The 230686-nt window shown below is 31.0% G+C and carries 197 protein-coding genes, 3 tRNA genes and 15 pseudogenes (2 of these 215 running past the window's edge); 101 read left to right on the top strand and 114 right to left on the bottom strand.

The window, feature by feature from the left end; translation table 11 throughout:
- The 8 genes and pseudogenes from AC0L4B_RS04215 to AC0L4B_RS04180 form a co-directional block, all read right to left on the bottom strand.
- On the bottom strand, window positions 1-590 hold the 5' portion of the coding sequence (locus tag AC0L4B_RS04215) for a UDP-glucuronic acid decarboxylase family protein (RefSeq protein ID WP_473438688.1). The gene continues 400 nt to the left of window position 1, outside the view; only the first 590 of its 990 coding nucleotides appear in the window; it begins with the start codon at window positions 588-590; the stop codon falls past the left edge of the window.
- On the bottom strand, window positions 591-1889 hold the full coding sequence (locus AC0L4B_RS04210; protein ID WP_473438687.1) for a UDP-glucose dehydrogenase family protein: 1299 nt from the start codon (window positions 1887-1889) through the stop codon (window positions 591-593).
- A gap of 5 nt (window positions 1890-1894) precedes the next feature.
- Complete coding sequence (locus AC0L4B_RS04205) at window positions 1895-3565, bottom strand: polysaccharide biosynthesis protein (RefSeq protein WP_473438686.1); 1671 nt, start codon at window positions 3563-3565, stop codon at window positions 1895-1897.
- A gap of 388 nt (window positions 3566-3953) precedes the next feature.
- Window positions 3954-5081: a DegT/DnrJ/EryC1/StrS family aminotransferase gene (locus AC0L4B_RS04200; RefSeq protein WP_473438685.1), complete on the bottom strand. Its 1128-nt coding sequence runs from the start codon at window positions 5079-5081 to the stop codon at window positions 3954-3956.
- Window position 5082: 1 nt separating this feature from the next.
- Window positions 5083-5694: an acetyltransferase gene (locus tag AC0L4B_RS04195; protein WP_473438684.1), complete on the bottom strand. Its 612-nt coding sequence runs from the start codon at window positions 5692-5694 to the stop codon at window positions 5083-5085.
- Entirely contained in the window at window positions 5694-6299 is a 606-nt protein-coding gene (locus tag AC0L4B_RS04190; RefSeq protein ID WP_473438683.1) for a sugar transferase, read from the bottom strand. Before AC0L4B_RS04190 ends, AC0L4B_RS04195 begins: the two co-directional genes overlap by 1 nt.
- Window positions 6292-7444 (bottom strand): annotated as a pseudogene (locus AC0L4B_RS04185) (glycosyltransferase family 4 protein). Before AC0L4B_RS04185 ends, AC0L4B_RS04190 begins: the two are co-directional and overlap by 8 nt.
- Window positions 7425-7820, bottom strand: a complete 396-nt coding sequence (locus AC0L4B_RS04180) for a hypothetical protein (protein ID WP_473438682.1) — start codon at window positions 7818-7820, stop codon at window positions 7425-7427. Before AC0L4B_RS04180 ends, AC0L4B_RS04185 begins: the two are co-directional and overlap by 20 nt.
- Window positions 7821-8078: 258 nt before the next feature.
- On the opposite strand from AC0L4B_RS04180, the gene AC0L4B_RS04175 reads away from it, so the two are divergent.
- On the top strand, window positions 8079-8279 hold the full coding sequence (locus AC0L4B_RS04175; RefSeq protein WP_473438681.1) for a hypothetical protein: 201 nt from the start codon (window positions 8079-8081) through the stop codon (window positions 8277-8279).
- A 283-nt stretch (window positions 8280-8562) separates the two neighbouring features.
- On the opposite strand, the gene AC0L4B_RS04170 is transcribed toward AC0L4B_RS04175, so the two are convergent.
- The 18 genes and pseudogenes from AC0L4B_RS04170 to AC0L4B_RS04085 form a co-directional block, all read right to left on the bottom strand.
- Window positions 8563-9123 (bottom strand): glycosyltransferase, encoded by a 561-nt coding sequence (locus AC0L4B_RS04170; protein ID WP_473439392.1) that lies wholly within the window; start codon window positions 9121-9123, stop codon window positions 8563-8565.
- Window positions 9124-9613: 490 nt separating this feature from the next.
- On the bottom strand, window positions 9614-10234 hold the full coding sequence (locus AC0L4B_RS04165) for a glycosyltransferase family 2 protein (RefSeq protein ID WP_473438680.1): 621 nt from the start codon (window positions 10232-10234) through the stop codon (window positions 9614-9616).
- Window positions 10235-10263: 29 nt separating this feature from the next.
- A complete protein-coding gene (locus AC0L4B_RS04160) occupies window positions 10264-10515 on the bottom strand; it encodes a glycosyltransferase family 2 protein (protein WP_473438679.1) in 252 nt (83 codons plus the stop codon).
- 1 nt (window position 10516) lies between these two features.
- Entirely contained in the window at window positions 10517-11356 is an 840-nt protein-coding gene (locus AC0L4B_RS04155) for an O-antigen ligase family protein (protein ID WP_473438678.1), read from the bottom strand.
- Between the two features lie 359 nt (window positions 11357-11715).
- Window positions 11716-12957 (bottom strand): lipopolysaccharide biosynthesis protein, encoded by a 1242-nt coding sequence (locus AC0L4B_RS04150; protein ID WP_473438677.1) that lies wholly within the window; start codon window positions 12955-12957, stop codon window positions 11716-11718.
- Window positions 12958-12959: 2 nt separating this feature from the next.
- Window positions 12960-13619, bottom strand: coding sequence for an O-antigen ligase family protein (locus tag AC0L4B_RS04145; protein WP_473439391.1), 660 nt, complete (start codon window positions 13617-13619; stop codon window positions 12960-12962).
- A 689-nt stretch (window positions 13620-14308) separates the two neighbouring features.
- Window positions 14309-14530, bottom strand: a complete 222-nt coding sequence (locus tag AC0L4B_RS04140; protein ID WP_473438676.1) for a hypothetical protein — start codon at window positions 14528-14530, stop codon at window positions 14309-14311.
- 240 nt (window positions 14531-14770) lie between these two features.
- Entirely contained in the window at window positions 14771-15856 is a 1086-nt protein-coding gene (locus AC0L4B_RS04135; protein ID WP_473438675.1) for an SDR family oxidoreductase, read from the bottom strand.
- 2 nt (window positions 15857-15858) lie between these two features.
- The gene (locus AC0L4B_RS04130; protein WP_473438674.1) at window positions 15859-17130 is read right to left on the bottom strand and encodes a nucleotide sugar dehydrogenase; all 1272 of its coding nucleotides are present in this window, start codon (window positions 17128-17130) and stop codon (window positions 15859-15861) included.
- Window positions 17131-17316: 186 nt separating this feature from the next.
- Window positions 17317-18378 (bottom strand): annotated as a pseudogene (gene wecB, locus AC0L4B_RS04125) (non-hydrolyzing UDP-N-acetylglucosamine 2-epimerase).
- 121 nt (window positions 18379-18499) lie between these two features.
- A complete protein-coding gene (gene rfbD, locus AC0L4B_RS04120) occupies window positions 18500-19348 on the bottom strand; it encodes a dTDP-4-dehydrorhamnose reductase (protein WP_473438673.1) in 849 nt (282 codons plus the stop codon).
- A 72-nt stretch (window positions 19349-19420) separates the two neighbouring features.
- The gene (gene rfbC / locus AC0L4B_RS04115; protein ID WP_473438672.1) at window positions 19421-19969 is read right to left on the bottom strand and encodes a dTDP-4-dehydrorhamnose 3,5-epimerase; all 549 of its coding nucleotides are present in this window, start codon (window positions 19967-19969) and stop codon (window positions 19421-19423) included.
- A gap of 13 nt (window positions 19970-19982) precedes the next feature.
- Entirely contained in the window at window positions 19983-20846 is an 864-nt protein-coding gene (rfbA, locus tag AC0L4B_RS04110; RefSeq protein WP_473438671.1) for a glucose-1-phosphate thymidylyltransferase RfbA, read from the bottom strand.
- A gap of 3 nt (window positions 20847-20849) precedes the next feature.
- Window positions 20850-21866 carry a dTDP-glucose 4,6-dehydratase gene (gene rfbB / locus AC0L4B_RS04105; protein WP_473438670.1) on the bottom strand — a complete coding sequence of 339 codons (1017 nt, stop codon included), beginning with the start codon at window positions 21864-21866 and terminating at the stop codon, window positions 20850-20852.
- Window positions 21856-22956, bottom strand: coding sequence for a hypothetical protein (locus AC0L4B_RS04100; RefSeq protein ID WP_473438669.1), 1101 nt, complete (start codon window positions 22954-22956; stop codon window positions 21856-21858). The genes rfbB and AC0L4B_RS04100 overlap by 11 nt, the downstream gene beginning before the upstream one ends.
- 14 nt (window positions 22957-22970) lie before the next feature.
- A complete protein-coding gene (locus AC0L4B_RS04095; RefSeq protein ID WP_473438668.1) occupies window positions 22971-24662 on the bottom strand; it encodes a DUF6909 family protein in 1692 nt (563 codons plus the stop codon).
- A 28-nt stretch (window positions 24663-24690) separates the two neighbouring features.
- Window positions 24691-26193, bottom strand: a complete 1503-nt coding sequence (locus tag AC0L4B_RS04090) for a GH3 auxin-responsive promoter family protein (protein WP_473438667.1) — start codon at window positions 26191-26193, stop codon at window positions 24691-24693.
- Entirely contained in the window at window positions 26193-27062 is an 870-nt protein-coding gene (locus AC0L4B_RS04085; protein WP_473438666.1) for a M23 family metallopeptidase, read from the bottom strand. The genes AC0L4B_RS04090 and AC0L4B_RS04085 overlap by 1 nt, the downstream gene beginning before the upstream one ends.
- Before the next feature lie 115 nt (window positions 27063-27177).
- Here AC0L4B_RS04085 and AC0L4B_RS04080 point away from each other — a divergent pair, with 115 nt between their 5' ends.
- Window positions 27178-27360 carry a twin-arginine translocase TatA/TatE family subunit gene (locus AC0L4B_RS04080; protein ID WP_473438665.1) on the top strand — a complete coding sequence of 61 codons (183 nt, stop codon included), beginning with the start codon at window positions 27178-27180 and terminating at the stop codon, window positions 27358-27360.
- A gap of 76 nt (window positions 27361-27436) precedes the next feature.
- Here AC0L4B_RS04080 and AC0L4B_RS04075 read toward each other — a convergent pair.
- The 4 genes and pseudogenes from AC0L4B_RS04075 to AC0L4B_RS04060 all read right to left on the bottom strand — a co-directional run bounded on the left by AC0L4B_RS04075 (window position 27437) and on the right by AC0L4B_RS04060 (window position 32857).
- Window positions 27437-28416 (bottom strand): annotated as a pseudogene (locus AC0L4B_RS04075) (DUF4837 family protein).
- A 25-nt stretch (window positions 28417-28441) separates the two neighbouring features.
- Window positions 28442-30034: a lytic transglycosylase domain-containing protein gene (locus AC0L4B_RS04070; protein WP_473438664.1), complete on the bottom strand. Its 1593-nt coding sequence runs from the start codon at window positions 30032-30034 to the stop codon at window positions 28442-28444.
- Between the two features lie 42 nt (window positions 30035-30076).
- The gene (locus AC0L4B_RS04065) at window positions 30077-31264 is read right to left on the bottom strand and encodes a phosphoglycerate kinase (protein ID WP_473438663.1); all 1188 of its coding nucleotides are present in this window, start codon (window positions 31262-31264) and stop codon (window positions 30077-30079) included.
- 18 nt (window positions 31265-31282) lie between these two features.
- Window positions 31283-32857: an SPOR domain-containing protein gene (locus AC0L4B_RS04060; RefSeq protein WP_473438662.1), complete on the bottom strand. Its 1575-nt coding sequence runs from the start codon at window positions 32855-32857 to the stop codon at window positions 31283-31285.
- 124 nt (window positions 32858-32981) lie between these two features.
- On the opposite strand from AC0L4B_RS04060, the gene AC0L4B_RS04055 reads away from it, so the two are divergent.
- The 4 genes from AC0L4B_RS04055 to AC0L4B_RS04040 are packed head-to-tail and all read left to right on the top strand — an operon-like array spanning window position 32982 to window position 35460.
- A complete protein-coding gene (locus AC0L4B_RS04055; protein WP_473438661.1) occupies window positions 32982-34136 on the top strand; it encodes a DNA polymerase III subunit in 1155 nt (384 codons plus the stop codon).
- Complete coding sequence (locus AC0L4B_RS04050) at window positions 34120-34437, top strand: acylglycerol kinase family protein (protein WP_473438660.1); 318 nt, start codon at window positions 34120-34122, stop codon at window positions 34435-34437. The genes AC0L4B_RS04055 and AC0L4B_RS04050 overlap by 17 nt, the downstream gene beginning before the upstream one ends.
- Window positions 34367-35053 (top strand): diacylglycerol/lipid kinase family protein, encoded by a 687-nt coding sequence (locus AC0L4B_RS04045; RefSeq protein ID WP_473438659.1) that lies wholly within the window; start codon window positions 34367-34369, stop codon window positions 35051-35053. The genes AC0L4B_RS04050 and AC0L4B_RS04045 overlap by 71 nt, the downstream gene beginning before the upstream one ends.
- Before the next feature lie 11 nt (window positions 35054-35064).
- A complete protein-coding gene (locus AC0L4B_RS04040; RefSeq protein ID WP_473438658.1) occupies window positions 35065-35460 on the top strand; it encodes a DoxX family protein in 396 nt (131 codons plus the stop codon).
- A 591-nt stretch (window positions 35461-36051) separates the two neighbouring features.
- Here AC0L4B_RS04040 and AC0L4B_RS04035 read toward each other — a convergent pair.
- The 6 genes from AC0L4B_RS04035 to AC0L4B_RS04010 form a co-directional block, all read right to left on the bottom strand.
- Entirely contained in the window at window positions 36052-36357 is a 306-nt protein-coding gene (locus tag AC0L4B_RS04035; protein WP_473438657.1) for a hypothetical protein, read from the bottom strand.
- Window positions 36358-37194: 837 nt separating this feature from the next.
- Window positions 37195-37707, bottom strand: a complete 513-nt coding sequence (locus AC0L4B_RS04030) for an OmpH/Skp family outer membrane protein (protein WP_473438656.1) — start codon at window positions 37705-37707, stop codon at window positions 37195-37197.
- Between the two features lie 224 nt (window positions 37708-37931).
- Window positions 37932-38795, bottom strand: coding sequence for a class I SAM-dependent methyltransferase (locus AC0L4B_RS04025; protein ID WP_473438655.1), 864 nt, complete (start codon window positions 38793-38795; stop codon window positions 37932-37934).
- Window positions 38796-39591: 796 nt separating this feature from the next.
- Window positions 39592-41463, bottom strand: coding sequence for a tRNA uridine-5-carboxymethylaminomethyl(34) synthesis enzyme MnmG (gene mnmG / locus AC0L4B_RS04020; RefSeq protein ID WP_473438654.1), 1872 nt, complete (start codon window positions 41461-41463; stop codon window positions 39592-39594).
- A gap of 138 nt (window positions 41464-41601) precedes the next feature.
- Window positions 41602-42018 (bottom strand): rRNA maturation RNase YbeY, encoded by a 417-nt coding sequence (gene ybeY / locus AC0L4B_RS04015; RefSeq protein WP_473438653.1) that lies wholly within the window; start codon window positions 42016-42018, stop codon window positions 41602-41604.
- On the bottom strand, window positions 42011-45469 hold the full coding sequence (locus tag AC0L4B_RS04010; protein ID WP_473438652.1) for a hypothetical protein: 3459 nt from the start codon (window positions 45467-45469) through the stop codon (window positions 42011-42013). The genes ybeY and AC0L4B_RS04010 overlap by 8 nt, the downstream gene beginning before the upstream one ends.
- A 250-nt stretch (window positions 45470-45719) precedes the next feature.
- Here AC0L4B_RS04010 and gltX point away from each other — a divergent pair, with 250 nt between their 5' ends.
- Window positions 45720-47228, top strand: a complete 1509-nt coding sequence (gltX, locus tag AC0L4B_RS04005) for a glutamate--tRNA ligase (RefSeq protein WP_473438651.1) — start codon at window positions 45720-45722, stop codon at window positions 47226-47228.
- Window positions 47229-47286: 58 nt separating this feature from the next.
- On the opposite strand, the gene AC0L4B_RS04000 is transcribed toward gltX, so the two are convergent.
- Complete coding sequence (locus tag AC0L4B_RS04000; RefSeq protein WP_473438650.1) at window positions 47287-47970, bottom strand: hypothetical protein; 684 nt, start codon at window positions 47968-47970, stop codon at window positions 47287-47289.
- A 73-nt stretch (window positions 47971-48043) separates the two neighbouring features.
- Here AC0L4B_RS04000 and AC0L4B_RS03995 point away from each other — a divergent pair, with 73 nt between their 5' ends.
- Both AC0L4B_RS03995 and AC0L4B_RS03990 read left to right on the top strand, forming a co-directional pair.
- Complete coding sequence (locus AC0L4B_RS03995; protein ID WP_473438649.1) at window positions 48044-48991, top strand: SPFH domain-containing protein; 948 nt, start codon at window positions 48044-48046, stop codon at window positions 48989-48991.
- Entirely contained in the window at window positions 48984-49493 is a 510-nt protein-coding gene (locus tag AC0L4B_RS03990; RefSeq protein ID WP_473438648.1) for a hypothetical protein, read from the top strand. The genes AC0L4B_RS03995 and AC0L4B_RS03990 overlap by 8 nt, the downstream gene beginning before the upstream one ends.
- A 52-nt stretch (window positions 49494-49545) precedes the next feature.
- Here AC0L4B_RS03990 and AC0L4B_RS03985 read toward each other — a convergent pair whose 3' ends face one another.
- The 4 genes from AC0L4B_RS03985 to AC0L4B_RS03970 form a co-directional block, all read right to left on the bottom strand.
- Window positions 49546-49752: a hypothetical protein gene (locus AC0L4B_RS03985; protein ID WP_028288861.1), complete on the bottom strand. Its 207-nt coding sequence runs from the start codon at window positions 49750-49752 to the stop codon at window positions 49546-49548.
- Window positions 49753-49838: 86 nt separating this feature from the next.
- Window positions 49839-50996: a GNAT family N-acetyltransferase gene (locus AC0L4B_RS03980; RefSeq protein WP_473438647.1), complete on the bottom strand. Its 1158-nt coding sequence runs from the start codon at window positions 50994-50996 to the stop codon at window positions 49839-49841.
- Between the two features lie 66 nt (window positions 50997-51062).
- Complete coding sequence (locus tag AC0L4B_RS03975; RefSeq protein ID WP_473438646.1) at window positions 51063-52283, bottom strand: TPM domain-containing protein; 1221 nt, start codon at window positions 52281-52283, stop codon at window positions 51063-51065.
- Between the two features lie 132 nt (window positions 52284-52415).
- Window positions 52416-54428, bottom strand: a complete 2013-nt coding sequence (locus AC0L4B_RS03970) for a glutamine--tRNA ligase/YqeY domain fusion protein (protein ID WP_473438645.1) — start codon at window positions 54426-54428, stop codon at window positions 52416-52418.
- A 155-nt stretch (window positions 54429-54583) separates the two neighbouring features.
- Here AC0L4B_RS03970 and folB point away from each other — a divergent pair, with 155 nt between their 5' ends.
- Entirely contained in the window at window positions 54584-54967 is a 384-nt protein-coding gene (gene folB / locus AC0L4B_RS03965) for a dihydroneopterin aldolase (RefSeq protein ID WP_473438644.1), read from the top strand.
- A gap of 28 nt (window positions 54968-54995) precedes the next feature.
- Window positions 54996-55066, top strand: a tRNA-Cys gene (locus AC0L4B_RS03960).
- A 106-nt stretch (window positions 55067-55172) separates the two neighbouring features.
- Here the strand turns inward: AC0L4B_RS03960 and AC0L4B_RS03955 are convergent.
- The 6 genes and pseudogenes from AC0L4B_RS03955 to AC0L4B_RS03930 all read right to left on the bottom strand — a co-directional run bounded on the left by AC0L4B_RS03955 (window position 55173) and on the right by AC0L4B_RS03930 (window position 60261).
- Entirely contained in the window at window positions 55173-55523 is a 351-nt protein-coding gene (locus AC0L4B_RS03955) for a ribose-5-phosphate isomerase (protein ID WP_473438643.1), read from the bottom strand.
- Between the two features lie 7 nt (window positions 55524-55530).
- On the bottom strand, window positions 55531-56055 hold the full coding sequence (locus AC0L4B_RS03950; protein WP_473438642.1) for a GldL-related protein: 525 nt from the start codon (window positions 56053-56055) through the stop codon (window positions 55531-55533).
- An 11-nt stretch (window positions 56056-56066) separates the two neighbouring features.
- Entirely contained in the window at window positions 56067-56744 is a 678-nt protein-coding gene (locus tag AC0L4B_RS03945) for a LysE family translocator (RefSeq protein WP_473438641.1), read from the bottom strand.
- Between the two features lie 124 nt (window positions 56745-56868).
- Window positions 56869-57549 carry a head GIN domain-containing protein gene (locus AC0L4B_RS03940; RefSeq protein ID WP_473438640.1) on the bottom strand — a complete coding sequence of 227 codons (681 nt, stop codon included), beginning with the start codon at window positions 57547-57549 and terminating at the stop codon, window positions 56869-56871.
- A 61-nt stretch (window positions 57550-57610) separates the two neighbouring features.
- The gene (locus tag AC0L4B_RS03935; RefSeq protein ID WP_473438639.1) at window positions 57611-57913 is read right to left on the bottom strand and encodes a YbjQ family protein; all 303 of its coding nucleotides are present in this window, start codon (window positions 57911-57913) and stop codon (window positions 57611-57613) included.
- Window positions 57914-58057: 144 nt separating this feature from the next.
- Window positions 58058-60261: pseudogene (locus AC0L4B_RS03930) on the bottom strand (ribonuclease R family protein).
- A gap of 739 nt (window positions 60262-61000) precedes the next feature.
- Between AC0L4B_RS03930 and rpiB the strand changes: the two are divergent.
- From rpiB to AC0L4B_RS03915, 3 genes are read left to right on the top strand one after another with little or no spacing between them, the layout of a single operon-like run.
- Window positions 61001-61435, top strand: coding sequence for a ribose 5-phosphate isomerase B (gene rpiB / locus AC0L4B_RS03925; protein ID WP_028288870.1), 435 nt, complete (start codon window positions 61001-61003; stop codon window positions 61433-61435).
- Between the two features lie 3 nt (window positions 61436-61438).
- Window positions 61439-62356: a cation diffusion facilitator family transporter gene (locus AC0L4B_RS03920; RefSeq protein WP_473438638.1), complete on the top strand. Its 918-nt coding sequence runs from the start codon at window positions 61439-61441 to the stop codon at window positions 62354-62356.
- Between the two features lie 21 nt (window positions 62357-62377).
- Window positions 62378-62827, top strand: a complete 450-nt coding sequence (locus AC0L4B_RS03915; RefSeq protein WP_473438637.1) for a GNAT family N-acetyltransferase — start codon at window positions 62378-62380, stop codon at window positions 62825-62827.
- A 485-nt stretch (window positions 62828-63312) separates the two neighbouring features.
- On the opposite strand, the gene AC0L4B_RS03910 is transcribed toward AC0L4B_RS03915, so the two are convergent.
- From AC0L4B_RS03910 to AC0L4B_RS03890, 5 genes are read right to left on the bottom strand one after another with little or no spacing between them, the layout of a single operon-like run.
- Window positions 63313-64032, bottom strand: a complete 720-nt coding sequence (locus AC0L4B_RS03910; RefSeq protein ID WP_473438636.1) for an OmpA family protein — start codon at window positions 64030-64032, stop codon at window positions 63313-63315.
- A 46-nt stretch (window positions 64033-64078) separates the two neighbouring features.
- Entirely contained in the window at window positions 64079-65713 is a 1635-nt protein-coding gene (locus tag AC0L4B_RS03905; protein ID WP_473438635.1) for a S41 family peptidase, read from the bottom strand.
- Window positions 65714-65731: 18 nt separating this feature from the next.
- Window positions 65732-66094, bottom strand: coding sequence for a ribonuclease P protein component (gene rnpA, locus AC0L4B_RS03900; RefSeq protein ID WP_473438634.1), 363 nt, complete (start codon window positions 66092-66094; stop codon window positions 65732-65734).
- Window positions 66095-66105: 11 nt separating this feature from the next.
- A complete protein-coding gene (locus tag AC0L4B_RS03895; RefSeq protein WP_473438633.1) occupies window positions 66106-66687 on the bottom strand; it encodes a S24 family peptidase in 582 nt (193 codons plus the stop codon).
- Between the two features lie 59 nt (window positions 66688-66746).
- Window positions 66747-66917, bottom strand: coding sequence for a helix-turn-helix domain-containing protein (locus AC0L4B_RS03890; protein ID WP_473438632.1), 171 nt, complete (start codon window positions 66915-66917; stop codon window positions 66747-66749).
- A 340-nt stretch (window positions 66918-67257) separates the two neighbouring features.
- Here AC0L4B_RS03890 and AC0L4B_RS03885 point away from each other — a divergent pair, with 340 nt between their 5' ends.
- From AC0L4B_RS03885 to AC0L4B_RS03775, 23 genes are all read left to right on the top strand, one after another.
- On the top strand, window positions 67258-71055 hold the full coding sequence (locus AC0L4B_RS03885; protein ID WP_473438631.1) for a hypothetical protein: 3798 nt from the start codon (window positions 67258-67260) through the stop codon (window positions 71053-71055).
- Between the two features lie 148 nt (window positions 71056-71203).
- Complete coding sequence (locus AC0L4B_RS03880; RefSeq protein ID WP_473438630.1) at window positions 71204-72055, top strand: hypothetical protein; 852 nt, start codon at window positions 71204-71206, stop codon at window positions 72053-72055.
- On the top strand, window positions 72010-73197 hold the full coding sequence (locus AC0L4B_RS03875; RefSeq protein WP_473438629.1) for a hypothetical protein: 1188 nt from the start codon (window positions 72010-72012) through the stop codon (window positions 73195-73197). The genes AC0L4B_RS03880 and AC0L4B_RS03875 overlap by 46 nt, the downstream gene beginning before the upstream one ends.
- Before the next feature lie 2 nt (window positions 73198-73199).
- Window positions 73200-73472 carry a hypothetical protein gene (locus AC0L4B_RS03870; protein ID WP_473438628.1) on the top strand — a complete coding sequence of 91 codons (273 nt, stop codon included), beginning with the start codon at window positions 73200-73202 and terminating at the stop codon, window positions 73470-73472.
- Window positions 73473-73489: 17 nt separating this feature from the next.
- A complete protein-coding gene (locus AC0L4B_RS03865; RefSeq protein WP_473439390.1) occupies window positions 73490-73807 on the top strand; it encodes a deaminase domain-containing protein in 318 nt (105 codons plus the stop codon).
- 7 nt (window positions 73808-73814) lie between these two features.
- Window positions 73815-74300: an SMI1/KNR4 family protein gene (locus tag AC0L4B_RS03860; RefSeq protein WP_473438627.1), complete on the top strand. Its 486-nt coding sequence runs from the start codon at window positions 73815-73817 to the stop codon at window positions 74298-74300.
- Window positions 74301-74633: 333 nt separating this feature from the next.
- Entirely contained in the window at window positions 74634-74975 is a 342-nt protein-coding gene (locus AC0L4B_RS03855) for a hypothetical protein (RefSeq protein ID WP_116823761.1), read from the top strand.
- A 133-nt stretch (window positions 74976-75108) separates the two neighbouring features.
- The gene (locus tag AC0L4B_RS03850; RefSeq protein ID WP_473438626.1) at window positions 75109-75915 is read left to right on the top strand and encodes an HNH endonuclease; all 807 of its coding nucleotides are present in this window, start codon (window positions 75109-75111) and stop codon (window positions 75913-75915) included.
- Window positions 75916-75917: 2 nt separating this feature from the next.
- Entirely contained in the window at window positions 75918-76340 is a 423-nt protein-coding gene (locus AC0L4B_RS03845) for an SMI1/KNR4 family protein (RefSeq protein ID WP_473438625.1), read from the top strand.
- A 160-nt stretch (window positions 76341-76500) separates the two neighbouring features.
- Window positions 76501-77139 (top strand): hypothetical protein, encoded by a 639-nt coding sequence (locus AC0L4B_RS03840; RefSeq protein WP_473438624.1) that lies wholly within the window; start codon window positions 76501-76503, stop codon window positions 77137-77139.
- A 2-nt stretch (window positions 77140-77141) separates the two neighbouring features.
- Window positions 77142-77684, top strand: coding sequence for a hypothetical protein (locus AC0L4B_RS03835; RefSeq protein ID WP_473438623.1), 543 nt, complete (start codon window positions 77142-77144; stop codon window positions 77682-77684).
- A gap of 90 nt (window positions 77685-77774) precedes the next feature.
- Window positions 77775-78017: a CdiA C-terminal domain-containing protein gene (locus tag AC0L4B_RS03830; protein WP_473438622.1), complete on the top strand. Its 243-nt coding sequence runs from the start codon at window positions 77775-77777 to the stop codon at window positions 78015-78017.
- A gap of 32 nt (window positions 78018-78049) precedes the next feature.
- Window positions 78050-78448, top strand: coding sequence for a hypothetical protein (locus tag AC0L4B_RS03825; RefSeq protein WP_473438621.1), 399 nt, complete (start codon window positions 78050-78052; stop codon window positions 78446-78448).
- 552 nt (window positions 78449-79000) lie between these two features.
- The gene (locus AC0L4B_RS03820) at window positions 79001-79432 is read left to right on the top strand and encodes a TIGR02594 family protein (protein ID WP_473438620.1); all 432 of its coding nucleotides are present in this window, start codon (window positions 79001-79003) and stop codon (window positions 79430-79432) included.
- A 12-nt stretch (window positions 79433-79444) separates the two neighbouring features.
- The gene (locus AC0L4B_RS03815) at window positions 79445-79873 is read left to right on the top strand and encodes a phage holin family protein (protein WP_473438619.1); all 429 of its coding nucleotides are present in this window, start codon (window positions 79445-79447) and stop codon (window positions 79871-79873) included.
- 162 nt (window positions 79874-80035) lie between these two features.
- Complete coding sequence (locus AC0L4B_RS03810) at window positions 80036-80710, top strand: hypothetical protein (RefSeq protein WP_473438618.1); 675 nt, start codon at window positions 80036-80038, stop codon at window positions 80708-80710.
- A gap of 21 nt (window positions 80711-80731) precedes the next feature.
- A complete protein-coding gene (locus AC0L4B_RS03805) occupies window positions 80732-81442 on the top strand; it encodes a hypothetical protein (protein ID WP_473438617.1) in 711 nt (236 codons plus the stop codon).
- Window positions 81418-83070 (top strand): phage tail family protein, encoded by a 1653-nt coding sequence (locus tag AC0L4B_RS03800; protein ID WP_473438616.1) that lies wholly within the window; start codon window positions 81418-81420, stop codon window positions 83068-83070. Before AC0L4B_RS03805 ends, AC0L4B_RS03800 begins: the two co-directional genes overlap by 25 nt.
- A 7-nt stretch (window positions 83071-83077) precedes the next feature.
- Entirely contained in the window at window positions 83078-83377 is a 300-nt protein-coding gene (locus AC0L4B_RS03795; RefSeq protein WP_028288890.1) for a hypothetical protein, read from the top strand.
- Between the two features lie 101 nt (window positions 83378-83478).
- The gene (locus tag AC0L4B_RS03790; RefSeq protein WP_473438615.1) at window positions 83479-83955 is read left to right on the top strand and encodes a nucleotidyltransferase domain-containing protein; all 477 of its coding nucleotides are present in this window, start codon (window positions 83479-83481) and stop codon (window positions 83953-83955) included.
- Window positions 83948-84145: a hypothetical protein gene (locus tag AC0L4B_RS03785; protein WP_473438614.1), complete on the top strand. Its 198-nt coding sequence runs from the start codon at window positions 83948-83950 to the stop codon at window positions 84143-84145. Before AC0L4B_RS03790 ends, AC0L4B_RS03785 begins: the two co-directional genes overlap by 8 nt.
- Before the next feature lie 645 nt (window positions 84146-84790).
- Window positions 84791-85288, top strand: a complete 498-nt coding sequence (locus tag AC0L4B_RS03780) for a hypothetical protein (protein ID WP_473438613.1) — start codon at window positions 84791-84793, stop codon at window positions 85286-85288.
- A 61-nt stretch (window positions 85289-85349) separates the two neighbouring features.
- Window positions 85350-85643: a hypothetical protein gene (locus tag AC0L4B_RS03775; RefSeq protein WP_473438612.1), complete on the top strand. Its 294-nt coding sequence runs from the start codon at window positions 85350-85352 to the stop codon at window positions 85641-85643.
- Between the two features lie 72 nt (window positions 85644-85715).
- On the opposite strand, the gene AC0L4B_RS03770 is transcribed toward AC0L4B_RS03775, so the two are convergent.
- From AC0L4B_RS03770 to AC0L4B_RS03755, 4 genes are all read right to left on the bottom strand, one after another.
- A complete protein-coding gene (locus tag AC0L4B_RS03770) occupies window positions 85716-86219 on the bottom strand; it encodes a hypothetical protein (protein ID WP_473438611.1) in 504 nt (167 codons plus the stop codon).
- 102 nt (window positions 86220-86321) lie between these two features.
- On the bottom strand, window positions 86322-88145 hold the full coding sequence (locus AC0L4B_RS03765; protein ID WP_473438610.1) for a M1 family metallopeptidase: 1824 nt from the start codon (window positions 88143-88145) through the stop codon (window positions 86322-86324).
- Between the two features lie 64 nt (window positions 88146-88209).
- Complete coding sequence (locus AC0L4B_RS03760; RefSeq protein WP_473438609.1) at window positions 88210-89826, bottom strand: S8 family peptidase; 1617 nt, start codon at window positions 89824-89826, stop codon at window positions 88210-88212.
- A 21-nt stretch (window positions 89827-89847) separates the two neighbouring features.
- Window positions 89848-90708 (bottom strand): MBL fold metallo-hydrolase, encoded by an 861-nt coding sequence (locus AC0L4B_RS03755; RefSeq protein ID WP_473438608.1) that lies wholly within the window; start codon window positions 90706-90708, stop codon window positions 89848-89850.
- A 173-nt stretch (window positions 90709-90881) separates the two neighbouring features.
- Here AC0L4B_RS03755 and AC0L4B_RS03750 point away from each other — a divergent pair, with 173 nt between their 5' ends.
- The 5 genes from AC0L4B_RS03750 to AC0L4B_RS03730 all read left to right on the top strand — a co-directional run bounded on the left by AC0L4B_RS03750 (window position 90882) and on the right by AC0L4B_RS03730 (window position 95011).
- A complete protein-coding gene (locus AC0L4B_RS03750; RefSeq protein WP_473438607.1) occupies window positions 90882-91262 on the top strand; it encodes a hypothetical protein in 381 nt (126 codons plus the stop codon).
- Between the two features lie 122 nt (window positions 91263-91384).
- Complete coding sequence (locus AC0L4B_RS03745; RefSeq protein ID WP_473438606.1) at window positions 91385-93241, top strand: TonB-dependent receptor; 1857 nt, start codon at window positions 91385-91387, stop codon at window positions 93239-93241.
- 194 nt (window positions 93242-93435) lie between these two features.
- Window positions 93436-93699 carry a hypothetical protein gene (locus AC0L4B_RS03740; protein WP_473438605.1) on the top strand — a complete coding sequence of 88 codons (264 nt, stop codon included), beginning with the start codon at window positions 93436-93438 and terminating at the stop codon, window positions 93697-93699.
- Between the two features lie 44 nt (window positions 93700-93743).
- Window positions 93744-94316: a PepSY-associated TM helix domain-containing protein gene (locus tag AC0L4B_RS03735; protein ID WP_473438604.1), complete on the top strand. Its 573-nt coding sequence runs from the start codon at window positions 93744-93746 to the stop codon at window positions 94314-94316.
- On the top strand, window positions 94262-95011 hold the full coding sequence (locus AC0L4B_RS03730; RefSeq protein ID WP_473439389.1) for a PepSY-associated TM helix domain-containing protein: 750 nt from the start codon (window positions 94262-94264) through the stop codon (window positions 95009-95011). The genes AC0L4B_RS03735 and AC0L4B_RS03730 overlap by 55 nt, the downstream gene beginning before the upstream one ends.
- A gap of 10 nt (window positions 95012-95021) precedes the next feature.
- Here the strand turns inward: AC0L4B_RS03730 and AC0L4B_RS03725 are convergent, their stop codons facing one another.
- The 4 genes and pseudogenes from AC0L4B_RS03725 to AC0L4B_RS03710 all read right to left on the bottom strand — a co-directional run.
- Window positions 95022-96362: a SulP family inorganic anion transporter gene (locus tag AC0L4B_RS03725; protein ID WP_473439388.1), complete on the bottom strand. Its 1341-nt coding sequence runs from the start codon at window positions 96360-96362 to the stop codon at window positions 95022-95024.
- A complete protein-coding gene (locus AC0L4B_RS03720; RefSeq protein ID WP_473438603.1) occupies window positions 96332-97213 on the bottom strand; it encodes a SulP family inorganic anion transporter in 882 nt (293 codons plus the stop codon). The genes AC0L4B_RS03725 and AC0L4B_RS03720 overlap by 31 nt, the downstream gene beginning before the upstream one ends.
- Window positions 97210-97662 (bottom strand): hypothetical protein, encoded by a 453-nt coding sequence (locus AC0L4B_RS03715; protein ID WP_473438602.1) that lies wholly within the window; start codon window positions 97660-97662, stop codon window positions 97210-97212. The genes AC0L4B_RS03720 and AC0L4B_RS03715 overlap by 4 nt, the downstream gene beginning before the upstream one ends.
- A gap of 84 nt (window positions 97663-97746) precedes the next feature.
- Window positions 97747-97821: pseudogene (locus tag AC0L4B_RS03710) on the bottom strand (hypothetical protein); the annotation flags it as partial.
- 406 nt (window positions 97822-98227) lie between these two features.
- On the opposite strand from AC0L4B_RS03710, the gene AC0L4B_RS03705 reads away from it, so the two are divergent.
- A complete protein-coding gene (locus tag AC0L4B_RS03705) occupies window positions 98228-100072 on the top strand; it encodes a cation:proton antiporter (protein ID WP_473438601.1) in 1845 nt (614 codons plus the stop codon).
- Between the two features lie 56 nt (window positions 100073-100128).
- Here AC0L4B_RS03705 and lepA read toward each other — a convergent pair whose 3' ends face one another.
- Entirely contained in the window at window positions 100129-101925 is a 1797-nt protein-coding gene (lepA, locus tag AC0L4B_RS03700; protein ID WP_028288903.1) for a translation elongation factor 4, read from the bottom strand.
- 158 nt (window positions 101926-102083) lie between these two features.
- Here lepA and AC0L4B_RS03695 point away from each other — a divergent pair, with 158 nt between their 5' ends.
- On the top strand, window positions 102084-104483 hold the full coding sequence (locus AC0L4B_RS03695; protein ID WP_473438600.1) for a TonB-dependent receptor domain-containing protein: 2400 nt from the start codon (window positions 102084-102086) through the stop codon (window positions 104481-104483).
- A 334-nt stretch (window positions 104484-104817) separates the two neighbouring features.
- Here the strand turns inward: AC0L4B_RS03695 and AC0L4B_RS03690 are convergent, their stop codons facing one another.
- On the bottom strand, window positions 104818-106209 hold the full coding sequence (locus tag AC0L4B_RS03690) for a radical SAM protein (protein ID WP_473438599.1): 1392 nt from the start codon (window positions 106207-106209) through the stop codon (window positions 104818-104820).
- Between the two features lie 141 nt (window positions 106210-106350).
- Complete coding sequence (locus tag AC0L4B_RS03685; RefSeq protein WP_473438598.1) at window positions 106351-107100, bottom strand: prolipoprotein diacylglyceryl transferase; 750 nt, start codon at window positions 107098-107100, stop codon at window positions 106351-106353.
- A 69-nt stretch (window positions 107101-107169) separates the two neighbouring features.
- Between AC0L4B_RS03685 and dusB the strand changes: the two are divergent.
- A pseudogene (gene dusB, locus AC0L4B_RS03680) lies at window positions 107170-108164 on the top strand (tRNA dihydrouridine synthase DusB).
- 17 nt (window positions 108165-108181) lie between these two features.
- Window positions 108182-108784, top strand: coding sequence for a CHAP domain-containing protein (locus tag AC0L4B_RS03675; RefSeq protein ID WP_473438597.1), 603 nt, complete (start codon window positions 108182-108184; stop codon window positions 108782-108784).
- On the opposite strand, the gene AC0L4B_RS03670 is transcribed toward AC0L4B_RS03675, so the two are convergent.
- Together AC0L4B_RS03670 and rbfA are read right to left on the bottom strand one after the other, a co-directional pair.
- Entirely contained in the window at window positions 108777-109982 is a 1206-nt protein-coding gene (locus tag AC0L4B_RS03670) for an ABC transporter permease (RefSeq protein ID WP_473438596.1), read from the bottom strand. The two genes, AC0L4B_RS03675 and AC0L4B_RS03670, sit on opposite strands and share 8 nt — an antisense overlap.
- Complete coding sequence (rbfA, locus tag AC0L4B_RS03665) at window positions 109983-110387, bottom strand: 30S ribosome-binding factor RbfA (protein WP_473439387.1); 405 nt, start codon at window positions 110385-110387, stop codon at window positions 109983-109985.
- A 72-nt stretch (window positions 110388-110459) separates the two neighbouring features.
- Between rbfA and mce the strand changes: the two genes are divergently transcribed.
- From mce to argH, 17 genes and pseudogenes are all read left to right on the top strand, one after another.
- A complete protein-coding gene (gene mce, locus AC0L4B_RS03660) occupies window positions 110460-110861 on the top strand; it encodes a methylmalonyl-CoA epimerase (protein WP_473438595.1) in 402 nt (133 codons plus the stop codon).
- 56 nt (window positions 110862-110917) lie between these two features.
- Window positions 110918-110994 (top strand) — tRNA-Ile (locus AC0L4B_RS03655).
- A gap of 167 nt (window positions 110995-111161) precedes the next feature.
- Window positions 111162-112229 (top strand): retropepsin-like aspartic protease, encoded by a 1068-nt coding sequence (locus AC0L4B_RS03650; RefSeq protein ID WP_473438594.1) that lies wholly within the window; start codon window positions 111162-111164, stop codon window positions 112227-112229.
- A gap of 602 nt (window positions 112230-112831) precedes the next feature.
- Window positions 112832-114511 (top strand): dihydroxy-acid dehydratase, encoded by a 1680-nt coding sequence (gene ilvD / locus AC0L4B_RS03645; RefSeq protein ID WP_473438593.1) that lies wholly within the window; start codon window positions 112832-112834, stop codon window positions 114509-114511.
- 30 nt (window positions 114512-114541) lie between these two features.
- On the top strand, window positions 114542-116275 hold the full coding sequence (ilvB, locus tag AC0L4B_RS03640) for a biosynthetic-type acetolactate synthase large subunit (RefSeq protein WP_473438592.1): 1734 nt from the start codon (window positions 114542-114544) through the stop codon (window positions 116273-116275).
- A 1-nt stretch (window position 116276) separates the two neighbouring features.
- Entirely contained in the window at window positions 116277-116804 is a 528-nt protein-coding gene (gene ilvN, locus AC0L4B_RS03635) for an acetolactate synthase small subunit (RefSeq protein ID WP_473438591.1), read from the top strand.
- A gap of 23 nt (window positions 116805-116827) precedes the next feature.
- Window positions 116828-118329: pseudogene (gene ilvC / locus AC0L4B_RS03630) on the top strand (ketol-acid reductoisomerase).
- A 40-nt stretch (window positions 118330-118369) separates the two neighbouring features.
- Entirely contained in the window at window positions 118370-119635 is a 1266-nt protein-coding gene (ilvA, locus tag AC0L4B_RS03625) for a threonine ammonia-lyase IlvA (protein ID WP_473438590.1), read from the top strand.
- 471 nt (window positions 119636-120106) lie between these two features.
- On the top strand, window positions 120107-120754 hold the full coding sequence (locus AC0L4B_RS03620; protein ID WP_473438589.1) for a GNAT family N-acetyltransferase: 648 nt from the start codon (window positions 120107-120109) through the stop codon (window positions 120752-120754).
- Window positions 120726-121904 (top strand): argininosuccinate synthase, encoded by a 1179-nt coding sequence (locus AC0L4B_RS03615; RefSeq protein ID WP_473438588.1) that lies wholly within the window; start codon window positions 120726-120728, stop codon window positions 121902-121904. The genes AC0L4B_RS03620 and AC0L4B_RS03615 overlap by 29 nt, the downstream gene beginning before the upstream one ends.
- Window positions 121905-121906: 2 nt before the next feature.
- Window positions 121907-122884, top strand: coding sequence for an N-acetyl-gamma-glutamyl-phosphate reductase (gene argC, locus AC0L4B_RS03610; RefSeq protein ID WP_473438587.1), 978 nt, complete (start codon window positions 121907-121909; stop codon window positions 122882-122884).
- 139 nt (window positions 122885-123023) lie between these two features.
- Window positions 123024-123824 (top strand): pyrroline-5-carboxylate reductase, encoded by an 801-nt coding sequence (gene proC / locus AC0L4B_RS03605; RefSeq protein WP_473438586.1) that lies wholly within the window; start codon window positions 123024-123026, stop codon window positions 123822-123824.
- The gene (locus AC0L4B_RS03600) at window positions 123821-124948 is read left to right on the top strand and encodes an aspartate aminotransferase family protein (RefSeq protein WP_473438585.1); all 1128 of its coding nucleotides are present in this window, start codon (window positions 123821-123823) and stop codon (window positions 124946-124948) included. Before proC ends, AC0L4B_RS03600 begins: the two co-directional genes overlap by 4 nt.
- A gap of 241 nt (window positions 124949-125189) precedes the next feature.
- Window positions 125190-126125 (top strand): N-acetylornithine carbamoyltransferase, encoded by a 936-nt coding sequence (locus AC0L4B_RS03595; RefSeq protein WP_473438584.1) that lies wholly within the window; start codon window positions 125190-125192, stop codon window positions 126123-126125.
- 1 nt (window position 126126) lies between these two features.
- Entirely contained in the window at window positions 126127-126903 is a 777-nt protein-coding gene (gene argB / locus AC0L4B_RS03590; protein WP_473438583.1) for an acetylglutamate kinase, read from the top strand.
- Window positions 126900-127961, top strand: coding sequence for a M20 family metallo-hydrolase (locus AC0L4B_RS03585; protein WP_473438582.1), 1062 nt, complete (start codon window positions 126900-126902; stop codon window positions 127959-127961). Before argB ends, AC0L4B_RS03585 begins: the two co-directional genes overlap by 4 nt.
- Before the next feature lie 119 nt (window positions 127962-128080).
- Window positions 128081-129355 (top strand): argininosuccinate lyase, encoded by a 1275-nt coding sequence (gene argH / locus AC0L4B_RS03580; RefSeq protein WP_473438581.1) that lies wholly within the window; start codon window positions 128081-128083, stop codon window positions 129353-129355.
- 80 nt (window positions 129356-129435) lie between these two features.
- On the opposite strand, the gene AC0L4B_RS03575 is transcribed toward argH, so the two are convergent.
- Complete coding sequence (locus AC0L4B_RS03575) at window positions 129436-130902, bottom strand: glutamate synthase subunit beta (protein WP_473438580.1); 1467 nt, start codon at window positions 130900-130902, stop codon at window positions 129436-129438.
- Window positions 130903-130905: 3 nt separating this feature from the next.
- Window positions 130906-135402 (bottom strand): glutamate synthase large subunit, encoded by a 4497-nt coding sequence (gltB, locus tag AC0L4B_RS03570; protein ID WP_473438579.1) that lies wholly within the window; start codon window positions 135400-135402, stop codon window positions 130906-130908.
- Between the two features lie 438 nt (window positions 135403-135840).
- Here gltB and AC0L4B_RS03565 point away from each other — a divergent pair, with 438 nt between their 5' ends.
- The 3 genes from AC0L4B_RS03565 (at window position 135841) to AC0L4B_RS03555 (ending at window position 138612) form a co-directional block, all read left to right on the top strand.
- Window positions 135841-136827, top strand: a complete 987-nt coding sequence (locus AC0L4B_RS03565; protein WP_473438578.1) for an outer membrane beta-barrel protein — start codon at window positions 135841-135843, stop codon at window positions 136825-136827.
- A gap of 38 nt (window positions 136828-136865) precedes the next feature.
- Complete coding sequence (locus tag AC0L4B_RS03560) at window positions 136866-138191, top strand: ammonium transporter (RefSeq protein ID WP_473438577.1); 1326 nt, start codon at window positions 136866-136868, stop codon at window positions 138189-138191.
- 79 nt (window positions 138192-138270) lie between these two features.
- Entirely contained in the window at window positions 138271-138612 is a 342-nt protein-coding gene (locus AC0L4B_RS03555; RefSeq protein WP_473438576.1) for a P-II family nitrogen regulator, read from the top strand.
- Between the two features lie 210 nt (window positions 138613-138822).
- Here the strand turns inward: AC0L4B_RS03555 and leuB are convergent, their stop codons facing one another.
- The 4 genes and pseudogenes from leuB to AC0L4B_RS03535 form a co-directional block, all read right to left on the bottom strand.
- Window positions 138823-139941: a 3-isopropylmalate dehydrogenase gene (gene leuB / locus AC0L4B_RS03550; protein ID WP_473438575.1), complete on the bottom strand. Its 1119-nt coding sequence runs from the start codon at window positions 139939-139941 to the stop codon at window positions 138823-138825.
- Between the two features lie 11 nt (window positions 139942-139952).
- Complete coding sequence (leuD, locus tag AC0L4B_RS03545; RefSeq protein ID WP_473438574.1) at window positions 139953-140543, bottom strand: 3-isopropylmalate dehydratase small subunit; 591 nt, start codon at window positions 140541-140543, stop codon at window positions 139953-139955.
- Between the two features lie 2 nt (window positions 140544-140545).
- Complete coding sequence (gene leuC, locus AC0L4B_RS03540; protein WP_473439386.1) at window positions 140546-141928, bottom strand: 3-isopropylmalate dehydratase large subunit; 1383 nt, start codon at window positions 141926-141928, stop codon at window positions 140546-140548.
- A gap of 1 nt (window position 141929) precedes the next feature.
- Window positions 141930-143103, bottom strand: a pseudogene (locus AC0L4B_RS03535) (2-isopropylmalate synthase).
- A gap of 147 nt (window positions 143104-143250) precedes the next feature.
- Between AC0L4B_RS03535 and AC0L4B_RS03530 the strand changes: the two are divergent.
- Window positions 143251-144795: a hypothetical protein gene (locus AC0L4B_RS03530; RefSeq protein WP_473438573.1), complete on the top strand. Its 1545-nt coding sequence runs from the start codon at window positions 143251-143253 to the stop codon at window positions 144793-144795.
- A gap of 200 nt (window positions 144796-144995) precedes the next feature.
- Window positions 144996-145223 carry a PID-CTERM protein-sorting domain-containing protein gene (locus tag AC0L4B_RS03525; protein WP_028288936.1) on the top strand — a complete coding sequence of 76 codons (228 nt, stop codon included), beginning with the start codon at window positions 144996-144998 and terminating at the stop codon, window positions 145221-145223.
- Here the strand turns inward: AC0L4B_RS03525 and AC0L4B_RS03520 are convergent.
- Window positions 145212-145802 carry a riboflavin synthase gene (locus AC0L4B_RS03520; RefSeq protein WP_473438572.1) on the bottom strand — a complete coding sequence of 197 codons (591 nt, stop codon included), beginning with the start codon at window positions 145800-145802 and terminating at the stop codon, window positions 145212-145214. The genes AC0L4B_RS03525 and AC0L4B_RS03520 overlap by 12 nt on opposite strands.
- 66 nt (window positions 145803-145868) lie before the next feature.
- On the opposite strand from AC0L4B_RS03520, the gene pdxA reads away from it, so the two are divergent.
- The 6 genes and pseudogenes from pdxA to accC all read left to right on the top strand — a co-directional run bounded on the left by pdxA (window position 145869) and on the right by accC (window position 150858).
- Window positions 145869-146915, top strand: coding sequence for a 4-hydroxythreonine-4-phosphate dehydrogenase PdxA (pdxA, locus tag AC0L4B_RS03515; RefSeq protein WP_473438571.1), 1047 nt, complete (start codon window positions 145869-145871; stop codon window positions 146913-146915).
- 72 nt (window positions 146916-146987) lie between these two features.
- Window positions 146988-147525: pseudogene (locus AC0L4B_RS03510) on the top strand (YceD family protein).
- A 9-nt stretch (window positions 147526-147534) separates the two neighbouring features.
- Window positions 147535-147735, top strand: coding sequence for a 50S ribosomal protein L32 (gene rpmF, locus AC0L4B_RS03505; RefSeq protein ID WP_027879374.1), 201 nt, complete (start codon window positions 147535-147537; stop codon window positions 147733-147735).
- Between the two features lie 175 nt (window positions 147736-147910).
- Complete coding sequence (locus AC0L4B_RS03500) at window positions 147911-148906, top strand: beta-ketoacyl-ACP synthase III (RefSeq protein WP_473438570.1); 996 nt, start codon at window positions 147911-147913, stop codon at window positions 148904-148906.
- A 34-nt stretch (window positions 148907-148940) separates the two neighbouring features.
- The gene (gene accB / locus AC0L4B_RS03495) at window positions 148941-149423 is read left to right on the top strand and encodes an acetyl-CoA carboxylase biotin carboxyl carrier protein (protein ID WP_473438569.1); all 483 of its coding nucleotides are present in this window, start codon (window positions 148941-148943) and stop codon (window positions 149421-149423) included.
- A gap of 82 nt (window positions 149424-149505) precedes the next feature.
- Window positions 149506-150858 carry an acetyl-CoA carboxylase biotin carboxylase subunit gene (gene accC, locus AC0L4B_RS03490; RefSeq protein WP_473438568.1) on the top strand — a complete coding sequence of 451 codons (1353 nt, stop codon included), beginning with the start codon at window positions 149506-149508 and terminating at the stop codon, window positions 150856-150858.
- A gap of 37 nt (window positions 150859-150895) precedes the next feature.
- Here the strand turns inward: accC and AC0L4B_RS03485 are convergent, their stop codons facing one another.
- The gene (locus AC0L4B_RS03485) at window positions 150896-151345 is read right to left on the bottom strand and encodes a hypothetical protein (protein WP_473438567.1); all 450 of its coding nucleotides are present in this window, start codon (window positions 151343-151345) and stop codon (window positions 150896-150898) included.
- A 150-nt stretch (window positions 151346-151495) separates the two neighbouring features.
- Here AC0L4B_RS03485 and AC0L4B_RS03480 point away from each other — a divergent pair, with 150 nt between their 5' ends.
- The 8 genes from AC0L4B_RS03480 (at window position 151496) to AC0L4B_RS03445 (ending at window position 160605) form a co-directional block, all read left to right on the top strand.
- Window positions 151496-154246, top strand: coding sequence for a reprolysin-like metallopeptidase (locus tag AC0L4B_RS03480; protein WP_473438566.1), 2751 nt, complete (start codon window positions 151496-151498; stop codon window positions 154244-154246).
- 106 nt (window positions 154247-154352) lie between these two features.
- The gene (locus tag AC0L4B_RS03475; RefSeq protein ID WP_473438565.1) at window positions 154353-155030 is read left to right on the top strand and encodes a hypothetical protein; all 678 of its coding nucleotides are present in this window, start codon (window positions 154353-154355) and stop codon (window positions 155028-155030) included.
- A 35-nt stretch (window positions 155031-155065) separates the two neighbouring features.
- Entirely contained in the window at window positions 155066-156967 is a 1902-nt protein-coding gene (locus AC0L4B_RS03470) for a hypothetical protein (RefSeq protein ID WP_473438564.1), read from the top strand.
- A 6-nt stretch (window positions 156968-156973) separates the two neighbouring features.
- Window positions 156974-157711, top strand: coding sequence for a hypothetical protein (locus AC0L4B_RS03465; RefSeq protein ID WP_473438563.1), 738 nt, complete (start codon window positions 156974-156976; stop codon window positions 157709-157711).
- Window positions 157675-158328 carry a hypothetical protein gene (locus AC0L4B_RS03460; protein WP_473438562.1) on the top strand — a complete coding sequence of 218 codons (654 nt, stop codon included), beginning with the start codon at window positions 157675-157677 and terminating at the stop codon, window positions 158326-158328. The genes AC0L4B_RS03465 and AC0L4B_RS03460 overlap by 37 nt, the downstream gene beginning before the upstream one ends.
- 22 nt (window positions 158329-158350) lie before the next feature.
- Window positions 158351-159463: an NAD(P)/FAD-dependent oxidoreductase gene (locus AC0L4B_RS03455; protein WP_473438561.1), complete on the top strand. Its 1113-nt coding sequence runs from the start codon at window positions 158351-158353 to the stop codon at window positions 159461-159463.
- Window positions 159464-159467: 4 nt separating this feature from the next.
- Window positions 159468-160166: a monofunctional biosynthetic peptidoglycan transglycosylase gene (gene mtgA / locus AC0L4B_RS03450; RefSeq protein ID WP_473438560.1), complete on the top strand. Its 699-nt coding sequence runs from the start codon at window positions 159468-159470 to the stop codon at window positions 160164-160166.
- Window positions 160144-160605, top strand: a complete 462-nt coding sequence (locus tag AC0L4B_RS03445; RefSeq protein WP_473438559.1) for a 3-oxoacyl-ACP synthase — start codon at window positions 160144-160146, stop codon at window positions 160603-160605. The genes mtgA and AC0L4B_RS03445 overlap by 23 nt, the downstream gene beginning before the upstream one ends.
- A 24-nt stretch (window positions 160606-160629) precedes the next feature.
- Here the strand turns inward: AC0L4B_RS03445 and AC0L4B_RS03440 are convergent, their stop codons facing one another.
- From AC0L4B_RS03440 to prfH, 9 genes are all read right to left on the bottom strand, one after another.
- Window positions 160630-161691 carry a nucleotidyltransferase domain-containing protein gene (locus AC0L4B_RS03440; protein ID WP_473438558.1) on the bottom strand — a complete coding sequence of 354 codons (1062 nt, stop codon included), beginning with the start codon at window positions 161689-161691 and terminating at the stop codon, window positions 160630-160632.
- Window positions 161692-161702: 11 nt separating this feature from the next.
- A complete protein-coding gene (locus AC0L4B_RS03435) occupies window positions 161703-162959 on the bottom strand; it encodes a nucleotidyltransferase domain-containing protein (protein ID WP_473438557.1) in 1257 nt (418 codons plus the stop codon).
- Window positions 162949-164337 carry a CCA tRNA nucleotidyltransferase gene (locus AC0L4B_RS03430; RefSeq protein ID WP_473438556.1) on the bottom strand — a complete coding sequence of 463 codons (1389 nt, stop codon included), beginning with the start codon at window positions 164335-164337 and terminating at the stop codon, window positions 162949-162951. The genes AC0L4B_RS03435 and AC0L4B_RS03430 overlap by 11 nt, the downstream gene beginning before the upstream one ends.
- 336 nt (window positions 164338-164673) lie before the next feature.
- The gene (locus tag AC0L4B_RS03425; RefSeq protein ID WP_473438555.1) at window positions 164674-166077 is read right to left on the bottom strand and encodes an RtcB family protein; all 1404 of its coding nucleotides are present in this window, start codon (window positions 166075-166077) and stop codon (window positions 164674-164676) included.
- 299 nt (window positions 166078-166376) lie between these two features.
- Complete coding sequence (locus tag AC0L4B_RS03420; protein ID WP_473438554.1) at window positions 166377-166730, bottom strand: hypothetical protein; 354 nt, start codon at window positions 166728-166730, stop codon at window positions 166377-166379.
- 215 nt (window positions 166731-166945) lie between these two features.
- Window positions 166946-168046, bottom strand: coding sequence for a slipin family protein (locus tag AC0L4B_RS03415; protein ID WP_473438553.1), 1101 nt, complete (start codon window positions 168044-168046; stop codon window positions 166946-166948).
- Window positions 168047-168741: 695 nt separating this feature from the next.
- Window positions 168742-168824: transfer RNA gene (locus tag AC0L4B_RS03410), tRNA-Tyr, on the bottom strand.
- 113 nt (window positions 168825-168937) lie between these two features.
- On the bottom strand, window positions 168938-169525 hold the full coding sequence (locus AC0L4B_RS03405) for a hypothetical protein (protein ID WP_473438552.1): 588 nt from the start codon (window positions 169523-169525) through the stop codon (window positions 168938-168940).
- A gap of 66 nt (window positions 169526-169591) precedes the next feature.
- A complete protein-coding gene (gene prfH, locus AC0L4B_RS03400; protein WP_473438551.1) occupies window positions 169592-170224 on the bottom strand; it encodes a peptide chain release factor H in 633 nt (210 codons plus the stop codon).
- 502 nt (window positions 170225-170726) lie between these two features.
- On the opposite strand from prfH, the gene AC0L4B_RS03395 reads away from it, so the two are divergent.
- Window positions 170727-172082: a WYL domain-containing protein gene (locus tag AC0L4B_RS03395; RefSeq protein WP_473438550.1), complete on the top strand. Its 1356-nt coding sequence runs from the start codon at window positions 170727-170729 to the stop codon at window positions 172080-172082.
- The gene (locus AC0L4B_RS03390) at window positions 172025-172447 is read left to right on the top strand and encodes a phytanoyl-CoA dioxygenase family protein (RefSeq protein WP_473438549.1); all 423 of its coding nucleotides are present in this window, start codon (window positions 172025-172027) and stop codon (window positions 172445-172447) included. The genes AC0L4B_RS03395 and AC0L4B_RS03390 overlap by 58 nt, the downstream gene beginning before the upstream one ends.
- Before the next feature lie 72 nt (window positions 172448-172519).
- On the opposite strand, the gene AC0L4B_RS03385 is transcribed toward AC0L4B_RS03390, so the two are convergent.
- The 11 genes and pseudogenes from AC0L4B_RS03385 to AC0L4B_RS03335 all read right to left on the bottom strand — a co-directional run bounded on the left by AC0L4B_RS03385 (window position 172520) and on the right by AC0L4B_RS03335 (window position 187018).
- On the bottom strand, window positions 172520-173431 hold the full coding sequence (locus AC0L4B_RS03385; protein WP_473438548.1) for an ABC transporter ATP-binding protein: 912 nt from the start codon (window positions 173429-173431) through the stop codon (window positions 172520-172522).
- 70 nt (window positions 173432-173501) lie between these two features.
- Window positions 173502-174950: a TolC family protein gene (locus AC0L4B_RS03380; protein WP_473438547.1), complete on the bottom strand. Its 1449-nt coding sequence runs from the start codon at window positions 174948-174950 to the stop codon at window positions 173502-173504.
- Complete coding sequence (locus tag AC0L4B_RS03375; protein WP_473438546.1) at window positions 174943-178194, bottom strand: efflux RND transporter permease subunit; 3252 nt, start codon at window positions 178192-178194, stop codon at window positions 174943-174945. Before AC0L4B_RS03375 ends, AC0L4B_RS03380 begins: the two co-directional genes overlap by 8 nt.
- Before the next feature lie 25 nt (window positions 178195-178219).
- Window positions 178220-179300: pseudogene (locus AC0L4B_RS03370) on the bottom strand (efflux RND transporter periplasmic adaptor subunit).
- Between the two features lie 149 nt (window positions 179301-179449).
- Window positions 179450-179872, bottom strand: coding sequence for a hypothetical protein (locus tag AC0L4B_RS03365; protein ID WP_473438545.1), 423 nt, complete (start codon window positions 179870-179872; stop codon window positions 179450-179452).
- 135 nt (window positions 179873-180007) lie between these two features.
- Complete coding sequence (locus tag AC0L4B_RS03360; RefSeq protein ID WP_473438544.1) at window positions 180008-181264, bottom strand: hypothetical protein; 1257 nt, start codon at window positions 181262-181264, stop codon at window positions 180008-180010.
- A gap of 97 nt (window positions 181265-181361) precedes the next feature.
- Entirely contained in the window at window positions 181362-183536 is a 2175-nt protein-coding gene (locus AC0L4B_RS03355) for a prolyl oligopeptidase family serine peptidase (protein ID WP_473438543.1), read from the bottom strand.
- A gap of 99 nt (window positions 183537-183635) precedes the next feature.
- A complete protein-coding gene (locus AC0L4B_RS03350) occupies window positions 183636-184625 on the bottom strand; it encodes an aspartate-semialdehyde dehydrogenase (RefSeq protein ID WP_473438542.1) in 990 nt (329 codons plus the stop codon).
- 148 nt (window positions 184626-184773) lie between these two features.
- The gene (gene mscL, locus AC0L4B_RS03345) at window positions 184774-185175 is read right to left on the bottom strand and encodes a large conductance mechanosensitive channel protein MscL (RefSeq protein WP_473438541.1); all 402 of its coding nucleotides are present in this window, start codon (window positions 185173-185175) and stop codon (window positions 184774-184776) included.
- 96 nt (window positions 185176-185271) lie between these two features.
- Window positions 185272-186378, bottom strand: coding sequence for an alanine racemase (gene alr, locus AC0L4B_RS03340; protein ID WP_473438540.1), 1107 nt, complete (start codon window positions 186376-186378; stop codon window positions 185272-185274).
- Window positions 186371-187018, bottom strand: coding sequence for a thymidine kinase (locus tag AC0L4B_RS03335; RefSeq protein WP_473438539.1), 648 nt, complete (start codon window positions 187016-187018; stop codon window positions 186371-186373). Before AC0L4B_RS03335 ends, alr begins: the two co-directional genes overlap by 8 nt.
- A gap of 120 nt (window positions 187019-187138) precedes the next feature.
- Here AC0L4B_RS03335 and AC0L4B_RS03330 point away from each other — a divergent pair, with 120 nt between their 5' ends.
- Window positions 187139-187870 (top strand): hypothetical protein, encoded by a 732-nt coding sequence (locus tag AC0L4B_RS03330; RefSeq protein ID WP_473438538.1) that lies wholly within the window; start codon window positions 187139-187141, stop codon window positions 187868-187870.
- Window positions 187871-187899: 29 nt separating this feature from the next.
- A complete protein-coding gene (locus tag AC0L4B_RS03325) occupies window positions 187900-188280 on the top strand; it encodes a DoxX family protein (protein ID WP_473438537.1) in 381 nt (126 codons plus the stop codon).
- On the opposite strand, the gene AC0L4B_RS03320 is transcribed toward AC0L4B_RS03325, so the two are convergent.
- Window positions 188269-191658 (bottom strand): DUF7933 domain-containing protein, encoded by a 3390-nt coding sequence (locus AC0L4B_RS03320; RefSeq protein WP_473438536.1) that lies wholly within the window; start codon window positions 191656-191658, stop codon window positions 188269-188271. The two genes, AC0L4B_RS03325 and AC0L4B_RS03320, sit on opposite strands and share 12 nt — an antisense overlap.
- Window positions 191659-191751: 93 nt before the next feature.
- Here AC0L4B_RS03320 and rsmI point away from each other — a divergent pair, with 93 nt between their 5' ends.
- Together rsmI and AC0L4B_RS03310 are read left to right on the top strand one after the other, a co-directional pair.
- Window positions 191752-192426: a 16S rRNA (cytidine(1402)-2'-O)-methyltransferase gene (rsmI, locus tag AC0L4B_RS03315; protein ID WP_473438535.1), complete on the top strand. Its 675-nt coding sequence runs from the start codon at window positions 191752-191754 to the stop codon at window positions 192424-192426.
- Window positions 192427-192439: 13 nt separating this feature from the next.
- A complete protein-coding gene (locus AC0L4B_RS03310; RefSeq protein ID WP_473438534.1) occupies window positions 192440-192784 on the top strand; it encodes a HopJ type III effector protein in 345 nt (114 codons plus the stop codon).
- Window positions 192785-192851: 67 nt separating this feature from the next.
- Here AC0L4B_RS03310 and AC0L4B_RS03305 read toward each other — a convergent pair whose 3' ends face one another.
- Window positions 192852-193442 carry a carboxymuconolactone decarboxylase family protein gene (locus tag AC0L4B_RS03305; protein WP_473438533.1) on the bottom strand — a complete coding sequence of 197 codons (591 nt, stop codon included), beginning with the start codon at window positions 193440-193442 and terminating at the stop codon, window positions 192852-192854.
- 61 nt (window positions 193443-193503) lie between these two features.
- Between AC0L4B_RS03305 and AC0L4B_RS03300 the strand changes: the two genes are divergently transcribed.
- The 3 genes and pseudogenes from AC0L4B_RS03300 (at window position 193504) to AC0L4B_RS03290 (ending at window position 196929) form a co-directional block, all read left to right on the top strand.
- Window positions 193504-193923 carry an OsmC family protein gene (locus tag AC0L4B_RS03300; RefSeq protein ID WP_028607189.1) on the top strand — a complete coding sequence of 140 codons (420 nt, stop codon included), beginning with the start codon at window positions 193504-193506 and terminating at the stop codon, window positions 193921-193923.
- Window positions 193924-193966: 43 nt separating this feature from the next.
- A pseudogene (recJ, locus tag AC0L4B_RS03295) lies at window positions 193967-195656 on the top strand (single-stranded-DNA-specific exonuclease RecJ).
- 1 nt (window position 195657) lies between these two features.
- Complete coding sequence (locus AC0L4B_RS03290; protein ID WP_473438532.1) at window positions 195658-196929, top strand: MFS transporter; 1272 nt, start codon at window positions 195658-195660, stop codon at window positions 196927-196929.
- Here the strand turns inward: AC0L4B_RS03290 and AC0L4B_RS03285 are convergent.
- Both AC0L4B_RS03285 and AC0L4B_RS03280 read right to left on the bottom strand, forming a co-directional pair.
- Entirely contained in the window at window positions 196926-197687 is a 762-nt protein-coding gene (locus tag AC0L4B_RS03285) for a UDP-2,3-diacylglucosamine diphosphatase (RefSeq protein ID WP_473438531.1), read from the bottom strand. The genes AC0L4B_RS03290 and AC0L4B_RS03285 overlap by 4 nt on opposite strands.
- Before the next feature lie 127 nt (window positions 197688-197814).
- A pseudogene (locus AC0L4B_RS03280) lies at window positions 197815-198266 on the bottom strand (6-pyruvoyl trahydropterin synthase family protein).
- A gap of 273 nt (window positions 198267-198539) precedes the next feature.
- Here AC0L4B_RS03280 and AC0L4B_RS03275 point away from each other — a divergent pair.
- Window positions 198540-198632 (top strand): annotated as a pseudogene (locus AC0L4B_RS03275) (2OG-Fe(II) oxygenase); the annotation flags it as partial.
- 84 nt (window positions 198633-198716) lie between these two features.
- Here the strand turns inward: AC0L4B_RS03275 and AC0L4B_RS03270 are convergent.
- Together AC0L4B_RS03270 and AC0L4B_RS03265 are read right to left on the bottom strand one after the other, a co-directional pair.
- Window positions 198717-198884, bottom strand: coding sequence for a hypothetical protein (locus AC0L4B_RS03270; RefSeq protein WP_473438530.1), 168 nt, complete (start codon window positions 198882-198884; stop codon window positions 198717-198719).
- 32 nt (window positions 198885-198916) lie between these two features.
- A complete protein-coding gene (locus AC0L4B_RS03265) occupies window positions 198917-200242 on the bottom strand; it encodes an MATE family efflux transporter (RefSeq protein WP_473438529.1) in 1326 nt (441 codons plus the stop codon).
- 94 nt (window positions 200243-200336) lie between these two features.
- On the opposite strand from AC0L4B_RS03265, the gene AC0L4B_RS03260 reads away from it, so the two are divergent.
- Window positions 200337-201134 carry a universal stress protein gene (locus tag AC0L4B_RS03260; RefSeq protein ID WP_473438528.1) on the top strand — a complete coding sequence of 266 codons (798 nt, stop codon included), beginning with the start codon at window positions 200337-200339 and terminating at the stop codon, window positions 201132-201134.
- 45 nt (window positions 201135-201179) lie between these two features.
- Here AC0L4B_RS03260 and AC0L4B_RS03255 read toward each other — a convergent pair whose 3' ends face one another.
- The 7 genes from AC0L4B_RS03255 to AC0L4B_RS03225 all read right to left on the bottom strand — a co-directional run bounded on the left by AC0L4B_RS03255 (window position 201180) and on the right by AC0L4B_RS03225 (window position 210818).
- The gene (locus tag AC0L4B_RS03255) at window positions 201180-202028 is read right to left on the bottom strand and encodes an alpha/beta hydrolase family protein (RefSeq protein WP_473438527.1); all 849 of its coding nucleotides are present in this window, start codon (window positions 202026-202028) and stop codon (window positions 201180-201182) included.
- Entirely contained in the window at window positions 202028-202243 is a 216-nt protein-coding gene (locus AC0L4B_RS03250) for a hypothetical protein (protein WP_473438526.1), read from the bottom strand. Before AC0L4B_RS03250 ends, AC0L4B_RS03255 begins: the two co-directional genes overlap by 1 nt.
- Window positions 202240-204255 (bottom strand): PD-(D/E)XK nuclease family protein, encoded by a 2016-nt coding sequence (locus AC0L4B_RS03245; protein ID WP_473438525.1) that lies wholly within the window; start codon window positions 204253-204255, stop codon window positions 202240-202242. Before AC0L4B_RS03245 ends, AC0L4B_RS03250 begins: the two co-directional genes overlap by 4 nt.
- A gap of 85 nt (window positions 204256-204340) precedes the next feature.
- Window positions 204341-204772, bottom strand: coding sequence for a hypothetical protein (locus tag AC0L4B_RS03240; RefSeq protein WP_473438524.1), 432 nt, complete (start codon window positions 204770-204772; stop codon window positions 204341-204343).
- 69 nt (window positions 204773-204841) lie between these two features.
- The gene (locus AC0L4B_RS03235; RefSeq protein ID WP_473438523.1) at window positions 204842-206284 is read right to left on the bottom strand and encodes an OmpA family protein; all 1443 of its coding nucleotides are present in this window, start codon (window positions 206282-206284) and stop codon (window positions 204842-204844) included.
- A gap of 124 nt (window positions 206285-206408) precedes the next feature.
- On the bottom strand, window positions 206409-207602 hold the full coding sequence (gene kbl / locus AC0L4B_RS03230) for a glycine C-acetyltransferase (protein ID WP_473438522.1): 1194 nt from the start codon (window positions 207600-207602) through the stop codon (window positions 206409-206411).
- Window positions 207603-207674: 72 nt separating this feature from the next.
- The gene (locus AC0L4B_RS03225; RefSeq protein WP_473438521.1) at window positions 207675-210818 is read right to left on the bottom strand and encodes a UvrD-helicase domain-containing protein; all 3144 of its coding nucleotides are present in this window, start codon (window positions 210816-210818) and stop codon (window positions 207675-207677) included.
- A gap of 192 nt (window positions 210819-211010) precedes the next feature.
- On the opposite strand from AC0L4B_RS03225, the gene AC0L4B_RS03220 reads away from it, so the two are divergent.
- Window positions 211011-211619, top strand: a complete 609-nt coding sequence (locus AC0L4B_RS03220) for a superoxide dismutase (protein ID WP_028607178.1) — start codon at window positions 211011-211013, stop codon at window positions 211617-211619.
- 261 nt (window positions 211620-211880) lie between these two features.
- On the opposite strand, the gene AC0L4B_RS03215 is transcribed toward AC0L4B_RS03220, so the two are convergent.
- The 4 genes and pseudogenes from AC0L4B_RS03215 to purN all read right to left on the bottom strand — a co-directional run bounded on the left by AC0L4B_RS03215 (window position 211881) and on the right by purN (window position 216081).
- Window positions 211881-213779, bottom strand: coding sequence for an amidophosphoribosyltransferase (locus tag AC0L4B_RS03215; protein WP_473438520.1), 1899 nt, complete (start codon window positions 213777-213779; stop codon window positions 211881-211883).
- A gap of 76 nt (window positions 213780-213855) precedes the next feature.
- Entirely contained in the window at window positions 213856-214779 is a 924-nt protein-coding gene (locus AC0L4B_RS03210) for a PfkB family carbohydrate kinase (RefSeq protein WP_028288983.1), read from the bottom strand.
- Window positions 214780-214846: 67 nt separating this feature from the next.
- Window positions 214847-215479, bottom strand: a pseudogene (locus AC0L4B_RS03205) (ribonuclease H1 domain-containing protein); the annotation flags it as partial.
- Between the two features lie 35 nt (window positions 215480-215514).
- Window positions 215515-216081 carry a phosphoribosylglycinamide formyltransferase gene (gene purN, locus AC0L4B_RS03200; protein ID WP_473438519.1) on the bottom strand — a complete coding sequence of 189 codons (567 nt, stop codon included), beginning with the start codon at window positions 216079-216081 and terminating at the stop codon, window positions 215515-215517.
- 181 nt (window positions 216082-216262) lie between these two features.
- On the opposite strand from purN, the gene AC0L4B_RS03195 reads away from it, so the two are divergent.
- The 6 genes and pseudogenes from AC0L4B_RS03195 to AC0L4B_RS03170 all read left to right on the top strand — a co-directional run bounded on the left by AC0L4B_RS03195 (window position 216263) and on the right by AC0L4B_RS03170 (window position 221030).
- Window positions 216263-216496, top strand: coding sequence for an acyl carrier protein (locus tag AC0L4B_RS03195; protein WP_013869581.1), 234 nt, complete (start codon window positions 216263-216265; stop codon window positions 216494-216496).
- Between the two features lie 11 nt (window positions 216497-216507).
- Window positions 216508-217758: a beta-ketoacyl-ACP synthase II gene (gene fabF, locus AC0L4B_RS03190; protein WP_473438518.1), complete on the top strand. Its 1251-nt coding sequence runs from the start codon at window positions 216508-216510 to the stop codon at window positions 217756-217758.
- A 9-nt stretch (window positions 217759-217767) separates the two neighbouring features.
- Window positions 217768-218516: pseudogene (gene rnc / locus AC0L4B_RS03185) on the top strand (ribonuclease III).
- A gap of 136 nt (window positions 218517-218652) precedes the next feature.
- Complete coding sequence (locus AC0L4B_RS03180) at window positions 218653-219138, top strand: IPExxxVDY family protein (RefSeq protein WP_473438517.1); 486 nt, start codon at window positions 218653-218655, stop codon at window positions 219136-219138.
- Window positions 219138-220580, top strand: coding sequence for a pyruvate kinase (gene pyk / locus AC0L4B_RS03175; RefSeq protein ID WP_473438516.1), 1443 nt, complete (start codon window positions 219138-219140; stop codon window positions 220578-220580). The genes AC0L4B_RS03180 and pyk overlap by 1 nt, the downstream gene beginning before the upstream one ends.
- Window positions 220581-220745: 165 nt before the next feature.
- The gene (locus AC0L4B_RS03170; protein ID WP_473438515.1) at window positions 220746-221030 is read left to right on the top strand and encodes a hypothetical protein; all 285 of its coding nucleotides are present in this window, start codon (window positions 220746-220748) and stop codon (window positions 221028-221030) included.
- Here the strand turns inward: AC0L4B_RS03170 and dinB are convergent.
- On the bottom strand, window positions 221027-222130 hold the full coding sequence (dinB, locus tag AC0L4B_RS03165) for a DNA polymerase IV (RefSeq protein ID WP_473438514.1): 1104 nt from the start codon (window positions 222128-222130) through the stop codon (window positions 221027-221029). The two genes, AC0L4B_RS03170 and dinB, sit on opposite strands and share 4 nt — an antisense overlap.
- Window positions 222131-222206: 76 nt before the next feature.
- Here dinB and AC0L4B_RS03160 point away from each other — a divergent pair, with 76 nt between their 5' ends.
- On the top strand, window positions 222207-222674 hold the full coding sequence (locus AC0L4B_RS03160; RefSeq protein WP_473438513.1) for a CYTH domain-containing protein: 468 nt from the start codon (window positions 222207-222209) through the stop codon (window positions 222672-222674).
- Window positions 222675-222780: 106 nt separating this feature from the next.
- Here the strand turns inward: AC0L4B_RS03160 and AC0L4B_RS03155 are convergent, their stop codons facing one another.
- The 3 genes in view from AC0L4B_RS03155 to AC0L4B_RS03145 are tightly spaced (at most 27 nt apart) and all read right to left on the bottom strand, a layout consistent with a single transcriptional unit that may run on beyond the window.
- Window positions 222781-224691, bottom strand: coding sequence for an OmpA family protein (locus AC0L4B_RS03155; RefSeq protein ID WP_473438512.1), 1911 nt, complete (start codon window positions 224689-224691; stop codon window positions 222781-222783).
- A gap of 21 nt (window positions 224692-224712) precedes the next feature.
- Window positions 224713-225618 carry a PorP/SprF family type IX secretion system membrane protein gene (locus tag AC0L4B_RS03150; protein WP_473438511.1) on the bottom strand — a complete coding sequence of 302 codons (906 nt, stop codon included), beginning with the start codon at window positions 225616-225618 and terminating at the stop codon, window positions 224713-224715.
- Between the two features lie 27 nt (window positions 225619-225645).
- Window positions 225646-230686 carry the 3' portion of a choice-of-anchor L domain-containing protein gene (locus AC0L4B_RS03145; RefSeq protein WP_473438510.1) on the bottom strand. It continues 587 nt past the right edge of the window, so 5041 of the gene's 5628 nt are visible here — the last part of the coding sequence; its start codon lies off the right edge, out of view; the stop codon is at window positions 225646-225648.

Below are 230686 nucleotides of genomic sequence, written 5' to 3'. Positions count from 1 at the left end.
TGACCCATAAAGGCTGGAATAACACGACCATCATTGAGTCTCATCCTTGGTCCATAAGTATTAAAAATTCTAACAATACGCGTTTCAAGACCATGAAATCTATGATAAGCCATAGTTATAGATTCTTGAAAGCGTTTAGCCTCATCATACACACCTCTTGGTCCTATGGTATTAACGTTACCGTAATAATCTTCGGTTTGTGGATGCACTAAAGGGTCTCCATACACCTCTGAAGTAGAAGCAATTAACAGCCTTGCTTGTTTCGCTTTTGCTAAGCCTAATAAGTTATGCGTTCCTAAACTCCCTACTTTTAAAGTCTGAATTGGAATTTTTAAATAATCTATGGGACTTGCTGGAGAAGCAAAATGAAGGATATAATCTAACTCTCCTTCAATATTTATATAATTTGTAACATCATGCTGAATGAATAAAAAGTTTGAATTAGAGGATAAATGTGCAATGTTTTTTTGGTCTCCTGTTATAAAGTTATCCATACCTATAACAAAATAACCTTCGTTTAAAAAGCGGTCACATAAATGAGATCCTAAAAAACCTGCTGCTCCAGTAATTAAAACTCTTTTTTGATTCATTTACCTTCCTATTGATATGTAATTAAAACCTTCATTAATGACATCTTTAACGTCATATAGATTACGTCCATCAAAAATAGTTGGACTAGCCATTTCATTTTTAATTTTATTAAAATCTGGTGTTCTAAAAATACTCCATTCGGTAGATATAACTAACGCGTCAGCATTTTTTAAAGCCTCATACATACTATTTGCAAACTTAATTTTATCACCTAGTTTACGCTTTACGTTTGGCATAGCTTCTGGATCAAAAGCTGTAATATTACAACCCGCTTCTAATAAAGCATCAATCATGTATAAAGAAGGTGCTTCACGGATATCATCCGTTTCTGGTTTAAAGGCTAATCCCCAAATGGCAATGTTTTTTCCTTTAAGATCATTATTAAAATGATTTTCTATTTTAGGAATCAACACTAGTTTTTGTCTTGCATTGACACTAATTACTGCATCTAAAATTTTGAAGTTATAGTTATTGTCTAATCCAGATTTATGAAGTGCTTTTACGTCCTTTGGGAAGCAAGAACCACCATAGCCTATACCAGGAAATAAAAAACGCTTACCGATCCTTGAATCGGTTCCCATACCTATTCTAACCTTATCAACGTCTGCTCCAACTTTTTCACAAAAGTTAGCAATCTCATTCATAAATGTGATTTTGGCTGCCAAAAACGAATTGGATGCGTATTTAGTAAGTTCGGCAGATTTTTCGTCCATAATAATTATGGGATTGCCAGACCTTACATAAGGCTTATAAAGTTTTTCCATTAATTTAGTTGCACGTTCACTGCTAGAGCCTACAACTATTCTTTCTGGTTTTAAAAAATCATCAACAGCAAAACCTTCTCTTAAAAATTCAGGATTTGAGACTACATCAAAATCTACTTTAGCATGTTTAGCTATAGCTTGCTTTACTTTGTCTGAAGTACCTACTGGAACTGTACTTTTATCGACTATAACTTTATAGTCTTTAATAAGTTTTCCTATGTCATCAGCGACTCCTAAAATATATTTTAGGTCAGCTGATCCATCTTCATCTTCTGGTGTTGGTAATGCTAAGAAGATAATATCTCCATGTTCTAAACCTTCTTCTAAGCTTGTAGAAAATTTTAATCGGTTAGCTTTTATATTTCTTTCAAATAAGACATCCAAATGAGGTTCGTAAATAGGCACCTCACCTGCTTGCATTTGCTTAACTTTATTTTGATCTATATCGATACAAAGTACTTCATTACCTGTTTCGGCTAGACATGTACCTGTAACTAATCCAACGTAACCTGTACCTATTACTGCTATTTTCATTTAAATTATACTATTTTCTTGTCAAAAACCTCAAAATCAGAATTCATGCTTAAAAACTCTGGCACAATTTCTTTCATTTTTTTGACCATTATATTTTTGTCTTCTACCTTTGCTAAAAGTAATAGTTCTTGTATGTTCTTATTTATTTGGAGATGCGAACAATTTTCTACTTTAGCAATCATTATTTTATCATTGTAAGTTGGTAGTGTTGTAGATTTGTCACTTAATAATTCTTCATATAATTTTTCTCCAGGCCTTAAACCAATAACTTTTATATCTATTTCTTTATAAGGTGTGAATCCAGCGAGTCTAATAATTTTTTTGGCAAGGTCAATAATCTTAACAGCTTTACCCATATCAAAAATAAATATTTCTCCTCCATTACCCATTGCACCAGCTTCTAATACTAATTGACAAGCTTCTGGTATTGTCATAAAATACCTAATAATATCTGGATGTGTAATTGTAAGTGGACCACCTTCTTCTATTTGTCTTTTAAACAAAGGTACTACAGATCCATTACTTCCTAATACATTACCAAATCTTGTGGTAACAAATTGAGTTTTATTTTTTGTATCTAAAATTGCTTTATTTTGTAGAGCCTGTACATAGATTTCAGCGATACGTTTAGAAGCTCCCATAACGTTACTTGGATTTACAGCTTTATCTGTTGATACCATTACAAATTTTTCAGCTTTAAATTTATAAGATAAGTCAGCCACATTTTTAGACCCTAAAATATTGGCAAAAATAGCCTCTGAAGGATGTCTTTCCATTAATGGAACATGCTTATATGCTGCCGCATGATATACTACTTGCGGTTTATATTTTTTAAATATATCTTCCAATACTTCAATTTTTCTAACATCTGCAATGATGGCTTCATAATTTAAATTTGGAAAATTCTGTTTAATTTCTAACTGAATGTTATAAAGTGGAGATTCTGCCTGGTCAAGAATCAACAACTTACTAGGTTTATAACTTGCTACTTGTCTAACAATCTCGCTACCTATAGATCCTGCACCACCAGTTACTAATATACACTTATTAAAAATTTCTTTAGCAACTAATTTGTTATCTAGTTTTATAGGGTCTCTTTCTAGAATATCTTCAATCTGAATTTTTTGTATCTGATTGGAAAGGTTAGTTGATGTTTCTATATCTGATATTAAAGGTGCTCTAAAAACTTTATAATTATGCTCTAAACAGCTATCAACAATCTTAATGTTTTCGTCTTTAGTAAGCGTTCCATCAGCAATAATTAAAGCTTGAGCATTAAATATCCTTAATAGAACAGCTGTTTTACGTTTTAAAAATATTATTGGTAAACCTAATATCTCTTTACTTTTATTTTTACCTTCTTTATCAATAAAACCTAGAACTTTATACCTAGAAGGCTTTTCAGATCTTAAAGCGCTTGCTATTGCTATAGCATTTTCATCTGTTCCATAAATTAAAACATTTAAATTAGCTTCAGATTCACTGTAACGTTGATAAACCTCAAATACTTGCTTAACCAGAATTCTGAATAAAAACAGTCCACAAAATGATACAATTGAATAAATAAATAATTGAGGAATAGAAAATAATTCATCACCTATCACTAAGAAATAACCATAATAAATGCACATAGCTGCTAAAATAGTAGCTACTGTAGCTAAAAAACTTAGCTGCATCAATAAATGTGGAATGCCTTATTAAACCAGCATAAGTCCTAAACAAAATGAAAAACAAAATGTTTAATAAAACTATAATTAACTCTTCATTTGAAAAACCTAAACTAAAAAAAGCTGACTTTTGTATTTTACTAACTATGATTTTAGTAAAAAACAATGAGATAATTAAAATGATGCTATCAAAACAAAGTATTGCCCATCTAGGTAAATAATTTACGTTTTTAAAATCTATTTTTTTCTTAGTAGATTTTAATACTTGAATTAAAGCTTGTTTTAATTGTTTTAACATTTATGATTTTAATAAAAATAGACAACAAATATCCTAAATTTTAATGACAATATAATCAAAATTAAACTTAAAGCATCAAGTTGACATATAATGAAACTACTATAATAAACTATTTACTGCTCTAGAAATTCTATCTAAATCTATTTGCGTTAAATTAGAGCCACTAGGTAAACACAATCCTTTATTAAATAAGGTCTTGCTAAAATCATCTCCAAAATATAAACTGTCCTCAAATATTGGTTGCATATGCATAGGCTTCCATAAAGGTCTTGTCTCTATGTTTTCTGCGTCCATAGCTTCTTGGAATTCTACTTTTGTAAATGGCGCATCTTCATGAATTAAGATACAACTTAACCAAAAATTTGAATAAAAATCTTCATTTGGTTGTTTTTGAACTTCTACTCCTTTTACATCTTTAAAAAGATTAGTGTAAAACGCATTCATGTCACGTCTTAGTCCAATGTGCTTATCTAAAACCTCCATTTGTCCACGTCCAATACCAGCTGAAATATTACTCATTCTGTAATTGTAACCAATTATAGAATGTTCGTAATGTGGTGCATTGTCCCTTGCTTGGGTAGCATAAAAAATAGTTTGGTCCTTATCTTCACTTGTATTGCAAACCATTGCTCCTCCGCCGGAAGTTGTAATAATTTTATTACCGTTAAAGGATAAAATTGAAAAGTCCCCAAATGTTCCGCATTGTCTACCTTTATATGTGGATCCTAAAGCTTCTGCAGCATCTTCAACTACAGGTATTTGATATTTTTTAGCGACCGCTAACAATTGGTCTATTTTAGATGGCATACCATACAAATGGACTATAATTATAGCTTTTGGTTTTTTACCATTAGCTATTCTATCTTTGATTGCTTCTTCTAGATGCTTTGGACACATATTCCACGTTTCTGCTTCACTATCTACAAAAACAGGTATTGCACCTTGATAAGCTATTGGATTTGATGATCCACAAAAAGTAAAGGTTTGACAAATTACTTCATCGTTTAATACAACACCAAGTTGTACTAAAGCTAAATGGATTGCAGCTGTACCAGAAGATAAACATGCCACTTTTTTGTCTTGACCTAAATAGGATTCTAAATCTTTTTCAAAACCTGTTACATTTGGTCCTAAAGGCGCAATCCAATTAGTATCAAACGCTTCTTTTATATAATTTTGCTCAGTTCCTCCCATGTGTGGAGAGGATAGCCATATTTTTGTGTTCATTTTATATTTTATTTATCTTTATTATTCTTCCAGGATTACCAACAACTGTTGAATAATCCGGAATATCCTTCAAAATAACTGCACCAGCTCCAATGACACACCACTTTCCTATGTGAACATTTGGTATTATTATAGCTCCTGCACCAACATGAGTACCTTCTCCAATATTTACGTTACCTGTTAATGTGGCATTTGGAGATATATGTACAAAATTTCCGATAATACAGTCATGCTCAATAATAGCTCCTGTATTAACAATACAGTGTTTTCCTATCTCCACATGCGCATTTATAACCACATTCGGCATAACGACCGTTCCTTCAGAAATTACGCAGGATTTAGAAATTATAGCACTCTTATCTAAAGCAGTAAAGTAATCTGCACCTATCCCGTTTACAACCCTTTTTCTTATACTATTGTCGCCAATTGAAATAATCATTTCAGTATTACTAGTTTTATTAAACTCGCTAAATTTACCTAGGAATGGCAATTCAAAAAAAGACGTTAATGTTATATAATCATCAAAAACACCTTTTATTTTATGTTTTTTTGTAGATTTTATAACATCTAACACCACTTTTGCATGACCGCTTGCTCCAAATAAATACTTCATTAGTTATTTCCTGTATATTTTTCTGTAGTTACAGCATTTACTCCATTAATCCCTTCGGATTGGACCACTTTTAATATTGTTTTTAATAGAATCTTTATATCTAAAAAAATGCTAATATTATTTACATACCAAACATCTAATTCAAATTTCTTATTCCATGTAATTGCATTTCTACCATTAACTTGAGCCCAACCTGTTATTCCTGGTTTTACATCATGCCTCTTACTTTGTATTGAATTGTACAATGGTAAATACTCTGGCAATAATGGTCTAGGACCTATTAAGCTCATGTCTCCCTTTAAAACATTAAATAATTGTGGTAACTCATCTAGTGATGTTTTTCTTACAAATTTACCTAAATTAGTTAATCTTTTTTCATCCGACAGCAATTTTCCTTGTTCATCCCTTTTATCATTCATCGTTTTAAACTTGATGACTTTAAATATTTTTCCTTTTTTTCCAGGTCTTTTTTGAAAGAAAAAACAAGACCCTCTGTTACTTATTGATAAAATAACTATTAACACAAGAAGTATTGGACTTGCTAAAATTAAACTAACTAAAGCGGTTAAAAAATCAATAATACGTTTGAAAAATAGTTTATACATTTTCTAATTGTTTATATTCTTTTAAGATTTCTTGCCAAATAAAGTTTTGCTCATACCTATCTTGGATACTTACTCTTGAGTTTTCTTTAAGTTTTAAATATAAATCTTGATTTAAAAGCAACTCTTTCATGCTATCAGTTAAGCTTACAGCGTCTTTAACTGGTATTATAAGCCCGTTTTTTTGTCTTCAATAATTTCATTGCACCCATTAATGTTACTTACTATACTAGGCAATCCCATTGCACCTGCTTGCATAACTACATTTGGAAAACCCTCTCTGTAACTTGGAAAAACTAATGTGTTTGCTATTAAAAAATAAGGTCTAACATCATTTACATAACCTATTTCAATAATATTTTTATTGTTCTTTATTTCCTTAAAATTTTCGGGTTTAATTGGATCCAAATCTGCTTCAAAGGGTCCAACCAAGACTAGTTTTGTATTAGGATTCTCAAGATTTACTTGAACAAAACTTTCTATTACTTCATTAATTCCCTTATCTTTAACTATTCTACCAACAAAGATATATACATAGTTTTCACTTTTTATTCCTAATTGTTTTTTTAAAGCTAAAACTTCTTTAGCAGTAAAATTTTTAGGGTTAAAGTAATCTAAATTAATACCGTTTGAACTACCGTAACCAATAACTTTAAGCTTCTTTTGCTTTGCTAATTTATTATCGATAATAATATTTTTAAGTGCATTAGAATTTGGGTATACCTTAGTGGCGCACTTATAGGTAAGCTTTTCTACAAAGTCTAAAACAACTCTTTTTAGACCAATACTTTCTAGCAAAGGTAATCCTGCTACTGTATGCAGTCGGTTTGGGACTCCTGCTAGCTTTGCTGCCAACATAGACACTAATCCTGCTTTAGGTGTGTGAGAATGTATTATAAATGGCTTTTCTTTTTTAAAAAACCATACATTTTATAAACAGCTAATATGTCTTTTATTGGTGTGATTTTTCTTGTTAAATCTATCCAATAAGTTTCCACTCCTTCAGTTTCACCAACTTCTTGAAGCTTATTTTTATTTGATGAGACTGCTTTTACCTCATAAAAATCTTTCATGAAAGACATTTGACCTCCCAAAAGCTTTTCTAAAGATAAAGGTATTGTTGTTACTCTAATTATTTTTTTCTTCATGTTTTTGAATGTTTACCTCAGATAGAAACATAACAAAAATAAGATATGGTATAAACATAATTCTCATTCTTGAGGCTAATCCTAAATTATAGATATATAAGCTCAAAAATAAAATAATAAAAGTGATAGCTGCGTAAATAAAAAAGAAAGATTTCTCAAGTTCAATTTTTCCTTTAATTAATTTATATAAGAACAGAATAACTAAACCAGAAACACATAGGTTTTCTATGGAAATAACATATTGAGAAATAGAGCTTGCATCATAAAACAATGGTCTAGAGACTACTAAAAATAGCCTTTCAAAATAATTAGAGGTTTCTAAATTAATACTAGAATTACCAGAATTATTACTATATTTTGCTATTTTTTTTAGCAATTCTGTATAGGTTTGATAATTTAAAGTATCTACTTTTAAAAAAATCTTTATAACAGGTGAAGCGGAAAAGGAAATAATAATAAACGATATAATGAGTATCCCTTTTTTTATAATTGAAAGTTTATAGTTTAAGACACTATGTATGATATAACAAAATAAAAGTATTAAGAATAAATAGGGCCTAATACCTAAAATAAATAATAAAGGAATAAAGGTTAAATAATTTATGCTTTTTGCTTTTAAAATAACATTTAGAATATGTATGAGCAAAAAAATAGAATAGTCTCTTTAGTAAGTCCTGCTGTCCAAAAGTGCAAGGTTGGCATTAGTAACATTAAAGCTAAAAACAAGAGTAATTTATTATTAGTTAGCTTTTCTACGGTATTAAATAGTATGCTTATAGCCTTAGAAAAACCAGCTATACTCAAAGTTGAGAATAGAGCTGAAATAGTAAAATAAGACAACCCAATTTTAACTAATGGATAGATTAAAAAGCTTATAAATTTACTCCCGGGATATAAAAATTCTAGAATATTACTGGATTGTACAGCGCGCTTAAAAAAAATGTAACTATCAACTTCTTTCAGATTTGTGAAACTATAAAACACAAATAATGATACAACATGAATTGAGTATAGTAGTACTAATAAGATTCTTTTGGGTTTCCTTTTATGTTCCTTGTAAGCCGTATTAAAAAGATACAAATAAAAAACAATTACCAATAAAACAAATAGTATATTCATTAAAATTTTTCAAAAATATTTATATAGCTACTATAATTAGCTTGAATACTATAAAAATCTTCTATTACTTTTCTGTTATTCAAACCTATTTCCTTATATAGCTCACTGTTTGATTTAATAATATTTAAAGCCAAATACCACTCTTCATTAGTTGTGGCAAACAAATTACCATTACCTCTATCAACTTTAATATTTGCTTCTAATGGCGTCGCAATTGTAGGTAAAGCACAGGCCATATATTGTATTAATTTAAAAGCACATTTTCCTTTATTAAAAAGCTTGTTCTCTAATGGCATAATACCAACTGTAAATTTCTGTATTTCTTCAACTTCTTTTTCCTTAGTCCAGGTTACAATGGTTAACGGAAGATTGCTAAACTCTTTAGCTAAGGCTGTATCGAATCCTATAAAACGTAATTCGAAATTAAAATCTTCTTCTTGTAATTTTTTAAACACAGGTATTAGTTCGATAAGATTTTTGGATGTTGTTTTAGAACCTATCCATCCAACAATAAATTTATTCGATTTTGATTTGTTTTCTTTAAGGTTATACTTGCTAATATCTATGGAGGTAGGGATTTCTGTTACATTTTTATTATACCTAATCGCGTAGCTTGTTAAATATGGGCTACCTGTTATTACATGAGTCGCATGTTTAATTACTTTAGAAATTTTATTATTAAATAAGGTTCTAACTATTCTATTTTTACTTTGGTCATAATCGTGGAAAGCGGCATCATCAAAATCTACGATATACTTTATTTTAAAAAGTTTAAAAAAATTACATTGAACGGTAAAAATGGTGTAAACTCATACTGCACAAAAACAATATCTTTTCTTTTTAACGATAGTAATTGCTTGATTTTTATTGAATATAATTTAAATAAGTACATCAATCCATTAATATTTCGATAAGATATGGCTGGAATATAGTTTTTATCAAAAAAAGGTTGAATTTTACAATTATACTTTGAGAAGAACCTTTGATATTGATATATTCGATACCTACTACTAGCTCCCTTATCCGTGTATTTTGGAAAGAATTTGATGTTCATTTAAAAAAACGTTTTTTATAAAGTAATTTATAACTCTTTAGTATTTGAAAAAATGAAGTTATATCTAGTTTAAATAATACCATTAATAATCTTATCAAAGGCTCTATAAACATCGCAACAAAAAACAATATTAGATACTCTAATTTACCAAGATGTTTTTTACTGTAAATGAGCAAAGAATCTAAAGAATAAAATAGCCTTTCTGCTTTAACATTTTGAGAGGCTCCACCTCCTTGGTGGAAAATTTCTATTTCAGCATTGTAAAAAATTTCTCCACCTAAATTGGTTATTTTTTTAGATAAATCTAAATCCTCATAATATACAAAGTAGTCCTTAGTAAAACCACCAACTTTTAGAAAATCTACTGTAGGAATTAAATAAAATGCTCCAATTACATGATCTACGGAACGTGATGACCTATGGTCCCAATCACTCATGTGATAGGCTTTAAATAGACTAGGAAATAATCTATTAAGTCCTGATATCTTATTAAGATATCTTGGCAATGTAACATATCTAGCACAACTCCTATGGACTTTATCATTTTCATCAATCTGTTTACAACCTAATACTTTTATACTTGGATTATCTTCCATATAGTTAATTGCATCAATCAATGAGTTTTTGAACACCTTTGTATCTGGGTTTAAAAAAGTAAGTACTTTGTGTTGACCTCTTTGGCCCCTAAGTTACATGCTTTTGAGAACCCACTGTTCTTATTGTTTTTTACCAATCTAATATCGCCATTATGCTCCAAATCACTTAAAATTGAAGTATTGGATCCATTATCAACAACAACAATCTTCGTGTTTTTAACAATTAATCCAGTCTTTATAGAGTATATGCAATCCCTTACCAAATTTTCCGAAAAGAAATTTACTATTATAATAGTTAACATTTTATTTGTTTTTAATTCTTTTAAATACATTTATTACAGCGATAGGATAAAACAAAACCCACATAAAATCCAACTTAGCAATATAGGGATTGGTTGCACTAGCAATTAAAAAACATATTAAACCAACAAGTATGGACAAGACATGAAAGCCTGTTTTGTTCTGATTATATTTAAATATTTTCAACAAATTAATCATAATCCATATAAAAACTAAAATATAAAGCATAATTCCAATTAAACCCTGATGGAACAAAATTGATAGATAAAACAGTTCGTAAGACCAAGGTTGAACAACGGAACGTACAACTGAAGCTACGGCTCCTGAACCATTACCTATAATAGGACTAGATGCGAATCCGTCTAGTAAACTTATAAACTGTCTTGATCTTTCTGTGTTTGAATTAACTTTGTTTGCAATAAAAATATTTACAAACTGAGTAGAGTAATTTGTAAACACCACTAACAAAAGAATAAAACCAGTTATAATTAATAATTTCATTTTTTTAAAAACTCTAATAAAAACATCTTTTTTCAATTTTTGGATAAAAATTATTATCAAAAATAAAAAAATGGCTATCGAAGCTATAATAATTAATATCATAGCCCGCCTTCCAGTAATAATAGGGATTATTAAACCGACAATGCTTAAATAAATATATTTCTTATTTCTATTAAGTAAAGCCTGAGAAATAAAATATGGTAAAATAAATAGAATAGAATTAATAGCAGGATTACTAATAAGTATATAATGGTTCTTTAAATCTATATATTGACTAGAAACACCATTAAAAATTATAGAAATAAAATTTAATTTGCCAGTAACACCTTCAAAAATTTGCAATATACAAAGAAATATGATGATTTTAAAAACTAAAACTAATAGGTCATCTATTTTTTTAAATGCTTTTCTTCTAATAAACCCAAAAAAATACAAATAAAATTGGCCATAAAAGATATACCGTGATACTTCTTATAGCGCCTGGATTACCTAGTATTAGTCCGTAAATAGTACTAAATAAACCATAAGAAACAAAAATGATTAAAATTATAATTATTTCGACACTTAATTTTGTTCTTTTAAAAATGGCAAGCAATATTAAAATTAAAATTAACAAAACTTTTATATACTTCAAAAAAGGAATACCCGTAAAACAGGTAAACATCACAAATAAAACAGCGAAAACATAATTAATTATAGTTTCAGTTTTTATCATACTTACTAGTAAAATAAATTATTATAAAATATAAAACACTTGCTACTAAGTTTATGTAAGCTAATATAGTGAAATCATAAATTGGCAGTAACCATATTGAAAAAAACAAACTAAGTAAGACAACTACTATAATATAGAATGTTAAAACCTTTGTTTTTTCTTGTGCTTCGAGATTTTTTTGTAAAATAATAGATATTTGCCATATAATGGCACTCAACGCTAATGGCAAAATAATAGATTTTAGTAAAAAAATGTCTTCCTCATCTTTAAAACCCAAATAATTGACTAATATAAAATCTCTAAAAAAATAAAAGAACAACAAAACTGGTACACAAATTAAAGCTAAATAAAACAATGCCTTCTTTAAGGTTTTATAAAATAATGATTTATCACCCGTACTATTAATTTTCATTAACAAAGGTTGATAGACACTATTAATTGGATTAACCAATTGCGTAAACACCTTAAATACGACATCATACACTGCTGCATATTGTGCCAAAACACTTGCGCCAACATAATGATTCAAAACATATTTATCTATACCATTAGCGCTTGGAGAAAAGACCATCCATAAACTTAGCGGCAATCCATAATGCAAGAATTTTTTTACTAAGGAAAAATCTATCTTTTTATCAAATCTAAAATCTTTAAAATTAAATTTTCTATCCAGAAAAAATAAAGGTATCAAATAACTAAAAAATAATGCACTAAAAATAATTTCTAAAGAAGATAAAGCTTCTACTTTTTTAAGTACAAAAGTGAAACCCAAAAACACAAGTAGTCTTAGAATTTCAGATGTAGAATACAGCAAGGATTGCATCTCAGCTTGTTTCTCTATAAGTTTAGACGTATACCTGCAGGCTAAAATAAAGGAAAAACCAACAGCTGTAAATAATAGTAAAGAATTTGCTACGCCACTAAAATAAATAGTTACTAATAATGGAACCGTTGCAAACAGTGCTACTTTAAAATTAATATTATGAGCACTAGCGTAAAAAACATCACTATCCTCATGATCACCATGATATTTTATTATAGACTGATTTATCCATCCGATAGCTCCAGAAATAAAAATTAAAAATGTTACATAAATAATAATATATTTCCCATAATTCTCGCTTCCAAACCATTTTATAAATAAGGGGATAATAGCCAATGAAACTAATGCAGAAAGTGCTTTTCCAGAAAAATAAACAAAGACTTTAAACTCAGGCGTTCTTATCATATTTAATTTCTCTTATTATCGAAAGCACATTTAATAAACAAGCTATTCATTATTGCAAAAGTTATAACTCCCATCATTCTATCAAATAAATTTTCAAAACAAAGAGTAATCATTATAATTATTAAAAAACTAATATATGTATAATTTTTATAATCTATTGCCAACTTCGAATTATACCAAATCATATATAAAAATGAAATAAAAATGATTGGACCTCCAGTAAGTATCAAATTAAAATAATAATTATGTGTATTCAATTGGTTCTCGTAAAAATTTATGTAATTATTGGAATTATTGGAATTTATTAAATTTTGTTTTCTAAGATTATCCTTTACATCCCCAATTCCATAACCCAATACAGGTTCGTTTAGAAAAAGTTGCATTGAAGAAATATTTAAGTAAACCCTCTCAAAAACTCCATTTACCTCACTCTGATTTGCAACTACCGTAGAATACTCTGTCTCATTATTAATATTATCTATTATGCTATCTTTTTTCAAAAATAACACAAATAAAAGGACTACAAGTAAAATACCTATACACATCAATGCCTTTTTTGCATTATACTTTAGACACAAAAAATTAAATGGAATAATAGTAATGATGAAGAAAATTCCTATTAAAGATTTAAAATATATTATTACGCTAGAAAACAAGAACAAAAGAAGTAACAATAGTAACTTAAACAAAAATGAACTATTACTTTTAAAGTATAATTGAATTGCAAAAAGACTAGCTATTAACAAATTAATTGAATTATACGTTTTATGAATTAGAAAAAAAGAATCATTTCTTTGCTGTGCACACCATAAAAGATCTTTAAATGCTACTCTCCAGATATAAAATATTCTATCTACATATGGTAATTCACTAATTTCATAATAACAATATTCTACTGAGTATCTTAAAAAATAAACAGCGGTAAAAACTAAAAAAAGAAAATTTGCGAAAATAAAAACTTTAAAAATTAGAAAATACTGCTTCTCTTTATACTTTTTTTGAAAAAAAACAATTACAATCGGTAGGATAACAATAGGCAATAAAACCTTTATCCTTATAAAGCCCTCCTCTAGATTTGCCGTGTAAATTAATGATAATATTATAAAAAAAACATATAGGCAATTAACAATTAAGACTTTGACGCTAAACAGCTTAAAATGACTTAAACCTTTACTCCAATTAACAAAAATAGAACTCAAAGAGAAAAAAATTATGATAATTGAAGAAAAATTAAACGGAAGTATAGGAAAAAAAGTAATCCTAAAAGAAGCAAATAATTACTATCTATTTTTAAATTTAAAAAAAATTATTCATCACTAATTTAAGTCTGCTCCTAAAAGTTAAATTAAAACTATAATCGCACTAATTCTCTTATCAAAACTGGGGTACTGATTAAAAATGGATCATAAACTTCTTTTTCTTGTATAACGACTGGTTTTAATAAAATATTGTTATTAGAGCCTGCAAGAATAAATTGATTAGGTTCAAAATATGTCCAAAAATTAGATTTATCTATTTTAAAGACTTTATTATCATATTGAATAAGTACTTCTTCAATTATAATTTCTTCCATATCCTTATTATTTCCAATATCTAATCTTATTTTTTCAGGATAATAGTCACCTAAATCAAATATCAGTTCTTGAACCTTAGTATCTCCTTTAAACTTTAAGCTCTTTAACCTTTTTCGAGAAAAAGGCTCTGTAGCGACCTCTGAAAAAAAACATCAAAAACATCATCCTCCTGAAAGACTCCACGAACATAAACTTTACATGTTTTATTTTGTGATTTTTCAGTAGTTATTACTTCAATATTAGCTTGTTTTTTTCTTCTTTTTTTCATTGCCGCATGAAAAGGTTAATAATATTAAAATAATTGTAACTAATTTTTGCTTTAATAATGTCATAATAATTTTAATTGTTTTTTTATACCAAACCAAAGCGCTTTCTAGTCCTTCTCTAAGTTTCACTACAGGTTTGTAGTTAATTTCTTTTTTTGCTTTTTCTATATTGGCTAAAGAGTCTCTTACATCTCCTAATCTTTCTTCTCTGTATATTATATTTGTTTCAGAATGAGAAAGCTCTTTTATTGTATTCCAAAGCTTATTAACTGTTATTCTTTCTCCTACTGCTACATTATAAACTTCATGTTTTACATTATTTGATAAAACCGCCTTAATGTTAGCTTGTACTACATTTTCTATAAAAGTGAAGTCTCTAGTTTGCTCTCCATCGCCATTTATATAAACCTCTTTATTATTTAATGCGCCATCAAAAAACAAAGGAATAACCGCAGCATAAGCTCCATTAGGATCTTGTTTTGGGCCAAAAACATTAAAATACCTTAAACCAACTGTATGAAAATTGTAAGTTGTAGAGTATATTTCTGCATACAATTCATTTACATATTTCGTTATAGCATAAGGTGATAATGGTTTGCCAATGATATGTTCTACTTTAGGTAAAGAAGCACTGTCACCATAAGTGCTTGAAGAAGCAGCATAAACTAATTTTTTTACTGTTTTAGACTCTTTTGCACATTCTAAAATGTTTAAATATCCATTGACATTAACTTCGTTAGAAGTTAATGGATCGTTGATTGAGCGTGGTACAGAACCTAAAGCAGCTTGATGTAAAACATAATCAACGCCTTCTAAGGCCATTTTACAGATCTCTATATCTCTAATGTCACCTAAAATAAATTCGCAGTTATCTTTAACTAAAAAGGATTCTATGTTTTTTTTATGCCCATTAGAAAGGTTATCTAATATAACTACTTTTTTAGCATTATATTTCAATAAGTATTCAACAAGATTGGAGCCGATAAAACCTGCTCCACCTGTTACTAAGAAAGTTGAATTTGATAAATCATCTGAATGGTATTTGGTATTATATAACATTACTATAGTCTTTTGTTTACTTTATTATATGACAAATTACCTTTAACATCATAAATAACTCCATTTTTACTTTTTAAAGAATCTAAATCGATTTCTTGAAATTTATCATGAGCTACAACATGTATAATTGCATCATATTCTCGAGAAAGAGAGCTAATTATAGCCAAATCATATTCATGCTTAACTTCTTCTGCAGATGCCCATGGATCGAAAACATCGACTTTCATATTAAAATTTGTTAAACTTTTATATACATCAATAGCTTTAGTATTTCTAATGTCAGGACAATTTTCTTTAAATGTTATACCCAGCATCAACACTTTTGCATTCTTTATAGCTATATTATTGGTTACCATTAATTTTAGAACTTCGGTTGCTACATACTCTCCCATACTATCGTTTAAACGTCTTCCAGCTAAAATAATTTCTGGATGATAACCTACTTCCTGTGCCTTTTGAGCCAAATAAAATGGATCAACACCTATACAGTGACCTCCAACTAAACCTGGCTTAAAAGGTAAAAAGTTCCATTTTGTTGCTGCAGCTTCTAAAACAGCATGTGTATCTATATCTAATTTATTAAAAATTTTAGCTAGCTCATTTACAAAGGCAATATTTATATCTCTTTGAGCATTTTCAATTACTTTCGCTGCTTCTGCAACTTTAATTGTTGGTGCCAAGTGTGTTCCGGCAGTTATTATTGTAGCGTATAAATTATTTACCACTTCTCCTATTTCGGGTGTAGATCCTGAAGTTACTTTTTTAATCTTTGCAACAGTATGCTTTTTATCTCCTGGATTAATACGTTCAGGAGAATAACCACAATAAAAGTCTTGATTAAATTTTAAACCACTAATATTTTCTAAAACTGGTACACATTCATCTTCTGTTACACCCGGATAAACTGTAGATTCGTATATTACAATGTCTCCTTTCTTTAAAACAGCTCCTATTGTTTCGGATGATTTTATTAATGGTGTTAAAATTGGTCTGTTATTTTTGTCTACAGGCGTAGGAACTGTAACAATAAATATTTCGCAAGAAGAAATTGTACTTATATCACTAGATACCACTAAGCCATTGTTCTCCTTTACATTTAATACAGCATTTAAGTTTTCATCTGAAACCTCCAGAGTGATATCGTGTCCAGTATTTAATTTATTTACTCTAGACTCATTAATATCAAAACCAACAACATGATATTTTTTTGCAAATTCTACTGCTAAAGGTAATCCTACGTAGCCTAAACCAATAATAGCTATTTTTTTATTCATCGACTTTAATCTTTAAACACAAATATTTAGAGTATGCAAAAGTAGCATTTTTAAAAGTATGCCCTACTAGATTACACTAAAAAAAATATTAAGGCTTATTTTTATTTAATAGATATTAAGTTTTGTTTTTAGCTATTATAATTAGAATTCATATCGCTAATTAAATATAATATTATGGTTTTACTTCTATAAATTAGATATGAAGGTTCCTATTTTACTACAAGCTGTACCGTCTCCATAAAGGATTAGGTAACTTACTCATTTTTATGTAGGCTTCTTCCTTATTTAATAAGTTGTTCGTTTCGTCTACAATTTTTTCTTTGTCTGTTCCTACTAAAAATACAGTTCCTACTTCTACAGCTTCAGTTCTTTCGGTAGTATGACGCATTACTAAAACAAATTTTCCTAAACTTGATGCTTCTTCTTTCACTCCACAACTATTTGTAACAATTAAATGCGATTTATTCATTAACCAAACAAAAGCTGAATAGGATAATGGATCTATTAAATCTCTATATGACTAATACCTGCTAATAACTTATATATTGGTTTCTGTACATTTGGGTTTAAATGAACTGGATATATAATTTATACATCGCTATATTGTTCTGCAGTTTCTTTTAATGCACTGCAAAGATTTATAAAACCTTGACAATGGTTTTCTCTTCTATGACCGGTTACTAAAATTAATAGTTTTGAATTATCTACAATTGAAATTAACTTTTCGACTGCTTTATCTGAATATTGAGAAGATGTTACCTTACCTGAACTAAAATTTAATGCATCAACTACGGTGTTTCCAACAACAAAAATATTTTTTAAAAATGTTTTCGTTTAATAAATTTTTCTCATATGTTATTGTTGGTGCAAAGTGATAATCTGAAATGCTATCAGCGATACTTCTACTCAGTTCTTCTGGAAAAGGATAACGTTTATTAAATGTACTTAAGCCTGCTTCTACATGGCATACTTTTGCTCCATAAAAAATGCAGCAATACTTGCTGTAATTGTATCTTCATGTTCATAAACATAATCTGTCTTAAATTCTTTTAAAATTGGCTTTAAATTTGTTGTAATATCTACTGTAAAAGTATACAGATTTAGATTTGGTTTCATTAAATCTAAATCTGGTGTAAATTCTAAAAACGTTAGTACTTGGTCTAACTTTTCTCTGTGTTGTGCAGTAATACAAACACGAATATCAAATTCCTCGCTATTTTTTAAAAACTCCTTTACTAATGGCGCCATTTTAATGGTTTCTGGTCGTGTTCAAAAAATAATTAAGTTCTTTTTCATTTTGAGTTTTTGCTTGTAAAAGTAAAAAATGTATTAAACAATTTTATAATAACCTACTATAATAGAGATTATGCTAAAATAAAGCCTTTAAACAAATGTCTAAACTATCTTCCCATTTAGGAATTTCTATTTTAAAGTTATCTTCTATTTTAGTTTTATCTAAGACACTGTATTTTGGTCTTTTTGCTGCTGTTGGGTATGCTGATGTAGGAATAGCATTTAAAGTGATTTTAGTATTTGTATTATTAAAAACAGCTTTTGCAAAATCGTACCAACTGGCAACACCTTTATTGCTATAATGATAAATACCGTAATGTTTATCTTGTTTAATAAGCTCTAAAATTACTTTTGCTAAATCTATTGCGTAAGTCGGTGTGCCAATTTGGTCGCTTACAACACCAAGTGCATCTCTAGTTTTAGATAAGTTAAGCATGCTTTTAACAAAATTATTTGCAAACTGAGAATACAACCAAGAGGTTCTAATAATAAAATATTTAGTCAAGGTGTTTTCTATGGCTTTTTCTCCATCTCGCTTTGTTTGCCCATATACCGAAATTGGATTTGTAGTATCTTTTTCAGTATACATTTCGGTTTTATCTCCACTAAAAACAAAATCTGTAGAAATATGAATTAGCCTAATATTATGCGCTTTACAAGCTTCTGCTATATGTTTTACAGCAATGTTATTTATTAAATTAGCACGTCCTATATCGTCTTCAGCTTTATCTACCGCTGTGTAAGCAGCACAGTTGATGCAAAAATCAAACTCTGAAGTAAAAATGCTATTTATACTTTTTTCTGAAGTAATATCTAAATCGCTACTACTTAAAAAAATAAATTGAATATTAGATGTTGAAGCTAACAATTGTAAACATTGCCCAAGCTGACCATTTGCACCAGTGACTAAAACTTTAGTTTTCATTTGTGATTTTATATTTTAAGTGAACCTCTTAATCTTTAGCTATAAAATTTAAAAGCTTATAAAATGCCTATTTTAGGCAATAATAGCATCTTTAAATGCTGGAAGTACAATATCTTTATCTGAAACTATTAACTCCTCATTAGATAATTGCCAGTCTATATTTAAGTCTTTATCATTATAGATTATACCAGCTTCTGAAGCTTTATTATAATAATTATCGCACTTATAAGAAAAAATAGCAGTTTCACTAAGTACCACAAAGCCATGTGCAAAACCTCTAGGTACCAAAAGTTGTTTTTTATTATCTTCAGAAAGTTCTACAGCAACATGTTCTCCAAAAGTTTCGGAATTTTTTCTTAAATCTACAGCAACATCTAAAACTTCACCTTTTATAACTCGTACTAACTTAGATTGTGCATGTTTTCCAGTCTGATAGTGCAAACCTCTTAACACACCTTTTGTAGAATAAGATTCGTTATCTTGTATAAATGTATTTTTAAAGTTTGTAAGCTCTTGAAATTGCTTATAATTAAAGCTTTCGAAAAAGTAACCTCTTTTATCTTCAAAAATGTTAGGCTCTATTATATAACAGTCTTTTAATTTTGTTTCTAAAACTTTCATTCTACCTTTTTTATTAGTGTTCTATAATACTTAAAAGATGCTTACCGTAACCACTTTTAACTAATGGTTCTATAAGTTTTTTAAGTTGTGCTTTATCTATATAACCCATTCTGTAGGCTACTTCTTCAATAGCACCAATTTTTAAACCTTGCCTTTCCTCAATTACTTGAACAAATTGAGAGGCTTGCATTAAAGAATTAAACGTACCTGTATCTAACCAAGCAGTACCTTTATCCAGAACACTTACTTTTAATTTTCCTTGTTTTAAATACTCTCTATTGACATCTGTAATTTCTAATTCTCCTCTATGGCTTGGTTTAATATTTTTAGCAATATTTACCACTTCATTATCGTAAAAATAAATACCAGGCACAGCATAATTAGATTTTGGTTTTTCTGGTTTTTCTTCTATTGAAATAACGTTTCCATTATAATCAAATTCTGCAACACCATAGCGTTCTGGATCATGAACATGGTAAGCATAAATGATACCGCCTTCTGGATTATTGTTTTTTTGTAACAGTTTTTCTAAACCTGTTCCATAAAAAATATTATCACCAAGTATAAGCGCCACTTTATCATTAGCAATAAAATCGGCTCCGATAATAAATGCTTCGGCTAAACCATTTGGTGCCTCTTGTACTGCATATTCAAAATTACAACCAAACTTTTTTCCATCTCCAAGTAAAGATTCAAATAAAGGTAAATCGTGAGGTGTGGAAATAATAAGAATATCTTTTATTCCAGACCACATTAATGTAGACAAGGGATAATAAATCATTGGTTTGTCGTAAATAGGCATTAACTGTTTGCTTACCGCTAAAGTTAATGGATGTAAACGTGTTCCTGAACCTCCTGCAAGTATAATTCCCTTCATAATTTATAAGTTATATTTATTTAAGTACCAACTTATTGTTTTTTTAATTCCTGTTTCAAAATTTTCGTCAGCTCCCCAACCTAATTCATTCTCTAATTTAGAAGCATCTATGGCGTATCTAAAATCATGTCCAGGCCTGTCTGTAACAAAAGTAATTTGATTTTTGTAAGATTTAGTCGCTGGTTTAATTTCATCTAAGATTTCACAAATTGTATTAACGATATATAAATTATCTCGTTCGTTTCTTCCCCCAATATTATAGGTTTCTCCTGAGTTTCCTGTTTTAAACACTAAATCAATCCCTTTACAATGATCTAAAACATATAACCAATCTCTAATGTTTTTACCGTCACCATAAATTGGAATATTTTCTCCACTAATAGCCTTCCTAATAATAGTTGGTATTAACTTTTCATCATGCTGTTTTGGTCCATAGTTATTAGAACAATTTGTTGTTACAACGTTCATTCCATAAGTATGGAAGTAGCTACGCACAATAAAATCTGAAGATGCTTTTGAAGCACTATATGGACTATTTGGTGCATAAGGTGTCTGTTCTGTAAATAAACCTGTTTCACCTAAAGTTCCATAAACCTCATCCGTAGAAATGTGGTGAAATCTTGCGTTTTCGAATCCTTTTTTTACTTGATTAGGACCATCCATCCAATTTTGCTTTGCAACTTCTAATAAATTGAATGTTCCAGTTATATTGGTTTCTATAAATGCTCCCGGATTTTTTATGGAATTATCGACGTGAGATTCAGCCGCAAAGTGTATAACACCAATAAATTGATATTTATTAAATAATTCTTCAATTAAATCTCTATTACAAATATCACCTTTAATAAAAGTATAATTTGACTTGTCTTTTGTTTCTTTTAAATTTACTAAATCACCAGCATAAGTCAATTTATCTAAATTGACTATTTTTATATTTGGGTTTTCATCTAAGAAGTAAGGAACAAAATTTGAACCTATAAAACCCGCTCCGCCTGTTACAAGTATTGTCTTATTTTTCATTTTTCGATATGTTAAAGCTTTGTTTTTTAAGAAAACTGTTCAATCCTATTAGCATAAATATTATAAATACTATCATAAAACTGATTATAGGAAATGTAATTTTATTATAATCTGTCCACTTTGACATATCATAACCTGAGGGAGGAAAATCAGATACAACGTCTATAATATTTTTATTTAATCTAAGTTCGTTTTCTAATACTGTCTTTTCTTGTTTTAAAGTAAACAAAAGTGAGGTAATCTCAGATTCATCAACTAATAATTCGTTTGGTTGAGAATTACCCATAAAAAAATTAGTTCCATTACTTCCATTTGAACTTGCAGATTTATTAGACTCTTTGATTCTAATTGATAAATAACTATTCTTTAACGAATCTAATTTATTTATTTGACTATTTAAATCCGCTATTTGAGCTTTAATATTAGAGTAATTAATTTGCTTTAATGAATCTAAATAGGGGTTTTTCCTTAAAAAAGTGATAAAATTATTTTTTAAACTTTTATATATCTCTTTGTCAGTAGATAAAACAGCTAATTTATGAGAAGTAAAACTATAATTATTTAACCCATTAAGATATTCTTTAAAAGATGACTTTAATTCAGATACTGAGTCTAACGTTGATCTATATTCAACATACATTTCCATTTGTGTATTTTTATCAATATCTGGTACTATATAAAAGTTTTTGATATGACTAGCTTGTTCTTCTGTTATCTTAAGTTGTTTAGCTATCTCCTTATAATCACGATCTATAGCTGCTAACTGACTAAGGTTACGCATATTCTCATAAACTTGTCTAGTTGAATTAAAATTAGTTTCAATAAACATGTTTGCTCCATAATACTTCTGTTTGTAATTATCCAAAACGTAGCCTAAAATAAAGCTCAGCAATATAGCAATGGCATACCATTTAGCAAATTTAAAAAAGTGTAATAAAATTGATATAATCAATTTATAAATAGTCATTACTATCTTCTCAAAAAAAGAATACACTTTACCAAAAGCACTCCCTATTAAGTTAAAAAAGACTAATAAATCTACTTCTTCAGACTTATTATTATCATTCTTGTTAGGTAATTCTTGACTCATTTTGCTTGTAATTATTAATTAAATATTTGTTGTAAAATTTTTCTTGTAATTAGATAAGTTGGTTTGACGCCAGAGGTTCCCAATCCTCCAGATGCTAAAGTACCTCCTGTTTCTAAAGGATTATCACTAGCATAGTAAGCATATCTGACTTTAACGTCAGGGCTTATACTAGCTCGAACTTTTGATGCTGCCTGTATGGCTTTTTGGTAATGTGCTCCTTCCATTTCTAACCCAATTACATTCCATGTTGAGTTATAGAAGAATTTTAAAATATCCTTATTTTGTAAAGATGTTCCTAGCACTGTTATCATTGATCCTTCAAAAACCTCAACCCCTTGTCCTTCTAAATCTGATTTACAAAGTTCGTTTTTGAAGGGATAATTATCTGCTGTACCTTCAAAAATATGGGCTGAAGGAATCATAATATCTCCTTTTCCACCTTCTAAAATACCTGCTTTTCCCATTATAGAAATAGACTCGATATTTAAATGCGTTTTATCATTTTCATCAGTAAAGGGTTTTAAAAACTCGTCAATAGTCTCATAAGCTTGTTCACCAAAAGCATAATCCATTACAAAAAGTACAGGTGCTTCTGATTTATTATCTTGCTTAGGTAGATTTAAATCTGTTTTGGATAAATCTATTTTTGAAGTATCAAAAATCTGAACATCAATATTTGTTCCTGATGTATCTTTAATGTAAATCATCCCTTGCTTTTCAGCTTTTTGGATGACTTTATTTCGTAAAGCTTTATTATCACTTTGACTTAATGCTTCATAAACCTTAAAAATCTCTGATTTTGAGGTTTCTGCTTTTAAAGCTATTGGTGCATAAAGTGTATTCATTACACTATGTAAATTTGCACTAATAATATGGATAGGTCTTTCTAAAAGGCCTTCTTTTTTAAGTGTTTCTTTTATTGTATTTGCCCAAATTTCTCCATGAATATGGTGTCCTAAACGTTCTCTTAAAACAGGGCTAAACGTTACAGTACGTTTATTATTGCTAACGACTTCCTCAATAGCTAGTTTACCTAACCAATATACAATTTGTAATAATCGTTCTGGTTTATTTGGTAATGCAAATACATTGTATACGTTGGATAACTCTTTAAACGTACGCCCTAAAATATTAGCAGTATGTGTGATTGCTATTTCGCGTTCTTTTTGAGTTAGTTTTTTCTTATTTAAAACTGCAGCTTCTAGCTTTTGCCAATCACGAGTAGTAGAACCGTTTTCGTCTATAATAACGCGTTTACTTATTTTATGAGACTCGACAAATAAAAAGGTTAAGTGAGTTAAAATATCGTAAATTTCAGATCGTCCTCTTGTAATCTCAATATTCATTTGCTCATCATCTATTCTATAACAATTTCTTCTACGTTTAGGTGGAATTATTGATTCAAAATGAGAATCTTTATAACCTTCATCACTGGTTAAATTTATAAATCGGCATTCTTCAATACCATGAGGTAATCTGTCTACGACGTAAAGTAATCCTTCAAGTTCTGCTTTTTCGTCTGCAATAGATCCATAAATTTCTGGTCTAAGCACTAATAATGCTTCTCTTAAGGTCTCTCCAGACACACCCATTGGCTTATAAAAGCCTCTATTAAACAAGTGACGCATAGTTATATACATGCGTTCTATTGCATTTGAGCTTTCTTGAGCTCTCGTTCTTTCATGTTTCTTTATCATGCTACTCATATGTAATATTTAACGTTCAAAGATACTATTATTTAGATAATAAATGCCCTTTTAAAGCATCTGCAATTTTACGATCATTGGCAAGACGTGGTATTTTATTTTGTCCTCCTAATTTTCCTATTGACTTCATATAGTTTTGAAATCCATTTTTTTCGACTTTACTAATCTTTAAAGGTTGCAGAACTTTGCCTGATATTAAATCAAAATAATAACTGTTTTGTTGTTGTAAAGACTGGTCTATTTTTTTCGCTAAAGCGGAAAGATCCTCAGGTTGATTTTCAAATTCAATAAACCATTCATGATACGGTAAACCTGATTTTGGGTTAATTTGAGGCGCTACTGTAAACTCGTTAATTCTAATATTTGTGTTTGCTGTTGCTTCTTTTATAGCTTGTTCTACTTCTTTACCAATAACGTGTTCGCCAAAAGCAGAAATAAAATGTTTTATACGTCCTGATACAATAACTCTGTATGGTTTTGTGTCTGTAAACATAACTGTGTCACCAATATTATAAGCCCAAAGTCCTGCATTTGTTGAAATTAACATGACATAATTTACACCAACCTCAACATCTTTAATGGTGATACGTTTTGGATTGTCATCAAAAAACTGATCTGCTTTTACAAACTCATAAAACATACCAGAATCCAATTGAAGTAACATTCCTTTTTGGTTTTGTTTATCTTGATATGCAAAAAAACCTTCGCTTGCTGGATATAATTCTATACTATCAACTTTACGACCTATTAGATTTTCAAATTTAGCTCTGTAAGGTTCGTAATTAACACCTCCGAAAATAAAAAGATTGAAATTTTTAAATATATCTCCAACCTTTTTACCTGTTTTAAGCTGTAGTTTTTCAAAATACATTTGTACCCAAGATGGAATTCCTGAGATAATAGACATATCTAAATTGACTGTCTCTTCTACAATTGCATCTACTTTAGTTTCCCAATCGTCAATACAATTAGTTTCCCAAGAAGGCATTCTATTTTTTTGTAAATATTTTGGAACATAGTGCGCAACAATACCTGACAAACGCCCTAACTGAATTCCGTTTTGCTCTGTAAGAATTGGGCTTCCTTGTAAAAAAATCATTTTACCATCTACAAACTTAGCGTTACCAGTTTCATGTATATATAACAGTATTGCATTTCTAGCTGCATTAACATGGTTAGGCATACTTTGTTTGGTTAATGGTATGTATTTTGCTCCAGATGTTGTTCCTGACGTTTTAGCAAAATAAATAGGTTTCCCTTTCCAAAGGACATCTTCTTCTCCTGCAACTACACGATCTACATAAGGTTTTAAAGCTTCATAATCTCTTATTGGAACACGGTTAACAAAGTCTTGGTAGGTATTGATACTTACAAAATCGTGATCTTTACCAAAAGCGGTCTGAGTTGCTTCGCTTATTAATTTTTTAAAGACTTTATCTTGAGTTTCAATAGGGTTATCAGCCCATTTTTGAACTTTTTTATATATTCGTTTTGCAAAGGGTTTTGCTAAAGCTGCTTTTATTGATAGCATTATTTAAAATCTATAAAATTAGTTGGGTTTACTGAATAACCATCACTCCATAATTCAAAATGCAAATGAGGCCCTGTAGTTAATTCTCCTGTATTACCAGATGTTGCAATGACTTCTCCTGCTTTAACTAAATCGCCTTGTTCTTTAGTCAAGGAGGCATTATGCTTGTAAACAGATATCAACCCGTTACTATGTTCTAGTATAATTACAAATCCTGTTTGTGCTGTCCATTCTGCAAAAATTACTGTTCCGTCGGCAGTAGCTTTAATTGGTGTGTCTTCGGCTAATACAATGTCTACAGCAAAATGTTTGGTTTTACTATTATAGTTTTCGCTTATGGTACCACTTGCTGGTGGAAACAATACAAAATTAGCTCTGGATGTAGCGGTTTCGAATAAACTATATTTATCCTCTTTGTCTACTTTTTGTCTTAATAACGAATCTTCTTTAATTGGATTTAAATCTACTTGACTTGCTTCAAGTTTTGCTGCTTCGATTATTGAGTCTCTGTCAAATTTTACGGTACTTACTTCTCCTTTTAAGACTTGTTTAATTGAAGCAAAGTATTTTTCGTTTAAATCAATAACACGTTGCAAAGAGTCTGTTTTAGAGCTTAACAGTACTGCTTTCTTTTTAAGAGATGTAGAAGAATATCCTGGAATGTATTCTTTTAAAGGTGTAAATGCTATTAAAATAGTAGTAAATACAATTAATATAATTGCCGATAATGTACCTATTATAAATACATTTAAACGGTTTAAATTAAGAGATAAACGTTCTTCAAAAGTATCTTCGTTTAATATTACTAAGCGATATCTGTGAAGTAATTTCTTCTTAATTTTTTTAGATTTTTTTTCGGGTTTTGCCATATTAAAAACAAAAGTAAATAAAATTTAGTCTAACAGCTTTAGCTAAAGCTAAAGTTAATGTTTTAACGTTATTATTAAAGTTTAATTATTAACTTTGTGGTCTAAATTTAAAGTTATGATTTCAGCAAGTATATTTTTAGGTATGCCAGGACCAACATCAATGATAATTATAGTGGTAGCGATATTACTTTTATTTGGAGGAAAGAAAATCCCTGAATTAATGCGTGGTCTAGGTAGCGGAATTAAAGAATTTAAAGACGCTAGTAAAGACGAAGAAGAAATTAACGATAAAAAGTAATCTTACTTAATTATTATAAAAAAACCCAATGCTATGCGTTGGGTTTTTTTATATTTTAAATTGACGTTATAAATAGTTACTTATTTATTTTTAACGATTTAATAATAGACTCTAACTCTAATACGTAATCACGTTTGTTAACAGATGGTGCAAAAGTAAAGCCTTCAATAACGATATAACGGTTATTGATTTTATCTTCTATTACATAATTTAAAAATGGTCCTGCGTTATATGAGCCTTTAATATCCCAAGTACCTCTTACTTCAAACGTTGGTTTATTATTTATTATAGTTTTAAATAAAAATGGTGTGTAAGCTTCTTCAGTTTTCATGTAAGAGCCTTCAACAATTCCTGGAATATACTTTTTACCAATACTGTCTCTAATCTTTATTACCTGTTCTATAATATCACCTTCTTTATTGATAGCCTCTAACGGAATTGGATATACCATAAAGTTATTGGTACCTGTAGTTAAGTTTTTTCTAATCCAGAAAAAGAGCCATCTTCTCTTGCTACTCTATAAGCAGAAGGGAATTTAAGCGTTAATCCTAAGACTTTTTCGATATTATTATTAACGTGTGGTGATTTTAAAGTTAATGCTTGACGTGCCTTTATTTCTTGGTTTTTAAAGGTTTCTAATATCTTTTCTTTGTTCGTTTTTAAAACCTTGATAATATCTGCATTGTCTTTACCTTTTACCACTATTAATTTTTGAGGTTTTGCATAAGGATTATTGGCTATTTTAATATCAGACGATTCTCCTAATTCTACTTTTAAAACAATTCTGTTTTGAGTTGCAAACCCTGTAAATACTTGAGGCGGAATTTGATTAATATCAAACATTGGTTCTTGTTGTGGTAATCCTGGAACTAAAGTTGTTAAAATGTCTCTGACCACATCACCAACTTGACCTTCCCATAATTGATTATCAATAACAACATTAACATTGTATAGGTTACCTGATGATTTAGGGACTATACGTTGATTACTTTTTGATCCTTCATTGCACGATAAAAATGTTACAACTAATACTAATAATACAGCTATTTTTTTCATTTTAATATGTTGTTTAAAAAGCGATTTATCCTTTTGAGATAATTAGCTTCATTCCTGGTTTTAATCTAGTACCACTAATATCGTTCCAATCTTTAATATTTTGAATAGAAACTCCAGCAAATTTTTGAGAAATACTCCATAAACTGTCTCCTTGTTGGACAGTATAGGTTTTTCCTTTTAGTAATTTTTTCTTTTTATTATTAGATGCTGTAGCTTTGGATCTACTAACTGGCACACCATTTCTTGGATAAATTGTTAAACGTTGACCAATTTTTAGGTTATTGTTACGTAAGCCATTCCATTGTTTAATTTGACTGACTCTAACACCAAATTTTCTGGCAATTTTTCCTAAATAATCACCTTGCTTAACTCTGTATCTTGTTTTTGCATCTGCATCTTGAAATTTAGGTAGCGGTTTTTCCCTCTTATCAAGTTCTGCTTTAGCATGCGCATACAATTGGTCTTCGTTATTAACAAAAGCTCCAATAATATTACGAGGTAATCTTAAGGTATAATTTTTACCTTTAATAAAAGGAATGATATCTAGTTTGTAGGCTGGATTTAAAAACTGAAGTGTTTCAATTTTAACACCTGTGTACTCTGATACTTGATCTAGAGTAATCATTTGCTTGACATGGATTGTATCTGTTTCTATTAAATGAAACTCTGGTCTATGTTGAACAAAACCATGTTCTTTAGCATATTCAAAAATATACATTGTTGCTAAAAAAGCAGGAACATAACCTGCTGTTTCACGTGGAAGATTTGGTCTGATATTCCAATAATTTTTATATCCACCAGAACGTCTAATCGCTTTACTTACATTACCTGGTCCAGAATTATAGGCTGCTAAAGCCAAGTCCCAATCTCCAAATAATTTATAAAGTTTAGATAAGTATTTTGAAGCTGCTATAGTTGCTTTAATAGGATCACTACGCTCGTCTACATAACTACTTACATCTAGTCCATACTCTTTACCTGTAGCGAACATAAATTGCCATAAACCTGTTGCTCCTACTCTAGATCTAGCACGTGGTTTTAAGGCAGACTCTACAATTGATAGATATTTCATTTCTAGAGGAATGTCATAATTATCTAACTCGCGCTCAAACATTGGAAAGTAGTAGTTACTTAATCCCATTAAACGCTCAAAAGATTGATGACGATTTTTTAAAAATGATTTAATAACATTTTCTAAACCAGGATTATACTCGACATTAAAAGGGGTTCTAGCATTTAAGCGCTGTAATCTTGCTTTTAATGTATCTGTAGTTAACTCTGGATAATAAACTGCTTTATATTTTAAATTAGAAACGTCTCTGTATATTGTATCAAATAATGTATTGCTGTACAACTCATCCAACCATTCTTTATCAATCTTAGCAGCAAATTCGTGATCTTGTAGGCCTTTTGTTAAATCTACTGTTTGAACTGCTTTTATGGCTTTCTTAAAATACGTTTGACCATCAATAATGGTATCGATTACATAATCCTGACCTTCTTCTAATTGGTCTTGTTTAAGCCTTGTTTGTTGTTGCTGTATAGTGTCTTGAGAATACCCAATAGTAGTCACTATACAGAGTAAAAATAAAATTATATATGTTTTTATCTGCTGCATTTATGTCTTGTTTATATAAAAATAACGTGTTAAAGCGGTCTATTATTCTAAAATAGCCGCAATACCTGGTAAAATTTTACCTTCAAGGCTTTCTAACATTGCTCCTCCACCTGTACTTACGTAGCTTACTTTATGCTCAAAATCAAATTGTTTAACAGCAGCAACAGAGTCACCTCCACCGACTAACGAAAACGCTCCGTTTTTAGTAGCCTCAGCAATCGAGTTACCTAACTCAATAGTTCCGTTTGCAAATGTTTCCATTTCAAAAACACCCAAAGGTCCATTCCAAAGAATAGTTTTACACTGCATTACCACATCATGAAACATCGCTTTTGACTTTGGTCCAGCATCTAAACCTTGCCATCCATCTGGTATTTTAGTAACGTCTATAACTTGTGTATCTGCATCATTACTAAATGCATTTGCTGCAAGTACATCTACTGGTAAATGTATTTGAACGTTTTTAGCTTTGGCTTGTTTTAAAATATCTAATGCTAAGTCCATTTTATCGTCTTCACAGATAGAATCTCCAACACTACCACCTTGCGCTTTTATAAAGGTAAAAGTCATACCTCCTCCAATAATTAGGTGATCTACTTTGTCTAAAATATTTTCGATAATTGTGATTTTTGAAGACACTTTTGCTCCTCCAAGCACAGCTAATACTGGTTTTTCACCAGTTTTCATTACTTTATCAATACTTTTAATTTCTTGCTCTAAAAGGCTTCCAAAACATTTGTTTTCTGGAAAAAACTGAGCGATAATAGTTGTTGATGCATGAGCCCTATGCGCTGTACCAAAAGCATCATTTACGTAAATATCTCCAAGTTTGGCTAATTTTTCCGCGAAAGCGACATCACCTTTTGACTCCTCTTCATGAAAACGTAAGTTTTCTAAAATCAATATTTTACCTGGCTCTAATTTTGCTGCAGCTGCTTCAGCCTCTTCACCAATACAATTAGATACAAAAGTCGTTTCGACACCAATAATATCTTCTACTTTATCTACAATATGTTGTAATGAAAACTCATCTTGAACACCTTTTGGACGTCCTAAATGCGACATTAAAATACAACTTCCTCCATCTTCAAGAATCTTGATTATTGTTGGTTTTGCTGCCTGAATTCTGGTCGCATCTGTGACATTAAAATTAGCATCTAATGGTACATTAAAGTCTACACGGATTAATGCTTTTTTATTTTTAAAATTGAAGTCGTTAAGTGTTTTCATTTTTATGTGTTTATATGTTTAGTCTAGGTTTGCTTTTAATACCCAAGTGTCTCTATATCTGTAATTAGTTTTTAAATCTTCGGCTAAATTGAAGGCTTCTTCAGCAGAATCGCTACGTAATAAATACACGTAATTCCAGCTGTTTTTTGGATTTATAAAAGCATTAGCTTTAAAGCCTTTTTTTATTAAATTTGAGGTCCATTTTCCGGCTAATATAGCTTCAGAAAACACACCAGTTACGACATAATAACCACCTTCAATACCTGAAATTATTGTCGATGTTTTATTTTTTAAGTATTTAAACGCTTTGGAGTTTAGTCCACGTTTATTGTACTTATATGGTTTACGTTTCTTTTTGGTATTATAACTTGGGTTAGATTCTGGTTGTGATCTAACAATTTCTGGTGATACAGATGCATTTTTACTTGCATTTGGATTATTTTCTTGAACAATATCGTCAAAATAAATTTGAGCAATTTCTGTCTGAAAGGCTGTAAAATACAAGTAAAATCTATCGGATTGCGTTTTTAGCCTTAAGGTTGTTTGACTAGTACTATTGTTAATTATAGAGTTATTGTAATTAGGAATATCCAAAGTAGCAATATCAAACCCAAGGGTGTTTTCACTGTTTGGGTACCTGTCTCTGTTTTTAATACTGTTGTTAGTTATAGAACTATTAAAAAAGTTTTGTTGGTAACGCGCACCATTACTTAATGACTGAAAACTTCCATCCTGTTGTTTAATGATAGCAAATTGGTCTCCATCTAAAGCAGCATCACCTTCTAAAGCAGATAAAATGACTTTAGTTTTTACATCTCCTTTTTCGACAGATTTAAAATTATTAAAATTAATATCTAAAGGTTCTTCTTTATTAATTAAAGCAAAACCATGATAAGTAGAAATATATTTAGGATTATCTGTTGGTGCTTGATATACAACATATAACATCCATCCACCAGCACTTCCACCAGACAAATAACCTTCTGTTGCTTTTATATTGGCTACAATATAATCTCCAGAAACTTGATCGGATTGTTTTAATACATTAGTCACATTGGCATAACACACATAAGGTGAGTTAATAGCATGAGTCTTATTAGAAGCACCATCATAGATAACTTCTCCTTTAATATCTTGGTAAGTTTGATTGGGTAATTTAAATTTTACTTGGTTAATAATAGCAGATCGCTCACCATTACCGTTATAAATATAATTTCCTTTTTGCGCTTTACGTGACCCTTTTTCATAGGCATACGTTGCAGTCCAATATAATCCTGCGTAAGCAATTTTTTTAAAGTTATTAGGTAATTTTAATGTGGCTTGACTAGAGTTAAAAGTTTCGGTATTTCTATCTATATCCACATAACGCATTTTGATGTCATCATTATTGACTAACATATTATTAAATGCGTCTTTATCGTCATCACTTAAAATATTATTACCAATAACAGCAACATCACCAAAAATATAAAATTCGTTTTGGGCTTTAAAAGCAACTCCGTCTTTATATAAGCTATCTTTTGGAGCAGTTTGCTGTGCATTAACAGGACTTAAACCTATTACACAAAATAGTAACCCTAAAACCCTTTTCATTTTAAAATTTAAAACCGTTAATATTCTTCAAATATATACAAATAGTACGATACTATAAATTTGTAACATAAAATCAATCTTGAATAAAAATAGTTTTTCATTATCAAGAAAACTATATTTGCCTATGCTTTTTAGTAATATTTTAGGTTTAAATCACATTAAAAAACACTTGACTACAAGTGCAGATCATGGTCGCATACCTCATGCTCAACTATTTATTGGTCCTGAGGGTTCTGGTACATTACCAATGGCTATTGCCTATGCTCAATATATTTTGTGTAAAAACACGTCTGGAGAAAACACCAATGGTAACCAAGCTTGTAATGTAAAGTTTGATAATTTATCACATCCTGATTTACATTTTGCTTTTCCTGTTACGACTACAGATAAGGTTAAAAGACACCCAGTATCCTCTCAGTTTTTAGAAGAATGGAGGCAGTTGTTAAAAGAACAACCTTATGGTAATTTATTTGATTGGTATCGTTTACTTGGTGTAGACAATAAACAAGGTCAAATTGGTGTAGACGAAGCTTTGGATATTGTTAAAGCCTTAAGTCTAAAGTCTTACGAAGGTGGTTATAAAGTCATGCTGATTTGGATGGCTGAAAAAATGAATACTCAAGCTGCAAATAAGCTATTAAAACTAATTGAAGAACCACCAAATAACACTGTTTTTTTATTAGTTGCTGAAGATGAAGAGCAAATTATAAACACTATTAGATCTCGTTGCCAAATATTACATTTTCCACCTTTAGCAGAAGATGATATTAAAGCTGGTGTTATTAAACAGTTTAATTTAGACGAAACTACAGCAACTAAAATTGCGCACCAAGCGGACGGAAACTATAACAAAGCTTGTGATTTAGTGTATCATGATAGTGAAGATGATCAGTTTGAAAAATGGTTTATTTTTTGGATACGTGCTGCATTTAAAGCAAAAGGAAATAAAGGAGCCATTCATGATTTGATTGGATGGAGTGAAGATATTGCCAAAACAGGAAGAGAAACTCAAAAACAATTTTTAAACTTTTGCTTAGACTTTTTTAGACAAGCTATGTTACTAAATTATGGAGCTTCAGAATTAGTCTATTTTGAAACTAAAACAGAAAATTTTGATCTTTCAAAGTTTGCTCCTTTTGTACATAACAACAATATTATAGATATTTCTAACGAATTAAATGATGCCATTTACCATATTGAACGTAATGGAAATTCTAAAATTATTCTTACGGATCTTAGTATAAAATTGACACGATTACTTCATGCAAAAAAGGAGTAACAAAACCTCAAAACCACATTTTTTTGTCATTATAAACCCTGTTTCTGGAAATAGTCAAGGTGTAAAAGTGTGGCAAAAAATTAAGTTGAAACTAGAAGAGCAATTTACTGTTAATTATCAGTTTACAGACTATCCTAAACATGAAACACAAATCGCTAAACAAGCTATAAGTAAAGGTTTTAGACAATTTATTATTATTGGAGGAGATGGTACTTTAAGTAATCTTATTGATGGTGTATTTAGTCAAAAAAGTCGATACAAAAGATATTACTTTTGGTATAATTCCAATTGGCACTGGTAATGATTGGATTAAAACGTATTCAATTTCTAAAAACACTAATACAGCTTTACAAACCATTATAGATGGTAATACAACAACTCAAGATATTGGTTGTATTAGCTATTATAATAACAATTTACCTAACAAATATTTTATAAATGTTGCTGGTATTGGTTATGACGGATTGGTTGTGGATATTGTAAAATCAAAACGTACTTTAGGTATACTTACCTATGCTATTGGAGCATTAAAAGCTTTATTTAGATTTAAACTTTTTGAGACCTCAATCACCACAAAATCAACCACTACAACGTATAATGATTGTTTTATAATACAATTTGGTATATGTAAGTATACAGGATCTGGCATGCAATTAACCAAAGAGGCTAATCCACAGGATGGACTTTTAGATATTTCGGTTGGAGTTAATTTTTCAAAAAGAACAATACTATTTAATGCACCAAAACTATATAATGGAAAAATGCTAGATTTAGATAAAGTAACGACATATAAAACCAATAAATTAAGTGTAGAATTTAATCATAATTCACCTTATTTTCAAGCAGATGGAGAACAAATACAATCAGGAGCAATCCATGTAAATGTAATACCAAATTCTATAAATTTTTATAAATAAAACTTTATAATATGGATAACTTATTAAACAACATTACCGAAATACTTTTACTTTTATTTTTAGCTATAACCTTCATACAATCAGGAATAGACAAGGTTTTAGACTGGAAAGGAAACATAAGTTGGTTAAAAGGTCATTTTTCTGAAACTTTTATGGCTAATATGGTTCCTTTTAACCTGTCAATAATATTAATAATTGAAACTATAGCTGGTATTTTAGCACTTATCGGAATAGTAACCATACTTATAGATGGTAATACTATTTATGGCTTTTATTCGGCTATTTTAAGCGCTATAACCTTGTTATTATTGTTATTTGGTCAACGTGTTGCTAAAGACTATGATGGAGCGCGTACAATAGTTATCTATTTTATTCCGACTATCATGGCTTTATACCTTTTAAAGTAAGTTAATAAGCTTTCATATTTACTTTTTTACTTTAAAAACCGATTTTTATTGAAAGGAACTTTTGTAATTAAGGGATGTATTGCAGACAAAAAATTTTGGTAAGAAATAATAGCACTATTTAAATCTTGAAAAATTTATTAATCACGTAATACCTTTTAAACACCACTTGTTTCTGGAGTTTTTAAAAAAGTAATTTGAAAGTTTGATTTAATAATGGTTTTCTTCAAGTTCAAAAGTTTAAGAATACATATTATCTTAAATAAAAATTTCATTTTCAATTATAATTTGTCTTAATTTTTAGCTTACATACATTTATAAAGGCACTGCTGACTATTGGTCGTAAATTTCTATAATTATATAGATATTCTTTAATAAGAGGATTACTTAAATAATTGATTTTCAATAATTTAATAATATTTGTATTTAATATAACTCAATACTATTTTATACAATTATATCAATATTTTATACAGATTTTTTAACCAGTTTGTTACTGAATTTAGATCATAATTCTGATTATTTTTATTCATTTTTTGCTCTTTTTTGGATACAATTCCAACTACATTTTTTTGTAGATTTTTTTCAATTTCATCAAATAAACTCACTTATTTTTGTTTGAAAGCTGTAAAACCTATCCTGTTTAGTACTAATAATAGAATCTATAGTATTTACTAAATTAAATGAAGTAATGTCAAACCCTAAAGTATTATCACTAGCTGGAAAAGGCAGCTGATTAACTAATTTAAAAGAGGTTATTTGACTACTGAAAAAAGTAATTTTGAGGTGTTTTTCAGGACTAAATTTCCAAAATTTTTCAAGTTTAAGGTTGGAAATTCCGCACTGATCACCTTCTAAAAGCGAATTTCTCTCTAAAGTAGCTGAATTGATAGTTCTCATGTTTAGGTGTTTTAAAATTACCTAAAACTACAAGTACATTTCAACATACTTAGAATGTATTTAGGCTGTTTTGTAACGGTTTCATAAACTATATAAAGCATCAAGCAGTACTAACACCTCAAATATAACCTTGAGTAACAATAACATTAGCTACGGTAAATTTATCATTAATTATAGATGCATTTTTTAATAGTTTAGTGACATCAGCATAACAAACAGAAGAAGCATGGTTTTTTGCTCCATCAAATAATACTTTTCATGTTATATTTTGATAGTTATCATCAGGAAGTTTAAGTGTTGAGCTATTAATTGTAGATCTGTAACGTTATCACTTTCTTTGGAAATAATATTGAATATACTCCTCTCTCCTACTACCTTATATATAATATAGTCGCAGAATATTACAGTACAGCTTAAACTATTTTAGTGTTACAAATTGGTAATTTTAAGAAAGTTAAACTTGATGAAAAGGTTGAATTATCATCATTATTAACGTTAACGATACTAGTATCATCATTCGTTAATAAATGGCCAATGTAGACTTATTAAACATCTTTATTTAATATATTATTATCAATTATAAGAAAGTCACCATAGATATATAACTGTTTAATAGTTTTAAAAAGCACAGCTACTTAAGGGCAAGACATAGTAATAATATACAAAATTATAGGCTATAGCAAAAGAACAAAGCAATCATATCATAATATTTATTGAAAATAATTAATAACACAATAAGTTTAGTTATTTAAAGTAAAAAACTGATAGTAATATTATTATAAAACAAAAAAAGGCGATTAACAGAAGTTAATCGCCATTGTATTTAGAATAAATATCTTACTTTTTATACTCAGTATCTAAACCTTCAATAATAGTTTTTGATAAATCAAATTCTTCTTTACCAAATAATACAGATGGACCTGCTTCACTAGTACCTAATATGTAATCATAACCATTAGTTTTACCATAATTACTCACATACTTTTTTACTTTACTGATTAATGAATCCATATCTTTTTGGAATGGCTCAGAAATTTGCTGTTGCTCAAATTGAAGTTGTTGTTGTAATAATTGTTGTTTTTGACCTAACTCGTCATATTTAGCTTGTGCCTTTTTAGCAGACATACTTTGAGCTTCTATTTGAAACTTTTGAGCTTCCATTTGAAAAGCTTTACCTAAGCTATCTCTTTTGGTATTAAATTTATCAAGGGTAGTTTTATAACTTGCTTCTAAATCTACTTTTTCTTGAATCTTATTAATTACTTCTCCATTATCAATAAAAGCTATTTTTTGTTTTTGACACGATGTAAAAACTAAAGACACAATTACTAATCCAATTATTTTTTTCATTTTGATTATTTTTTAATTCGAGCAAATGTAAATAATAAAACAAATCAATTTTAAATAATTGGTAGATTTTAGCTCAAATAAGAAAATCTTATGGTCAAATATTACGATTATAGGAAAATCTTATCAAAATTGACCTCAAATAAAGCTATTTAAGCGACTTTTAAAAAAGCTAATGTGATTATGCGTTTACATACAAAATCAAGTAACAACAGTTCTTATATTAATTATTTACTGTTTTTTAGGACATAAATGAGTGAAGAATACTCTCCGGAACGCTTTGCTTTAGCATTTGACCTAAAACCAGTCCAAAAAGCACTAAACAAATTCATACGTCCATTTTTATATTTTTCTGATAAAAGGCTAACATAATACGAATCAAAAACCATTGGTTTTATATTCTGAACAGTCATATTTATAGATAAAAACAATTTAGAAATGGATTCTTTATTAAAATGCCACAAATGTCTTGGTACATCATAGGCTGCCCAAAACTGTTTATAATGGTTTGCATCGTAACTTTTGTAGTTAGGAACTGCAATAATTAATACACCATTTGGCTTAAGTAGATCTTTTAAAATACTAATTTGAATCTCTAAATTAGGAATATGTTCTAAAACATGCCATAAAGTAATGACATCAAGACTATGTTTTTTATGCATTTTAATGCCTTCAGAATCCAAAACAGACTGTTTAGTTTTACTATTTGCTATACTCCTAGCCTCTAAATTTGGCTCTATTCCTGACACATTCCAACCATTATTTAACGCAGTTTTTAAAAAATCTCCAGTACCACAACCAAAATCTAAAAGGTTTTTTTCATCGGTTTTAAACGAATTTATTAGATTTAGTTTACGCTTTAAAGACACTTCTCTGATACTATGATATACTTTTTCAAACAAATTACGCTTAGCATCAGTATGAGAAATATAGTCTTCTGTTTGATAATATTCAGGTAATTTATCAATAGAAGGCTTAGGAATTGTTTCTAAAAACCCATAAGATTTATTCTCAATCAACTGAAAAACTTCTCCAGAAACAGAATAATCTTTAACTTCAATGAACATATTTTGATTAATTTTATTACTCATTTTTAATATTTTCTATTAGAATACTTTACTAAAAGCATCTTTCTAAACCTGTTTATATTACTTTTTTTAAGACTATTTACTACTTAATTAGATTCTAGTTTATCAAATAAAAGACTTTATTTACTTAATTTATATTCTTAAATCAATAGAGTTAATGTGTATTTCAAAACAAAAATCAGCATCTATTTTATAATTAATAAGTTTAAAACACTAGTTATTATGTTGCAAATATCATCTAAAAACAGAATTACAATTAAGATAAAAAGGCTTTTTTTTTACATTTTTTGTACTGAAACACTTCTAAATTCATTTTGCTATTTCTTTAAAACCGTATAAAAACAACCTATATTTCTCTCTTTTTTCACTTATTTTAATACTAATAAATAAAGTATACCATCTATTTATGTTGACTAAAACATTAAATATATAATTAAAAAAGAACGCCAAATTAACTTTTAAAAGCCTTTTTTAATTCTAAAATTTATGATATTTCAATCTTTTTTATGCTCAAAAACCAATTAAAAAAACTTCAAGGAACACTATTTTTATCAATATTAAGTCTTCGTTTCGTTATAAAAAAACATCTAAATTAGACTTAAAAAACTTAAAATACTGACCACTTTTACACTCCATTTAAACACAAAAATCATTATAATTAAGATGTGTTTTATACTTATCTCAATAAAACAAAGGGTAAAATCAGATACAAATAAAAGGTGTTTTAAAGTTTAATTTAACTATAAAAACAAAAAAAGGGCTAACGTTCCACGTGGAACGTTAGCCCTTTTTTATAAAATTATCGTCCCATATAGACTAGCAAAACAGAAATATCTGATGGAGAAACTCCACTAATTCTTGATGCTTGAGATATGGTAACAGGTTGTATTTTGTTTAACTTTTCTCTTGCCTCAAGACTCATAGATTGAAGTTTTGAGTAGTCAAAATTAGCTGGAATTTTTATATTTTCTAGCCTAGATAACTTATCAGCATTACTCTTTTCTTTAGCAATATAGCCGGAATATTTAACCTGAATTTCTGTCTGTTCTATAACTTCTCGGTCCAAATTATTATCATTAATATACTCAGATACCGATGCTATTTGCTTCATATCTTCGATACTAATATTAGGTCTTGCGAACATTTTAAACATCTTATCCTGCTGTCTAATAGCAGCTGAATTCTTTGCTTCTAAGACTGGATTAATCTCTTTTGGTGTAACACTAGTATCTCTGAAAAACTGTACAAACTGCTCAGCAGACTGATGCTTCTCCTCCATTCTTTTAAGACGTTTCTCAGAAGCTAATCCTAAATCATAACCTTTTGGAGTTAATCTAATATCAGCATTATCTTGACGTAAAAGAGTCCTATACTCTGCTCTAGAGGTAAACATTCGATAAGGTTCTTCTGTACCTTTAGTAATTAAATCATCCACTAAAACACCTATATAAGCTTCATCTCTTTTTAAGATAAACGGATCACGTTCTTGCACTTTTAAAGTTGCATTTATACCAGCCATCAAACCTTGAGATGCTGCTTCTTCATATCCTGTTGTTCCATTTATTTGACCAGCAAAATATAACCCATCAACTAATTTAGTTTCTAGTGTATGCTTTAATTGTGTAGGTGGAAAATAATCATATTCTATTGCATAACCAGGTCTAAAAAATTTCACGTTTTCAAAACCAGCAACAGAACTTAAAGCTTTAAATTGAACATCTTCAGGAAGCGAAGTTGAGAAACCATTAATATAATATTCAACAGTATTCCAACCTTCAGGTTCAACAAATAATTGATGCCTGTCTTTATCTGCGAAACGATTTATTTTATCTTCAATAGAGGGACAATATCTTGGACCCAAACTTTTAATTCGACCATTAAACATTGGCGAACGATCAAAACCTTCTCTCAACAAATCATGCACTATATTGCTAGTGTAAGACATATGACAAGAACGTTGTTGCGTTAACGGTTTTGTAGTATCTAAATAAGAAAATTTTTCAGGATTAACATCTCCTGGTTGTTCTACCATTTTTGAAAAATCTAAAGATCGTCCATCAACTCTAGGAGGTGTTCCTGTTTTCATTCTACCAGATTCAAAACCTAAATTTACAAGCTGTTCTGTAATTCCGGTTGCAGCTCTTTCTCCTGCTCTACCTCCACCAAAATTTTTATCTCCAATATGAATTAATCCATTTAAAAAAGTTCCGTTAGTTAAGACAACAGTTTTAGATTTTATCTTCACACCAAGCGATGTTGTAATACCACAAACTTTTCCATTTTCAACAATTAGACCAGAAACCATTTCTTGATAGAAATCTAAATTTTTAGTTTGCTCTAATAACAACCTCCAATCTTCAGCAAAACGCATTCTGTCACTTTGGACTCTTGGACTCCACATTGCAGGTCCTTTAGATTTGTTCAGCATTTTAAATTGAATAGCTGACGTGTCACTCACAATTCCCGAGTAACCTCCAAGCGCATCAATCTCTCTTACAATTTGTCCTTTTGCAATTCCACCCATTGCAGGATTACAAGACATCTGTGCAATGTTTTGCAAATTCATGGTAATAAGCAAAGTCTTGCTTCCCATATTAGCTGCAGATGCTGCTGCTTCACTTCCTGCGTGTCCAGCTCCAACAACTATTACATCGTAAACTTCGTTAAACATAATTTTAATTTATTTAAATAATGGATAGCTTATATTTTTAAAAAAACTAAACACTATTTAATTTTTATTTATTTGATTGTTCCACGTGGAACGTTTTGTATCTTAAAAAATTTAAGCGTGCAAATATACAACAAACAATTACATTGTTTGAAGCAAGGCTAAAGCTTCATTTTCTTTAAGTCTCATTTCAGAAGCATCAGCTTCGGTTTTATCTTTATAACCACAGTAGTGTAAAATTCCATGAATGATAACGCGATGTAATTCTGATTCAAATTCAACATTAAAATCTTTAGCATTATCCTTAACTCTTTCAACAGAAATAAAAATATCACCTTGTAGCTTTTTACCTACACTATAATCAAAGCTAATAACATCTGTTAAAGTATCGTGATCTAAGAACTGTACATTTAACTTATGCAAATAATCATCGTCACAAAACACATAGTTTATCTCATCTTCTTTACATTTTTCTTTAATTATGATACTTGATATCCAATTAGAAATTTTAGCGTCATCTAGAAGCTTAAAATCTGTTTCGTAGTTAAAATTAATCATTTTGTTGTTTAAAGTACTCTTGTGCTTTCTGTTTATAAATTTGTTGCAAAGGTAAGGTTTGCTTATTCAATATTTCTGTGGTGTTAAAATATTGTTTAGCTCTGTCCTCTGGATTAGTGGTTGTATTTTTAAATTGCTTGGTATTTGTTTTAGATTGACGCTTTTGTTCTTCACCTTGTTGCAAGACTGCATTTTCTACTTTTAAAAGCTGATGTTGAATATTCATCATTTTAGAAAGCGTTTGGTTAGTGAAGCCTTTATTAATTAAATCCATTTCGATTTGCTCCATATCTTTTAATAATTGTCTAGCATCACTATTTTGACCTAAACCTTCTTTATCTAGACGTTGCTCTAGGGCTTGACGTAACATTTGTTGTTCTTGATAGATTTTAAATAATTGACCATTTATATCTTCATTAAATCCGTCTTGCCCATTTTGAAAACCTCCTTGACCTTCTCCTTTATTTTGACCTTGGCCATTTTTACCTTGCTTACCTTCTTTACCTGACTTCCCTCCTTCTCCATTCTCTCCTTGCTCTCCATTTTGACCTTTCTCACCCTTTTCACCTTTTTCACCAGATTCGCCTTTCTCACCATCTTCGCCTTTATTTCCATCTTTACCTTTTTTCATAGCTTGTTCCATTTGTTTAGCTAAAGCCTCTTGACTAATAATAATATCAGGCATTGGCATACCTCCTTCTCCTTGTCCAGGCATTGGCATACCCATTTGGTTTTGCATATTGTCAAGAGCACTACTTAAAAAATCGGCTAAATTATTAGCAGAGGTTAATACGTATTGTTGTGACGATACACCTTGATAAATTCTGTTTTCAGAAAAATCGGCCAAAGCTTCATCTACATTATAATAAACTTCATTAATCTCACGATTAATATCTTCTGAAAATTTAGGTTGACGTAATGATATTGCAAATAAACTGTCGTCTACATGCTCAAAATGAGTACGTAATTCTTTTTGTTTTTTTAGATAATTAGCATATTCATTATGGTTTATTTCAATTGCTTTAAAACGATTCATTAATGCTTCTTCATCCATTGAAAATATAACTAAGTTATCTAATATTTGACGCAACATAGCGATATCTTCTTCTAACTGTTCTTGAGCAGCACCAGACATTTGCATTTGCATACTCATGCTCATTTGCTTCATTTTTTGAGCCGCACTTTTTTGTTTTTGTTTAGCAGATTTTTGTTTTGATTTTTGTTGTTCTGAATCTTGAGACTCTTGCTTATCTTGAAGATCTTTAGATGCGTCTTGTTGGTCTTGTTTAATGTTATCTTCTGTATTTTTATTTCTAGGAAAATCCATTGGATTTTTTAAATCCTGATTATCTTTTTCTAAGTCATTCATTTGCTTTTGCAAATCTTCAAACTTTTTATTTAGCTCGTCTTGCTTATCTTTAGAGTTCTCTTTAGTATCAGAATTAGCTAGTTTGTCTTGTTCTTTAGCAAGTGTATCAAGGTCCTCACTAATTTTTTCCATTTTTTTAGTGACATAATAACGTTTGGTAAGTTCTACTAATTGCTCTAAACTTCGTTTGTGGCTTTTTGCTTTTTTTGCTAGATTATCTAATCTTTTAGAAAATTCTTCTTTACTAATTTTATCTTTAATTTTTTGTAATTCTTCAAGTAATTTTTCGTCTTGCTTAAGTTGATCTTCATTATCTTTAAGACGTTCTTTTAAATCTTCTTTAAATTGATCTTTTTCTTTATTATCATTCTGAAACTGCTCTAAGTTGTCTTTCAACTTTTTATTAAACTGTTTCATCATTTGTTCTTGCTCCTTTTGTCTTTTTAGGAAGTTTTCAAATTTCTTTTTATCGTTAAAATTTAATTCTGATTTTTCTTTTTGAGTTTTTGACAATTCCTGAAGCTCTTGTTGTTGCTTGTCAAATTTTTCTAATGATTTATTTAAATCTTGAATTGTTTTATTTTGTTCTTGAAGTTGTTTTTGCTCTTCTTCATCTTTGGTACGTTTGCGGTAGCTAAAAACATTACTTTTTGTGCTTTTATTTTTATTTACTGCATCATTATCAAAGACTTCAAAATACAAATCGTAGGCAACCCCTTCTTCAATAGGAAGTGTATTTGGAAAAGTGCTTAAAAACTGATCAAAATTAGATTTTGAAACAGGAATATTAACTGTCTTCTTTTCGGTTTCATTACCACTAGGATAATACACTAATTGTAATTTATTTAAACCATAATCATCACTTACTTGTCCTTTAAAATAAAGGGTTTGCAAATCTAAACTATCCGTTTTAGATTGGATTGTAAGCTCTGGATATTGATCTTTAATTACCTGTATACTATAGGCTAAGTTTTCGTAATTTTTAAGGTTACTATTACTAGTACTTATATTATAATCAAAACTATTATACAATTGTTTAGACGCTTCAAAAACTCCAGGTTTTTCGCTTTTAAAAGCTATACTATCACGTCCAATTAAAGTTACTGCTGTTGTTGCTTTAGTATTAAGTTGCCATGTTATTTTAGTCCCTTGTGGTACAATTGCATTACCTATTCCTTTTACGGTTTGATTGCGTTTATTAGTATAATTTGGATAATCTAAAACCATATTAAAACCTAATAATGTTGGGACTTGTAATACTTTTAAAGTATAAGGTTTAGAGGTAATACCATTAGCTGTTAAATTAAAAGTAATATCTTGTTTAGGTTGTTCAAAAACATACTCAAAAGTACCAGCTTGATGTTGTTGTAAATAATATGTTTGGTTATTGTAGGTAATTTGGGCGTCTTGAGGTAAAACTTGACCTTCAGTAGTAGCAATTAACCTAAACGTTTGGTTTTGGTTAGTCTGTAGGTTTACGTTTAAAACAAAAAACTGAAAAGGTGCAGGAGGCTCATAAGCGGTTTGATAATTAATCACACGATTGTAGCTATCACTAAACCAATTTAACTTTCCTGAAACAGTAAAAATCAACACAATTAAGATTGGTATTGCTGCATATTTTAAATACTTGACATTCTGTTTAAAATTAACCGCTAGTTTAAACGGAATAGGATTAAGTTCTTCCACCTTTTGATCAATACTAGCAAGTAGTAACTCTGAGGCATTACTATCTTCTTTTAATTGTAAAACATTAAGTAATTTATCATTAACCTCAGTAAAATGATTACCAATAATTACAGAAGCTTTTTTATAGTCAATACCCTTTTGAAGCTTAAATAGCTTAGCTAATGGTAATATTATAAACTTAGCAAACAAGGTTACCTCAACAACTATAAATAACCAAAATAAGACCGTTCTAGCAAAACTATTAAGCCATAAAAAATGCTCGATTAAAAGAGTAAAAATAAAATATAGCAATCCAATACTAAAAAATAAAATGGCACCTTTTATTAACTCATTGGTGTAATATTTTCTAATAAATTGCTCTAATTTATGCTGTATGTTATTAAAATTATCCAAGTAAAACGTTATTTAACAGACTAAAATACAGTTTTATTTTTACACTTAAATACATTGCGTTATAAGTTAATGTTAAAGGATATCGCTTTCGCGGAAAAAAAGCCAGCCAAATTAATTGTTATTGGCTATTTCTTTGTTGTTTGTCTTAGTCATTCTATCTTTGCTAAAAAGATTTTAAAACACGTTTAAAACGAAGCTTTATTTAAGATTTAAATACATCATTATTAAGTTATTATATATTTAAAATACCATGTCAAAACAAGTTAGAGTGCGTTTTGCACCAAGTCCAACAGGACCTTTACATATAGGAGGCGTTAGAACAGCCCTTTTTAACTATTTATTTGCTAAAAAGCATAACGGAACATTTGTGTTACGTATTGAAGATACAGACCAAAATCGTTATATTGAAGGTGCAGAAGACTATATAATTAATTCACTTAATTGGTGTAACATCCCTTTTGATGAAGGACCAGGTAAAAACGAAAAATTTGGACCTTACAGACAATCAGAACGTAAAGCACTTTATAAAGAATATGCTGATCAATTAGTTGCTAGCGGAAATGCTTATTATGCTTTTGATACCTCTGAAGAGTTAAATTATCACAGAACAGATCACGAGTCTAAAGGAAAAACATTTATCTATAATTGGCATAACCGCTTAAAATTAAGTAACTCGTTATCCTTAACAGAAGCTGAAGTAAAAGCTAAGTTAGACGCTGGAGATGATTATGTCATTAGATTTAAAAGTCCTCAAGACCAAACATTACATCTAAAAGATATCATACGTGGAGATATAAAAATAGATACTAACATTTTAGATGATAAAGTATTATTTAAGTCAGATGGTATGCCAACGTATCACTTAGCTAATATTGTAGATGACCATTTAATGGAAATCTCTCATGTAATACGTGGTGAAGAGTGGTTGCCAAGCTTAGCGTTACACTACCAATTATACACAGCATTTGGTTGGGAAGCACCACAATTTGCACACTTACCATTAATTTTAAAACCTACAGGAAAAGGTAAATTAAGTAAACGTGATGGAGACAAATTAGGGTTTCCTGTATTTCCGTTAGAATGGAATCCAGAATTTGGTGATATAGCTAAAGGATACAAAGAAGAGGGTTATTTTGCAGAAGCAGTTGTAAATTTTTTAGCCTTTTTAGGTTGGAATCCTGGTACAGAACAAGAAATGTTTACTTTAGAAGAACTAGTTGCTGCTTTTGATTTAGATCGTGTTAATAAAGCAGGAGCACGTTTTGATCCAGACAAAATTAAATGGTTTAATCACCATTATATGCAAGAACAGTCTAATGAAGATTTAGCTGAAGCATTTCAGAAAAACCATGAACAATTAGCCTCTATAGATGTTAATTATATAGCATTAGTAGTAGGTTTAGTTAAAGAACGTGCCACCTTTGTTAATGACTTTTGGAATTTAAGTAGCTACTTTTTTGTAGCACCAGAAAGTTACGATGAAAAAGCCTCTAAAAAAGCTTTTAAAGACGATACTAAAACAATAATGACAGACGTATTAGGTATTGTATCAAATATTACAGATTTTGAAGTAGAAACGCTTCAAAAAGAGGTTAAAGGTTGGATTACATCAAACGAAATTGGCTTTGGTAAAGTCATGATGCCACTGCGTTTAGCATTAGTTGGTGCATTACAAGGACCAGATGTTTTTGATATTATGTTTTTGATAGGTAAAAACGAAAGTATTAAACGTATTGAAAAACTAATAGACACCTTATAATTATAAAAAAAGCCATCTAAATTAGATGGCTTTTTTTATTGTATTATATTTTTATGATTTAAAAGGTTATCATACCAGTAAAAGCAAACATACTTTGGTTTCCTTTAAAATCTCTACCTAAAACTTGATTAAATTCTGAGTCATTTAAAGCACCTAAAATATTTGTAAAACCATAAATATACTGTGCTCTTACTTTAAAAAAACCTATACCTAAAGTAGCTCCAATGCTACCATTAACATTAAAATTAGTTAAATCTTTAACAGCCTTAGCTTGAACAGTATTAAAATCTGCTAGAATAAAATTTTCTTGTTCATCATCACTTAATTCTAAATCACTATTATATTGTAACATTGGACCAAAATCTATGGTAAAATGAGACGTCTTAAATGGTTTTGCATGCCATAAAAATTGTAATTGAGCTGTAAATATTTTATACTCTATATCTTCGGCAATACTTGACAATGGTACATCAAAACCAGTAGTGCTTATCGTGTTTTCTGATAATTGCATACCATAACTTAAATTATACCATTTGTGAGGTATCTCAACAGTAGCAGTCATATTACCAATCCAACCATCACCTTTTTTAGTTTCAAAATTGTCTGTAATAATATCAAACTGGGTAATTCCGCCACCAATAGAAAATCCATTTTTTATGACATATTTACTACGTTGTGCAAAGTTTTTTGTAACAAAACCTATAGTTAGAGCTACTAATAAAGTGTATTGAAGTTTTTTCATAATAAATTAAGTCGTTTGTGGACAAATATAACTTAATTTAGTAACCATAGTATAACCATTAAATCCATTATTTATGAGTAATTATTCTTTTATCCCTTTTATAGTCATTGGCTTAGTGATTCTAATTTCAGCCTTTTTTGTTGTTAAACAACAAACAGCTGTAATTATAGAACGTTTTGGTAAATTCCATAGTATACGTCAATCTGGACTTCATTTAAAAATCCCTATTGTTGATAAAATAGCAGGTAGACTAAGTCTTAAAATTCAACAATTAGACGTTATTATAGAAACAAAAACTTTAGATGATGTATTTGTTAGACTAAAAGTATCAGTACAATATCGTGTGATTAGTCAAAAAGTTTACGATGCTTTTTATAAATTAGATTATCCACATGAGCAAATTACAAGTTACGTATTTGATGTTGTACGTGCAGAGGTACCAAAAATGAAATTAGACGATGTATTTGTTAAAAAGGATGATATTGCAATTGCAGTAAAAACCGAATTAAATGATGCTATGTCAGAATATGGTTTTGATATTATTAAAACATTAGTAACAGATATAGATCCAGATGCTCAAGTAAAAGCAGCCATGAACCGTATTAATGCTGCAGATAGAGAAAAAACTGCTGCACAATTTGAAGGAGATGCTGCACGTATTTTAATTGTTGAAAAAGCAAAAGCAGAAGCAGAAAGTAAGCGTTTACAAGGTCAAGGTATTGCTGACCAAAGACGTGAGATTGCAAGAGGTTTAGAAGAGTCTGTAGATGTTTTAAATCGTGTTGGAATTAACAGTCAAGAAGCCTCAGCATTAATAGTAGTAACACAACATTATGATACCTTACAAGCTATTGGAGGAGAAACAAACAGTAACTTAATATTATTACCAAACTCACCTCAAGCAGGAAGTAACATGTTAAACGATATGGTTGCTAGTTTTTCTGCAAGTAATGAGATTGGTGAAGCCATGAAACAAGCTAAATTAAATAAAGCTAAAGAAAGAAGAAACGAAGATGAATAAGCTAATAATAGTATTATTACTAACGGTTTCCGTAACCTTTGGTCAAACAAAAAAAGAAGCTTTACGTGATGCTACAATCACCAGTAAAGCTACTTTAAGTGAAGATTATAAAACAGTTTTTAAACATACTCTACCAAAAGTAATAGAATTAATGGGTGGAGAAGAAGCTGGTATTAAATTAATAGAACAAACTTTTGATCAAATGAAGTCTGAAGGATTTGTATTTGAAAAAGCTGATGTAATTGATGTCTCAGAAGTAGTCTTTGAACAAGATCAATACAGATGTGTTGTTGAAAATTTTAATCAAATGAAAATGAGTAACATGCGTATTAAATCTAAAAGTTATTTATTAGGAATTTATAACAATGAAGCTAAATTTTGGTACTTTATTGAAGCTAAACAAATCAAAAACAAAGCATTATTAAATATGGTTCTACCAGATTTTGAAACCAGTTTAGTAATACCAGAAGATGATACAAAAACGGAAACGTTAAGTGAATAACATCTTAATATCTTTAAACATTAAAAGTCTCAAATTAAATTTTGAGACTTTTTTATTTAGACTTATACTTTGTAACCATTTCATCCAAAGTATTTAAATAGTTTTGTAAGGCTTCTTGGTCTACTTTAGCAGAAGAGTTATCACCTTGTGGTAAGGTAATTCTAGTCTCATCAAGATACTTTTGTAGTTCTGGATAATCCCTTTTTATTTGAATTGTTTTTTGTGATATCTTAGTTAGTAAATCTTGTGTATTACTCATGTTAATTGTGTTTTTAAGTTATTGATTTAAAATAAATTAAAAACAAACCAATACAAAATTAATACTGCTAAAGGTTTATTAAAATACTATTTAAAAGGATGTCTTTGTTCCCACTTTTTAACTGGATTTAAAGTTTTTACAATGTATCTTAAAGCAGGATTTATAAATAGAGTATTAGTATGTTTCATATAAATATACATCACTTCAGGCTTTGCTCCTATTGAGCTTTTTATTTCAAGTGCTGTTCTAGCATAGACGACTTGCTTTAAGTTATTATCAATTCCAAAAGCTAGCATATCATACAACATATTTAAATACAATTGATACTTATGTTGATGCTTAGGATCGTATCCCAAAAAATAGGTTTCTAAATCAGAATTATTAATAATTAAGGTATAAAATCCAATAAGTTTACCATTTAAATAGTAACCAAACACCTTAAAATCTTGTTTTAAATATTTTTTTAAATTGAAAAAATGCTGTTGGTCTAATACAAATGAATTGACTTTAGCATTATCTGAAACGTATTTATATAAAGTAAATAACTGTTCAGATTCCATAACAATAGCATTTAAATCTAATTCCTTTTTTACAATGCTATTAGCTTTTTTAAGCGCTGTTCTATATCTGCTTCTGTATTTCTTTTTAAGACTGATAACATAGTTATCAATACTACTCCACTCCTGTTTTAAACGCAAAACCATACTTGGTTGGACTTGTACTTTGTATAATTGATTTTTAGTAAATAAAGAGGTATTTAAATGGATACTATCTGTCGTAAAATAATCTTTAAAACCTATAATACGTATAGTTTTACCTTCCTTATTTTTGATAGTTAATGCTAACGTATTTAAAGCATTAAAAACAGTATCTAAAAAATCGGTTTGGCTAATGTGCTTTTGATCAAAAAATAAACCATGCTGCCCTGTATGCATTAAATTACCAACAATTAAAGCATTACCTTTAACAACTTGAGCTATAACAGCTTTTGCAAAGCGTTTTAATGCATTATCTGTTGGGTTTCTAAATACGTCATCAATATATATTTTAACACGCTGTACGACTGCTAAACCAACTTGTTGTTGGTTATCATAAATTGAAATGTAATGCGTTTTTATATTTTTAGGACAAGAGGCTTCTAAGCCTTTTAAAAAACGGGTTTGTAAAAAAATATCGTGTGTTGCTAGAGTATTCCAAGTATCTGGAAGATCTAAAACAGAATCATGTATTTTAAAGTCTATCAAGTTTATAAAGTAAAGCTTAAAAGCTAGTTATTGGTATCAAAAAACAAAAAAATGTTACAATACTAATTACCAACTACCACTAGCGCCTCCACCAGATGAGCGTCCTCCTCCACCTGAATAACTACTGCTTCGTGATGAGGATGAGTAACTTCTAGAACCAGAAGACGAGTAATCTCTAGAAGAACCACTACCATTACTTCTTTTAGCTGATAAACCAACTCCCATTTTAAAAATAGAAAAACCAAAAGTTTCTTTATAACTACTTTTAATTTTTTTGATTGCCCTAACAATAGCTATTACAAACAATGAAATAAAAATAAGTGCGATAGCAATAACATAAAATTCCCATGAGAAATTTGATATCATCTCATTAACATCTTTGTTAAATACAATAGTAATTAACATAAAAAAGCCCATCATAATTGGAGTAAATCCAAATGCAAAAGCTGCAAAAAATAATAAAAAAGTTAAAGGAAAATACCACCAGAAATTAATAAAACCTAGTTTACCAGTTAAAAGACTTTTAAAAATAGTTATGGCTCTTTTAAAAGCTAATTTTAAAATTATACCAAATCCAACAAACACAAATATTGATAAAAAACTTGATACAAACAGAATCATAAAAAGTATCCATGACAGGGTATAAAAATTATAAACAACACAAAAAAGTGCAATAACAAATAACCAAAACTTTAGTTTATATTTATTATATAATGGTTTAATTTTAGTTTTCCACATGCTTGCTTTTAGTACAAATTTGCAATAGCAATAGTATAAAACTATAGTAAATACTAGAGTTAAAAATAGGGATGCAAAAACTTTAGTAACTGGACTTATCTCAGATTCTTCAGCTTTTTTTCTGTAAATATCACCAAATTCTTGAGCATAAATAGGATCTTGAATTAGCTGAATTATTTCATAAATTGCATGATTTACACCTTCAAAATATTGTTCTTTTTTAAAATAAGGTGTTAAGATATAATCAATAATATGAGATGAAAAAACATCAGTTATAATGGGCTCAAATCCATTACCAACTTCAATTCTAACTTGTCTTTGGTTAGGTGCAATTAAAAGTAAAAGACCATTATCTACATTGTCTTTACCAAATTTATTTTTTTCTTGATTAAATATACCATTAGCATATTGTTCTATAGTATTATTTCCTAATTCTTTTATTGTTAAAACTACAATTTCATGAGAGGTATCAAGCTCATATTGTATTAACTTTTCACGTAAATTTTGAGCTTCGTAGTCACTAAAAATACCTGCATTATCTGTTACCATATCCTGGATAACAGGATACTCTTGTGCATTTGTATATTGTATACAAATAAGAATAAATATAAAAAGTATGTTAAACTGTTTCAACTGAAAAAAAAGAACCTACCTAATAAATGACATTAGGTAGGCTTATAATTATTTGTTTATTGCTTTAGCTTCGTTAACCAATAATTCACTTTTATCTTCAAGTGCTTTATTTATAAAGTCATCTATAGCTTCGGTTTTATCTAAACCATTATCTATTAAAACACCTAAAGTTATCATAGTAATAACACGTGTTCCTGTTTTTTTAACCGATGTCCCAAATAGTGGTTCTAGATCTTGATAGGCAACATCCTTAGCAAGTGCTTGGATTTCGGCTTTAGCCTTATCTTGTTGCTCAGGCTTCATCCTATCATACTTTTTACCGTAAGATTTAATTTGTTCTATAGCAGGTCTGTTGTTTTGTTGTGGCTGCTTTTGTTGATTATTTTGAGTACTATTTTTAGGCTTTTGTTTTGCCCAACTATCACGTAAACCAACCGTTTTATTAAATACTAAAGCCTCTGATGTAGAATCATTATCTACATTAAAATAGCCTAAACGTTGAAACTGGAACTGCTCTCCTACTTTTGCTTCTTTTAAACTAGGTTCTACAAAAGCTGTGATGTTTTTTAAACTGTTTGGATTGATAAAATCCATAAAAGATTTGTCTTCATGACTATCTGGAGCTTCGTCTGAGAATAATCTGTCATATTCTCTAACTTCAGCTTTTACAGCATGTTTAATACTTACCCAATGTAAAGTTCCTTTTATACGACGTTCTGTATCCTCTGAGTAAGTACAGTGTACTTCTGTTACATTACCAGCTTGGTCTTTAACAACACTATCTGCTTTTATAATGTAAGCATTTTTAAGTCGCACTTCTCCACCTAGTTTTAATCTAAAAAACTTGTTACCAGCTTCTTCTTTAAAATCTGCTTTTTCAATATAAATCTCTTTAGAAAAAGGAACTTTTCTAAATCCTGCACTTGCATCTTCTTGATTGTTTTCGGCTTCAAACCATTCTTCTTTATCATCAGGATAGTTAGTAATCACCACTTTTAAAGGATCTAAAACAGCCATTACACGTGGTGCTTTTTTGTTTAAATCCTCACGAATACAAAACTCTAAAAGTGCATAATCTATAATATTTTCGCGTTTAGCAACACCAACGGTTTCAACAAATTTTCTGATTGAATTTGGTGTAAATCCACGACGACGTAAACCAGATATTGTAGGCATACGTGGATCGTCCCAACCATTAACAATACCATCTTCAACCAATTGTAACAACTTACGTTTACTCATGATAGTATAACTAAGGTTTAAACGTGCAAACTCGCGTTGCTTAGGTTGCATTGGATATTCTGATTTAGCATAATCATAAACCTGCTCTTTAAACCAATCATACAACTCTCTGTGAGGTTTAAACTCTAACGAGCATAAACTATGCGAAATTTGCTCTATATAATCACTCTCACCATGTGTCCAGTCATACATTGGGTAAATACACCAAGTATCACCTGTCCTGTGGTGTGCTTTCTTTAAAATACGATACATTAAAGGATCACGCATTAACATATTAGTATGTTGCATGTTTATTTTAGCACGTAAAATATGCTCACCTTCATCAAATTCGCCATTTTTCATGCGCATGAAAAGGTCAAGATTTTCTTCAACAGAACGGTTTCTAAAAGGTCCATCTACACCTGGTTGCGTTGGTGAACCTTTTTGTTGTGCCATAGCTTCAGAAGACTGAGAGTCTACATAAGCTTTACCATCTTTAATTAGCTGAACTGCCCAATCAAATAATATTTGAAAGTAGTCTGAAGAGTATAACTCGTTTGCCCATTGGTAACCCAACCAAGAAATATCTTCTTTTATAGCATCAACATACTCTTGCTCTTCTTTAGCAGGATTTGTATCGTCAAAACGTAAATTAACAGGTGCATTATATCTTTCTCCTAAACCAAAACTAATACCAATAGCTTTAGTATGACCAATGTGTAAATACCCATTAGGCTCTGGCGGAAATCTAAAACGAAGTTTACTTTGATCTAAACCATTGTTTAAATCTTCTTCTATAATTTGCTCTAAAAAATTGAGTGACTTTTTATCTTCAGACATATATTTTTATTCTTTACATTAAAAGTTTATTGGCATACTACCAAATTAACAATGCGCTGTAAAATTAGTTATTTTTTAGTTGAAATGAATTTAACCACACTTTAAAAATTTAGTAAACTACTATTTTAGGTACTTTTGCTGAAAATTTATAGAAAATGGGAATAATTAAGTTAGAAAATATACGCGTAACAGCTTATCATGGTTGTTTAAAAGAAGAAACTGCTATAGGAAGTGATTACCGAGTAGATTTAAAAGTAAAGGCAGATTTACAAAAAAGTACAGCAACAGACGCATTAGAAGATACTGTTGATTATGTTTTTTTAAATAAAGTTGTAGTTGAAGAAATGGCTACACCAAGTGCACTTTTAGAGCATGTTGCTAAGCGTATTTTAGACCGTATTTTTAAAGAAGACAAATTAATTACTGTTGCAACAGTGGCTGTAAGTAAAATAAATCCTCCGATTGGTGGTGATGTACAGATGGTTACGGTAGAATTAACAGAAAAAGAAAAAACTAACAGAAATAGGGTAAAACAGTAATTATTTTTATATTTGCTGTCCTATTAAGGGTGTCGTGGCCGAGTGGCTAGGCAGTGGTCTGCAACACCATCTACAGCGGTTCGAATCCGCTCGACACCTCAAGAAAGCGTTACTATATAAGTAGCGCTTTTTTTTATGTCTATATTTTTATACTATTTTTTGAGATTATGAGATTGCTTCGTACCTCTCAATGACCACTAAAATTTTAATTAAACCAGACTGCATATTTCTTTCGACGTAAGTCTAAAGCTAATGCTTCTTCCATTTTTAAAGCTTCTGCTCTAGTTGCAATTGGACCAATGTGATTATATAAACTTGGTCTTAAGTAAGATCCATATTTTTGGACAATATTAGAAGATAATTTGTGACCCTTTTTATTAACATAACCAGTTTTATGTTGTAAAAACCGTTCTTTAGGAGTTTTACTAGTCATACCAACATATAAACATTCTAAAACACCATTAAATTGTGGATTAGCTGCTCTAAATTTGGTATTTTGGGTAAATACTTTTTTAGATAACTCCACAACATAAATATGATATTGGGTTTTAGCCATATATGTTTTATTTTCTTAAAAAATGATCTACAATAATAAATATAGAAGCCAATAATATACCTACAGTAAATAGTAAATTACCATAAGGCCAATGTTGTATTTTAAATAAACAGCCAAACAAAATACAACCAAAAATAATTGCAGTAATAGTAATGTAAATGGCTTTATAAATACCATTTAACTTAAGGTTTTGGTTACTAAAATAGGCTGTTCCCTCGTTAATAAACCACCAACCAAACAATAATAACAAAGCAATATTAAATAGTATAGGAAATTGATACACATGTATTACCCTAGTAAAATTGCTTAAACACCACAACAGAATTATACCAAGCTTAACATAATCCATGGTTTCTTTGTCTTTTTTAAGAAAAAACCGAATAGGATATAATACCATAATACTACAAATAGCAATTAATAATAAATCACTAGAATTTGGCCAATGCATTATTTTAAATAATCCACCTAAAAGTAAAATTGAAACACAAAAACGAAGCGGTAAATTAAGTTTTTTATATCGAATCGTACTCATGCTATGAGGAGTTATAATGGGTTAATTTGCTCTAGCTTTTCTTTAAGTTTTTCTTTTTCTTCAGGGAAAAAACCTTGAGCTAATAGTAAAATACCAAAGCCTAAAATAACTAAAGCTATTATTTTTTTAGTTTTAAAAATAAGTCTTGGCGTTAGTTTATTTTTAAGACGTTTAGCTGCTACAATTTTTACTAAATCCGTTACAAAATAAGCCACTATCATTGTAGTAATAAAAACAATAACTCCGTTTTGAGACGTTGTAATTTTACTAGCCAAAACTATAAAACCTAACCAACCTAATAATACACCTATATTAATAAAGTTAAGTAAAAAACCCTTTATAAAAAGTTTACCATAACCTTTTTTAAATTCTACTTTATGGTATTCTTTAACAATAGATCTAAATGATCTGGACGTTTTAACAAATGAAATAATACCATAAAAAACCAGTAATACACCACCAAAAATTACAAAATTAGGATCGTTTTCAATTTTACCTAAAAGTTTTTCGGTACTAAAAAAAGCAACCACTATAAATAAAATGTCTGCTAAAATGACTCCAGAATCAAAGATTAAAGCACTTCTAACACCTTTGGTTGCACTAGTTTCTAACAATACAAAAAATACAGGACCTACGGTAAAAGAAAGAATTATACCAAAGGGAATTGCTGTAAGAATATCGTCTAACATGGGATGTTTAAATGCGTTAAATACAAAGTAAAGAAATAATTTAGTTAAGACATAATACAATAGCTACAAAATAAAAAAGCTTCAATTTAAATTGAAGCTTTTATTATCTATTTTAAGTATATTTTTATTCTTGATCTTTAACAACAATACGTCCACCAAAGGTTTGTTTTTTAGTAACTGTTTTTGGATTACCATAAATATCAATATTTCCACCAGCTGTAATACGTGCATCTACTACACCACTTGCTTTGACTTCTGCTTCACCAGCAGCTCTTACTTTTACATTAGTATTTTTGGTTTCAAAATCACGACCTTCGTAAATACCTCCTGTATTAAGCGTTATATTTTGAGTGTAGGCTTTACCTCTAGTTTCTATAATTCCGCCAGAAACAGCTCTTACATTAACTGTATCGACGTCTAAACCAGCAATAATAGATGCGCCTTCTTGTGCACGTAACTCGATAGTATCTTGTTCTATCAGCTCGTTACCGACAATTTTAGCACCTTCATTGGCATCAATAACTTTTAAATCTGTATAATGTACAGCTACAAAAGTTTTGGTTCCATCAAAACTACGGTCAATTTTCATGCGTACTTTAAGTGTATTATTTTTGATTATAATCTCAACGTCATCAACATCTTCACCAGTAATCATAACTTTATTTTCGTTTGATTTAACTAAGCTTACTTTGATTAAATCAAAAACTTTAACTTCATTAAAATCTCCAACATTTTTATCTATTGGACTTTGTGCTACTAAAATTGTAGATGTTAAAAAGACTATTGCAAGTAATAAATTTTTCATTTTAAAAGGATTTGTTTTAATAAAGAGCATTCTTTTTGCAGAATGTTACAGTTATTAACAATTATTTATTTGCAGCAACACTAACTGCTGTACCAGTAACAGATACAAAAAAATAGGAACCGTTAACGGTTTCCATATCTACACTAATACCAACAACTGCATTTGCATTTAAATTACTAGCATTGGTTTGTAACTCTTGAAAAGCGTGTTCTTTAGCTTCATTAATAACATCTTTTGTTATGTCTTTGTTTTTTTCTGTTTTAAAAGAAAATTTAGTTTTCATCTCAAAAGAGGTACCTGTAATGATGCCTTTATATTCTATTATTTTAAAACCTTCTATAGTATTTGTTGTAGTTAAAATCATGTTTTGATGTTTATTTATTAGTAGTTAAATGTAATAAAAAGTTACTGTTAATAACTTAATTTAACGTTTTGTAAAATAAAAAATGTACCAGTTACCAAAAGGTTAGTGATACATTTAATTTGTACTTATTAACAATAAAATATGTTATTCTTGGTACTTACCAATTAATTCAAAATCTAGATGACGCTTTTCTAAATCTGCATTTTTAACTTTTACAACAACTTCATCTCCAAGTTGATACATAACTTTAGTTTCGCGTCCAATAATAGCATATTGGTCTTGGTCAAACTCAAAATAATCGCCTTTTACGTCTCTTATTCTAACCATACCTTCACACTTATTAGAGATAATTTCTATATAAATTCCCCAATCTGTAGCTCCAGAAATAACGCCAACAAACTCTTCGTCTTGATGGTCTTGCATAAATCTAATTTGCATGTATTTAGTCGAGTCACGTTCAGCTTTTGTTGCTAAATATTCCATGTTACTACAATGTTTACACATTTCTTCATAACTCTCTGCATTGACAGATTTTTCGCCATCTAAATAACGTTGTAATAATCTATGCGCAATAACGTCTGGATAACGTCTAATAGGTGACGTAAAATGAGAATAGTCTCCAAATGCTAAACCGTAATGACCAATATTACTGGTAGTATACTCAGCTTTAGACATGGTTCTGATTGCTAAGGTATCGACTAAGTTTTGTTCTTTTTTACCTTGTACATCTGTTAATAACTTGTTTAAAGCACCAGCTATATCACCTCCACTTTTAAAGTCCAATTTGTGACCAAATCTAGATACAACGCTTTGTAAAGACGCTAGTTTACTTTCGTCTGGCTCATCGTGTACACGATAAATAAACGTTTTTGGTGCTTTCATTTTAGACACAAACTCTGATACTTTTTTGTTAGCAAGTAACATAAACTCTTCGATAAGTTTATTGGCATCTTGACTAGTTTTAAAATGTACTCCTATTGGATTAGCTTCTTCATCTAAAGAAAATTTAACCTCAACTTTATCAAAACTAATGGCACCAGATCGCATACGTTGACTACGCATTTTTTTGGCTAATTGATCTAATTTTAAAACTGCTTGTGCAATTTCTAGTGTGGTTTTATAAGCTGTACCATCCAATGCAACTTCTGTTGGAATATTGGTATCTATTTTTTCTGGATTAGAAATAATTTCAGCTTTGTTAAATGCGATGTTATTTTCAATAATTGCCTGAGCCTCTTCATAAGCAAAACGCGCATCACTGTAAGTTACAGTACGACCAAACCATTGGTCTTTAATTTCGGCTTTATCATTAATTTTAAAAACTGCTGAAAAAGTATATTTTTCTTCGTTTGGACGTAATGAACATGCACCATTTGATAAAATTTCTGGTAACATTGGCACTACTCTATCTACTAAATACACAGAAGTTGCACGTTCATAAGCCTCGTCATCAAGGACAGTACCTTCTTTTAAATAGTGAGATACATCTGCAATATGAATACCTATTTCATACAAACCATTATCTAAAACTGTAAAAGATAAAGCATCATCAAAATCTTTAGCATCTTTAGGATCGATGGTAAAAGTTAAGTCTTGACGCATATCGCGACGTTTAGCAATTTCTTCTGGTAAAATATTTAAATTAATATTATTAGCATACTCTTCTACCTCTGGAGGAAACTCATATGGTAAACCATACTCAGCTAAAATAGAGTGTATTTCAGTATTATGTTCTCCAGCTTTACCTAAAACTTTAATTACTTTTCCGTTTGGTGAATCTGATTTATCTGGCCAATCTAACATTGTAACAACCACTTTATCACCATCTTGTGCTTTTAGTGTTTTGTTAATAGGTACAAAAATGTCAGTTTTCATTTTATTACCATCAACAACTACAAAAGCAAAATTCTTTTTATCATGTATTTGTATTGTCCCAACGTACTCTGTTTTAGCACGTTTTATAATATTGGTAATTTCGCCTTCAAGTTTACCTTGTTTTCTGCGTTTATAAACGTATAATTCTACTTCGTCTCCATCTAATGCTTTATTAACATTGTTAGAAGCTATATAAATATCAGTATCAAAAGCATCACAAATAACGTAACCGTTGCCACGTTGTGCAGCATCAAAGATACCTGTATGATACTCAGTGTTAACAACTGCTTTAAACTTACCACGATCTACTTCTTCTATCTCGTCTTTAGCTTTAAGCTGTGCTAATTTTTTAATTATTTGATTGCGACTACTAGCATCGTTAACTCCTAATTTAGAAGCTATTTGCTTGTAGTTAAATGTTTTAGTTCTTTCTTTTTTAAAATACTAAGAATTGTATTTGTAAGGTTGGAAATCTTGTTATGTGACGGTTTCCTTTTTTCTTTTTTGTCATTTAAATTTTAATCTAATTGAATTTCATAAAGTTAATCGAAATTCTGTTATTATTAACTTAATAGAGAAGAAGTGAAGATATTAAGTTTATACAAAGCTACGTTTTTAATATTAAATGAAAATTAAACTAATATTAAATTTTAATTTTAGACTTATTCACATATATACTATATATCATTTATTTCTTTTAAAATTTTAAAAAAAATAGTGATTATTATTGCTTGTTAATAGCGGTATAACTTTTTAAGCTTTTGATTTGTTTGTGTAGTTACAGCATTATATTAACAACTTATTAAATATTTAAATCCTTAATTTTAAAGGTAGTTAAGTATGTTATTAACAATTGTTAGTAACAAGTATTAACGGTTAATTATTAATAACTATAAAAAAAATAACAGTTAAAAATTGACAATTAAGTGCTAATAACTTTACAAAAAATTAAGGTTAACTTATTTGCATGTTAATTAAATGTTAGGGATTGTAAAATTTTATGACTTATCCTAATAAAAGTTTTCAAAAACAATCAAGAGATATTAACAAGTAATCAAGATATAAACACATAGTAGTTAACAATTATAAAAAAACTGCTGATTTTATGATGTTTACACAAAACTACGTTTTATCAATAAGTTAATACCTATTACTTATTATTACTTGTAATCAATTATTAACTTTGAAAACTTAAACAACAACACAACTACTATGACAATAGCAATAGGTAATGATCACGCAGGAACAGATTATAAATTTGAAATCCTTAAACATTTAAAATCAAAAGGTTACATTGTTAATAACTATGGGACAGATGCAAACGATAGTGTTGACTATCCAGATTTTGTACATCCTGTTGCAGATGATGTAGCAAATAATAAAGCTGAATTTGGAATTTTAATTTGCGGTAGTGCAAATGGTGTAGCTATGACAGCTAATAAACATCAAAAAATACGAGCAGGAATTTGCTGGACTAAAGAGATTACAGAGTTGACAAGACAACATAATAATGCTAACATTATATGTATTCCAGCACGATATACAGCTGTACAACAAGCTATTGCAATGGTAGATACATTTTTAGAAACTAAATTTGAAGGAGGACGTCACCAAAATCGTGTCGATAAAATACCAGTAAATTGTTAATAAATGAGTACTAGTAACTCACATAACCACACACACAGTACTAAAGATTTAAAAGGACGTAATTTAATTATATCCATATTTTTAAACATACTTATAACTGTATCACAGGTTATTGGAGGACTAATTTCTGGTAGTTTAGCCTTGTTAAGTGATGCTTTACATAATTTTAGTGATGTTGTCTCTTTAATTGTTAGTTACATTGCTAACAGGTTATCTAAAAAAGAAGCCTCTTTACAACGTACTTTTGGATTTAAACGTGCCGAAATTCTGGCAGCATTCATAAATTCTGCAACCCTAATAATAGTTGCTATTTTATTAATAATAGAAGCTGTAAAACGTATACAACATCCAGAACCAATACAAAGTAACTTAGTTATTTGGTTAGCTTTATTAGGTATTTTAGCTAATGGTTTTAGTGTATTATTATTAAAACAAGATAGCCAAACTAACATGAATATGCGAAGTGCTTATTTACACTTATTAACAGACATGTTAGCAAGTGTCGCTGTGCTTATTGGAGGTGTATTAATGCAATTTTATCAAATATATTGGGTAGATAGTTTACTAACCTTAGCTATAGCTATCTACCTAATTTGGATGGGATTTGATTTATTAAAAGAATCTACAAAAGTCCTAATGTTATTTACACCAGACACAATACCTGTAGATCAAATTGTAGAACAAATTAACGCTTTCGCGGAAATTAAAAGCGTACATCATATACATGTCTGGCAATTAAATGAAAACGAAATCCATTTAGAAGCACACATTGATTTTAATAAAAACATTACTTTAACCCAATTTGATGCTATACTTCAAGAGGTTGAAGCTTTGTTACTAAAAAAATTTCAAATCAATCATGTTAATATCCAGCCAGAATTTGGTAAAGATGATCCTAAGGATATTATTGTACAAGATTAAAAATACTATACATAATTATTAATGATACATATTACTACTAAAACCTTTGATCAATTAACAACTACAGAACTCTATAATGTATTACAATTGCGTAGTCAAGTTTTTGTTGTAGAGCAAGACTGTGTCTATCAAGATATTGATGGAAAAGATCAAAACGCATTACATGTTTTAGGTTATAAAAACAATGCTATTGTAGCTTACACACGTATTTTTAAACCAGGTGATTATTTTGAGTTTTCAAGTATAGGACGTGTTGTTGTTGATAACTCTCAAAGACAGCATAAATATGGCTATGATATCATGACTGCATCTATTAATGCTATTCAAGAACATTATAATACCACGAAAATAAAAATATCTGCACAGTGTTATTTAAAACGCTTTTATAATAATTTACAGTTTTTTGAAATAGGTGAAGAATACCTAGAAGATGGCATACCACACATAGCCATGGTATATAATAAAAAATAAAAACCGCTTCGGCACGAAGCGGTTTTATATAAGAAGGTTAAACAACTAAAATAACCTTACTTAGAAATATATTTTTAAAATACTAATTTGTAAATTTTGGTGATTTTTAAAATCAAGCGCAAACATACGATGTACTTAATATTTTATATAAATTATTAGTCCAAAATCACTAATAATAGGTTTAATGGTTTTAAATTGATTAATATGTAATTTTGTATATTATAATTAAGACTAAACAAGTAGTATTTCATGTTTTAAAATAACTATATAAGTATAAAAAAAGTGACTTATTAAAGTCACTTTTTAGTTTGTAAGTTTTACTATTTTTTAGTCAGCTTGGCCAACATAAGTAATTAAAATTTCTACACGTCTATCCAGTTCTGGAGCTCCTCCTAACGGAAATTTACGACGCATACCAACGTATTTCATTCTTTTTTTATCGACACCTTTTCTAGCTAAATAGTCATAGATATATTTTGCTCTAGCTACAGATAAGTTTCTTTTTTTGTCTTTTTATCAATAGCATCACGACTCATTTGTGTACAACAAACATGACCTTGAATGGTAAAGTAAATGTTCTTTTTTTCTAGCATTATTTTAGCTAGTTTTTCTAAAGTTTTTTTAGATTCTGATGTTACATAACTATAACTTGTTTTAAAGTATATTTTATCTAAAGTAATCTTGTCTCCTTTTTTTATAGTGCCTTCAGCTATATCTTTGGTTGTTTTAGGGCCATTATTTGTTGCTTTATCTTTAACAACTTCTTCTTCGGTAATTACCGGAGTTTCTTTAATAACTTCAGGTTGTAATGGTGTGACAATGATTTCAACCTTACGATTTAATCCTCTTATTTTATGGACCTCATTTTCATTTAAAACTTTTAATAAAATTTCACCTTTACCATTGACATTAGTAATAAGATTTTCGTCTATACCGTAACCAGAAAATAATTGTTTTATGGTGTTTGCTCTATTTTGAGACAGCTCTAAATTATAGTCATTACTTCCTCTATCATCTGTAAAACCATAGATAGATATTTTTTGAATAGGAATACTATCTAGGTTAGAAATAAATAATAAAATACGGTTTTCTTCTGTTAATGGTACATCGTATTCGTCTGTATTAAAATACACATCATGAGTTAATTCGCTTTGCGAAAAACCAAACGTTGTACTTAATAATAAAAATAATAAAAAGTGCTTCATAACTTTAATCTAGCATTAAATATACCAAAGCTTTATTTATAGCTATTTAATTTAAATATCTGTTGTATTTAGATAGGTTTGATAAAATCTCAGTAGCTGTTTTAATCTCTTCGTTGTGTATTTTATAATACTCGTAAAGACCCTCTCTGTAAACGTAACGTTTAACAATTTCATCAGTTAATAAATTAATTAATTGTGATTTATTATCCTGAACAGCTTTGGCTTTGGAGTTGTCTAAATTTGTAATTAAAGTTTGGTAGTCTTTATTAATATCGTCGTCTAAATTTTCGGTTTTAGAGACTTCTAAAGCCTTTTTAAGTGCTTTCTCAGTTTCTGTTTCAAACTTAAAACCAGAAGTGTTTAAATAGCTTTTAAAGGCGTTAAAATCTGAGTCTGTAAGCTTAAATGTATTAATATCTGAAATTTTATGAGTGTAGTAATATTTTGTTGCAAAATCAAATATGCTTTGGCTACCTAAAATAGCATCTGTTATTGCAGTATTTTTAGTGACTTCTATTGCTTCATCAGGAAATACACCACCTCCATCAAAAACTTTACGACCATTTTTAGTTTTAAATACGTTATAATTTTCTTGTTTGACACGTACTGCATTTCCGTTATCATCTCTATTCCAGTAATCTAATGCTTGAATACAACGACCAGAAGGTGTGTAATATCTAGATATAGTTACTTTTAATTGTGTACCATAGGTTAGTTTTTTTGGACGCTGTACTAAACCTTTACCAAAGCTTCTAGAACCTACTATGACTGCACGATCTAAATCTTGTAATGTACCAGAGACAATCTCTGACGCTGATGCACTACGACCATTAATTAATACAACAACAGGTATATCTGTATCTATTGGCTCTTTTTTGGTATAGTAAGTTTGATTGTACTTTTTAACTTTAGATTTTGTGGTTACTACCAGTTGACCTTTTGGTACAAATAGATTAACAACATTTACAGCTTCGTTAAGTAGTCCACCAGGATTACCTCTTAAATCTAAAATAATTTGCTTTGCACCTTGAGCTTTTAAATCTTTTAAAGCATAAGCTGTTTGAGACGATGCTTTTGCATTAAACTTTTGTAAAACTATATATCCAGTTTGCTCATTAACCATGGAAAAATGAGGTACTGCATTTATCTCTATTTCTGATCGTGTAAGGGTTGTATTTTTAGTGTCTCCTTGGCGTGTGTAAGTAACTTCTAATTTAGAGTTTGAAGCTCCTTTTAATAAGTTTGAAGCATCACCATCATAACCAGCTACATTTACACCATCAACAGCAATAATTTGGTCTCCTGCTTTTAAACCAGCTTTGTCTGCAGGATAATCTTTATAAGGCTCTATAACAATAAGTTTATCTTTTAAAGTTCTGATACGTGCACCAACACCAGTGTAATCTCCAGTACGTCTAATACGCTCTGCTTCTACATCTTGCTCGTTATAAAATTTGGTATATGGATCTAAATCGTTTAGCATATTTTTAATAGCATTATCCATTAAATCTGCTGGATTTGTCTCATCTACATAATTCATATTCAACTCTTTAAAAAGGGTTGTAAATATTTCTATTTGTTTAGCAATTTCAAAAAAATTGTTATTAAAAGCCGATCCTGTAAATAGTATTACTGCAGCAAAAATTGGAATTAAAATACGTTTTTTAAATAGGTTTTTCATTATAATATTTTTGCTTTACTAATTAGATAATTGGTCTTTTAGTTTAGATAATAATTTTTTCATTTTAGTATCAACCAGTTTAAAATCAGGTATTTCTTTACTAATATATAAAATCATTAACGTGTAATTGTCAATTTTATGGTCTATTAACATACTTTTATTAAGTCTGTAAGCTTCTCTTAATAGTCGTTTTACACGAATTCTGTCCACAGCTTTTTTAAAGTTTCGTTTACTAGCCGACACACCAACCTTTAAACCATGTTCATTTTTCTTATACACTAATCGCAAAGGATATGCCGAAACCGATCGACCTTCGGCAAATAATTGCTCGATTGCCTTTTGGCTTTTAAGTTTTTCGTGTTTATTAAATGTTAAACGCATTTAATTAAAATTTAATTTTTTAAAGTTTTGGTTTTAACAGCTTCTTGAAGTTCTACTAATTTACTTTCTAATTCATGTAATCTGTCATAAACATCAACCGGTTCAGGCATTTGTTTGGAGGCAAACATAGTGACATACCAAACTTCCATAATATCTTCTGCATCTATGGTATACATTGGATAATTTCCGTCCTTATTGTCACTTTTTAAAATTAGTTTTCCACGTGATTCAATACGGTTAATTACACGTTTTAAAACAATTCCATCATTTTTACTTACAATAACGTAAACGCGACCATCTTTTATATCGTTTAAATGCTCTATATATTTACCAAATACTAGATCGCCATCAAAAAATGTACGTACCATAGAGTTACCTTTAACTTCAAAACATCTAAAAGTACCATTATTTAATTGAGGCATGTTAAACGAGGGTAAAGTCTCAATAAATTCGCTATCTCCATAACCATTTAAATAACCTGCTCTTGCTTTTACAGGTACATAAATTACATTTTCTTCATTTTCTTGATTAACCGAAATAACTTGAGGAACTCCAGAATATGTTTGAATTTGTGTAACATCCTGTTTTAGCATCACGTCACTTTTTCCAAATAAATAGTCTGGATTTATATTAAACTCATCTATAATAGCACTTAATACATCATAACCAGGTTTTGTTTTTTTCGTGATCCATCATCTTGTGGACGTCCATTGACAATACTATCTATAGTAGTTCCTGTAACACCAATACGTTTTGAAAACGCATAATTGTTAAGTTTAAAATGGTTGATAATTTCGGTAATCTTTTCATCTATCTGTTTCATAGCCCAAAAAATATAATATTATAACTTTTTACAAAATATATTGTAAAATGTTTGTATTGATTTGTAAAATGTTGTATTTTTGTCTCGTTAATGAATTGCTAATATACAAAATTATATAAAAATCAAACATTTGTATGAATTTTAATTAACAAATACTAGATTTTTAAAAGTTAATTTCTTTAAAAATTAAAAATTAGCGATAATATTTAATAAAATGTTAGAATGACTCAAATTTTTATGTCTTAAGTAATTAAGGCTTGATTAAGGTAAACCTGTTAGAAAAGCGAAACGACAACAGTGTTCTTAATTGAACCATTATTAATTAAATAAACATTAAAAAATGAGTACAGAAATTAAAAATACGCTTTTCAGATTTGTATCTATGAGAGCTCCAGAATTAACTGATGAGAGCAAACAAACAGAGCGTTTTATTTTAAGAGGAGAAAATATCGTTAAAGGCGATTTTGATGCGGTTATCTCTAGTCTTTATAAAAGCGCTTCTAAATGGCAAGCTTTAAATGCAGTAGCTCAAACTTTTATACCATTACCTCTAGATAAAATTAAATCTATTGACAGTAAATTATATGAGTTTTCAGTTTGGATTGCAAAAAACAAACAATTTTTATCAGAAAAAGATCTTGAATTAAAAATTGAAGATGTTTCGGCTATTAGTGATAATAAAATTTTAGGTCAATTATGGGATAATCTATTTTACCAGATTTTAACCCAAAAAGAATTTTATGTAAAAGAAGTAATTATACAGCTTTTAACAGCTAACCACTTTTTAACAAACTATAAAACACCTGATTTTGAATTTGCTAAAACATTATTAACAGCTAAAGTAGTACTTCCTAAATCACTTTTTGTTGATGATATAGTTGATCAAACAGCTACAGTAGCAAAAACTATAGCAGCATCAAAAGCTGTAATAACGACGCCTACAGAGCAAATGGTAAAGCAACAAGTTGTAGCACAAGCCGAACTTGAAAATCAAAAACTGACTGAGCTTTCTAAACAATTAAAGCGTGTTGAAAAAGCATACCAAAAAGAGTATAATATTGCTTTAGAATCTGCAGAAAAAGACCATCAGAAAAAAATTAAGCCGATTTTAGATCAGTATACTAAAGACGTTGACGAAGCAAAACAAAAGTGGTGTAGTATTAAAGATCCAAATGTAGATTATGACCCAAACGATCCATGTAATCAGCCAAATACTGTAGCTCAACCAGAATTACCAGAATTTGAGTTTAGTTTTAGAAACCAATTAGATTATAAATATTTAGAAACTAAATTAAGTGCTTCTAATTTTGAAACATTAACAGAATTAATGGCTGTTAAATCTGATGCTTTAGATGACATTAATTTTGAAACATTACCAGAATTGGCGGTTCTTAAAACATCAGTTTTAAGTAATTCAACAGTGCGTATTGATGAAGAATCGTATAATTATTTTGTAGAAGATTATGAAGGTTTTGTAGATATTGATAGCCATATTGTAGATGTTATCTCAGAGAATAACGAGGTAATAGTAGATAATACTGCAGAAGATCAAGCAACATTAGTTAGTATTGGTGGAGTAGTTGTTCCGGTTAACACGACAAGTCAATCACCTATTTTTACTTATCAATTATGTACTAAACCAGCAAAGAAAAGACTATTTTTTGCGTCTAAGTTTAACTCAGATTTATCTATTGTTGTTCCTGATAATTCCTGGAATGTATCAAGCTTTGATTACAAAGTTGAAAGAACTGATGTTAATTTTACTAATAACGGACAAGCGTCTTATGTTTTATCAAAGATTGGTAATACAGTATTTATTAAAAATATCAATATTGGATTGCCTGTATTAGAAGAGCAATCAAAAATTGTCTCGTTTTCTGGTACAATTACGTTTACTAATGGAGTTGTAAAATCGTTTACAGTCCCAGAATTTAGTTTAACACAATGTACTTCTGGTGTGTTAGATGGTCAGATAGCTACAGGTAATGATGATGATATTGTAAATCCAGCAATGTCTAATCAAACCCCTTTTGTCCCAACAGGTTTTGGTGTTAAACAATTAGGTATTGCAGATTATAATAAAGTTGAACAAACAACTCAAGGGTATATTGAAGGAGATGTAGCGCACATTGAAAACATTATGGCACGCGAGTTTAAAGAGCGAAGCACAAGACGTTTACGTCGTAAAGAAGATACGTTTACAACTTCTTCTGAGTCTGAAAAAGAACAATTAACAGATACAACCTCAACAACTCGTTTTGAAATGCAAAGCGAAGTAGCTAATGTTATTGCTAGCAGTACAGATTTTGGAGCTCATGCAAATTTTGGAGGTAAATTCGGAGCTTTTGGAGGAGAAGTTAATTATTCTACAGGAGCGAGCTTTGCAACTCACAATTCAAAAGAGCAAAGTACCCTTCAAGCGGTTACCAATTCTAAAGACATTACAGAACGTGCATTAGACAGAATAGTCTCTAAAGTTAAAGAAGAACGTATTGAAAAAATTGTGGAAGAATTTGAAGAAAACAACTCGCATGGTTTTGATAATCGTAAAGGAGATAAACATGTAGTTGGGGTTTTTAGATGGATAGATAAATTATATAAAAATCAAGTAGTTAACTATGGTAAACGTTTGATGTTTGAGTTTATGGTGCCACAACCAGGAAAACTTCATTTGTTAGGTATGGCAGAAAACGCTATTCAGGAAGAAAGTACTTTAATTGAGCCTATTGACCCAAGAAAAGCAACAGTTAACACATTAAATAATTACTCTAAGGTTAATGATACAACATTAAAATATTGGGCAAGTAAGTATAATGTTGAGATCTTACAAAAACCAATGAAAAACACAGAGATTTCAAAAGCATTTGATGGAAGAGATTCTGCTTTTGGAGGGAAAGATGATGGTAAAATTCAAATTGTTTCTGGTAATGGAGAATTAGATATACCTGAAAACTACGTGGTTAAAAGTGTTGATTATGTTTTTGGGACTTATCCACATAATTTTGGTGGTGCACATCAGGCTTATCTTACTGTAGCAGGAAAAAGTTCGACTTGGATTATAAATAGATATAGTACAATGAAACAGGGTTCAATAACTGGTTTAAATATTGAAAGAAAATTATCATATTCTTTTGCAACAGGAGAAAGCCCTATTGTTTCAGGGAGTATAAATGCAAAATGCGAATTAACAACAGAAGCAGAAATAAAATGGCAACAAGAAACCTTTAAAGCTATTATTGATGCTTACCAAGATGCTTTAGCAGATTATAACGACAAACTAGCTGAAGAAAAAGCTACAGGTATCCAAATTAAAGGAACAAATCCAGGATTTTATCGTGAGTTTGAAAACAAGATTTTACGTAAAAATTGTATGTCTTATTTAATAGATCAAAATCCAGGCGCTAAAAACACCTATGGTAAATCTGATTTATTCAGAACCAACAATGGTGGTGATGAAACATTTGCAAATACAGAAGTAAAAGTTAATGCAGTTTTAGATAATTACGCAGCATTTGTAAAGTTTATGGAACAAGCGTTTGAGTGGGATATCATGTCTTACAACCTGTATCCTTACTATTGGGGAAATCGTCAAGATTGGTCAACCTTGTATCAGTATGACGAGTCTAACGACCCATTATTCCGCAATTTCATGCAAGCTGGTATGGCAAGAGTGGTTGTAACCGTAAAGCCAGGATTTGAAGAAGCAGTACGTTATTATATGCAAACAGGACAGATCTGGAATGGTGGAGAAGTACCAGTAATCGAGGACGAGTTGTATCTGTCTATAGTAGACGAGTTACGTCAACCAGAAGGCGAAAAACTAGGAAAAGCTTGGCCAACACGCGTGCCAATAGCATTAACCATTTTGCAAGCACAAAGTATAGGTTTAAAAGTTAATAAAGCGTTACCATTTAATGACGATTTATCTGACTTTGAAAACCCAGACGAGGTGCCACAATCTGACCAGTTTGAGCTTAATGATGCAGAAATTGGTATTGCAGAAAACGATGGAGAAAGACATATCGAAAACATCGATATTGTAGATGGTAAGCTTCAGTTAAATACTGACGATAGTCCAAGACAAGTTGTTGCACAAATCTCTATAGAAGCGCTTAAAAACGCAATAGAACAGGTGTAACACAATAACAACCTTATCCTTTTATTACATGCATCAAGCCAGACTTGAAGCAATAAAAAATCCTTCCGCTCTCTAATTAAAGAAGAGCGGAATAGGGTAAGTTTTGTTTAAAAACAACTTATTGTTTAATAATTAAAAACAAGAAAATATGTTCGCATACCAATATGCAGAAAACAACTTTAACTATGCGTATAAAGGCAATTACAATAATATTTTCCTTTATAACGATAATAAACCCAAGGGGTTTGAAGTTATAAAAAATGATAATGAATCTTCAGAGATAGTTTATATACCAGTAGAAATTGATACTGACAATCCAGAATATGTTAAAGTTTTAGAGTACGAGTGGCTCAATCAAGCAGAAGATTTTTTTAAGCCTTCTTTTGAGTCTAATAAACCAAAAGTGTTTACTACTTTAATGTTTGATTATTTATTAAAACAAGGATATATACAAGAAACAGGTTTAGAAAAAATATACCAACCTGTTGGTTATATCGATGTGTTACCACAAGAGCTATTTATTTATAACGGTACGCATTACATTTCTACGTTTATATCTACAATTAATGATGTTGCTATAGATGAAGTGATAGTTTCAGCAAGTGCTTATCCAAAACCTGTAAAACCGTTTTTAGATTTTGACGACGCTTTAGATAAAACAGACAACCAACTTATAGTTATTGTATCTAGTAATGGTGCAAAAATAGACCATGCCTATATAGAAACTACAGAAGTAAACCCAAACGAGTTGGTTTTGTATATAGAAGACAAACAAGACTCAAACCTATTTGGAAGCTCTGTAAGAGTTAGGTCTGGATCAAATTTTAGCAATCTAGAAGGTACTCAAAAAAACACTATTAGCAGGCTATTAAAAGCTATGGATTTAGATATTAACAGACAGGATATTATAGACGTTATTAAAAAGCACCTTCAAGATAAAAAAATAAAAGCGACGTGGTTTATTATCTTAAAAGAGGTTTCTTTTTTGGGTATAAAATAGTTTCTGTAGCTGTAAATGTACCAAGTAAAATTATTAGCGAAGCAGTAGGGCTTTTAATTAAAGGTGTAGAGTATTTAAAAATTGAAGACAACCACTGGAAGTATTATAATACAGATGGCACAAAAAACAATAACTACGATAGTTTTTTACCGTTTGATACTGCTATAAACAAGCTTGATAAAAATAACGATTTTATTAATGCAGCATCCAATAAAATAGATAATTATTTAGATACTATTAAGACTAAATTAGAGGTTACACTACAAAGTATAGATAATCGTGTTAATAGCTATTTAAAAAACTTTACCAAATACATTTTTAAAGCACTTAAAACGCTTAAAAAAGCCATAGCAGAGGTTTTAAAAAAAGTAACAGAAAACGCCAAAGACTTTTTAATCTTTATAAATGCGTTAGTCGTTGGGCTTATTAATAGCCTGTTAGATACAGTGTTATTTATTTTAGGTGTCGCAAAAGCCTTGTTTAACCCAGATTTACAAGATGAGGCAGTAGAGAACCTTACTTTTAACACCAAAGCCACATTATCTATGTTTTTAGAGGTGTTAGAAAATGGAGTAGATATTATTGTAAGCTTTATATCTCAAAACGTATTAGGTGGTATTATTAAGTTTGTAATAGAGGTTTATGGGCTAATAACCAATCCAAGTAAAGCAAGTTTAGATTTTACCTTACCAAAAGCAGACCAAGTAGGCTATTTTATAGGTGCTATTGTAGGTTTTATAGTAGAAGAGGTTATTGGTGCTATGCTAACATTGGGTACATATAACGCTTTCAAAGCGTCGCAATTAGTGTACACTAGCATGAAAAACGCGTTTAAAAGCGTAGCAAAAACAACCCAAAAAGCAGTAAGTACAATAGGCGATTTAGCAGTAACAGGTGTTGTAAAAATTATAAACCTAATGGATGTTATAAAAGATTTTATTACTAAATTACCTAAGTATTTAGACGACCTAGTAGAGTGGTTAAAATCTAAATTACTAACTGCCAAAGCATTTTTAGATGATGCTTACCGTAAGCATTTTAAAGAAAGCATACGCAAACGTTTAGAAAAACTAGGCATACGTCCCACCAAGTTTGATGAGGCAACAGATACGTTCACTTTTTGTCCAATTAAAAGTGTATAGTTATGTGTTATCAATATAAACCAGAAGGTGTAAGAAAAACTGGAGACATCATGGTAGGTGATGTTGCAGTAGCTAAAAACTTAATAGATAAAGAGCATGTTAAGTTTATAGATGACGCAACAGAGGAAGCCACTAAAAAAGGCATGACTCTTGAGAAGTATTTGGATGAGTTGGCTCAAATAATCAAAGCAGGATTTAGAAAAGCCACAAAAGCAGATATTGATGAGTTAGCAAAAGTCAGGAAGTTTTTTGGAGCAGGAAAGAAAAAAACGTAGCTTTTACCAAAGGAGAAATAGGAGGTAAGAAATTTGATCTTAAATCTAGAAGTGGTGGAGAAAAAGGACAAAAATTTGACAATTTTAATCCCGTATCTTCTGAAAGGTATCATTATAAAAACGGACCTCTTTCAGATTATAAACATCATACCGAGCAAAAACAGATAGAATATTTATATCAACTTTTTAAACACAATAAAAAAATAAGTGGTAAAATAGAAGTTATTTCTGATTTGAAAATATGTGATAATTGTAATGATATAATTACAAAGTTTCAAAAAGATTTTCCTAATATTGATGTAACAAGAGTATGGGTAAGAACAAAATTAAAGTAATATTATAATGAAATATTTAAATAAAATAATATCAGAATTAAATAAATTTGAGGCAGTATATGAAGGGTGTTCTAAAGAGCAAATAAAACAAATTGAAAAACTAGCAGAAAATGATCTACCTATTTGCTATTTAGAATTTTTAGAAGAAATGGGTCTTGATATGGATAGAAAAGCGATAAACATGAGAGGAGGTTTTGTGGGAGAATCTATGTTTTATGAAGATTTATTTGATAATAAAGAAGCTTTAGAGGAGCAATTAGAAGAAGATGGAAGAACTGACTTAGAATTAACAGAAAATGATTTTGTTTTTTTCTGTTCACAAGGCTATATTTTTGCCTTTTTCAAACTAGACGAAGGAGATAATCCTCCTGTTTATGGTTATAAAGAAGGTTATAAAGATGAAAATTTCCCAAAATTAACAGACACATTAGTTGAGTTTTATGAAAAGTATTTGGACGCTGAACAATCTCCATTTTCAAATTTAAATAAATAGACTTATAAATTTTTTCTTAAATAAAAAAGCTACAGCATAAACCTGATCGCGCGGATTTGCAATCCGTGTCCACAACAGTAAGTAATAAAAGAGCCTCCTAAGCTAGCGCTCGTCTGTGACGAGTGACGTTAAAGATTAGTAAACAAAAAAAGCTACAGTTTAATTACTGTAGCTTTTGTACTTTATAAAAGTATTTGGTTAAATAGTTACTGTTGTGTGTACTCGTTACAAACGAGCGCCAACGAGGGAAACAAGTTCTGGATTTAAAATATTAATTGAAATCGATAAACATGGTAGCATAATGAATGCTTACCCTAAAATTTAAAAATAAAAATGAATTACAGTTTCAAAAGTAAAGAGGATTGGTTTTATATTAATTTACAAGAAGATAAATATAAAACCCTTGAAAGTTTCACCTACTATGGGTGGACAACTCATAAAGTACAAGAAATAATAGATGGAGTTGATTCAAGTAGAACAAACAGTTTTAATAATGCCTATAAATGGGCAAATGAAGATGTTTATGTTTTAAGTTTTGAGCATGGTGTTTTCTTTACAGATTTATTAGCAGAAAGAGCTGGACAGAAAAGCGAAAAGCAAGATTTAGATCTAACCCATGATGAGTTTATAAATTTTTTAAAAGACTTTAAAAAGTTTGTAGAACAAAATAGTTAATTAAAACTACTTAACAATAACAAAAGCTACAGAGAAATCTGTAGCTTTTATATTTTAAACTAGGCATACGACCCTCAAAGTTTGATGAGGCAACAGATACGTTCACTTTTTGTCCAATTAAAAGTGTATAGTTATGTGTTATCAATATAAACCAGAAGGTGTAAGAAAAACTGGAGACATCATGGTAGGTGATGTTGCAGTAGCCAAAAACTTAATAGATAAAGAGCATGTTAAGTTTATAGATGACGCAACAGAGGAAGCCACTAAAAAAGGCATGACTCTTGAGAAGTATTTGGAGGATATAGCTGAGGATATAAAAGGTCTAAAAATAATTACATTAACAAAATATAAAGCTTTAGTTGATTCAAATGGTTTTATTAGGGCTTATGGTGATGATTTTATATTTAGCTATAAAAAGTTAATTACTCATTCTAAAAAAACCGAGATTATAGAAAAAGGAAAAAAGGTTTTAAAGAATGATCCTAAGAAGAAACATTTAAAATATGACAAATCTAAAACACCAAATATTCCTAAAAGTAAAGAGGGCTTATCTCCAACTTTTAAAGGTTTGAAAGCCTATATACAAAAAGGGAAATTTGGTAATGGTATAGTACCAAAAGGAGCAGAAAAGCATGTTAGAGAAATGAGGCGATTAATTGAAAGACATCAAGGAGAAATTAAAACATATGTAACAGGTAATAGACCCTCAGATTTTAAAAACTGTTGGAGAGCAATGGGAGTAACAGATGAAAAGTTAATTAATAAATATCAAGAGTTGTGTAGAAAATTAAAATTAACATGGCATCATTTAGATGATTTAGATAATAATTTAAAAAGCACATTTCAGTTAATTTCTACTCCTTTACATATATCAACTTATAAACACATGGGAAGTGCAGCTCAGTTGGAAGAAATTTATAAACAATTAAAAAAATATTAATTATGAAAGATTTTGATAAAGATTACAATTCAATCACAGAAGAGGATTTGTCAAATTTAGAAAGTTTGATTAACGCAGAATTACCACAAGATTATAAACGCCATATGCTTGAATATAACGGAGGAAGTGTTCCTTTAGGTAAAGAATATATTTTTAGTATTAAAGATGAAGAAATAATTTTAGGGTCATTTCACCAAATGAAGTATGAATCAGGAAGCGTTGAAGACTATTTTTCACATAAACATGATTTTTTGTTTCCAAAGTTATTGTCCATAGGAACTATTGAAGGAGGTTATCTAGCAATGGGTTATTTAGAAGGTAATTTTGGAGAAATACATGTTGGTTACTCTGATAAAGGCCCTTATAAAATAGCTAATTCATTTACAGAGTTTTTACAATCTTTAAAGGTTGTAAATGAAGAATAATTTTTTTACTAAAACCTTAAAAAGAGCTACATTTTTATGTGGCTCTTTTTCATTTTAAACAAAGCATACGCAAACGTTTAGAAAAGCTTGGCATACGACCCTCAAAGTTTGATGAGGCAACAGACACCTTCACTTTTTGTCCAATTAAAAGTGTATAGGTATGTGTTTTAAAAATCAATTACAAGGGAAACGAAAAACAGGAGACGTCATAGTAAGTGACGTTACAGTAGCTAAAAACTTAACAGAAAAACAGTATGCTGAGTTTATAGATAACGCAAAAGAGCAAGCCACAAAAAAAGGCATGACTCTTGAGAAGTATTTGGATGATATTGCCAAATTGCTAACAAAATTAAGAAAGTACAAACCAATTAGGAATAAATTTCCTGATGAAGCATTACCAAAAGATGGATATATTTTAGATTATGTTTTAGATGCTAAAGGATTATTTAGGCAACTAAATGGAAATATTGTAACAAGTAGAGATTTAAATTTCGTTATAACAAAAGCAGGTAAATTAAAAATTGGCATAAGTCATCATTTATTAGGTAATGCTGAAGATGTTTTAATGGCTGGCGGAATTCGTTTCAAAAAAGGAAAAATAGCTGAATTAAACAATTTGTCAGGTCATTATAAACCCACATTTAAGGAAGCAAGTGTTTTGGAAAATCTTTTAAAAGATATTGGGTTGCCTGTAAAAAGAGCTAAATACGAAATATCTACTATATCATCTAATAGTCAAGGTTTTGTAACGGGAACTAAAAAAGTAAAAACAATATTTATAGACAACATAAATTTATAATAATGAAACAGTTAACAAAAGAAATATTAAAAGCAACATCAGGTCCAGAAGGAGATTGGGAGAACTTCAAATCTTTAAAAAGCGAAGTGCTTTTAGAGGAAAACAAAAAAGAATTAATTGTGGATATACTTAACACTAAACAATTTATTTATACAGACGTAAGAGGCTTATTTTTAACCATTCCTGAATTATGGAAAGATTTTAATTTAGACGATTGGTTGTATATAATTCGTAAAGTTAGTCGTCCTTCAAAATATCGATTATATATGGATTACGAACCTAACTTCGAAGACATTCGGTTTTTATATAATTGGATAGGAATTGATAGTGTTAGTTTATATAAAGAGGACTCAGAAATATCCAAAGAAAACAAGGAGAATTTAAATAAGGTTTTCCCTCAGTTTTTAAATGATACTATGAGAAATGGTGGTACCTATAAAGAAGATTTTAAAGATGGTACATTTGGCGATATATCATTTTTCAGAATTATGAAGGAAAGATTAATATCACAAGGAGCTATAGAAAGTTTTAATGGAAATCTTTAATTATTTAGAATTAAATGAACTAACAAAAGCTACAGTTTAATTACTGTAGCTTTTGTACTTTATAAAAGTATTTGGTTAAAATAGTTACTGTTGTGTGCACTCGTTACAAACGAGCGCCAACGAGGGTTTGACTGTTATGCTCCATTTGAGAGGAATAAGAAAGCAAGATGTATATGGTCAGAAGTAGAAGATAAAATCCTTAAAGAACAAACTAAAAGAGTAATAATAAACCTTAAAAACTGGAAAGGAGATGTTTCTATATTAAAAAAGCAATTTACTGATTGGAATATTAAAGGTTTAGAAGAGGTAATATATATTACAAAAGAAGGATAAATAAATTATTTAACATTAAAATAAATAAGACTATGGCATTAACATATAGATTAAAATTTACTAGAAAATTAGATGAAAAACTAGAACTCAAAGAACTAATAGAGAAAAATGATAATAAATTTTTTTTAATTTCTAAATTATATTCATCAACTCGAGGGTATATTGAGAGTCATTTTGATAAAACATTAATTATTAAAGAACTCGGTAGCTCCTCTATCATTTCATTTGATGTAATAGATAAAGAAGTGGATCCAATAGCGTTTCGTAAATCTTTAATAGATGCGGTTCATAAAATTACCACTGAAATATATCCAGAAGAAGATTATTTCTTTGAATTTAATGGAGATATTATTCACGAAATTAGAGAGAATGGAGAAGTTAAGCTAAATGGACATTCTAGTTTTTACAATGATTTAGCTTCTCTAAGTTAGCGAATACCTGTGACGAGTGATGATAAAGATTAGTAAACAAAAAAAAGCTGCAATTTAATTATTGTAGCTTTTTGTGTTTTAGACTTATGGCTAGAAAAAAACAAGCTTAGTAATAAAAATTGACAATTTTGGTTCTATGGTTAGAATCTAATTCCTGGATTTGTAATTAGTGACCGCAAGAGTAATAAGTAATAAAAAAAGCATCATAAACGATGCTTTTTTTAATAAAACAAATTACAAAATTTAACATATTTATTCTGTAAAATGTTTTTGTATATTTTGTAAAATGATTATATTTGTATTCGCTTTTCTAACAACGTTTACCGTTTGTTACATTCAATTCGTGTTAAGTAGAAACCCATAAACCTAGATTAATCCTATTCAGGTTAAGAATTTATAAACTAAAGTAATCTTTGGTAAGGGGTTTGGTCTGCTTAAAATAATAATTCACACATATGTGTGGTTTTTATCAAATACAAGCTTTGTATTAATTTTAAAAGCTTCTGTTTGATATTACAATTTTCATTATTAACTTTTTTAAATTTTATAGTTATGAGCTTAATAAATAAAGCACTGTCAGAGTATGGTGTAAAAGAAGTGATAGGTGCAAAAGACAACCAACGTATTATAAAATACTTTGATCAAATAGGTTTTAATGGCTCAAAACTTAAAGACGAAACTGCTTGGTGTAGTGCGTTTGCAAATTGGGTAGCTAAAACATCAGGTTTTGAGTTTTCTGGCAAATTAAATGCTAGAAGCTGGTTAACTGTTGGGACCTCAACCAATCAACCAAATGTTGGAGATATTGTGGTATTGTGGAGAGAAAATCCAAAAAGCTGGAAAGGTCACGTTGGATTTTTTATTAAACAAACCAAGTCTTATGTATATATCCTAGGAGGTAATCAAAGCAATTCGGTTTGTATAAAAGCCTACCCTAAAAGTCGTGTGTTAGACTATAAAAAACTCAAACAAATTAGTAATTAAACACATAAAAACATGGACAAAATTGTCAAATATACATTTTGGTTATTGACGTTATTGTCTCCTGTAAATGGTGTCATGGTAACCATGGTATTTTTAATTGTGGTCGATTTTATTACAGGATCTTACGCCTCAATAAAAAATCATATACCTATTAGAAGTTCTAGAGTTGGTCATACAGTTTCAAAGTTTTTTATTTACAACTTGGTGATATTAGCAGCATTCTTTTTAGAAAAACACATCGTAAACGAAGTACCTTTTTTAAAAATTATTGCAGGTTTTATAGCCATAGCCGAAATAAAATCCATTTTAGAAAACTTTAATAAAATCTACGGTGTTAACCCTTTTAAAGCACTTATTAACTTGATTAAGCTTACTGCCTTAAAAGAAACTATAGAGACTCTTACAGAGGACAAAAACGCTTCTAAAGAAGCAAATAAATAACCTTAATTAGTTCCTTTTAAAAAAGGAATCACACATTTATTTAAAAGCCTAAATCCTTCCTGTGTAATAACAGGAAGCAGGCTTTTATATTCTAAAATTAAAAAAATAAAAACATGTCACTTCGAGTGATTTTGAGATTATCGAAATCAAAATATATTTTGATTGAAGATACCTAGCGAAGCTAAGAAATCGTATCGAGAAGCCGCAAAAGTTGACCATAAAACACACAACACAATGATAAATTTTTCAATAAAGACAGAACGCTTGTTATTGCTAATCATACTAGCATTAGTCGTTAGTAATTTATTTTTAAAACAATGCAGTAGTTTTAAAACACCAGGTCAGCCAACAGTAACCATTACAAAAGATACGATTTGGCAAACTAAAGTCGATACATTTAAAGTCCAAACTGTAAAGTATAAAACCGTTTATGTTAACAAAGAAGACAGTTCTCAAATTCTAGAAAACTTAACAGAAACAGAGGACGCGTCGCTTTTTAACCAAGCCAAAATCTATCAAGACACACTAAGTAATGACGATATTGATATATACAGTTACAACCTTTTGGATGGTAATTTGTTGGATAGTCAATTATCCTACAAGCTAAAAGTGCCACGTCAAGTAACAGTTACAAAAACTATCGAGCATCCAAAAACATATAGAAGTGGTTTGTATGCTTTTACAGAAGTTGGCGGAAACACACAGCAATTAAGCAACCTAAGTTTAGGCTTACAATACAACCGCAAAGGCAACTGGTTTGCTAGCTACAGATTAAACCTAAACCAATTACAAAGCCCAACGCATAATGTTGGTGTTGGTGTTAGGGTTTTTAAATGAATTTAATAAAACAAGATAATTATGAATACAACAATATTAGAAAATCATAGAGGAATGACCAATGTGCATCCTTTAGCATCGCTTCCTTTTAGAAGTAGGCCTCAACAAGATTTAAAACCCATATATTTTCCTGGAGGCGAAACTAAAAAAATAGAAGATGTTATTGTAACAACAGATGTTGGTACAGACCCAAATAGAATCCAGCATATAGCTTCTGTCAAAGCTTTTTTTGACAAAAACAAAGATGATAAATTTAGCCCTTTTGATGACGTATTTGGATATAATATAGAATTATACTTTAGTAAAGATGCTATAAAATTAGACAAAGCATTTAAAGAAGTTGAAGCAGATGAAAAAGGAATGATCTTTTTTATCGAAGATAATACAGACGATATAAGTGCTCAATTTTGTAAAATTAAAATAGGAAGAAGAGTCAAGGATAATCTTACAGATATCTCACAGCTTTATAATAGTAAATCGGTGTATGAGTATATAAATTCCTTTGTAGCTATTGATAGAGAGCTTTTCCAAGAGTTAATTATACACGGTAAATTAGAAAATGTCGCATTAGAAGCGGTTGAGTTTTTATTTACCGCAGGAAACTATCTTAATCCATTAGCTATTAGTAAGCCTATAGTTGAAGGATTAGGTACTATTTGTCATCATATAAGCAGTTTTATTGACAAAGGAAGATTAGACGATTATAGATGGAATCCAAATGCAAAAAAATAAAAGAAGACGGTACAGAAGATACAGAGCATAAATTTGAACCCTTTCTATTTCCTTTTATTGAAGGTTATTTAGACCAGATGGATGATTCTAAAATTAATGAATACGCTATACAATCCTTTAAAGAGTTTAAAAGCGGATTTTTAGAGTATGATACATCCATACGTAGTTATATTAAAAAAACAGACTTTGGAAAACTTTTAGAAACAAACATTCCTATACCAATAGGTGTTTTTAGTTCTGTAACAGTACCTGTAGAGATTGATATTATTCCAGACAGTGCAGAAGCTTTTTTATATAGTAAATACATTCAAGTTAGTGATGCCATAATAAATAAGCTAAACGATTTAGAAACGTTTGATTTTACAGACTTAATTAAAAAAGGAATCCGTGTGGCAAATGCCTTTTTATGTGGTATTTGGAATGGTTTGATAGATGCAGTTTCAGGTATTTTTCAACTATTTGAGATGGTCTTTAAAGGTGTTGTTGCTATGGTAGATTTTACAGACAATTTTAGCACACAATTCCCAATACTAATGGAGTATATAGATAATGCAATAGACGCTATTAAAAACATAGACTTTAACCTGCTCTATAGCCATTTTAGAACTAAAATTAAAGACGCTACACAATCCTTTGAAACTATTGCGTATTTTAGTGGAGCGTTCATTGGTTTTATGGTTGGATTTGTTGTAGAGATTGTAGGTGGTCTATTAATTTCTGGAGGTACTTTAAGTGTTGCTGCGGTTTTAGAAAAATTAGCAAGCCTATTTACTAGTGTTTTAAAAGGCATTGCCAAAGCAGGTAAAAAAGTATTTGATTTTAGCAAAAAATTAGTTATAAATACCTTTAAAGGGTTTAGAAAATTATTAGATCAACTTATCGAGTTTTTGCGTAAAGGGACAAAAGGCTTTAAGGACATGATTGATGATTTGTTTGATAAAGTAAAAAAAACTATAAAACCTAAGAAGTATGGTAAAGTTACTAGAGCCATAATAAAAAAAGAAATGCCAAAAGATTTTTTAAAGGCAATTAAAAAACTTGGGTTTAAAGAAAACGATATTTTAGATTATTTTATGAGATATCATAATGAAAATGAATTTAAGTTTTTAAATGAGATAGATGGGTTAATTACAAAATATCCAGAACTTTCTAAAACAGATATATATGCGCTTTGGAGTTATACAACTAATTTATATTATGGAAATCTAAATCGTTGGTTAAGAACAGGAAAGAATAGATTTAAAACTAAAGAAATTTCAAAAATCATAACATCAGCATTAGAAAAAATGCCCAAATATAACGGTAACGCCTTTAGAGCTTTAGAGTTTTCGGAACAATCCTTGCTATTAGATTTTTTAAAAAAGCATAAAAAAGGAAAAACAGTCAATTACAAAGAATTTGTTTCCTGTGGAAGTAACACTAAAGCGGCTTTTTTTGATAAATCAAAAAAGAATGTATTTTTAAAATTGGAAGTAAAAGGTGCTCCTATTATTTCAGATTTTGCAGATGGTATAAAAATAAGAGGATATGCAAAAGAAGAATTACTTCTTTTACAGAACAGAAAATTTAAAGTTACAAATTATAAAGAGGTTAATGGAGATCACTTTTTTGAATTAATAGAAAAATAAAAATATTATGAAATCAGATTTTGAAAAATTTACAGAAGAAAGACAAATAAGATTTAATGCTTTTTGGACAGAAGAATATCCAAAATTAAGTCGAGAAGAAAAAGTAAAATATTGGTTAGCTAGTACTCATAAAGGTATGCGTACACAAGGAGAAGCCTTTAATGACGAATATTCTGAGTTCTCAAAAGGATGGTACGAGCATGCTATTAGTGTAGAACCAGATTTTGATGAGATATTTAAAGAAGTTGTTAGCAATATTGGCTTTGAGTTTGATTGGAAAGAGTATAGTAAACGAATCCAAAGCTAGCAATTGTCTGTGACGAGTGACATTAAAGATTGGAAAACAACAAAAGCTACAATTTAATAATTGTAGCTTTTGTATTTTAGAGCAATTGGTTTTACTCTTGTGTGCACTCGTCACAGACTAGCGCCAGCAAGGGAATACCGATAGATGATGTTAGAATTCAAGGGTCGGCTTTAAGAAAAAAACATCCTAAACCGAAAGATGTTGATTTAGCAGTTTTTGTTGATGATACTGTTTTTAATAACTATCTTAAAAAAGCTTTTAAAGGAAAAATAAAGTTAGATGGCAAAGTTGTTGATATATCAAATATGTCAGATAATAATTTATTAAAATTAGCTGAGGATATTGTAAACAATAGAAAATCATATAATGGGAAAGCAGATACTTTTAGAAAAATGTTTATTGACAAAAAAATTAGTTCAAAAAAAACAAATAATATAAATGTTGTAAATAATTTTAGAGAAATAAGAATTAATATAGCAAATAAATATAAACACTTAAACATAGAAGACATCTCAATTCAAACAAAACAAGGAAAATTAAATTTAAAACCAGACTTAAAACTTAACAGCTATGAATAGTATATTTATTAACGGAAGTATAGAAATAACAAATAAAGAATTTTATAAAATACTTTTAAGTATTGATGAATTAGATAATTCAAAATTAGAATTAAAAGAACGTGATTTTGGTTATGAAATAGGATATGAAGATGAACATATTTATATATATATTCATGGTAATGAACTCGAAAAAAAGGAGAAACCCTGATTTTTGATTGTGAATATAAAAAAGAAATAGATAATGCCCATCTTTTTATAAACTCTATTAAAGACCTGTTACAAAATCAAGGGATACCTTATTATTCTTTTGAATATGCAGAAGGAGACGGAAAAGGCAACGATATTGGAGAGGAGTTTGAAATTAAATTTCCAGAAGATTAATTTTAAAATAGAAAATACCAAAAGCTACAATTTAATTATTGTAGCTTTTGTGTTTTATAGAAGTGTTTTTCAAGTCGCCACACTTGTGTAGCATCATCATTAAAAATGATATTACAAGACAAGGGTATTATAAGAACAGAGTAATATTTAGCAACTGCTTTAAAAACAAACATAAAAGTTGCCTCTATCTTAGATATTCCAGAAGCATTATATAATAGTCGTTTAGATGATATAACTACTATTACAGAGAATAAAATTAACTATAAAAAATTAGAAGAAGGAGATAAAGCTATTGTTAGTATAGCAACGGATGAATTTAAAGGGCATGCAGTACTTTTGGAAAAAATAGAGAATGGAAATGTCTTTTTAAGAGATCCATTACCTATAAATCAAGGTTCTTCTTATTCTATTAGCATAGAAGATTTCAACAAAATATTTAATGATAAAGCAGTAATAATAAAAAATTAAGATTATGACAGAACAAGGAAATATAAAACACAATACAAAAGGAGAAAAACCTTCAAGAGATTACAAAATTATTAGAGTACGTAATACGCCAAATGCTAAAGAAGTATTGGATAATTTTAAAAATGCAATAATAATTTTTTTAAAGAACAAAAATTTAAGTGATGAAGACCCTAAATGGGAAAAACTATTACCAGAAGGCATAATTAATAAACTAAAACAATTAGATGATAATGATTATAAGTATGATGAACTTTTAGCATATTTAGATATATATATATACAGGCTTCAGACTAAAAAGGACTGGAAATGGTATAGCTCTTTAGAGGTTGAAGACGGTTTTGATATTGTTATAAAGGGTAATGTCAATGCAAGTCAATTTATAAGCTTTATACATTGCCAAAATGTACCATTAGACAATATTAAAATAATTAATGAAGCTAAAGGAGAAATCTATGATTTAGAGACTCTTAAGGATTATACATCTTATAAAACTTTAAAATAAGTGTTTTACAGAAGTATTTAACTAAATTACGTATTGTTGTGTGCACTCGGAAAAAATAATCATGAAAGATAAAGAATTTTTACAAAAAATTATTGATGATCAAAGTCGATTTTGGACAGAAGAGTATCCAAAATTAAGTCGAGATGAAAAAGTAAAATATTGGTTAGATAGCACTCATAAAGGTATGCGTACACAAGGAGAAGCCTTTAATGACGAATATTCTGAGTTCTCAAAAGGATGGTATGAGCACGCTAATAGTGTAGAATCAGATTTTGAGGAGATATTTAAAGAGGCAATTAGTAATATTGGCTTTGAGTTTGATTGGGAAGAGTACAATAAACGAATTCAAGCATAAAAACAAAAAAGCTACAATTTAATTATTGTAGCTTTTGGTTTTTAAAGTAATAATTTAAGTAGTTCAAAACCTCTAAAACAAGTACAAAGTACGATTTTGACTATCAGGTAAACCAATAATATTATTGGCATAATCGTTTTGATACACTAATTCTCCCTTTTTAATATAACCTTCGGCTTTAGGCATACAAGTAGCCCAAGCACCTGATGGTTTACAGTCTTCTAAATTTAGTTTTACAATCGTATGATTTTCAACTGTTATTACCGCTGAAGTATAACTTTTAGCTTTTTCTAAAGCTGTTTTAATAGTGTCTTTGTTTAAGTTTATTATCGCTTTCGCAGAATTTTTTGCAGTCTTTTGAAATGTTTCAATTGGGTTAGCAGAGTTATCGTTTTCTAAACTTTTTACATCAGAAAGAAATGCAATTGATGAGTCGTTAGTGACAGTTTTTGATTTAACTTTTGTGTTTGTTATTTCTGTTTTTGTATCGGTTTCAACCGAAGTTTCGGTAGTTTTATTTTCGTCTTTACAACTGAATGTAATTAGTAGTAATAAAAGTAAAGCAAATGGTTTCATGTATTTAGTTTTTTTGTTGATATAATTCAAATATAAAGTTTTTATAAAACAAAAAAAGCTACAACTTAAGTTGTAGCTTTTTTATTTCAATTTAAAATAATACTAGTTTAAAGTATTATTAGTTTTATCTATATCTGCCATTAATTGATTTGGATCTATAGTAATAGACTTAATCATGTTTTTTGCTTTACTAATACTAAAACTGTAGGTTGGCATTGCCCAAGCCCAATCGTTTAATATTTTAGTGGTTGTTGCCACTGGTTTTTCGCCACGCATCATTTGTAACGGAATATAAAATTGCTGTTTTGTTCCGTCCGTATATTCTACTTCAATATCTAAAGGCATTGGCATTAAACCTTTACGCTCTAAATTAACAGTTGTAATGCTGTTGTTCTCTTCAGTTGAAGCTACAGCATAGTCAATGGTGTTTGTAGTCTGTGTCCAGTCTGTTAAGTACCAATTTAGCTCTAATCCAGAAACTTTTTCGGCAGTACGAATAATATCAATTGGTCTTGGGTGTTTAAACGCAAAGTCATTAAAGTATTTTTTAAGTGTTTGCTTTAAATTTTCTTTACCAATAACATACCCTAATTGAGATAAAAATACAGATCCTTTATTGTAAGCTGTAATCCCATAAGCCATGTTAGTATCGTAACGATCTGCATGTGTTGTTTGTGGTTTCTCTTTACCAGACTTTACTAAATAATAATACCCATTATAAGCTCCAGCTGCTGGATTTTTTAAGTTAGTATTATTAATAGCATCTACTGCATAGTCACTAATGTAGCTAGTAAAACCTTCGTCCATCCACTCATGTTTAGCCTCATTAGTAGCTAATAAAAACTGAAACCAAGTATGTGCAAGCTCATGTGCAGTAACTCCAACTAAGCTTCCAAATTTACGTTTTCCTGTAATTAAAGTACACATTGCGTACTCCATACCACCATCACCACCTTGTATTACCGAATATTGATCATATGGATATTTACCAACGTTTTCACTAAAATACTGCATTAATTGCACAGTTTTTGGTTGTAAGTCTTTCCAAAATTGTAAGTTTTCTGCAGGTAAATCTTTTTTGTAATAAAAGTTAAGCATTGGTCCATTTGGTACTTGCATAGTATCATGAATATAGTCAGGATCTGCAGCCCAAGTAAAGTCATGTACTTTAGGAGCTTTAAAACGTAATGTTTTTTTGTTTCCTTTTACTTCTGCTTCACCTTGTTGGTATCCAGTACCACCAACTACATAATTTTTGTCTATGGTTAAGTTAACCTCAAAATCTCCCCAAACACCATGAAACTCACGTCCAATGTATGGATGAGCATGCCATCCTTCAAAATCATATTCTGCTAATTTAGGATACCATTGCGTCATAGATAATGCAACACCTTCTGCATTATCGCGTCCAGAACGTCTTATTTGTTTTGGTACTTGTGCATCAAAATCCATTGTAAAAGTTACACTTTGACCTGGTTGGATCGGTTTAGCTAAAGCGACCTCTAAAACGGTACCAACAGTTTCATGATTTATAGTTTTACCATCCTGTTTTAAACTATTTACTTTAATATATCCAATCTCGTTTGGAGCTAGTTTACTAATACGATCTCCAACACGTCTATCAGGATCTTCTATGGTGCGAGAACGCACATCCATTTCACTACCTGGTTGAAAGGCATTAAAATATAAATGGTAGTATACACGATCCAGAACATCAGGCGAGTTGTTTGTATAAACCAAAGTTTGTTTTCCTTTGTATTGATAGGTGTTAACATCCATATCAATATCCATTTTGTAATCTACATGTTGCTGCCAATATGTAGATTGTGTTTTGGTTTGAGTAGCTGTAGTTGCAGTCATTGTTTTGGTAGACTTACAGCCAGTAAGTAGACCAAATGCTGTAACTAAAAGAAATAGTTTTTTCATTATTGTTTAAATTGAAATAAAAAAGCCTCAAGAGGTCTTGAGGCTTTTTAAAATTAATAGTGTGTTATTTAGATATTTGTGAAGCCATAACTAAAGCGTTATAAGCATTTACAATTTTTTCTGATTTACTTAAGTTTCCAAACGGTTGCACGTTTTTAGCATCACCACCAACAATTACTTGTGAGTGTACTGCTAATCCAGAGTCTAAAATAATTTGTTTTACCTGTGAGGCTTTAAGTTTTGGGTACTGAGACCAAACTAATGCAGCAACACCAGCTACAGCAGGAGAGGCCATACTAGTTCCTCCCATTGCTTTGTATTCATTTTCTGGAGTGGTAGAGTATACTTCAGATCCAGGAGCAAATACATCTACATTTTTCTTTCCGTAGTTAGAAAAACCAGAGACTAATTTAGTACCATAACTTGGTGCTAAAGATCCAACTCTAATATAAGTGTTTGATACTTCAACAAAGTTGACGTTATCATCAGGGAAATTAGCTTCAACATCTACATTCTCGCTAGAGTTACCAGCTGCATGTACAAATATTACACCTTTATCACTTGCATATTTAATAGCGTCTCTTACCCATTCTGGATGCATAGAAAAGCTTTTACCAAAACTACCATTAATAACTTTAGCTCCATTGTCTACAGCATATCTAATTGCTTTAGCAACATCTTTATCATACTCGTCACCATTTGGTACAGCACGAATAGCCATAATTTTTACATTGTTAGCAACACCATTAGCACCTAAACCGTTGTTACGTTCTGCAGCAATAATACCAGCTACGTGTGTCCCATGACTTTCAGATTTTTTTGTTGGCATAACATTGTTATTTCCATAACCTGGTTTGTCATTAAAGTCATCTGGATTATCTCCTGTTGTACGACCTTTAAACTCTTTATTAAGATTAGCGTTTAATTGGTCTGTAAAGTACTCGACAACTCCTTTAACTTGCTCTTCTGCTTTAGCTATAGATGTCATTCCGTTACCATACATAAATTTTGCAGTAGCTACAGCAGTTGCTAATTCTGAACCTTCAGTAGGTGTTAAAGCATTAACTTCTTCTGGAGTATAATCAGCTTTATTAAAGTGAGCAGTTAGTACTTTATTTGCACTACTAACTTGAGCATATATTTGGTCGTAACGTTGCTTACCACTTAAGGCTTGTTGGTAGTCTTCTTCTAATTTAGCATTAGCTTCAGCATATCTTGGGATACTAGTATCTAAAGTTGCTGCAATACGTGTCATTTCTAATTGCTCGTCATAAGCATCACCTAAAAAGTTCCAACCATGAATATCATCTATATATCCATTTTTATCATCATCTATTCCGTTTCCAGCAATTTCTTTAGGGTTGGTCCAAATCACACCATCTAAATCTTCGTGTGTGATGTCTATTCCAGAATCTATGACTGCAACAATAATTTGCTGTCCTTTTTTACCTTTAATAATTTCGGCGTAAGCCTTATCAACACTCATACCAGGAATAGTATCTTTAACTAGGTCTAAGTGTCCCCAATTATGTGCTTCAGCTTCGGTTAATGGTGATTCTTTAATTGGTGTGTTGTCTATATTTTCAATAGGTGTTGATAATATTGGTGCACCACCACCACAGCTAGATAGTACTATACTAGCAAAAGCTGATAATAAAATTGGCTTATACGTAATCTTCATTTTTATAGTTTGTTTGAGTTGTTAATTAAAAATATCATTACAGGTATAGGTGTCTTTAAGTCTAACGCCTTTTTCTGTATGTTGCACAGTGATAATTTCATGGTGTGCGTCGTGTTCCAAAAATAAGTAATAATTGTTGTCTGCTGCTAGGTTCAAGAATTTTTCTTTTTCGTCTAACGTTAGTAATGGTCTTGTGTCATAACCCATTACAAAAGGTAAAGGTAAATGCCCAACGGTTGGTAATAAATCTGCCATAAAGCAAATGGTTTTACCTTTATAATTTATCATAGGTATCATTTGCTTATCTGTATGTCCATTGGCATAAAAGATGTCGAAACCTAATGCTGATTTTTTTAATATATCATTTTCAGGAATATCTGTAAACTTTAATCGTCCACTTTGTTCCATTGGAAGTATGTTTTCTTCTAAAAACGAAGCGACTTCACGTCTATTAGGTTCTGTTGCCCATTTCCAATGGTCTTTATTGCTCCAAAAATGTGCGTTTTTAAAAGCGGATTCTAATTTTGTACGATCTTTATTGTAATTAAAAGCACCACCACTGTGGTCAAAATGAAGATGAGTCATAAAAACATCTGTGACATCATTAGTTGAAAATCCAGCTGTGTTTAGTGATTTTTCAAGTGTATCGTCTCCATATAAATTATAATAACCGTAAAATTTTTCGCTTTGTTTGGTACCCATTCCTGTATCAATCAATGTCAGACGGTTGCCATCTTCTATTAGTAAACAGCGTGCTGCAATATCTATCATATTATTAGCATCTGCAGGATTAGTTCTGGTCCATAAAGATTTTGGCACAACACCAAACATGGCACCACCATCTAGTTTAAAATGTCCTGCTTGTATTGGATATAATTTCATAGTTACGCAAATTACTAAACTTTTGCACTATCTTAAAAGAAACGCTCATTTATTAGCGTATTTTATAATAAAATTAACGCTATTTTTTTATTATTAATTTTCAGTTTTTTATGAGCTTTTATTTAGCTATTTTTGAAAACTAAAGCAAAGGGTTACTTTTTTATAATTGACTTTTGAAAAATATTATTTCTTATATATTTCTTTTTATTATAATTATAAAACCTATTTATAATATTTCTTGTATTGCTTATTATGAGTTAAATATTGATTACATAATAGAAACTTATTGTATCAATAAAGAAAAACCAAAATTACAATGTAATGGTAAGTGTCATTTAGCAGCCCAATTATCTAGTTTAGATATTGATGATTCAAATGATAATACCTACGTAAACTCATTAATAGAAAGTTTTATTCCTCTTTATTTTAAAGCTTACACTTATGATTTTAGTTTAATTGCGACTAGTAAAGTTGAAAAAAATAACTGGAATTATAATACAACAATAACTTCTAGAAATCAAGATTTACTTGATAGACCACCACAGTTTAGCTAATTTTTTATCGTTTAAAGTATAATGTGTTTAGATAATCCTAAACTACATAACTATACACTAAATTTAGTATAAACACATGTAAATTAATTGCACGTGTTTAAAAAATAAGATAGAACAATCAAATGAAAAAATTATTGATACTTGCTATTAGTTTAGTAGGTCTGTGCTCTTATGCACAAAAAACATATACAGGAAAAATTGTTGACCAACACAATACTCCTTTAACTGGAGCAACAATTCAATCCAAATCAAATACAAATAATGCTGTTATTTCTAATAATAACGGTAGTTTTTCAATTCAACTTAATAACGATGCAACAGTAATAGTTAAATACATGGGATTTACTACTGTTGAACAAGAATTATCTACTACAGATAATATTATTTATCTTCAAGAAAATGATGAACTTTTAGAAGAAGTTGTTGTATCTGCCAGTAGAGAAAAACAAAAGCGAAAAGAAGTACCAGCCTCTATTTCTGTAATTTCATCTAAAGATATAAAAGCAACTAAAGCATTTGGTATAGACCAATTAGTTAACAATGTACCTGGTGTTGTTATGACAATGTCTAGAGCAGCTGGAAATGAACAGCACATGATGGCTGTAAGGTCTCCTATAAGTACAAAATCGTTGTTTTTATATGTAGAAGACGGTTTACCAATACGACCAACTTCTGTATTTAACCATAATGCTTTACTAGAAATGAATGATGTTTCTTTTGAAAGAATTGAGGTTTTAAAAGGTCCAGCATCAAGTATATATGGTAGTGAAGCTATAGGAGGAAGTTTTAATTTTATCACCAAAAATCCAACTAAAGACTTATCAGGAGGCATTGGTTTTCAGGCTAACGATATGGGTTTAACTCGTTATGATTTAGAATTCTCACAATATGCAAATGAAAAGGTTGGGTTTTATTTAGGCGCGCAATATGTACAACGTAAAGATGGACCTGTATCTCATAGTGATTATGAAAAATTTGCATTAACATTTAAAAATGTAAACCACTTATCTACTAGTTTAGATTGGACAAATGTTTTTGATATTATAGATTATAGAAGTGATATGTCTGGATCTTTAAGTGAAGAAGATTATATAGCAGGTAACTATGAAAGTGATCAAACATTTACAGAGCGTGATGCTTTAGCTTTTAGATTTAGAAGTACTTTAGATAAACAATGGAATGCTAATAATAAGACAGCATTTAATTTTATTTTCAGAAAAAATCAACTAGATCAAATACCATCTTATAGAATAAGTCAATGGAGTGCCAGTGGAGAAATAAATAGCAATAAATTTAATAGCTATGTTGGATTATTACAACATAAATTAGACTTAAATTTTGCTAATTCTTCTTTAATAGTTGGAGGTAGTATAGATTATTCACCTCAAGATTATGAAGCCGAAAGTATATCTGTTACTATAGATCCAGACACAAATATAAATACCGATTATACTGTTAATACAGGCGATTTTATTTTAAATTATGATGCAAATATTTTAAACTATGCAGCTTATTTACAATATGAAATTAATCCAATAGAAGCATTAAAAATTACAGCAGCTTTACGTTTTGACAAGTTTAAATATGATTATGATAATCTAGCCGAAGGTGTTGCAGGACCACAAGATTCTAAAAATAATTACGATAATTTCTCACCAAAACTTGGAGCTAATTATAATTTATCAAAAAACTTAGGGCTTTACGCAAACTACTCTAATGGTTTTACACCACCACAAACCTCTAGTTTGTACCGTAATAGTGATACACAAGAAGGAGCACAGGTTTTTGATTTAAAACCAAGTAACTATGATAATTACGAAATAGGGACTTATTTTAATATCAATAAAACATTTAAAGCAGATATAGCAATTTACTTACTTGATGGTAAAAATACCTTGGTAACATTGCGCGACGAAAATGATATTTTTTTAGTGTTAATGCAGGAAAAACAAGATCTTATGGTATTGAGTATGGTTTAGAATATACACCAATTACAGGTTTAAGTATTAGTCATAACGGAAGTTTTTCTAAACATAAATATATCGAATTTTTTGATGACGGTGAAGATTATTCAGATACCGATAGAGAAACAGCTCCTTCACTTATTGGAACAACAAAAGTTACATTTGTACCTCAAAGTTTTAAGGATTTAAGTTTAAGTGTTACACACGAAATGATTGGTGCATACAATACTAGTTACGAAGGTGTTGCTGAAAATTTAGATGGTAGTTTTGGAACAGCAACTTATGAAGGTCACAATATTTTTAATGCTTTAGTTGCTTACAAATTTCAAAAATTTGAAATTTGGGTACATGCCTTAAATCTTTTTGACGATTTATACTCTCCAAGAGCATCATATAGTCCATGGACAAAAGCTAATACTTACACAGTAGGTAATCCAAGAGCTTTTCATTTAGGTCTAAAATATAACTTTTAATTTAATATGCAGGTAACTTACTAAGTTACCTGCTTTTTTATATTATGAAAAACAGAAAATTAAACCAATGGGCTTGGAAATGGCATTTTATTGCAGGTATTATTTCATTACCATTTGTTGTATTATTAGCTATAACGGGAGGAATATATTTGTTTAAAGATTATTATGAAGCACCTAAGCAAGAACATATAAAATTTGTTAAAGCTAATGGAGACGCTATATCATTTCAAAAACAATGGCAATTAGCAAAACCAGAATTACAGAAACCACCATTTTCAATGGTAATACCAACAGACACTAATCAAGCAACAGCTTTTACTACAGGTATGTTTAGCCATAAAAACAGTATCTATATTGACCCTTATCAGGCTAAAATAGTAGGTGCTATTAAGCCTAAAGACTCTAAGATGCATACTGTTAGAAAATTACATGGCGAGTTACTTTTAGGTAAATTTGGAACCAAAATAGTAGAACTAGTAGCTAGTTGGATGTTTGTATTAATTTTTACAGGTATATATGTGTTTTGGCCAAGTAAAAAAGAAGGTATAAAAGGCTTTTTAAAATTAGATTTAACCAAGGTAAACGTATTTTATTTAGAGATTTACATGCTGTATTAGGTTTTTGGATCTCTATTTTATTACTAATGACTTTAGCTGGTGGAATGCCTTGGACGGATGTTTTTGGTAGCAATTTTAAATGGGTTCAAAATGTAACTAATACTGGTTTCCCTAAAACATGGGATTCTAGAGGCTTAAAATCTGATATAAAAGGAGAGGCAATTACTTTAGATACTATGGTTAAGTTAGCCCAATCTATGAATCTTAAAGGAGAAGTTTCTATTGGATTACCTTCTAATCCTAAAGGTGTGTATTCAATTTATAATTCTACTTTTGATTTAGAAGCTCAAAAACGTTTTCATTTTGATCAATATTCAGGAAAACAGTTAGTCAATCACAATTGGGAGGATATTGGTATATTAATGCGTGGTCGTTTATGGTTTATGGCATTTCATCAAGGACAATTTGGTTTATGGAATTGGTTAATAATGCTAAGTGTAGCTTTATTATTTGCTTTTATGGCAATAGCAGGATTAGTATCTTACTTAAAACGAAAACCAAGTAATAAATTAGGTGTTCCTAAAGTGCCTGCTTCCTTTAAAGTTGGGTATGGTATACTATGTATAGTCGTAGTGTTAGGTCTTATTTTTCCTTTATTTGGACTAAGTATTATATTAATTACTTTAATAGAATTTCTTATAAAAAAATTAAACACGTTTGAAATTAAATTAAAAAGCCTCTTATTAGCTAAATAAGAGGCTTTTTTTAATTGTTATTTATTGTTTTATGTAAACGTTTTCCAAAATCATAAAGTGCTTTTAACTCCTTGATACTTGCTAATCTTTGACGACCAAAAATTAATAAATCATGACCATTAGACTCAATGTGATAATAGGGATTACTTTCAAAAAAGTGAGTAATATCATCTGTAAAAAAGTGTTGAATGGCTTCTGTATCTTCTCCTAAAAGATAAAAACGATTAGAAAAGTCGGAATGGTTTTTAATAGGAATATCTTTAAAACCTGCAAAAGCATATACTTTTTCTAAAAAACCCTCTCTGTCTAGAGTAAATTCTGGAATATTTTTATTTAATTTAATATGAAGCATAGTACTACGTACGACTTCTTTGGCAATAAACTCGCCTTCAGAAAACTCGATATCAAATACGTTTAAAGAGTGCTCTTGATTACTAAGTTGGTTGTAAATATGATTGATTTGTTTGGTTCTAAAAAACAGAAAATTATCTAAAAAAGACGTTTGCTTTTCTTTTTGAGATTTGTAGTTTAAGTTAAAACTTATAGATAATTCTTTAATGGTTTTTTGACGTCTAGTCAAGCTATTTTTAATAACATTTGGTACAGGAAGTAAACGACGTAATGCAAATGGATGTTTGGAGTCTGTATCGTGTAAATCTAAGCCTAAGACTTCAAAATGACCACCACGTTTACTAAATAATTCTTGATAATTATTTAGGTTTTCCATAACGGTATGATCTACAAATTGGCATAACGAAAAATCTACAATAACATCTTCGTTTTCTGGAATGGCATTTAGCTTATCTTTTAATTTATAGTAGTTTAAAAAGCTACAAAAATGTTTTACACTAATGTAATAATGACCATCTTCTTGAAACATTAAAACATTTGGTTTTAACCAATTTCTTGCAAATAAAGACACACTTTTATTTAATACAATATGAATAATAAAAGTGACTAATACACCAGATAAAATTCCTGAAATTAATCCTATTTTTAAGGTAACTAAAAGGGTTACAAAAAATATGATAAGCTGCTCTTTACCTATTCTAAATATTTTTCTGATATTTTCTGGTGATGCTAATTTATATCCAGTAAATACTAAAATAGCCATTAAAGCTGGTAATGGAATACGGGTTAATTGTGTGCTAAACAGGACTATAAAAATGACTAAAAATAAGGCATGAAAAAAGTTTGAAGACCTATTTGTACCACCATTATTAACGTTTACAGAGCTTCGTGCAATTACAGTAACAACATTAAGACCTCCTAAAAAACCGCTTCCTACAGTGGCTAAACCTAAAGCTTTTAAGTCTCGGTTTACATTACTTCTTCTTTTTCTGGATCTAATTTATCTACTGCTTTAATACTCAGTAAAGACTCTATACTAGCTATTAATGTTAATGCTAAAACACTTGACCAAAACGAGAAGGTACCAATTTTACCAAAGTTAACCGTTGGTATTTGTGAGATGATTTCTGAAAACTGAGGGATACCAGAAATCATATAATTACTAGCTATTGGATTAGCTTCGTGTGCAACAAGCTCAAAATAATAACTAAATGTAATAGATAAAATTACAATCCACATTGGAGCAGGTATAAGCTGTAGATATTTGTTTCTTATTTTGGAGTAAAATATCATTATCAAAAAACTAATCAAACCTGCTAAGGCAGCAAAAATTAGTCCTGTGTTTTCATAATGAATAGCATCGTTAACCGTAAATGGGATTTCAAAAAGATAATCCATAGTATCCTCACGTTTTATCCTATGTGCTAACATAATATGAAACTGCTTTCCTAAAATTATCAATCCAATGGCTGCTAACATACCTTGTATGGCTGAAGATGGAAAGAAATCTGCTAGTTTTCCTAATCTTAAAAAACCTAAGATAGATAATAATATACCTGAGCATATTATTGCTGCATACGCACTTTCTAATCCTAAAGTTGCGATGGTGACTAATAAAACGCCAACTAATCCATTACCTGGTCCAGCAATAGTAACATGACTACCACCTAAAATAGAAACCGTAACACCACCAATGACAGCAGCAATAACACCAGCAATTGGAGGTGCATCACTAGCCATAGCTAATCCTAATCCTAAAGGTAAAGCAATAAGACTAACCACAAAACCAGAAAAAATATTTTTTGGTAATGCATTTAAAAAAGTCTTTATGTTATTCTGTTTTGGGCTCATTGAATAATTAGGACGTCTGTTGGTAGTTCGGTTAAAATATGTTCTATATCATGCGGAAATAATCGATCCCAAAAGGTCATTTTTGTTGGTGCATTCATGACTAATAAATCTGCTCTAGAGATTTGTGCATAATGACCAATAGAGTAGCCTTGAGTCCCGAATATTGGCTGAGATTTTACAGTAATATTTGAGGTGTATTCTTGAGGTACATCTTCAATAATATGATTAACCCTTGAGTTTTCACGCTGTCTAAGACGTTGTTTGATGATATTAGCATGTCTTAAAGATTTATCATCGTCTACATTTACAGTAATTTCGTTTTGTTTAATTTCTTCAACAATAGTTAATTTTTCTGCATTAAGTTTTGCCCCAACATAAAAAGCAGTCTCAATGGTTTGTTGTGTTTTAGGATCTTCAATACCATTAACCACAATATGTCTACAGGACAATCTTTCAATTGATGGATTAATTAACAGTAGTAAGCTACATTTTGCTTGTCTTGTGATTTTTCTAGCAATAGACCCAACGTAATATTTTACTAGCTTTTCGCGTTTTGCAGCGCCAATAATTAGCAGGTCTATATTTTTTTCTGCGGAAGCATTTAAAATAACATCTACAGGATTACCAGATTTAAATATGACTTGATAGTCTAAATTTTCGGGCTTAAAAAAATCAAGAATAGCATTGATTTTTTTAGCTTATCGTCCGATTTTGAGCCTACATGTATTAAAACTAGTTTAGCATTAAAAAACAAAGACAGTCGTGCTGCTTCATATAAATTTGCTTTTAAGTTTGGCGAAAAAGCAATACCAAGACCAATAGTTTTAAAGGGTTTAAATGACACGTGTGTAATTAAAGTTTTTTTGGTAAAGCGGTAAGATACTATTTTTTTAGGTTAAAAAAATAAGCTTACACGTGCTGTGGTACGTAAAAAACTAACTTTTTACTCTAAATTTGGGTTAAATTATAGAGGAAGAATTAAAGAATTAGTATTTTCACAAAAAACGAAACTGAATGATAGAGTTAGGAGGAATAATTATTTTAGGGATTTTAGCCCAGTGGGTTGCTTGGAAGTTTAAGATTCCTGCAATTTTACCTTTAATTTTAATTGGTTTATTAGTTGGTCCAATTGCTGCCGAATTTTTAAGCGAAGATGGTACTAAATGGATTGAGCCCATTTGGAATGGAGAAGAAGGTCTGTTTCCTGGTGAAAGTTTATTTTATTTTGTCTCCTTAGCCATTAGTATTATTTTATTTGAAGGTGGATTGACACTTAAAATGAGCGAAATTAAAAATGTTGGACCAGTAATTACTAAGCTAATATCTTTAGGCTCATTGGTTACCTTTTTTGGCGCTGGAGCTGCTGCACATTATATTTTTGGGCTATCTTGGGAGATTTCGTATTTGTTTTCTGGACTTATTATTGTTACAGGTCCAACGGTAATTACTCCTATTTTAAGAAACATTCCGTTGAAAAAAGATATCTCTGCTGTACTAAAGTGGGAAGGTATTTTAATAGATCCTATTGGTGCTTTAGTAGCGGTTTTAGTTTTTGAATTTATTAGTGTTGACGCAGGAGGAGAGTTTACTAAAACGGCTTTAATCGAGTTTGGTAAAATCGTGCTTTTTGGCGCTACTTTTGGATTTACATTTGCACACGCTTTAAATTTTATAATTAATAAAAAATGGGTACCACATTACCTATTAAATGTGTTTGCTTTAGCTGCTGTTTTAGGTGTTTTTGTATTGTCTGATGTTTTTGCACATGAGTCTGGATTACTTGCTGTTGTGGTTATGGGAATGGTTTTAGGTAACTCAAACTCTCCTTACTTAAAAGACCTTTTATACTTTAAAGAGTCCTTAAGTGTTTTATTAATTTCGATCTTATTTATTTTACTAGCAGCTAATATTAATTATAGTGAGTTACTTTTAATTTATAATTGGAAAACCGCAGCTTTATTTGCTGTTATTGTTTTTATAGTTAGACCTTTAGGTGTGTTTTTAAGTACGCAAGGCTCCAAATTAAAATTAAACGAAAAACTTTTTATTAGTTGGGTTGGTCCACGTGGTATTGTAGCTGCTGGTATTGCATCTTTATTTGGTTTAAAATTGGCAAGTAAAGGGGTTTATGGTGCAGAATATATTACACCTTTAGTATTTGTAATTGTACTTGGTACTGTACTTTTAAACGCAACAACAGCAAGACTTTTTGCTAAATTAGTAGGTGTGTTTTTAACACAGTCTAATGGAATATTAATTGTTGGAGCTTCAAAAGTATCACGATTGATTGGTCATTATTTAGAGTCTCATGGTAGGCATGTAGTATTGATAGATAGTAATCAAAATAATATTAATAAAGCGAAGGAGCTTGGTTTAGAGGCTATTAATACTAATATCTACTCAGAGACATTAACAGATAATATAGAGCTTAATGATGTTGGTTATTTAATGGCTTTAACAGGAAATAACGATATTAATAAATATGCAATTAACAAGTTTAGCAAACAATTTGGAGAAAATGGTGCTTTTAGATTAGTATCTACCGAAGAAATGTTAGACGACAATAATAATCCACATGAAGGTTTATTTTCTCATACAGATGACTTTAGTACATTAACCGAAGTGACTAGAAATTTTCCTAGTATACAAGAAATTGAAATTATTGATAAGGCCCATTTAAAAGACCTTATTGGTACCACTCAAAAAGATAAAGATATTATTCCGTTATTTATTAAAGATGATGAAGGAGAGCTGCACATAATATCTTCTTACAATACAGAGATTGAAGAAGCTAAAGAAGGTTACTATCTAGTCTATCTAGGTAAACCTTTAGACGTAGAAAAAGTAGATACAGTATAAAACTAAAAAACCTTCATTTTAAAATGAAGGTTTTTTTATATGTAGTAATTATTAATTTAATCGTTTAATTTTAAAACAGCCATAAATGCTTGCTGAGGTATCTCTACGTTACCAACTTGACGCATTCGTTTTTTACCTTTTTTCTGCTTTTCTAATAATTTACGCTTACGCGAAATATCTCCACCATAACATTTTGCAGTTACATCTTTACGTAATGCTTTTACGGTTTCTCTAGCTATAATTTTGGCTCCAATTGCAGCTTGAATTGGAATGTCAAATTGTTGTCTTGGTATTAATTCTTTTAACTTTTCACACATTTTTTTACCAATATTGTGCGCATTATCTGCGTGAATTAATGCAGATAAGGCATCTACTGGTTGTGCGTTTAATAAGACGTCTAAACGTACTAATTTTGACACCTTCATACCTATTGGATGGTAGTCAAAAGAAGCATACCCTTTAGATACGGTTTTTAAGCGGTCGTAAAAATCAAAAACTATTTCTGCTAAAGGCATTTCGAAGGTTAATTCTACACGCTCTGTAGTTAAATAAGTTTGATTCATGATCATACCACGTTTTTCTATACATAAGCTCATAACATTACCAACAAAGTCTGCTTTAGTAATAATGGTTGCTTTAATAAAAGGTTCTTCAACACGGTTTACGGTTGAAGGATCTGGTAAATCACTTGGGTTGTTAACAATAAAAGCATCGTCAGGATTTTTATTGGTAAATGCGTGATACGATACGTTAGGTACAGTAGTAATTACAGTCATATCAAACTCACGTTCTAGACGTTCTTGAATGATTTCCATGTGTAGCATTCCTAAAAATCCACATCTAAAACCAAAACCTAATGCAGCAGAACTTTCTGGTTGAAAGACTAAAGAGGCATCATTAAGTTGCAGTTTTTCCATACTGTTTCTTAACTCTTCGTAATCTTCAGTATCAACTGGATAAATACCAGCAAATACCATTGGTTTTACGTCCTCAAAACCTTCAACAATATTAGTCGTTGGGTTTTCAAAGTCAGTAATAGTATCTCCAACTTTAACTTCTTTTGCAGTTTTAATACCTGTAATTAAGTATCCTACATCACCAGTTTTAACGGTTTGTTTTGCTATTTGTGTCAGTTTAAGTGTACCAACTTCGTCTGCATTATAATCTCTTCCTGTGGCAACAAATTTAATTTTTTGTCCTTTTTTAATTTCACCATTAAAGACTCTAAAATACGTTTCAATACCTCTAAAAGTATTGTAAACCGAATCAAATATTAAAGCTTGTAATGGTGCTTCAGGATCTCCTTTTGGTGCAGGAATACGCTCAATAATAGCTTGTAATATATCTTCTGCCCCAAAACCGGTTTTACCACTTGCATGAATGACTTCAGAGGGATCACAACCTAATAAATCTACGATATCATCTGTAACTTCTTCAGGATTTGCACTAGGTAAATCTACTTTGTTAAGAACAGGAATGATTTCTAAATCATTTTCTAAAGCTAAGTATAGGTTAGAAATAGTTTGTGCTTGTATACTTTGTGCAGCATCAACAATTAGTAATGCACCTTCACAGGCAGCAATAGATCTTGATACTTCATAAGAAAAATCTACGTGACCAGGTGTGTCAATTAGGTTTAACACATACTCTTCACCTTCGTATATATAATCCATTTGAATAGCGTGCGATTTAATGGTTATACCACGTTCGCGCTCTAAATCCATATTATCTAAAAGCTGGTTTTGTTTTTCTCTGGCAGTCACTGATCCTGTGGTGTCCAATAAACGGTCAGCTAATGTGCTTTTTCCGTGATCAATGTGCGCAATAATGCAAAAATTTCTGATGTTCTTCATAGTCAAATCTCCTTATAAATTAAGGATGTTGCAAATATAAAGTAATTATTGAGCTTTTTTTGATTTTTCTTATTAATACAAAGAGACTTAAATTTATGGTTTTTACCACAGTTATATAAGTTTCACTATTATTATCTTGCGCTTTTAACTTATTTATAATGAATCGCTTTAATTTTTTGCTTTTTTTATGCATTTCTGTAACTAGCTTTGCACAGGATTTAACCATTTCTGGACAAGTTGTAGATCATAATAACGCACCAATAGCTTACGCAAATGCTATACTTTATAATGCAGATGCTTCTGAAATTATTTCAGGTTCAAGTACTGATGATGCAGGACAATATAATATTACTTCATTACATTCAGGAAGCTATACTTTAAAGGTGTCTTATGTAGGATGTGATAGTAAAAGTCAGAATATAACATTGGATTCTAGCCAATCTGTTGCTACAATAATATTAAGTCCATCAACTGAAACTTTAGGAGAAGTAACAGTTAACGCTAAAAAACCAACTTTTACAAAACAAGTTGATCGTTTGGTGTTTAATGTGGAAAATACAGCACTGATTGAAGGTACAGTACTTGATGTACTAAAAAGTACACCAGGAGTTTTAGTTATGAATGGTGATATAATGGTTAAAAACACCAATCCAACAATTTATATTAATGACCGAAAGGTAAATTTATCGGCAGATGAGTTGTCAATGTTATTAGATAACTCATCTGCAAATTCTATTCAAAAAGTTGAAGTCATTACAAATCCACCAGCAAAATATGATGCTTCAAGTGGTGTAGTTTTAAAAATTATAATGGGTAAAAACCTAATTATGGGTTATAGAGGTGTAGTAAATACAAGTTATACCCAAGGTGTTTTTCCTAGATATACTGGTGGTTTAAGTCAGTTTTATAAAACTAATAAATTAAATATTAATTTAAATTATAATTATAAACACAGTAAAGTTAATAGAAATAATATCGAAGAAATTACTTATCAAAATAACGATATTCTTTCTCAGTTTTGGAAAACAGATTTAAACAGAAATACAACTTCAAAAACTCACAATGCAAATTTAAATTTCGATTATTTTATCAATGATAATAATACACTAAGCTTGACTTCAAATGTCTTGTATTTACCGTATTTTGATTATAATACAAAAGGTAACACTACTGTAAACGATTTACAGGGTACAGATAACTATAGCTTTAGATCCCATAATTCATCTCAAGATGATAAGTATAATATAGGTACAGATTTAGATTATAAGCTAAAGTTTACAGACCAATCAAACCTTTTGATTAATGCACATTATACAACGTATGATTATCAAAGAAATCAGCATGTAAATTCAGATTACTACTTTCAAGATCCAACATCAGATTTTAGTACAGGATTTAAAACATTAAATAATCAAACTACCGAAATTTTATCATCTAAACTAGATTATGATTTAGCATTAGGTGATAGTTCTAATTTAGCAATGGGTATTAAAGTGTCTAATATTAAAACCAATAGTGACATTACTCAGTTTGATATAGATCAAACCACAGGAAACCAAACCTTAAATACTGATAATACAGATGCTTTTGATTATGACGAATCCGTTTTTTCAGGTTATATTAGTTATGACAAAAGTTGGGATAAATGGAGTATTTCTGCTGGATTAAGGTTAGAGCAAACCAATGTTGAAGGGTTTTCTCCGGAAACAAATACCACAAATACCCAAGATTATTTAGAATGGTTTCCTAAATTTAATATTAGTTGGGAAGCTTTTGATAAAGCGAGTTTACATGCTAGTTTTAGTAGGTTTATTGAAAGACCTAAATACACTAATCTTAACCCATTTAATTTCTTTTTAAACGATAATACTATAGTAACAGGTAATCCTAATTTACAACCCTCTTTTACAACATATTCAACGATTGGTACAACTATAAATAACAGTTTTACAATCGAAGCATATTACAAAACCATTTCAAATCAAATTGTAGAGTTGCCTATCCAAGATAATGGAGCTAATTTGTTTGTGTTTTCTCCAACCAACATTAAAAGTGTTAACGAGTATGGTCTTGATTTTTTAGCAGATTTATACATATCTAATAAATATTCAGTTTATTTTTTAAATAGTATTTATAATCACGATTTGGATGTGAATTATAATAATCAAACCTATAATTTTAATCAATGGATTAATTACTCAGAGCTAAGCAGTAGTTTTAGCATGCTAAAAGATAATAGTTTATCAGTTAATTTGTCTCTTGCATATTCTACTAAATTTTTACAAGGAACAGTTTTTGGTGACTCGTTTTTATTTTCAAACTTATCTTTAAGTAAAAAGGTTTTAAGCAATAAGGGATCGGTAAGCTTAATGTTTTCGGATATACCAAATCTACAAGATATTGGGTCAAGAAGTAGGTTTGCAAATCAAAACAACTACGTATTTCATGATTTAGATACAAGATACGTAAAACTAGGATTTAGCTATAAGTTTGGTAACACTACGTTACAAACAAATCAAAATACTAAAAGTCATACAGAGCGTAACCGCTTGAAATAACAAAAGCTTAGCTTAACATACTTCCACAAAGACCTAAGCTGATAATTAAATAAACAGCAGCTAGTATAAATAATACTTTAGCTGCTTTTTTATTTTTTTGAGTAAATAAAATCCTATTAGACACAGTAAAATGGGAGGGATTAACATTAAAGCTAAAAAAACACAACAATACCTCCATAGCCACCACCACCTCCTGTAGCTTCAATTAAAAAAAATGTAGTCATAGTATTATTTATTAAAAGATTTATTTGTCTTTAGTTATATAAAAATATTTTCACAGTTACTTTAGACTATTATTAAATAATAATAAATGCGGTACAAACATGATCTTTATTTATATTTCATTTCTAAGTTGTTCTAAACGTGCTTTTTTATCATCACGATAAAACAAATTCATGGTTTCAAACGGGATAATTTTATTGTCTTTATCTACAATGTGCACACACGATTTTTTAATAGCTCTAACATCAAAGTTATAAGCATCTATAAATTGCATTATTATAACTCTAAATAAATTATCATAGCCTAGTTCTGGAGCATCAATATTTGGTAAACAACACATAATGGATTTTAGGTTTTCTTCTGCTACTTCAACCGAGTTTCCTGTGCTAAATAATTCTACCATTTTACCTTGCAACGCTTCATCTTGCTCATAAATAATAGTGTTTTTACTATTATCTAACAAATCGTTTGGATTAATATAGCGCGTTAACGGAAATACTTCATCCTCCAATTTAAGCGCATAACCCATAACTAAAGCATCAGGATTACAAGGTACAGGAAGCAAATCGTTAGCATTAAAAATATTGGTTTGTTCCATTATTTTTCGACGTACCTCAGTAATGGTCATTCGATCTGTTTCCGGATTAAAATTATCTAATCGACCAGCAATTTGTGTTGGTTGCAATGTCACACCTCTAACACACTTTTGTTTCAAAGCATAGTCAATAATTTTACCAATTTCGCTATCATTTAGCCCTTTTTGTAGAGTAACCACTAAAGTTGTTGACAGGTTTAGTTTATTAAGATTTTCAATAGCTTGTTTACGGATGTCATTTAAATCTGCACCACGAAGCTCGCGCAACACACTATTTTCAAAAGAATCAAATTGTAAATAAATTTCAAAATCTGGTGCATAAGTTTTAAGTCTTTCAGCGAAAGCAAAATCCTTAGCAATTTTAATCCCATTAGTATTCAACATTAAATGTCTAATAGGTAAAGATTTTGCATAGTCCATAATGTCCCAAAACTGAGGATGTATGGTTGGTTCTCCACCAGATATTTGTACTACATCAGGTTCCTTTTCATTTCTAACAATAGTATCTAGCATGGCTTTAACCTCGTCTAAAGTACGATGTCTACCATACGTCGGAGACGATCCTGCATAACATGTTGGACACGTTAAATTACAACGATCCGTTACCTCGACAACCGTCAAACAACTGTGTTGCTCGTGGTCAGGACATAAACCACAATCATAAGGGCAACCATAATCGGTTTTTGTATTAAATGTGTAAGGCGTTTCGCTAGGTTTATTGTAGTTACGTATGTTTTTATAATACTCAATATCATCCGCAATTAGCACTTTACTATTACCATGTTCTTTACAACGTTTAAGCATGTAAACATTACCATCTTCAAAAACAATTTTAGCATCCACACGCTTTAAACACTCAGGACATAAGCTTAAAGTAAAATCGTAATAGGTATATTTTCTAACAGGCATTTTTTATTTTTTTAATCATTATTTGGGCGTTACCACAAGGGTCGCGCTATCCACTAAATCTTTTTTACTTGTTCTCGATACATTTTGTTCATGCTTCACAAAACACTCGAACTGACGTAAAAAAGGATACCGTTTCTATCGCTAACGCAGGTGTTTGCCAATTAATGGACTAACAATAAACTTGCTGTAATACAACCAACAAATTACACATAATATTTGGATACTACTTAAGCCAAAAGTATAAAATACATTAGGTTTTAAAAATTCGATACAAAATCTAAAACCAAAATAACTAAGCATGAAAAGCTTGAATAAATCACCATTTTTCAATCGGAAATTAGGGTTTACATTTTTTAAAGTTATAAATAAAAAGATTAAAAAAACAAGCTCATATAAAGAGGTAGGATGACGTAGTAAGCCATCACCTAAATCTATTCCAAAAACAGATGTAGTCACTTTACCATAAGTAAACTCGTTAATACCAGATAAAAAACAACCAATACGACCAATAAAGATACCTAAGATAATAGGAAACACAAATAAATCTCCAGACGAGTGCTTTTCGTTAATTATTTTCTTTGCCAATTCCACACCAAGTAAACCACCAAATAATCCACCCATTATGGTTTTAGTATTTAATAATGTAAAAAGGTTGTTAACACTAAAGGCAATTGTTGGGTTTTCTAAAAAACCAACCAATCTCGATCCTATTAAAGCACCTAAAGCAGCGCCTAAAATTATTGATAATCTATTGTTACTAGTAATAATATCTGTGTGTCTTTTTCTCAAAAACACATAGTATCTAAAGGCTATAAAAAAGGCGAGATATTCTAAAACTAGATGGACGTTTATAGCAATATCAAAAAGTTTAAGGTGTAAAGGTAGGTCCAAATAAAGATAGATTATTAGTTAAATATACACAATTACCTAAAAACACTAATTTTGCACCAAAATTGTATTGTGGTAAAAATAGGTAATATAGAGCTTTCAGATTTTCCGTTGTTGTTAGCACCAATGGAAGATGTCTCAGATCCACCATTTAGAGCGTTGTGTAAAGAGCAAGGTGCAGATGTGGTATACACAGAGTTTGTAAGTAGTGAAGGTTTAATACGTAACGCAGCAAAAAGCGTTATGAAACTGGATATTTACGAAAAAGAACGTCCTGTAGGTATTCAAATCTTTGGAGCTAACCTAGACAGTATGTTACAAACCATTGATATTGTAGCAGAGTCTAAACCAGATATTATTGATATAAATTTTGGTTGTCCTGTTAAAAAAGTAGTTAGTAAAGGTGCAGGAGCAGGAATCTTAAAAGACATCTGTTTAATGGAGCAACTAACTGCTGAAATGGTTAAACGAACAGACATACCTGTTACTGTTAAAACCAGACTAGGTTGGGATCACGATTCTATTAAAATAGTTGAGGTTGCAGAACGCCTTCAAGATGTTGGTATAAAATCTATAGCAATACATGGTCGTACCAGAGCACAAATGTATAAAGGTGAAGCCGACTGGAAACCTATTGCTGCTGTAAAAAATAATCCACGTATGCATATTCCTGTATTTGGAAATGGTGATGTGGACAGTCCAGAAAAAGCAATGTTGATGCGTGATCAATATGGTTTAGATGGTTGTATGATTGGTCGTGCAACAATTGGTAATCCTTGGTTTTTCAAACAAGTAAAGCACTTTTTGAAACCGGTGAACATTACAGACCAATTACTATGCAAGAACGTGTAGAAGCTGCTAGAAGACACTTACAAATGTCTATTGACTGGAAAGGAGAAATCCTTGGTGTATTTGAAACCAGACGCCATTATACAAATTACTTTAAAGGTATTCCGCATTTTAAAGAACATCGCATGAAAATGGTAACTAGTGATGCTTCAGCAGATGTTTTTGCTGCTTTTGATGAGGTTTTAGAAAAGTTTGGAGATTTTGAGTTTACAAATTAATTAATCGTACTTATAATTTGAAAATTAAACACGTATTATTTAGTTTAACTTTACTAGTGATACTAGGTTTAATTTTATTTGTGTCAATAAAGAAAATTAATTTAAATCCAACCAAAACTATTGGTCAAAAAGTTGATAGTCTTAATGGAGTTTACGTGTTTTATAATGGAGGTACTGATACTAATTTAGGACGTAATTTATCTAAAAGTGGATATAATTATGGATTAAAATATCAATGTGTCGAGTTTGTCAAGCGTTATTATTACGATGCTTTAAAACATAAAATGCCTGATACTTATGGGCATGCTAAAGATTTTTTTGATTTAAGACTAAGGGATGGTCAATTAAATACAAGACGAAATTTAACTCAGTTTAAAAACTATAGTAAAAGTAAACCTAAAGTTAATGATTTGCTTGTGTTTTCAAGCTCATTATTTAACCGTTATGGACATGTCGCAATTGTTTCAAAAGTTTACAAAGACTCAATTCAAATAATTCAACAAAATCCTGGACCATTTGGTAAGTCTCGTGAGTTTTTTCAACTAAAAAAAACAGACAATTATTTCAATATTGAAAATAATAAAATTTTAGGATGGCTTAGGTTAGTTAAACTTAATTAGTTTTTACTAAGTCTCGTGTAATACGTGAGGCTGCAATTTTTGAAGCAATAACACCTAAAACAGAAATTGTAAGCATGACTATTATAAAGTTTTTAAAATGAATTGCTACAGGATAAGGTAGGCTAGGAGTAATCATAATTAAATCATAGCTTGCTTGTAATTGTATTACAATATAACCTATTAATAGTCCAATAAATCCACCAATAAACGTCATTAAAATACCTTGGTAAAAAAAGATGTTTCGTATGTTTTTAACTGATGCTCCAAGGTTAAAAAGGGTGTTTAAAGTTTTCTTTTTATCTAATATCATCATAACAATAGAGCCTATCACATTAAATAATGCAATAATTAATACTAAAGTAAAGATTAAATAAACTGCTAAATTTTCGGTATTTAACATTTTATAGATTGCATCGTTTAGTTGGTCTTTGTTTTTTAAGATAATGTTTTGACCTAAAATGGTTTTAATTTTAGTTTTTACAGCGTATTCATCTGCGTCTTCTGTTAACTTAAATTCTAGACTAGTTACTTGGTTTGGTTGGTAGTTTAATAGACGACGTGCAGTCTCTATGGACGCAAAGATGTATTTGTTATTTAGTTCTTCGTTTATATCATAAATACCTACGTTAACGGTATTAACTTGACTTAAGGCTTGACTTTGTGAACTGATTTGTCCTTTACCTGGTTTTGGTACAGATAAGGTTATGGTTTTGTCATAATCGTTTATAAACATAGATAGACGATTAGAAATAGCCCAACCAGAAACAATTTGTGGTGTATCTGGATATAACCAATTACCATATGGTATTACAGAGTCAATAGCTGTTATTTTTTGATAATTCTCGTCTACTCCTTTGATGTAAGCAGGATGATTAGTACCATCAGAAGAGGCAATAATACGTTCTTCAACTATTTTAGAAAAATTAGCCACACCATCAATAGCTCGCAATTGTTTGTCTTGATCAGTATTTATAGTAAAGGATTTACCTATGGTTGTTTCTGCTTTTAAATCAGGATCTATAATACTAGAAAACTCCAAAGTAAAATCACGTAATCCTGCAAAACCAGATAAAACTATAAATAAAGAAGCAGCACCTAAAACGATACCTACAATAGCAATTATTGTAATAAAGTTTATGGCGTTGTTACTACTTTTACTACGTATGTAGCGTTTAGCTATGTATAACGAAAAATTCAATTATCCCTTTTTACGGTTATCTAGTAAATCAGGATTTTGAATCGGATTATCTTCACCTTTAAGCGATTTTTCAATTTTATCGATGTGTTCTAAACTGTCATCTACATAAAATTCTAACACAGGCATTCTACGTAATTGGTTTTTTGTACGTTGTGCCAACTCATGTCTAATCATGGGTTTGTTAGCTCTAATTCCTTCTAAAAGCTCTTTAGCCTTATTGTTAGGGAAAATACTTAAATATACTTTAGCGTCTGTTAAATCGGCAGTTACTCTAACTTTAGATACAGATATAATTACACCTCGCATTCCACCTTGTGTAGCAGCACCTTGAAGGATGTCTACTAAATCACGTTGTAAAACCGAAGCTATTTTTTTGTCTTTGACTTTCTTCCATGTTGCAAAAATAGTTGTTATTACAAGAATATATTACTTTTAAGGCATAATTAAGCAATTATTATACCTTAAATTATATAATAAATGGAAAAAATAGAACATATTGGTATAGCAGTCAAAAATTTAGAGCAATCTAATGCGCTTTTTGCTAAACTTTTTGGCAAGCCACACTATAAAATTGAAACTGTAGAAAGTGAAGGTGTTAATACCTCTTTTTTTGAAGTTGGACCAAATAAGATAGAATTATTAGAGGCTACTAAGCCAGAAAGCCCAATTGCAAAGTTTTTAGAGAAAAAAGGAGAAGGAATTCATCACATTGCTTTTGCTGTAGATGATATAAATGCAGAAATTTTAAGATTAAAATCTGAAGGATTTATTGTTTTAAATGAAACCCCTAAAAAGGGAGCAGACAATAAGTTAGTGGCATTTTTACATCCAAAATCGTCTAACGGAGTACTGATAGAACTTTGTCAAGAGATTAAATAATTTAAAAAAGACTTGTAAGACTTTAAAATAAATAGTAATATTGCACTCCAATTTCGGGTCCTATAACTCAGTTGGTTAGAGTATCTGACTCATAATCAGAAAGTCCATGGTTCGAGCCCATGTGGGACCACCATTAAAACCGATTCATTAATTTGAATCGGTTTTTTTGTTTTATATATGTTAAAGGTTTTCTTCCATTCATTTTTAATGTTTTGTTTTATATATCAAATAATTATTCTAACTAATTAAGCGTCAGTTAATATTATTAATATTCAATTAGAATTAAACACTATTTAGCATATGTATTTTACAAGAATCAAGTCCGTCTTTGTTTTATTATTAGTACTTCTATCTTCTTTTTTATGTACTTCTCAGAATATTAAAAAACTACTAAAAAAGGGTATTATTGAAGATAAAGTGTTTAAATCAACATTTAAATATGAACCTTATGGTAATTCTATTTTTGTTAAAGTGAGGATTAAAGATAAGTCGTACCGTTTATTGTTTGATACAGGTGCAGTTACTGCAATTTCACCAAGAATGGTAGAAGAATTAGACTTAGAGGTTGTAGGTAAAGAGGAGGTTTTTGATTTAGGGAATACCTCTAAAAATTTAAATTTTGTTAAAATAGATACTATAAATTTAAATGGAATTAATTTCTTTGATACTGGAGCTGCTGTGCTTGATATTGAAGCTGTAAAAGATTTTAAGTGTACAGGAATAGATGGTTTTTTAGGAGCTAATTTTATGCGAAATGCTGTTTGGGAAATAGATATGGTAAAGCACGAGATTACATTTACTAATACAATTGACGCGATTAGTATTCCGGAGGATGCACCTTACACTAAAATTTTTATTGGTTACGATGGGACACCTGCAATCACAGCTTATTTGGGTAATGAAAAATTATATAACACTATGATAGATTATGGTTATGGTGGTGGTATTACTCTTTTTGCATTCGATTTTAAAAAATTAAGAGATGAAAATCCTAAGATTAAATATGTTAAATCTAATGGAGGAAGTACTATTGCAGGAATCTATGGTGATCTTAAAATGTCTACGTCTTATAAAGCAATCGTTAATAATTTTAAAACAGGTGACTTCAAAGCACCAAGTAACTTGATGTCTTTTGGGCAATTAGGCTCAAGGACGATTGGTGCTGGATTTTTAAAAAATTATAGAGTAGTTTTAAGTTGGAAAGATCGTAAAACATGGTTTATTGAAAATAACGTATCAGATGATAAAGTTATATTTAGCGGTCATGGTTACGGAATAAGACTTGAAAATGAATCCATTTATATTAGTTCAATTTCTGAAAATTCAGAAGCAGAAAAAAAGGCCTTAAAATTAATGATAAAATTTTAAGTGTAAACGATATAGATTATACAAAAGTTACGGATAAAAAATGGTGCGAGATTTTAAGCGCTAATCGTCCTGAAAAGTTAATAGTTGTTATCGAAAGAGATGGGAAGCAATTAATTGTAGATATTGAAAAAAAGGTGTTATTAACTAATTAAGTCCTTTTATTTTTTTAAGAGAAGTTTCAGTATAAACTTAAAATGTCAACATTTAAACTAATAGCATTAATAATGTTAAATGATTAAATTATCTTTAAGACTTCATTTAATTATTTAAAAAATTAGGTTTTAAAAAATATAATTCCAATATTTGGATTAACAATGAAAAAACAAGTCATTAATATTATTTCTATTATTAGCATCGTGATTATTTCACGACGCCAAGGAATGCTATGATGAATCAAAATATAGATTAAATTTAAGCCTTCCTTTTTCGGAAGGCTTTTTTTTATAAAAAATAAAATAATTGAACGTCATAGAGTTTGATTATTAAAACCCTGTAAATCAATTATTTAAATATTGGTTTATTATATTGGGTTTAGCGTTAAACACTAAAAGATTATAATAAAAAAGAAACATTAAAGTACTTTAGATTTAGTAAATAAAAATATGAGTCAATTAAATAAATACAGTAAAACAGTTACGCAAGACCCAACACAACCAGCTGCACAAGCCATGTTGCATGCTATTGGTTTAACTAAAGAAGATTTTTTTAAGCCTATTATTGGTATTGCAAGTACAGGATACGAAGGTAATCCTTGTAACATGCACCTTAATGATTTAGCTAAATTGGCTAAAAAAGGTACTAAAAACGAAGATATTGTTGGGCTTATTTTCAATACAATAGGTGTTAGTGATGGTATTTCTATGGGTACTCCAGGTATGCGCTATTCATTACCATCTAGAGATATTATTGCAGACTCTATGGAAACTGTAGTACAAGCCATGAGTTATGATGGTTTAATAACAGTTGTTGGTTGTGACAAAAATATGCCAGGAGCTTTAATTGCTATGATTAGGCTAAACCGTCCATCCATTTTGGTTTATGGTGGTACCATTGATTCTGGTTGCCATAACGGAAAAAAATTAGATGTCGTTTCTGCTTTTGAAGCTTGGGGAAGCAAAGTCGCTGGAACCATGGAAGAAACTGAATATCAAAATATAGTCGAAAAAGCATGTCCAGGAGCAGGAGCTTGTGGTGGTATGTATACTGCAAATACTATGGCCTCAGCTATTGAAGCTTTAGGGATGACTTTACCCTTTAACTCTTCAAACCCAGCATTAAGTGATGCTAAAAAAGAAGAGTCTGTTAAAGCAGGTGAAGCCATACGTGTGTTATTAGAAAAGGATATTAAGCCTTCAGATATTATTACGCGTAAATCTCTAGAAAACGCAGTGCGATTAGTTACTATTTTAGGTGGTTCTACAAATGCTGTACTTCACTTTTTAGCAATTGCAAGAGCAGCAGATATCGATTTCACATTAAAAGATTTTCAAGATATTAGTGATAACACACCATTTTTAGCCGACTTAAAACCTAGTGGAAAATACCTAATGGAAGATGTTCACGCTGTTGGCGGAATTCCTGCGGTTCTAAAATATCTATTAAAAAAAGGATTAATTCATGGAGATTGTTTAACCGTTACAGGAAAAACAATTGCAGAGAATTTATTAGATGTTAAAGATCTAAAAGAAGGTCAAGATGTTATTAAGCCAATTGAAGAACCAATAAAAATATCAGGGCATTTAAGAATGCTTTATGGTAATCTTGCTACGGAAGGTTCTGTTGCTAAAATTACAGGAAAAGAAGGTTTAAGTTTTATTGGTAAAGCTAAAGTTTTTGAGGGCGAATATGCTGCTAATGATGGTATTCGTGATGGTTTAGTAGAAAAAGGAGATGTTGTCGTAATTCGTTACGAAGGACCAAAAGGAGGACCAGGAATGCCAGAAATGTTAAAGCCAACTGCTGCAATTATGGGAGCAGGTTTAGGTAAAGATGTGGCTTTAATTACAGATGGTCGTTTCTCTGGTGGTACGCATGGTTTTGTTGTTGGACATATTACTCCAGAAGCTCAAGAAGGTGGTAACATAGCCTTAGTAAAAGATGGTGATATGATTACCATTGATGCCGAAACAAACTCAATTGTTCTAGAGGTTACAGAAGAAGATTTACAAAAAAGAAGACAAGAATGGAAAGCACCAGATTTAAAGTTCAAACGTGGTGTATTGTATAAATATGCTAAAACCGTATCATCTGCCTCAAAGGGTTGTGTAACTGACGAGTTTTAAACAAAAACTAATTATCCAAAATAGAATAATATGGATACAAAAACTATAAAAAAAGAAACAAACACAACGCAAACTACAGAGCGTATTTCTGGTAGCGAAGCAGTTATCAAATGTTTGTTAGCTGAAGGTGTGGATATCCTTTACGGTTATCCTGGAGGAGCAATCATGCCTGTCTATGACGAGCTTTATAAGTACCAAGATAAAATTCATCATGTACTAACACGTCATGAACAAGGAGCAACACATTCTGCTCAAGGTTACGCGCGTATTTCTGGTAAAGTAGGTGTAGCATTAGCAACATCAGGTCCAGGTGCTACAAACTTAATTACAGGTATCGCAGACGCACAAATTGATAGTACACCTATGGTTTGTATTACAGGTCAAGTAGCTTCGCATTTGTTAGGTAGTGATGCATTTCAAGAAACGGATATCGTTGGTATTTCTACTCCAGTTACAAAATGGAATTGTCAGGTTACAAAAGCATCTCAGATTCCAGAAGCAATAGCAAAAGCTTTTTATATAGCTAGAAGTGGACGTCCAGGTCCTGTTTTAGTAGATATTACAAAAGATGCTCAATTCGAAGAGTTCGATTTTAAATACAACAAATGTAAAGGTGTCAGGAGTTATATCCCAATTCCAAAATTAGATCAAAATTCGTTGCAAGCAGCCGCAAAATTAATCAATGCAGCAAAAAAACCAATGATTGTTTGGGGTCAAGGTGTGTCTTTAGGTCAGGCTGAAGCCGAATTTAAAACAGTTGTTGAAAAAGCAGGAATCCCATCTGCTTGGACTATTTTAGGTGCAGGAGCAATTCCAACATCTCATCCTTTAAATATTGGTATGGTTGGTATGCATGGTAATTATGCACCAAATGTATTGACTAATGAGTGCGATGTTTTAATTGCAATTGGTATGCGTTTTGACGATCGTGTAACCGGAAGTTTGTCTACATATGCTAAACAGGCAAAAGTGATTCATTTTGAAATTGATCCAGCCGAAATTGATAAAAATGTTAAAACAGATGTGGCAGTTTTAGGTGATGCAAAAGAAAGTTTAGCTGCCTTACTTCCGCTTTTAGAAGAACAAACACATCCAGAATGGCATCAAAAATTTAAGGATTTATATGCTATTGAATATGAAAAAGTAATAAAAAACGACATCCATCCTACAAAAGAAGGTTTAACAATGGGTGAAGTTTTAAAAGAAATTAATTCGCAAACTAAAGGTGATGCAGCAATAGTAACAGACGTTGGCCAACATCAAATGATAGCCTGTCGTTATGCCAATTTTAATAAAACAAGAAGCAATATCACTTCTGGTGGATTAGGTACTATGGGCTTTGGTTTGCCTGCTGCAATTGGAGCAAAAATGGCTGCTCCAGATCGAGAAGTTATTTCAATTTCTGGTGATGGTGGTTATCAAATGACTATTCAAGAATTAGGGACTATTTTTCAGCAAAAAGTACCAGTGAAAATTGTGGTTTTAAACAATGAGTTTTTAGGTATGGTTCGCCAATGGCAACAGTTGTTTTTTGATAAACGTTATGCGTCTACAGAAATGACCAATCCAGATTTTGTGGCTATTGCTAAAGGGTATTTTATTGAAGCCGAAAAAGTAACAAAACGTGAAGATTTAAAAGACGCAGTTGCTAAAATGATTAATACAGATGGACCCTATTTTTTAGAGGTTTGCGTAGAAAAAGAAGGGAATGTGTTTCCAATGATACCAACAGGAGCGTCAGTTTCAGATATAAGATTAGAATAATATGAATGAAAATAATTTATATACAGTTTCCATTTATACCGAAAATAATATCGGGTTACTAAATAGGATTTCAGCGATTTTTCAAAGAAGACATATTAATGTTGAAAGTATAAATTCATCTGTTTCAGAAATTGAAAATGTTACTAAATGGATTATGGTGGTTGAACTTTCTGAAGGTCAAATGAAAAAAATTATTGGTCAAATAGAAAAACAAGTTGAAGTTATAAAAGCGTATTATCATACAGAAGATGAAACGATTTATCAAGAATCTTGCATTTTTAAGATGAAATCAGATTTGCTGTTTGATGAACGTCAAATTCAGAATATAATTAAAGAGAGTAATTCCAGAATTGTAACTGTTAACAAAGAGTTTTTTGTTATTGAAAAGTCTGGACGCAAAGAAGAAATAGAATTATTATATAGAGAATTAAGTGCTTTTGGAATCATGCAATTTACGCGCTCAGGACGTATTGCTGTTACAAAAGACGAAATGAAAATATCAACAATGCTAGAAGCTTTTCAAGCGTAACCAACAATTAAAATAAAAAGACAATGTCAAATTATTTCAACACATTATCATTAAGAAACCAATTAGATCAATTAGGTAAATGTAGATTCATGGATGCTTCAGAGTTTGAAGATGGTGTGAATGCATTAAAAGGAAAAAAATTGTAATTATTGGTTGTGGCGCACAAGGTTTAAATCAAGGATTAAATATGCGTGATTCAGGTTTAGATATTTCGTATGCATTAAGACAAGTTGCAATTGATCAAGAACGCGAATCGTACAAAAACGCAACGTCTAACGACTTTAAAGTTGGAACTTACAACGATTTAATACCTACTGCTGACTTGGTACTAAATTTAACACCAGACAAGCAGCATACAAATGTTGTAGAAGCAGTAATGCCTTTAATGAAAAAAGGTGCTACGCTAAGTTATTCTCACGGATTTAATATTGTAGAAGAAGGCACTAAAGTAAGAGAAGATATTACCGTAATTATGGTCGCTCCAAAATGTCCAGGAACCGAAGTTCGTGAAGAATATAAACGTGGTTTTGGTGTGCCAACACTTATTGCTGTACATCCAGAAAATGATCCAGAAAATAAAGGCTGGGCTCAAGCCAAAGCTTATGCAGCTGCAACTGGAGGTCATCGTGCTGGTGTTTTAGAATCGTCTTTTGTTGCTGAGGTAAAAAGTGATTTAATGGGTGAGCAAACTATTTTATGTGGTTTGTTACAAACAGGAGCAATTTTATCTTTCGATAAAATGGTTGCAGAAGGCATTGAAGCTGGTTATGCAGCAAAATTAATTCAGTTTGGTTGGGAAACGATTACTGAAGCTTTAAAACATGGAGGAATTACTAACATGATGGACAGATTGTCTAATCCAGCAAAAATAAAAGCATACCAATTGTCAGAAGAATTAAAAGACATCATGCGTCCTTTATTCGAGAAGCATATGGATGATATTATTTCGGGTCATTTCTCTAAAACCATGATGGAAGATTGGGCAAATGATGATGTAAATCTTTTAAAATGGAGAGCAGAAACTGGTGAAACTGCTTTTGAAAAAACAACGTTAACAACAGACCATATTTCTGAACAAGAATATTTTGATCACGGAACGTTATTAGTAGCATTTGTAAAATCTGGTGTAGAACTAGCTTACGAAACTATGGTAAGTGCAGGAATTATTGAAGATTCTGCGTATTACGAATCACTTCACGAATTACCATTAATTGCTAATACAATTGCTAGAAAGAAATTATTTGAAATGAACAGAGTCATTTCTGATACTGCAGAATATGGTTGTTACTTATTTGACCATGCTTGCAAACCGTTATTAACCGATTTTATGAAAACGGTTGAAACAGATATCATTGGTAAATCATTTTCTGCAACAACAGGAGTTGATAATATCGAATTAATAGCAGTAAACGATGCCATTAGAAATCATCCAATCGAAGCAGTTGGTAAACGATTAAGAGCAGCAATGACTGCAATGAAAATTATAAAATCTGATGTTAAAACTGAAGATTCAGTATTAGCTTAAATCAATTGTCATCCCGAATTATTTCAGGATCTCATAAAGCATGGAAAACACTACAACAATATACAAGCCAACTTTAACATCTGTTGAAGCTGCTGCAGAAAAATTAAAAGGAGTTGCATCTGTAACTCCTTTAATTTCTAACAGAAATTATTCTAAGCAATTCGATGCTAATATCATGTTTAAACGTGAAGATTTACAGCAAGTTCGTTCCTATAAAATTAGAGGAGCTTACAACAAAATGTCGTCTTTAAGTCAAGCAGAAATCGAAAACGGAATTGTATGCGCAAGTGCAGGAAATCATGCGCAAGGTGTAGCTATTTCATGTAAATTATTAAAAATAAAAGGCACAATTTTTATGCCTTCTCCAACACCAAACCAGAAGGTGGAACAGGTAAAAATGTTTGGAGAAGAGTATATTGAAGTTGTATTAATTGGCGACACCTTTGATGATGCTTATCATGCAGCAATGCAGCAAAGTGAAGCACTAAACAAAACATTTATTCATCCTTTTAATGACGAAAAAGTTATTGAAGGTCAAGCAACCGTTGGATTAGAAATTATAGATCAAGCGCAACATCCAATCCATTATGTATTTGTTCCTGTTGGTGGTGGAGGTTTGTCTGCAGGATTGTCTTCCGTATTCAAATTATTATCTCCAAACACAAAAATAATTGGCGTGGAGCCTACAGGAGCACCTTCAATGTCTACGTCTTTAAGACGAAAACAAAACACCGAATTAAAAAATATCGAAAACTTTGTTGATGGAGCAGCAGTAAAACGTGTTGGTGATTTAAACTTTGCAATTTGTCAGCAAAATTTAAGTGATATGATTACTGTAGACGAAGGTAAAGTTTGTCAAACTATATTAGAATTATACAACAAGGATGCTGTTGTTGTAGAACCAGCTGGAGCATTAAGTATCGCAGCTTTAGAACAATATAAAGAAGACATAAAAGGTAAAAATGTAGTGTGTGTTGTTAGCGGAAGCAATAACGATATTACACGTACTCCAGAGATTAAAGAACGTGCTTTATTACATGCTAATTTAAAGCATTATTTTATAATTAAATTTCCGCAACGTGCAGGTGCTTTACGCGAATTTGTTGTAGATATTTTAGGTCCAACAGATGATATTACCCACTTTGAATACACCAAAAAAGTAAACCGAGAAAATGATGTTGCAGTGGTTGGTTTAGAGTTAAAATCACCTCAAGATTTAGAACCTTTAATTACAAAAATGAAGTTACATAACTTTTTTGGAGACTATTTAAATGATAAACCTGATTTATTTCAGTTTTTAGTCTAATTGAAAATAAAGTATTTATAAAGCTGATTTTCATATGATTATTAAATAATTTTAAAGTGCTTTTTTTAATGAATTCACAAAAATTGATTAAAAAAGAAATAAAAAATAGTTCCGTATTAATTTAATGTCTAGTTTTACACCATGTTAAAAACACAAAATAAAAACGAAAGACCCACAAGTTTGCTATTACGCAGACGACGTCGCTAATGCTCCTACTTTAAAAGCACTTTAGTTAACCGTTTTTTATTTTTTAACATTGAATCACACATCACAAATATTTACTTTTCCAAATACAGTTATTAGAAATAATAACAGGATTGTTGTGCGTCCAATTTTGCGTCGACGCCCTTAAGGGTGTACTTCTATTTTAGAACTTAGGTGAGTCCGGTTCTCCATTCAAAACAAAATTCCTGTACAGACAGGAATCTCAAAATCAAAATATTACATTTTTAATTAATAAAATCAATTACAATGGAAATTGTTATTGCTGATAAATCGCATAGTATTTACGCAGATATTATTTGCCAAACCATTGCAGATGCTGCTCAAGTTAGAGGTACTGGTATTGCAAAACGTAAACCAGAATACATCATTACCAAAATGGAAAATGGTAATGCTGTTATCGCTTTAGAAGGCGATAAATTTGCAGGTTTTTGCTATATCGAACAATGGAGTCATGGTAAGTTTGTTGCCAACTCTGGTTTAATTGTGCATCCAGATTTTAGAAACTTAGGACTTGCTAAAAAGATTAAGAAAGTCATCTTCGACCATTCTAGAACCAAGTTCCCAAATGCAAAAGTATTTAGTATTACTACAGGATTGGCTGTTATGAAAATGAATAGCGAATTAGGTTATAAACCAGTAACGTTTTCAGAGTTAACCAAAGATCAAACGTTTTGGAACGGTTGTCAAACGTGTAAAAATTACGATGTTTTGCAACGTACAGAGCAAGTTATGTGTTTATGTACAGGCATGTTATACGATCCTGACAAAGAGGTTAAACCTGTTGAAGAACACAAATACGATAAAAAAGTTTGGACCAGATTAAAAAGCATTAAGCAAACAAGATTCCTAAAAAAGAAAATAAAAAATGAGCAAAAAATTAGTCATAGCATATAGTGGAGGTTTAGATACGTCGTATTGCGCAGTAAGTTTATCTAAAGAGTATGATGTACACGCTGTAAGTGTAAATACAGGTGGTTTTACAACAGACGAGATTAAACAAATAGAAAGTAATGCCTATAAAATGGGTGTTTCTACTTATAAAAACATTGATGCAGTTGCTACTTTTTATAATAAAGTAGTTAAGTATTTAATCTTCGGGAATGTATTAAAAAATAGTACGTATCCTTTGTCAGTTAGCGCAGAACGTATTATTCAAGCCATAGAGATTATAGAATATGCTAAAAGTATTGATGCAGAATATATCGCTCATGGAAGCACAGGAGCAGGAAATGATCAAGTGCGTTTTGATATGATTTTTCAAACCTTGGCTCCTAGTATTAAAATTAAAACACCTATTAGAGATCAAAAACTGACTAGAGAAGAAGAAATAGCATATTTAAAGTCTGAAGGTGTAGATATGTCTTGGGAAAAATCCAAATATTCGGTTAACAAAGGGCTTTGGGGAACAAGTGTTGGTGGTGTAGAAACTTTAAAATCTGAAAAACCTTTACCAAGTGAAGCATATCCTTCTCAACTAGAAAAAGAAGGAGAAGAAAAAGTAACATTAACTTTTAAAAATGGAGAGTTTGTTGCTTTAAACGGACAAGAAAATGCGCCAGAAGTAAACATTGAAAATTTAAATAACATTGCTTCTGGGTATGCTATTGGTAGAGATATTCATGTTGGAGATACTATTGTTGGTACTAAAGGAAGAGTAGGTTTTGAAGCTGCAGCTGCTTTAATTACTATAAAAGCACATCATTTACTAGAAAAACATACGCTTACAAAATGGCAGTTACAGCACAAAGAATATTTATCTAGTTTTTATGGCATGCATTTGCATGAAGGACAATATTTAGATTCAGTAATGAGAGATACGGAAGCATTTTTGCAAAGTTCACAAAAGATGGTGTCTGGTAATGTTGTGGTGACTTTAAAACCATATCATTTTTCTTTAGATGGAATAGTTTCAGATCACGATTTAATGTCTAGTGCATTTAGTACTTATGGTGAAGAAAATAAAGCATGGACAGCAGATGATGCTAAAGGATTTATCAAAATTATAGGTAATCAGAATAAAATTTATAGACAAGTAAATAATTAGCGATGTTAGAAATAGGAATCATTGGAGGTGCTGGTTATACAGCAGGAGAGTTAATTAGACTGTTGTTAAATCATTCTAAAGTAAATCTCAATTTTGTGTACAGTACCTCTAACGCTGGAAACAAAGTATATAAAGTACATCAAGATTTAATAGGTGTTACAGAACTAGAGTTTTCAGGTAAAATAAACCCAAAAGTAGATGTCTTATTCTTGTGTTTAGGTCATGGAAATTCTAAAGCCTTTTTAGAAAAAAACACCTTTTCAGAACATACTAAAATTATAGATTTAAGTAATGATTTTAGATTACTTGCAGATAAAAATTTTCAAGATAAAGAATTTGTATATGGTTTAGCAGAATTAAATAAAGAAGCAATTAAAGCAGCAAATTATATTGCTAATCCTGGTTGTTTTGCTACAGCATTACAATTAGCTATTTTGCCTTTAGCTGCAAAAGGATTACTAACTAATGATGTACATATAAATGCAGTAACAGGAGCTACAGGAGCAGGAACATCCTTATCTGCTACTACACATTTTACGTGGAGAGATAATAATTTTTCGCATTACAAGGCATTTAATCATCAACATTTAGGGGAAATTAATCAATCGGTAAAATTATTGCAATCTAATTTTGATTCCGAAATTAACTTTATGCCTAATAGAGGTGATTTTTCTAGGGGAATTTTTGCTACAACATACACAAAGTATAAAGGTTCTCTTGAAGAAGCAAAAGCAATGTACAAAGCGTATTATAAAGATGCTGCATTTACAGTAGTTTCAGACGAAAGTATCTTTTTAAAACAAGTGGTAAACACCAATAAGTGTATTATAAGTCTTGAAAAACATGGCGACAAATTACTAATAACAAGTACTATAGATAATTTATTAAAAGGCGCTTCTGGAGCAGCTGTGCAGAACATGAACTTAATGCATGGTTTTGAAGAAACGGAAGGATTACAATTAAAAGCAAATTATTTTTAAAAGTACTGAAGCTGCGTTAGCGGTTGAAGTGGCATCCTTTTTATTTGTCTCTTCGAGCGCAGTCGAGAAGTTGTCAAATAAAAAGATATAACGGAAAACGTGACCCTTGTGGTAACGCCCCAATAACTAAATGGAACAAATGAAAATAGCAATTATAGGAACAGGAAACTTAGGGAAGTCCATAGCAAAAGGATTAATTACTAATAATGCGATAACTAGTTTATACCTAACCAAAAGAGACTTAAACGGTATTCAGGAATTTGAAGGCTATAAAAATGTGCAATTAACAACAGATAATGTAGAAGCAGTTAAACAGTCGGACATCATCATTTTTGCAATACAACCTAGACATTTTGAAGGTGTTTTAGAAGCTGTAAAACCACATTTAACAGAAAAACATGTGCTAATTTCTACCATTACAGGGTATTTGATTCCTAAGATTGAGGCACAGGTTGGAGCAGATAAATTTATTATTCGTGCCATGCCAAATACTGCTATTGCAGTTGGTAAATCTATGACATGCTTATGTAGTAATGTGCAAGGTGAAAAACGCATTAAAATTGCAGAAGCTATTTTTAACCGCTTAGGACATTCATTAAGTATTCCAGAAAACCAAATGCAAGCCGCAACAGTGATTTGTGCAAGTGGTGTTGCGTTTTGGATGCGTTTAATTAGAGCGACTACGCAAGCTGCAATTCAGTTAGGGTTTGATGCCAAAGAAGCACAAGAATTAGCTATGTATACTAGTGAAGGAGCAGCTAGTTTATTAATTACCAATGGAAACCATCCAGAAGAAGAAATTGACAGAGTTACCACACCAAAAGGATGTACTATCGAAGGATTAAATGAAATGGAACATAAAGGGTTGAGCTCATCTTTAATTCAAGGTATGATTGCTTCGTTCAATAAAATTAATAACATTAAAAAAGAACAAATATGAGTTTGTTTAACGTCTATCCATTGTTTGATATCACTCCTGTAAAGGCAGAAAATATCTATGTTTTTGATGAAAATAATACCAAATATTTAGATTTATATGGTGGACATGCTGTAATTTCTATTGGGCATTCGCACCCAAAATATGTGTCTGCTATTTCAGAGCAAGTTTCTAAATTAGGGTTTTATAGTAACTCGATTCAGAATCCGTTGCAGGTTAAGTTGGCAGATAAATTAGAGGAGTTATCTGGTTGTAAAGACTACCAGCTTTTTTTATGTAATTCTGGAGCAGAAGCGAATGAAAATGCTTTAAAATTAGCCTCTTTTCATAACGGAAAGAAAAAGGTGGTTGCTTTTAAAAACGGATTTCATGGTCGTACGTCTGCAGCAGTTGCAGCAACAGATAATGCAAAAATTATTGCACCAATTAATGCGCAGCAAGAAGTAGCGATTTTAGAATTAGGTGATTTGGAAACCTTAGAAAAAGTATTGGCTAAAAAAGATGTTTGTGCAGTAATTATTGAGTGTATTCAAGGTGTTGGTGGTTTAGATGAAAGTACTGCAACGTTTTACGAAGGTGTAGATGCTTTATGTAAAAAATATAATACCTGTTTTATTGCAGACGAAGTGCAATCTGGTTTTGGTAGAACTGGAGATTTTTTCGCTTTTCAAAAATATAAGGTTACACCAGATATTATTTCCATAGCGAAAGGTATGGGAAACGGTTTCCCAATTGGAGGTATTTTAATTCATCCCAATATTAAAGCATCTTTTGGATTATTAGGAACCACTTTTGGAGGAAATCATTTAGCTTGTATTGCATCTGCAACGGTTTTAGAAGTGATTGAAGAAGAGAATTTAATGCAAAATGCTAAAGAGATCTCGGCTTATTTCATAGAAAAGGCTAAAGAAATTTCAGCGATAAAAAATATAAAAGGGAGAGGTTTAATGCTTGGTTTAGAGTTCGGTTTTCCTATTGCAGACCTTCGTAAAAAGCTAATTTTTAATCAAAAGATATTTACAGGAAGTGCAAAGAATCCTAATTTATTACGAATTCTTCCACCTTTAACCATAAAAAAAGAACATGTGGATATGTTTTTTGAAGCTTTAAAAAACGAATTAAAATAATGACGCAAGTAACGTCATTCTGAACTTGTTTCAGAATCACATAATAATGAGAAGCTGAAATAGATTCAGCTTGACGAGAGCAGTGAATATTTTATGATGGTTGTTTCAAAACATGAGTTTTATTAATGATTAAAAGGTTTAAAAAAGAGAATTAAAAACGCAACGTCATTCTGAACTCGTTTCAGAATCGCATAAGAGTCAGAAGTTGAAATGAATTCAGTAAGATTAAAGTAATAAATAGATGAAAAAATACACCGAAATAAAAGACATATCAAATCTTCAGGAAACGATAAAGGAAGCTATTTTGTTAAAAATGAATCCTTTTGAAAATCAAGAGTTAGGAAAAAATAAAACACTAGTTCTATTGTTTTTTAATGCGAGTTTAAGAACAAGATTAAGTACAGAAAAAGCTGCAAAAAACTTAGGTATGAATGTTATGATTTTAAACGTAAATGACGCTTGGAATCTAGAGTTTGAAGATGGGACAATCATGAATGCAAATACTTCAGAACATATAAAAGAAGCTGCAGCTGTTATTTCGCAGTATGCGGATGTGATTGCAGTTAGAGCGTTTCCTAGTTTAACCAATAAGCAAAAAGACGAGTCTGAATTTGTAATGAATAGTTTCATAAAATACGCAACAGTGCCAATTGTGAATATGGAAAGTGCTACAGCGCATCCTTTACAAGCATTGGCAGATGCAATTACCATTACCGAATTAACAGAAATAGCAAAACCTAAAGTCGTATTATCTTGGGCACCTCATCCTAAAGCATTGCCACAGGCGGTTGCAAATTCATTTGTAGAAATGATGCAAAATATGGATGTCGACTTAACTATTACGCATCCCGAAGGCTATGAGTTAAGTAAAGAAATAACAAAAGATACACCTGTAAATTACAACCAAAAAGAAGCTTTAGAAAGCGCAGATTTTGTGTATGTAAAAAATTGGAGTAGTTATAACGATTATGGTAAAATCTTGAGTCAAGATACAGATTGGATGCTAACAAAAGAAAAATTAGGAAAAGCAAAATTCATGCATTGTTTACCTGTCAGAAGAAATGTGGTTGTAGAAGATGCGGTTTTAGATAGCGACAATTCCGTAGTTATAAAACAAGCGAATAACAGAACGTTTTCAGCGCAAATTGTGTTGAAACAGATTTTAGAAAATCTTTAAGATGAAAACACTAAAAATCATAAAAATTGGAGGAAACATTATTGATAATGATGATGCTTTAAAACAGTTTTTAAAAGAGTTTGCTACGATTGCTGGACCAAAAATATTAGTACATGGAGGCGGAAAATTAGCAACCAAACTTGCAAAGCAAATGCAAGTAGAAGTTAAAATGGTGGATGGAAGACGTATTACAGATGCAGATACTTTAGGTATTATTACTATGGTCTATGCTGGAAAAATAAACAAAAATGTAGTTGCTCAATTACAAGCAAGTAGTTGTAATGCCATTGGGTTTTCTGGAGCAGATGGTAATACAATAGTATCCGATAAAAGACTTGTAAAAACAATAGATTACGGCTTTGTTGGTGATGTGAAAAAAGTAAATACAGAAACGTTAGAAATTCTTTTAAATAACCAAATCACTCCTGTGTTTTGTGCTATTACACATGACAAAAACGGACAATTATTAAACACCAATGCAGACACGATAGCTTCAGAAATAGCGATTGGTTTTGCATCTATTTTTAAAACAGAACTATATTATTGTTTCGAAAAAAATGGTGTATTAGAACATGTAGAAGACGACAATTCTGTAATAGAAAACATCAACACAGCTACGTATAAAGAATTAGTGGAAAATAAAGTGATTTTTGAAGGCATGCTACCAAAATTAAATAACTGTTTTCATGCTATACATCACAAGGTTCAAAAAGTTTGTATTGGTAAGTCTAGTATGCTTTTTAACGCAAATAATAAACACACAACCATTACAAAATGATACAAAAATTAACAACAAGAGCAATTGCATTGTTAAAGCAATTAATAGAAACGCAGTCGTTTTCTTCTGAAGAAGGTCCAACTGCAGCACATATCGAGCAATGGTTTGTGCAGCAAGATATTCCGTTTCATCGCACGCAACATAATGTTTGGTCTACCAATAAATACTTTGATGAAAGTAAACCAACCTTGTTGTTAAACTCGCATCATGACACGGTAAAACCTAATAATGGCTACACAAAAGATCCTTTTAAAGCTATTGTAGAAGATGGAAAATTATACGGTTTAGGGAGTAATGATGCTGGAGGATGTTTGGTGAGTTTGTTGGCAACCTATGCGTATTTTTATAACAGAGAAGATTTAAATTTTAATCTGGTTATTGTAGCTTCTGCGGAAGAAGAGAGTAGTGGTCCAAACGGTTTAAATAGTATGTTAAGTGTTATTCCAAAAGTAGATGTCGCTATTGTTGGAGAGCCTACGTTAATGAATTTAGCAGTTGCCGAAAAAGGATTAGTTGTTTTTGATGCAGTAGTAAAAGGAACACCAAGTCATGCAGCGCATCCAAATAATGATAATGCGATTTATAATACTATTCCTGTTTTAGAATGGTTTAAAAATTATACATTCGATAAAACTTCAGACGCTTTAGGAAAAGTAAAAATGACGGTTACACAAATTAATGCAGGTAAGCAGCATAATGCAGTGCCAGCAGATGTAAAATTGGTAGTAGATGTTCGTGTAAACGATAAATATTCTAACCAAGATATTGTCGATATTTTACAAAAGGAAGCACCTTGTAATAGTATTATTCCAAGGAGTATAAAGTTAAATTCGTCGTCCATTCCTATCGATCATCCATTGGTAATTGCAGGAGTAGAGATTGGAAGAAGTACTTATGGTTCTCCAACTTTGTCCGATCAAGCAGTGTTGAGTTGTCCATCCTTAAAATTAGGTCCAGGAGATAGCACACGATCGCATTCTGCAGATGAGTTTATTTATGTAAATGAAATTGAAGAAGGTATTAAAATATATATTGAATTATTAGAAAAAGTACTGTAAAAAGATAAAAGAGTCAAGAACCAAGACACTTATTCAAACGCAAGAGTGAGCAGTCTTAATTCTAACAGCAAAGCGGTCTTGATTCTTGATTCTAAATTTTAAGAATTAAAATTTATAAAATGAAACTCTGGGATAAAGGAATAAGTATCGATAAAAAAATAGAACAGTTTACCGTTGGAAATGATAGAGAAATAGATTTACATATTGCAAAGTACGATGTGCAAGCATCGTTAGCTCATGCAATAATGTTGGAGTCTATTGGTATTATTTCTTCGGAAGAATTAAAACAATTAAAAAGTGGGTTGCAAGCTATTGCCAAAACCATAGAAAACGGAACGTTTGTTATTGAAGCTTCTTTTGAAGATGTACATTCTAAAATTGAATACGAACTCACAAAAAAATTAGGAGATGTTGGTAAAAAAATCCACACTGCACGTTCTAGAAACGATCAAGTTTTAGTTGCACTTCAGTTATATTACAAGGAAAATTTAAAAGAAATTAATAAAAAAACAAATACGTTTTTTGAGACGCTTTTAGGTTTAGCTGAAACGCATAAAGACGCTTTAATTCCTGGTTATACCCATTTACAAGTTGCAATGCCTTCTTCGTTTGGATTATGGTTTTCTGCTTATGCTGAGGTTTTAATTGATGATGTATATTTATTAAACGCAGCATTAAAAACAGTAGACCAAAATCCTTTAGGTTCTGCAGCAGGTTATGGAAGTTCATTTCCTATTGATAGAGATTTAACCACGAAAGAGTTAAATTTCTCTACGTTAAAATACAATGTCGTTGCTGCACAAATGAGTAGAGGAAAAAGTGAGCGTACTATTGCTTTAGCTTTAGGAAGTGTGTGTAATACCTTAGCGCGTTTTGCAATGGATATTTGTGTTTATAATAGTCAGAATTTTGGTTTTATCGCTTTTCCAGACGAGCTAACCACAGGAAGTAGTATTATGCCTCATAAAAAGAATCCTGATGTGTTTGAATTGATTAGAGGAAAAGCAAATAAAATTCAAGCGTTACATCATGAAATGGTTTTAATTACCAATAATTTACCAAGTGGTTATCATAGAGATTTTCAGTTGTTAAAGGAAAATATAATTGCAGCTATTGAAGATGTCAAAGATTTGTTAGATATTTTTAATTATGCTATTCAGCAAGTTATTGTAAAAGAAATAGACTTAAACGATGCGAAATATCAATACCTATTCACAGTAGATAACATTAATACTTTAGTAGTAGAAGGTATGCCTTTTAGAGAAGCATATCAAAAAATAGGAGGTGAAGTTGAAAATGGAACGTATACACCAGATACTTCTAAGAAGCATTCGCATGTTGGTAGTATAGGTAATTTATGTTTAAAGGAAATACGAGGAAAGTTCCCGAAATAAGTATTTAATTTAGAACTAAAAAAGCACCTTGATAAAGGTGCTTTTTTGCTTTATAAGATTCCTGTTTACACAGGTGTTAATTAAACTCTTGGTAAATCACTATTGTCTTTTAATGGTAAACAAGATTCTCCCATTAAATACGTGTCAATGTGATAGGCTGCTTGTCTTCCTTCAGAAATTGCCCACACTATTAAAGATTGTCCGCGTCGCATATCTCCAGCAGCAAAAACACCAGGTATGTTCGTTTTGTAATCTTTGGTAGAGGCTTCAATATTGGTTCTAAAATCCATGTTTAGCTCAAATTGTTCTGCTAATGTTTTTTCAGCGCCTGTAAAACCAAGTGCTAATAATGCTAAATTACATTTCCATTCTTTTTCAGTGCCTTCCACTTCTTTAAGTTGCGGTCTTTCACCTGGAGTGAAAATCCATTCTACTTCAACGGTTTTTAATCCTGTTAAATTTCCGTCTTTGTCTCCTAAAAATTCTTTAGTAGAAATACTAAAAAAACGTTCTACACCTTCTTGATGTGATGAGGTTGTTTTTAGTTTCATGGGCCAATATGGCCAAGGTTGATGCGCAGGACGACCTTCGGTAGGTTTACTTAATATTTCGAAATTAGTAACCGAAGTTGCTCCGTGACGATTAGAGGTTCCTATACAATCACTTCCTGTATCTCCACCACCAATTACAATGACGTCTTTTCCTTCTGCAGAAATAATATCTTTAAATGCTACTAAGCCATCAACATATTGATTGTTTAACTTTAAGAAATCCATTGCTTGTGTTACCCCTTTTAAGTCTGCTCCAGGAATAGGAATGTTCCTTCTTACCGTTGCTCCACCACACAATACAACTGCATCAAAATCGTCTTTAAGTTGATTGGCGTCTAAATTAACACCAACATGTGCATTGGTTTTAAAGACTATTCCTTCTTCTTCTAAAACAGCAACACGTCTATCTATTACGTTTTTCTCCATCTTAAAATCTGGAATTCCGTAACGTAGTAAACCACCAACTTTCGCATCGCGTTCAAAAACGGTAACGATATGTCCTGCACGATTTAATTGTTGAGCAGCAGCTAAACCAGCAGGTCCAGAACCTATAACTGCAACTGTTTTTTCGGTTCTTACTTTTGGTGGTTGTGCAGTAATCCAACCTTCATTGAAAGCTGTTTCTACTATATTTTTTTCAATATTCTCAATAGTTACTGGATCTTCGTTAATACCTAAAACACAGGCTTCTTCGCAAGGAGCAGGACATAAACGTCCTGTAAACTCTGGAAAATTGTTGGTTTTGTGTAATATTTCGGCAGCTTCTTTCCATTTGCCTTTATAGACTTTGTCATTAAAATCTGGAATTAAATTACCTAGTGGACAACCGCTATGGCAAAACGGAATTCCGCAATCCATACAACGAGCACCTTGATCTTTTAACTTGTCTTCTTTTAGAGGAATCGTAAATTCGTTATAGTTTTCAATTCGTTTTTCTGGCTCAATATAACTTTCGTTTTGGCGCTTAAACTCTAAAAATCCTGTTGTCTTTCCCATAATTTACGCTAATTCTAATTCTTCTTGTTCTAATCTTAATAATGCTTGTCTGTATTCTTCTGGTAATACTTTTTTGAATTTTGGAAGGTAGTTTTTCCAATCATCTAAAATACGTCTTGCTAAAGGACTTCCTGTTGCAAGAAAATGATTTTCAATAAGCTGCTCTAGTTGTAGTTGGTCTTCAACATTTTCAATAGGATCGATATTTAAATCGTCTGAATTACAGTTTTGCTTAAACGTTCCGTCTGCATCTAAAACATAAGCAACACCACCACTCATTCCTGCTCCAAAATTTCTGCCTACAGTGCCAAGAATTACAGCAACACCACCTGTCATGTATTCACAACCATGATCTCCAATACCTTCTACAACTGCTTTTGCACCAGAGTTTCTAACACAAAAACGTTCTCCAGCTTTTCCGTTAATATATACTTCACCAGAGGTTGCTCCGTAAAGTGTTACGTTTCCTGTAATGATATTGTCTTCTGGAGTGATCGTGCATTTTTCAGGAACTTTAATAATTAATTTTCCTCCAGATAAACCTTTTCCTAAGTAGTCATTAGTGTTTCCATGTACTGTAAATTTCAATCCTTTGGTAGCAAATGCTCCAAAACTTTGTCCTGCAGAACCATGAAAATCAATATCAATAGTGTCTTCTGGTAAACCATCTGCACCATAAATTTTTGAAATTTCATTACTAACAATGGCTCCAACTGCACGGTCTATATTGGTAATAGGTAATTCAAAGTGTGTTTTTTGTCTTCTAAACAATGCTTGGTGTGCTTGTTTAACAATTTTGAAGTCTAAATGCACATTTAAATTGTGGTCTTGACAATAGGTATTGAATAGTTTTACATCTCCGTCTACTTTTACTTTGTGAAGAATTGGTGTTAAGTCAATTCCTGAAGATTTATAATGATCTATGGCTTTATTTCTATTTAGTTTTTGAGATTGACCAACCATTTCATTTATGGTTCTGAATCCTAATTTCGCCATGATTTCACGTAATTCTTGTGCTACAAAATACATGTAGTTTACTACGTGTTCTGGTTTTCCTTTAAATTTTTTACGTAGTTCTGGATTTTGAGTTGCAATTCCAACAGGACAAGTGTTTAAGTGGCAAACACGCATCATGATACAGCCAGAAGCTACTAAAGGCGCAGTAGCAAAACCAAATTCTTCGGCTCCTAATAAACAAGCAATAGCTACATCACGACCCGTTTTAAGTTGTCCGTCACATTCTAAAACCACACGATTTCTAAGGTCGTTCATTACTAAGGTTTGCTGTGCTTCAGCAATACCAAGTTCCCAAGGGAGTCCTGCGTGACGTAATGATGTTAAAGGAGAAGCTCCTGTGCCACCATCAAAACCAGACACTAAAATAACGTCTGCTTTAGCTTTAGCTACACCAGCAGCTACAGTTCCTACTCCAACCTCAGATACTAGTTTTACGTTAATTCTAGCTTCGCGATTTGCACATTTTACATCGTAGATTAATTGCGATAAATCTTCAATGGAATAAATGTCGTGATGTGGTGGTGGTGAAATTAAACCTACATAAGGAGTGGAGTTTCTTGTTTTTGCAATCTCACGATTTACTTTAGGTCCAGGTAATTGTCCGCCTTCACCAGGTTTTGCGCCTTGTGCTATTTTTATTTGAATTTCGTTAGCGCTAGTTAGGTAATTTGAAGTCACACCAAAACGACCAGAAGCAACCTGCTTAATTGCAGAGTTTTTCCAGTCTCCTTGTGATGTTTTGTAAAAGCGTTCTTGATCTTCACCTCCTTCACCAGAATTAGATTTTCCTCCAATTCTATTCATAGCTACTGCTAAATTTTCATGTGCTTCTTTACTAATAGAACCATAAGACATGGCTCCAGTTTTAAAACGCTTTACAATTTCTGTCCAAGGTTCTACTTCTTCTAAAGGAATTGGGTCAAATTGATCAAATTCAAACAAACCTCTAATAGTCATTAAACTTTTAGATTGGTTGTTTACTAATTTTGAATACTCTTTAAAAGTAGACGCTTTATTGGTTCTTACCGATTCTTGAAGTTTAGCAACTGTTAATGGGTTGAACATGTGTTTTTCTTGTCCACGTCTCCATCTATAATCTCCACCAATTTCAATATTAGGTTCTATGTTTTTATGGAATGCTTTTTTGTGTCTTTTTACAATTTCTTGTTCAATTTCTCTTAAGCCAATTCCTTGAATACGTGTGGTTGTATTTGGAAAATATTTTTCGACTGTAGAAGATTTAATTCCAATACATTCAAATAATTGAGAACCTCTATAAGAGTTTAATGTGGAGATTCCTATTTTGTTCATAACCTTTAGGATACCTTTTCCAACAGCTTTGTTGTAGTTTTTAATAGCTGTTAAATATTCTAAATCTGTAACATCTTGAGTTTCTATTTGTTTTTGAACAATTTCATTTACAATATAAGGATTAACAGCACTTGCTCCATAACCAAAAAGTAAAGCAAAATGATGTACTTCACGAGGTTCTGCAGATTCAATAATTAAGCTGATTTTTGAACGTTTTTTTAATTTATGAAGTGCGTGATTTACATAAGAACAAGCTAATAGTGCAGGAATTGGCGCATGGTTTTCGTCTACAAATCTATCTGAAAGAATAATGATATTTGCTCCATTATCTATTGCTTTTGAGGCTTTGTTTACTAAGTTTTCAAGCGCAACTTCTAATTCGTTTAAGCCTCTATTTACTTCATATAGCATCGAAATAGATTCTACTTTAAAATCTGGATTGGTATCATAATCTCTAATTTTATCTAAATCGTGTTTTGAAATTACTGGATTCTGAATTTTTAGCTTTTTACAATGGTCTGCATTGATGTTGAAAATATTAACATCGCTTCCTAAGGTTAAGCTAATATCTGTAATTAATTCTTCACGAATACCATCTAAAGGTGGGTTGGTAACTTGGGCAAAAATTTGTTTAAAGTAATTGTATATTAATTGTGGTTTTTCTGATAAAATAGCAATAGGAGTGTCGCTTCCCATAGATCCAATTGGCTCTTTGGCTAATTGAGCCATAGGACGAATAATTGTGTTGAAATCTTCTTGTGTGTATCCAAAAATAACTTCACGTTTTTTAAGCTCTATTTCGTCGTATTGAATAGGTCCTTGTTTAGCTTCAATATCTCTTAAATGAACTAGGTTTTCGTTTAACCATTTTCTGTAAGGGTGTTTTGCAGCAATTTCTTCTTTTATTTCTTCATCGTTTACAATTCGACCTTCGTTCATGTTTACTAAAAACATTTTTCCAGGTTCTAATCGACCATGATACTCTACATTTTCAGGTTTAATGTCTACAACTCCAGTTTCAGAAGACATGATAACATTACCTAATTTAGTCACTGTGTAACGTGAAGGACGCAATCCGTTTCGGTCTAAAACTGCACCAATAAAATTACCATCAGTAAAAGGTATGGAAGCTGGTCCATCCCATGGTTCCATTAAGCAAGAATTGTATTCGTAAAATGCTTTTTTAGCGTCAGACATGTTTGGGTTTTTCTCCCAAGCTTCTGGTACTAACATCATCATGGCTTCTGGTAACGAGCGACCAGTCATTAAAAGTAATTCAACAACCATGTCTAATGTTGCAGAATCTGATTTTCCTTTTAATACTGTTGGTATTATCTTTTTGATATCATCTCCAAATAATGGGCTTTCCATGATTTCTTCACGAGAAAACATTCTAGACACATTACCTCTAACAGTGTTTATTTCTCCATTATGACAAATGTATCTAAAGGGTTGGGCTAAATCCCAAGTTGGGAATGTGTTGGTTGAAAAACGTTGGTGGACTAATGCTAAACGCGTGTCAAGAGCTGAATTGAAAAGATCCAGATAATACTCATTAATATGTTCAGGCATTAATAAGCCTTTAAAAATAATGATTTTTGTAGATAAACTAGGAAGGTAAAAATATTTGGATTCTGATAGTTTAGAGTCGTATATAGTGTGTTCAGCAATTTTACGAGCAGCATACAATTTGATGTTAAACTCTCTTTCTGTTTGTTTATTATTGGATTTACCTATAAATATTTGCTTAACAAAAGGTTCGGTTTCTTTAGCTACTTTTCCTAAAACTTCACTATTTACGGGTACGTCTCTCCAGCCTATTAATTTAAGGTCTTGATTTTGGATTTCTTTCTCAAAAATGTCTATGCAAAATTGACGTTGATTTTCTTTTCTTGGTAAGAAAACATTACTTACTGCGTATTCTCCAGATTCTGGTAGTTCAAACTCGCAAAAAATCTTAAAAAATTTGTGTGGAATATCAATTAAAATACCTGCTCCATCGCCAGTTACTCCATCGGAGCTTACTGCTCCACGATGCTCTAATTTTACTAGTATTTCAAGTGCTTTATGAATGATATCGTTAGATCGTTTTCCTGTTAAGCTACATATAAATCCTGCACCACAATTATCGTGTTCAAATTCTGGTAAATAAAGTCCTTGTTTTTTAAGCATAATAAGTAAAATTTAAAGGCGTTTTATGCCTTATTATTTACCTAAGATACATGGTATCAATCAAATTTTAAAAAACAGAAAACACTTTTAGTGTATTCTGATTTTGTAGCATATATATTAATGTATATAAAATATAATTACTTTTTTTGAGAATAGCACAATATAAATAATTGCGTTTTTTAACTAATTTATCATTAAATCGACTGAGTTAGTATTAAAATATTGAATATAATTTATTTAAAAGTCTTTTTTTAAATAAACGTGAATGTTGTTTACTGTTGATTTAATAAAAAACAATTATAATTTTTACTCAACCCTATTTAAAACAGGGTTTAATTTGATAAAATGATAAAAATTAAACAATTAACCCTTTTAATTTAGGGGTTAATATTATTTTAATATAGTTTTGGAGGGTATGTTAACTAAAAAATAATAATTATGAAACGATTATCTTCTTTGGCTATTTTGCTTTTGCCTATTACGCTATTTGCTCAGGACGATTCTGATGGTCTTGAAAAAAAGTTTTCTTTTGAGGGAAGCGTGGATGCTTATTATAGAACAAATTTAACAGCTCCAAATGATGAAAATCAAATTGCTCCTGAAACATCTTTTGCAGATACAGCTGGTTTTTCTTTAGGTATGGGCAATATTATTGCATCCTACGAGAAAGGTAGAGTTGGTGCTGTTGCTGATTTAGTATTTGGACCAAGAGGTGAAGCTGCAAGTGCAACGGTTTTAAATCAATTATTCGCTTTTTATAATATAAGTGAAAATACTAAGCTTACGCTAGGTAAGTTTAATACGTTTTTGGGTTATGAGGTTATTGCTCCTGCAGGTAACTTTAACTATAGTACTTCTTATTTATTTTCTAATGGTCCTTTTTCTCATACTGGTATTAAGGCAGATTTTGCATTATCTGATGATTTTAGTTTAATGCTTGGTGTGTTTAATCAGACCGATGTTACCGAGTTTAATCCTGATGGAAGTTATGCTGTTGGAGCTCAGTTAGGCTATAGTGGGCAGTTTTTAAATGTATTATATGATGATGCTGGATTAGGTTTTGAAGTAGATTATACTGGAGGTTTTGATGCTTCAGACGAATTTTTTATAGGTGTTAATGCGGCTTATGCCGATAATGAAGGGGAAGGTTTTTACGGTGTTGATTTGTATCCGCAGTTTAGTTTAAGTGATGATTTTACTGTTGGATTAAGAGGTGAATATTTTCAAACTCAAAGCGAGTCCATTGATGATGATCCAAGTGTGTTTTCTGTAACACTTACTGGTAGTTATGTGATTGATGAAGATTTAATTGTAAAACCAGAATTTAGATTAGATAGTGGATCTGAAGATATTTTTATAGATACAGATTTAATGGCAACAAAAAGCTTGGGTTCTTTTGTGGTGGCAGCTATTTACAAATTTTAGTATAACAATAACTAACTATAAAACAACAAACTATTATTATGGATAATTTATTATCATTTTTACCAAATTTAATGGCCACTCAAGATGTTGTGGCAGCAACAACAAAAGATGTAGAGGATGCAGTAACTGCAATTAACGGAGATTTAGGAATGCTATGGATGCTTATATCAGGTATTTTGGTGTTTTTTATGCAAGCAGGTTTTACCCTTGTGGAAACAGGTATGACTAGGTCTAAAAATGCTGCAAATATTGCAATGAAAAATTTGCTTGATATTTGTGTAGGATCTTTAACATATTGGCTTGTGGGATACTCGCTTATGTATGGAGACACTTCTAATGGATGGTTTTTCTGGAGTGGACTAATGCAGGGAGAAGGAGCAGATTTGTTTTTTCAAACGATGTTTGCTGCAACAGCAGCAACGATAGTGTCTGGTGCGATAGCAGGAAGAACAAAGTATTCTACATATGCAATATTTTCAATAATGATGACAGCATTAATTTACCCGATAGCAGGTGGATGGCAATGGAAAGGTACTACGGAAGGTGGTGTTGTAGGAGGATGGTTAGCTGATATTGGTTTTATCGACTTTGCAGGTTCATCAATTGTTCATTCTGTTGGTGGTTGGGCTGCATTGGTAGCTGCTTTTATGGTAGGACCAAGAATAGGGAAATTTGTTGACGGAAAAGTTATGCCAATACCAGGTCATAATCAAATATTGGCAACTTTAGGGGTTTTTGTATTGTGGTTAGGATGGTTTGGATTTAATGGAGGTTCTCAGTTAGCTTGGGGTGGAGCAGATGCGATAGGAGCTTCTAATGTTGTTTTAATTACAAATTTAGCAGCAGCAGCAGGTGGTCTTGGTGCGTTAGTAACAACTTGGATTTGGTATGGTAAGCCAAATTTACCACAAACGTTAAATGGTGCTTTGGCAGGTTTGGTAAGTATTACTGCTGGATGTGGAAATATGTCTGCAATAGGAGCAATATTTGCTGGATTAATAGGCGGAATTATAGTTGTTTTTTCAATAGAATTTATAGAGAAAAAATTAAAAATAGATGATGCTATTGGTGCAGTATCTGTGCATGGTGTAGCAGGAGCTTGGGGAACATTAGTAATTGGGCTTTGGGGAATTGACGGAGATAAAGGAATTGGTTTGTTTAACGGTGGAGGAGCTGGTCAATTAGGATCTCAGGCTACTGGTGTTTTAGCTTATGCAGTATGGTCTATAGTGTTATCATTTATAATATTTAAAATATTAAAATCTACAATGGGACTTCGTGTTACGGAAGAAGAAGAATTAGTAGGTTTAGATTTATCAGAGCATGGTGAAATCGCTTATCCTGGTAAACGCGACAGAGGATAAAATAATAGTTTGTTTTAAGTGTGATAATATAGTCCTTATTAATTTTAAGGACTATGTATCTTAAGTTTAAAAGATAAATATGAAAAAAGTAGAAGCTATTATAAGGCAATCAAAGTTTGAAGAAGTTAAAGCTGCATTACATGAAGTTGGAGTAACTTTTTTTACGCATTGGGATGTTACAGGAGTTGGTCAAGAAAACGCTGACTATTTAGATTTGAAGTCTTCTGAAAAAGCTAAAATGATCTCTGTGAAAAGTTATTTGTCAATCATAGTTAATGATGATTTTAAAGAAGTGACAATAAAAGCTATAATGGAAGCTGCCTGTACAGAGCAAATTGGTGATGGTAGAATTTTTGTATCAACTATTGATGAAGCATGTAAAATAAGAACTAAAGAAAAAGGAAATAAAACATTAAGATAATTAAAACATCAAAGACGCTTAATATTCTAAAATAAACAATATAAGGTCCCATCCAGATCTGCTGTTTATCGTGAATATTAATCTTTAGTTAGTTTGTTAAAAAAGCCTCGAATCGTCTAGTTTTGGGGCTTTTTTAAGTGTTATTTTTCTGTGTAAAGTAAAAAAAGCCTGATATTGTTGTATCAGGCTTTTTTTATAAACTATAAGTGATTATATAATAGTAGATTGTCCTAAGTGGATATTGTTGAAATTTATATTTGAATCATTTGGATTACTAATAAAATCAGCTATAAAATCACCAACTTTAGTTGTTGTAATGTTATCATAAGATGAATTTAGGTCTGGTGTAGTAATTTCTAACTTTAATGATTTTTCCACACCTTTCTTAATTAAATTTGCTTCGTCGTGTAAGTCAAAATGTTCTAACAACATGGCAGCGCTTAGTATTGATGCTACAGGATTAGCTATGCCTTTACCGGTAGCTTGTGGGTAAGAGCCATGAATTGGTTCAAACATAGCGTGTTTGTCTCCAATAGATGCAGATGCTAATAATCCAATAGAGCCACCAATCACACTAGCTTCGTCGCTAATGACGTCTCCAAAAAGGTTTTCGGTTAAAATAACATCAAATTGATTAGGGTTGAGTATCATTTGCATTGCAGCATTGTCTACAAATAAAAAGTCCAAAGTGACATCTGGATAACTTTTGGATAAATCAGTTACAACTTTACGCCATAAACGTGATGTTTCTAACACATTGGCTTTATCTACTAAGGTGACTTTTTGTTTTCTGTTTCTAGCAGCCTTAAAAGCTAAATGTGCGATGCGCTCTATTTCGTATTTAGAATATTCGCATAAATCAGACGCAGTGTTTCCATCTTCGCTAATCTGTTTTTTTCCAAAATAGATGCCTCCTGTTAGCTCTCGATAAATGCTAATATCTGTACCTTCAATAATTTCTCTTTTTAATGGAGATTTATCTAATAGCATATCGTAAGCTTTTACTGGTCTTACGTTTGCGTATAGTCCTAATTCTTTTCTAAGTTTTAATAAGCCTTGTTCTGGTCTTATTTTAGCGGTAGGATCGTTATCATATTTTGGATCTCCAATAGCTCCAAATAATATAGCGTCACTAGATTTACATAAATCTAATGTTTGGTCTGGTAAAGGGTTGTTTTGTTGGTCTATTGCAATAGCACCAACAGGTGCTTCTTTAAATAAAAAGGTGTGGTCAAATTCTAAAGCAATAGCTTTTAAGACTTTAATGGCTTGGTTTGTAACTTCTGGACCAATGCCATCTCCTGGTAAAACAGCTATATTTATTTTCATATCGTATATAGTTAGTAGTTTTTTGTAGCTTCAAAAGCTTCAATAGTTTCTTTTTTACTTAGTAGGTAGTCAATATCATCGTAGCCATTAATTAGGCATGTTTTTTTATAAGCGTCAATTTCAAAGGATTCTTTAAATGAAGTTCCTTCAATAGATATAGATTGTTGTTCTAAATCAACCGTTAGTTGTGTTTCTGGATTCTCAGTGACTACGTCAAGAAGTACTTTTAAAAAGTCTTTTGAAACTTGAACAGGTAATAGCCCGTTATTTAATGCGTTGCCTTTAAAGATGTCAGCAAAAAAACTAGATACTATTACTTTAAAGCCATAATCGCTTAAAGCCCAAGCAGCATGTTCTCGGCTTGATCCACAACCAAAATTGTCTCCTGCTACTAAAATCTGACCATTATATTTTGTGTTGTTTAAAATAAAACTACTGTTTATAGTTTCATCTTTATTAAATCTCCAATCTCTAAATACATTATCACCAAAACCTTTCCTGTCTGTGGCTTTTAAAAACCTAGCAGGAATAATTTGGTCTGTATCAATGTTTTCTATGGCTAATGGAATAGCGGTCGATTGTAATGTTTTAAACTTTTCCATAATTAATTTAATTGTTTAGTTACGTCTACAATTTTACCTTCTATAGCAGTAGCTGCTGCAACAAGTGGGCTGGCTAAAATAGTTCTTGAACCTTGTCCTTGGCGACCTTCAAAATTTCTGTTTGATGTTGAAACACAATACTCTCCTTGTGGGATTTTGTCGTCATTCATTGCCAGGCAAGCGCTACAACCTGGTTGTCTTAGTTCAAAACCAGCATCGTCAAAAATTGTTTTTAAACCCTCTTCTATTATTTGAGTTTCTACTTGTTTGCTTCCTGGAACTAGCCAAGCGGTCACGTTATTGGCTTTTTTCTTCCCTTTTATAAAGCTAGCAGCAACTCTAAAGTCTTCAATTCTAGAATTTGTACAACTTCCAATGAACACAAAATTAATAGGTTTATTGATTAGGGATTCACCTTGTTTGAAATCCATATATTTTAAAGATTTTTCAAACGAAGCGTCTTTTAGTGTAGGGATGTTTTCTGTGACTTTAATTCCCATTCCTGGATTTGTCCCATAGGTTACCATTGGTTCAATATCTGAAGCTTCAAATGTGTATTCTTTATCAAAAGTTGCGTTTGCTTCAGTTGGTAGTGTTTTCCAATAGTTGACTTTCTTTTCAAACGCCTCTCCTTTAGGTGAGAATTCTTTTCCTTTCACATAGTCAAAAGTGGTTTGATCAGGAGCAATCATTCCTCCTCGTGCTCCCATTTCGATACTCATGTTACAGACGGTCATTCTTCCTTCCATAGACATATTTTCAAAAACGTCTCCTGCGTATTCGCAGAAGTATCCTGTTCCAGCATTTGTGCCTAATTTTGAAATAATATATAATATAACATCCTTGGGAAGTACTCCTTTTTTAAGTGTACCGTTTACTGTTACTCTTAAGCTTTTAGGTTTGGTTAATAATAAGCATTGACTAGCAAAAACTTGTGCTACTTGACTGGTACCAATACCAAAAGCGATTGATCCAAAGGCGCCATGTGTTGACGTGTGTGAGTCACCACAAACGATAGTCATACCAGGTTGGGTAATACCTAATTCTGGAGCCATAACATGTACAATTCCATTGTATTTATGACCTAATTCGTATAGGGTTATATTATTTTTTTTGCAGTTTTCAGATAGTTGTTTTAGTTGTTTTCTTGATAGTTCATCTTTTACTGGTAGATGTTGATCTTGAGTTGGTGTATTGTGGTCTGCTGTAGCGACAATTTGTTGTGGTCTAAAAACAGGAATGTTTCTGTTTTCTAGTTCGTTAAAAGCTTGTGGGCTGGTAACTTCATGTATCAAGTGTTTGTCAATATATAGTATTTGTGGTCCATTTTTAATTGTATCAACCACGTGTGCATCCCAAACTTTATCAAATAACGTTTGTCCCATTTTAAGCTGATTTAATTTGTTGGTAAACATTGCTTGTTTCGATAATTTGATGAATATCATTATCGTTTACTTCTTTTTCTGTCGGCAAAAGATAAAAAGTTTGCATAAACATCATCTAATTGTAGCTTGGTAAGCTCATAACCTACATTTTTTGCTCTGTATGCTAAAGCAGCTCTTCCGCTTCTTGCTGTTAATACAATAGCAGACTCTGTAACACCAACATCTTTTGGGTCGATAATCTCATAGGTAGCTCTGTTTTTTATAACACCATCTTGATGGATTCCAGAACTATGTGCAAAAGCATTTGCCCCAACAATTGCTTTATTTGGCTGTGTGTAAATTCCCATACTGTCTGATACTAATTGGCTTAGTCCATAAAGCATTTGGGTGTTAATATTGGTGTCAAGATCTAGATTTGGATGCTGTTTTAATATCATAACAATTTCTTCTAAAGCGGTGTTACCAGCACGTTCACCAATTCCGTTTATGGTACATTCTATTTGTCTTGCTCCATTAATGACACCTTCAATAGAATTTGCTGTTGCCAGACCTAAATCGTTGTGGCAATGACAAGATAAAATGGCTTTCTCAATACCTTTTACGTTTTCCTTTAAATATTTAATTTTTGCACCATACTCACTTGGTAGGCAGTAACCTGTTGTGTCTGGTATATTAAGTACGGTTGCTCCTGCTTTAATGGCCGCTTCACAGACTTTTGCTAAATACTCGTTATCTGTTCTTCCTGCGTCTTCAGCATAAAACTCGACATCTTCCACAAAAGATTTAGCGTATTTAACAGCAGTAAAAGCACGTTGTATAATGTCTTCTTTGTTACTTTTAAATTTATGAATGATATGAGAGTCAGAAGTCCCTATTCCGGTATGTATTCTTGGCTTTTTAGCATGTTTTAATGCTTCACCAGCGACTTTGATGTCATTTTCAACAGATCGTGTTAATCCACAGACAGTCGCGTTTTTTACTATTTTTGATATGGCTTCGACCGATTTAAAATCACCAGGACTAGATACCGGAAAGCCTGCTTCTATGACATCTACACCTAATTTGTCAAGCTGTTTGGCGATGATAACTTTTTGTTCTGTATTAAGTTTACATCCAGGGACTTGCTCACCATCTCTTAGTGTAGTATCAAATATTTGTATTTTATTTTTCGACATTTTCGAGAGAATTATTTTTCTATTGAATTACTAATTTATACTTTGGATAAACATTAGTATGCTTGTTAAATACATAACTACGATGTTCAAGTTTGAAATAATAACATAAAACACTGGTAATCAGTTTTTTAAACCAAAAACAGATTGATGACTAAAGATCAAAAAGATAATTTATTTTTATTAGTTAAGTCTTTAACTAAGTCAGAAAAGCGACAATTTAAGTTGTACGTAGGAAGGCTTGGTGTTAATCAAGACTCTAAATTTCTGAACTTATTTAACCTTTTAGATAAAGCGCAATCTTATAGTGAAACAGCTATATTAAAAAGTGGAGTTGTTAAAAAACAGCAATTAGCTAATGTTAAAGCACATTTGTATAAGCAGATACTAATTAGTTTAAAGTTAAACCCGTCTCATCAAAACATACGTTCTCAGATTAGAGAGCAATTAGATTTTGCTTCTATTTTATATCACAAAGGACTGTATAAACAAAGTCTTAAGATTTTAGATAAGGCAAAAGAACTTGCAATAGTTAATGAAGAAAAAAATTTAGCTTACGAAATTGTGGAGCTTGAAAAAGTTATTGAGTCACAATACATAACGAGAAGTATTGGTAGTCGTGCTGACGAATTAACTATACAGGCTAAGTCACTAAGTGAAGCTAATGTAATAACTAGTAAACTGTCTAATTTATCATTACAATTATATAGTATAATTTTAAAAACAGGTTATGTTAAAAACGAAGAAGAAAGTCAAGCAGTAACGACTTATTTTGAAGACAGGTTGCCTAAGGTAAAGCGTACAAACTTAGGTTTTAGAGAAAAATTATGGCTGTACAAAGCCTATTTGTGGTACAGTTTTTTGATGCAAGATTTTTTAAACTGTTATAAGTATGCTTTAAAATGGGTGGATTTGTTTTATCAAAGCCCAAACATGATTAGTTTAAATCCTGTGTTTTTTTTAAAAGGAAACAACTATTTATTAGAGTCCTTGTATTTTATAAAGAATAAGCCAAAATTTATAAAAAAGCTAGACGAATTTTATGAGGTTGTTAATCAGAAAAATTTTCCAAAAGATGAAAATGTTTCTTCTTTAGTGTTTTTGTATGGTAATTTTCATAAAATCAATCAATTTTTTATAGATGGAAGCTTTGAAGAAGGTTTAGCGCTAATACCTCAAATTGAAACAGAGTTAATTAAATTTAGTAGTAAGATTGACGAGCATCATAAAATGGTCTTTTATTATAAGTTTGCTAGTTTACATTTTGGAGCAGGTAATAATAAAGAGTGTATATTTTATTTAGATAAAATTATTTCTAACAAATCATTATCTATGCGTGAAGACTTATTGTGCTTTTCAAGAGTATTAAATCTTGTAGCGCATTATGAAGCTGGTTTGGATTATCATTTAGAAACCTTACTTCGTAGTACCTATAAGTTTTTAATTAAAATGAATGATTTACATGAAGTGCAAAAAGAAATGATTAAATTTATTAGAGGGTTGCAAGATGTTTATCCTCAAGACATTAAAAAAGAATTTATTAAATTATTGGAAGTTTTAAAACAGTATGAAGATCATCCATTTGAGCGTCGTGCATTTTTATATTTAGATGTTATATCTTGGTTAGAAAGTAAAATTGAAAATAAACCAGTAGGTCAGGTTGTAAAAGATAAATATTTAAATTTACCTAAATAGTTTTAAGGTTTTGGTAATGTGTTAATTATGCAGCTGAGTAAATTATTTAAATGTAAATTAAATATTATTAATAGTTAAAACCCCTTTGAAATAGCATTTCAGCGAAATAAAAAGCGTTTTAAAGATGTTTTTGAATAAAAAAGAGAACTAAATGTTTTGTTAGAGGCGTTTTTTTATACATTTACAGCCTCAAATTAGCAATGAAAAAAATAAAAACATTAATCGTACCTGTCTTATTTTTGTTAATAAGTTCAGTGGTAGTGTCGCAAAATATTGCTACACCTCCAATGCCAGCTGCTCCTGGTGGCGCAGCTAGTACACCACCTCCTGGTCTTCCTATAGATGGTGGTTTAGTTATTTTAATTGCTTTAGGTGTGGTTTATGGAGTTTATAAGCTGATAATGAAACAAAAAACTTTAAACGTTTAGTTCGTTTAAGCGTTTAACATACTTACCTATTACATCAAATTCTAAGTTTATTTTAGTACCAATTTTAAATTGTTTAAAATTAGTATGCTCATGTGTATAAGGTATAATAGCGACACTAAAGCTGTTTTTTTGCGAGTTTACAACCGTTAAGCTTACTCCATTAACTGTAATAGATCCTTTTTCAATAGTAATATTGTTTAATTTTGGATTATATTCAAAAGTATATAGCCAACTTCCGTTAGTTTCTGTCGCTTCAACACAAGTTGCTATTTGATCTACGTGTCCTTGTACAATATGGCCATCAAGTCTGTCGCCAAGTTTCATTGCGCGCTCTATGTTCACAATATCATTTAGTTGCAAGTCACCAATATTGGTCTTGTCTAATGTTTCTTTTATGGCAGTTACTTTATATTGGTTTTCATTTATTTCGACAACAGTCAAACAAACACCATTATGTGCTACACTTTGATCAATTTTAAGTTCGTTTGTAATTGTACTTTCAATAGTGATATCTAAATTATCTTTCAGTTTGGTTAGTTGCTTGACTGTACCAAGGGTTTCAATTATTCCTGTAAACATCTACTTAATCGTATTATTTGGTTAAATTTGCTTTGGTAAATTTACAAACAATAGTTAGTAGTATTAATGAAGAAAGAAGAAAATATTAAATTAGGAATCTCGATCGGAGATTTAAACGGTATTGGAGCAGAAATTGTCTTAAGGATTTTTGAAGATAATAGAATGTTAGATTTTTGTACACCTATTATTTTTGCTTCTATTAAAACTATGAGTTTTGTTAAAAACCATTTTAAATTAAATATTAATTTAAATGGTATACATAACATCAGTCAGGCTGTTCCTGGTCGAGTTAATGTTTTAAATTGTTGGAAAGAAAATGTGATTATTAAATTTGGTCAAGAGGATAAAAAAATAGGAGCTTATTCTATTAAATCTCTTGAAGAAGCAACAAAAGCATTAAAAGAAAATACAATTGATGTGTTGGTGACAGCGCCAATAAACAAACATAATATTCAATCCGAATCTTTTAAATTTCCGGGGCATACAGATTATTTAAATCAAGAATTAGAAGGAGATAGTCTTATGTTTATGGTGTCAGAAGACCTAAGGGTTGGACTATTAACAGATCATGTGCCTGTTAAAGATGTTGCAACACATATTACACCAGAACTTATTGAAAAAAAGGTAAATACCGTATACACATCATTAATACAAGATTTTAAAATTAATAAGCCTAAAATTGCAGTGTTAGGTATTAATCCACATACTGGAGATAATGGCGTTATTGGAGAAGAAGACGATACTGTTTTAAGACCAACTCTACAAAAAATTAAGGCTTCAGGTAAGTTGGTTTTTGGTCCATTTGCAGCAGATAGTTTTTTTGGATCCGATAATTATAAAAACTTTGACGCTATTATAGCCTCTTATCACGATCAAGGATTAATACCATTTAAAACATTGTCTTTTGGTCAAGGCGTAAATTATACAGCAGGTTTAAATCGCGTGCGAACTAGTCCAGATCATGGTACAGCCTATGAAATAGCAGGTAAAGGTACTGCAGATGTAAATTCTTTTAAAGAAGCAATCTTTACAGGAATACATATATTTAATAATAGAAAAGAATATGAAGAGCTTAGTAAGAACCCGTTAAAATTCTCTAAAAGAAAGATATAAACAAAAAAATGTTTATAAGTCTTAGAAGTAAAGAAAATTTTATATATTTGCAGGCTCAAAACAGATGTGGTAATGAAGCAATTAAAAGAATTTACAATACCATTTGTAGGTTTAAAAGTAGGGAAACATCATTTTGACTATAAAATTGAACAAGCGTTCTTTGATCATTTTGAATATGAGGATTTTAACTCCTGTGATATTAAAGTAGATTTGCTTTTAGAAAAAAACAACTTTACTAGAGTTAAATTTTCAAGTTTCAGGAACAGTTAACGTCAATTGTGATGTGACTAATGAGCCTTTTGACCTACCAATATCAAATCAGTTTGATTTGGTAATAAAATTTGGGGAAGAATATAACGATGATCACATTGATATATTAATTATTCCTCATGGTGAATATGAAATAAATGTACAACAGTATATTTATGAATTAGTAGTGTTAGCATTACCTAGTAAGCGTATTCATCCAGGTGTTGAAGATGGAACATTAGATTCTGAAATATTAGATAAATTAGAAGAACTTAGCCCAAAGCTAAAAGATAAAAAAGAAGACAAAGAGGAAACAGATCCTCGTTGGAATACATTAAAAAAACTATTAACGGATAAATAATTATATAAAATGGCACATCCTAAAAGAAAAATCTCGAAAACAAGAAGAGATAAGAGAAGAACACATTATAAAGCAACTGCGCCACAAATTGCAACTTGCCCAACAACTGGTGAAGCTCATTTATACCATAGAGCTCACTGGAGTGAAGGAAAACTTTATTACAGAGGTCAGGTTTTAATTGACAATTCAGTAGAAGAAAACGTAGCATAATTACTATGCATGCATATAATAAAACGCTCACTTGTGGGCGTTTTTTTTATGATTTGTTTTTCTTTACGTTAAAAAGCATTTACTTTGCACAAAGTAGTCGGTAAATGACTAGTTTTAATAAAATTCAGTCAAATTGGGTCGTTTTTGACCTTTTTTTGACTAAAATAGCTAAAATATGAGCAAGATCTCTGCTGCAATTACTGCTGTTGGTGCCTATGTACCAGACTATGTGCTATCTAATAAGGTGTTAGAAACCCTTGTGGATACAAACGATGAATGGATTACTTCCAGAACAGGAATTAAGGAGCGTAGACTTCTTAAAGAAGAAGGCCAAGGAACCTCTTTCTTAGCTATAAACGCAGCTAAGGACCTGATAAAAAAACAAAATCTAGACCCTAAAGAAATAGATTTAGTTATTGTAGCAACAGCTACACCTGATATGCCTGTAGCTTCAACTGCAGTGTATACTGCTACACAAATTGGAGCAACCAATGCGTTTGCTTATGACTTACAAGCAGCTTGTTCTAGTTTTTTATACGGATTATCTACAGCAACAAGTTATATAGAATCTGGTCGCTATAAAAAAGTACTATTAATAGGAGCAGATAAAATGTCATCTATTATAGATTACACTGATCGTGCTACTTGTATTATATTTGGCGATGGTGCAGGAGCTGTATTGTTAGAGCCAAATACCGAAGGTTTAGGATTTCAAGATGAATATCTAAGAAGTGACGGTTCAGGACGTGAATTTTTAAAAATAGAAGCAGGAGGATCAATATTACCTCCATCTCAAGAAACCCTTGATAACAAACAACATTTTGTACACCAAGATGGACGTACGGTATTTAAGTTTGCGGTTTCAAATATGGCAGACGTTTGCGAAAAAATAATGCAGCGTAATAATTTATCTCATGATGATGTATCATGGTTAGTGCCACACCAAGCTAACATGCGTATTATTGACGCTACAGCTAACAGAATGAACTTACAAGACGATAAAGTCTTAAAAAACATACACAGATACGGTAATACAACATCCGCAACATTACCATTATTACTTAACGATTTTGAATCTAAACTTAAAAAAGGAGACAACCTTGTGTTTGCTGCTTTTGGAGGTGGATTTACTTGGGGCTCAATATATCTAAAATGGGCTTACAACTCTTAAACTAACTAAAAAACTTAATTAATAACTTATAATTATGGATTTAAAAGACATTCAAAACTTAATTAAATTTGTTGCAAAATCAGGAGCAAGTGAGGTTAAATTAGAAACTGACGATGTAAAAATCACTATCAGAACTGGTTCTGAGACAGAAACAACGTATGTCCAACAAGTGCCAATGCAGGCGCAAATGCCAATGCAGCAAGCAATGCAACCAGCACCAACTGCAGCACCTGTAGCACAAGAAACAGCAGCACCTAAAGCAGAAGAAAATTCAAAATATATAACTGTTAAATCTCCAATAATTGGAACTTTTTACAGAAAACCATCTCCTGATAAACCATTATTTGTTGAAGTTGGACAAACTATTGGAGAAGGTGATGTGCTTTGTATTATTGAAGCTATGAAATTATTTAACGAAATAGAATCTGAAGTATCAGGTAAAATCGTTAAAATATTAGTTGATGATTCTTCTCCTGTTGAATTTGATCAACCATTATTTTTAGTAGACCCATCTTAATTTTAGATTATTAGAATTAAAGCTGTTTAAACAGTTTTAATTATCAAATAATCCATTTGTCTAATTATCTAATTTAAAAAAGATGTTTAAAAAAGTATTAATAGCCAATAGAGGTGAAATAGCATTACGTGTTATCAGAACCTGTAAAGAAATGGGCATTAAAACAGTAGCAGTATATAGTACTGCTGATGCAGAAAGCCTACATGTCAAATTTGCAGATGAAGCAGTTTGTATAGGACCAGCAGCTAGTAGCGAGTCTTATTTGAAAATGTCAAACATTATTGCTGCAGCAGAAATTACAAACGCAGATGCCATACATCCAGGTTATGGTTTTTTATCTGAAAATGCAAAATTTTCTAAAATTTGTGAAGAACACCAAATTAAATTTATTGGTGCTTCTGAAGAAATGATTGATAGAATGGGAGATAAAGCTAATGCAAAAGCAACAATGATTGCTGCAGGAGTACCTGTCGTCCCAGGAAGTGAAGGAGTTATAGAAAACTTTGAAGACTGTTTAAAAGTAGCTAAAGAAACTGGTTACCCAGTCATGCTAAAAGCGTCTGCTGGTGGTGGAGGTAAAGGTATGCGCGCTGTTTGGAAAGAAGAAGATTTACAAAACGCTTGGGAGTCTGCTAGAACAGAGTCAAAAGCTGCATTCGGAAACGATGACATGTACATGGAAAAACTTATCGAAGAACCACGTCATATTGAAATCCAGATTGTAGGTGATAGTACAGGTAAAGCCTGTCACTTATCAGAAAGAGATTGTTCTGTACAACGTCGTCACCAAAAGTTAACAGAAGAAGTTCCTTCTCCGTTTATGACAACTGCGTTACGTAAAAAAATGGGTGAAGCAGCTGTTAAAGCAGCTGAATACATAAAATACGAAGGTGCAGGTACCGTTGAGTTTTTAGTGGATAAACACAGAAACTTCTACTTTATGGAAATGAATACGCGTATTCAAGTAGAGCATCCAATTACTGAACAAGTAATTGATTTTGATCTAATCCGTGAGCAAATATTAGTAGCAGCAGGTGTGCCAATTTCTGGTAAAAATTATACTCCAAATTTACATTCAATCGAGTGTCGTATTAATGCTGAAGATCCTTTTAACGACTTCCGTCCTTCACCAGGAAAAATTACAACATTACATGCTCCAGGTGGTCATGGTGTACGTTTAGATACGCATGTTTACGCAGGATATAGTATTCCGCCAAACTATGACTCGATGATTGCTAAGTTAATTACTACTGCGCAAACACGTGAAGAAGCCATTAATAAAATGAAACGTGCTTTAGATGAGTTTGTAATAGAAGGAATTAATACAACAATACCTTTTCATAGACAGTTAATGGATCACCCAGATTATATTGCTGGTAATTATACCACAAAATTCATGGAAGATTTTGTCATGCAAAAGCAAGAAGAAAATTAATATAAAAAGTGACTTTAATTATTAAAGTCGCTTTTTTTTATAGCTTAAAGGTTTCGTTAATTTGTTTTATAACCTGTGGCACTTGTTTAGTTGAGAAATCTAAATTTAATTGATAATTATTTTCAGACGTATTAAAAATGTTAAGATTACCATTTTCAATTTTATAATAACCAGTTTGTCCTCTACAAAAACAGATTCTTCCAAAAATCACATTATCTGTTATTTTGGTAATATTTTTAAAGTTTTCATCTAGATTAATGTAAATAATTTCTTTATAATTAGAGTCCTGAGTGCCTTCTAAAGGATTTCTTATATACTCAAATTTTAGAAGTGTATTATTGTTTTTTATTTCTTCTATATAAGTAGCTCCAAAAGCATCTTCTTTTAATACTACGGATTTATTTTTAATGACATTAAAAGTGCATTTCCCATCTTCTGGACACATACTATTTAATTCCATTTTTGAAGAATTATTTACTGGATTCAAGGGTTTTCTTACATTACAGCAAAAAAACATGTTAAAAATAAGTAATAAGTATAAAATTCGCATATAGATTCGTGTTACTTTAACAATAATTCATTGTAAATTTCCTTTTATGAAATTATATTTACAAAATACAACAAAGTAATAAATTATATGAAACAAATTTACCTTAAACAACTAATTTTATTAGTTTTTACAATTTCATTTGTAACGACTACTTATGCGCAAAAAGACAATAATTTTTGGCAATCTATAACTAAGGACAAATTGGTTGATTCTGAATTAAATATTAGAAAGTCAGAACCAATAAAATCTCAGTTTTTTAGTCTTAATATTAGTGCGCTTAAAACATATTTAACAGGTGCTCCAAAAAGATTTGAAACTTCTATTTCAGAATCTAAATTTGTAAGTTTTCCAACATCTAACGGTGGATTTGAAACCTATAACATAATGGAAGCTTCAATTATGGAACCAGCTTTACAAAACAAATATGATGATATTAAAACTTATGTAGGACAAAGTATTTCAAACTCGGTTAATACAATAAGATTTAGTATTACTCCTCAAGGATTACATACTATATCTTTTAATGAACGTGTTGGTATGGAGTATATAGATCCTTATACAAAAGATGGAGCAAATTATATCGTGTATGCTAAAAAAGATTTACCAGTTTTAAATCAAAATTGGACATGTGATTTTGAAGATGAGTCTATCGAAACAGAAAGAAGTTTTAATGACAATACAGTTTTTAATGCTAATGATGGTATTATGAGAGAGTTTAGGTTGGGGTTAGCTTGTACTATTGAGTATTCTGAATTTCATTGGACGGCAGCAGGTATTCCTGCAACCGCTACTGAAGCTACTAAAAAAGCAGCTGTTTTAGCAGCAATGGTAGTAACAATGAATAGAAATAATTTTGTTTATGAAAGAGATTTGTCTGTGACAATGACGTTAGTAGCAAACAATGAAAGTTTAATTTTTATTGATTCTGATAACTTTTCAAATGATAATGCTAACCTTTTAATAGTTGAAAGTCATAACCAAATTACATCAATTATTGGTTCTTCTAATTTCGATATAGGTCATACTTTTTCTACTGGAGGAGGTGGTTTAGCTTCTCTAAATTCTCCATGTAATACAAACAGTAAAGGAAGAGGTATAACAGGATTACCAACACCAGTTGGAGATGCTTATGATATCGATTTTGTTGCACATGAATTAGGACATCAATTTGGAGCACCTCATACTTTTAATGGTGACGAAGGTAATTGTGCAGGAAATAACCGATCAGCTAGTAATGCTTATGAACCAGGAAGTGGATCTACAATAATGGCTTATGCTGGTATTTGTGCTCCTCAAAATGTACAATCAAATAGTGATGCTTACTTTCATCAAAAAAGTTTACAAATGATTTGGGATAATATTACAGCAGGTGCTAGTCAATGTGCAAGTCAAACTAATACAGGTAATAGCGCTCCTGTTGCAGAGGCAGGATTAAATTATGTTATACCAAAATCAACACCTTTTAAATTAACTGGATCGTCAACAGATGCAGATGGAGTTGCATCACATACTTATACTTGGGAGCAATACGATTTAGGAAGTGCTGGTTTACCTGTTGAAACTAATACCACAGGACCTTTAGTTAGATCTTTTGAAGGGACTTCAAATCCAACACGATACATACCAAGATTAGAAGATATTGTTACTAATGGAGGTGTGTCTACTACTTGGGAAAAATTAGCCTCAGTAGGAAGAAACGAAAATTTTAGATTAACAGTAAGAGATAATGATCCAAATGGAGGTCAAACAGCAGTCGATAATATGACGGCTACTGTTGATGCGACTGATGGGCCATTTTTAGTTACGTCTCAAAATACAGACCAAATTGTTTGGACAGCAGGAAATACAGAAACTATAACATGGGATGTTGCTGGTACAAATGTAGCTCCTGGTGTTGCTACACCAAATGTAAATATATTATTATCTACAGATAATGGTCAGACATTTGATACTGTATTAGCGTCAAATGTGCCAAATAATGGAAATTATGACATCACTGTTCCTAATGTCTCAGCTCCTTTTTGTAGAGTTATGGTAGAAGGTGCAGGAAACATATTTTTTAATCTTAATGAAAAGTTTTTTGCAATAGGTAATTATACATATGTTCAAGGAGATCAAACTTGTGAAGACTATACGTTTAATGCAGGTGTAGCAATACCAGAAAGTTCAACTAGTTATACAGGTTATGCGTTAAATATTCCAGATAATGTTGTAATTGAAGATTTAGATGTCAATGTTAATTTTACTACAGCAGATAACTCAGATTTGTTTTATGCAATTAGAGCACCTTGGCAAGCAGATGACATACAGGCATTAGCTTCTGGTATTTGTAGCTTAGCAGTTAATACAGATTTAACTTTTGATGATGAAGGTGTAGCTGTAGACTGTAGTAGTACAGATAATGGAGATAATGTTTTACCACAAACACCACTTTCTTTTGCGGATGGTCAGAATTCTTCTGGAGATTGGGTTTTCTTTGTTACAGATGTAACTGAAGACGGTACAACTTCTACTTGGAATTCTGTAACAATTACTATTTGTTCCGGAGGAGATTTAACACCTGTTTTAAGTGTTGAAAATTTTGATTTAGAAGATCAATTTTCACTATATCCAAATCCTAATAATGGAGACTTCAATATTAAATTTAATGATGTGTCGGGAGATGTTAATGTAGAAGTATTTGATATGAGAGGTAGAAGTATTTTACAAAACACATATGATAATGTTTCTAGTCAGTTTGACAAGTCTTTAAGTCTTGGAGACGTACAGTCAGGAATATATTTACTTAATATTAAAAATAATGGAAGAACAATTACAAAGAAAATTGTAGTCGAGTAAATCCATTTATTTTTACCAATTATTAAAAACTCCGAAATCTCTTTCGGAGTTTTTTTATTTATAAACTAAAACCTCTGTATATTTGATTTTTGAATAAATCGCTTTTATGAAAACTTATAACCTATTTAAATTCTGCCTTTTACTAGTAACACTAATAACAATAACTTCTTGTTTTGAAGTTATAGAGGAAATAGATCTCAAAAGTGATGGTTCTGGTACTATGACTTACACGCTAAACTTAAGTAAAAGTAAGTCTAAGATAGCTTCCATAATGTTACTTGATTCAATAAATGGATATAAAGTACCATCAAGGCAAGATATTCAAAAAGGGTTAAACGATATTGTTGCCGAGCTTAATAAAGCAGATGGTATTACAAATGTTACTAAAACAGCCGATTATGATAATTTTATATTTTCGGTGAAATGTAATTTCAATAACATTGATAATATCAATAAGATTACTAATAACGTTTCTAATAAGCAGAAAAATAAAATGGTGATTTCATCTTATTTCTTTGATAAAAACAATAGTCAGTTTAAAAGAAAATATACTTATTCGGATCAAATTAAAAGACAGTACAATAAATTAAAAAGTGAGAATAAAAAAGTGTTTAATGACGCTTCATATACTGTAATTTATAGGTTTGATAAAACTGTTCAATCACAAAACAACCCAAAAGCTAAAGTTTCTAAATCTAAAAAAGCAGTTATGCAACGTCTAAATGCTATGGAAATTATTGACGGAAGCGGAAACTTAAGTACTCAAATAAAATTATCAAAATAAAACAACCAACACTTAAACTTAATATTCGAAATTAAATGAAAAAATTATTTTCAGCAGTAATGCTGTTTGCGGTATCAATTGTATTTGGACAAAATACTATAACAAAAGTCCCAAAAGAGGCTTCAATTGTAGCTTCTATAAAAGGAGAGAACTTAACGCAGTTAATGTCTGTTGAAGAATTGAATAACTCTTTTCTAATGCAAGAAATGCTTAATGAGCTTTCTAGAAAAGAAGTTAATTATAGTAGTATCGAGGATTTCGGAATAAATATAAAGGCTTCATCTCATTACTTTTTTCAGGTAAATGATAGTATTATGTATAATACTTTTATTATTCCTATTAGTAATGGTGATAAATTTGATGCCTTTGTTAAAAATGCAAATAGTAATGACGAGTTTATAAATAGTAACGGAGTCCGATCTTTTAAAGATAGCAACGTAGGAAGTATTGTTTGGAATGATAATGCATTAGTAATTGTTGAAGGCTCACTTGTTGATTCTTACTTTAACGACAAAACAGTAATGAAACGTTATGGTCTTAAGCCCGAAGATGCTTACGGTTATGAAGAAGAAACTGTCTATGAAGGAGCAGTAGTAGAAGAAGCTCAAGAAGCAACTGAAGAAGTGTATGAAGAGGAAGAAGTAGAAGAAACAGTGATAGAGACTGTTGAAGAGGATGAAATTGAAGAAACAGTGATACAGTCAACAGAAGATTATAATGACAATACTACTACTACTTACAATTATTATGACAACTACAATGCTAATTATAAGATTAAAAGAGCATTGTCTAAACAGTGGGCTTTTACAAAAGCAAAAGAAGTTTTATTACAAAGTGAAGCTAATTCTATACTAAAAAATAAATCTTATTTAAGTAGCATCGATGATACAGCAGAAGCTACTTTATGGGTAAACGATTTTGGTAAAATATATTCTCAAATGTTAGGCTCAGCTTATTTTAGAGATTTAGCAGGATTTAATTTAGGAGCAATGTATGCAGATAATAATTTAACTGCAAAGTTGTTTTTAGAGGATGACAAAATGATGCTTAATACAAAGTACACGATGTCAGATATGATGGCTAAAAGCTACAAAAAAATGAGTTCTAGAAAACTTAATAAAAAGTTTTTTGATTATGTTAATGAAGATAAAATGATTGCATACATGAGTTATGCTATGGATACTAAAGCAATGCTAGAAGAGTATCCTAAATTAATGAAATCTATTTATCAAAATATGCCATATTATGGTGAAGAGGCTGTATTGGCAATTGATTTATTTTCATTGTTATTAGACGAAGAAGCAGTTGCAGAGGTACTTAAAGGCGATATGTTGTTTTTATTATCTGGTATTTCTAAACAAGAAGTAACATATACAACTTACGAGTATAATGATGATTATGAATATATTGAAGTTGAAAAAAAGAAAACAGAAACATTACCAGATTTTTTATTAATGGCTTCAAGTGAAGATTCTGAAATAATCACTAAACTAATTAAATACTCAAAAAATAAAGAGTTTGTAACATTTAATGATGGCTTTTATACTTTTAAAGAAAAAAGCAGTCCAATATCATTACATTTTTTAATCAAAGACGATATTATTTTTGTTGGTACTTCAGCTGTAGAGATGAAAAAAATAGTAACAGGTACTTTTAATGCTAAAGTGTCAAGTAAACATAAAAATATTATGTCGAAAAACAACTATTCAATGTATGTTAGTGCACAACAATTAGCAGATCAATTACCAATTGATGAAATGGGAATTGATAGATCAGGTAAATTAGAGTGGTTTTTAAATACCTCTGAAGATGCATACATAACAGCTTCAAAAATTAAAGGAAATACTGTAGATACAAATATGGTAATAGGTGTACCACCAACCCAAGAAAATGCACTAAAGTATATCTTTGATATTATAGAAAATATTGCAAAGTAAAACTCAATGAATTTTAAAAAAGTTATAAAAAGAGCAGCCATTATTATAATTGTGCTGCTCTTGGTTTTTAAAGGATTTTTAATGTATCGTGATTATAAATCCTATAAAAATGTAATACATGAAAACGCAGACCAGATCATAAAAATTAATGTTGATGGTATTGGGCAATCAATGCTTGTTAATGCTATAACTAATAGTGATTTTTACCTTCAAAATAAAACCGAAAAGGATACGATTGAAGAAGATAGTCCAGATCAAGGTAAAGGGTTTGATATTCCTGCTAATGTGTTTATATACACTATAAAAAATCAGCCTAAAACATCTGTGTTTTCATCTTTAAAAATTTCAGATTCATCTGACTTTAAAAAGTTTATTACACAAAATTTTAAAATTGAAAACTTTAGTTCTCAAACTGGTTATGTCGTGTCACGTAATATAAGTAATACCTTGCAAATTGCTTATAATAATAAGCGTTGTGTATTAGCTTATAGTCAACAACCAACAGATGTTAATCAAGTCTTTCAAGAGCTTTTGGTCGAAGGTAAATCATTAGATAGTAATGGCGAGTTGTTGTCTAAAATTAAAGATGCAGATTCACATATCAGTTATTTGACAAAGGATAATAATTTAGATATAAATTTTAAATCAGGTCAAGCGCAGTTAAATGGTAATTTGGTGTTGCCTCAATTTTTTGATGTTCCAAAAAAATGTCTGGAACAACATTTTCAGAAGATGCTAGCATAACCTTAGATCTTAATTTGGTATCCACTATTAATTATGTGTCATTTAAATATAATAATCAAGATGTTGTCACAGATAGTCTAAACACGTATTACAATGGGCATTTAGCGTTAGAAGTCGCTAAGGCAACCTATCAAACAGATTCCGTTGTGTCTTACGAGTATAATGATGATTTTGAAAAAGTCGAAACTGTATCAGCTGTACAAAAGCAAGTGCCAGAAATTAATGTTCAGTTGTCATCACAGGGACAAAAATTATATAATTATTTAGAGAAATTAACAATAATTAGACAAGGTAAATTAAGTAAAAGAGTATTTCCTTTATATCAATTAAAAGTCAATGCTACAAATAATGGATTGTATGCTAGTACAGACTTAAATACAAGTTTTACGCCACAAAACATTAAAAGCTCTAAGGTTTTAGATTTTAATATAGATTTTGAAAAATTGCAGCAACAAAATTATTTTCCGTTATTAAACACCTATTTTGATAGGCTTGAAAATTTAACTATTAAAGGCGTTAGTAATCCAGATGAAACTATCGCTGTCGAGGGTCAAATAAATTTAAAAGATAAAAATATTAATGCCTTAGCTCAGTTTATTTTCAGTTTAAAACAATAAACAATTTTACTACCTTGCTACAATGACATTAAGTTACTGGGAGATTAAATCGTGGTTAGCCAACGTAGATTATACTATTGTTGGTAGTGGTATTGTAGGCTTAAATTGTGCATTACAACTTAAAAAACGTTTTCCGAAAGCTAATATTTTAATTCTTGAAAAAGGAACCTTACCACAAGGTGCAAGTACCAAGAATGCTGGTTTTGCTTGTTTTGGAAGCTTAAGCGAAATTATTGACGATCTTAAAACTCATACAGAGCAAGAAGTTATAGATTTGGTTAATAACCGAAAAAAGGGGTTGCAAAAATTAAGAGATAATTTAGGTGACAAAACTATAAACTATCAAGAATTAGGAGGTTATGAGTTGTTTGCAGAAAACACTAATTTATTTGAAGCTTGTATAGATAAACAAAAGGATATTAATCAATTATTGAAACCAATTTTTAAAAAAGAGGTCTTTAGTTTAAAACCAAACACCTTTGGCTTTAAAAACATCAAATCTCAATATAGTTTTAATCAATTTGAGGGACAAATAGACACAGGGTTAATGATGGAAGCTTTGCTGCGTAAAGTACGCTTAAATGACATTAAAATCTTAAATAATGTTTTGGTAACTAATTTTTCAGAGGATACAAATGCTGTAAAAATAGAAACTAATCAATTTAGTTTTTCAACTTCAAAATTACTAATTGCAACAAATGGTTTTGCTTCGGTTTTAAATATACCAGAAGTTAAACCAGCTAGAGCTCAGGTTTTAATAACTAAACCTATTAAAAATCTTCATGTAAAAGGAACTTTTCATTTGGATGAAGGGTATTATTATTTCAGAAATATTGACAATCGGATTCTTTTTGGAGGTGGTCGAAATTTAGATTTTAAAACTGAAGAAACAACGGATTTAAATCAAACAGATTTAATACAAAATAAACTTGAATCGCTTTTAAAGTCTACTATTTTACCTACCACTAATTTTGAAATTGATTATCGCTGGAGCGGAATTATGGGAGTTGGACATCACAAAAAGCCAATTGTAAAACAGCTTAGTAATCACGTCTATTGTGGTGTACGTTTAGGCGGAATGGGAGTTGCTATTGGTAGCTTAATTGGTGAAGATTTAGCAAACCTTATTAATTAAATTAATGAATAGATTTTTTAGATTTTTGGCTAAAATAGCAGTATGGTTTGTTATAATAACTTTTGGATTAGTATTAGTTTTTAAGTGGTTTCCAGTACCAATAACACCTTTAATGGTTATAAGATATTTTGAAAAAGATAGCCCTAAAGTTTTAAAACATGATTGGCAACCTATTGAAAATATATCTAAAAACTTACAGTTAGCAGTTATTTGTAGCGAAGATCAAACGTTTGTAACACATAATGGGTTTAATTTAAAGGCTATTGAAAAAGCTTACCAAGACAACAAAAAAGGGAAACGTATAAAAGGCGGAAGTACAATAAGTCAGCAAACAGCTAAAAATGTGTTTTTATGGCCAGAAAGAAGCTGGTTGCGTAAAGGTTTAGAAACCTATTTTACGTTTTTAATAGAGTTGACTTGGTCTAAACAACGTATCATGGAAGTTTATTTAAATAGCATCGAAATGGGAAATGGTATTTATGGTGCAGAAGCTGCTGCGTATTATTGGTTTAAAAAACCAGCTTCTAAATTATCAAAATTAGAAGCTTCTGCAATTGCTGCTATATTACCAAGTCCTAGAAAATATAAGGCTAATCCTGTGACCAAATACATAGCATCAAGAAAAACATGGATTACAACACAGATGAATTTTTATGGTGCTTTAAATTATAAAATTGAAGATGAAAACAACTCAAAAGATTAAATCTAGTTTACATAATCAATGTGTGCAGTTTACACAAAACAGATTAGATACAATTAGTAACACAATTGAAGAGTTACAAGAATCGTTAACATCTGAAACTAAAAGTAGTGCAGGAGATAAACATGAAACGGGTCGTGCAATGGTCCAATTAGAACGTGAAAAGGCTGGTAAACAGTTAGCGCAAATCCAAAAAGTAAATCAATTATTAGCTAAGATAAGTACCGAAAAGCAATCTAAAATTATAGGTTTAGGTAGTGTTGTGTTTACAACAAAAGCTAATTATTATATTGCTATTAGTGCTGGAGAATTACAAGTAGATAGCAGTAAATTTTACGCTATTGCAGCTAACACGCCAATTGCACAATTATTATTAGGTAAAACTATTGGAGATAATATTGTGTTTAGAGAGCAAGAGTTTACTATTACAGAGGTGCTGTAAATAACATAGCAGAATAACCATTAATTACTCTGCTTTGTTATTATAAAAAGTGTTTCTTATTTGGAATGCTAGTGAATTAATCAAATCTAAATCTGGTTTTTTCATTAAGTTGGATTTTTCATAAATTAAATCTAAGTTCTCTCTAATGGATTCTGCATTTTCAACCAATTCATCATATTCAAATTCAGCATTCTTAATTGATAAAAGAAAATCTCTGTCATTTCTTCTAACATTTATTTCGTTTTCTAAACCAATTTCTTTAGCCATTCGCAATAATCTGAAGGTGTGCATCATGTTTTTTGCATCATAATTTTTGCTGTGCGAAATATTACTTTTATAACGGTCTTCATTTCTTTTTTCTACCCAATCCCAATACTCTTTATATTTTTTGCAATAGGTAGAATAACCATCCACGTTAAAATATAAAACAGCAATAGGTTCTTCTAATTTTGGAACAGAACTTAGACAAACTTCATTTGAATTTTTTCTTGTAATACCATTATAGTTTAAGTCTTTATTATAAAATAAATTATAACAATCTTTCATGTGTGGAAGCTTTACTAATCCACAATTTTTAGGATTCATATTATTTTTTAAAATAAAATCTTTAAACAATACAGATTGTTTTTCAGCTCGTACATAACAAAAATCTTCAACAGATTTTCTTTGTTTTTCAACAGGATTTACAATTTTTTTATTGAGACCTCTTGCTTTTTTTATTTGTGTAAAGGCGTAATTAGCAAAGGTGTTTTTACAGCGTTTAGATACAAAATCTTCTTTTTTTATCTTATCAAAAACAGGATGTTTATACAAAATGCAATTTTCTGGAACATTTAAAAGCTCCATAATATTAGGGTTGTTTTTAGATAATAACTCTATAAATTTATTAAGCTCGTAATAAGCGATATCATTAGTATCGTTATTAATTTGTCCAATATAATCTAACGAGTAGAATTTTTCTTTGGGTAAAATAAAAACACCTCTAATATCAGTATCAGAAGTCGCAGTGTCTAAGCCATAAGCTCTACTACCACTGATACTTTTAAAAATTATTGAACCTGATTTTTTTAGTTCTTCTATTGTCATTTTGTTGTTTTTTAACTTTCATCTCCAAACCAAATAATTCCCACTTGAGTTTTTGAAGTAACTATTAAACCATAGTCATATCTATAATTCCAACTTATATTATTCCAACCTGTCATGGAAAGTTCTTTGTCATATTTAGAGTTGGTATTGTCTTTTTCCCAATAAGAATTGATGTAAATTTTATCAATTTTATTAAATTCATTTAAAAAAATATTAGCAATTTGCTCTCCTTCATTCCAGGTCATAAAATGTTCATCATATTTAGATTCTTTAATAATTGAAGAAATTAATATGTTGCGTGTCTTTTTAAGGTCAATTTCTTCAAAATCTATTTTTTTAATTTTCTGGTTATCGATTAGTTCATTTTTAAATAATTTTTTAATTAAAAATTTAAAATCATCAATATCTTCATCTTTTTCAAAAACCTCACAAAAAACCTCACCTAATTGTGCGCCATAATTAGTAATATATTTTGATTCTATAACTAAAGCTAAGTTTTCTGATTTTATATCTAAGCTTAAGATGCTTAATTCCTTTTTAAAAAAACTGTTAAATTCTTCAGGATTAGATTTCTTATTAATCAAGTCATTTTTTATGGACTCATTTTCTATAACAATATCACGAACTAGATTTATTAATCTTGCTTCAACTGGCTCAGTACTTTTTTCGATTTCTTTATTTTTTAAAGCAATTAGGTTGTTGAATTTTGAATGATATTTATCCTCAATTAATGAGAATAACTCAGTAAATAATACTGGTGGAATAGTGCCTTTTTTATAAATCCAATTTGCACACAATGCAGTTCTTATAGCATAAAAATAACTTTTAAGCGTCATTTTATCTGTGTCTAAAGTTTCTTCAAAACCTTTTGACATGCTGTGATAATGATAAAAACCAGCTACAGGATTAAAATTATTAGCAGCTATAGTTTTAACATCATTTAAAAAGCCAGTTTTCTCTCTATAAACAATTGGAGAAAATAACCAACCTAAAAACGAAGCATTGGATTTTGCTAATAGTTTTAATGCTTTTTTAAGTTCCCATCCAGAACCATCTAAATCATCTTCAGTCATAAATTGAATAGAATCTTTTTGTTCCCAAAGGTTTAAATACCATTCTTTTTTGTGCTTATAAACAAAACGTATATCATAGTCCGAGTCTGGAGATTCAAATCCCCAAGCACGACTTCCAGACTCTACTGCAAACAGTATTTCTATGTTGTTTTCTTTCTCTATTTCAGAGAGTTTATTTAGTATTTTAGTTTTCATTTTTATATGCTTTTTTAAGACTTAATAGTATGGCTTCTCTATTATTTCCATCTAATTGTTTATCGTAACATGTTTCTAAAATAGCTTTAAATTTTTTAGAAGGTTGTATTCCTAAAGCAATTAAGTCTCTTCCTAAAATGATAGGTTTTATTTTTTCTTCTCCAAATTTATTAAACAATTCAAAGCATTTTTCTGAGGCTTCATGATTATCTAAAATAACATCTCGACCTGTTCTTCCTGCAGAATCTGCTTTACTTTGCCAACCTAAAATATCTAGTCTACATTTATTATGTAGACGTTTCCATGCAGCTTCTTTAGCATTAGAATTAATTAGTTGGCCTGGACGCATGTGTAAACCAACAATTGTTGTTACTTTATTGATTAGGTCTTTGTCATTTGTTAAACGCATTAAAAATGTTTCAGATATTTTAATACCAGCAACGTCATGTCCGTTAGCTTTTAAATCTGGTGTTGTTGTTGAAGGTTTTCCAACATCATGTAATAATGCTCCAAACATATAAGCAAGTTTCCAATCATTAGGCACTAAATGTCTTAATTTAGAAGCGTTATCAACTACCATTTTTGTATGAATCCATACATCTCCTTCAGGATGCCAAATTGGGTTTTGAGGACAGTTTATTAAATCTTTTAATTCTGGAAAATGAACTAACCATCCTGAATTTTTTAAAAACTCCAACCCTATTGATGGTTTTTCTGTCTTTAATAAAAGTTTTTCCCACTCTACAAAGACACGTTCTTTAGGTAATTCAGAAAATGTATTTACCATGGATTGACATAGTTGCATTGTTTGCTTTTCTACCAGTTTTCCTTTTCTGGGTAATAATTGCATAATGCGTAAAACACGTAAAGGATCCTCAATAAATGTTTTTTTATCTGTTGCTTTTATCGTACCACTTTCTAAATCTTTTAAGCCATTAAAAGGATCAATAATTTTGCCATTATGTAAGTTTAAATACATACTGTTAATTGTTAAATCTCTTCTTCTTCCAGCTTCTTTGGGTGTCATTTTTTGGTCTAATTCAACCTGAAACCCTTTGTGTCCAACACCTATTTTGTTTTCTCGTCTTGGAATAGAAATGTCTATTTCGGTATTGTTTATTACTGTTTTAATTACTCCAAAAGATTTTCCTACTAAATTGCAAGACAAGTTTAACTCTTCAATTAGAACAACTAATTGAGTATAAGATAATCCGTAAACCTCTATGTCAACATCTTTTAAAGGGCGTTTTTTGATACTATCTATAACTGCTCCACCAATTAACATTGCTATCCCGTTTTGTTCTTTTATTTTGTTTAATAAAGTTTTAAAGATTTGTTCTTTAAAAACTTCATTTTTTAGATTTTCAATGTTTTTCATGATTAATTATATTAATTAAGAAGCGTTTTAGAATAGAATTAGTTGCTAAGCTTACTCTTTTCTTAGATTTTTAATTGACTTATCGATTAAATTAAGAAAAGTGTTAATATCATTTCTCCTCTTGTAAAAAGTTTTAAATGAGTTAAAGTGTTCTTTGTGTATTAGTTTATCGTTTTTGATCTTCACTAATCTAGGGTAGCTTTTACCAGCACAATCCTTAATTAGGTGTTTAGTTAACAGATTAGGTGTATCTATTTTGATACAAATAACATCTTTATGTTTTTGCTTTTGAAAAAGCAGACCAACCTAAATCAGTCCACTTTTCCCTTCTGAAATTTACTTTCTATTTCTTTGTTTTTTCTTGTCTCTTTTAACTCTCCAAGGTGCGTTTTTCTGCCAATCTCCAGCCATAATACAACCGTAAGGCATAACTTGGTCAATAACTTTACCTAAACCGTATTCTTCCATTTGGTTTCTTACAGTTTGTGCGTTTTTGTAAGCACTTGGTAATTCGGTAATATCAATTTCTTTAGAGAAAAATCTAATATCTAAACCTTTAGTTTCTTCTTTAAAAATTTGCATAATTGTACCAGTTTTACTTTTTCTGTGCTGTGTTCTGCTAATATTTCTACCAGCTCCATGAGGTGCAAAACCTAGATTAGATTTAGTGGTGTCTCCTTCCACAATTAAAACAGGTTCACTCATGTTTAAAGGTATTAACCTTGGACCAGTAATGTCAGGCATAAACTTAGCATCTAATGGTGTTGCACCTTTTGCGTGGTAAAACAAATCACCATCTTTAAACACAAAGTTGTGTTCGTTCCAGTATCTATTTTCAATTTTAATATCTAAAGTTTCAGCTACAGCATTATGTAATACTTCGTGGTTTGTTTTTGTCCATTGTCTAATCACTTGTAAAGCATTCCAATACGTTTGTCCTTCTTCAGTTTTAAACGGAATCCACGCATTTTGCTTTTTTGTTTCTGGCGATAACTCTTTTCTAAAACGTTCTGCAATTTTCATTCCTTTGGTATATAATCTTGCTCCAGGACCTCTAGATCCATGATGCGTAATCATCATGGTGTTTCCTGTTTTTTTAGATTGACCAACAAACAAAAAGTGGTTACCATCTCCTTGAGTTCCTAAATGTGCTCTTGCCATTTTAATCATGTCTTTATCACCAATTAATCTATTAGACTCAAAAGCTTCTAATAACTCATCAGGGAATCTAAACTGATTCTCTCTATCTCTTCCTCCAGGACCAAAATGTGTGCTTGCATGTGCAGCATCTAAAATAGTTTTTGGATCTGCTTTACCAAAATCGGTTAACATGACAGAGCAACAAATATCTGCACTATGCATTCCTGGATGTATTGCGTTTTTAGCAACTGCAACTCCGCCAACAGGAATGGTTCCGTCTGGACCTGTAGGACAAGCATCAGGCATAATGGCTCCATCAACTAATGTTGGTGTTTTCATTAAGGTTTGCATAGAGTTTACTACTTTAAAAACATTGTCTTTTTCTAAGTCATTTTCTGCTTTAATGTTAATAGAAAAATCTACTGGCTTTGCATGTAATGCAATAGGATCTGGGGATTTAAATTGCTCTAAATACGTTTCCATTTGCTTTTGGTCTAATTCGTTTTTATTTATGTGTGTAATGGCGTCTTTCATCCATTTTCCTTGTCTAAATCCTAATTGGATTAAATCGTTTCCTGTTATTTTTGTGTTAGTTTCCATTGTTTCTTTTTAATTACACTACAAATATTATAGTATGATGCGCAATGTTTTTGCGTAGTAAAATAAATTTGAAAGAATTTATATTTGATAAGTTAAAATGTGGAGCTTTGACGCTAAAAAAACTGGAAAGTAAACCTTGACACGCCATAAATTTTTTTATGATATGTTTTGTAGATATAAGTTAGTCAACTAAAAAGAATTTATCTTTTTTGTGCTTATTGTATTGAGTCTACAATGAGCTGTATATTTATAGGTTTACGAGTTGTTAAACGTTTAAGATTAAAATGAGTTACTCTAATTTAGGTAAGACTATTTTCTTTTCTTCTTTTTTGAAGGTCTTGGTAGCAGTTATCACAGACTGCGTCTGTTGGACAAAACTTGAGTGATAATTTGTCATTCCCAAATTTAGTTACTTGATTTGGAAGTATTTTTTTTAATTTTTTTCTTGTTTTTTTTGAAAATGTATTTTTATATTGTTTTTTCAACGTCTTCTTTTCTTTCTCTGTCAATAATTCAGAATATTTTAATTCAATTTTTAATTGTGAACCATCTTCAGATATACCTAGTTCTTTTAATTTGTTTTGAATTTCTAAATTATTATCAATCAAATCAGATAATGTCTCGTCTGTTATTGTTCCGCATTTCATACTCATTTTGTGAATCTTTTTAGTGTTATTAGTAAATATACTTAATTAATGTGAATTTATTTAAGTCAAAATAATTAGCATAGTATCGTCTGTTTTGGCCTTAAATCAGCTTTTGGTTTAGTCTGCGTAAGCGATTGATGCGGTATCCTTTTGCTTTTTTTGCAAAAGATTTAGCGGAAAGCGCGACCCAAACTCTTTTTAGTTTGGGTTACGCCATAACCTTACTTATTCACAGAAAAAATATCTTTTAATTGTTCGATTACATTACCGTTTCCAGCGACTGTAATTTCGCCAATTTTATCAGCAATTTTTTCTACATATTCCATTTCTTTTAACTTAAACAACATGCTGTTGTCTTCCATTAATTTAGCTGTATTTAATAAGCTTCTGGTTGAAGCTGTTTCTTCACGTCTTGTTACGACATTAGCTTGTGCTTTTTTCTGAGCTATTAATACTTGGTTCATAATATCTTTCATGTCACCTGGTAAAATTACATCTCTTATACCTGTGTGTAACACAGTAACACCTAATTTAGTAGCTTGTGTTTTTACATCTTCTAATACTGCTTTTGCAATATTATCTTTTTGGTCTAACAACTCGTCTAAAGTATAAGTACCAACAAAAGATCTTAACGCTAATTGTAAATTAGTGTACAATTGTTTTTCGTAATCTTTATTATGCATTAACGCAGTTTCAATATCTATAACTTTGTATTGCGCATAAAAATTAATACGTACAGTTGCTTTGTCTTTGGTTAACAACTCTTGACCAGCAATTTCTAATTGTAATTGACGTAAATCTGCTTTAGCAATTTTAATGGTTTGATTATTTCTCCAGAAATGGTATGTACCATGATCTAAAATTTTATCAAACGTGTCATCTACAATCATAACAGCTTTTTCATGTGCTGCAACTTCAAAGCTTCTGATGTATTGGCGCAATGCATTATTGGTGTATAATGCTTTGTCAATTGTATTTGGAATGATAATATCGTTAAAATCTACTGTAATAAATTTGTAGTCAATTACTCCTTTCCAATACGCATGACGACCAGCTGTTAATACATGTTTAAAGTTATTATTGCTATATACCAATACTATTTGATTATCTTCAATATCTATAACATGTAACTTGTTTGCCAAAGCATCATCTTTAAGTAAGATATCCAATGCTTTTGGTGTATTAAAAGCAGATGTTAAGCTATATGTTATAACGCTTTCGTTAAACATTAACCAATGTGCACCTTGTGTAATGACACGTTTGTAATCTCCATTTTTAAATACTAAACCTACGTTGCCTGCATGAATTCTTACTCTCTTCATGATTTCTAATTTTTTATTCTGCGTTTTATTTTTACAGAATGATTAAACATTTATAATAGAATTTCAGTCCAACTGAAATGACTATTCTTAATTAAAACAAAGCAATAGGACAACCATCTTTCTAACTACGGAAATACAAGCGATTAAAAGTAATTTAAGTAACGTTTTGCGGATGATTTATCATTTTTAGTTGAATAATTTTCAAACTATTTAATGAAAAGTTAATCTTTAAAAGGAAACCTAAATTGTCTTAAAATATAATTGTATTTCAAGGTGTTTTCTGGACTGCTTTAACAACAAGTGTTGAAGCTAGTCGTCCTTTACTTTGTTTTTTGTCGTTTTATGTGAGACACACAATGGTGGTCTATTTTTTAAAGTGACCTTCTTTGTTGAATTATGGATTTTTAGTCCACCCTAATTGCTGTAACCTAAATACAGTGCGTTTACCGTTTCGCCACAAAACCATTTGGTTTTGGTAGGATTCGAACCTACAAAATTATCTACTGCTTAACCTGACTTAGCTACTTCCTGTTACGGAAGACAGGATTCGAACCTGTGTACATAGAAGAGATTATTTATTTGGCCAAATAACCCTTAAAGCCTTCAAGTCAAGTTGGATATAAATACCTGATGCGAAACCGCAAGGATTTATACAATAGTGCTATATCGAAACACGTAACAAGACTTGCTTGATGTGGAAGTAGTAGGACTCGAACCTACATGCTAATAAAAGACCTGATTTACAGTCAGGCGAGCCAGCCAATTGCTCAATACTTCCAGTTTTAATATTTTAAAGAACTTTTATTAAGCTCTGCTAGCTTCATTATCTAGCAGAGCGTTACTTTTAAAGTCAGATTCCAAAAGACTTCCTTATTAATAACACTGCAAATATTACAGTGTATTGCGCAATGTTTTTGCGTAGTTAAAATTACTTTTGTTTTTTCTTTTTATTACAGTACTTTTTTTCTTTGCTTTGCTTTTTGAGGATTTCTTATTAGATTTTATTTTGCTTTTATTTCTTGATATCTCTGTATCTATATAGCTTATAAAATCGTTATTAAACCCAAATTGTTTTGCTGTTTTAAGTGCTTTAATAGCTTTTTTATGCTTTAACTTTATTTCATAAAGCTGACCTTGTTTGCACCAAATACTTCCTTTGTCAATTCCTTTAACTGTTAAGGCAAAATCAATTAGTTTTTGGGCTTCATCAAAATCTTCATTATCCAAAAGGACTTGTATGTATCTTGGATAGACTTTCTGAAAATCCATTTTACTTGCTAAAGCTTCAGCATAATATTGCTTAGCCATTGTGTAGTCTCCAAATTGTTCTGCTTGCAAACGTGCCATTAAGTACAACGCATAAGCATTATTGCTTTGGTAAGACAAGGCGTAATTTAGATTCTCTACGGTTTCTTCTAGCTCATATGGATAAGCGTCTATCGCTTTAAGCACGTAGTTGTTTAACAAATTAGTGTCCATTGTTTTAGTTGTTTAATTGGTTTCGCAATTCTTTTTTTAAGGTATTGCGTTGTTTTTTAAATGTTTTTACAATTGTATTTTTTTAAAATCAGAACCTTTAAAAATTTGTATTGGGTTTCCTCTTTCTATATTTAAGTGGTTTTCCCATTGGTTTTTAGTGTTAGATTTTAATTGGTCTAATTGTATTTGATTTACTTTTTCGTGTAAACGTATTTTTGCAATTTTTTTATTTTGATGCTGAGAGCGACTATCCATAACCAACACTTGTGTTTTTGTTGGTATATGAGTAGCTCTTATTGCAGAGCTGACTTTGTTTACATGTTGTCCTCCAGGTCCAGAGCTTTTTGTGGCTTGGTAAATAATGTCGTAGTCATTAATTTTAAACTCTTGATCCTGATTTATTAGATACATTGCTATAAACCAGTTTTTACGTTTGTTTTGAGGTCTAAAAGTCGACTTGCCAATCCATTGTATTGTTCCAATCCATTGACTTAAAAACCGATCTAAGGATTTTGCTTGTAATTGAATTGTTGCGGATTGAAGTGTCAAGTTTTCAATACCTTTTTCTCTTTGTATTATTTTATAATTAATGTTATTGTGTTTTAAGTCAGCTATAAAGTGTTTTAATACTTGTGCTACAACCCAACAACACTCAGCTGGTCCACGACCAGAGGTGATCTGTATTATTTTAGTTTTCATTGTAATATTATTTTCTGAGATGGATATAAGCGTGCGCTATTTGCATGCTAAATACAGTTCAGTTTGTATGTTACTATTTTGGAAATATGTTTAGCAGGTTTGCTAATACTGGAAAACAAAACATCCGAAACAGTTTTTAAGTTGCTTCGGATGTTTCATTTATAAAATTGAAAAGTTTATCTAACGATAATCACGAAGCGTCACAAAAGGAAGAATTCCTTTTGGATCGTTTTGATATGTTATAAATAAACTCATAGTTTCTAATTTTTAATTCAACTTAGTTTTGGTTGAAATGCGTTGCAAATATCTACATTTATTTTCGAATTTTCCAAATTTATTTTTCTAAGTGGTTAAAATTTAGCCTCATAATACGAAGTATTATATTTTTTTGAAAAAAGCAAGAAGTTTTTGTTTAAAATTAGATATTGAAGGTGTTTCTTGTTTGCGCAATAACTTTGCGCACTAAATATTTTGTCATAAATTAGAGCAAATATTTTTTAAAATGGCAGTTAATAAAAATGCTTTAATTAGGTATAAAACCATTGATAAATGTCTTCAAAATACATTTAAACAATGGACGCTTAATGATTTGATTGAAGCGGTTTCTGATGCGTTATATGACTATGAAGGCAAAGATGTAGATGTTAGTAAACGTACAGTGCAATTGGATTTGCAAATGATGCGTAGTGATAAATTAGGTTACAATGCACCAATTGTGGTTTATAACAGAAAATATTATAAGTATGAAGATGTTAATTATAGTATTACAAACAGTCCAATTTCTAACCATGATTTAGAAAAATTATCTGAAGCAGTTTCATTTTTAAAACAATTTCAAGGGTTTTCTCATTTTAATGAATTGGGTAGTATGGTTCAAAAGTTAGAAGATCATGTTTATACACAAAAAACACATGAAAAATCATTAATCGATTTTGAGAAAAATGAGGAGTTAAAAGGCCTAGAGTTTTTGGATACATTGTATCAATTCATTCAAAACAAACAAACGATAAATATTACTTATCAATCTTTTAAAGCAAGAAGTAAGAGCACGTTTATTTTTTATCCTTACTTATTAAAAGAATTTAGAAATAGATGGTTTGTTATTGGTAGACGAAATAAAAATGAAGGTATTATGAATTTGGCTTTAGACCGCATTTTGTCTGTTGATAAAAGTGATGTTAAATTTGTTTTAGATGCTAGTTTTAACTCTGAAACATATTATAATCATGCAATAGGAGTGTCGGTTAGTCCAAATTTAAAACCTGAAAACGTATTACTTTATGTCACCCATAGACAAGCACCTTACGTGTTGACAAAACCATTACATCACTCGCAAAAAGTAGTTAGTCGTGATAATTATGGCGTCACAATATCATTAATGGTTCAGTTAAATTTTGAGTTAGAAAAAGATATTTTAGGCCTAGGTGAAGGAATAAAAGTTTTGGCTCCAGAGCGTTTAAAACGAAATATTAAAGAACGATTATATGATGCTGTAGATGCTTATGAAACTGAAATTAGCGACAAAAATTTACGCACTATTGCAAGACGATTAGAGTATAAAGGTTTTGGGATTTTGAATCATGTATATACAAAAAGAGACATCAGAAAATTAAAGGCAAAATTTGATGCTTATTTTAAGGCTAATGATGAAGCCTCTTTTGGAATGCGAGAGGTTTTAAAAAAGATGCCAGATATTAAAGTGATTTTATTTAATAAAAATTTTAAAAAAGTAATTAAATCCATTGATAAAGAGGCGTTTTTAACAAAAGCAATTTATTTTGATAAATCCACAAATGACAATTGGTATGTAACCTGGCATCAGGATGTTCCAATAAATGTTTTAGAAAAAAAGAGGTAGATGGTTTTAAGTCTTGGACTAATAAACAAGGTGTTGTTAGTGTGTGTCCTCCTGAAAAAATATCTAAAAACACGTTTACAATACGTATACATTTAGATGATGTTACTGTGAAAAATGGTGCTTTAAAAGTGATTCCTGGATCGCATAATAAACGATTGACTGATGAAGAAATCAAATTGATTTCTAATCATTCGATTCCTTTTGTAAGTGAAGTTAATTCAGGAGGTATTCAATTAATGAAACCTTTTTTATTACACGCTTCATCAAAAACAACCTCTAAGAAATCAAGACGAGTTTTACATTTAGAATTTTCTTCAATTGAATTGCCTGAAGGGCTGCAATATGCTGAACGTGAAGATTTTTAATCATCTTTTGTTCTAAGGTTTCTCTTGTTAAGATTTAACTGTGTTACACGTCTGTTTTTAAGGTGATTGACCTTATTTGCAAACCTCAAGATGAATGATTTTGTTTATAGCTTGTTTGTGTTTTGATTCAAAAAACACAATATCGTCGTTTAAGTAGGCTTCGACTAAGTAATAACTGCCTTTAAAATAGTTTTCAATAACTGTTGCTTTTAAATTTGATTGCTCAACAATTTTTAATTGGTGTGAATATATGATAGTATTCTCAATTATATTAAATTCTCCAAAAAAGGAAGCAACTAAAGGCGTTTCGGGATTTAAAAATAATTGTTCAGGACTGTTATTAACAGCTATTTTGTGATTGTTTAAAACAATCATTCTATCCGCATAACCTAAAACGTCTTCTTTGTCATGTGTGGCGACTAGACAAGTAATATTTTTATCTTTAAGATATTTAAACACATTTCTGCGTAAAGATTGTTTCTGGAAATTATCAATATGGCTAAAGGGTTCGTCTAGTAAGATAATTTCAGGTTGTTTTGCTAAAGCACGAGCTAAAGCAACACGTTGTTTTTGTCCTCCACTAAGGGTTTTTACTTTGGTTTTTGCTAGCTCAGTAAGTTCTACAACTTCTAATAATTCTGCTGTACGAGCCTGTTTTTCTTTAGGAAAAAAGTTAGAAAGATGTTTGCCTATGTTCTCTTCTACAGTAATAAAAGGCATTAAGTCAAATTCTTGCGAGACGTATTTCATAAATTCGTAACCAACAACTAAATTGTATTTTGGTCCCAAAATTTGATGATTATTCCAGAATATTTCACCTTGTTCTAAGTCAAATTCGCCATAAATAAGATTTAGTAAAGTACTTTTTCCTGAGCCACTTTCGCCAATTATAGCGACGTTTTCACCTTGTTTTACAGTAAAATCAATACCTATTAAAACAGGAGTTTTTTTAAATGAAAATGAAAGATTTTTTACTTGAAGCATATAACAAAAATAACATAAAAAAACCGCTCATTAACTTGAGCGGTTTTTAATTTTTTAAAAAGTAATTGGTTTAATTCCAGCCACCACCTAAAGCTTGATACAGTTTTACATTGGCGAGTAATTGATTGCGTTTAGTTTCTATAATTTCTATTTTAGAATCTAATGCTTCTCTTTGTGTTAAAAGGACCTCTGTATATTCTGCTCTTGCAGATCTAAAAAGTTTTAGGGATAACTCTATAGATTCTGTAAGTGCTTGTACCTGTTCTTCTTTAAGTCTGTAGCTTTTTCTAAGATTATCTATATTAGATAATTGATTTTTTACTTCTATAAAAGCATTTAAAATGGTTTTTTCATATTCAAAAACAGCTTGTAATTGTCTAGTGTTTGCATTTTTATATTCAGCTTTAATGGCATTTCTATTAATTAAAGGAGAAACAATATCTCCAACTAAATTGTATAATAATGACTCTGGTGTATTGGTTAAGTATTTAGGCTTAAAAGCTTCTAACCCAACACTAGCTTTAATACCTATTGAAGGATAAAAATTTGCTTTTGCAACACTTACATTTAATTTTGAAGCTGCTAACTCATATTCTGCTTTTTTAATATCTGGACGATTAGCCAATAATTGAGCGGGAATACCAGCAGACATTTTGTTAAGTTCTTTGTCAATAAAATGATCAGAACTTCGAGTTATAGTTTGTGGATATCTACCAACTAAAAAATTAATTGAATTTTCGGTTTCTATTATTTTTTGTTGAATTTGAAATTTGTTGCTTTGGTTTTTATATACTTCGGCTTCAAAACGTCTTACAGCTAAAAGTGTTGCTCTAGCAGCTTCCTTTTGAAGCTTTACCATTTTTAAAGCTTGTTGCTGAATGCTTAAATTTTGCTCTATAATTGCTAATTGATTATCTAAAGCCATAAGCTCGTAATAAGCACTTGCTATTTCTGAAATTAATTGAGTTACCATAAAGTTTTTACCTTCTACCGAAGCTAAATACTCTAAAACAGCTGCTTTTTTTCCGTTTCTAAGTTTTTTCCAAACATCAAGTTCCCAAGATGCTGTAAGTCCAGCAGTAAAATTAGTTAATGGTTCTGGAAATTCTTCATCTTCTTTAATATCTAGATGTTTCTCTACAGCACCATTTCTTGTATATTCACCTACTTTTTCTACTTCAGCTCCAGCAAATGCATTAACAAACGGAAGGTATTCCCCTTTTTTTACTTGTATCTCGTTTTTAGTTATTTCTATTTTTTGTAACATGATGTTTAACTCCTGATTGTTAACTAAAGCAGTGTCTATTAGACTAACTAAATTAGGATCTGTGAAAAAGTCTTTCCATTGTATGTTAGCGGTATTTGTGCTATCTTTTATATTGTTTTTATACTGTTTTGGAACTGTTTTATTTTCTTCTCTAACATTTCTTGTTGGTACACAGGACACTATTGAAACCATTGTAAGAATGACAATAACATATAGTTTCCTGATATTTATGGATGTGTTAAAATTATTCATTGTTATTTTTTTTACTTAATTTTTTAAGTAGACTTTTAAGCTTACTTATTTGTTTTGTATTCTCATTTGTTTGATTATTGGAAGATTCACTTGTTCTAATAAACTCTTCCGAAAGTGGCTCATGAGATTCGTCTTTTATAAGGCTTTTTCCATCTGCCATTTTTGCAAATATGTAATATAAACCTGGTATAATAAATACACCACCAAGTGTTCCAATTAACATACCACCTAAAGATGATCCACCAATGGTTTTATTTCCAATAGCACCAGCACCATGTGCAATAATTAAAGGAATTAGTCCAGCAATAAAAGCAAAGGAGGTCATTAAAATTGGTCTAAATCTAGCTTTTGCACCAGCAATAGCAGATTCTAAAATTGTTGCACCTTGCCTGTTTTTTTGCACTGCATATTCTACAATTAAAACCGCATTTTTACCTAATAAACCAACGAGCATTATTATGCCTATTTGCGCGTATACATCGTTAGCTAAGCCCATTGCTTTAAGTAAAACAAAGGATCCAAAAACACCTATAGGTAAAGAGCATATTACGGTTAATGGTAGTAAGAAGCTTTCGTATTGAGCAGCTAAAACAAAATACATGAAAGCTAAAACAATTATAAAGATATAAATAGACTCGTTACCTCTTCTTGCTTCGTCGTACGATAAGCCTTCCCAAGCAATATCGTATCCTCTTGGCAATTGTTGTGTAGCAACTTCTTTAATAGCATTTATAGCATCTCCACTGGTATAACCTTTTGCAGGAAGACCTCTAATGGAAGCCGAATTGTAGAGATTATATCTTGTAATTTCGTTAGGTCCTAATTTTTTGTTTATACTCATAAAAGCAGAATAAGGTACCATTTCACCTTCCTCATTTTTTACAAAAAGCTTTTCTAAATCTGATGGCAATCGTCTATATTCTGGACCAGCTTGTGTGTAGACTTTAAAAAACCTACCAAACCTAATAAAACCTTGCTCGTAAGTACTACCAATTAAAATATTTAGGTTTTCCATTGCTTTACTAATGGTTACCCCTTTTTGCATCGCAATTTTATTATTTATTTTTAATTGGTACTGTGGGTAATTGGCCGAAAAGAAAGTAAATAAACCAGATAACTCTTTACGTTTTGATAAAGCGTCCATAAACTCATTGTTAATACTCTCAAAATGATGGTAATCTGTAGAGTTGGTTTTGTCTAATAAACGTAAAGCAAAACCACCAGAAGATCCAAATCCTGGTACTGCTGGAGGTTCAAAATATTCTATTACAGCACCTAAGTCTTTAGTTTCTTCTTCCAGCTCTTCCATGATTTCATGTACAGAGTGATGACGGTCTGACCAAGGTTTTAGGTTAATTAAGCATGTACCAGCGTTAGAGCCTCGTCCTTCGGTCATAATCTCATAACCAGCTAAAGACGATACCGATTCTACGCCTTCTGTTTCTTCACATATTTTTTGAAGTTTTTTGGCAACTTCATTAGTACGTTCTAAAGTTGCTCCTGGAGGTGTTTGTATAATGGCATAAATCATTCCTTGGTCTTCATTAGGTATAAAACCAGCCGGTAATACTTTATTAGTGAAAAATATACCAATACAAAATGCAGCTAAAATTCCGAAAGTAACAATACGTCTTGCTACTATTTTATTTAGAATTGTAATGTATCTTCCTGTTAATTTTTCGAAGCCTCGATTAAACCAATCAATAAATTTATCTACTATAGATTTACGTTTTTTATTGTGATTGTTTTTTAATAACATTGCACACAAAACTGGAGTTAATGTCAAGGCTACAATTGCAGATATAATAATGGAGCCAGCCATGGTTATAGAAAACTGTCTATAAAATACACCAACAGGACCAGACATAAACGCAATAGGTATAAATACGGATACCATTACTAATGTTATTGCTATAATTGCGCCTCCAATTTCTTCTAAAACAGCAGAAGCAGCTTTGTATGGAGACAGATGATCTTCTTCCATTTTTATATGTACAGCTTCTACTACAACTATAGCATCATCAACGACAATACCAATGGCTAATACTAAAGCAAATAATGTGATTAAATTTATTGATAATCCAAATAATTGCATCACGAAAAAAGCACCAATTAAAGATACAGGAACTGCTATAATTGGAATTAAAGTAGAACGCCAATCTCCTAGAAATAAGAATACAACAATTGCTACAAGTATAAAGGCATCTCTAAGCGTATGTAAAACTTGCTCTATTGAAGCATCTAAAAAATTAGAAACGTCATAACTTATTTGAAAATCTACGTCTGGAGGTAAGTCTACTTCTAATTCTTCTAGCTTTTCCTTTACAGCATCAATAACATCACTACCATTACTTCCAAAAGTTTGTTTTAATACTATGGATGCTGATGGTTTACCATCTAAATTAGAATAAATATCAAAAAATTCGCTTCCAAGATTAACTTCTGCAATGTCCTTTAACTTAATAATTTCTCCTTCACTATTGGCTCGAATAATAATGTCTTTGTACTGTTCAGGCTCGTTATATCTGTTTTCATAAGTTAATACATATTCTAAAGATTGAGAGGTCATACCAGAGCTTCTACCTAAACGTCCAGGTCTAGCAAGTATGCTTTGTTCTTCCATAGCTTCTAAAACTTCTTCTGCAGAAATATTGTAAGCTCTCATACGATCTGGTTTTAACCAAACACGCATCGCATATTTTCTACTTCCTAAAATTTTAGCACTTGCAATACCTTTAATACGTTGTATTTCAGGAATAATTTTTGTGTAAGCATAGTTGTATAAAAACTTTTCGTCGTTATTTTTATCGCTACTAGAAAGGTTAACATACATTAGCATACTAGGTTGTACAGGTGTTATTATAACACCTTCACGTTGGACCAATTCTGGTAATAATGGCATTACTTGATCTACTCGTGTTTTTACCCTGACGACTGCTTCGTTGGGATCTGTACCTGGTTCAAAAATAACACGAACAGTTGCTTCTCCAGCACTTGTTGCATCAGAGGCAATATAACGCATGTCTTGAACACCATTTATTGCTGTTTCAAGAGGGATTAATGTGGAGTTAACTAATACTTCGGAGCTAGAACCAGGGTACGCTATAAAAATATTTACCGTTGTAGGTGCTATTTGTGGGAACTGAGATATAGGTAGTTGTTTGATGGCCAATCCACCTATAAATAATATGATTACCGAAATGACAATTGCCAAAACGGGTCTTTTTATAAATTGTTTAAACATGTCTTTTGTAGATTAAATTCTAAAATTATTCAGCATATAAGTCTAACTCAGACATTACTTTGTTTGGTTCTAAAAACTTGGTTTTTATTTCCTCGTTATTTTTAACCATTCTAATTCCTTCTAGTAAAATAGTGTCGTTTTGATTAAGACCTTTGTCTACAATAAACAAGTGTGGCAACTCTGCACCCACATTAATTTTTTTTGTTTTACGATGTTGTTTTTATCAACAATAAAGACATAGGTTTTATCTAAAATTTGAAAAGTTGCTTTTTGCGGTATGATAATGACATCCTTAAAAGGAACACGCATTAAAACACTACCTGTTTCACCATGTCTTAAAATACCATCTGGATTAGGGAAAGTGGCTCTAAAAGCAATATTTCCTGTTTCGCTATTAAATTCACCTTCTATTGTTTCAACAATTCCTTTTTGATTGAAAAGTTTGTTATTAGCCATTAATAATTGCACTTCTTTTTTTGTGTCTTTATCTACGCTAGTTATGTAATCCAAATACTCGGCTTCCGGAACATTAAAATACACCCACATTTTACTGTTGTCTGATAATGTAGTTAATAATTCTCCTTCGTCAAGAAGACTACCTTCTCTAGCTTCTAGATGATCCATAGTACCATTAAAAGGAGCGTGTATTCTAGTAAAACCTAAATGGGTTTGTGCTAAAGCGACTTCTGCTTTAGCTTTGTCTAGATTTGCATTAGCCATAGCTAATTCGTTTTTTGAGACCACATTACCATCAGCTAAAAGTTTTGTGTTTTTTAATTCTATCTCTGCTGCATTTGATTCTGCTTTAGCCTTTTGTAATTCAGCTTGATATATATTAGGCATTATTTGAAACATTACTTGCCCTTTTTTTACTTGTTGCCCTTCGTCCACATAAATGTTTTTTAAGTACCCTTTTTCTAAAGCTCTTAGTTCTATGTGTTTTATCGAATGTATTTGGCTTACGTAATCTTTTAGTATAATAGTGTCTTTTTTAATAGGGTTTGTAACAAGAAAAGCTACTTGTTCTTTTTTTCTTCTTTTTTAGTTTCGCAACTTGTATGAATTAGACATGCGAATACACCCATGAAAATGAAGATTTTTTTCATATTTTTTTAATTTGAAATAAATTGTTGAAATAAAATGTCTTTGCAGTCAATACTTGCTAATACAGCATAATAAAGACTAGTTGTAATAAGTTTTTTATCGAAAAAATGAGGGAAAACCAATACGATTTTGGTTTAAAAAGGAAGAGGAATCAGATTATAAATACTTGTAATCTTACATGAGTTTTTGTCGAAGTTTGACAAGGTTGAGGTTTGTGTTTTTTTGTTTCTTTATCAAGACGATAAGACAAACCTGTTAGAGATTGTGTAGTTAAATATGTTTTTAAATAGTTATATGAAGACTTTATAACTATGGTAGAAGTGGACTCTTCATTTTCAGACTCTTCAGTTTCTGTATAATCAAAAAATAGCTCGGCATCTTTATTTTGATGAACTATAAAATGAAAAGTAAATACTGAGTTTTTTACAAATGTTGTCTGATTTGTAGTCTGAGGTGTGTTGACATTTATTAAATACGGATTATTATTTACAAACGAATTTGCAAAAACATTAGTAACACTTATTAGTAATAAGAGTACAGATATAAGTAAGTATTTAGTTAGAGTCTTGTTCATTTAGAAGCGTAAAACTATATTAATTGCTTAATACGACCAAAAGATAGATTGTTTTTTAAGGCTTATTTAAGAAAAACATTAAATAATAAAAAAAGGCATTCAAATATCGAATGCCTTTTTTTAATATAGTTTTATTTATTTGATAATGGTATTACTGTTGTATATTTTGTATGTACCATCGTCTTGTTTTGTGCAAGCTTTATATTCTCCTTTATGTACTTTAAAAACAATTTCTTCGCCTTGATCTGTAATTATTTTGGTATTATCACTACCAAAATAACGAAGTGTTTTTTTATCGTTTTCATAAAGATAAATTTCTGGTTTCACTTTTGAGTCTAAAGAGGCAATTCCTGATTTAGTGTTTGGTACAAAATTTTGAATTTCAATTTTAGAGCAAACAATTGGATCTTTATCTTTATTATAATACTTTCCTGAAGGAAGTGTTATTAAATAAGAAGATGTTGGTGTAAGATTAATAGTTGTAAGTTTTTTAGGGTCACCTAGTTCCTTAAAGCTTTCAAAGCGATTAAAAATAGTTTTGTAGCTAGAGGTCCAAGTATCAAAAAAACCTGTATTTTCTTTAACAAGATCAAAATTAGTGTTTGCAGATTCAAGATCTTTTTTAAGTAAGTTAGCAGATGTCAAATTAGCATATATTACTCGGTTTTTAATTTTGTCTTTTACTTTTTTTCCAAAATCTACTTCTAATTGCTCTGTCCAAAAAGTAATAGCTTTATCAATATTTTCAATGTTATTACTGTTTGAAATTATTGAGTCTATTAATGGTTTTGAAGTTTCATTAAAACTTTCTGCTACACCACCTTTTGTTTTTTTGAATAAGCCAAAAGGTACTTTTAAGTCTGCTGTACCAGAAAATAAATGTTCGTATTCCTTTAAAAGCTTTTCTACATGCTCAGTCACAATAAGTGCTTTGGTTATGTTTCTAGAGTCTCTGTTTGTTATGCTGTATCTATTGTCTCCTGCATTAACATTTTTTTCAACAGATTTTTCTATGGTTAACAATAGCTTGTTGTCTTTGTTTAGTACCATAATATGGTAAGTACCTTGTAAAACGTATAAACCAGGACTGGTTTTTAATTGGTTTCCAGAAAAACCAACAACAATTTGTAAGTCAGCACTATCTTTTACACGTTCTAACCCACTAAGGTTTATACCTTCTGTATTTGATGCTAATGTTGGGTTTTGAGCTGTAGGAGTGTAATTCCAGTAGGTACCATCATCTTGTATTGTATAACTATAAGTTTTAATGTTTTTAAGAAATTCTGGCTGTTCAAAAGTAGCTTTAATTTCTTTTGTTTTTACATCTGCTTTTTGTGCATTGATGCTTAAACAAGTGATTGCGAAACAGACCAGTAGGATGGTTTTTTTCATCAGTGTCTAAATTTGGGTTAGTTAAGATTTTAACAAATATAAAAAAAGGAGGCCAATAGAAAATATTAGTCCCCTTTTTTTATTAACGTATTGTTTTTTAGTCTTTAAAATCTTCTATTTCTGTTGGAAGAACGTCAAATCCCATGTTGTATAAAGTAAAACCATAAATATCTGCATACTGTTCTATGGTTTTGCTAACTGGTGTTCCTGCACCATGACCAGCATCAGTTTCAATTCTAATCAAGGTTGGGTTTGTTCCTGTTTGTTTGGCTTGTAATTCTGCTGCGAATTTAAAACTATGCGCAGGTACTACTCTGTCATCATGGTCACCAGTAGTTACCATAGTGGCAGGATATTGCACGCCTTCTTTTACGTTATGTACAGGAGAGTAACCTTTTAAATAATCAAACATTTCTTTATTATCTTCTGCTGTACCGTAGTCATAAGCCCAGCCTGCTCCAGCAGTAAATGTGTGGTAACGTAGCATGTCTAAAACACCAACAGCAGGTATTGCGACCTTCATTAAATCTGGACGTTGTGTCATTGTTGCACCAACTAATAAACCACCATTTGATCCTCCTCTAATAGCTAAAAAGTCTGAAGAAGTATATTTGTTATCAATAAGAAATTCTGCAGCAGCAATAAAATCGTCAAAAACATTTTGTTTTTTTAATTGAGTTCCTGCATCATGCCAAGCTTTTCCATATTCTCCACCACCACGAAGATTTGGCACTGCGTATATACCACCTTGTTCCATCCAAACAGCATTAGCAATACTGAAACTTGGTGTTAGACTAACATTAAATCCACCATATCCATAAAGAATAGTTGGGTTTTTTCCGTCAAGTTCTAAGCCTTTTTTATGAGTAATAATCATTGGTACTTTTGTCCCATCTTTGGAAGCGTAAAAAACTTGTTTACTTTCAAAATTTTCTGGATTAAAATCTATGTCTGGTTTACGATATAATTCTGATATGCCTTCTTCAATATTATATTTATAAATGCTTCCAGGAGTAACGTAATTGGTAAACGAATAATATAAACTTGTGTCTTCTTTTTTAGCACTAAAACCTCCAGCACTACCAATACCTGGTAATTTGACTTCTCTTATTAATTTTCCTGTCATATCGTACTGCATTATTTTTGATACAGCATCAACCATATATTCTGTAAAAAAGTATCCACCAGCAGTAGAAGGACTTAAAACGTTTTTGGTTTCTGGTATAAAGTCAACCCAATGTTCTGGAGTTGGATTTGCAGCGTCAACAGTTACTATTTTCTGGTTTGGAGCCTTAAGATTTGTTACTATAAATAATTTGCTACCTTCATTTTCAATAATATAAGTATCGCTATCTGTGTGGTTAAGTATAGTTTTAAAGTTACTATTAGGTTGTGTTAAATCTTTAATTAGTAATTTGTTTCCAGAGGTTGAAACTCTTGGTGAAATAATTAAATATTTGTCATCCTCTGTAACGGTTCCGTAAATGTATCTATGTTTTTGGACTTCTGTACCACCATAAATTAATTGATCTTCTTTTTGAGGTGTCCCTAGTTTATGGTAGTATACTTTATGTTGATCTGTTTTTGCAGATAATTCACTTCCTTTAGGTTTGTCATAGCTTGAGTAGTAAAAACCTTCGTTTTTGTACCAAGACATTCCGCTAAATTTAATGTCTACTAAAGTGTCTTCAATAATTTGTTTTGACTCTACATCCATTACTAAAATTTTGCGCCAATCACTTCCTCCTTCAGAGATGGAATACGCTAAAATTTTTCCGTTTTTAGAAAAACTTGTACCTCCTAAAGATATGGTTCCGTCTTCTTTAAATGTGTTTGGATCTAAAAATACTGTTGCTGTATTTGGGTCTTCACCTGTTTTGTATCTATAAATTACATACTGGTTTTGTAGTCCATTGTTTTTATAAAAGTAAGTGTAATCTCCTTCTTTAAAAGGAGCTCCTATTTTTTCGTAATTCCATAGCTTTTCAAGGCGTTGTTTTAATTCTTTTCTATACGGAATGTTTTTTAGGTAGTCTTGTGTTACTTTGTTTTCGGCTTTTACCCAAGCTTCAGTTTCTGGACTTCTGTCGTCCTCTAGCCACCTGTAAGGATCTTTTACGTCTGTACCAAAATAATTAGTAACAGTATCTACTTTGTTTGTAGTAGGGTAGTTTACAACTATATCTCTTTTGGTTTGTTTTTGTGGTTTTTGTTCTTCTTTACAGGACATAATTATGGACAATGTTAATAAGCCAAGTGCTATTTTTTTCATTTTAAAATACGTTTTGGTTGTGATTATAAATTTAAACAAAAAAGCGTTTGTTAGCTAAAACAAACGCTTTTTAATAAATTACAGAAAATAAATGTAGTGTTAAACTAATTTGTTTTTAACTAAATATTCGGCTATTTGTACTGTGTTTGTAGCAGCACCTTTACGTAAATTGTCACTAACAATCCACATATTAATTGAATTTTCTTGAGATAAATCACGTCTAATACGACCTACAAAAACCTCGTCTTTACCATTAGCGTAAAGTGGCATTGGATAGGTGTTTACGTCTACATTATCTTGTACTACAACACCATCTGTTTGGCTTAGTAATTCTCTTACTTCGGTTAAATCATAATCGTTTTCAAAAGCAATATTTACAGACTCACTATGACCTCCAGCTGTAGGTATTCTAACAGCTGTTGCTGTAACAGCAATAGTATTATCGTTTAATATTTTTCTGGTTTCATTGACCAGTTTTAGTTCTTCTTTAGTGTAGCCATTGTCTTCAAAAACATCACAATGTGGAATTGCATTTTTAAAGATTGGATAATGGTAAGCCATTTCTCCATCAACACCTGCTAATTCGTTTTCTAATTGCTGAACAGCTTTAACACCTGTACCAGAAATAGATTGGTAAGTAGAAACTACAATACGTTTAATTTTATATTTTTCATGAAGAGGAGCCAAACACATTACCATTTGAATGGTAGAGCAGTTTGGGTTAGCTATAATCTTATCGTCTTTAGTTAATTGATTTGCATTAATTTCTGGAACGACTAATTTTTTATTTTCGTCCATTCTCCAAGCTGAAGAATTGTCAATTACAGTGGTTCCAACTTCTGCAAATTTTGGAGCCCATTCTAAAGATGTACTTCCACCTGCTGAAAATAAAGCAATATCAGGTTTGGCATTTACCGCATCTTGTAAGCTTACTATGGTGTAATCTTTACCGTTAAACGCAATGGATTTTCCTACTGAGCGTTCTGACGCTACAGGAATAAATTCTGTTATAGGAAACTGTCTTTCTTCTAATACTTTACGCATTACTTCTCCAACCATTCCGGTTGCTCCAACTACTGCTACTCTCATTTTAAATACTAATTAAATTAAAGGTTAAAATTAGCGTATTTAGAGTATTTAAGAATATAAAAAGTCTTAATTTTTTTGTAAAAAGAAGACATAAAAAAACCGATTTTGAATTAAAAACCGGTTTTTAGTGATAATAATAAAATTTAGATTACTTTTTTAAAGCATCTCTAATTTCCATTAATAATTGGTTGTCAGTTGGTCCTGCTGGTGCAGCTGGTTCAACTGGTTTTTTAGTTTTATTGTAAGCTTTAACAATTATAAACATTATAAATCCTACAATTAATAAGTTAATAATTGTGTTAATCCAAGTACCATACATGATTGCATTTTCTGGTTTTGTAACTACACCAGCAGCATCTACTACAGCTTCATCAAGTACAAGCTTTTTGGCTGCAAAGTCAATTCCTCCTGCAAAGTGACCTACAAATGGCATTGCAATGTTATTTACAAATCCATTAATTACTTGTCCTAAGGCTCCAGCCATAATTACAGCAACCGCAAATTCAATTACGTTTCCTGTCATGATAAAATTCTTAAACTCTTTAAGCATAATTTTAAAATTTAAATTGTTAGTTAATATTAATTACTCCGAATTTAGTTAAAATTTTAACAAAACAAGATAAATCATTGGTCGACTAACAAATTGTTATCGACGTATGACACGTTTTATTCGTTGAGATACAGCTGTAAGTAATTCGTATGAAATGGAGTCGACTTGTCCTGCTAAATCCTCAGCAGTATGTTTGTCGTCAAAAATAATTGCTTGATCTCCTTCTTTACATTTAATATTAGTAACATCAACCATTATCATGTCCATACAAACGTTTCCTAGTATATAAGCCTTTTGATTATTTATAGTGACAAAGCCCTTTTTGTTTCCATATTGTCTTTTAATTCCGTCTGCGTGACCCAATGGTAAGGTTGCTGTTATGGTGTCTTCTTGAGCAATAAAGCCTCTGTTATAACCTAAACTTTCACCTTTTTTTATATGATGAATTTGAGAAATGTTTGTTTTTAATGCAGCTATAGGTTTTAGGTATTTGTTAACTTCAGGGTCGTTTCCAAAACCATTTAAACCAATCCCACTTCTTACCATGTCAAAGTGTGCTTCTGGATAATTTATAATTCCGGAAGTATTACAAATGTGTAAAAAAGGTTTATAGTTTAAAGTTGCATAAACGTCTTTATGAATTTTAGTGAAGCTTTCAATTTGTGATTTTGTAAAATCTGTGTCATCTAATACTTCACTTTCGGCTAAATGAGAAAATAAGCTAGTGACTTTAATAGCTTCGGTTTTAGACAAAGTTTCTGCTATTTTAGGTATGTCTTGTTGATTAAACCCTAGTCTGTTTAAACCTGTGTTAAATTTTAAATGAACAGGGTAATTATGTTGTTTATGGGTTTCTGCGGAAGCGATAAATAGATCTAAAACACGTTGAGAATATATGCTTGGTTCTAAGCAGCGTTTGATAATATCATCAAAACTTACAGGTTGAGGATGTAACACTAAAATTGGAGTGGTGATACCTGCATCACGCAAAGCAACACCTTCATAGGTATAGGCTACAGCAAAATAGTCTATATTTAATTGTTCAAGATATTTGGCTACTTCAGCAGCATCACTACCATAAGCAAAGGCTTTGACTACTGCTAAAAACTTGGTGTTATTATGTAGTCTAGATTTTAGATACTTAAAATTGTGTTGTAGTGCTTTTAAATCTATTTCTAGAATAGTTTCTTGGACGTTATCCATTAGATGCTTCTGGATTTGTATCTATTTGTTGAGGATCTTCAACATTAATATTTTTAACTTTTTCTCGCATTGTTGCTTTGTAATATGCAGCTCTGCTTAAAGGTTCGTACTCATCAGTTTCACCTAATAATACTAGGCTGTCATTAGCAGATTTTCTGAAGCTATATTGTGCAAGATTACCAGTTCTGGTGCATACAGCGTGTACTTTTGTAACATATTCTGCAGTTGCCATTAGGTTTGGCATTGGCCCAAATGGATTACCTTTAAAGTCCATATCTAATCCAGCAACAATAACTCTTATCCCTTTATTGGCAAGGTCATTACATATTCTAACAATCCCATCGTCAAAAAATTGCGCTTCGTCTATACCAACAACATCGCAACCATCGGCTAATATTGGTATGTTGGCAGCAGCAGGTACAGGTGTGGATCTAATTTCGTTAGAGTCGTGTGATACGACCATCTCTTCATCATAACGCACATCAATTGCAGGTTTAAAGATTTCTACTTTTTGTTTTGCAAATTGGGCTCGCTTAAGCCTACGGATTAACTCTTCAGTTTTACCAGAAAACATTGATCCACAGATGACTTCAATCCATCCAAATTGTTCTTTTTGATTTACTGTATTTTCAAGAAACATTTTGTAAATTTAGCACTAAAACGTAAAGCATTCACGTTTTATATAAAGGTGGGTCAAATTTATTAAAAATCAAAAGGCCAACTTGCAATAAATTGAAAAAAATATAAAAAAAATAAAACCATGAAGAAGAAATTGGAAGCAGAGCTAATGAGTATTGCTCATAGAATTCTAAAACTAGGTGGTAAAGATGATGTTAACAAAATGCATGCTGAGGTTGCTGCTTTGTATGAAAAACTTACTGTTTTAAAATTTGCTAGCGAAAATCTAGACGATACCTTACCAACAATTGGTAATGACTCTTCGTTTTTTGATATGTTAGATTCTGCATTTAATAATAAAATTAGCGATAATATTGAAGTGGATAATAAAACGTATGTCCATTTAGATGAAGACGAAGGCGAAGAAATCACAGAGCCATTAATGGAAAAAATTAAAGATATAGTTGCGCAAATGCCTGAGGAGACCCATCAAGTAGATTCATTAATTGAGTCGGTTATCCCTAAAAAAGAATTTGAAAAAAATGATTTTGAAGACATTACTTCAAACTTTGGAGATACTCCTGTATTTGAACCAGTTATAAAATCTTTGGCAGACGAAAAAAAGAGTTTAAACGATAAACTTAAGTCAGGATTAAATATTGGACTAAATGATAAATTAGCGTTTATCAAGCATTTGTTTGATGGTGAACCAGATGATTATAACCGAGTATTATCACAATTAAATACATCTACCTCTTTAGATGAAGCTAATAATTTAATAAATAACGTTGTTAAACCAGAATACAATAATTGGATAGGAAAAGAGGATTATGAAGTCCGTTTTATGTCTATTATTGCCTCTAAGTTTGAATAAATATTTAACATTATAAATACCACTACTACATGAAACAAACCTCTATAAAATCCATTATATATTGGATATCTACAATTTTAGTTTGTGGAATATTTATATACTCTGCACAAATGTATTTTTTTAATACTAAAATGGTAGAGGGCTTTTTTGAAAGTTTAAACTACCCAACTTACATTGTAATACCACTAGCTATTATTAAAGTTTTAGGCGTTGTAATAATTTTATTGCGTAAAAATACATGGCTTACAGAATGGGCTTATGCAGGTTTTTTCTTTGATGTTGTATTAGCTACAGTAGCACATTATATAGCACAACATGGCTTGTTTGGTATGTCGTTTTTTACAATATTTTTGGTGTTGATATCTTATTTTTTAGGTAAAGAAGTGCGTGATAAAAAATTAGTAGTTTAAATACACATATCCTACAAAGGGTTTGGTTATTGCTTTTATGGTAAAAATATAATAATAGGTACCTATGGGTAGTTTTCTATTTTGGTTTAAAGGACCAGAATTTGGCATTCCGTTCCAGGTGTTGTTGTAGTTGTTATTTTGGTATACTAATGTTCCGTATCTATTATAAATATTTAGACTGCTATAAGGATAGTCTTCAATACAAGGGATTTTAAAGGTGTCATTTGTTGCATCGTTACCTGGTGAAAAACCGCTTGGTATATTTAAACAGTTGTTAACATTAACTTCGGCTTGGTCTTCATTATTACTATCGTCTCTATCTACTTCTGAGAGACTAACTAGACTAGCATGATTTAATAAGTTGTCTGATGACACAACTTGAGCGTTTAAGGTTAAAGTTTCTGATTGATTAGGAAGTAAGTTGGTTAGACTCCATACATAATTAGTAGTGTTATAATTACCCATACTTGTCTGAGCAGATATAAACGTGTAGCCTAAAGGAAGCATCTCTAAAATTTGAATATTTGTTGCTTCGGTAGTTCCTAAATTGGTAGCGGTAATAGTAAACTGTACTGTATTTCCTATAGAAGCTTCAGTTGGTGATACAGATTTTAATATCTGTATGTCAACATCATTATTGTCCTCTAATACAGTTAATGTTGCATTAGCTAAAGCGCTATCTATATTATTTAAATCACTAAAATTAGTACTGTTGTTTATAAATTCGCCTTCAGAAGTTGTTGTAACAATAACCTCAAAAGAGCAACTTTCAACTCCATCTGGAAATGTTAAATCAGTAACATTAAAATTTGTGTCACCAATAGTGTTATTAAAGTTTGCAGAACAACCATTTTGTTCTGACCAATTAACTGGTCCTGCAATTGACATACCTGTAGGTAGATTATCTGTAAAAGCTATATTGGATTGTGATGCATTACCGGAAACATTAAAAACGGTAAATGTTAAAGCGCTTTCTTGTCCTACAATAATTTGGCTAGGAATAAATGATTTAAGTACTGTGGGAGCTATAACTTGCATATTACTAATAGACAAATTGGTTTCTGGCGTTAGCTCGTTATTTTCATTACTATTACCTATAGCTTGAGCAGTATTGGTAAAAGCACCACCAAAACTTGGAGCTAAAACAGGTATGATTATTTGTATTGTAGATCCTGCTTCCATAATAGGTATAATTCCATTTACAGTATTACCAGAAATGGTTAACGTTGGTGTGCAACTTGCTGTACCTACTGTAACATTGCAACTTGGTGATCCATTTATGGTAAATTGTGGGCCTAAAACATCTTCAAAATCTATATTAGTAGCACTTGAGCCAGAATTACTGTTGGTAATGTCGATAATCCAATTAAATGCAGTATCCACATCAACCGAAGTAAACTCAGGATATGTCTGTACTAAAATATCTATACATGGAGCCATGTAGGTAACAACCATAACAGTATTATCACTTGTATCAATTTCATTTGGTTTATCAACACTTGCTATTGTAGCGTTGTTTCTGACAGTAACATCATTTGTTGTGCATTCTGGAGCCCAATCTATAACCACTTGATAAGTTATAGAGCTTTGTGCAGGTAGTGTTACATTTTCATCAGCAGTAATTTGCCAAAATACATCATTAACTCCATCTTCAGGAATACCATCCATAAAAACACCAACATTCTCATTGACTATAGTATAGCAAGAAGCAGTTCCTGTTGTTTCTAAACAAGTAACAGACACTAATGTTCCTGGTGATCCATCATTTAAAAAATCAGACAACTCTATTATTGTGTCCTCATTACTATTATTTGTTGCAACAACATCGTATGTGACTTCTCCCCATTCAATAGTGTTATTATTGTTTGAGCCAGTAGGTAATTGTGGGTTAACTTGTGTTTTAGTAATTGATAAATCTGCAAATTCTTCTACATCACATAAAGGTAAAGCAGTAAGCAAAACAAAATCACTATCATAATCGTTAGTGATATTAGGATCGATAATACTGTTGTCTAATAAATTTACACCACTTCTAATATGCACATTGGTGTACTCTTCTGTTGTAGGAATACAAGAGTCTGGTTCAAAAAATATTGCAACTGTAGTAACTGTTATTGTAGAGTTAGCAGGTAGTACAAACTCGCTACTCTCCCAGAAAGAATTTTGATCACTAAGTGTAAAGTCATTACAAGATATCATTCCAGTAGTGCTGTTACAAGTAATAGATTGGATTTGCCAATTGACATCTGACGTTAAATTTTGTAAAAAGAAACGCATATACGCATCCTCTGGACCCATATTACAAACATCAGTAACAAAAATAACTTCATCATTCCAGCTAACTTCTTGAGTAGCGTCCGGATTAGTTTGAACTGTAGAAATACATAAATCTGCCTCAGGACATATAAAAGATTCTAGTAAAATATTATTTATAATGTTTGATTGATCAGGTGATTGATTGATGTCAGAGGGACTTAAAGTTAATTCGATAAAACTTGACAGATCTAAATCAGACAATATGGTAGCACAATAAGGGTTCAGAAACAAAACTTCCATTTCAAAAACCATAGATCCTCCAGGTAAAAACTCTATTGCTGAGGTGTAATTAAATAATTCTAAAGATGAAGATAGATAAGTTGGATTACCATTTAGGTTTGAGGTATCAATACAATTCATTCCGTTAGAAGCAGAAGTACAATCAACACTTAAAAGTTGTAAATATGGATAACCATAAAATGTACTCAGATTATTGGTAAATATATTTTTAAAACCCATTAAAGGGTAGCTTACACTGCTATTATTAGTGATAGTAAATTGGTAGGTTATAGATTCGTTCCAATTATTAATACTGTTTCCAGCAGTTGGATTAATTTGGTTGTAAGTAACTGTAAAATCTATAGGGATTTCAACAATATCAATAGATATAATAGAAGTATTATTTGACGTATCACTGTCTGTTGTTCCGTCAGGCGGAAAAACATTAGCATTAGTAGCAATACCACCAGAGCCTAAAGGTGCTTTCACAATTACTTTTAAAGCGACACTGCTATTAGACGGTAAACTAGCAATAGTTGCATTAATAGTATTTCCAGTTAAAGTTATAGGATTTATAGGACTTGCTCCACCAGTCTGATTTAGGCTAGTATAACTTTGTATGGCAACGCTATTATCAATTATTTGATTAAACGTAGCATTGCTAACATTGCTACCAGAATTAAAAACAGTAATTATATATTGAAACTCTTGATAGATATTAGCCTGAGACAGAGCATTACCTGATAAATCTTGAGCCTCAACCACAATAGACAAATCTGAGCTTTGTGCTTGAGAGAAAAAATTAGATATTAATATAAAGATGAAGAATAGCGAGTTTTTCATTTTTGTGTGGTTAATTAATAGATGTCTAATTTAGCAAAAGGTTGCTTCTTATATATCAAAAAGATTGTAAATTTGAATCTGATTTAATTGAAAATGAGTAAATTATACATAGTTCCAACACCTATTGGTAATCTTAAAGACATGACTTTTAGAGCAATAGAAGTTTTAAATGCTGCCGATTTAATTTTAGCTGAAGATACACGCACCTCAGGAAAATTATTAAAGCACTACCAAATCACAACACAAATGCAAAGTCACCATATGTATAATGAGCATAAAACGGTAGATAGCTTAATACAAAAATTAAAAGCAGGTACAACCATTGCAATAATTAGTGATGCAGGCACACCAGCAATATCAGATCCAGGATTTTTATTAACTAGAGCTTGCGTAGAGCATGATATTGAAGTAGACTGTTTACCAGGTGCAACAGCATTTGTACCAGCATTGGTTAACAGTGGTTTTCCTAACGATAAGTTTGTTTTTGAAGGGTTTTTACCAGTTAAAAAAGGACGTCAAACCAGACTAAAACTTTTAGCCGAAGAAACCAGAACCATCATTTTTTACGAAAGTCCACATAAATTAAATAAAACATTAGGACATTTTTGCGAGTATTTTGGAGAAGACAGACCAGTATCAGTCTCTAGAGAATTAACCAAATTATATGAAGAAACCATTCGTGGTTCAGCAAAACAAGTACTAGAGCATTATACCAACAAACCACCAAAAGGTGAAATTGTTATAGTTGTAGCAGGAAAATCTAAATAAATTATATTAAACAATGACCATTCAAGAGTTTAAAACAAAATTAAAAACCGCTCCTAATACTATCGCTTTCGCGGAAACAATGGACGTAGTGGACACTTACTTTAATTTTACACCAACAGCATTTACTAACGGTACGTTACAAAATGCCGAAGGGCAAAATTCAGGTTCATGTAAAGTGTTTGCATTTGCAAAAGCAGAAGACTTATCTAAAACCGAAACTTTAGCCTGTTTTGGTCAATATTATTTTGATGAGGTATTAAAAAACCCAAACGGATCAGGACATCAAAACATAAGAAATTTTATAAAAACAGGTTTTGAAGGTTTAGTTTTTGAAAACTATCCATTAACTAAAAAATAGATATTAAGAAACATTAAAAAGCCTTGTTACTACTAACAAGGCTTTTTTTAAAAGTAAATCTGTATTATTAAACATGTTTTCCAACCTCAAAACCATGTTTTCCTAAATATTGGTTTCCGCTATCAATAGCATCATTCTCTAAAGTTGTTCCCATACTATCGTTCCATCTATTAAGGTATCCAAATAACGAAATCACACCTAGCATTTCTACTATTTCTCCTTCATCCCAATGGTCATGTAAACGTTTTTGTATCTCACTGTCTACTGCATTTGGTACCTGACTTGCAGCCAAACTAAAATCTAAAGCAGCACGTTCTGCATCATTAAAAGCAGGATGTGTACGATATTCCCAAATGTTGTCTAACTGTTCTTGCTCTGCTCCATAGCGTTCTGCAGCTCTAATAGCATGAGCTTGACAATATCTACATCCTGTGGCATTACTACTTACCCATGCAATCATTCGTTTTAAAGCAGAGGTTACTCGACCTTCATTAGCCATTACAGCTTTGTTTAAATTGATAAAGGCTTTACTAATAGCAGGTCTACGTTGCATGGTTAAGACAGAATTTGGACAAAACCCAAGGGTTTCATTAAAGAATGTAGCCAATTCTTTAGTTTCTAAATCGTGATCAGCTGTTAAAGGTGTTACTAATGGCATCGTTTTTTCGTTTTTAAATAGTATTTTTGATTGATATCAATAAACGAAAAATAATTTAATTATGTCGCATAAAATTACAACCAATTGGAAAGGGAATATGTTATTTGATTCGGATAACCCAAGTGGTCATCATGTAATGATGGATACAGATGTAGAAGGACAAGAACGTGAAGGATTATCTCCAAAAGCCTTAATGTTATCATCATTAGCAGGTTGTTCTGGTTTAGATGTAGTCTCTGTTTTAGAAAAAATGAAAGTTGAGGTTGATGATTATAAAATGGTTGTTGAGGGACAATTAACAGATGAGCATCCAAAAACATATCATACAGTAACAATCGATTATCACTTTACAGGTAAGGATTTAAACGAATCTAAAATCAAAAAAGCAGTGGATTTGTCTGCTGAAAAATATTGTGGAGTCATGGAAATGTTTAGACAATTTGCAGACGTGAAGATTAATATAATATTTCATAACAATTAAATTTGCTAAAGCAACGACTCTTTTTTTACTTTAATTTGACTACATGCGCTGGACTTTAAAACCAAAACCTAATCCTGAAACTGTCAAGCAATTACAAGAGGCTTTAAATGTAGATCAAGCCATAGCTAAACTTTTGGTGCAACGTGGTATTACTAACTTTGAAGACGCAAAAACCTTTTTAGACCTAATTTAAACCAACTTCATGATCCTTATTTAATGAAGGATATGGATAAGGCTGTAGCAAGAATTGAAGCAGCTATTAAAGCAGGTGAAAATATAATGGTTTATGGCGATTATGACGTGGATGGTACAACTTCGGTAGCATTAATGTCTTCATATTTAAAGACCAAAACACCTAACATAGCAACTTATATTCCTGATAGATATGATGAAGGTTATGGAATTTCATATAAAGGAATTGATTTTGCAGAAGACAATGGTTTTACACTAATTGTGGCATTAGATTGTGGTATCAAAGCAATAGATAAAATCGCTTACGCGGAAAAAAAGGTATTGATTTTATAATTTGTGATCATCACAGACCAGGAAGTCAAGTGCCAAATGCAGTTGCTGTTTTGGATCCAAAACAAAGCGATTGTAGTTATCCTTACAAAGAGTTATGTGGTTGTGGTGTTGGCTTTAAATTAATTCAAGCCTTAGCTGAAACTTCAGATGAAACCATACAAGATTTAATACCATATTTAGATTTAGTAGCTACAGCAATTGGTGCAGATATTGTACCAATAACCGGAGAAAATCGTGTGTTAGCTTATTTTGGTTTACAAGTGGTTAATCAAAATCCAAGAGCAGGTTTTAAAGCAATTATCAATCAATTAAAAAAAGAGACTTTAACCATTACAGATGTCGTGTTTACAATAGCACCACGTATTAATGCTGCAGGACGCATGAAACATGGTCAATATGCTGTAGACTTATTAACACAAATGGATTTGGCAACAGCCATAACTTATGCAGCAGAAATTGAAGAATTTAATTCCGATAGACGAGAAACCGATAAGATTATAACTGTTGAAGCTTTAGAGCAAATTAAACAAAATAAAGAAGAAGGTAGATTGACTTCTGTTGTCTATCAAGAAGATTGGCATAAAGGCGTGATTGGTATTGTTGCTTCAAGATTAATTGAAACGTATTACAGACCAACCTTAGTATTTACTAAAAGTGGAGATAAACTTGCAGCTTCTGCACGATCTGTAACAGGTTTTGATGTTTATAATGCTTTAGAAGCATGCTCTGAACATATCGAGCAATTTGGAGGACACATGTATGCAGCTGGTTTAACCCTTAAAGAAGAAAATTACGAAGCCTTTAAACAGGCGTTTGAAGAGGAGGTTAGCAAGACTATTGATAGACAATTATTAACTCCAGAAATAAAAATAGATAGTCAATTAGAATTAGGAGATATTACAGATAAATTTTGGCGAATTATTAGTCAATTTGCACCATTTGGTCCAGGAAATATGTCACCAGTTTTTATGACCGAAAATTTAAAAGATACAGGTTATGGTAAGTGTGTTGGAGAAGACGATAAGCACATTAGGTTTACAGCAACACAATCTGGACCTGAAAAATTTGTTTGTATTGGTTTTAATCTAGGTGATAGATTACCCATAATTAAGAATAGACAGTTGTTTAAGGCGGTATATTCTGTAGATGAAAACCATTGGAATGGAAACGTATCATTACAATTAAAAATTAGAGATATAAAAGAATAATATGGCTAAAAATGATCCTTACGCAGCATTAAGAATAAGAGAGTTTAATATCTTTTTATTAGTAAGATTTGCCTTAGTTTTTGGTTGGTCTATGCAATTTGTGGTAATAGAATGGCAAGTTTACTCTATGACTAATAATAAATTAAGCCTTGCTATAATTGGTTTGTGCGAGTTTTTGCCAGCTTTTTTTCTTGCTCCTTTTGCAGGACATATTGTAGATAAAAAAGAAAAACGAAATCTATTTGCACTTTGTATTACACTATTTTCTTTAATTAGCTTTGGACTGTTTTGGTTGACCTCCAATACCATTGAAGCTACTTGGCAAATGCCTTCTATTTTATATAGTATTTATGCATTAGTATTTTTTGGAGGTGTTTTAAGAGCCTTTTTTGGTCCAACTATATTCTCTTTAATAGCCTTACTTGTGCCAAAAAAGATTTATCCAAATGCGGCTACATGGAGTAGTAGTACATGGAAAGGAGCAAGTGTTTTTGGTGCTTTATTTGCTGGATTTTTAATCGCTTGGATTGGTGTACATCATACACTTGGTATTATATTCTTTTTAGTAATGTTGTCCTTAGTATTGGTGTTTTTAATTAATAAAAAGCCAATTTTAAATAGCGGAAATAAAGAAACAGTAAAAGAAAGCTTACAAGCAGGACTTAGTTTTGTGTTTACAGATAAGGTTGTTTTAGGTGCATTAACATTAGATATGATTGCTGTTTTATTTGGAGGAGCTGTCGCTATTTTTACAGTTTTTGCAAAAGATATTTTAGATGCTGGACCAAAAGGTTTAGGGATTTTAAATGCTGCATTATCCTCAGGAAGTATTTTGACAATGTTAGCGACAACTTACATTCCTATAACAAAAAACACAGGTAAAAAGTTACTGGTTTCTATTTTTGGTTTCGGAGTATGTATGATAGTTTTTGGTGCTTCAAAGTTAATGTGGCTTAGTGTTTTAATGCTGTTTTTAGCAGGTGTTTTTGACGGAATCTCAATGGTTGTAAGACAAACTATTCTGCAATTAAAGACGCCAGATCATATGAGAGGTCGTGTAGGTGCAGTTAACTCTATGTTTGTTGGGTCGTCTAATGAGCTAGGTGCTGTTGAGAGTGGTATTGCTGCCAAACTTTTAGGTGCTCCATTAGCAGTAATATTTGGAGGAACAGCTACACTTATAATTGTTGCTATAATTGGTGTTAAAAATCAGCCACTTCGGGATCTTGATTTAACAAAAGATGTTGAAGAGCATGAAAAGGAAGAGCATTAATATTCTTTTAACTCCATGTTTTTTCCATCAAAAACTCCGTAGGTAAAATACTGTATCCAATCTCCTAAATTTACATATTTTGATTGGTTACCTAAGTCTATATTTAAAGGTAAATGTCTGTGTCCAAAGACAAAAAAATCACGATGTTTAGTTTCTAGTTTGCGTTTGCAGTATTGGACTAACCATTCTTTATCGTTTCCTAAAAATTTAGCATCGTCGTCTCCAGAAATCATTTTATTTTTTACAGACATATACTGTCCTAATCGTAATGCAAAATCTGGATGTAATAAGCGTTGAAATAACCATTTTGCTACTGGATTGGTAAACACTTTTTTCATGCGTTTATAACCTTTGTCGTCGGGTCCTAAACCGTCACCATGTCCTATAAAAAATGTTTTGTTATTAAAGGTGTACTCTTGTGGTTTATGGTATACTGGTATGTTTAATTCTTCTTCAAAATAACCATTCATCCAAAGGTCATGGTTACCTACAAAATAATAAATAGGGATTCCAGAATCACTAATTTCGGCTAGTTTACCTAAGGTTCTTGTAAATCCTTTTGGGACTACACGTTTATATTCCATCCAAAAATCAAACATGTCTCCTAATAAAAATATTGCTGCTGCATCTTTTTTTACCATATCTAGCCATGCTACAAACTTTTTTTCACGTGGTAAGGATTGCGCTTGTGTTGGTGCTCCTAAATGATTGTCTGAGGCAAAATATATTTTTTTCCTTTTGGAATCTGCATATGGCAAAGATACTTATTTAGTGTTTTAGGTTTGTTTTTGGCTGGTGTGTGCGTTAGCGATAGAACGGTCTGTTTGAGCTCCTCGCAGAGAGCGAGTAGTGATAGCGCGACCCTTGTGGTAACGCCAAAATTATTTATTGGTTATCACTGGCATACCACTGCGCGTAACTGGTTGCGGTTTCGGATAGTTTTAGTGAGTGTAGTTTGATGTCGTTTGGTAATCTGTTTTGGATTTTTTTGCAAAATCTATAACCATCATTTCGCTAGTTGGTTGATAGTCTACTAATAATACATTGTGTCCTCTGTCTTGAAGCTCTTTGCCTAACTCAAGGTGTGGTGTGTTTTTATTAAATACGGTGGCGTGATCAAAAACATCTACAATGTCTTCTTTTACTATTTTTTTTAAATCTGTAAAGTCTATTACCATTCCAAATTTGACGTTGTTTTTGTCAGATATTGGCGTACCTATTACTGTAACCTCTAGTTTGTAGCTGTGTCCATGGACGTTTTTACACTTTCCGTCATAACCATATAATGCGTGTCCTGTCTCGAAAGTAAATTGTTTTGTTATGCGAATATTGCTCATTGACTTAATTATTTATTGTGCAAAGATATTGATTTTGTAAAAGCGAAGTGATAATAGATTACATTTGCGCACTTTTTTAAATTTTAGATCATTATAAGTCAGTTTTTTGAGGTTTTAGATTATGTTTAAAACTTACTGTATGACAATGTTATTAGTGATATTGCTAGTCAATAATACGTAGTTATTGATGATTTTTTAGTCCTGAGTGTGTGACTTTTTTGCGTGAGTCTATTACTGAAAAATATCAAGTAGATGCTTTAAAAAAGGCTGGAATTGGTAATTTATGAAAGCCAAATTTTAGAACACGAAGTCAAACCAGTACATACTAAAAGATTAAGTATTACTGGTTGGCTTAAAATGCGTTAATTATCTACGATTACGAAACTTGTTATAAAAATAGGCTATGATAACAAATAGTGCTAGTAGTGGAAAAAGTAAATCGCTCATGTTTTATTGTGTTTTGTTTCGGTTTTTGTTATATCTATATAACAAATAAGCTATTATTACTAACGCAATTAATGGTAAATAGGATCCAATTAAAACACCAATTTGATAGTTGTCATTTGGTGCGTTTTTAATTTTTTCTTCAATATTTACTTGCAGTAGTGCTAATAACATTTTGTTAGATTTATGTTGTAAAGTTACACGTTTTAAGTAAGTGGTAAAAATTGTTTTCTAAAATAGATAATTAATGGGATACCACGAACTATAATCCAAATGGTAAAGGCTATGAAAATTCCTGTTAGTTTTAAATTATAATAATCTGTTATTAATAATACAGGTATAAAAACTAATATTGTGGATAGTAATAATAGGTTGCGTAAGACTTTCATTTGACCCAAACCTTTATACATTCCGTCAAAAATAAAGGCTAATGCACATAATGGTTGCATGGTTAATACGATCCAGAATATGTTGTAAAATTGATTTAAAACTTCGGGTTCTTTAGTAAAAATCTGTCCTATTGGATAATAAAATATGGCACCTAAAACAGCTATAATAATCCCTTGTAATATTCCTATTTTTATTAAAGTGTTGCTAAGTTGTATTAATAAATTATAATTTTTTTCGCCCAACAATTTACCAGATAAAATATTGCCAGCACTAGCATAACCGTCTATTATAAAAGCGCCTAAAAACCATAAATTAATAGCAATTGTATAGGCTGCAATATAGTTTTTACCATAACTTGTAGCGTATTTTGTCGCAAAATATAAGGTTATGTTTAGTGCTAATGTGCGTACAAATAAGTTTAATATCATTAAAGCAAAATTGTTGATTTGCTTATTAAACGGAAATGTTACTTGTAGTGGAATAGAAGTTTTTGTTAATAGTAAATATCCTGACATTATAGCCATTATAATTTGTGCTATAACACTTGCATAAGCAGCACCTTTAATATGCATTGGTTGTAATATATCTGTAATACCATAAACCAATACAAAGTCTAGAATTACATTTAAACTAGCTCCAATTACAGCTATTATCATTGGGTAAAATGTGTTTTGTAAACCTCTAAAAGTACCAAAGACTGCAATAACAAATAATGTAAACGGGAACCCAAAAACCCGAATTTTGTAATAGTCTACACTATAGTCTAAAATTAAACCTGAAGCATTATATAATTTAAATATTTGTGAGGCAAAAGGGTAGGTGGTTGCAATTATAATAAAACTTAAAGCGGTAATTATTAAAATTGCTTGAGCTGGCAAGTCTTTGACTTGTTCTAATTTATTAGCTCCAACATGTTGTGATATTATTGATGAAATAGCACTACGCGTTTGTCCCAAAACCCAAATTAGCATCGATAAAAACGTGGTAACAATACCAATAGCAGCCAAAGATACGGTTGCATTTGTTGGGGTGTTTCCAACAACAGCAGCATCTGTTAATGATAAAATGGGCTCTGATATACCAGCAATTAAAGCTGGAATAGCCAATTTATTAATGTTTTTTATACTTATTGAAAGGTTCAAAATGTAAACTAAATGTTAAGATGTAAAGGTCGTAAAACTTTGGTTTAAATTAACTTAATTAATTTCTCTATTTTTGTAACCTAAATATATTTTCATGAACTCTATATTAGTTGCAGTAGGATCTTCTCAAAACGCTCAAAGTCATTTACAATATGCAGTTGATTTTGCAGAACAGTTTAAGGCTAAATTATATATTGTACAAATTTATAATGTATACACCATGTCAGGATCAATGACTAAGGTAGATGAGATTCTAGAACGTGATAGTTTAGATTTTTTAAATGAATTAGTTTCTAAATTGGATACTAAAAAAGTTGACATAGAAGTTAAGGCTTTAAAAGGAAAGTTAATTAAAACACTAAATGATGTCTGCTCTAGTTTAAATATTGACTTGCTCCTGGTTGAGCCAAGAACAAACTCTGATAAAGACGATGTCTATTTGGGTAAAACTTCTGGTAAAATTATTAAGCAAACCAATATTCCTGCCATTATTGTTCCTGAAAACTATGTGTTTGAGCCTATACATTCTATTTTATTTGCGCTTAAATCTACAGTAATACAAAAGGTTGATGCTTTAAAACCTTTAATTAATATAAAAGAACATTTTAATGCTTCTTTAAATTTGTTATTAGTAAAAACATCTTTTAATAAAACCGAAGATTTTGTAATAAATAATCAGCTAGATACTTTAGTAGATCATAAAGTTGAAACAGAAAATGCAACGACATACCAAGGTGTTTTAGAACATCATCAAGCTGTAAATCCAGATTTACTTTGTGTAGTAAGACGAAAACGTGGTTTTTTTAATAAAATGTGGGAAAAAAACAGCATTTTAAAGCGCGATTTTTATATCACTAGTTTTCCTGTTTTAGTATTAAGTGGTTTAAAGTAAAAGTCCTTTGTTTTGATCATTATTATTGATTCTACATTATAAGGATTATGATGTTTTAGTAATAAACTTTAAACTTTGTTTTGTTATTACTTCTAAAGCTTTAGGAAGTTCTTTTTGTTCCCATGGATGTTTACCATCAAACACATGATTACTGTTTTCTAATTTAAATAATTTACTATTTGGGTTCCATTTATGAAGCTTTTTAGCTTCTTCAAATTTAACAGATGGATCATCAATAGCATGAATTATTAAATGCGGAATCTTTATTCTTTTACAACATTCTTCTATGTTTAATCGTTCTTCATTGGCTTTGTAGTCTAAATAGAATTGATAATTATGTGGCATTTGCTGTTTTGTTCTTCCGTTTAAAATATATTTTACTCCATCAATTTTCCATTGTTCTAAATCTCCTGTAGTTGATGTACGTTTTCCAAATGCACAAACACTAGCCCATGTTATTAACTTGGTTATTCTAGAATCTTCAGATGCTTTAATAGTTGCTATTCCTCCACCTCTTGAATGTCCAATTAGTGTGATGTTATTAATGTCTATTTCTGATAAATAATCATTATTTTGACTCAGTAAATGGTTAATTAAATCATCAAGGTCTTGTAGTTCTTTACTATAATTGTTTTCTGCAAAAGCATCTAAATCAGGAAAGTCTATTGGTTGTTTGACTGTGCCTCCATTATGAGAAAAATTAAATTTCACGAAAAATAAATCGTTATTTTTAAAATGTTGTGCAACTGTATCCCATGGTCCCCAATCTTTAAAACCTTTGTATCCATGACAAAAAATAACCAATGCCTTAGGTTTGTTAGTTTGATTAAAAAACAAATCAAAAACAATTGGCTTTTGTGCTTTTCTATTTAAAACAGTATTCTTAATTTCCATTATATTTCCTTTTCTATAAAATCTATTTCTGGATTAAAAATCTCTAGAATTAATTTATGTAGTTGAATTTCAAATTCTTCTAAAATTTCAGCTGTAATTAGTGTTGTTTTATTACCACCTCTAACTTGTTCTTTTTTAGTAAAAGGAATAAAACCAGCACTTAAGTTTTTAAATGAAATTATACCTGCTTCCAGAGGTAAGCTAATAAGATTCATTTTTTTAGCATATAAGCATACATTAATACCTGAAATGATTTGCTATATTTTGTATAATCTGTCAATACATCATCCCATTCAATAACCGAAACCTTGCTTTGGTCTACCTTACCTGTTTTGTAATCTATAATTCTTGTAACACCATTAAATTCATCTATTCTATCAACAGTTCCTCTTAATTTAATAGGGAAATCTAAACCCTTAATTGTAGTAAAGACTTGGTTACTTTGTGCTTCTAAATCTATTATCTTAATAGTATTTCCTGCTTTTAAAGATTCAATCTCAAGGTTTAAAAAGTTTAAAACATAACGTTTAGCAATTTCAAAAACAATTAAGTTTTTTCCTTTAGTCATATCACCATCCTTATATTCTTCTTTAAAATACAGTGTAATTAATTCATCAATTTTAGGTTTGAGCGATTTTATTATTTCTACCGTTAAAAACTGTTGTTTTAGAGGTATGTATAAAGCTTCTAAAGTATTATGTACAACAGTACCCAATGTGTTTGCAGCAATGGTTTCTTCCACTTCTTCTAAATCAGATATTCCTAATAATTTTTGATAGTAAAAATCAATAGGGTTACGCACATAGCTTGTTAATGATGAAGGCGAAAAACCTTTTTGTGCAATTGTTTTTAGTTGACTAATTATAGATTCTGTTTTAGTTATTACAGCTAATTCTTTTTTATAATTAGGAATTTTTGGTGTTAATATCTGATGATTAATTTTATGTATACCTTCTAATTCTAGCTGATTGATAAACCTGCTTTTTTCTCCACCTAATAATGTGTCTATTTCTGTGTTATATAAAATGTATACATTTTTAGCACGTTGTAATAAATGGTAAAAATGATAGGTATAAACTGCATCTTTTTCTTTGTAAGTTGGTAACTTGTTTTCTAGTTTAACATCAAAAGGAATAAAAGAATTGTTTGTTTTTCCTGACGGTAAAATACCCTCATTTACATTAGTTATTATAACCGTTTCAAAGTCTAGTACACGTGACTCTAACATTCCCATTACTTGAAGTCCCTGTAATGGCTCTCCTTGAAAATCTAAAGTTTCAGAACTTAATAATTCTTTGTAGATGCTGTATAATCCCTTAATATCTTTAATGTGATTATAAGTGTCGTTTAAACGTTTTACTTCGTTAAATAGCGTGTTAAATCTAAATAAATATTCTAATCCTAATTGATTTGTCTTTTTGTCTTCAGAAAGTTGCTCTTTAATAGTTTTTATTAATTCGAAACAATTATCCAAACCAGTATTTGGATCATTTTTCCAATTTCCAAATAGTAATTTTATTAATGGTGTTTCTTCTTTAGTTATTTCTAATAAAGAAGCTTCATTCAAATACACTAAATTGTTTTTATTTATTGTATCAATAAGTGCAATTGCACTTCCGTTTTCAAATAATGGTTGAATATATTGGTGAGATAAGAGGCTAATAACTTCTTTGTAATAAAGTTTGTTATTATGTTTTTTTTGTAAGCTAAATAAATGTTCAAATAATGATGCTAATGGAATTGTTTTTAAAGGGAATCCCATAGTTACGTTTAAAACATCCACAGATTCTGGTACCGAATTAAGTATTGGTATTAACAGGTTTTCATCCCCTAAAACTACAGCTGTATTTTTTAGATTTGGGTCAGTGTTTGATAGGTCATCTAATATATTTCCAATAGCTTTAGCTTGCCCTATATTTTTAGGGACACCATATATGTTGATTTTTTTATCAGTTTTGTAATAGTTGTTTATCCAATTAAAGGGGTGTTTTTCAAAAACACTCCAATTAGTTTTATGCTGTCTAATAAATAGACCAGCATCATGTATTTTATTTTCAACAAAAGTCAGATCTGTATCCCAATAAATGGATGCTAAATCATTTTTAATTAATTTTTGTATAATGTGTTCTTCAGCCTCATTAAGCGCATTAAAACCAAGGAATACGTGTTTTGAATCACTTTCTTTAATATAAGAGTCTATATTGTTGTAAGCTTCACGATATAACAAACCTTGATAGCCTTGACGATTATCAATTAGTTTTTTTGTAAAGTGTGTGTAATAATCATTAAGTTTATTCCAAAAATTTAAATAATTAGTTACTAAGTCCGTTTGGTTTGCTTGAAGTGACCAATGTTCTAAATCTTTGATAGCTTTTAGGTAATCGAATATTTTTTTGCGGAATCAAATAACGATCTATTTCATTAAAATCTTGAAGAATAATTTGTGACCATTTTGTAAAAGCATCAAAAGGTTCTCTTTGGTTTTCTGGTGTTAATTCTAAATAAGTATTATAAAATTGAAACAGCAATTCTGTATTGCTTACAGATTTTAAATTTGATAATTCTTCGACAAACGTTTCGATACTAAGGATTTTAGGAGCAAATATCGTTTGATTTAAAACTAAGCTTAACTCACTTCTCAAAAATACACCAGCTCTTCTACTAGGAAGTATAAATATTAGATCACTAAAACTAGAATCTTGATTTTTTAAATCTAGGATTACATCTTGAATAAAGTTTGTCATTATATAAAAATAAAAAACGCCTCGGTTTCCCGAAGCGTTTTTCTATAAAATTTAGTGTTTAACTAAAACTTATTTTTTAAGTTTTACTTCAACACGTCTGTTGTTAACTCTTCCAGCTTTAGTTTTGTTGCTGTCGATTGGGTAATCTTCACCAAAACCGTAAGCATTTAATCTAGCAGAATCAATTCCGTTTTCGATTAAGTAAGCCATTACAGCATTAGCTCTAGAGTCAGATAACGCTTGGTTAGTAGTTTTACTTCCAACGCTATCAGTGTGACCTTCGATTGTAAAGTTAGCTTCTGGGTATTCTTTTAATATTGCAGTAATAGACTGTAATACAGAGTAAGTTTCTTTTTTAAAGCTTGATTTTCCAGTATCAAATAAGATAGTTTTAGCATAGCTATTTAATTTATCTAATACAACTTGGTCTGGTACAGCTGGAGCCTCTGGGCAACCATTGTTTGCTACAGTACCAACTTCTTTAGGACAGTTATCATCTTTGTCTAATACACCATCACCATCAGTATCTGGCCAAGGACATCCTCCATTTGCAGCAGGACCAGCTTCACTTGGACATTTATCTTTAGCATCAGCTACACCATCACCATCAGCATCTGGGCAACCTTTTAATGTTTTTAAACCTTTAACTGTTGGACAGTCATCATTGTTATCTGGTACACCGTCTCCGTCAGTATCAGGACATCCGTTAAACTCAGCTAAACCAGCTTCGTTTGGACAAGAGTCTTTTGAATCTTCGATTCCGTCACCATCAGTATCAGGACAACCGTTGAAAGCTTCTAAACCAGGTACATCTGGACAAGCATCGTTTTTGTCATATATTCCGTCACCATCAGTATCAGTTCCTCCAAATCTAACAGATAACCCTGCAGAATGTTGGAAATGTTTAGTTAAGTAATCCTCGAAAGAATGTTTATATTTTGATTCTACATAAAAACCAATGTTATCAGTAAACCAGTATGTTAATCCTAATGACGCATTTAAAGTTCCTGCACCAACAGTGTTGTTAGATCCAGCTTCAGTAGAAAAAGTATTGTATGCTCCTTCTTCAATCCAAGTGTAACCACCTCCTACACCAACAGCAGGGTCTAATTTTTTAGATCCAATTATATTTGCAAAATGGTATCTTACATTACCATCTACAGCATAATATGCTAAATCATTAACTCTTAAACTAGGGTTTGTAAAGTTGTCTTCAGTTTGTCCCCATTTGTTAATTCTGTTGATAGAACCTCCTGCTTGTACAGAGAAGTTGTTTCCAACATATTTAGAAACTGAGATTGTCGATAATGAAGGTAAAATACTCCAGTGATCTTCAGCGTTGAAGAATTCTTCAAAGTATCCTCCTTGAGGAGCATCTTCTCCTACAGGATATACATCTACTGCGTTGATACCGAAGTTAATAGCCCACGGGTTGCTTTCGTCTTGAGCCATAACGTTACCCATACTTGTTAGAAGTAACATTGTGAACAATAATCTGCTAAGATTTTTCATATTCAAAAATTTAATTTTTAAGTGTTAATTAGAAGCAAAAATAAGTTGTTAAATAATATTAACAAAGACAAATATATAAAAATATTGATTATATCCTCTTTTTGCGACCCAATTATGATTGGTTCTAAATAATTTTCAGTGCTTTACCTACTTTAATAAAGGCTTTGATGGCTTTTTCTAAATGTGCTTTTGTGTGAGCAGCAGATAGCTGTACTCGTATTCTTGCTTTTTCTTTAGGTACTACAGGAAAAAAGAATCCAATAACATAAATGCCCTCATCTAAAAGCATGTTTGCCATAGTTTGAGATAATTTTGCATCATATAACATTACAGGTACAATCGCTGAGTCACCATCTATAATGTCAAAACCTGCATCTTTCATTCCTTTTTTGAAAAAATTTGTATTTTCCTCAAGAGTATCCCTAAGTGAGTTGTCTTTGTCTAGCATTTCAAACACTTTAATTGAAGCTCCAACAATAGCAGGTGCTAATGAGTTTGAAAACAAATATGGTCTAGAACGTTGACGTAGCAATTCAATAATTTCCTTTTTTCCTGTAGTATATCCTCCCATTGCTCCTCCTAAAGCTTTTCCTAAAGTTCCGGTAATGATATCTATTCGGTCCATAACACCTTTTTCTTCTAATGTACCTCGACCTGTTTCTCCTATAAAGCCAGCAGAATGACATTCATCAATCATAACCATAGCATCATATTTATCTGCCAAGTCACAAATTTTGTCTAATGGAGCTACTAATCCATCCATAGAAAATACACCATCGGTAACAATAATTTTAAATCTTGCTCCATTTTTGTTAGCGTCAATTAATTGTTTTTCTAAGTCTGCCATATCATTGTTTTGATATCTATATCTTGCAGCTTTACATAATCTAACGCCATCGATTATTGAAGCATGATTTAAAGAGTCTGATATAATGGCATCCTCTTTACCTAATAATGGTTCAAAAACACCTCCATTGGCATCAAAAGCTGCTGCGTAAAGTATGGTGTCTTCAGTGCCATAAAAGTTAGCTATTTTTTCTTCTAAGGTTTTATGAATGTCTTGTGTACCACAAATAAATCTAACTGATGACATTCCAAATCCGTGAGTGTCCATAGTGTCTTGTGCAGCTTTTATCACTTCAGGATGAGATGATAATCCTAAATAATTATTTGCGCAAAAGTTTAAGACTGTTTCTCCTGTGTTTAAAGTTATTTCGGCACCTTGTGCAGAGGTGATAATACGCTCTTCTTTAAATAGACCGTTATCTTTTATATCTTGTATTTCTTGTTGTAAATGTTGTTTTATACTGCTATACATGTTTGTTGTTTTGGTAGTGCAAATTTAATTAATGTTTGCTTTATAGTTATGTGTTGTTAAAATTCTTTTGATTTAATAGGTTACTAATTTTACGGTTTCGTTTATATAAATCAATATTTTTTGATCAACTGTATAATTCATTTCTTTTAAAATATCAGAGTAGTTTTCTAGCTGCTCGCGGTATTTAGGGTCTGGAAGTCCGGTTTTGTAATCAATAATAGTAACGGTATTGTTTTTAATGACTAAACGATCTGGTCTTATAATTGCTCCTGATTTGGATATAATATCACGCTCGTTATAAATTTGATAATCGTTTGTATAGTATAGCGCTATTTCTTGGTGATTTATTATTTGCTTTATAGTTTGAGTTAAAAGAGAGGCTTGATTGTTATTTATTAAACCATCATTTAAATAGTTTGTTATAGCCTTGTCGATATCATCTTTTGTATTAATATCAGCCATGATATCATGTATTAAGTTACCCTTTTCTATGGCATCTTGTTGATCTGTATCCCATAAAAATCCAGATTTAGTAATTATTTTAATATTGTGATCTAATTTATCAACACTTATAAATTGTTCAACCTCTTTGGTGTTTTCTGTGTTTTCTTTAGGTTTTATTTCTCTTTTTGGATTACCAAAAGTATATTCTAATTGGTTTTCATTCCATAATCCCTTATGCATTAAGTAATTTATTAATAAGCCAGAATAAGTTTTAAAAGTTACGCCTGTTTTAGTTTCTTTTTCTTTTTTAGAAATAATATAAAGTTGTTCTACAGGTCTCGTTAAAGCAACATATAAAAGATTTAAATTATCTAATTCTTGTTCCGATCTATGTTTTGTAAATATTGCTTCTCCAATAGGACCAAAGGATTCAAAATCTTTATTGTAATTAAGTAATATTTTAGAAAACCCACTGTAATTAGTTTCTTCCAATGGGAACCACTCCTTTGGTTCTATTTCTCTGTAAATATCCAGTTGAGCATATGGAAAAATAACAACCGGAAACTCTAAACCTTTTGATTTATGGATGGTCATGATTTGAACTGCATTTTGGTTATTTGGAGAGACTATTGCAAGGCTATCTTTTTTAGAATCATAATACTCTAAAAAACCAGAAATATCAGAGATTTGTTTTTGAGAATAATCTAAAACAACATCTAAAAAATATTGGATATACGCATTGGATGTTTGTGCTAAATTAAAGCTCCTAACAATAGTTTCGGTTAAGTCGTATAAAGATAATTGGACAAGATAATCTGGGTTACAATCAACATTATATTGCTTTAAATTGTTAAAAAAGTCTTGAAGATTTAAATCTAAATTTGATTTAAAATATAGGTGTTTGTCTTCAATAATATTTTGATCGCCAATGTAGTCTAAAATATTAACTCTAACTTCTAAATTGCTAGGGTTTACCAAAAGTTTAAAAACGTTAACAATTAACCTTACATGCTCAGAATTGTTTATTAGCATGGTTTCAGATGAAGTAATTCGTATGCCTTTTTCGCTTAAAAATTCTGCTATAGCAACACTTTGTTTTTTCTTACGTACTAAAACACAAATGTCTTTTAATTGGTAGTTATTATTCAGACAATTAGTAATGGTGTCTAAAACGGTTTCTGGAAATAATTGATCTTGATCGTCCTCTTTCTGAATATCTAAAAAATTAAGATTTACATAACCTTCATGTTTTATAACAGGTTTTTGTGGTGCGTTTTTGTATAATGTCGCATATTCTGGATTGCTAAAACTGTTAGTAGACAAAAAGTCAAAAAACTGATTATTAAATTCAATAACATTTTTAAAACTTCGGTAATTGTGTTCTAGTCGTACGACATTTTTTTCAATAGGAAACGGGTTGTCCGTTTGTGTTAATCCAATAAATTGCTCTGCTTTTCCACCTCTCCATCTGTAAATTGCCTGTTTAGCATCTCCAACTAACATAGCTGTGCCTTGTTGCCCTTTCAGGTTTTGACCAGTTAATGTGTTTTCTACCAAAGGAATTAAATTAGTCCATTGCATTTCTGACGTATCCTGAAATTCGTCAATAAAATAATGTCTAAATTTTTCGCCTAAACGTTCATAAATAAAAGGAGTTGGTTGATTTTTAATTTCTTTACTAATCAGTGTGTTAAACTCAGATATCAACAACTTGTTTTCGTCTTCTTTTATAGTGTTTAGTTCTTGATTTATAGCATTTAAAACAGATAAAGGTGTACTGCTTTTATAAACTGCTTTTTTAAATTTTAAATCAAAAACTGCGGTTTTAATCTTATGGTAAGTACGATCTATTTCTGGTAATAATTGGTCTATTATTGACGCTTTCGCGGAATCTAATTTAGTCGTGTAAATTTTTCCTTCAGCTATATTTTGGGATAATAAATTGTCATAAAGCTTATAAAAGTCTAAAACGGAAGCTTTTATAAAGTGATTAAATAATGTGCCTCTTGTAAAGCTTGCTTTATCTAATCCATTAGCTGCAAAAATGTCCAAAATAGCCTTAGCGGATTCAGATATTAGGGTTTCACCAGCTTTAATTTGTTGGATTAAATTTGATTTTAATGCATTAAAATCTTCGATGGTTTTATGTTTAATACTTTCAAAATGCGGAATATCATTATCATTTATAAGTACTTTGGCTGTGCTGTTAAAATCTCTTGAAACATCCCAGCTTTTATCATCATCAGCTTTTTCTAAAGCAAAATCAATTAAAACTTTAGTTAGTTTTTTGTCTGTACCAGCTTTTGCAATTAAACTGTCCACAGCTTGATTAAGTAAAGTAGGTGTGTCAAGCTCGACTTCAAAATTAATAGGTATTTTTAAATCATGAGCAAAAGTTCTGATTAGTTTATGGTTAAAACCATCTATGGTAGAAATGTCAAAAGCTGCGTAATTATGCATGATTGTATTTAACAATGCAATTGCTTTACTGTGTGCTGTTTTAGGCTCTAAATGTAACTCACTACAAATAGCCAAAAACATACTATCATTACCTTCTAAAATGTTAGGATTTGCAAATTGGTGTAAGGTTTCTAAAATTCTAGATTTCATTTCGCCAACCGCCTTATTGGTAAATGTTATGGCTAAAATTTGTTTAAAACCATCATTAAATTTATTGGCAAATAATAGTTTTAAATACTCCTTAACTAACGTGTAGGTTTTTCCACTTCCAGCAGAAGCATCATAAACTTTAAAAGGTGTAGTTGTTAACATTTACTATAAATTTTAGACAAGATAATAACAAAATTATGGTTGCTAAATATATTTAGAGACTATCTTTAATAATTAAATACGCTTGTTAAAATATTACTAAATAGAAATAATAGATTCAATAAATATTTTCAATTGAAAGCTTTAATGTTTAATTTTGAAATAATTGAATATTAACACTAAAAACATACACTTATGGCTTTTGAATTACCAAAACTAAAATATGCGTATGATGCATTAGAACCAAACATTGATGCACGTACAATGGAAATACATCACTCTAAACACCACAACGGTTATACAACCAAGTTAAATGGTGCAATAGAAGGTACTGATTTAGAAGGAAAATCTATTGAAGATATTCTTGCTAATTTAGATATGAATAATATGGCTGTTAGAAATAATGGAGGAGGTTTTTATAACCACTCATTATTCTGGGAAGTTATGAATCCGGAAGATAAAGGACGTTTATCTGGAGACTTAAAAGATGCTATTGAAGCTGCTTACGGAAGTTTTGATGCTTTTAAAGATGCGTTTAGTAAAGCTGCAGCAACACAATTTGGTTCAGGTTGGGCTTGGTTATGTGTGCATAAAGGAGGTAAGGTTGAAGTGTGTTCTACACCAAACCAAGATAATCCATTAATGCCAGGAGTAAGTTGCGAAGGAACACCAATTTTAGGATTAGATGTTTGGGAACATGCTTATTACTTAAACTACCAAAACAGAAGACCAGATTATATTGAAGCTTTTTTTAATGTAATTAACTGGAACGAAGTAGAAAAACGTTACGCTGAGGCTAAATAATAAGTTTAGTTATCATTATAAAAAAAGCAGGTTCTAAATCTTAGAATCTGCTTTTTTTATGTTTTTATTTAAAATTTAGACAAATAAAAAAGGTGAACATGTGTTCACCTTTTTTGCCCCAAATCTACCATGAACTTAACCTACTTATGTTATGGTATCCTCAAATATAATCACAATATTATTGAATAGTCGCAAATTATGGTTGAAACGTAAATATATTCGGTTAAAGGATTTCATGTATTAAACCCTATTTAATTGCTATTAATAAGCACGTTCTTTGTTGCCTTCATAAAAATTAATAAAAGCTCTGTTAACGACTCTGTTACCTCCTGCTGTTGGATAGTTACCTGTAAAATACCAGTCTCCAGAATGGTCAGGACAGGCTTTATGTAAATTTTCTACTGGTTGAAAAATAATGTCTACTTCAGCATTTACAGATTTGTCTGTTAGTAATTCAGATATTTTAGCCGAAATCTGTTCTGTTGTAAATTGATCGTATATTTCGTTTACAAAGTTTTTGACATCTTTGTCTTCTAAGTTTTCTTGTGCTTTACATTTTTTGTAAACGTCTTCTACTAATTCATATTTATTATTTTCTTTAAGTAAAGCTAATGCAGCATTAAAAGCGACTAATGTTTCTAGATTAGCCATGTCAATACCATAGCAATCAGGAAAACGTATTTGTGGTGCAGAAGACACAATGACAATCTTTTTAGGATGTAATCTGTCTACCATTTTAATGATACTTTTCTTTAAAGTAGTACCACGTACAATACTATCATCAATTATAACAAGATTATCTGTAGGTTTAATAACACCATAAGTTACATCATAAACGTGTGCAACTAAATCGTCACGACTACTGTCTTCTGTTATAAAAGTTCTTAGTTTAACATCTTTAATGGCTATTTTTTCAATTCTTGGACGCTCTTTTAAAATAGAAGTAACACGCTCTGCAGATAATTTACCATTACCATCTAAAATGGCTTGAGTTTTTTTCTGGTTTAAATGCTCTTCAACAGTTTCAATCATACCGTAAAATGAAGTTTCTGCTGTGTTAGGAATGTATGAAAATACAGAATTTTCAGTATCGTTGTTTATAGATTTTAATACTTTTGGCATTAATAAACGACCAAGCATTTTACGTTCTTGATATATTTCGGCATCACTTCCTCTGGAAAAATAGATGCGCTCAAAGCTGCAAGATTTTCTTTCTAAAGGTTCTAGAATTTGTTTGATAGACGTTTGCCCTGATTTTTTTACAATTATAGCTTTACCAGGTTCTAACTCTTTTACGTCTTTAAATTCTACATTAAATACAGTCTGTATTACTGGACGTTCAGAAGCTACAACAACTATTTCGTCATCTTTATAGTAATATGCAGGACGGATTCCTGCTGGATCACGTAATACAAAAGCATCTCCATGACCAATTAAACCAGCCATAGCATATCCACCATCCCAGTTTTTTGCAGCACGTCTTAATATTTTTGCAATTTTTAGACGTTCTGCGATTAATGGTGAGCATTCGTGTTTACCATAGCCTTCTTTTTTAAGTTCTTTATAAATTTTGCTTACAGCATCGTCTAAAAAGTGACCGATTTTTTCCATTATGGTAATGGTATCGGTATATTCTTTTGGATGTTGTCCAAGGTCTACTAAATTTTGAAAAAGCTCTTTAACGTTAGTCATGTTAAAGTTACCAGCCATAATAAGGTTACGATGCATCCAGTTATTTTGTCTTAAAAAAGGATGAACACTTTCTACGCTATTTTTACCAAAAGTACCATAACGTACATGACCTAATAGAAGCTCACCTATATATGGAATATGCTTTTTTTGTAAGTCAACACTATCTTGGTATTCTGGGTGCTCTGCTAATTCTTTATTGATACGCTCGTTAATTTGAGCAAAAATATCTTGTATTGGTTGTTGCTGTATAGATCTAACGCGACTTATATAACGTTCTCCTGGTTTGGTATCCATTTTAATACTAGCAAAACCTGCACCATCTTGACCACGATTGTGCTGCTTTTCCATCATTAAATACATTTTATTGACTCCATAAAATGCACTACCATATTTTTCTTTATAAAATTCTAAAGGTTTAAGTAATCTAATTAGTGCAATTCCGCACTCGTGTTTTAAAGCATCACTCATTGTTGTTGTGTTGTGAGTTGTGTTATTTTAAATAATATACTAAAAAACGCGCTCAAAATTTGAGCGCGTTAGTGACTTATAGTTTTATATCAAACTGTGTTAGTTTCTTAAATTCCTGCAAGCGGTTATTGACTTCTTCCTTTGTCAAATTAACCATGCGCTCTGTTCCAAATTTCTCTACACAGAAGGATGCTAATGTAGATCCATAGATTACTGCGTTTTTCATGTTTTCAAAACTAATATCTCCAGTGCTTGCTAAGTAACCAGCAAAACCACCAGCAAAAGTATCTCCAGCACCTGTTGGATCAAAAACTTCTTCTAACGGTAAGGCAGGAGCGTAAAACATATGGTCATCATGAAATAATAATGCACCATGCTCTCCTTTTTTAATAACCACGTATTTTGGTCCCATTTCATGAATTTTTCTAGCAGCAACAACTAAACTGTATTCTCCAGTTAATTGTCTTGCTTCTTCATCATTAATGGTAATAACATCTACATTTTTGATCACTGCAAGCAAATCGTCTAATGCGATGTCCATCCAGAAATTCATAGTATCTAAAATAGCTAATTTTGGCTTTTTAGTCATTTGGTCCAATACACCTTGTTGTACTAAAGGGTGTAAATTACCTAGCATTACAATCTCTGCATCACGATAATTTTCTGGCACGACAGGATTAAAATGTTCTAAAACATTAAGTTCTGTAGCTAACGTATCACGAGAGTTCATGTCGTTATGGTATTTACCACTCCAAAAGAAAGTTTTACCATCTTTTACAATCTCGATACCTTCAATATCTACATTTCTATCTTTTAAAAGATCTAAATATTCCTGAGGAAAATCTCCTCCAACAACAGATACTGCTGCTTGATCTACATTAAAGTTTGCTGCAGATAACCCAATATAGGTTGCTGCTCCACCAAGAATTTTGTCTGTTTTTCCGAAAGGTGTTTCAATAGCATCAAAAGCTACTGTACCTACAATTACTAATTTGCTCATAAAAGCGTTTTAAATTAAGGCGCAAATATACGCTTTTTATGGAGTATTTTGGTATAGTCTTATGATCTTATTTTCTCCCAAAATCTGCAGGTATTTCTCCCCAGGCTTTTGTCTCCCATTTAACAATGGTTGTTTTGTAGTCGTTTGCTTTTAACCATTTAACAGCACGATCTACCAAATCATATACAGGTTTGTTTTTAGCATTACGTTGTAGTTTACTATTGCATGTTTTTTTGCGTACCCAACTCATAGCAGTTCTAGAGTCTGTATATATAATACGATCGCTATCATGTTTTTTTAAAAAACTTAATCCATGTACAAGAGCTAAAAATTCTCCAATATTATTGGTGCCTTGTGCAAAGGGTCCTTGTATAAATAATTGTTTTTTAGATTTTGTGTCTACACCACGATATTCCATGATTCCAGGATTTCCTGATGATGCTGCATCTACAGCAATGGAGTTGTAGTTGGGTTGACCTATTTTTTTTAGTTGCTCAGCGCTAAGTTGGCTTTTGAAACTTTCTTTTTTCCCAATGTAGTCAAAGTAGTTTCCTTTTAATGCTTCTTTGGCTGCAGCAAATGTAGCAAAGGATTTATATTGCGCACCAGGATAATCTTTGATTTGAGCTTTGCAATCGTTCCAGGTTTCAAAAACACCTTTATGGTGTCCTTGCCAAACCGTATAGTATTTTTTCTTTTTTTACCCATTGTAATATTTCCGCTTAAGCGAAAATCTTATTTGTTTAATAGTTGGTTAACTACCTCAGGAAAATGTTTCATCTCCAATTCATGAATCTTTCCAGCCACATCTTGAGCTGTATCTGATGCTAAAACCTTACATTTTGCTTGAAAAATAATAGCACCTTCATCATAATGTTCATTAACATAATGAATAGTTATGCCTGTTTCGGTTTCTTTATTTTTAACAATAGCATCGTGTACGTGCATACCATACATGCCTTTTCCTCCAAATTTTGGCAATAAAGCTGGATGTACATTTATGACTTTGTTTGGAAAGTATTTTAAGATGTTTTCTGGAAACTTCCATAAAAAACCAGCTAATACAATTAAATCAGGTTGGGCAGATTTTAGAAGGTTTAAAACATCATCTGTTGCTGTAAAGGCTATTTTGTTAAACGATAATGCGCTAACTTTTAGTTTTTTACACCTATCTAATACTTTGGCATGAGGATTGTTAGTTAATACCTGAATAACAGACGCATTGTCTCTATTTTGGAAAAACCTTATTAAATTTTCAGCATTACTTCCGCTTCCGGACGCAAAAATTACTACACGTTTCATTTTCTAGTTTCAATGTTAAAATCTTCAAACAAAAAAAGCAATAATTATTAACAATTACGGGCTAAAACAGAAATTCTTCAATTTAAATATTTAAATTAGTAGCACATTTTTTAAGTAAACGTGTGTTTTAAATTAAAGTTTTTTATTTTTGCCACTTAATTAAAACTAAAAAATTAAAATTATGTCAGACATTGCATCAAGAGTAAAAGCGATCATCGTAGACAAATTAGGTGTTGATGAAAACGAAGTTGTAACAGAAGCTAGCTTCACAAACGACTTAGGAGCAGATTCATTAGACACTGTAGAATTAATCATGGAATTTGAAAAAGAATTCGATATCCAGATTCCAGATGACCAAGCAGAGAACATTGCGACAGTAGGTCAAGCTGTATCTTATATTGAAGCTGCAAAATAAGCACAATATTTATGGAACTTAAGCGAGTAGTAGTTACAGGGTTAGGAGCGTTAACGCCAATTGGAAATACTAAGGACGAGTATTGGTCTGGTCTTATTAGTGGTAAAAGTGGTGCTGCACCTATAACATATTTTGATTCTGAAAAATTCAAAACAAAATTTGCTTGCGAGTTAAAAAACTTCGTGGCTACAGATTTTCTAGATAGAAAAGAAGCCCGAAAAATGGATAGGTTTACACAGTACGCAATGGTCGCATCAGATGAGGCTATTGCGGACTCAAACCTTGATTTGAATACCGTTAACAAACTTAGAGTTGGCGTTATTTGGGGAGCTGGAATTGGTGGTTTAGAAACTTTTCAAAATGAAGTTTTAAATTTTGCTGCTGGTGATGGTACTCCTAGATTTAATCCTTTTTTCATCCCAAAGATGATAGCAGATATTGCTCCAGGAAACATTTCTATAAAAAATGGTTTCATGGGTCCTAATTATACAACTGTATCTGCATGTGCCTCTTCGGCTAACGCAATGATTGATGCTTTAAACTATATACGTTTAGGACATTGTGATGTTATTGTAACTGGAGGTAGTGAAGCTGCAGTAACTATTGCAGGAATGGGAGGATTTAATGCTATGCACGCTTTATCAACTAGAAATGAAAGTCCAGAAACTGCATCAAGACCTTTTGATGCTACACGTGATGGATTTGTTTTAGGAGAAGGAGCAGGAGCAATTATTCTTGAAGAATATGAGCATGCAAAAGCAAGAGGAGCAAAAATATATGCTGAAGTTTTAGGAGGCGGAATGTCTTCTGATGCTCACCATATGACTGCACCACATCCAGACGGAATTGGTGTTATAGCAGTTATGAAAAATTGCTTAGAAAATGCTGGTTTAAAACCAGAAGATGTTGATCATATTAACACTCACGGTACATCTACGCCTTTAGGTGATGTTGCCGAGTTGAAAGCTATTAAAGAAGTTTTTGGTGATCATGCTAAAACAATTAACATAAACTCTACAAAGTCTATGACTGGTCACTTGTTAGGTGCAGCAGGAGCTATCGAGTCTATTGCAGCTATTCTTGCAATGGAAAACGGTATCGTGCCACCAACAATTAATCATACTACAGTTGACGAGAATATAGACCAAGATTTAAATTTAACACTTAACAAGCCTCAAAAAAGAGACATCAAAGTCGCAATGAGCAATACTTTTGGTTTTGGAGGACATAATGCTTGTGTGTTATTTAAAAAATTAGACTAGTTTTACTGAATGAAAGGCATTCGCAACATATTTAAATCCCAATCAAAAAATGATAAGGGTGAATTTTTTGTGGCTATTTCAGAAATTTTAAAATTTAAACCCAAAACTTTAAACTATTATAAGACTGCCTTTACCCATCGATCGATGAATATAAAGGATGAAAAGGGTCACATTATAAATTACGAAAGACTTGAGTTTTTAGGAGATGCTATGCTAAGTGCAGTCATTGCACACCATTTATACACTGAAGTTCCTGGAGGTGATGAAGGTTATCTAACCAAAATGAGATCTAAAGTTGTTAGTCGTGAGCATTTAAACGAACTTGGTAAAGATTTAAAGCTAATTGATATTGTAAAAAGTAAAATACCAAAAGGTCAATTTGGAGACAACATACATGGTAATTTATTTGAAGCTTTAATTGGTGCTATTTATTTGGATAAAGGTTATGCAAACTGTGAAAAGTTTATTCAGAAACGTGTAATAGATCCTTATGTTGATATAGAAAAATTAGAAGGTAAAGTCATAAGCTACAAAAGTCTGCTTATTGAGTGGTGTCAAAAAGAAAAAAGGTTTTTGATTACAACGTATATGAGGACACAGGTAATGATGACGTTAAGCATTTTTCTGTAAAATTATCTATAGACAAAAAAGTTGTGGCTAAAGCTAGAGCGACTTCAAAAAAGAAAGCAGAAGAGAAAGCATCCAAACGCGCTTTTTTTGCACTTCAATCTCAAATATCAAAAGGCGGTTTCATTTAAGTCTCTTAAATTACATAACTGATAAAATAAAGCGGTTTACTCAAACGTTTTCGTAATAAATTGTTGTTAAGTTTAGGTAAAATTCATAATAATTCATTCTTTTAGTACTATATTTACATTTAATTTAATAATTAAAATGGCTGTTCGAAAACTTTCTTTAGACGAATTTTTAGAAGAAGAGCATTACGCTTTAATTGGTATTCATTGCGTAATAGAAGATTACAGATTGGCTTATTTAATTAATAAATCACTAGACATTAAGCTTAAAAGAAAAACACTAGATGTTACTAATCCAAGTTTAAATACTAATTATGCAATTTTTGAATGGTTTGATGATAAACAGCTAACCACTTATCATTTAGTTGCAAATAACTGTAAAATACAAAACAGCAATTCTGTTGAGCAATCCAATTCATTATTTGGAGAAGATCATTTAGGTAGTACAAATCACTATTTATTGCCAGAATATAAAAAGGTAAATTTTCTTCTTAAAATAGAAACAGAATTTAATAATAAAGAAAAAATTATTTTAAATAATCTTCTTAAGATTCCACAAGTAGTGACAGCTTATAGTATAGATGCTGATACTTTAAAATCTAAAGACAATTTAATATTTAACTAATGCCACACAGAAAAAAGACCAAAATCGTTGCGACTTTAGGGCCAGCAACAAGTAGTAAAGAGGTTTTAAAAGGTATGTTAGACGAAGGTGCTAATGTATTTAGAATCAACTTTTCTCACGCAGATTATAAAGACGTTGAAGAACGTGTAAAAATGATAAGAGAACTAAACGAGGAGTTTGGTTACAATGCATCAATATTAGGAGACCTTCAAGGTCCTAAGCTACGTGTTGGTGTAATGAAAGGTGAAGTTATTGTAAACCCAGGAGACGAAATTATTTTTGCTACTGGAGAACGTTTTGAAGGAACTAAAGAGCGTGTTTACATGACCTACGATAGTTTTCCTCAAGATGCTAAACCAGGTGAACGTATACTTTTAGATGATGGAAAATTAATTTTTGAAGTTGTATCTACAGATAAAAAATCTGAAGTAAAAGCTAAGGTTATTCAAGGTGGACCTTTAAAATCTAAAAAAGGGGTCAATCTTCCAAATACTAATATTTCTCAACCTGCTTTAACAGAAAAGGATGTTGATGATGCAATATTTGCTTGTAAAATTGGTGTAGATTGGATGGCATTATCTTTTGTGCGTCATGCTGAAGATTTAATGCAATTAGAAGAGTTAATTAAAAAGCATAGCGATCATAAAATCCCGATTATAGCAAAAATTGAAAAACCAGAAGCAGTAGAAAATATTGATAAAATTGTGGCTCATTGCGATGGGTTAATGGTAGCTCGTGGAGATTTAGGGGTAGAAATTCCTGCTGAAGAAGTGCCATTAGTACAAAAACAATTAGTTCTACGTGCTAAACGTGCTAGAATACCAGTAATTATAGCAACACAAATGATGGAAACTATGATTACTAGTTTAACTCCAACTAGAGCAGAAGTTAATGATGTAGCTAATAGTGTTATGGATGGTGCAGATGCTGTAATGTTGTCTGGAGAGACTAGTGTAGGTCAGTATCCTGTACAAGTTATCCGTCAAATGTCTAACATAATAAAAAGTGTAGAAAATTCTGACCTAATTCAAGTACCACAATCTCCACCTCACATTCGTACAAAGCGTTATATAACAAAATCTATCTGTTATCACGCAGCACATATGGCTAATGATATTAATGCAAAAGCAATTTCTACGCTAACGAATAGTGGTTATACAGCTTTTCAAATTTCTGCATGGAGACCTAGTACACATATACTTGTGTTTACATCAAATAAGCGCATATTAACGCAATTAAGTTTACTTTGGGGTGTGACTGCTTTTTATTACGATAAGTTTGTTAGTACTGACGAAACAATAGAAGATGTTAATGCAATCGCATGTAAAAAAGGATTTTTAGAAGTAGGAGATATGCTTATTAGTTTAGCAGCTATGCCTATTCAAGAAAAAGGAATGGTAAATACTTTAAGGGTTACAGAAATTGAAAGCTGTAATTTTTAAATTATAAACTCAACAAAATAACAAAGGTCAGCTATATATTGTAGTTGACCTTTTTTTTGTTTTAAATTACTTACAGGTAATGTTAAAATAATGACAATATCAGGTTTTAATTGGGTTGTTTAGTATGGATTTATTAATTTAAAGTACTAAACTAAAACAGTAATCATGAAAAATGTTAATATCCCAACAATTGAAAAAGAACAAATTAAATATCTAACCTTTCCAAAAGAAGAATTATTAGTCTCCAAAAAAGAAAAAGCTGAACGTTGTTTAACTTTAAAAAGAGCTATGGTTTTAGGTAATTTAGAACATCAAAAAGTAAGAATTTTATTTGCAGATAACGAAGGTGTTAAAAGAGTGAATACTACTATTTGGGGAGTTACAGATGAGTATGTAATTTTAAAAACGTCAACAATTATACCTTTAGAGCGTATTTTAGAAGTTGCTTAAAAGCCAAAACGCAACTGTACGCTAATTGCTTTTTTGTTTTCAATAATTTTAGTTTTTTTAGTTGTGTTTAAATTAGATAGAGAAATCCCTAATAATCTTACCGAATTATTCAATTTATCCTGATACAGCAAATCTTTTGCTGTATCTAAAATTATAGCTGCATCTGCCACAAAATAAGGAAGTGTCTTGCTGCGTGTTTGTAATGTAAAATCGCTATATTTTATTTTTAGTGTTATTGTTTTTCCTGCGACTTTACTTTTATTTAAGCGTTTAGCGACCTCGTCTGCAATATGTTTTAATTTTTCAAGCATAAATACTTCTGAAGATAAATTTTCATTAAAAGTACGCTCAGCAGCCAAACTTTTTCTAATTCTATTAGGTTTGACTTCGCTATTGTGGATGCCTCTAACAATGTAGTAGTATGATTTTCCCGATTTTCCAAAATTAGATTCTAAGAATTCTATAGATTTAGATTTTAAATCCAAACCGTTGTATATTCCTTTTTGGTACATTTTTTCAGCTGTGACCTTACCAATACCATAAAATTTTCTGATATCTAAAGCTTCTAAAAACTCCAAAACTTCTTCTGGATTCACTACTTTTTGACCATTTGGCTTATTATAATCACTAGCAATTTTTGCTACAAATTTATTTATGCTAATACCAGCAGATGCAGTAAGACCTACTTCGTTAAAAATTCTGTTTCTTATTTCTTCCGCAAGCATAGAGGCGCTTGGGTGGCCTTTTTTATTTTCGGTTACATCAAGATAAGCTTCGTCTAAAGATAAAGGTTCAACCAAATCAGTATAATCATAAAAGATATTTCTAATTTGATTGGATATGGCTTTATAACGCTCAAAATCCGTTTTAACAAAAATTAAATGAGGACACAATTTTATAGCTAATCTACCAGACATTGCGCTTTTAACCCCAAATTTTCTCGCTTCGTAACTTGCAGCACTAATTACACCTCGTGGTCCACCACCTCCAACTGCAATAGCCTTACCTTTTAAATCAGGATTATCCATTTGTGCAACTGAAGCATAAAATGCATCCATATCCACATGAATAATTTTTCTTATTGGTAAATCGTTTTGCATCTTGTAAATTTAGACATTAAATGTCTTTTTTTGTATTTGAATTTAGAGGAAGATGTTTTTTTAACATAACATAATTATGATTGAAATAGAACGTAAATTTTTAGTTAATTCTGATGCTTTTAAAGCTCAAGCGTTTAAACACACAAGAATTAAACAAGGATTTTTAAATACAGATAAAAAACGTACTGTAAGAGTACGATTAAAAGGTGGTGTTGGTTTTTTAACTATAAAAGGTGTGTCTTCTAAAAACGGATTATCACGATTTGAATGGGAAAAAGAAATCGCTAAAGCGGAAGCTGAGCAGTTGTTGGAATTATGTTTGGAAGAAGTGATTGATAAGGTTAGGTATGAAGTTAAGATTGGGAGGCATATTTTTGAAATAGATGAATTTTTTGGTTCAAATGAAGGTTTAGTTGTTGCAGAAGTAGAATTAAATTCTGAAACAGAGCATTTTATTAAACCTGATTGGTTAGCCAATGAGGTGACTGGTGATATAAAATATTATAACTCACAATTAAGTCAAGTTCCCTTCAGTAAATGGTAACTATCGTTAGATTTAACGTCTAATTTTAGATAATATAAAAATAGCCTTACAATTTGTAAGGCTATTTTTTTTGGTTTTTTGGTTTGGTTGTTAAGCGTGTTGTTTCTTATTGTGGTCCGCCACTAGCAATAATAAACTGACTCCTTCTGTTTAAATCGTGATCTTCTTCTGTACATGGACTACAGTTTATAGCAGGTTCAGTTTCTCCTAAACCAGAAGCCATGATTCTTCCAGAATCAATTCCTTTTGAGATAATATACTGTCTTGTAGTTTGTGCTCGTCTTTGTGACAAGTTTAGGTTGTATTCTGCTGGACCTCTTAGATCTGTGTGTGATGTAGCTTGAATAACCATATCTGGATATTTATTCATCACCTGTACTAAATTATCCAATTCAAAAGCAGCTCGTGCTGTAATGTTTGACTTGTCAAAATCAAAATAGATTGGATTTAATACCACTTCTACTTTTGGTATTACAATCTTTTCAATTGGTTGTAGTTTAACTGTAGTTTCAACTTCTTCTTCGTTTGACCCCTTTATAGCAACTTTATTACTTTCATAACCTTCCATTGTGACTTGAAGTTCTGCGTCTGTTTCGCACTCTATAATGTATTCTACTTTACCTTCTGAATTAGCTGGTTTTGATGCTAAAATATTACCCTGTGCGTCTACTAAACTCGTTAATGCTCCTGGTAATATTTTTCCTGTTTTTTCATCTAGAATAGTACCTGTTATTAACACATCACATAATGGTTGTATTTTTTTAATAGCATAAATATCATCACTTCCTTTTCCGCCTTCACGATTGGAAGATACAAAGCCTTCGCCTGAAACTTCATTCATTCTAAATGCAAAATCATCTCCATTACTATTAACAGGAATTCCTACATTACGGATAGGGCCAATTTTTCCGTCTATTTCTTTAGTGTAAAAGATATCCATTCCTCCTAGACCTAAATGTCCTGTTGAAGAAAAATATAAGGTGTTATTATCACTTATATAAGGGAACATTTCTTGTCCTTCAGTATTTACTTTTTGTCCCATGTTTACTGGTGTGCCAACTTCTCCGTTACTGTCTAATGATGCTTTGTAAATATCAAATTTACCAAAGCCTCCAGGCATATCACTTGCAAAATATATGGTGCTTCCATCTGCGCTAATGGTTGGGTTTTTTATAGAGTAATTAGGACTGTTTATTGATAACGCTTCTACTTGAGAGAAATCATCAGTTTCTTTTTTTGCTTTAAATAAATGTAAAACACTGTATTTGGTATTAGATACATTGTCCTTTTCATAGATGTTTTCAAAAAAACTTTCTCTAGAGAAAAACATTAATTTACCATCTGGTGTAAAGCTTGTAATACCTTCATGGTATTTAGTGTTTATGTCGCTAGGTAATAATGTTTCTCCTTGAAAAGATCCATCTTCAGCGACTGTATATTGGTAGACATCTAAAAATGGTTCTTCATTCCAACCGTATTTTTTTCGACTATCATTTCGTGAAGAAGTAATATATAATTTACCATCTTGAAGCGTACCTCCAAAGTCTGCATTTTTACTATTTAAATCTAAGTTTTGTGCATTAAATTTTTTGCCTTTATCTAATATTTTTGCTAAATAATCAGGGTTAGATTTATACATTATTGCACGATCATCTCCTGGTCGCATAGTTGCAAATTTGTTCATTTGCACATTAGACGCTTCATATTTTCCATTTGCTTTTAGCATTTCAGAGTACTTGTAAAGTATTTCTGGTTCTGAAGCTCCTGCCTCCAATGCTTTTGCATACCATTTTTCTGCATCAATAGTACTGTAAATATTGTAGTTGGATTCGGCTAATTTAGTGTATATATAAGGGTCGCCTTCTCCTTTTTCTACTAGTTTTGTATAGGCTTCTATAGCATCTACAAATTTATATTTAGCAAATAATTTATCGGCTTTTTTGGTGGTATCACTTTGAGCAAACACACAAGTGCTGCTTAATAAGATAGCGCATATAAATAGTTGTATTTTTTTCATTGTCTTGGTTAACTTAATGGATTAGAAATAACGTGGTGAACGTGATACTTTTCTTGGTAAATTAATATCAAAATTGATAAAAATCTCATGCGAAGCATTGGTTACTACATCTAATTGCGATTGGATACTGTCATAAGCATAGCCTATTCTTAAGTTTGGTGCGACTAAAAAATTAACCATACCACTAAAAGAATCGTCTAAACGGTAACCTGCTCCTACTTCTACAACGTCATACATAAACAAGTTTAGATTGACATCAAAACTTACTGGTGCATCAAAAGCAACTTTAGCTAAAGCGTGTGGCTTTAGCTTAAAGTTTTCTGATAAATCAAATACGTATCCTGCTGCTCCAAAAAAGTGTTGTGTTTCTGACCCTATTTTGTAGCCATTAGCATCTAAATGTACCGAACTTAATATGTTTGGCATAGAGGCTGAAATGTAATACTTACTTGGCTTATAAAAATATAATCCTGCTCCAATATTTGGTGTTGTCTCATTAATGTTCTCTGAGAAAAATGGATCGTCTGGATCTGTAAGCTCTAATACTGTTAATCCAATATCATGAAAGGTTGCTCCTGCTTTTAATCCAAAAGCTAATTTAGTTGTGTTTCCTACTGGTATGGTATAAGAAAAATCTACGTAAGCATTGGTTTCTTGTACTGGTCCAATTTCGTCACTAATTAAAGAGAAACCTAAACCTACATTTTTTCCTACTGGAGAATGTATCGCTAGTGTACCTGTTGTTGGTGCGCCTTCTAATCCAACCCATTGACTTCTGTAAAGTGCACCTATTGATACACTTTCTGTTGAGCCTGCGTAGGCTGGGTTTACCACATTCATGTTATACATATACTGTGTATATTGTGGGTCTTGTTGGGCTTGTACACCTATAAACACTAGGAATACAATATATACTATTTTTTTCATCTGTTGTTTTTTGGTTTTCTAGTTAGTTTATCTGTTTAAATATACCCAAGAGGCTTTTGTTTTGGTTCCTTGGTACTTCATAACATAGTAATATGTTCCTACTGGTAGCATATCTCCGTTGTCTGATTGTCCTTCCCATTGGTTTGTATAATTCGTTTTAGAATATACTTTACGTCCATTACGATTAAAAATCTCTAGACTTTGAACATCAAAACTACTTAAATCAAAATTATCATTGTAACCATCATTATTTGGAGAAATACCTTGAGGTATGATACAAGTTTCTAACTCGGTTACTTCTACAAAAGCTGACTGTGAACAGCCTGTGTCGTTAAAAGTTACTTCTATTTCGTATTCTCCTGCTGTTAATACAGTGTTTAGTGCTAAATCATTAGCTCCTGGTATGATAACACCTTCATTATACCAAACAATACTTACCTCTGAGGCTGTATAATTTACAGCTTCTGCTACAATTGTTATTGGAGATGTTGCGCTTGGACAAACCTCATAAGTTATAGTGCTATCAAAAGTCGTTTCTGGTGTAATACCAAATACTAAATCAAAAGTTGTAGTTTCAAAACATCCAGTCATAGCGTTTTCAGCTCTAACATAAATGGTTTCAGCTCCAGGAGATTCATAATTTGTTATGGTAATAATTGGGTTGTTACTCATATTAGCATCGTCCAAAGCAGTGTAGTAAGAAAATAATAAATCAGTTTGTCCTCCAGAGATAGCAGATTCGTTAGTGGTTAAATCAAATTCTGAAATACCGTCTTCATCATTATCACATTCTATAATATCTTCAGATTGAACCAATACTGGTTTTGCTGCTAGTTCTAGTTCAAAAGTATTAGTAGCATGACATCCAGTTGTTGTGCTTTCTACTCTAAAATATATTATAGTATTAGCTGTTGCACTATAGGTGGTAGCAGTTGTAATTGGATCTGTTCCATCTAATGCATCTTGTTCTGTTTCAAAATAACTAACAACTACATCTGTTTGTGTACCAATAATATTGGCTTCATTTTCTGTAATATCAAAAATAGCTGTTGATGTGTTGTCGATATCACAGGCAAATATAGCTGTTTGTGCTTCTGCTTCTGGGTTTTCAAAGAATTCAACAACAATAACATCAGAGTAGAAACATGCAGATGAAGTACCTGTGAATACAATGTCAACTTGATAGGTGCCAGTATCGTTTACGGTTAATGTAGGACCGTTTTCACCTGCTATTGGTTCTGTAATTCCGTTACCTACAGTATACCAAGTAATGACTGTTCCAGCAGGTTGAGCTACACCAATGTCTAGTGTTACAGAATCACCTTCACAACTTGCTGAACCACTATCTAATAAAATATCTTCACCTAAATCTATTTCACCAATATCAAAACTACTAGCTTCTAAGAATACAGCAGAATTATATGAAGAATCAGTTTCATCGGCAATTACTAATTTTATATGATAAGGATTGTTAGGAATTACAACCGATGATGCATTAATTGGGATTGTACTTCCAATAAAGTTAGTTGGGTTTGTAATTGCAGGTAAACCAGTATCTCCATAATAATCTCCAAAATATTCTTCATTATTACCAGGGCAATTAATTTCAATATAATCATCTGTATTAATGGTTAATGTGGAAATTGGATCTGTGGTTCCAGGGACTAAAGCAATATTTATTGTTGTTCCTGTTGTTAAATCAGTTAAAAGGAATGCAAAAGAATCTGTAAAAGAGCATTGAGGATACCCATATTCTTCTGAAGCAAATATGAAGTTAAATGACAATTGGTCTATCGTTGGTGTAAAATCAAATTCAATTACAGTAGCGTCATTGGTAAGTCCAGTTCCTACTGCATTTTCTAGATCTGCATCACCTGCCCAGTTACCAGTATTTTGGATAGTAGTCTCTGGTCCAGTAGTTTCATAAATATCTCCTGTAGTCATAACAATACCACTTTGGAAAGGGAAATTTGATCCATTGGCCTCAAAATAACCAATCCCATTTTCTTGTCCAAAATCAGTACCTGTTGATGATGTAATATTACTTACAGTTGCACAAGGAGAATTTACTAATACATCTGTTACAAGTTCGTCTATAGTATATTGTGTGTCGTTTACAATAATTGGTGGCGGAATAGTGAAAACGCATAAATCAAAATTGACATCTTGAAAAGCAACATCACCAGCTGTAAATACTCTTATAAAGTAAGTGTTACCCACAATTAATCCGTTAGCCGTACTGTTATTAGCTGTTTCGCAATATATATTAATAAGGTTGTTACAGTCTGTACCTTCATATAAAGCATGATCTAAATTAGTAGTGTCACCTAATATATTGTTAATTGATATTCCGTGGTCAGTTGCTATAGCGGTAAACTGAAACCAGACATCATCATTAGTTTCTCCAGTACAGGTGCTTGGTTGTGAAGACGAAGTTGCTCCATAAAGAGTAGCGTTAGTCGTGTTAGTGCAATTTTCGTCAGCATTTGGTGTGATAGTTATAGCTCCTGAACATTCATCATTTGAAGGAGGACAAACAGGAACATTAATAGTGTCACTAGTAACAATGCAGTTTGCATCGTCAGCATTTTCAACTGTAATAATAACATCTGTATTTAATGGGTATGGACCCATTGTGATAATACCTGTTGTTGTAGTATTTTGAAGAGTAGAACCTTGATTATCTGAAATGTTTAGGCTAATAGCATCACCAATACTAGAAATATCTGTATCGATGTAAAATTCATTATTTCCGTTAGTACAGTCTGTAACAGGGTTAAAATCAACAACTTGATTGATGCACGTTGCGCAATTTACTGTTAAGTTAACAGATGTATATCCACTACTCTGACAACTAATACTTCCATCAGATTCTATTGCAAATGAAATAGTATCACCTGTAGATTGAAAGGTTAGACCTCCGATTTGGCCAGCATTACCATAAGGTGTGGCTGCATTTAAATTAGTAATTCCATCTGAGTCTAATACAATAACTTCATCAAAATTATTTTCAACTTGACCTGCATTAATAGTTAAGTTTAATGGTGTACCGTCGGTTGATGAAAATGTAAATACATTAGTGTCATTACTATCGTAACAATAATCAATTGTTTGTGGTCCATCTGTTGTGCAATCTAATGTAAAATTGAACTGAGCTAAAGTAGAAAAATTAAATGGTCCAGCCCATGTACTAGTATCTGCTCCACAAACAGCCTGAACATAAACCTCATAGTCAGTTAAAGGGGTTAGTGTTGTTTCTGAAATTGTTGTAGTTGTAACTGTCGTTCCTGAGGTTGGAACACCAGTTCCAGCAGGTTGTATTACATAATTCCATTCTGTTTCGGTACCATTTGGTGTCCAAGAAATATCTGCAGCTGTTTCTGTTATACTAGTTGCTGTAATCGCTGTTGGAGCAACACAAAATGTACCACAAGCTTCTACTCGTACTTGATCTATGGCTATGTCACTTTCCCAAGTATCACCTGTTCCAACATAGCTAATTTCAATATATATAACTTGTCCTATATAGGCATCTAAATTTACACCAATTGGTACCCAAGCTTCATCTGCTGCTGACTGATAGTCTCCAATCCAAGTATATTCTGATGTAAAAGGACCAGTTTGTGAGGTGCTTACACCAATATTTAATGTACCCATATCACCACCAAAAGCATGCATGTAAAAAGATAATTCTACCCCATCGACTGCTGTTGATAAATCAATAGCTGGTGTAATTGCGGAGGCTACATTTGTTGTATTACCAGAACCTTCATATTCTAAATGGGTCCCTGAATTACCATCCCAAGTAACATCTGGTCCTGTCGATGTTGAGTTAGCACTTTCTGTTGTTATGTCCCAATCACCATTAGTATCTGTAAAAGCAGTACCTGTCCATCCTGACGGTACATAATTAGTGTCATTGCCGAAATCTTCAGTAAATATAAATGTAGAACCTCCTGAAGCACAGACTACTCCTGTTGGAGGTGGAGGTGGAGTATTTAGTGTTGTAAAGTTTACTGGTCCAGCCCAAATACTAGTTTCTGATCCACAATCTGATAAAATGTAAACTTCGTAAGCTGTACTAGCTGTTAATCCTGTTACTGTATAAGGATTTGTTGTTACAACTGTTCCTGCAGTTGTTGGTATACCAGTTCCTGCAGCTTGCACAACAACTTCCCATGATGTTTCTGAGTTGTTTGCTATCCAAGATAAATCTACTGTAGTGTCTGTAATAAGATTTGCTGTTATGTTTGTTGGAGCGATGCAAAAATTACCGCAAGTCTCAACGCGTACTTGGTCTATAGCTATGTCACTTTCCCAAGTATCACCTGTTCCAACATAGCTAATTTCAATATATATAACTTGTCCTATATAGGCATCTAAATTGACACCAATTGGTACCCAGTCTTCATCTGCTGCTGACTGATAGTCTCCAATCCAAGTATATTCTGATGTAAAAGGTCCAGTTTGTGAGGTGCTTACACCAATATTTAATGTTCCCATATCACCACCAAAAGCATGCATGTAAAATGATAACTCTGCTCCATCCACTGCTGTTGATAAATCAATAGCTGGTGTAATTGCTGATGCTACATTTGTTGTATTACCAGATCCTTCATATTCTAAATGTGTTCCTGGATTACCATCCCAAGTAATATCTGGTCCTGTTGATGATGAGTTTGCGCTTTCTGTTGTTATGTCCCAATCTCCATTAGTATCTGTAAAAGCAGTTCCTGTCCATCCTGATGGTACATAATTGGTGTCGTTACCAAAATCTTCAGTAAATATAAATGTAGAAGTTCCTGAAGCACAAGCTACTCCAATTGGTGCTGGAGGAGGTGTGTTTGTAGTTGTAAAGTTTATAGGTCCTGTCCAAATACTATAATCTCCAGAGCAGTCCGATCTAACATATACTTCATAGCTTGTTGAAGGCGACAGTGTGTTAGCTGTATATGACGCGTTTGTCATAGTTGCTGTCCCAGTTGTTGGGATACCTGTTCCTGAAGGTTGTACTACAATTTCCCATGTTGTTTCTGTGCCACCTGTTATCCAAGAAATATCTGCAGAT

This window comes from Olleya sp. NP1-10 (assembly GCF_055804415.1).
This window is presented reverse-complemented; position numbering and strand designations above follow the sequence as displayed.

Excerpts from the sequence above, each read along its gene's own strand:
- AC0L4B_RS04210 (WP_473438687.1), bottom strand. The coding sequence starts at position 1,889 with ATGAAAATAGCAGTAATAGGTACAGGTTACGTTGGATTAGTTACAGGT.
- AC0L4B_RS04205 (WP_473438686.1), bottom strand. The coding sequence starts at position 3,565 with ATGCAGCTAAGTTTTTTAGCTACAGTAGCTACTATTTTAGCAGCTATG.
- AC0L4B_RS04200 (WP_473438685.1), bottom strand. The coding sequence starts at position 5,081 with ATGAACACAAAAATATGGCTATCCTCTCCACACATGGGAGGAACTGAG.
- AC0L4B_RS04195 (WP_473438684.1), bottom strand. The coding sequence starts at position 5,694 with ATGAAGTATTTATTTGGAGCAAGCGGTCATGCAAAAGTGGTGTTAGAT.
- AC0L4B_RS04190 (WP_473438683.1), bottom strand. The coding sequence starts at position 6,299 with ATGTATAAACTATTTTTCAAACGTATTATTGATTTTTTAACCGCTTTA.
- AC0L4B_RS04175 (WP_473438681.1), top strand. The coding sequence starts at position 8,079 with ATGTATGAGCAAAAAAATAGAATAGTCTCTTTAGTAAGTCCTGCTGTC.
- AC0L4B_RS04160 (WP_473438679.1), bottom strand. The coding sequence starts at position 10,515 with ATGTTAACTATTATAATAGTAAATTTCTTTTCGGAAAATTTGGTAAGG.
- AC0L4B_RS04150 (WP_473438677.1), bottom strand. The coding sequence starts at position 12,957 with ATGATAAGAACGCCTGAGTTTAAAGTCTTTGTTTATTTTTCTGGAAAA.
- AC0L4B_RS04140 (WP_473438676.1), bottom strand. The coding sequence starts at position 14,530 with ATGGAAGAAATTATAATTGAAGAAGTACTTATTCAATATGATAATAAA.
- AC0L4B_RS04135 (WP_473438675.1), bottom strand. The coding sequence starts at position 15,856 with ATGTTATATAATACCAAATACCATTCAGATGATTTATCAAATTCAACT.
- AC0L4B_RS04130 (WP_473438674.1), bottom strand. The coding sequence starts at position 17,130 with ATGAATAAAAAAATAGCTATTATTGGTTTAGGCTACGTAGGATTACCT.
- rfbD (WP_473438673.1), bottom strand. The coding sequence starts at position 19,348 with ATGAAAACTAAAGTTTTAGTCACTGGTGCAAATGGTCAGCTTGGGCAA.
- rfbC (WP_473438672.1), bottom strand. The coding sequence starts at position 19,969 with ATGAAAGTTTTAGAAACAAAATTAAAAGACTGTTATATAATAGAGCCT.
- rfbA (WP_473438671.1), bottom strand. The coding sequence starts at position 20,846 with ATGAAGGGAATTATACTTGCAGGAGGTTCAGGAACACGTTTACATCCA.
- rfbB (WP_473438670.1), bottom strand. The coding sequence starts at position 21,866 with ATGAAAAATAAGACAATACTTGTAACAGGCGGAGCGGGTTTTATAGGT.
- AC0L4B_RS04100 (WP_473438669.1), bottom strand. The coding sequence starts at position 22,956 with ATGAGTCAAGAATTACCTAACAAGAATGATAATAATAAGTCTGAAGAA.
- AC0L4B_RS04095 (WP_473438668.1), bottom strand. The coding sequence starts at position 24,662 with ATGAGTAGCATGATAAAGAAACATGAAAGAACGAGAGCTCAAGAAAGC.
- AC0L4B_RS04090 (WP_473438667.1), bottom strand. The coding sequence starts at position 26,193 with ATGCTATCAATAAAAGCAGCTTTAGCAAAACCCTTTGCAAAACGAATA.
- AC0L4B_RS04085 (WP_473438666.1), bottom strand. The coding sequence starts at position 27,062 with ATGGCAAAACCCGAAAAAAAATCTAAAAAAATTAAGAAGAAATTACTT.
- AC0L4B_RS04080 (WP_473438665.1), top strand. The coding sequence starts at position 27,178 with ATGATTTCAGCAAGTATATTTTTAGGTATGCCAGGACCAACATCAATG.
- AC0L4B_RS04070 (WP_473438664.1), bottom strand. The coding sequence starts at position 30,034 with ATGCAGCAGATAAAAACATATATAATTTTATTTTTACTCTGTATAGTG.
- AC0L4B_RS04065 (WP_473438663.1), bottom strand. The coding sequence starts at position 31,264 with ATGAAAACACTTAACGACTTCAATTTTAAAAATAAAAAAGCATTAATC.
- AC0L4B_RS04060 (WP_473438662.1), bottom strand. The coding sequence starts at position 32,857 with ATGAAAAGGGTTTTAGGGTTACTATTTTGTGTAATAGGTTTAAGTCCT.
- AC0L4B_RS04055 (WP_473438661.1), top strand. The coding sequence starts at position 32,982 with ATGCTTTTTAGTAATATTTTAGGTTTAAATCACATTAAAAAACACTTG.
- AC0L4B_RS04050 (WP_473438660.1), top strand. The coding sequence starts at position 34,120 with ATGCAAAAAAGGAGTAACAAAACCTCAAAACCACATTTTTTTGTCATT.
- AC0L4B_RS04045 (WP_473438659.1), top strand. The coding sequence starts at position 34,367 with ATGGTGTATTTAGTCAAAAAAGTCGATACAAAAGATATTACTTTTGGT.
- AC0L4B_RS04040 (WP_473438658.1), top strand. The coding sequence starts at position 35,065 with ATGGATAACTTATTAAACAACATTACCGAAATACTTTTACTTTTATTT.
- AC0L4B_RS04035 (WP_473438657.1), bottom strand. The coding sequence starts at position 36,357 with ATGAGAACTATCAATTCAGCTACTTTAGAGAGAAATTCGCTTTTAGAA.
- AC0L4B_RS04030 (WP_473438656.1), bottom strand. The coding sequence starts at position 37,707 with ATGAAAAAAATAATTGGATTAGTAATTGTGTCTTTAGTTTTTACATCG.
- AC0L4B_RS04025 (WP_473438655.1), bottom strand. The coding sequence starts at position 38,795 with ATGAGTAATAAAATTAATCAAAATATGTTCATTGAAGTTAAAGATTAT.
- mnmG (WP_473438654.1), bottom strand. The coding sequence starts at position 41,463 with ATGTTTAACGAAGTTTACGATGTAATAGTTGTTGGAGCTGGACACGCA.
- ybeY (WP_473438653.1), bottom strand. The coding sequence starts at position 42,018 with ATGATTAATTTTAACTACGAAACAGATTTTAAGCTTCTAGATGACGCT.
- gltX (WP_473438651.1), top strand. The coding sequence starts at position 45,720 with ATGTCAAAACAAGTTAGAGTGCGTTTTGCACCAAGTCCAACAGGACCT.
- AC0L4B_RS04000 (WP_473438650.1), bottom strand. The coding sequence starts at position 47,970 with ATGAAAAAACTTCAATACACTTTATTAGTAGCTCTAACTATAGGTTTT.
- AC0L4B_RS03995 (WP_473438649.1), top strand. The coding sequence starts at position 48,044 with ATGAGTAATTATTCTTTTATCCCTTTTATAGTCATTGGCTTAGTGATT.
- AC0L4B_RS03990 (WP_473438648.1), top strand. The coding sequence starts at position 48,984 with ATGAATAAGCTAATAATAGTATTATTACTAACGGTTTCCGTAACCTTT.
- AC0L4B_RS03985 (WP_028288861.1), bottom strand. The coding sequence starts at position 49,752 with ATGAGTAATACACAAGATTTACTAACTAAGATATCACAAAAAACAATT.
- AC0L4B_RS03975 (WP_473438646.1), bottom strand. The coding sequence starts at position 52,283 with ATGGTAACAGATAATGCAGGTATTTTTAGTGACTACGAAGCTCAAAAT.
- AC0L4B_RS03970 (WP_473438645.1), bottom strand. The coding sequence starts at position 54,428 with ATGTCTGAAGATAAAAAGTCACTCAATTTTTTAGAGCAAATTATAGAA.
- folB (WP_473438644.1), top strand. The coding sequence starts at position 54,584 with ATGGGAATAATTAAGTTAGAAAATATACGCGTAACAGCTTATCATGGT.
- AC0L4B_RS03955 (WP_473438643.1), bottom strand. The coding sequence starts at position 55,523 with ATGGCTAAAACCCAATATCATATTTATGTTGTGGAGTTATCTAAAAAA.
- AC0L4B_RS03950 (WP_473438642.1), bottom strand. The coding sequence starts at position 56,055 with ATGAGTACGATTCGATATAAAAAACTTAATTTACCGCTTCGTTTTTGT.
- AC0L4B_RS03945 (WP_473438641.1), bottom strand. The coding sequence starts at position 56,744 with ATGTTAGACGATATTCTTACAGCAATTCCCTTTGGTATAATTCTTTCT.
- AC0L4B_RS03940 (WP_473438640.1), bottom strand. The coding sequence starts at position 57,549 with ATGAAAAATTTATTACTTGCAATAGTCTTTTTAACATCTACAATTTTA.
- AC0L4B_RS03935 (WP_473438639.1), bottom strand. The coding sequence starts at position 57,913 with ATGATTTTAACTACAACAAATACTATAGAAGGTTTTAAAATAATAGAA.
- rpiB (WP_028288870.1), top strand. The coding sequence starts at position 61,001 with ATGACAATAGCAATAGGTAATGATCACGCAGGAACAGATTATAAATTT.
- AC0L4B_RS03920 (WP_473438638.1), top strand. The coding sequence starts at position 61,439 with ATGAGTACTAGTAACTCACATAACCACACACACAGTACTAAAGATTTA.
- AC0L4B_RS03915 (WP_473438637.1), top strand. The coding sequence starts at position 62,378 with ATGATACATATTACTACTAAAACCTTTGATCAATTAACAACTACAGAA.
- AC0L4B_RS03910 (WP_473438636.1), bottom strand. The coding sequence starts at position 64,032 with ATGAAGCACTTTTTATTATTTTTATTATTAAGTACAACGTTTGGTTTT.
- AC0L4B_RS03905 (WP_473438635.1), bottom strand. The coding sequence starts at position 65,713 with ATGAAAAACCTATTTAAAAAACGTATTTTAATTCCAATTTTTGCTGCA.
- rnpA (WP_473438634.1), bottom strand. The coding sequence starts at position 66,094 with ATGCGTTTAACATTTAATAAACACGAAAAACTTAAAAGCCAAAAGGCA.
- AC0L4B_RS03895 (WP_473438633.1), bottom strand. The coding sequence starts at position 66,687 with ATGCTAAAACAGGATGTTACACAAATTCAAACATATTCTGGAGTTCCT.
- AC0L4B_RS03890 (WP_473438632.1), bottom strand. The coding sequence starts at position 66,917 with ATGAAACAGATAGATGAAAAGATTACCGAAATTATCAACCATTTTAAA.
- AC0L4B_RS03885 (WP_473438631.1), top strand. The coding sequence starts at position 67,258 with ATGAGTACAGAAATTAAAAATACGCTTTTCAGATTTGTATCTATGAGA.
- AC0L4B_RS03880 (WP_473438630.1), top strand. The coding sequence starts at position 71,204 with ATGTTCGCATACCAATATGCAGAAAACAACTTTAACTATGCGTATAAA.
- AC0L4B_RS03870 (WP_473438628.1), top strand. The coding sequence starts at position 73,200 with ATGTGTTATCAATATAAACCAGAAGGTGTAAGAAAAACTGGAGACATC.
- AC0L4B_RS03860 (WP_473438627.1), top strand. The coding sequence starts at position 73,815 with ATGAAATATTTAAATAAAATAATATCAGAATTAAATAAATTTGAGGCA.
- AC0L4B_RS03855 (WP_116823761.1), top strand. The coding sequence starts at position 74,634 with ATGAATTACAGTTTCAAAAGTAAAGAGGATTGGTTTTATATTAATTTA.
- AC0L4B_RS03850 (WP_473438626.1), top strand. The coding sequence starts at position 75,109 with ATGTGTTATCAATATAAACCAGAAGGTGTAAGAAAAACTGGAGACATC.
- AC0L4B_RS03845 (WP_473438625.1), top strand. The coding sequence starts at position 75,918 with ATGAAAGATTTTGATAAAGATTACAATTCAATCACAGAAGAGGATTTG.
- AC0L4B_RS03840 (WP_473438624.1), top strand. The coding sequence starts at position 76,501 with ATGTGTTTTAAAAATCAATTACAAGGGAAACGAAAAACAGGAGACGTC.
- AC0L4B_RS03835 (WP_473438623.1), top strand. The coding sequence starts at position 77,142 with ATGAAACAGTTAACAAAAGAAATATTAAAAGCAACATCAGGTCCAGAA.
- AC0L4B_RS03825 (WP_473438621.1), top strand. The coding sequence starts at position 78,050 with ATGGCATTAACATATAGATTAAAATTTACTAGAAAATTAGATGAAAAA.
- AC0L4B_RS03820 (WP_473438620.1), top strand. The coding sequence starts at position 79,001 with ATGAGCTTAATAAATAAAGCACTGTCAGAGTATGGTGTAAAAGAAGTG.
- AC0L4B_RS03815 (WP_473438619.1), top strand. The coding sequence starts at position 79,445 with ATGGACAAAATTGTCAAATATACATTTTGGTTATTGACGTTATTGTCT.
- AC0L4B_RS03805 (WP_473438617.1), top strand. The coding sequence starts at position 80,732 with ATGAATACAACAATATTAGAAAATCATAGAGGAATGACCAATGTGCAT.
- AC0L4B_RS03800 (WP_473438616.1), top strand. The coding sequence starts at position 81,418 with ATGGAATCCAAATGCAAAAAAATAAAAGAAGACGGTACAGAAGATACA.
- AC0L4B_RS03795 (WP_028288890.1), top strand. The coding sequence starts at position 83,078 with ATGAAATCAGATTTTGAAAAATTTACAGAAGAAAGACAAATAAGATTT.
- AC0L4B_RS03785 (WP_473438614.1), top strand. The coding sequence starts at position 83,948 with ATGAATAGTATATTTATTAACGGAAGTATAGAAATAACAAATAAAGAA.
- AC0L4B_RS03780 (WP_473438613.1), top strand. The coding sequence starts at position 84,791 with ATGACAGAACAAGGAAATATAAAACACAATACAAAAGGAGAAAAACCT.
- AC0L4B_RS03775 (WP_473438612.1), top strand. The coding sequence starts at position 85,350 with ATGAAAGATAAAGAATTTTTACAAAAAATTATTGATGATCAAAGTCGA.
- AC0L4B_RS03770 (WP_473438611.1), bottom strand. The coding sequence starts at position 86,219 with ATGAAACCATTTGCTTTACTTTTATTACTACTAATTACATTCAGTTGT.
- AC0L4B_RS03765 (WP_473438610.1), bottom strand. The coding sequence starts at position 88,145 with ATGAAAAAACTATTTCTTTTAGTTACAGCATTTGGTCTACTTACTGGC.
- AC0L4B_RS03760 (WP_473438609.1), bottom strand. The coding sequence starts at position 89,826 with ATGAAGATTACGTATAAGCCAATTTTATTATCAGCTTTTGCTAGTATA.
- AC0L4B_RS03755 (WP_473438608.1), bottom strand. The coding sequence starts at position 90,708 with ATGAAATTATATCCAATACAAGCAGGACATTTTAAACTAGATGGTGGT.
- AC0L4B_RS03745 (WP_473438606.1), top strand. The coding sequence starts at position 91,385 with ATGAAAAAATTATTGATACTTGCTATTAGTTTAGTAGGTCTGTGCTCT.
- AC0L4B_RS03740 (WP_473438605.1), top strand. The coding sequence starts at position 93,436 with ATGATTGGTGCATACAATACTAGTTACGAAGGTGTTGCTGAAAATTTA.
- AC0L4B_RS03735 (WP_473438604.1), top strand. The coding sequence starts at position 93,744 with ATGAAAAACAGAAAATTAAACCAATGGGCTTGGAAATGGCATTTTATT.
- AC0L4B_RS03720 (WP_473438603.1), bottom strand. The coding sequence starts at position 97,213 with ATGAGCCCAAAACAGAATAACATAAAGACTTTTTTAAATGCATTACCA.
- AC0L4B_RS03705 (WP_473438601.1), top strand. The coding sequence starts at position 98,228 with ATGATAGAGTTAGGAGGAATAATTATTTTAGGGATTTTAGCCCAGTGG.
- lepA (WP_028288903.1), bottom strand. The coding sequence starts at position 101,925 with ATGAAGAACATCAGAAATTTTTGCATTATTGCGCACATTGATCACGGA.
- AC0L4B_RS03695 (WP_473438600.1), top strand. The coding sequence starts at position 102,084 with ATGAATCGCTTTAATTTTTTGCTTTTTTTATGCATTTCTGTAACTAGC.
- AC0L4B_RS03690 (WP_473438599.1), bottom strand. The coding sequence starts at position 106,209 with ATGCCTGTTAGAAAATATACCTATTACGATTTTACTTTAAGCTTATGT.
- mce (WP_473438595.1), top strand. The coding sequence starts at position 110,460 with ATGGAAAAAATAGAACATATTGGTATAGCAGTCAAAAATTTAGAGCAA.
- AC0L4B_RS03650 (WP_473438594.1), top strand. The coding sequence starts at position 111,162 with ATGTATTTTACAAGAATCAAGTCCGTCTTTGTTTTATTATTAGTACTT.
- ilvD (WP_473438593.1), top strand. The coding sequence starts at position 112,832 with ATGAGTCAATTAAATAAATACAGTAAAACAGTTACGCAAGACCCAACA.
- ilvB (WP_473438592.1), top strand. The coding sequence starts at position 114,542 with ATGGATACAAAAACTATAAAAAAAGAAACAAACACAACGCAAACTACA.
- ilvN (WP_473438591.1), top strand. The coding sequence starts at position 116,277 with ATGAATGAAAATAATTTATATACAGTTTCCATTTATACCGAAAATAAT.
- ilvA (WP_473438590.1), top strand. The coding sequence starts at position 118,370 with ATGGAAAACACTACAACAATATACAAGCCAACTTTAACATCTGTTGAA.
- AC0L4B_RS03620 (WP_473438589.1), top strand. The coding sequence starts at position 120,107 with ATGGAAATTGTTATTGCTGATAAATCGCATAGTATTTACGCAGATATT.
- AC0L4B_RS03615 (WP_473438588.1), top strand. The coding sequence starts at position 120,726 with ATGAGCAAAAAATTAGTCATAGCATATAGTGGAGGTTTAGATACGTCG.
- argC (WP_473438587.1), top strand. The coding sequence starts at position 121,907 with ATGTTAGAAATAGGAATCATTGGAGGTGCTGGTTATACAGCAGGAGAG.
- proC (WP_473438586.1), top strand. The coding sequence starts at position 123,024 with ATGAAAATAGCAATTATAGGAACAGGAAACTTAGGGAAGTCCATAGCA.
- AC0L4B_RS03600 (WP_473438585.1), top strand. The coding sequence starts at position 123,821 with ATGAGTTTGTTTAACGTCTATCCATTGTTTGATATCACTCCTGTAAAG.
- AC0L4B_RS03595 (WP_473438584.1), top strand. The coding sequence starts at position 125,190 with ATGAAAAAATACACCGAAATAAAAGACATATCAAATCTTCAGGAAACG.
- argB (WP_473438583.1), top strand. The coding sequence starts at position 126,127 with ATGAAAACACTAAAAATCATAAAAATTGGAGGAAACATTATTGATAAT.
- AC0L4B_RS03585 (WP_473438582.1), top strand. The coding sequence starts at position 126,900 with ATGATACAAAAATTAACAACAAGAGCAATTGCATTGTTAAAGCAATTA.
- argH (WP_473438581.1), top strand. The coding sequence starts at position 128,081 with ATGAAACTCTGGGATAAAGGAATAAGTATCGATAAAAAAATAGAACAG.
- AC0L4B_RS03575 (WP_473438580.1), bottom strand. The coding sequence starts at position 130,902 with ATGGGAAAGACAACAGGATTTTTAGAGTTTAAGCGCCAAAACGAAAGT.
- gltB (WP_473438579.1), bottom strand. The coding sequence starts at position 135,402 with ATGCTTAAAAAACAAGGACTTTATTTACCAGAATTTGAACACGATAAT.
- AC0L4B_RS03565 (WP_473438578.1), top strand. The coding sequence starts at position 135,841 with ATGAAACGATTATCTTCTTTGGCTATTTTGCTTTTGCCTATTACGCTA.
- AC0L4B_RS03560 (WP_473438577.1), top strand. The coding sequence starts at position 136,866 with ATGGATAATTTATTATCATTTTTACCAAATTTAATGGCCACTCAAGAT.
- AC0L4B_RS03555 (WP_473438576.1), top strand. The coding sequence starts at position 138,271 with ATGAAAAAAGTAGAAGCTATTATAAGGCAATCAAAGTTTGAAGAAGTT.
- leuB (WP_473438575.1), bottom strand. The coding sequence starts at position 139,941 with ATGAAAATAAATATAGCTGTTTTACCAGGAGATGGCATTGGTCCAGAA.
- leuD (WP_473438574.1), bottom strand. The coding sequence starts at position 140,543 with ATGGAAAAGTTTAAAACATTACAATCGACCGCTATTCCATTAGCCATA.
- leuC (WP_473439386.1), bottom strand. The coding sequence starts at position 141,928 with ATGGGACAAACGTTATTTGATAAAGTTTGGGATGCACACGTGGTTGAT.
- AC0L4B_RS03530 (WP_473438573.1), top strand. The coding sequence starts at position 143,251 with ATGACTAAAGATCAAAAAGATAATTTATTTTTATTAGTTAAGTCTTTA.
- AC0L4B_RS03525 (WP_028288936.1), top strand. The coding sequence starts at position 144,996 with ATGAAAAAAATAAAAACATTAATCGTACCTGTCTTATTTTTGTTAATA.
- AC0L4B_RS03520 (WP_473438572.1), bottom strand. The coding sequence starts at position 145,802 with ATGTTTACAGGAATAATTGAAACCCTTGGTACAGTCAAGCAACTAACC.
- pdxA (WP_473438571.1), top strand. The coding sequence starts at position 145,869 with ATGAAGAAAGAAGAAAATATTAAATTAGGAATCTCGATCGGAGATTTA.
- rpmF (WP_027879374.1), top strand. The coding sequence starts at position 147,535 with ATGGCACATCCTAAAAGAAAAATCTCGAAAACAAGAAGAGATAAGAGA.
- AC0L4B_RS03500 (WP_473438570.1), top strand. The coding sequence starts at position 147,911 with ATGAGCAAGATCTCTGCTGCAATTACTGCTGTTGGTGCCTATGTACCA.
- accB (WP_473438569.1), top strand. The coding sequence starts at position 148,941 with ATGGATTTAAAAGACATTCAAAACTTAATTAAATTTGTTGCAAAATCA.
- accC (WP_473438568.1), top strand. The coding sequence starts at position 149,506 with ATGTTTAAAAAAGTATTAATAGCCAATAGAGGTGAAATAGCATTACGT.
- AC0L4B_RS03480 (WP_473438566.1), top strand. The coding sequence starts at position 151,496 with ATGAAACAAATTTACCTTAAACAACTAATTTTATTAGTTTTTACAATT.
- AC0L4B_RS03475 (WP_473438565.1), top strand. The coding sequence starts at position 154,353 with ATGAAAACTTATAACCTATTTAAATTCTGCCTTTTACTAGTAACACTA.
- AC0L4B_RS03470 (WP_473438564.1), top strand. The coding sequence starts at position 155,066 with ATGAAAAAATTATTTTCAGCAGTAATGCTGTTTGCGGTATCAATTGTA.
- AC0L4B_RS03465 (WP_473438563.1), top strand. The coding sequence starts at position 156,974 with ATGAATTTTAAAAAAGTTATAAAAAGAGCAGCCATTATTATAATTGTG.
- AC0L4B_RS03460 (WP_473438562.1), top strand. The coding sequence starts at position 157,675 with ATGTCTGGAACAACATTTTCAGAAGATGCTAGCATAACCTTAGATCTT.
- AC0L4B_RS03455 (WP_473438561.1), top strand. The coding sequence starts at position 158,351 with ATGACATTAAGTTACTGGGAGATTAAATCGTGGTTAGCCAACGTAGAT.
- mtgA (WP_473438560.1), top strand. The coding sequence starts at position 159,468 with ATGAATAGATTTTTTAGATTTTTGGCTAAAATAGCAGTATGGTTTGTT.
- AC0L4B_RS03445 (WP_473438559.1), top strand. The coding sequence starts at position 160,144 with ATGAAAACAACTCAAAAGATTAAATCTAGTTTACATAATCAATGTGTG.
- AC0L4B_RS03440 (WP_473438558.1), bottom strand. The coding sequence starts at position 161,691 with ATGACAATAGAAGAACTAAAAAAATCAGGTTCAATAATTTTTAAAAGT.
- AC0L4B_RS03435 (WP_473438557.1), bottom strand. The coding sequence starts at position 162,959 with ATGAAAACTAAAATACTAAATAAACTCTCTGAAATAGAGAAAGAAAAC.
- AC0L4B_RS03430 (WP_473438556.1), bottom strand. The coding sequence starts at position 164,337 with ATGAAAAACATTGAAAATCTAAAAAATGAAGTTTTTAAAGAACAAATC.
- AC0L4B_RS03425 (WP_473438555.1), bottom strand. The coding sequence starts at position 166,077 with ATGGAAACTAACACAAAAATAACAGGAAACGATTTAATCCAATTAGGA.
- AC0L4B_RS03420 (WP_473438554.1), bottom strand. The coding sequence starts at position 166,730 with ATGAGTATGAAATGCGGAACAATAACAGACGAGACATTATCTGATTTG.
- AC0L4B_RS03415 (WP_473438553.1), bottom strand. The coding sequence starts at position 168,046 with ATGAAGAGAGTAAGAATTCATGCAGGCAACGTAGGTTTAGTATTTAAA.
- AC0L4B_RS03405 (WP_473438552.1), bottom strand. The coding sequence starts at position 169,525 with ATGGACACTAATTTGTTAAACAACTACGTGCTTAAAGCGATAGACGCT.
- prfH (WP_473438551.1), bottom strand. The coding sequence starts at position 170,224 with ATGAAAACTAAAATAATACAGATCACCTCTGGTCGTGGACCAGCTGAG.
- AC0L4B_RS03395 (WP_473438550.1), top strand. The coding sequence starts at position 170,727 with ATGGCAGTTAATAAAAATGCTTTAATTAGGTATAAAACCATTGATAAA.
- AC0L4B_RS03385 (WP_473438548.1), bottom strand. The coding sequence starts at position 173,431 with ATGCTTCAAGTAAAAAATCTTTCATTTTCATTTAAAAAAACTCCTGTT.
- AC0L4B_RS03380 (WP_473438547.1), bottom strand. The coding sequence starts at position 174,950 with ATGAATAATTTTAACACATCCATAAATATCAGGAAACTATATGTTATT.
- AC0L4B_RS03375 (WP_473438546.1), bottom strand. The coding sequence starts at position 178,194 with ATGTTTAAACAATTTATAAAAAGACCCGTTTTGGCAATTGTCATTTCG.
- AC0L4B_RS03365 (WP_473438545.1), bottom strand. The coding sequence starts at position 179,872 with ATGAACAAGACTCTAACTAAATACTTACTTATATCTGTACTCTTATTA.
- AC0L4B_RS03360 (WP_473438544.1), bottom strand. The coding sequence starts at position 181,264 with ATGAAAAAAACCATCCTACTGGTCTGTTTCGCAATCACTTGTTTAAGC.
- AC0L4B_RS03355 (WP_473438543.1), bottom strand. The coding sequence starts at position 183,536 with ATGAAAAAAATAGCACTTGGCTTATTAACATTGTCCATAATTATGTCC.
- AC0L4B_RS03350 (WP_473438542.1), bottom strand. The coding sequence starts at position 184,625 with ATGAGAGTAGCAGTAGTTGGAGCAACCGGAATGGTTGGAGAAGTAATG.
- mscL (WP_473438541.1), bottom strand. The coding sequence starts at position 185,175 with ATGCTTAAAGAGTTTAAGAATTTTATCATGACAGGAAACGTAATTGAA.
- alr (WP_473438540.1), bottom strand. The coding sequence starts at position 186,378 with ATGGATAACGTCCAAGAAACTATTCTAGAAATAGATTTAAAAGCACTA.
- AC0L4B_RS03335 (WP_473438539.1), bottom strand. The coding sequence starts at position 187,018 with ATGTTTCTTGAAAATACAGTAAATCAAAAAGAACAATTTGGATGGATT.
- AC0L4B_RS03330 (WP_473438538.1), top strand. The coding sequence starts at position 187,139 with ATGAAGAAGAAATTGGAAGCAGAGCTAATGAGTATTGCTCATAGAATT.
- AC0L4B_RS03325 (WP_473438537.1), top strand. The coding sequence starts at position 187,900 with ATGAAACAAACCTCTATAAAATCCATTATATATTGGATATCTACAATT.
- AC0L4B_RS03320 (WP_473438536.1), bottom strand. The coding sequence starts at position 191,658 with ATGAAAAACTCGCTATTCTTCATCTTTATATTAATATCTAATTTTTTC.
- rsmI (WP_473438535.1), top strand. The coding sequence starts at position 191,752 with ATGAGTAAATTATACATAGTTCCAACACCTATTGGTAATCTTAAAGAC.
- AC0L4B_RS03310 (WP_473438534.1), top strand. The coding sequence starts at position 192,440 with ATGACCATTCAAGAGTTTAAAACAAAATTAAAAACCGCTCCTAATACT.
- AC0L4B_RS03305 (WP_473438533.1), bottom strand. The coding sequence starts at position 193,442 with ATGCCATTAGTAACACCTTTAACAGCTGATCACGATTTAGAAACTAAA.
- AC0L4B_RS03300 (WP_028607189.1), top strand. The coding sequence starts at position 193,504 with ATGTCGCATAAAATTACAACCAATTGGAAAGGGAATATGTTATTTGAT.
- AC0L4B_RS03290 (WP_473438532.1), top strand. The coding sequence starts at position 195,658 with ATGGCTAAAAATGATCCTTACGCAGCATTAAGAATAAGAGAGTTTAAT.
- AC0L4B_RS03270 (WP_473438530.1), bottom strand. The coding sequence starts at position 198,884 with ATGTTATTAGCACTACTGCAAGTAAATATTGAAGAAAAAATTAAAAAC.
- AC0L4B_RS03260 (WP_473438528.1), top strand. The coding sequence starts at position 200,337 with ATGAACTCTATATTAGTTGCAGTAGGATCTTCTCAAAACGCTCAAAGT.
- AC0L4B_RS03255 (WP_473438527.1), bottom strand. The coding sequence starts at position 202,028 with ATGGAAATTAAGAATACTGTTTTAAATAGAAAAGCACAAAAGCCAATT.
- AC0L4B_RS03250 (WP_473438526.1), bottom strand. The coding sequence starts at position 202,243 with ATGAATCTTATTAGCTTACCTCTGGAAGCAGGTATAATTTCATTTAAA.
- AC0L4B_RS03240 (WP_473438524.1), bottom strand. The coding sequence starts at position 204,772 with ATGACAAACTTTATTCAAGATGTAATCCTAGATTTAAAAAATCAAGAT.
- AC0L4B_RS03235 (WP_473438523.1), bottom strand. The coding sequence starts at position 206,284 with ATGAAAAATCTTAGCAGATTATTGTTCACAATGTTACTTCTAACAAGT.
- kbl (WP_473438522.1), bottom strand. The coding sequence starts at position 207,602 with ATGTATAGCAGTATAAAACAACATTTACAACAAGAAATACAAGATATA.
- AC0L4B_RS03225 (WP_473438521.1), bottom strand. The coding sequence starts at position 210,818 with ATGTTAACAACTACACCTTTTAAAGTTTATGATGCTTCTGCTGGAAGT.
- AC0L4B_RS03220 (WP_028607178.1), top strand. The coding sequence starts at position 211,011 with ATGGCTTTTGAATTACCAAAACTAAAATATGCGTATGATGCATTAGAA.
- AC0L4B_RS03215 (WP_473438520.1), bottom strand. The coding sequence starts at position 213,779 with ATGAGTGATGCTTTAAAACACGAGTGCGGAATTGCACTAATTAGATTA.
- AC0L4B_RS03210 (WP_028288983.1), bottom strand. The coding sequence starts at position 214,779 with ATGAGCAAATTAGTAATTGTAGGTACAGTAGCTTTTGATGCTATTGAA.
- purN (WP_473438519.1), bottom strand. The coding sequence starts at position 216,081 with ATGAAACGTGTAGTAATTTTTGCGTCCGGAAGCGGAAGTAATGCTGAA.
- AC0L4B_RS03195 (WP_013869581.1), top strand. The coding sequence starts at position 216,263 with ATGTCAGACATTGCATCAAGAGTAAAAGCGATCATCGTAGACAAATTA.
- fabF (WP_473438518.1), top strand. The coding sequence starts at position 216,508 with ATGGAACTTAAGCGAGTAGTAGTTACAGGGTTAGGAGCGTTAACGCCA.
- AC0L4B_RS03180 (WP_473438517.1), top strand. The coding sequence starts at position 218,653 with ATGGCTGTTCGAAAACTTTCTTTAGACGAATTTTTAGAAGAAGAGCAT.
- pyk (WP_473438516.1), top strand. The coding sequence starts at position 219,138 with ATGCCACACAGAAAAAAGACCAAAATCGTTGCGACTTTAGGGCCAGCA.
- AC0L4B_RS03170 (WP_473438515.1), top strand. The coding sequence starts at position 220,746 with ATGAAAAATGTTAATATCCCAACAATTGAAAAAGAACAAATTAAATAT.
- dinB (WP_473438514.1), bottom strand. The coding sequence starts at position 222,130 with ATGCAAAACGATTTACCAATAAGAAAAATTATTCATGTGGATATGGAT.
- AC0L4B_RS03160 (WP_473438513.1), top strand. The coding sequence starts at position 222,207 with ATGATTGAAATAGAACGTAAATTTTTAGTTAATTCTGATGCTTTTAAA.
- AC0L4B_RS03155 (WP_473438512.1), bottom strand. The coding sequence starts at position 224,691 with ATGAAAAAAATACAACTATTTATATGCGCTATCTTATTAAGCAGCACT.
- AC0L4B_RS03150 (WP_473438511.1), bottom strand. The coding sequence starts at position 225,618 with ATGAAAAAAATAGTATATATTGTATTCCTAGTGTTTATAGGTGTACAA.